The following is a 230,686-nucleotide window of genomic DNA, read 5'->3' on the forward strand; positions in this document are numbered from 1 at the left end:
GTCCGCCAAAATGGTTTCCGCTGGAGAGCTTCGGCTGTTGGCGAAAAATGGTCTGGAACCCTTGCAGATGTTTGAGATCGTCGCTCAGTCGTCCGTAACCAACCGCTGTCCCGGCGTTACCTTCACTGTCAGCTTCAGCAAAGCTAAGCCACACCCGGCGGGATTGTTTAAAATCCGGAGCTAATGCCACATCAAGCAATCCCCCCTGACCATTCGCCCAGACTTTGGGTACGCCGGTCAGCGGGTCGGAAAGCCCCTTCCCTGACTGCCAAAGTCGAAGCTGGCCGCCTTTGAGCGTAATGAGCATGCCGCGATTGTCGGGTAAAAACGCCAGCGACCACGGATGATCGAGTTTCGTTTGCAGCACTTCCACCTCTACCGCGGCGGCATAAGAGGAAAATAGCGCGAGTGGGACAGCACAGAGAAAGAGTCGACGCATAACACCTCCTTAATGGCTCTGCATAAAGCGTAGCCAGCAAGGGGAATTATCCCGCCACATTTACATAATCTTAACGAAAAGGGGGAGCGCCCTCCCCCTGATTCAGACGTGTTCCAGCGTTGAATAAGATTCCAAACACTGGATACTTAGCGTCAGCGTTGTCAGGCAGTTTTCCAGTTTCTCTGCGTTAACGGCGATAAAAGTTGGACAATCGTGATGTCCACTCATAAGACAAACAGCGGCGGCGGCTAACGCCCCTTCAGCACGATGAAGGGCATTCCACTCTTCCTGATCAAGATGCATACCGTGAGGCTGTGATTGCTCGTGCAATTCGCGATTCAGTGCAAAAAAATTATCACGCAGACGATCGCTCTCGCTGACTGACATGTAGCCTTTCGCTTTTCTCAACAGCAGATAAGCGGCAAGTTCGACACGGGCGTTTATCAATTTGTTGAGAAGATCGGTTCTCAGTCTGTCAACAACCATACTTTGTTCCTCCTCTTTCCAACTATGGTGCAACTTAATAGTATGGTCATTTTTTGAACAAAGTCGTGTCCAGGATCAATCCATCACCGAAAATTAACACAATTTACAAATAATCTTTAATTCCACGCCGGGCGTGGCGACTGATGGTATGAGATTGCGATACAATTTTTATTCAGAACTCTGTAGAATCCGTGCCCTGAATATTCCAATAACTGAACAATTTTTACGCTATGAGCAATGTAACCCACCAGCCGAAAATCGGCTTTGTCTCCCTCGGCTGCCCGAAAAATCAATAAATATATTGTGTTATTTTTTATGCCATCCATTTAACTTATTGATAATCAACTAACACGGATTCGCAAGTTACCTTAGTACCGTTCCATTGGTCACGGTAGATTGATGTATCGATACCCACACCAGGATGTAAGATTAGCCCCGTATCCTTTTCAAATTTTGTGTACTTAGCAGACTGTATCGAGCGGTCATAGTATGTATGGCCTGAGTACTTAAACCCCGCACTACCCTGTGGAACAATCCATACCCCATAGCTGGAATACTCCCTTGCCCTATCAATTATCTTGTACTCAAATTCACTACCCGTATAACGGCCTGTATACGCCCCTGACGTGTTTATCTTGCCGAATGGGGGATTACCATAAGCAACACGGTAGAAACGGTCTGGTGTGTATTGTAGTGCATCACCTGTGATCCATTCGGCTTGTGGTAGTACACGTTTACCAATAAGTACGTATTCAGGATTCAATTCAACACATGTGATGTGTGAAGGTTTATTACGTATGAATTGGTAGTAGCTAAGTCTACCAATACCTGCACAAAATGAATACAAGGCATCGGCGTACTTACTTACCATTTCTTCAATAGTATTAAGGGGGCTAATCATACGGCTACATTGAAAACCTACCACACCCTTTTCACCATTAGGATTAGTGGCAATCCATCTACCATTATTAACCATCTGGTGGCGTGTATGTTCATCAATTTCTTTATTACAATGAGGACACATTAACTTGGCAGTTGTTGAATCTGGAATTGCTCGACCATTTTCCATTTGTTTAAATTTAAACTTAACGTGTTCCCATTCAAATTTATATTCATGACCACAATCATGTGTAACGAACCAATAGCGTTTATCACTGAGATTAAATTCACTATTGATTAAATCGTTTTTGAATAGGGGAGTACTTGCAACTACAACTAATGAATCATCACCGAACGTAGAAGTACGGGCTTCAGCTAGTTTAATTGGGTTTCCTTCTTCACCTATTTCCACATTTGATACTTCATCAAGTAGAACTGTGCTACATGTGATCCCTCTAAGGTTTCCGGGGGTGTTGAGATTCAACCAATAGATAAAAGTACCGTTTTGTAGTTGTGTCTGTTTGGCGTTATTAGCGGCGTTCTTATCTGATTTCTCAGTGACAAGTGAAGAAAGTACAGGAGAAATTTCAACTACTGGCAAGAATTTACCAAGTCTAAACTTTTTGATTTCATCTGCTGAGCTTGAAGCAAATGCAAAGTTTGCCGGATCATTTGCCATTTTGTTCATGGCTATTGCCGTCATGACCTGTGTCTTGAGAACTTGCGAACACGCCTGAATTACAATTTTCTTGGTGCTTCTTTCCTGTGCAATATCCATTGGGAGGCACTGAAAAGGAAATGGGACAAAATCTAACCCCATATTAGGCCCATCCACCAGCTTCATCACACCACCGGATTTAATCCAATCACTTGTTTTCTGTATCTTCGGGGGTTTGATCGTCGGTAGTACTTTCTGTAGTAATGTCGTTAGTTTCTTCTTGTTCTTGTTCATCTAATATTTCTTTATCCTCGGGTAATTCGAATTCCATTTCACCCAGTTGATAAAGATGTGTGTCTATTACTTCCTTTAATCGGTCGCGTAAATCTTTCGCGTCAGTCATTGCAAATAGTTCTAGATAAATCTTATTGGGGATACTTCGAATAGTAGTTTTTATTTGATATAGATATGCGGTTAGTACTTGCTCCACGTATTCTGTATTCAAAACATGCTCTAACTTTTCCTGTAATTCCAATTCTGCTAATTGTCTTTCGGTAGTTAGCTTTTGTAATCGTTCCTGTTCAATCTGTTCTTTGATGTTAGTATTACGGAGTGGTTTTAAAATATTCTCCACAATCCACTTTCTTGTGTTATAATCCGTATCCATTGGTATTCCTTTTAATACCCAAGAACGCACAGTTGATTCATCATATCCATATTGTTTTGCTAAAGTTCTAATTGATGTTTTCATTTATAATCCTTTTATTTATTGAGAGTTAATAATGCACGACCGTAAAATGGATTTTGAGCTTGTTATTAATTTATTAAATGGTTTCCTTAAAAATAAAGACATAAGAAAAAGATTACATTACATTGTTGATAATAGAATTAATGATTGGGAAAAGTGGCTTCAAATAGAATTTGAGCAATTTATTGCAGCCAAAAGATTTCAAGTAAAGCGGGAAGTGACTGCTTATCTCGACCCATTTTTATTCCCACAGAATAGACTTTCAAAAGTAGACATTATTCTTTGTCAAAACAAATCACTTAACGATGGTTTTATATTTATTGAATTTAAATGTACTAAGAGTATCGCAGCATTGAAGAGAGGTTTAGAACACGATAAGTTAAAAATACAATCCATCATTGACTGTGAATATAAAATCCGCAATTCTTTTTTTGTTGGTTTCCATTTAAATTGTAAACCTACAGAGATTGATAAAATGGATACATATGTTACTGATATACTAAAAGGATCTTATGCTGTATTCAAGATTTGCCCCTGCCCCGCCAATCACAACTGTAATTGCACTAATAATGAAATTGGGGTAGTACTTTGTTAAGTGCGGTGCGGGCATGCATTATTTTTACATATATATGTAAATCAATGCGTGAGCGAAAACTCGCCCTTTATGGGGACCAGGGGAGCACCTTTTGATAAAATCCAATAAAACAATAATTTATTTGTTTTTGTTCTATTTATCGATATAGGTGGCGGCACGCCACTTACGTACTATTTATGCACCATATTGTATAAATGAAAGTACTATCACACTAAGGCGGTATGGTATTTTGTACCCGTTCACAGTCTGGTGGTTTAGTATTTCGCCACGTAATTCTTTTAATCTTTTATATGTTTATGTTCACTACCCTTATATGAATCAATTATATTAATTGGGTAGTTATACTTACCAATGCTATATCGTGAATAGTTTAATGTAATGTATTTATACTTGAGTGTTAGTGAATGGTTATCAATGAATAGTCCGTAACCGTCCTGTGTTATGATATGAGCGGTTATTAGATTATCTTTGCGGGATGGTTCATATCCGTAGGTATCGTTGCTTGTGGGCGTTTCTATGTCCTGTGTGTGCCATTGGGAAAGTGTAGGAAGGTGGTTAACATTGCGTGTACTCCTATGCTGTATAGGAGTATTTAGAAATAAAAAAAGCCAGCCTAACGGCTAGCTCATTCATTAATAACAATACTAAATTTTTCAGACTTATTACTATTACCATAGAGTTGATAAATTAACACAAATCGGTAATGAACAATATTGTTTCACTGCAATGTCCTTTTGCATTTTATATCGATATACATAACACCTTTTTGTCCATGTATTCATTTCCATAATAATATCCATCGCTATGTTGTTCATTTACAATTATTACTTCTCTATAGATATCATCATTTGGTGCTGTTTCATAATGATATGCCCCTCCTGGTGGTGGCATCTTATCCAAATAGCGTGTTACATACCTATCATCTGCTGTAGTTGAACCTATGTTGCTTATATCCCAACATTGAAAATCTGGTACTTTTGCTGCAAATACAGTGATTGGTAACATCAATACAAACAACATCCTTTTCATTTTTTTCTCTCTTTTCGTTGAAAGGTACTATCAAACACTTTTTAGTATGCCTGCTACCCCCCACTCACCCCAACAAACAAACCTACCCAATGTGAGGGGGGCAACAATAGTGTACCTTATAAGGGTTTTAGTGGTAAAGTATAGCAATCTCAATCTGTACGTTGGATTTACTAATGGGAAAGAAAATATCAGTAAAAATATTGAAAGAAGACATAGATTTCTTTGAATCATTCTTTGGGAAAAAGGTTGAATCATTTAAAGAAGATTCCAGAACAGATAAAATGCTACATCTCGCTTTAGAGAAAGCACACGATATACGTAAGTTCGAAATTGAATTATACTGGAAACGAGCAACATACTTTTTCGCATTTTTTACTGTCATTACCGCTGCGTTCGGTTATCTATTTACATCTAAAGAATATTTCTGTTTTTCCCCTATTGCTGCCCTAGTAGGTTCTCTAATTTCTATTTGTTTTATATTTGTTAACATTGGTAGTAAGTATTGGCTTTGTAACTGGGAATTCATTATTGATAAACTCGAAGTTTATGTTACTGGAAATCTATATAAAGTATATTTCTATGATAATAAGTATCCGCTTCGCCCTTCTGTTTCTGATATCAATAATTTAATAAGTTATATTATTTTAATAGTATGGGTTTTATGCTTCATTACTTCTACTTCCCCATTCAGTACAAGCGATCCTCAATTTTTTTGTGTTTTGTTAATTTTATATTTTCTAGTTTTAGTAATTTTTTCAATTTTGTGCTATAAATCAGTTAAGAATGTATTAGATTCGGATACAGTGCCAACAAGATTCTACAAATTTAGGAAGAATAATTATGAGAAGTGGAAGTAAAATCAAGATATTTAATACACTTTTACTTACCATTGTAGCTACGCTATTAATTGTAGCTATTTTAGTCGTCATAAAAATATTGTTTTCCGGTTCTAAGGGATTAGAATGGGTAACTTTAGTAGGAGCATGGTGTAGTGCTGCGGGTACATTAGGTACTCTATGGGTTGCTTACTTAGCATATCTAAAAGCACCTGCATGGTTATCACAAAAACATTATGATGTTGTTTATAGTGTTATTGAAAAAGCAATCTATCAAGATCTCATTAAGGTACGTTCTGCTAGCTTAATTTTAAAAAATCATTTAGTAACTTTTTCAAAGAAATACCGTAATCATTTAAAAAATGAGACAATACCACAAAACTCATTTGATGATTTTATGAAGGAAACAGATGCCCTTGTTTCTGATTTATTCATTATCTCATACTCTGTAACTAATGCTTTAAAGTCAATTAATAGAACTAATTACGTTATGAGTGATTACACCAATAACATAATCACTAACATCCAATCATATACTGAAAAATATAATGATTTGAGTATTGAATTTTTTATAGCTAGTTCTGATGTTCCTTCATTGATAGCAGCCGATGAAAGTTTTAGAAATCAAACCAGTAGCGAGCTTCTAGCTATTCAATTAAAAGCCATTTCATTTCACAGTCAACTCTCAAATTTCATTAAAGAGATATATAATAATAATTATCCAATTGATCAATTTATTACCCTAAAGGGAAATTAATTCATACCCTATTACATGATTTTATCCACCTCTGGCATTCACCTGATTATCTAATTTAAAGATGGCCTACTGTGATGTGTTGATTGTTGTGTCATATGATGCCAGTATTTCTGAGACGTACCTATTTTACCCACAAGATAATCTATAACCATTGCTTGAGCGTCCATATTTATCATCACCAAATACCGTACTAATATGTTTATAGTAACTTTATCCGTTTTTATACTCACATCATCCGTTATATTACTATATCTTTACCTTCTGGTTTCATAAATACGAACTACGAATGGTATCATAATGTAAACATTCAGATACAAACCAATTCCTGACTAGGATATCGTTGCTTTTACTATGTATCTTCATATCTAAGATAGATTTTATTTTTATTGTTTTATTGCCTTCACTATCACAGGAAAGCAATAGTGCCTCACTTCCATTTGTACTAATTATTATTTCATCTTCACCTGTATATATGTGGTTGAAAATATTTGGTGTATAATTACCTATATAGAAAGCCAAGAAGAAATAAGTTATTAAAGTCCATGCTGCCCATTTCGAAAAAAATGATTTAGATTTTTCCTGGAATATTTTTTTAAGACAACTGTTTAGTAAGAATATTGATATAAATAAAATCAGATTTATGATAAAGAATTTCCATTCTAATAATATGTCACCCAATATTAGCATAGGTGCCATCATTCCAGCACTAATTATAGTAATATTATGAAATAAAGTATTCGAACTTCTATATGCATTTCTTAACAACAAAAAAACTGCAATTATAATAATTGCATTCTGCATAAGGGTTAATACTAATGAATTTAAATCTATCCATATTAAACTTATTGGATATCCATAATAAACAGAGTTGCCGAGTTTATAAAATACATATGTCGCATATGACAGAAATGTGATCAATGTTATTATCGATATGTTACTTTCTAGTTTGTATGTGCTATTTCGCATCTAATATATCTCTATGCAATTAACTCTAGATTATTTTTTATTCCATACTAATACGCTATATTAACAACATATGATACTCAAACAATTTGTTCCCCTTAACCAACAAAGGGGAACAAATAATTTACACTTAAAATTCTTTTCTTGAATCGAATCCACTTACAATGGTATAGTCTATAAGAGAATTATTTGCCTCGTTAATTCTAATTTTAGCACCTTTATATGCGACAACTTTTGTTCCTTCAGAAAGGTCAAAAGTAAAGTCTGTTGTATATGCAGATCTCGCCATATTATTAGAGAATTCACGATATGTGAATTTTAATGTGTTCCCTGACTTTCCATTATACTCTATCGTCTTTACAAATGAATCACTAACCATACATAACCCATTTGGTACATATTGTATTGAGATTTCACTTGAATTGTATGTTGTACCATTAGGCGGTGATATTGTATTTTTCGCTTTATCATATGTTACATAGTTTACTGAGTTAACAACTACGCCATATAAGTTTTTAAGTCCAATTGAATTCTTATCAATCGGATTTGCATAAACATTGTTTCCGGTATGGCAATATGTCCCTTCTTTAATTTCTGATAGTGACCCTGACGCGTTACCAAGTTTGAGTAATTCAGTTTTATACCCAGTAGCTGACCTTATAATGTGATCACCCATGTATGCTTTGTTAGTTGTACCAACCATTGGTTCCACATATTCTTGAGTTGTGACTTTTGGAGCAACACTACCCGGAGCACAGCCAGATAATAATGTGGTACCTAAAACAATTAGAGGTATATTATTTTTCATGCGTTACTATTCCATATGTGTGTAGAACTAAAGTCAAAATCTTATCATACCAGATAAAGAATGGTAATAGTTCAATAGGTTATTGGTCTTTCCCTTCCGGTTCTCCTTTTTAGTACATATTAGAATTTCGCATGAGGTACATAAGAATCAATAGGATTACTTTAGTTTCTCCCAGTAGCGGAGGGGGGGGCGACTACAAGAAACTTCGAATAATCTATTGAGAAGTAATTCTTGTAGTTGGTACTTCCAATCAATTATTTGTTAGTACTTTTATTGTCTGAGCGAAAGCGAGTAGGAATTGGCGTTCTTTCGAGTACTCACGAGAAAAACGCAAGTTATACTCTTATTTTGTTTTTAAGGGTAATAGTGAGGAAGCAAAGCGACGAGCTATTACCCTTGAATAACATAATATGACGTATGGAATATTATGTTATTCATCTTTCCAACAAATGGATAAGATTATTATATTAAGTCGGAAAGATGCCCTTTTACACCCCTAAAACGGGAAAAAATGGCTGTTTTTGGTCATTATTTGTACTAAAAATGGCTATTTTTACTACCATCTTTCCAACAAAGAAATTCCCCCATCAAACTGTCGGAAAGATGGTTATAAGCCGTTAATGTAGCTTTTGATAGTACCTAAACTTGTTCCATCGTTTAGCATTTGACGTAATTTGACCTTTTCCCATTTGTTTAGCTGTCGTGCATCACCATCAAGAACATACTTAATCATAACACCATGATTATATGCCTCTAAAAGCTCCTGTGCGGCCTGTGTAGCAATTCTTTTATATTGGTATATCTGAGTCTTCTTTAGTGGCTGTTTCATCACATCGCCGCTCTGACGGCGTGTATTGATGTTATGCTCTACTTCCGCATAACCTAATATTGGACATTGAATAATCAGATTTAGTATTTCTTTACGACCTACTTTAGTTCTACTTGTTGAACCTTCAAATTCTTTTTGTATTGCCCCATCTATGATTGCTATTGCTTCATTGGTGAATTGGTTGATGTACTTGTAACCTTTCAAAATTGAACTTAGATCTGCGTTATCATAAAACTGTTTCTTTCCTGCCATGATAAATATCCTTATAGTATGTTGTGATATTGTAATTAACTGCCCTTAGTATTCCTGTACTAAGGGCTTTTTGTTTATAAGTAAGGTTTTAATGCTTCTACAAGGCGTTTATAAGCGTATTGATTTTTAATACTACTATATCGCTGTAAAAGCACCTGCAAACGTTCCCTACGTAGTTCTAGGTAGTATTGGTGTGCACCCGCTGCGGTATCACTAGATCCTCGCTGTACGGTCTTACCGTCGATACGCATTTGACCATAAAACTTATTATCTCTGTCATCAAAGTACACACCCTTATAGCCGTGAATAGATGAAGAACTACGGAATAGAGCATTTATTTCATGTGGAACCATCAAACATGTAGAAGATGAATAACACTTATTAGTTCCGCTTAGTATATCCTTGTCAATTTCCCATCCTTCAACATAGTTTTGTTCCATCCACTCTTTGAATGGTTCGAAAGATACCCAATCGCCAATAGTGGTATGTTTATATGCTTCATTATTTTTTACACGAGCCACTATATTGTTATAACGTTGTTTTAGTTGTTTATTGTCCATAATCAAATCCTTTTGAACATGTACTAACGATCCATGTTAGTACGGTAATAATACTTTTTACGATAGTATCAAACGTTACTTATTGTTTAGAATAATAAAACTGTTTAGTACATATTGTATTGCTTGATTCATATTCTTCACCTTACCTTTGTCTACTAACTTCTGTAGATATTCTTCCTGTAGTGGAGTAATTCGTACTCCGATAGCTCTTGTTGTTTCCTTTGCCATGTATTTCCTTTTGTGCACGATTTTTCATAAATTTAAAGTGAGAATAACCCCATGTTATTCATGGGGCTATAATATTTTAGGATGAGATATTATAATTTTCTACACTCTTTTTTATCAGAATGATTTAAAAGAGTGTTCAAATGGATGGGCTTCTTCACTTCACACTAATATTATATCACTTTTTTCTATTCCATCCCAAAAATTGGCTTGCTATTTTGTAACATGCTAATTTTCAAAGATATTTATTACTTCACAGATAAGACACATTGCGAGCCAGATCATGAAGCCAATATAAAGTGCTTCAATCAATCCAGTAATCATTACCAACCAACCAAGTAGTAGTATTAGAGTTGTTTTAATCCAGTTCATTTAGTTCTCCTTTTCATACTTTATTTATTAGAAAAGGAGAACAGTGTAATAATATTATCCTTTGTACACTCACACATACAAAAGCTCCGTAGAATCGCTCCTACGATGCCAAAATACACTTTCAAACGAGAAATCTAACTTAGTATTTTACTATTACCGATTTGGCCAGAATAGTGATCCGTTGATTTCTGGATAACCAACCTGAGATAACATAGATACTGATGAATCATATAAGTTATGATAACTTTTCCTTAAATCCACTAAGTATTGATTAGTTTTTTCTCTGATTTCATCGGTAACTACAACAGCATTACTATCCTGATCATCATTTACTAGTTCAATATCAAACTCCCAATGAGGTTTTCTGTTTACACCACCAAATACTAATACTTCATCAATGCCATAACACTTGATACGAATGGTAATACATGAATCAGTTTTATCCACTATTACATATTCAATTATTGAAGATATGATCTTTCTAATTTTATTTCTATCTTCATCTTCCAAATCGGTAAACACTGCATACTGAATTAATATTAAAAACTCGGTCATTTCTATTTCAAATGATCCCTTACTCTTTAATGATACTGATCTTTCCTTTAAGTTAACTACGTTTATTAGTAATTGTTCACGTTCTGTATTTAACACTTGAATCTTTGTTGCCAAGCTCAACAACGTTTGGTGCAACTGAAATTGCAGCAGCTAAATTTGATATTTTGGAATCCAAATCAGCGATTATTGATTGTTTTGCATTTATCTCTTCATCAATCAATGTAGTATCACTACCATTTTTCCAACTGTTGTTTAGATAACCCATCAGTAAAGCAATCATTGTGCAGTGTTCTACCAAAGAGGCAATAATCGACCAACCAGAACAACTTTTCTGTTTATGTGTACCATTCGTACATATGTAACGTGGTGTTTTTTTATTAATAAAAGAATGCATAGTACCACCACATTTACTACAACGTAGTAGTGATAACCCTGATAACAGTTTAATTTTATCTTTTGATTCTTTCTTGGATTTAAAATTATTCTGCTCTTTCTTTTCAGCCAGTACTAAATATTCCGTTTCATCTTTGCATAACAACGGATAATAGTTTTTCAATTTATAGATTTGACCACCTACTTTCATTGTACGCTCACCGATCAATGCACGGTTATTACGCATCTTTTGTAATACCTGATAATCCCATTCTTTACCCTTCAATCCATTTGGGTATTTTTCATCTAAAGCCCGTTTAACACTATAGACCCCATGACCATCTAGGAACATATCAATAGCTTCTCTAGCAATATTCCAATAGATAGGATGCTTTTTAACTGCTTCGTACTGTGAACCAGAATCATCTATCCAAAACGGATGACGACCCACGGATTTAATGTTTACTGGCAAGCCTTGATTATGTCGTTCTACTAAAGCAACAACATTTCCTATAGTTCTTTTAGATTTCGTTTCTGATTCCTCATTCCCACGGATAAACAGTAGGATTGACAACATCAAGTCTGTAGGATTTTGCCGTATCGATGCCTTGTTATAAACCTTCTTGTCCATTCCTGTGACTATTGTTAGTCCCAGCCTAATCATCTCAAGAAAAAGACTTAACGCTTCATCCACCTGATCACGAGATAGACGGTCAAGGTTTTCGCAATAAAGCCATGAGTCAGAAGGTATAGCATTACTCTTTACAGCATCTATAAAGTCTCCCAGCTTTCCCGAGCGGTTTTTCCCACGAAACGCACTTACACCTGGCTCAATGATTTCTACCATCTCCAGCCCCTTCTCTTCAGCATACGTCCTCGCTGACTGGCGGTCTTTTGTCGTTCCCTTGTCTTGTCGGTCACTTGACCAACGGATGTAGCTGTAAAGTTTAGGCATGATGTATAATCCGAGTTTTCCCGAGCAATGTATTGTACAAAATAATGTCTAAGATTGGATTTATATCATTAGGGTGCCCGAAAAACCTCGTCGATTCTGAACGCATCCTGACCGAACTTCGTACCGAAGGCTATGACGTTGTGCCAAGCTACGACGACGCGGATATGGTTATCGTTAACACCTGTGGCTTTATCGACAGCGCGGTTCAGGAGTCGCTGGAAGCAATCGGCGAAGCACTGAACGAAAACGGCAAGGTGATCGTCACCGGCTGTCTGGGCGCGAAAGTCGATCAGATCCGTGAAGTCCACCCGAAGGTGCTGGAAATCACCGGGCCGCATAGCTACGAACAGGTTCTGGAGCACGTTCACCACTATGTGCCCAAACCAAAGCACAACCCGTTCCTGAGCCTGGTTCCTGAACAGGGCGTCAAGCTCACTCCGCGTCATTATGCCTATCTGAAAATTTCTGAAGGCTGCAACCACCGCTGCACGTTCTGCATTATTCCGTCGATGCGTGGCGATCTGGTGAGCCGTCCGATTGGCGACGTCCTCAGCGAAGCCAAACGTCTGGTGGATGCGGGCGTGAAAGAGATACTGGTCATTTCTCAGGATACCTCCGCGTACGGCGTGGATGTGAAGCATCGCACCGGTTTCCATAACGGCGAGCCGGTCAAAACCAGCATGGTTGATCTGTGCGAGCAGTTATCAAAACTGGGGATCTGGACTCGTCTGCATTACGTCTACCCCTACCCGCATGTTGATGACGTGATCCCACTGATGGCGGAAGGGAAAATCCTGCCGTATCTGGACATCCCGCTGCAACATGCCAGCCCGCGTATTCTTAAGCTGATGAAACGCCCAGGCTCCGTGGACAGACAACTGGCACGCATCAAGCAGTGGCGTGAAATCTGCCCTGAACTGACGCTGCGCTCAACCTTCATTGTCGGTTTCCCGGGTGAAACGGAAGAAGACTTCCAGATGCTGCTCGACTTCCTGAAGGAAGCGCGTCTGGACCGCGTGGGCTGCTTTAAATACAGCCCGGTAGAAGGCGCTGGCGCCAATGACCTGCCGGACCAAATCCCGGAAGAGGTGAAAGAGGAACGCTGGAACCGCTTTATGCAATTGCAACAGCAAATCTCTGCTGAACGTTTGCAGGAGAAAGTGGGCCGCGAAATTCTGGTTATCGTTGATGAAGTTGACGAAGAAGGCGCGATTGGCCGCAGCATGGCTGACGCCCCGGAAATCGACGGCGCGGTATACCTGAATGGCGAAACTAAGGTGAAACCTGGCGATATCATCCGCGTGAAGGTCGAAAACGCTGATGAATACGATCTGTGGGGCACCCGCGTTTAAATAAGCGCAACCCAACTGTAGGCCGGATAAGCGTTACGTCTTATCCGGCCTGTGATTTATCCTTTAATTTTCGGGTCCAGCGCGTCGCGCAGACCATCTCCGAGTAAGTTAAACGCCAGCACCGTCAGGAATATCGCCACCGCCGGGAAAATCGCCACGTGCGGCGCGATCACCATATCAGCGCGGGCTTCATTGAGCATTGCCCCCCACTCCGGGGTCGGCGGCTGCGCACCCAATCCCAGAAATGACAGGCTCGCGGCAGAGATAATTGACGTGCCAATTCGCATGGTAAAAAAGACCACGATCGATGAAACCGTACCCGGCAAGATATGGTTGAAGATGATGGTCGCATCGCTGGCGCCGATACTGCGCGCGGATTCAATAAAGGTCTGCTGCTTTAGCACCAGCGTATTTGCGCGCACCAGCCGCGCGAAGGCCGGAATGGAGAAAATGGCCACGGCAATAATCACGTTTGCAATGCCGCTGCCCAGCACGGCGACCACGGCTATCGCCAGCAAAATACCCGGAAAGGCGAACAGCACATCGCAGATACGCATAATCAGTCGATCCCACCAGCCTTCGAAGTATCCCGCCAGCAGACCCAGCACAGTGCCAATCGCTGCGCCAATAAATACGGCAAAGACCCCCGCCGCCAGCGAGATTTGCGCCCCCACCAGCACGCGGCTAAAAATATCCCGCCCCAGCGAGTCAACGCCGAACCAGTGCAGTATCGACGGTCCGTCATTCAGACGGTCATAATCGAAGTAATTCTCGGCATCAAATGGCGTTAACCAGCGAGCAAAAATCGCCACCATTATCAGCAGCACGACAAATAACCCCGCTAACATCGCCATGCGCTGGCGACGGAAACGACGCCAGAATTCATGCCACGGCGTGCGTATCTGCTCAGGCTTAACAAGGGGCATCGCATTTAAAATCGCCTGTCGGCGCCAGTTAAAAAATCGCATCCTTACTTGTACCTGATAGCCGGATTAATGGCGGCATAGAGCACATCCACCACTAAGTTAATAAGAATAAACTCCAGAGAAAACAACAGCACCTCGGCCTGAATCACCGGGTAGTCGCGCATTTCGACTGAGTCCACCAACAGCCGCCCAAGCCCTGGCCAGTTAAACACCTTCTCAACGACAATTGAGCCGCCAAGCAAAAAGCCAAACTGTAGCCCCATCATGGTGACCACCGGGATCATCGCATTACGCAAACCATGTTTTAACACCACCCAGGTTTCACTCACCCCTTTGGCCCGCGCGGTACGCATATAGTCTTCACTGAGCACATCGACAAACGAAGCGCGGGTAAACCGGGCTAACACCGCAGCCACCGCCGCACCCAGGGTAATAGACGGGAGGATATAGTGCCGCCAGGTATCAGCGCCAACGGTGGGCAACCAGCCAAGCTCAACGGAGAATATCTGCATGAGCAGCATGCCGAGCGCAAACGGCGGGAAAGAGATCCCGGTGACGGCGAGCGTCATACTCAATCTGTCCGGCCAACGATTGCGCCATACAGCAGCAATAATCCCTGCCGTCATGCCGAATAACACCGCCCACGCCATGCTGGCAATGGTCAGCCATAGCGATGGCATAAAACGACTGGCTATCTCTTCGGAGACCGGGCGACGAGAAACCATTGAGGTTCCAAAATCGCCTTGCAACACGTTAGTAATGTAATGCCAGAACTGAATATGCAGCGGCTGGTCCAGACCCAACTGCTGACGCACCAGTTCGATAACCTCAGCGTCAGCCTCCGGTCCGGCAATCAGCCGGGCCGGATCGCCGGGTAGCAGGTGAACAAATAAAAATACCAGCACCGCTACAATCAACAGAGTTGGAATCAACCCCAGCAGGCGCTTGAAAACATAGTTAAGCATCACACTCCCTTCGCCGGCCCCTGCGTGGCGGGGCCGGATGAATAGCTTATTTTAAATCCGCATCATCAAAGCTAAATCCGGTATCCGGCATGATCCAGAACCCGGTCAATCTGGTGTTGTGCGCCGAAATCAGTTGTTCCACTACCAGTGGGATCCACGGCGACTCTTTCCAGATAATATCCTGCGCATCCTTGTACAGCTTCGCTTTCTGGGCCGGATCGTTGGTTTGCAACGCTGCTGCTAAATCACTGTCCACCTGCTTATTGCTGTAGAACGCCGTATTAAACAGCGTTGGCGGCCAGTTTTGAGATGCAAACAGCGGTGACAGCGCCCAGTCTGCTTCACCCGTAGAGGCAGACCAGCCGGTGTAGAACATGCGTACCCCGCTCTCTTTCTGCGCTTTACCTTCGACTTGCGCCGCGCGCTGACCGGCATCCATCGCCGTCACCTGAGCCTTAACGCCCACCTGCGCCAGTTGCTGCTGGGTAAATTGCAGCACTTTCTGCGCGGTACTATGGTTATGAGAAGACCATAGCGTGGTGGTAAAACCGTTCGGATAACCCGCTTCTTTCAGCAGTTCGCGCGCTTTTGCCGGGTCGTATGGCCATGGCGTATAGCTTTGCGCATAAGCGATCGACGGAGGGAGAACGCCGGTTGCTGGCGTCGCGTAACCGGCAAACGCCACTTTCACCAGCGCCTGACGGTTAATGGCATAATTCAGCGCTTCACGCACCTTCGGGTTATCGAACGGTTTTTGCGTGACATTCATGCTGATGTAACGCTGCATAATAGACGGACTGGCCACCAGTTCCAGGTTTTTATTCTTCGCCAGTAGCGCCGCCTGCTCGTAAGGGATCGGGAAGGCAAACTGCGCTTCCCCGGTCTGCAGCATTGCCGCACGCGTGTTGTTGTCGGTCACCGGACGCCAGGTAATCGTATCCAGCTTTGGCAGCCCTTGCTGCCAGTAACCCGCGAACTTCTTAACCTTTACAAAATCCGTCTGATTCCAGGTCTCAAGCTGATACGGCCCGGTCCCCACGGGATGAAAACCGATCTCCTTGCCGTATTTCTCCAGCGCGGCGGGAGAGATCATCGCCGTAGCCGGGTGCGCCAGAATATTGATAAATGCAGAGAACGGCTGCTTCAGCGTTATCTTCACCGTCGACGGATCGACGACCTCGGTTTTATCGATATTCTTATACAGGTTGTAGCGTTTCAGATGGTTTTCCGGGTTGCTGGCCCGGTCGAGGTTAGCTTTAACCGCATCGGCGTTGAAGTCGGTGCCGTCCTGAAACTTCACGCCCTGTCGCAGCTTAAGGGTATAAGTCAGGCCATCATCAGAAACCGTATAACTCTCCGCCAGCACATTTTTCAGCTTCATCTCTTTATCAAGGCCAAACAGCCCCTGGTAAAACGACTTCGCTACCGCCTGCGACAACGTGTCGTTTGCGTCGTAGGGATCGAGGGTGGTGAAATTGGATCCTACCGCCACTACTACATCTTTGGCGGCCCAGCCAGGTGTGGCGGCCAGCGCAGAGGCCACTCCCACAGCAACCAGCCATTTTCGAGCAACAATTTTTGTCATGTTATTCTCCTTAAACCCTGCCTGCCTGTTATAAACGCGAAAGCGCATTTTCTGGTTGCGGACGCGCAACATAATGCCCCGGGCCAACTTGCTGGAGTGAAACGGGGGAAATCTCTTCACCGCGTTTGCGGATATTACTGGGGATATCATCCGACAACAGCACGCGCTGGGGCCGGTGATGTGAGGGATCGGCGACCGGGACTGCCGCCATCAGTTTGCGAGTGTACGGATGCTGCGGATTTTCAAACACCGCGCGTCGGGTGCCGATCTCGACGATTTGCCCAAGGTACATCACCGCCACCCGATGACTGATCCGCTCCACCACCGCCATATCGTGGGAAATAAACAGGTACGCAATCCCCATTTCTCGTTGGAGGTCGAGCAACAGGTTGATAATTTGCCCGCGAATTGAGACATCCAGCGCCGAGACTGACTCATCGGCAATAATCACCTTGGGATTGAGCGCCAGCGCCCGGGCAATACAGATACGCTGACGCTGACCACCGGAAAACTCATGCGGATAGCGCCAGGCATGCTCAGGGAGCAATCCTACGCGTTCCAGCAGCCATGCAACCCGTTTTGCCGCCGCATCGCCTTGCAGTAGCCCATGCACCCGCAGCGGTTCTAAAATGGAATATCCCACGGTTTGACGCGGATCGAGCGAAGCATAGGGGTCCTGGAAGATAAATTGAATATCCCGACGCAGCGGCTGTAGCTTACTGGCGGCCAGGGTATCGATACGCTGTCCGTTGAAAACAATCTCCCCGCGTTGAGACTCTACCAGACGTAGCAGCGCCCGACCGGTGGTGGATTTCCCGCAGCCTGACTCCCCCACCAGCGAGAGCGTCTCTCCGGGCCACAGGTCAAAGCTAACGTTTTCCACCGCATGCACCTCGCGGGTCACCCGATTAAGAATGCCGCTGCGCAGCGGAAAACGCGTCACCAGATTACGTACCTGCAAAATAGGCTCGCCTTCAACCACGGTATCCTGTTCAGTCTGTGGTTCTACATGGCTGGGATCGTGTAACGAAATGAGTGGAAACCGGCGCGGATACGCTTGTCCGGTCATCGCCCCAAGCTGCGGCACGGCTGCCAGCAGCGCTTTGGTGTAAGGATGCTGGGGAGCGTGAAAAATCTGCTCAACGCTGCCGGTTTCTACCGCCTCGCCCTTATACATCACCAGCACGCGATCGGCAATATCCGCCACGACGCCCATATCGTGGGTAATAAAGATCACTCCCATCGACATATCCTGCTGCAGCACTTTTATCAGTTGCAGGATCTGTGCCTGAATAGTGACATCCAGCGCGGTAGTCGGCTCATCGGCAATTAAAACCGCAGGGCGACACGATAGCGCCATGGCGATCATTACCCGCTGGCGCATGCCGCCAGAAAGCTGGTGCGGATAGCGCGATAAAATAGCCTTCGCCTCAGGAATACGCACCTGGTCGAGCATCCGTTTCGCTTCCACCATCGCCTCTTCGTGGCTGGCCCCCTGATGCAAACGGATTGACTCGGCAATCTGCTCACCCACGGTAAATACCGGATTAAGCGATGTCATGGGCTCCTGGAAGATCATGGCGATATCCGCGCCACGCACGTGACGCATCCGCGACGCGCTCTGTTCACCCAGCTCAATAACCTGTCGGTTACGGCGTCGAAGGAGCATTTCATCGCAGCTCACCTCGCCGCCTGACTGTTCAATCAAACGCATCAGCGACAAGGCTGTTACCGACTTTCCTGAACCGGATTCGCCCACTATCGCCAGCGTTTCACCACGCTTCAGGCGAAATGACAGATTACGCACCGCACTGATGCGCTGTTGCTCCTGTTCAAAGGCAATGTTCAGGTTGCTGACTGCCAGCACGTCGCAGGCGTCAAGCTCATCACTGTGTGGCAACGGTATCTCCTTTTTCCCGATAAATACCGGTGGTTGGCGTATCGCCTGCATATCCCCAGGCACGGTACATGCCTTCGCTGTTAAAGGGCAGGGCGACGTTGCCCTCGTGATCGACGGCAATTAAACCGCCGCTACCGCCGAGCGCCGGTAATTTTTCCATTACTACACGTTCGCACGCTTCCGATAAACTCAGGCCGCCATAGTCCATCAACGCCGCAATGTCATAGGCCGCCAGCGCACGAATAAAGACTTCACCGGTTCCGGTGCAGGAAACGGCCACACTTGCGTTATTGGCATAACAGCCTGCGCCGACCAGCGGACTGTCACCTACCCGACCCGGTAATTTATTGGTCATTCCGCCGGTCGATGTTGCCGCCGCCAGATTGCCAAACATATCCAGCGCGACCGCACCCACGGTACCCATTTTGTTGTTTTCATCCAGCGGGGTCGCGCTATGATCCAGCACCGTTTCCCCCGCCGATTGCGCTGCCAGCAGTTGAGCGTAGCGTTCTGGCGTCGAGAAAATATCCGCCGAAACGCGCTCCATACCCTGCGCAATGGCAAAGTTTTCAGCCCCTTCACCTATCATCATGACGTGGGGGCTGTGTTCCATCACCAGGCGTGCCGCGAGAATCGGGTTGCGCAGATGGCTAACCCCGGCGACGGCTCCCGCGTTTAGCGTATTACCGTCCATCACACAGGCGTCCAGTTCATGGGTTTCATCACGGGTATACACCGCGCCAATTCCGGCATTAAACAACGGACACTCTTCCAACAAACGCACGGCTTCGGTGACCACATCCAGTGCGCTACGACCGTCTTCAAGCATCCGCTGGCCGGTTTCAACGATATCCGACAGCGCCTGTATATAACGCAATTCTTGCTCCTGGCTCAGTAGAGCGCGGGTGATAGCCCCTGCGCCGCCGTGAATTGCAATGACTGCTTTACCCATTTTATTCGTCCATTAGGTGGCGGGTACCGGGGGGTTATAAATATCAGAATTTCGGTGACTTATTGATTCGATTTTTGAATATAGAAAGATGCAGACGTCATGTAAAGGTAAAGGCCCGCACCTCACACCCCGTCTCATCAGGTCATTCAGATGTGTTTAACGGAAAGGAGATCTCACGACGTTGTTGATAAATTATTCAAGCCGATCGGTAATCTGTTTTTTTGCATAAAACACAAAGCGTTCTACAGACGGCATACACGCTGCCCAGTTATGTTTGGTTAACCCCAGATATTCCGCACGCGCCGCTTGCAGCAAATCAGCATGCTCAGCGGGTAATTGCGGCAGAAGCCAGGATGCGGCCTCATCTTTAGCGACAATATTACCCGTAACCACGCTATACCAGATACGTGCCAGAGCAAGGATGATATTACGCTCGTCCCCCTCTAAATCAGCCGGTTTCTGCCACATCTCAAGGATATGCCGAAATGTTTGCAATACATCGCTAAACGGAATGACGTTAAATAACGTCTCAGCCGGTTCACCGAACAGCGGTACGCTGGCGCGCCGGGCCTGGGTCAGCAGAATAGAAAGATCAGCATCCACCATTGCCGGTTCAAACACGCCAGCACGAATATCATCACGCAACCATTCGCCAAACTGCATTTCTCTCGCCGGTGGGAATCGCCACGGCACGATCTGCGAGTGCAGAACCACGGTCACTTCCAGCGCACGATATGGCCCGGAGGTGCCGGGAGGCGCTGAAATGGTCAGCAAATCCTGCATCAGTTTCTTTCTTTGTCGGGCATTTATTGGTTCACGCAAGGTGACCAATAAATCAATGTCGCTTTGGGGTTTTAAGCCGCCTTCAACCGCAGAGCCATACAAATGAAGGGCAATGAGATTCCCCTCGAAAATCTGGTGGATGCACGCACTGGCGGCCTCCACCTGTCGTCGAATTGCGTCTGGAATAATATTAGCCATTTAGCCCCCACGGAAAAATGAGCGGAAATATTGAGTCTATACTGCATTCTTCTTGCAGCGCTATCCCTGGCACAAAACCTTTACCAGATCTGATTCTAAGCCTGAGGTAGCATACTGCCCGCGTCCATTTTCTGACATAATGAGCAGATTCGATTTTGCCCCGCAGGAGTCTTCTCATGGAATTTACCGCCGGAATGATGCCGCTTGAAACGGCTCTCTCTCAGATGCTTTCGCGTATTACCCCGCTCACCGCCGTCGAAACGCTGCCGCTGGTTCAATGCTTTGGCCGCATTCTGGCCACCGACGTTGTCTCCCCCATTGATGTACCGGGATTCGATAACTCAGCAATGGATGGCTATGCGGTACGATTAGCCGATTTACAATCTGATCAGCCGCTTGCGGTGGCGGGTAAAGCCTTTGCCGGTCAGCCTTTCCATGGCGAGTGGCCTGCGGGAACCTGCATCCGTATTATGACCGGCGCCCCGGTGCCTGCTGGTTGTGAAGCAGTGGTGATGCAGGAGCAAACGGAACAAACTGACGACGGGGTGCGTTTTACCGCCGAAGTCCGCCGCGGGCAAAATATTCGTCTGCGCGGTGAAGATATTGCAAACGGCGCGGTGGTGTTTCCCGCCGGGACTCGCCTGACAACCGGCGAGCTTCCCGTTCTGGCTTCGCTCGGTGTTGCCGATGCTCCCGTTGTGCGCAAAGTCCGCGTGGCGCTGTTCTCCACCGGTGATGAACTGCAGTTACCAGGTCAGCCGCTGGGAGACGGGCAGATTTATGACACTAACCGTCTGACCGTTCACCTGATGCTGCAACAGTTGGGCTGCGAAGTGATCAACCTGGGGATTATTCGCGACGATCCCAACGCGCTGCGTGCCGCGTTTATCGAAGCCGACAGCCAGGCCGATGTCGTCATCAGCTCCGGCGGCGTTTCAGTAGGCGAAGCGGATTACACTAAAACTATTCTGGAAGAGCTGGGAGAAATTGCCTTCTGGAAGCTGGCCATCAAACCGGGCAAACCGTTCGCGTTTGGCAAACTGAGCAACAGCTGGTTTTGCGGTCTGCCGGGTAATCCAGTGTCTGCGGCCCTCACCTTTTATCAACTGGTACAACCGCTCCTGGCGAAACTCAGCGGCAACACCGCCTGTGGACTGCCGCCTCGCCAGCGTGTGCGCACCGCCTCACGCCTGAAGAAAACACCTGGCCGTCTGGATTTTCAGCGCGGCGTATTGCAGCGTACCGCTGAAGGCGAACTGGAAGTCACCACTACCGGGCACCAGGGCTCGCATATTTTTAGCTCTTTTAGCCAGGGTAACTGTTTTATCGTGCTGGAGCGCGATCGCGGTAACGTCGAAGCCGGCGAATGGGTTGAGGTCGAGCCGTTTAACGCACTGTTTGGAGGCCTGTAATGGCAGAACTCAGCGACCAGGAGATGATGCGCTATAACCGGCAAATCATTCTGCGCGGCTTCGATTTCGAAGGTCAGGAAGCGCTCAAGGAGGCGCGGGTACTGGTCGTTGGTGTGGGGGGACTGGGATGCGCAGCAACTCAGTACCTTGCAGGCGCTGGCGTCGGGCATTTAACCTTGCTCGACTTTGACACGGTCTCCGTGTCGAACCTCCAGCGCCAGACGCTGCACAGCGATGCGACCGTTGGACAGCCAAAAGTGCTATCCGCCCGCGACGCACTGGCGCGGATTAACCCTTATATCGCCATTACGCCGGTGAATGCCCTGCTGGACGAGAGCGAGATTCACACGCTTATTACTGAACACGATTTGGTGCTGGACTGTACGGATAATGTCAGCATCCGCAATCAGTTGAATGCCGGATGCTTCGCCGCCAGGATTCCGCTGGTTTCCGGTGCGGCAATTCGCATGGAAGGACAAATTACCGTATTTACCTACCAGGAAGGAGAGCCCTGCTACCGTTGCCTGAGCCGTCTGTTCGGTGAAAACGCCCTGACCTGCGTAGAGGCCGGAGTGATGGCCCCGCTGATCGGCGTGATCGGCTCGTTACAGGCGATGGAAGCCATTAAGCTGCTGGCTAACTACGGTAAACCGGCGTCAGGAAAAATCGTCATGTACGACGCCATGACCTGCCAGTTTCGCGAAATGAAGCTGATGCGCAATCCCACCTGTGAGGTCTGCGGGAGTTAGCAGAGAAATCGTCGGCACCACACAGCGATGCTAACGCCGCCAATCAGGCCTACAACAGCGCATTGTGTAGGCCGGATAAGGTGTCAGCCGCCATCCGGCTAAACAGACTTACAGAGAAGTGCGTCCAAATGCGCTCTGCCAGTCGTGCTCGAACTTCGCTACGGCAGCATCAACGGCCGGAGAGCTAATCATCTGCTGAGCGACATCCAGCGGCAGCGTGATGGACTCGCAACCTGCCAGCAGGCAATCCAGCGCCTGACGCGGCGTTTTAAAACTGGCGGCCAGTACTTTGGCGTGCGGGGCATGCATTTTCAGTAAGGTCTGCAGATCGGTCACCGTCTGAATGCCGTCCCCCCCCTGCGCATCCACACGGTTAACGTATGGCGCAACGTATTCGGCCCCCGCAAGCGCAGCTAATAGCCCTTGAGCAGCGCCGTATACCGCGGTACCCAACGTCGGGATCCCTTCTTCTTTCAGCAATTTAATGGCCGTCAGACCTTCTGCCGTGACCGGCACTTTGACCACGATATCCGCAATGATTGCCCGCAGCTTACGCGCATCGCTGACCATGCCTTCGGCGGTGGTCGCCATTACCTGAGCAAACAGGCGTCCTTGCCCTCCCATCGCTTCCTGCAGTTGCGGCAGTAACACGTCCAGCGTCTGCTTACCTGCCGCCACAATGCTTGGGTTAGTGGTCACCCCTGCCAGCGGAAAAACCCGCGCCAGAGCTTTTACCGCGTCAACGTCAGACGTATCTAAATAGAGTTCCATAACCTTTCCTCAAACGAATAATTAGCATGAATAAAAGGTAGCACGGCGAAACCTCACGGTTAGTTGACGTACGTCAATATAACTTTCATTCGAAAGTAATTTAATCTTTATACGAAAGACGAGAGGCCGCTTATGATTTTCAATATCCAGCGCTATTCCACACATGATGGTCCCGGTATCCGTACTGTGGTGTTCCTTAAGGGATGCTCACTGGGCTGTCGGTGGTGCCAGAATCCGGAAAGCCGCGCCCGCACGCAGGATCTGCTCTATGACGCACGTTTGTGCCTCGACGGTTGCGATCTCTGTGCTCAGGCCGCACCGAAGGTGATTGAACGCGCGCTGAGCGGATTGCTGATTCATCGCGAAAAACTGACCGATGATGCGCTCACGGCGCTGACCCACTGCTGTCCAACCCAGGCGCTGACCGTCTGCGGAGAGGAAAAAAGCGTGGACGACATCATGGCGACCGTAGTGCGTGATAAACCGTTTTACGATCGCAGCGGCGGGGGTCTCACCCTGTCTGGCGGTGAACCCTTTATGCAGCCAGAACTGGCGGCAGCGCTGCTCAAAGCCAGCCACGATGCAGGTATTCATACAGCGGTTGAAACCTGTCTGCATGTCCCGTGGAAATATATTGAACCGTCATTACCTGACGTCGACCTGTTCCTGGCCGATTTAAAACATGTCGCCGACGCGCCGTTTAAACAGTGGACCGATGGCAGCGCCTCTCGCGTACTGGAAAATCTGAAAAAACTGGCCGCCGCCGGTAAAAGAATGGTTATCCGCGTCCCCCTGATTCAGGGGTTCAACGCTGACGAAGCCGCTATTCAGGCCATTACCGATTTTGCTGCCGACGAGCTTCACGTCGATGAGATCCATTTTTTGCCCTACCACACGCTGGGCATCAACAAATACCACTTACTCAGTCAACCCTACAACGCACCGGATAAACCGCTTGATGCGCCTGCGCTGCTCGAATTTGCCCAGCAGTACGCCAGCCTTAAAGGTTTAACCGCGACCCTACGAGGATAATCGCCATGACCACTCTGAAACTGGACACACTCAGCGACCGTATCAAAGCGCATAAAACGGCCCTGATCCACATCGTGAAGCCGCCGGTTTGTACCGAGCGCGCCCAGCACTATACCGAGATGTACCAACAGCATCTGGATAAACCTATTCCGGTTCGCCGCGCGCTGGCGCTGGCCCATCATCTGGCGGAACGCACCATCTGGATCAAGCATGACGAACTGATCATTGGTAACCAGGCAAGCGAAGTGCGTGCCGCGCCAATCTTCCCGGAATACACCGTGTCGTGGATTGAAAAAGAGATCGATGACCTCGCCGACAGGCCGGGCGCGGGCTTTGCGGTAAGCGAAGAGAACAAACGCGTATTGCACGAGGTGTGTCCATGGTGGCGTGGTCAGACCGTGCAGGATCGCTGCTACGGGATGTTTACTGACGAGCAGAAAGGGCTGCTGGAAACAGGCATTATCAAAGCCGAAGGTAACATGACCTCCGGTGACGCACACCTGGCGGTAAACTTCCCGCTGCTGTTGGAAAAGGGTCTTGACGGCCTGCGCCACAAAGTTGATGAACGTCGTTCCCGCATCAATCTGACATGTCTGGAAGACCTTCATGGCGATCAGTTTCTGAAAGCGATTGATATCGTGCTGGAGGCCGTCAGTCTGCACATTGAGCGCTTTGCCGCGCTGGCACGTAAAATGGCGGCCACGGAAACTCGCGCCAGTCGTCGTGATGAACTGCTGACCATGGCGGACAACTGCGATGTGATCGCCCATGAGCCGCCAAAAACGTTCTGGCAGGCGCTGCAGTTGTGCTATTTCATCCAGTTGATCCTGCAAATTGAATCGAATGGTCACTCGGTGTCGTTTGGTCGCATGGATCAGTACCTCTATCCGTTCTACCGTCGTGACGTAGAACTGAACCAGAGCCTCGATCGTGAGCACGCCATTGAGCTGCTGCACAGCTGCTGGCTGAAACTGTTGGAAGTGAACAAAATCCGCTCCGGCTCCCATTCGAAAGCCTCGGCGGGTAGCCCGCTGTATCAGAACGTGACCATTGGTGGCCAAAACCTGGTTAACGGTCAGGCAATGGATGCCGTCAATCCGCTCTCCTACGCCATTCTGGAATCCTGCGGCCGCCTGCGTTCTACTCAGCCAAACCTGAGCGTGCGTTATCATGCAGGGATGAGTAATGATTTCCTGGATGCCTGTGTACAGGTGATCCGCTGCGGCTTCGGGATGCCTGCCTTTAATAACGACGAAATCGTCATACCTGAATTCATTAAGCTTGGCATTGAACCGCAGGACGCCTATGACTATGCGGCCATTGGTTGCATCGAAACCGCCGTTGGCGGCAAATGGGGCTACCGCTGTACCGGTATGAGCTTTATTAACTTTGCCCGCGTGATGCTGGCAGCGCTGGAAGGTGGTCGCGATGCCACCAGCGGTAAAGTATTTCTGCCACAGGAAAAAGCGCTCTCGGCTGGTAACTTCAACAATTTCGACGAAGTGATGGATGCCTGGGATGCGCAGATTCGCTACTACACGCGTAAATCTATCGAAATTGAGTATGTTGTCGACACCATGCTGGAAGAGAACGTACACGATATTCTGTGCTCTGCGCTGGTAGATGACTGTATTGAACGCGCGAAAAGCATTAAGCAAGGCGGTGCGAAATACGACTGGGTATCGGGTTTGCAGGTGGGTATTGCCAACCTCGGCAACAGCCTGGCTGCGGTGAAGAAACTGGTCTTTGAACAAGGCGCTATCGGTCAGCAACAGCTGGCCGCCGCGCTGGCCGACGATTTTGACGGTCTGACCCACGAACAATTACGCCAGCGGCTGATCAACGGCGCACCGAAATACGGCAACGATGACGATAGCGTTGATACGCTGCTGGCTCGCGCTTATCAGACCTATATCAATGAGTTGAAACAGTATCATAATCCGCGTTACGGACGTGGCCCGGTTGGCGGCAATTACTACGCGGGTACCTCATCGATCTCCGCAAACGTACCGTTTGGCGCGGCAACAATGGCCACGCCGGATGGTCGTAAGGCGCATACTCCGCTGGCAGAAGGCGCAAGCCCGGCTTCCGGAACGGACCATCTCGGCCCAACAGCGGTAATTGGCTCGGTGGGTAAACTGCCGACCGGTTCAATCCTCGGCGGCGTGTTGTTAAACCAGAAGCTGAACCCGGCCACGCTGGAGAATGAATCCGATAAGCAAAAGCTGATGATCCTGCTGCGTACCTTCTTTGAGGAGCACAAAGGCTGGCATATTCAGTACAACATTGTCTCCCGTGAAACGCTGCTGGAAGCCAAAAAGCACCCGGATCAGTATCGTGACCTGGTGGTCCGTGTAGCAGGTTATTCTGCCTTCTTCACCGCGCTGTCTCCAGATGCGCAGGACGATATCATCGCACGTACTGAACATATGCTGTAATCCCCCTTACCCGGCGGCATTTCGCTTGCCGGGTATTCTTCTTTCGAATGAAATAAATTTGTGCTTTAGCTCACATTGTTATTAAAATGTTTCTGGTCGCAGTTATGAGCCAGGAGCAAGTATGACCATCAAAGTTATCGTCACCGATATGGACGGAACTTTTCTCGACGACGCCAAAAAATACGATCATGCACGTTTTATGGCGCAGTATCAGGAACTAAAAAAACGGAATATTGAATTTGTCGTGGCCAGCGGCAATCAGTATTACCAACTGATCTCCTTTTTCCCGGAACTCAAAGATGAGATCTCTTTTGTTGCCGAGAACGGGGCGTTAGTCTTTGAACATGGCAAACAGCTGTTTCACGGTGAGCTGACCCGCCACGAATCCCGCATTGTCATTGGCGAACTGCTCAAAGATACGCATCTCAACTTTGTGGCTTGCGGCCTGCAAAGCGCCTACGTTAGCGAAAATGCCCCCGAGTCCTTTGTCGCATTGATGTCAAAACACTACCATCGCCTGAAACCCGTGAAGGATTATCAGGACATTGATGATGTGCTGTTCAAGTTCTCGCTGAATTTACCGGATCAACAAATCCCATTAGTGATCGATCACCTTCATTCTGCCCTTGACGGTATAATGAAGCCCGTCACCAGCGGCTTTGGGTTTATCGACCTGATCATTCCAGGTTTGCATAAAGCCAACGGAATCAGCCGTCTGCTAAAGCGCTGGAACCTGTCCCCGCAAAATGTGGTCGCCATTGGCGATAGCGGCAACGACGCAGAAATGCTGAAAATGGCGCGCTACTCTTTCGCCATGGCCAATGCGGCAGAGAGTATCAAATCGATTGCCCGCTATCAGACCGACGACAATAACCATCAGGGCGCGCTGAACGTGATTCAGGCGGTGCTGGATAACACTTCCCCTTTTAATTGCTAATCCTGCCCAACCGGGGTATCCCCTTGCCCCGGTTTCCACGCTTTTTCATGTTTCTCACACCATCAAATTTTAAACTTGCGTTAACTAAATTTTAACTTATATTATCACCTGTAAGTTAAATCAGTTTCGAATGAAAGTTAATGCGAGGTGGATATGGCTTTTACTTTTACCAGCGACACGTTGCCCACCGATCACAAAGCGGCAATCCGGCAGATGAAAAAGCAATTGCGTGAACAGCTTGGAGATGTTCAGTTGATTTTCAATCAGTTGAGCGAGGCCATTGCCAATCGCGTGGCGGAAATCAACGCCCTCAAAGCGCAAGGCTCTCCGGTATGGCCTGTGTTGTCCTATGCGGATATCAAGGCGGGCCGCGTGAGTACTGAGCAGCGTGAAGAAATTAAGCGTCGCGGATGCGCGGTCATTAAAGGCCATTTCTCTCGCGAACAAGCCCTCGATTGGGATAGGTCAATGCTGGACTATCTGGACCGCAACCATTTTGACGAAGTTTACAAAGGACCGGGCGATAATTTCTTTGGTACCCTGAGCGCATCGCGGCCTGAAATCTACCCCATCTACTGGTCCCAGGCGCAGATGCAGGCCCGTCAGAGTGAAGAAATGGCAAATGCGCAGTCATTTCTCAACCGTCTTTGGACATTTGCAGGCGAAGGTAAGCAATGGTTTAACCCGGATGTCAGCGTTATCTACCCCGACCGCATACGCCGTCGTCCACCGGGAACGACGTCCAAAGGGCTGGGCGCGCATACGGATTCCGGTGCGCTGGAACGCTGGCTTCTGCCGGCATATCAGCAGGTCTTTGCTAATGTTTTCAATGGCAAGCTGGAAGACTACGATCCGTGGCAGGCCGCGCATCGCACTGAAGTAGAAGAGTACACGGTGGATAACACCACCAAATGTTCAGTATTCCGTACCTTCCAGGGCTGGACTGCTCTCTCTGATATGCTGCCAGGTCAGGGGTTGTTGCACGTGGTCCCTATCCCTGAAGCGATGGCCTGGGTACTGTTACGTCCATTGCTTGACGATGTGCCGGAAGATGAACTTTGCGGCGTTGCGCCCGGCAGAGTTCTGCCGATTTCTGCGCAATGGCATCCGCTGCTGATTGAAGCGTTAACCAGCATTCCGCAACTGGACGCCGGAGACTCCGTCTGGTGGCATTGCGATGTGATCCACTCCGTCGCGCCGGTAGAAAATCAGCAGGGTTGGGGCAACGTGATGTACATCCCTGCCGCACCGATGTGCGAAAAGAATCTGGCCTACGCCCATAAAGTGAAGGCCGCGCTGGAAAAAGGCGTATCGCCAGGTGATTTCCCACGCGAGGATTATGAAACTCACTGGGAAGGACGCTTCACGCTGGATGATTTGAATATCCATGGCAAGCGTGCGCTGGGGATGGAATAATCCGTCCCCTTCCAACGCCTTTAAAACAGTCCGGTTTTCTTCACTACATGACAAAAACCGGATATTTTTTTATTCTATTGATACTGCTGCCAGTTTCCATTTATCATTTTCTTTGAGCATTGTAACGTTAATCTCGCCAGACTCTCCGTTTTTAAACTCTACGCTTCCAGACAAAGAACCAACATCATTTACTACATTGAAACTATCGAAACTGTATTCGCTAATATCATCAAAATGAACAGACTCGGTTACAAGCTTAAAATCCTCGCTGTTCATTTTTCTTTGCAGAAAAGAAGAGCTTGCCTGATAAGCCTGAACATATTGTCCATTACGGAGCAAATCTATCTCTGTTCGCGCAGCATCCTTCAAATCACCCATCGTGGAAAAAAGGAAAGTGCCAATACCAATAAAAATAATTAGTGCGGCAATCACCGCTCCCGCAATAACAAATTTCCTTTTTTTCTTGTCTGCTAACACACCACGAACCAGCCATCCAGCATCACGAACTATATCAAAAACAGGGTCGGTAATTTCCGTTGATGCAAATTTGTAGCCATCAATTTTACCAAAGCTACCATCTTCTTTTTTCCCCAAGGATCCCCCAGCAGAAAACTCAAGACGTTGCCCGATTTGGACAGATTTTCTCAATCTGAACCCACCCAAATCTGAATCCCACTCCACATCGGTAGTTTTTTCCCGATAGCTAATCTGCTTTTTACTTTCATCGAAGAACAGTCTTAACTCATATTGTTTTTGCAATCCGTATTGACTGAAGTAATCTATCCACTCAGCATCTACGATATTCCAGGATGCAACAATATCATCGCCATCTTCACGTAAAATGAAAGGATGCTCGTTGCTGTTGTTTAAACTTAGTAAGTTTAATTTAAGATTGGCTAAAGAAAGCGGTTCCATCTGACTTATTTCCTTTCCCTGTGTAGGTAGTTATGGAAAGTATCTTAGCCACAATTGTGGCTAAGATTAATAAGCAGAACTTTTTTTCAGAAAAGTGCGGGGAGAGACTTATTCAATACCTTTACTACGCAGGTAATCTTCGTAGTTACCGGTGAAGTCGATTACGCGTTCCGGCGTAATTTCAATCACGCGGGTTGCCAACGAACTGACGAACTCACGGTCGTGAGAAACGAAGATCAGCGTGCCCTGGTACATTTCCAGCGCCATGTTCAGCGATTCGATAGATTCCATATCCAGGTGGTTGGTCGGTTCATCCATTACCAGGATATTCGGTTTCTGCATCATCAGCTTACCGAACAGCATGCGTCCTTTTTCACCACCGGACAGCACTTTAGCAGGTTTCTTGATATCGTCCTGGCTGAACAGCAAGCGACCAAGGAAGCTACGTACTACCTGCTCATCATCGCCTTCCTGTTTCCACTGACTCATCCACTCGAAGACCGTCAGATCGTTTTCGAATTCGTACTCGTGATCCTGCGCGTAGTAACCAACCTGGGCGTTTTCAGACCATTTCACGGTGCCGTTATCCGGCTGTAATTCGCCGACCAGCGTCTTCAGCATGGTTGATTTACCCACGCCGTTGGCACCCAGAATGGCAATTTTCTCACCGACTTCCAGCAGCAGGTTAAAGTTCTTAAATAACGGACCTTCATCAAACCCTTTCGTCAGCGCTTCCACTTCCAGCGCGTTACGGAACAGTTTCTTATCCTGTTCGAAGCGGATGAACGGGTTCTGACGGCTGGACGCCTTCACTTCGTCAAGCTTGATCTTATCAATCTGACGCGCACGAGAAGTCGCCTGACGAGATTTAGATGCGTTGGCGCTAAAGCGGCTGACGAAGGATTGCAGATCGGCAATCTGCGCTTTCTTCTTGGCGTTATCGGCCAGCAGACGTTCACGCGCCTGGGTTGCCGCCGTCATATATTCGTCGTAGTTACCCGGATAAACACGCAGTTCGCCGTAGTCCAGATCCGCCATGTGCGTACAGACCATGTTCAGGAAGTGACGGTCATGCGAAATGATGATCATGGTGCTGTCACGCTCGTTCAGCGTCTGCTCCAGCCAGCGGATGGTGTCGATATCCAGGTTGTTCGTTGGTTCGTCGAGCAGCAGAATGTCCGGGTTAGAGAACAGCGCCTGTGCCAGAAGCACACGCAGCTTCCAGCCGGGGGCTACTTCGCTCATCGGGCCATAATGCTGTTCTACCGGAATACCTACGCCCAGCAGCAATTCACCCGCACGCGCTTCCGCAGAGTAGCCGTCCATTTCGCCATACTGAACTTCAAGGTCAGCAACTTTATAGCCGTCTTCTTCGCTCATTTCGGCCAGGGCGTAAATGCGATCGCGCTCCTGCTTTACTTCCCACAGTTCACCGTGACCCATGATCACGGTGTCAAGCACGGTGAACTCTTCAAAGGCGAACTGATCCTGACGCAGCTTACCAATACGCTCGTTCGGATCGAGGGAAACGTTGCCCAGCGTCGGTTCGAGGTCGCCGCCGAGAATTTTCATAAAAGTGGATTTACCGCTACCGTTCGCGCCAATCAGGCCGTAACGGTTGCCGCCGCCAAATTTGACGGAAATATTTTCAAACAGCGGCTTACTGCCGAACTGCATGGTGACGTTGCTGGAAACTAACACTGGCGTATCCTGAAAGAGAAAGAAATATGTGACGAACCGCTTATTATGCCATAAGTCTGCAATAAGATCGCGCCTTGATGCTGAAGGGATAAAGTGAAAGCAAAAGGAAAAAAATGTGATTTAGTACACATCCGAATTCCTTGTTGCTCAGATTGCACATATAATGCGTGCCCAACACTACATAAATCTCAACCCACTAGCCTGCCTGGCACTGAATCTCGCATACATGAACATGAATATGAAATTAACAACGCTTTTCGCGGCGGCACTCGCAATAGTTGGTTTTTGTAACACCGCTTCTGCCGTCACGTACCCGCTGCCTACCGATGGCAGCCGTTTGATCGGCCAAAACCAGGTCATCACTATTCCTGAAGGCAACACCCAACCGCTGGAGTATTTTGCGGCGGAGTATCAGATGGGTCTGTCTAATATGCTGGAAGCCAACCCGGGCGTGGATACCTTCCTGCCGAAGGGCGGCACCGTCCTGAACATACCTCAGCAATTGATCCTGCCGGATACCGTGCATGAAGGTATTGTTATTAACAGCGCTGAAATGCGTCTGTACTACTACCCGAAAGGCACCAACACCGTTATTGTTCTGCCGATCGGTATTGGTCAGTTGGGCAAAGACACGCCAATCAACTGGACCACCAAAGTAGAACGTAAAAAAGCGGGCCCAACCTGGACGCCAACGGCAAAAATGCATGCGGAATACCGCGCTGCGGGCGAACCGCTGCCAGCTGTTGTTCCGGCAGGTCCGGATAACCCGATGGGCCTGTACGCGCTGTATATCGGTCGCCTGTACGCCATCCACGGCACCAATGCTAACTTCGGCGTCGGCTTACGCGTCAGCCACGGTTGCGTGCGTCTGCGTAACGACGACATCAAATTCCTGTTTGAAAATGTGCCGGTCGGCACCCGCGTACAGTTTATCGATGAGCCGGTAAAAGCCACGACTGAACCAGACGGCAGCCGTTACATCGAGGTACACAACCCACTGTCCACCACTGAAGCACAGTTCGAAGGCGGGGAAATCGTACCGATTACGCTGAACAAGAGCATTACCAGCATCACCGGTCAGTCTGACGTCGATCAGGCCGTCGTTGAGCAGGCGGTACAGAACCGTTCAGGTATGCCGGTTCGTCTGAACTAAGCATCAAAACTGCCCTTTCGCCTTATCGGGCCTACTTAACCTGTAGGCCCGATAAGCGCCAGCCCCATCGGGCACAATCCTCACATCACCTGCAATAAACCATACCCTACCAGCGCCGCCCATATCAGCATCGGCACCGAATACCAATGAAAACGCCACCAGATCCGTCGATCGTTTGCCATCCGTAAAGCAATAAGATTCGCCAGCGATCCCGGCAACAACCCAAAACCGCCCACATTGACCGCCCAGGCCAGCAGCAGCGTTGGCGGGACGTAGTTCAGCAGCAAAATCGTGCTGGGAACATTACTGATAAACTGCGACAGGCCAATGGCCGTCAACCAAAGCCCCGGTGCTGACAGCGTGCCAATCTGGTGGGTAATCTCCTGCAAGGCCGGGAGTTGCGTCAGCAAGTGCACATCAATGAACATCGCCATAAACACCAACAGCAGCGTCCAATCCACGCTGAGGATCACGCGGCGAGCCAGCACCATGAATCCTGCCGCGACGATCGCCAGGCCCCACAGCTCTTGTTTTAGCTCCAGTGCCGCCAGGAAAATGATATACAGCCCCAGACAGCTCCACACCAGGCGCGGTTGCCAGTCAGGTGCGCGCGTACCGGTATGATAATGCAATGCTTTATGCGGGAAACTGAACCAGCACAGCACCACCAGCGTCAGCATCATGGTCCCCGCAAGCGGCGCCATCTGCCAGGTAAACGCGGTAAACGATAAGCCGGAGCGTCCCCACATCAGAATGTTTTGCGGATTACCTATTGGCGTGAGCAACGATCCGGCGTTTACCGCCAGCGCCTCAAAGATAATCAGGCGATTTACAGGAATGGCACACAATTTTTTCAGGGTGATCGTCAGCGGAACAACAATAAACAGCGCAACATCGTTGGTCAGAAACGTCGACAGCAGCGCTGCCGCCAGCACCATAAATATCGCCAATTGACGTTCGGTGTTAAAGCGCCGGGTCATCTTGCGCCCTAACACATCGAAGTAACCGCTTAGCTCCACGCCTTTGGTCAGTAACATCAGGCCGCTAAGCGTAATAATCGTGTGCCAGTCTATCGCCCCCGGCCACGACCGTGGCGTAAATGGCACGAACAGGCTCAGTACAACCCCGACGATGATTAACAGCTGAAAAAAGCGATCGCGCTGTAAGGCGCGTAGTAAAGGAAAACTCATTCAGAGCCTGTGCCTTGCTGTTGCGTAAACCGGCTAAAAGCCTCCAGCGTTTCCTTACTGACGTGATGCTCCATTCCCTCCGCGTCGCGACGGGCAATTTCCGGGCTGATACCTAACATCAGCAGGAAATTCTCCACAATCTGGTGACGCTCCCGACTCTCCTGAGCCAGTCGTTCACCTTCTGCGGTTAAAAACACGCCCCGCCAGGGGATCATTTCAATCAACCCAACTGAAGCAAGACGCTTAAGCATTTTAGCAACCGTCGGCTGGGAAACTCCAAGCCGTGCGGCCATATCGACCTGGCGCGCTTCACCCACCTCAATAATGAGATCGGAAATCAGCTCTACGTAGTCATCAATCAGCTCACGGCGATGTGCCTCCCGGACCTGACGAAATCCTTCAACGTGTTCTTCGACATTCACCAATTGCGTCACTTTTTTTGTTGTTGGCATACCTGCGCGACGACTCATTCTGCTTCCTCGTTACTGTGACGCGTTAACGGCATCTGATTAGAGAACGCTCATTGTAAACCAGAGTTGCGTGGGCACAAAAAATTAACGTTTTAGCAATAGCTATATAATATAGCCTGTGCTATATCTGTATATAATAAAGACATCCCTCAAGGACTGATGGGATCGTGAAGTCAGGAGGTTTATATGAATGAATTTAAGAGGTGTATGCGCGTGTTTAGCCACTCTCCCTTTAAAGTACGGTTAATGCTGATCTCTATGCTGTGCGACATGATTAACAGCAAACCAGAGCAGGATAAACCTGCAGATAAATAATGCGGCGTCGCGGTACGCCGCTTCATTTTCCTGCCGTAACTCGGATACGGTGATCGTTTTCGTGCCAATAACCCTTCTTTTTGTCAGTTTTGCCACGCCCCTCGCAAAACAATTTCTTAGTAGTAGTTGACCTTCTCTTGCACACACTCTATCTTTTCGCAGCCCTGCATATATTGCGGCTCGCGGATGCGGACCCTATCCCTCTTCTCGCTCTCTCAGGCAGGCAATGACCCTTAGCGCCAGGGTAAGCACATGGCGTTTTTGTAACAGTGGCATATGAATTTAACCCTCAAAGATTCAATCATTGCTCGTAGCCGGGCGATTAGTCCGTGGACTGGCCTCTATTTCTTACAGTCTCTGCTGATCAACCTTGCGCTGGGCTATCCGCTTAGCCTGCTCTATAGCGTTGCTTTCACCTGTATATTGATGCTGCTGTGGCGCAGCGCGCCGCGTGCGCAGAAAGTGCTGATTGGCATTTGCTCGCTGATAGCGGCAATGTACTTCCCGTTTGGCCAGGCTTACGGTTCGCCGAACTTCAATACCTTGCTGGCGCTGCACTCAACCAATATGGAAGAGTCTACTGAAATTCTGACCATCTTCCCCTGGTACAGTTATCTGGTTGGGGTGTTTATTTTCGCCCTCGGTGTTATCGCCGTACGCCGTAAAAAAGAGGTGCAGCAGCGTAGCTGGAATAAGTTCGACAGCATTTGTTTGCTGTTCAGCGTTGTCGCGTTCTTTGTGACCCCGGTGCAAAACCTGGCCTGGGGCGGCGTGTTCAAGCTGAAAGACACCGGCTATCCGGTTTTCCGCTTTGCCAAGGACGTTATCGTTAATAACAACGAAGTGCTCGACGAACAAGAGCGTATGGCGAAGCTGGCGAGCGTGAAAGACAGCTGGACGGTAACCGCCGTGAAGCCGAAGTATCATACCTACGTGGTGGTCATCGGCGAAAGCGCCCGCCGCGATGCGTTAGGCGCTTTTGGCGGCCACTGGGATAACACCCCGTTTGCTAGTTCCGTTAACGGCTACATCTTCGCGGATTACATCGCGGCAAGCGGTTCGACACAAAAATCACTCGGCCTGACGCTGAATCGGGTGGTGGACAATAAACCCCAGTTCCAGGATAACTTTGTCACTCTGGCCAACCGCGCGGGATTCCAGACGTGGTGGTTCTCCAATCAGGGACAGATTGGTGAATACGATACGGCCATCGCCAGCATTGCGAAGCGAGCTGATGAAGTTCAGTTCCTCAAAAGCGGTGATTTCGAAGCGGATAAAAATACCCGTGATGAAGCGCTGTTGAAGATGACCGCCCAGGTGCTGGCAACCGAGCGCACTCAGCCACAGCTTATCGTGCTGCATTTAATGGGCTCGCATCCGCAGGCCTGCGACCGTACGCAGGGTAAATACGAGACTTTCGTCCAGTCAAAAGAGACATCTTGCTATCTGTACACCATGACGCAGACGGATGACCTGCTGCGCCAGCTTTACGATCAGTTACGTAACAGCGGTAACAGCTTCTCGATGGTCTATTTCTCCGATCATGGCCTCGCGTTTAAAGAGCGGGGGAAAGAGGTGCAGTACCTGGCGCATGACGATCAGTTCCAGCAGAATTTCCAGGTACCATTTATGGTGCTGTCGAGCGATGATAAAGCGCACCGGGTGATTAAAGCCCGTCGCTCCGCCAATGATTTCCTCAGCTTTTTCTCGCAGTGGACGGGGATAAGCGCGAAGGAAATCACCAACAGCTATCGCTTTATTTCAGAGAAAAAGGCTGGCCCGGTGTACATCACCAACTTCAAATTGCAGAAGGTGGACTACAACCATCTGGGTACCGACATCTTTGAGACCAAATCTCGTTAATCTCTGAATTGCGCACAAAAAAAATCCGCCCCGAGAGGCGGATTTTTTGTATCACCGAAGTGATTAGAAGCGGTAACCCACGCCAGCGATCCAGGTGCCAACGTCAACGCTACGAATACGGCTCTGCTCGTAGGAGAAGTCCAGAGCAACGTTTTCGATCGGGTTGAACTGCAGACCAGCACCGTAAGAGAAACCGTAGTCACTGGTGGTGTGGTTATCAGCCGGGGATGCAGCGTTCTGGAATTTACCGTAGCCAACACCCACTACACCGTAGATGCTTGCCCAGTCGTTCAGACGGTAAGCCGGGCCAGCAGTGATGCCGTAGTACTGGGTTTTGTTGTAGTCGCCAGACGCATCGGTACGATCTTTTTCAGTGTAAGTGAAGGAACCGATAACACCCAGCGGGTTGCTGTCCTGCTCGTAGCGATACTTCAGGTTAAAACCGTTCATTTTGTTCGCTGCGCCCTGAGCATCGCTCTGAGCGTAACCACCGGTAACGGTAGAAGTCGCAGCTACAGCAGTACCTGCGGAGAAAGCCAGAACAGCGGCCAGTGCTGAAAGACATGCAATTTTTTTCATAACCACCTCAAATGTGCTTCAAGTAAATCCTAAGTTTTAAATATACCAAAAATTGATGGGAAACTCTTTGCGATTCGCGATGTCTAACGGGGTCTTTCATGTAACAGAACGTTTCAGAAACCCGCTATCTCTTTCAATTAACATCACTTTTCTAACCTAAAATGCCATTATTGCGCGCACAATATGGCACATTCATCCAGAATATTCCTAATCACACAGATTATTAATCCATCACTTTCATGCCATTGTACGGAACTGAGCAATTTTTTTTTCAACGAATACTCAACCAGCGGTGCGTATTTCCATTACACTCGCTGTTTTACTTTTCTATACATCACGTCATCCGTGTCGTAGCAAATTTGCAACGTCACGCAGATGAAGGCGTGTAATTATCATTTGACAGGAGAAAGGATGCCGGGGTCGTCACGTAAAGCGCCAGTCTGGTTGCCTATTTTGGTTTTGCTTATTGCTATGTCCTCCATTCAAAGCGGAGCATCTCTGGCAAAATCGCTATTCCCACTCGTCGGTGCGCCGGGCGTTACCGCATTGCGCCTTGCGCTGGGCACCCTCATCCTTATTGCCTTCTTTAAACCCTGGCGTTTGCGATTCGCCAAAGAACAACGCCTGCCGCTGCTGTTTTATGGTCTGTCTCTGGGCGGGATGAACTATCTCTTCTATCTGTCAATCCAGACCGTCCCACTGGGAATTGCCGTAGCGCTGGAGTTCACCGGCCCGCTCGCGGTAGCGCTGTTTTCATCCCGACGTCCGGTGGATTTCATTTGGGTTGCACTGGCTGTACTCGGGCTTTGGTTCCTGCTGCCGTTAGGTCAGGACGTTTCTCACGTGGATTTAACCGGTGCTGCGCTGGCGCTGGGCGCTGGCGCCTGCTGGGCAATCTATATTCTTACCGGGCAGCGTGCCGGCGCGGAACATGGTCCGGCGACCGTTGCGGTAGGGTCATTAATTGCGGCGCTGATTTTTGTACCCATCGGTGCGCTCCAGGCTGGGGATGCCTTGTGGCACTGGTCCATTCTGCCGTTAGGCCTGGCCATTGCGGTCCTCTCCACTGCGCTTCCCTACTCGCTGGAGATGATTGCGTTGACGCGGCTGCCAACACGCACTTTTGGTACTCTGATGAGTATGGAACCCGCACTGGCTGCGGTTTCAGGAATGATCTTCCTCGGTGAAACGCTGACGCTTATCCAGACGCTGGCTCTGGGCGCCATTATTGTCGCATCAATGGGCTCGACGCTCACTATTCGCAAAGAACCACAAATTAAGCAAGTTGACGTGAATTAACCACTTAATATTCTGCATGGTTTGCATAATCATGCAGAATATTCAATTGTAAATCTGCGTGATAATTATTCTAATAAATATAATTTTCTCATCTGCATATTTCTTGAAATTTTTACATTAACATAAAAATAACACACCCCCATCAATAACCATCATATCTATATGATTTTATTAGTTATTTCATATCCCCCCTCTCTTCGCTATTAAAGTGATAGGTAACACCAGAAAAATAAATCCAAAATTCACGCTATACTTATTCCCGTTGAAGAGCTGGGACATAATTATCAAGAGGATATGAAAATATGAGTACCGCAAAACTGGTAAAAACAAAAGCATCTGCCCTCCTTTATACCCGCAACGATGTAACAGATAGCGAAAAGAAAGCGACCGTAGAGCTGCTGAATCAGCAAGTGATCCAGTTCATCGACCTGTCTTTGATCACCAAACAGGCTCACTGGAACATGCGCGGCGCGAACTTCATTGCTGTGCATGAAATGCTCGATGGCTTCCGTACTGCCCTGACCGACCACCTCGATACCATGGCTGAGCGCGCCGTACAGTTAGGCGGTGTGGCATTGGGTACCACCCAGGTTATTAACAGCAAAACGCCTCTGAAAAGCTATCCGCTGGATATCCATAGCGTTCAGGACCACTTAAAAGAGCTGGCCGATCGTTATGCCGTCGTCGCTAACAGCGTCCGTAAAGCCATTAGCGAAGCAAAAGACGAAGATACAGCAGATATCTTCACCGCCGCTTCACGCGACCTCGACAAATTCCTGTGGTTTATCGAAGCCAACATTGAATAACAGCAGACATAAGAATTACCTATATAACCCTCGCCCTGGCGGGGGTTTTGCACATCTATGGTGCATTACATTGATCGTTCGCCACTCCAAAGTAAATTATTTGTAATAATCACTTCACACAATCGTTAACGAAAGATTGTTTTATCAACAATTTTTACGCTAAATAGTCATACCGTTTGCACTGTGTCAGGTACGCACCAAATGAGTGCCCCAAAACAGTGCAGATTACCCACTTTGCCCTACTTATTGTGCAGAGAAACGAGACACCCTCTTGTTAAAACAATGAGTTGCAAAACTGGCACGATTTTTTCATTAAGCCATATGTTCTCGCAGGGGATCGCCCCGTGGATAAAAAAGGAAATCCTATGAAGTCTGTATTAAAAGTCTCACTGGCTGCACTTACCCTGGCTTTTGCGGTGTCCTCCCATGCCGCAGATAAGAAACTGGTTGTCGCAACCGACACCGCATTTGTACCGTTCGAATTCAAACAGGGTGACAAATACGTTGGTTTTGATGTGGATCTGTGGGCTGCCGTGGCCAAAGAACTGAAGCTGGATTATGAACTGAAACCAATGGATTTCAGCGGCATCATCCCGGCTCTGCAAACCAAGAATATCGACCTGGCGCTGGCGGGTATCACCATCACTGATGAGCGTAAAAAAGCGATCGACTTCTCTGACGGCTACTACAAAAGCGGTCTGTTAGTGATGGTCAAAGCGAATAATAACGACGTGAAAAGCGTGAAAGATCTGGATGGTAAAGTCGTCGCTGTGAAGAGCGGCACGGGTTCCGTTGATTACGCGAAAGCTAACATCAAAACCAAAGATCTGCGTCAGTTCCCGAATATCGATAACGCATATATGGAACTGGGCACCAACCGCGCAGACGCCGTACTGCACGACACGCCAAACATTCTTTACTTCATCAAAACCGCTGGCAACGGTCAGTTCAAAGCTGTAGGCGAATCCCTGGAAGCCCAGCAGTACGGTATCGCCTTCCCGAAAGGCAGCGATGAACTGCGTGAGAAAGTGAACGGCGCGCTGAAAACGCTGAAAGAGAACGGCACATACAACGAAATCTACAAAAAATGGTTCGGTACCGAACCTAAATAACAAGAACGTTCTGTAACGCCCGGTAGCGCCAGCGCCGCCGGGCCTGCAATTTTGAGTCATCGCGTTATGGCTTATTACTTTTCTCACCACGGTAACAGGAACGAAATATGCAGTTTGACTGGAGTGCCATCTGGCCCGCCATCCCGCTTTTGATTGAAGGCGCCAAAATGACCCTGTGGATCTCGGTCCTCGGTCTGGCAGGCGGTCTGATAATCGGGCTTGCAGCAGGGTTTGCGCGTACTTTCGGCGGTTGGATAGCCAACCACGTAGCGCTGGTGTTTATCGAAGTCATTCGCGGTACGCCAATCGTTGTGCAGGTGATGTTTATTTACTTTGCCCTGCCAATGGCATTTAACGATTTACGCATTGATCCCTTTAGCGCCGCCGTTGTCACCATCATGATCAACTCCGGCGCCTATATTGCGGAAATCACCCGCGGCGCGGTGCTCTCAATCCATAAAGGATTCAGCGAAGCCGGACTGGCGCTTGGGCTTTCACGTACAGAGACTATCCGCCACGTTATTTTACCTCTCGCGCTGCGTCGTATGCTGCCACCGCTGGGCAACCAGTGGATCATCAGCATTAAAGATACCTCGCTGTTTATTGTCATTGGCGTCGCTGAACTGACCCGTCAGGGCCAGGAAATCATTGCCGGTAACTTCCGCGCACTGGAAATCTGGAGCGCCGTTGCGGTGTTCTATCTGATCATTACGCTGGTGCTGAGCTTCATTCTGCGTCGTCTGGAAAGAAGGATGAAAATCCTGTGATTGAATTTAAAAACGTTTCTAAGCACTTTGGCCCAACCCAGGTGCTGCACAATATTGACCTGAACATTCAGCAGGGCGAAGTGGTGGTAATTATCGGGCCATCCGGGTCCGGCAAATCAACCCTGCTGCGCTGCATTAACAAACTGGAAGAGATAACCTCTGGCGATCTGATCGTCGACGGTCTGAAGGTAAACGATCCAAAGGTAGACGAGCGGTTAATCCGCCAGGAAGCCGGGATGGTGTTTCAGCAGTTCTACCTGTTCCCGCATCTGACGGCGCTGGAAAACGTCATGTTCGGACCGCAGCGCGTACGCGGGGCGGATAAAGAACAGGCCGAGAAACTGGCTAAAGAGCTGCTGGCGAAAGTAGGTCTGGCCGAGCGTGCGCATCACTACCCTTCTGAGCTGTCTGGCGGTCAACAGCAGCGTGTGGCGATCGCCCGTGCGCTGGCGGTGAAGCCGAAAATGATGCTGTTTGATGAGCCAACCTCAGCGCTGGACCCTGAACTGCGCCACGAAGTTCTGAAAGTTATGCAGGATCTGGCGGAGGAAGGGATGACCATGGTGATTGTGACCCACGAAATCGGCTTTGCCGAAAAAGTAGCTTCACGCCTGATTTTCATCGATAAGGGACGTATTGCCGAAGACGGTAATCCGCAGGCCCTGATTGAAAATCCGCCCAGCCAACGTTTACAGGAATTCTTGCAGCACGTTTCCTGATAGCTCTCCCTCCCTTCGCCTGAAGGGAGGTTTTTCACCAGAATCCTCTCATTTCATTTCTCCCCCGCCCTGACATCTATACTTATCCTTTTGAATTTATTTTCTCATGGGAGGAGTCATGCGCTGGATCCTGTTCATCTTTGTTTGTCTGGTGAGTCTCCCGACTCAGGCGGTGACGATACCTGGCGTCACTACGACAACGTCAACCAACGCGCAAACCGCGCCGGCGAAAGAGCCGGATGTTGAACAGAAGAAAGCGGCCTACGGCGCACTGGCTGATGTGCTGGAAAATGATGCCTCGCGCCAGGAACTGATCGGTCAGTTACGCAAAGTGGCGACAGCGCCCCCTGCCGAACCGGTGCCAACCATTGTTCCGCCCACGTTAACGGAAGAAAAAACGGTGCTGGAAAACGTCACGGATGTCACCCGCCACTACGGTGAGGCGCTCTCCAGCCGCTTTGCTCAGCTTTACCGCAATATTACCGATGCACCACACAAGACCTTCAACCCGCAAACGTTCACCAATGCCCTGACCCATTTTTTAATGCTGGCGGCGTCAGTGTTCGGTTTTTTCTGGCTGCTTCGCCTGTGCGCGCTGCCGCTGTATCGCAAAATGGGGCAATGGGCACGACGGAAAAACCGCGAACGCAGCAACTGGCTCCAGCTTCCGGCGATGATCATCGGCGCATTCATTATCGATTTGCTTCTGCTGGCGCTGACTTTGTTTGTCGGGCAGATACTGAGCGACAGAATGAACGCCGGTAGCCGCACTATCGCCTTTCAGCAAAGTCTGTTTCTCAATGCCTTTGCGCTGATTGAGTTCTTCAAAGCCATTCTGCGCCTGATATTTTGCCCAACGGTGGCCGAACTGCGCCCGTTTAACATTCAGGATGCCGGTGCGCGCTACTGGAATCGCCGTTTAAGTTCATTGAGCAGCCTGATTGGATACGGACTTATCGTTGCCGTGCCCATTATCTCGAATCAGGTCAACGTGCAGGTCGGTGCGATGGCAAACGTCATCATCATGCTGTGTATCACGCTATGGGCGCTGTACCTGATTTTCAGAAACAAGAAAGAGATAACGCAGCATTTGCTGAATCTGGCGGAAAGATCGTTAGCGTTTTTCAGCCTGTTTATCCGCGCCTTTGCACTGGTATGGCATTGGCTGGCCAGCGCCTACTTCATTGTGCTGTTTTTCTTCTCGCTGTTTGATCCTGGCAACAGCCTGAAATTCATGATGGGCGCTACGCTGCGCAGCCTGGTGATCATTGGGATCGCCGCTTTTGTTTCCGGTATGTTTTCCCGCTGGATAGCCAAAACTATTACCCTTTCGCCACACACCCAGCGCAGCTATCCGGAATTACAAAAACGGTTGAATGGCTGGCTGTCGACGGCGTTAAGCGTGGCCAGGATCCTGACGGTGTGCGTCGCGGTAATGCTGCTACTGAATGCCTGGGGATTGTTCGACTTCTGGAACTGGCTGCATTACGGCGCAGGAGAAAAAACGGTGGATATCCTGATCCGTATCGCGCTGATTTTATTCTTCTCCGCCATCGGCTGGACGATCCTTGCCAGCCTGATTGAAAATCGTCTGGCTTCCGATATTCACGGCCGCCCGCTCCCCAGCGCCCGTACCCGCACCCTGCTGACGCTGTTTCGCAACGCGCTGGCGGTGATCATCAGCACGATCACCATCATGATTGTGCTATCCGAAATTGGCGTCAATATCGCGCCCTTACTGGCCGGGGCCGGGGCGCTGGGGCTGGCTATCTCTTTCGGCTCGCAAACACTGGTAAAAGATATTATTACCGGGATCTTTATTCAGTTCGAAAATGGCATGAACACAGGTGACCTGGTGACCATCGGTCCACTCACCGGTACGGTTGAACGGATGTCCATCCGCTCTGTGGGCGTCCGTCAGGACACCGGGGCGTACCATATCATTCCCTGGTCATCGATAACGACCTTCGCCAACTTTGTGCGCGGGATTGGATCTGTCGTCGCCAATTACGACGTAGACCGCCATGAGGATGCAGATAAAGCGAATCAGGCGTTGAAAGACGCTGTGGCTGCAGTGATGGAACAGGACGATATTCGCGGGCTGATTATTGGCGAGCCGTCGTTTGCCGGGATTGTGGGGTTAACCAATACGGCCTTCACGCTACGGGTCTCATTTACCACATTACCGCTGAAACAGTGGACGGTACGTTTCGCGCTCGACAGCCAGGTGAAGAAATACTTCGATCTGGCCAACGTACGCGCGCCGGTACAGACCTATCAGGTTTTGCCTGCACCGGTGAATGGCCCTGCGTCGGCAGCAAGCGAACCGCTGCCGCCAACCGAGCCAACGCTTTAGCGTTTACGCGCCATAAAACGGCGACGCTGATCGTTATCCATAAAGGTCCAGGCAATAAAGCGACTCTGCTTTTGCCCCTGGGCCATCTCTTTCTTAACCACTTTCACCGCGCCCGCATCCGTTAACGCATGGTACAGCGGAGGCAAATTCTCACCGCGCGAAACCAGCGTGGTGAACCACATCACCTGACGGCCAAAGGCCTGGCTTTCGGCGATCATTTTTTTGATGAACGCCACTTCACCGCCTTCACACCACAGCTCCTGCTGCTGCCCGCCAAAGTTCAGCGCATCATCTTTATCCTGCCCCAGATTACGACGTTTGCGCTCGCTTCCGGCGCGGGCTGAAGCCGCAGAATCATGGAATGGCGGGTTACACAATGTGGCTTCATATTGCTCATTCTTGTGAATGATACCGTTGAAGATTGCCGTAGCATCTTTCTGGCGACGCAGACGAATAGCACGGGTTAACCCCGGATTGGCGTTTACGATCGCCTGAGCGCTGTTAAACGCTTCGCTACTGGTCTCACTACCGGTGAATCGCCAGCCATATTCATGCACGCCGATCAACGGATAAATACAGTTTGCCCCAACTCCCACGTCCAGCACGCTCGCATTTGCCGGAATGGTTCCGCTGGTTTCACCTAACAGGTCGGCCAGATGGTGAATGTAGTCAGCGCGACCAGGAACCGGCGGGCACAGAAAACCGTCTGGAATATCCCAGTTTTTCACCGCATAAAAATGCGCCAGCAGTGCTTTATTGAGCGCCTTCACTGCCTGCGGATTCGCGAAATCAACACTCTGCTCGCCGCCTGGCGTGAGGGTGAGAAATTGCGTCAACTCGGGTGTAACCTGGCATAAAGTCGCAAGATCATAACGGCCATTGTGGCGGTTGCGTGGGTGTAATCCCGGTTTCTGGGGGGGCATAGCATTCTCCTTTTAACAGCGGCGTAAGATACCCGCATAACGCCACGCGGTAAACACACAGCAAGGAAATTTGCTTTTTTTATACCTATTTGATGGCTTGCGGATTGTTCAAAAAACAGACAGCTCATCACCAGTTTTTTGCGGTAAATGTCATCCGCTGACGGCCTAAACTTATCAGGCACGACCTGTTGTTTCTCAGAGGATATCACCATGAAGAAATGCCTCACATTCCTTGCCGCTACCGTACTGACCGGCATGACATTTGCGTCCTTTGCTGCACAGCCCTACACCAGCCCTCAAACCGGCCAGCTACAAGCTTCCGGCACTGTTTTCGCTACCGGAGCTTCTAACCTGAGCGATCTCGAAGACAAGCTGGCAGAGAAAGCGAAAGAGCAAGGCGCAAAAGGCTTTGTCGTCAATTCTGCGGGCGGTAAAAACCAGATGTACGGCAGCGCAACTATCTATAAGTAGTCCCTCACCTTAGCCCAACTGCATTCACCCCGAATGCAGTTTGCTACCTGCTGTTCACGTCGTTCACCGCTCAAATTGTAATCATCATGTAGCAATTTTGAATCCAATGTAAATAAATGTATTTATTTTTGAATTAATGAATGCTAAAACGTCGCACTGATTAGTAATGCTTATCAAAATCATTATCAATTACACATTCACTCCCGCGAGGCCTGCAGGGTATAACATCCACAGAGATGTCCCTTCGCGCGAGTGAAACCGTCTACTCAAAAAATAATAAGTCACTCACTAACATGGATAAAAATCGCAATTTGCCTGCCAGTAGTTTTCATTCACTGACTTTTTTTGCCGGTCTGTGTATTGGCCTGTCTCCGGTAGCTCAGGCTGTCGCCGCGGGCGATCAAGATAAAAAACAAGAAGATACGTTGGTTGTTGAAGCGGCCAAACCTTCGTTATACGCCCCAACGCAGTCTGCCGACCCTAAGTTCTCCCGCCCGCTAGCGGATACAACCCGCACCATGACAGTGATTTCTGAGCAGGTGATTAAGGATCAAGGCGCAACCAATCTGACCGATGCGCTGAAAAACGTACCGGGCGTTGGCGCGTTTTTCGCCGGTGAGAACGGCAACTCCACTACCGGTGACGCGGTATACATGCGTGGTGCGGATACCTCGAACAGTATTTATATCGACGGTATCCGTGATATTGGCAGCGTTACGCGCGACACTTTCAATACCGAACAGGTTGAAGTGATCAAAGGCCCCTCCGGCACCGACTATGGCCGTAGCGCGCCAACGGGCTCCATCAATATGATCAGCAAACAGCCGCGCACCGACTCAGGGATCGATGCCTCGGCCAGCGTCGGTAGCGCCTGGTTCCGCCGTGGTACGCTGGACATTAACCAGGTCATCGGCGAGACCACCGCTGCACGGTTAAACCTGATGGGTGAAAAAACGCATGATGCCGGTCGCGATAACGTTAAGAATGAACGTTATGGTGTGGCCCCCTCGCTCGCCTTTGGCTTAGGCACTGAGAACCGACTGTATCTGAACTATCTGCATGTCACCCAGCACAACACCCCGGATGGCGGTGTCCCCACCATCGGTCTGCCGGGATATTCCGCGCCTTCCGCGGGGACAGCAGCACTGAATCAGTCAGGAAAAGTGGATACGCATAACTTCTACGGTACCAACTCGGATTACGACGATTCAACGACCGATACCGCAACGATGCGTTTTGAACATGACCTGAGCGACAGCACCACTATTCGCAACACCACCCGCTGGTCACGCATTAAGCAGGATTATCTGATGACGGCGGTGATGGGCGGCGCGACTAACATCACTCAACCCACCAGCAGCGTCGACACCTGGACCTGGTCACGCCTGGCAAATACCAAAGATGTCAGCAATAAGATCCTGACCAACCAAACCAACCTGACCTCAAAATTTTACACCGGATCCATCGGTCACGACATCAGCACCGGCGTGGAGCTAACGCGTGAAACGCAAACCAACTATGGTGTAAACCCGATCACCCCGCCGCCGGTAAATATCTATCATCCCGACAGCAATGTGAATATCGGCGGATTGTCTCGTAACGGCGCTAATGCTAACGGGCAAACCGATACCTTCGGTGTATACGCCTTTGATACGCTACAGATTACCCGTGAGTTTGAACTAAACGGTGGTATTCGCCTCGACAATTACCGCACGGAATATGACAGCGCCACTGCTTGCGGCGCTTCTGGTCGCGGCGCGGTCGCGTGTCCGACAGGCGTGGCGAAAGGTTCTCCGGTCACCACCGTGGATACTGCCAAATCAGGCAATCTGGTGAACTGGAAAGCGGGCGCGCTGTATCACCTGACCGATAACGGTAACGTTTACATTAACTACGCCGTTTCTCAGCAACCGCCGGGCGGCAGCAACTTTGCCCTCGCTCAGGGCGGAAGCGGTAACAGTGCGAACCGTACCGATTTCAAACCACAGAAAGCAAAAACCAGCGAGATCGGCACCAAATGGGAGGTGCTGGATAAGCGCCTGCTGTTAACTGCCGCGATTTTCCGTACGGATATTGAGAACGAAGTTGAGCAGAACGACGACGGCACATATTCCCAGTACGGGGAGAAGCGCGTTGAAGGTTACGAACTCTCGGTAGCAGGGAACATCACTCCCGCATGGCAGGTTATTGGGGGTTACACCCAGCAGCGCGCGACGATCCACAGCGGCAAAAACGTTGCTCAGGATGGTTCTTCATCTCTGCCGTATACGCCAGAACATGCGTTCACGCTGTGGAACCAGTACCAGGCTACCGATAATATTTCCGTTGGCGCGGGCGCTCGCTACGTGGGCAGTATGCATCGCGGTTCCGACGGGGCCGTGGGTACGCCATCCTACACCGAAGGTTACTGGGTCGCCGACGCGAAACTGGGTTATCGCGTGAATCGCAATCTCGATTTCCAGTTGAACGTCTATAACCTGTTCGACACCGATTATGTATCCTCCATTAACAAGAGCGGATACCGTTACCATCCGGGTGAGCCAAGAACCTTCCTGCTCACGGCAAATATGCATTTCTGATCTTTTACGTGGGGCGTAAGCCCCACTTTCAGGAGAAACACTGATGATGTATCACATTCCCGGCATTCTGTCGGCGCAGGATGTCGCCTGGTTTCGCGAACAACTGGACGCTGCCGACTGGGTTGATGGCCGCGCAACCACCGGCGCTCAGGGCGCGCAGGTTAAAAACAACCAGCAGGTGAATACGCAAAGTGAACGTTACGGCGTTTTACAACAGGCGGTACAAAACGCGGTGAACAACAGCGCGTTATTCTTCGCCGCTGCATTACCGAAAACGCTTTCCACACCGCTGTTCAATCGCTACCAGCACAACGAGACCTACGGTTTTCACGTTGACGGCGCGGTGCGTAGTCATCCGGAAAACGGCTGGATGCGCACAGATCTTTCCGCCACCTTATTCCTGAGTAATCCCGACGATTATGAGGGAGGAGAGCTGCTGGTCAATGACACCTACGGCCAGCATGCGGTAAAACTTCCGGCAGGCGATCTGGTACTTTACCCTTCCAGCAGCCTGCACTGCGTTACGCCGGTGACCCGTGGGGTTCGGGTGGCATCCTTTATGTGGATCCAGTCGATGATCCGGGACGACAAAAATCGCGCCATGCTTTTTGAACTGGATAAAAACATCCAGTCCCTGAAGACACGTCATGGGGAGAGTAGCGAGATCCTGTCGCTTCTCAATCTCTACCATAACCTGCTGCGCGAATGGTCTGAAATCTGATACCGCTGACACGTGGTCGTTTTTCAGCCATCACATTCGCTATACTTATTCTGTAGACATCAGCAGGAGGTAGGTATGGCATCCGGATGGGCAAATGACGACGCTGTTAACGAACAGATCAACAATACTATTGAAGATGCTGTTGCCCGCGCCCGCGGTGAGTTACCGACGGGGGAAAGTCTGTATGAATGCGAAGAATGTGGTAATCCAATCCCTCAGGCCAGACGGGAGGCCGTGCCCGGCGTACGCTTGTGCATCACATGCCAGCAGGATAAAGATTCACATAGCGCTGCATTTTCAGGATATAATCGCAGAGGTTCGAAAGACAGCCAGCTACGTTGACTTATCTTTACCGAAAGTTTCAGCGCATACGATTTCCTTTACGAGCACGCTTTTTTGCACTCTGTGTAGCAAAATGTGCCGTTGTCGGTTTCTCTGTAAAGCGCAATGACAAGAACTGTAAATCCCTCTTTCGAATTTATTAATATTCAATAAGTTATTTGTCATTCAATTTTTTTGATTGATGTAGTCAATTCTATTCGATTTTATCTCGCATAAAAAAACGTGATACTTCTCACATCGACGAAACAACGTCTTCTTAAAGAACACTGACTAACAGAACAAACCTGCGAGAAATTAATCATGAAAAATATCAAATTTGCTGTTGCCGCCATCGCTCTGTCTACCCTGTCATTTGGCGTTTTCGCTGCCGAGCCAGTTTCCTCTACTCAGGCGCAAAACATGAACAAAATTGGTGTGGTATCTGCTGACGGCGCCACCACGCTGGACGGCCTGGAAGCAAAACTGGCTGAAAAAGCGACTGCAGCTGGTGCAACGGGTTACAGCATCACTTCCGCTATCGGCAAAGACAAAATGAGCGGCACCGCGGTTATCTATAAATAACCGAAAGATTACCTGTACGACCCAATGCTCCAACCCTCATTGACCCTGTTTGTTACCCTTTGTTTGCCCGTCCGCCACTGGACGGGCTTTTTTTTGCTTAGTGTTCCAGTCGTTGACGGAATTCCTGCAACACGGCGTCTGGCATCCCTATTTGCAACGCCGCCTCGCAAATCGCCTGCCAGCTTCCGGCATCCAGCGGAATACCTTGCTCCAGCCGTTCTTCACGAGTATTCACCTCCCACTCCCCTGGCAACAGGATCGGGGCATCTTCAGCATGGGGGGACGCTTTCACCCACTTAGCAAATGCCGCGACCTGGTTGTCGCAGTCCGGCGCGCCAAACAGTTCCGGATTCATAATGATGGTCGTCATACAGTTAATGATGGCGTCCGCGCTGGTCTGCAGGCTCTCTTCATGTGTGGTTTTACCACCAGAAAGCGCTCCCCCCATAATTTCGCACATTGCCGCCAGCGCATAACCTTTGTGTTGGGCGAAGGTCAGCAACGACCCCAGCGGAGAGACCTGCATTACGGCGGGATCGGTTGTGGGTACCCCATTAGCATCAATCAGGCATCCCGGAGCCACCGGCTCACCCTTGTGCCATGCCACACGGGTTTTGCCAAACGCGATGGCGCTGGTTGCATAGTCCAGCAACAACGGGAACGTATTTTTACGTGGGAACACCACACAGAAGGGGTTGGTGCCAAATCGACTATCGCGGCCATGAAACGGTGCGACCATCGGGATCCCTACCACATTCACAAAGTGCACCGAAACAAAACCCGCCGCCGCACATTGCTCCGCCCAGTAGCCAATACGTCCAATATGGTGCGAATTATGTAATGCCACGGCAGCGATACCGTACTGGCGCGCTTTTTCGATCCCAAGCGTAATTGCCTCGTGGGCCGCCACCTGACCAAATGCGCAGTCGCCGTCAAGCGTAATCACCGCTCCCGCATCGTTGACCACTTTGGCATGGCGGTTGATCTGCAGGTGTCCCTGCGAAAATGAGCGAATATAACTTGGGATCATGCCGATACCGTGGGAGTCGTGGCCGGCGAGGTTAGAGGCTATCAGATGATCGGCCACCAGCCGCGCCTCCAGCTCATTGCTTCCCATCTGGTGAAAAACGGCCTGGATAAAGGCGTGCAGTGTTGGCGCATGGAAGCGATGTCCACTGTTCATTGTTATCTCCTGTTGTGTCGCGTGTTGATTGTGGTTCTTATTTTTCAACAAACTATGCTGCGCCACAGCGCTCAGGAGATCAATAAACGTGCAGAAATTTCACGTTGCCGGAAAGCGTGAACCGACGGGACTGGCAAATGACCCGTCGGGAGAAAGAAAAATCAGAAGCTTTGCTCGACGCGGTCAAGTCCTTCAGCCAGCGTCGCGGATTCACCGGTTGCTACCAGGCAGCAGGCCATCTGGATTTTCAGCGATGCCGGAACCGGCTCACTGCCCGCCAGACAACGCTCAATCCAGCGCGCGGTAGTTTCCGGGTCTTTAGCCACCGGCAGTGGGACCGGCTCATCGGGCATCTCGCTCTGCCGGTCCTGTAGCACTCGCACGCCGGACGAATCTATCAGGCTTATCTGCGGGCAGCGCTGCGGGTTGGCGTACACTTCACCCTCGGTACCGTGCATCAACAGGGCACGCCCACCGATATCGCCGAAAAATTTCGCCACGCGCGATACGTATTCCGGGTGGGAAACGCTGGAAAGACGCAGCGCGGCATCTTCGGCAAACGGCGTGGCTAATTTAGCCAGCGTATGCGCACTGTTACGCACGCCCATTCGCCAGCGCATCGCCAGCTGTTGTTCCAGCGGAGGACACAGCGCACTCACCGGGATAAATACCGGCTCATGGCCATCCAGCTTTGCCTGCGCCTGCCCGGCATGCAGCGTCGGCGCAATCCCCATCAGTTCGAAAATGGTTTCAGTCAGCACGCGGGTTGGATCCTCGCTGACACCGTGCACCACCACCGGGAAGCCCAGTTTATGCAGTAAAATCGCCAGCAGCGGAGTCAAATTTGCCTGCTTGCGCGCGCCATTGTAGCTGGGAATGACAATCGGCATGGGTTTGGCCACTGGCGGAGTCAGGCGAATGGTGTGGTTCTGCATCGCTTCGTAAAAGCCCAGCATCTCCGCTTCGCCTTCGCCTTTAATACGCAGCGCAATCAGTACACCGCCCATCTCAAGATCGGGCACCTCGCCGTTCATAATATGGGTATACAGTCCGCGAGCAGTATCCTTATCCAGGTCACGCGCGTGATTTTTTCCTCGCCCAATCTCTTTGATGATTTTGCGGTAATCCATCGATAACTCCTTGCCTGTTGCTCGCATCGTTAACGCCGACGGCGACGCGTGGGTTTCGCTTTTTCTTTTGGTTTTACTATAACGTCTGGCACAGCAGGTTGCTCTATCGGAAATATGGGTAATGCGTTCAGTAAACGCTTGCCATAGCTTTTGGTCAATAAACGCTTGTCATAAATAACCACTTCTCCCCAGCAGCCGTGGCTACGAATGAGTCGCCCAACCTGCTGGATCAAATTGAATGACGCCGCGGGCAAGCTCTGCACCTCAAAGGGGTAGCGGTTCAGGCTTTTCAGCCACTCGCCCTCGGTGATCACCACCGGGCTGTCGATAGGCGGAAAAGCAATTTTGTGAATATGCACCTGGGTCAGCAAGTCGCCTTTCAAATCCAGACCTTCGGCAAAAGATTGCAGCCCAATCAGTACGCTACGCTCGCCGTTGGTCACCCGCTTGCGGTGCAGCTCCACCAGTCGATAGCGCGGCTGGTCGCCCTGTACCAGCAACAGCAGGCGCAGATCGGTAACGTGCTCAAGAAAACGCTGCATTGCCCGACCGCTGGCAAAGAGTACCAGCATGCCCTGATGCTTTTTACTTTCCAGCTGTTCGCGGAAATAGGCGGCCATTTCCGCGATATGCTGCTCTTCGTTATCAATTGACGGTTCGTAGCGCATCTGCGGAATGACGATTTTGCCTTGCTCAACGTGATTAAACGGTGAATCCAGCGCGATAAACCGGTCCCCTGCTTTTTCTTTCAGCCCGCTCATCTCCTGCAAACGCGAGAAGCTGTTGAGCGAACGCAGCGTGGCGGAGGTCACGATAATATGCGGTACGCTGCGCCACAGCAGTCGTTCAAGCTGATCGCTCACGCGGATCCCCACACAGTGGAACCAGACGTGGATCTGCCCGTCACGCACTTCGCGCGTCGCCCATTTACTCACCGGCGCGCCTGACGACTGCGCGAGCGAAGCCAGCCGCCACAGTTTGCTTTGCGCCTCAAACATGCCCAAAGCCCGATTCATCTGCAAAATAACCCTATGCAGACGCACAATATCGTGGGTGCCGGTTTTTTCGCTGAGATCGTTGAGGAACAGTTCCGCCAGACCGCGCAGCATTTCTGTTAGCTTCGCCAGACGCTGACAAATCTCCATCACTTCCGCAGGCAGTTCGCCCATCGCGAAGCGGTGTTCCGCCTCCTGGGTCGCAGGCATGTACAGATTAAGAATGTTATTGAGCGATGAAATCAGCTCATACAGTTCCTCACAGTGACCGCTCAGACGCTCGGCATTCGCCAGCGGCGGCGTGGTTTTTGGACGAAACTGTTCCAGGCAGGTGGCTACTAATTTGCAAAACAGATCCAACTGCAGCCGATACCAGGGGGCGCTGATTTCTGCGCTCATCTCCAGCGCATCGCGCGCGACGTCCGGCAAATGGTGACCTTCATCAAGGACCAGCAGCAGGTTCTTCGGCTCCGGCAAAACAGCTTCGCTTTCCATGGCCGCCATCACCAGCGCGTGGTTAGCCACCACCACTTCGGCTTCCTGAATCTCACGGCGGGCGACAAAAAAGGGGCATTCACGATAGTAGTGACAGTTACGATTCAAACAGCTGGCTTTATCAGTGCTCAGACGCTGCCAGAGTCCGTCGTCGATAGCGATATCCGTGTGATCGCGCAGCCCGTCCCACTTGTAGCTGTCGAGATCGCCTTTTAGCCTGGCGCAGCGCTTTTGTTCTTCCTTGTTGTTGGGCGTCAGGTCATCGTCGAGAAAGGCCAACAGATCCTGCTGATTGGGTTCGCTACTGGCCAGCGCCGCTAAATTACGCGGGCAGACATAACGCCCGCGACCAAACGCGGCGGTAAAACGCAGATCGGGGATAATTTTGCGCAGCAGCGGTAAATCTTTGCTGTAGATCTGATCCTGTAAAGCAACGTTGGCGGTACTGACCACCAGCGTTTTTTGTTCTTCACGCGCTATGGCAATACCGGGAATCAGGTACGACAGCGTTTTCCCCACCCCGGTCGGCGCTTCAATTGCCAGATGCCGCCCTTCTTCCCCGGTAAGCGTTTTCGCGACGTCAGCAATCATCTGCCGCTGCGGCGCACGGGGAATAAAGTCGGGGATCTGTTCCTGAAGCGCCTTATACCAGGCGGCAATTTGCGCTTTTAGCGCAGCCGTTAGTGCCATGAGAAAACCTGAAATACTGTATAAACAGCCACTATTGTGGCACTTTCTGATACGTGTCGCAAAAAGAAAAGCCCGACCTTTCGGCCGGGCTCGCAATTACTGCGCTGTAGACGGTTTGCGCGGACGGCGCGGTGGACGAGGCTTATCGCCCGCCGGTTTGCCTTCGCCGCTACGCGGTTTCGCTTTTGGCGCACCGCCATCCTGACGACGCGGCTGCTGACCACGCCCTGCTCCACCCTGACCGCGACCACCGCCGCCACGCTGCTGGCGACCATTCTGGATCGGCTCGGCTTTGATGGACGGGTCTGGCTCGTAGCCTGGCATCGCAATTCGCGGGATCTCTTTTTTCAGCAGCTTCTCGATGTCACGCAGCAACTTGTGTTCATCGACGCACACCAGAGACAACGCTTCGCCGGTAGCGGCCGCACGACCGGTACGACCAATACGGTGCACGTAATCTTCCGGGACGTTTGGCAGCTCGTAGTTCACCACGTGCGGCAGCTCTTCAATATCCAGACCACGTGCGGCAATATCGGTCGCCACCAGCACACGAATATCACCGGATTTAAAATCAGCCAGCGCACGCGTACGCGCCCCCTGAGATTTATTACCGTGGATCGCCGCGCTGCGAATGCCGTCTTTATTCAGCTGTTCCGCCAGATGGTTCGCACCATGTTTGGTACGGGTAAACACCAGCACCTGCTGCCAGTTGCCCTGACCAATCATCTGCGACAACAGTTCACGTTTACGCTTTTTATCAACAAAATGAACGTGCTGAGTCACCTGCTCTGACGCGGTATTACGGCGCGCCACTTCGATTTCCAGCGGATTGTGCAGCAGCTTTTCGGCCAGCGACTTAATATCATCAGAGAATGTTGCTGAGAACAGCAGGTTCTGGCGTTTTGCCGGCAGTTTCGCCAGAACGCGACGGATATCATGAATAAAGCCCATATCCAGCATGCGGTCAGCTTCATCCAGTACCAGAATCTCAACCTGATCCAGTTTCACCGCATTCTGGTGTTCCAGATCGAGCAAACGACCAGGCGTGGCGATCAGCACATCCACACCGCCGCGCAGCTTCATCATCTGCGGGTTAATGCTCACGCCGCCGAAGACCACCAGCGAGCGAATATTCAGATACTTACTGTAATCACGTACGTTTTCGCCAATCTGGGCCGCCAGTTCGCGAGTTGGCGTGAGGATCAGCGCACGCACCGGACGACGGCTTTTGCCATGCGGCTGATGGGTGATCAGGTGCTGCAACAGCGGCAGGGTAAAACCTGCCGTTTTCCCCGTACCGGTCTGGGCGCTAGCCATCAGATCGCGGCCTTCCAGCACGGCAGGGATCGCCTGCTGCTGAATAGGGGTAGGTTCACGGTAACCCTGCTCGGCAACGGCACGTAAAATATCAGGGTTTAAACCAAGGGAATCAAAAGACATAACAACTCCGAACCACCCTGACCGTTACCGGTGTCGTTTTCAGGGAGATACATATAATAAAGATGACAAAAACCACAATGTCATGAAGGGGCGGAGTGTAGCAGTTTTTGTGATGTGCCGCATAAATTATCCCTGCGCTGAAAAATAACGGTCCGGACTGGACAAGGTTACACATCAGTCATAATCTTAATCAATCGATTGATTAAGATCTGAGTCGTGCTATGAATACACCCACCATGACAACCAAAGGTGAACAGGCGAAAAATCAGCTCATTGCCGCCGCGCTGGCGCAGTTTGGCGAGTATGGTCTGCACGCCACTACTCGCGATATCGCCGCGCAGGCCGGGCAAAATATTGCTGCCATCACCTACTATTTTGGCTCAAAAGAGGATTTATATCTCGCCTGCGCCCAGTGGATTGCGGATTTTATCGGCTCACAGTTTCGCCCGCATGCTGAAGAAGCCGAGCGTCTGTTTGCTCAGCCGGAACCGGATCGTGGCGCGATGCGCGAACTGATCCTCCGCGCCTGCAAAAATATGATCATGCTGTTAACCCAGGACGATACCGTTAACCTGAGCAAATTTATTTCGCGCGAACAGCTTTCCCCCACCGCGGCTTATCAACTGGTGCACGACCAGGTTATCAATCCGCTACATACTCACCTGACGCGCCTGATTGCTGCCTATACCGGCGGCGATGCCAACGATACCCAAATGATCCTGCACACCCACGCCCTACTCGGCGAGGTACTGGCCTTTCGTCTGGGGAAAGAAACCATTCTGTTGCGTACGGGCTGGTCACAATTTGATGAGGATAAAACCGCGCTGATTGACCAAACGATCACCTGTCACATCGATCTTATTCTGCAAGGTTTAACGCAAAGGAGTCTGGAGTCATGAAAAAACCTGTCGTTCTCGGGCTGGTCATCGCGGCCCTCGTTGCCGTGATTGCCGGTGGAACGTGGTGGTATCAAAGTCGGCAAGATAACGGTCTGACGCTGTACGGCAATGTCGATATCCGTAGCGTCAACCTGAGTTTTCGCGTCGGCGGCAGGCTGGCCTCGCTGGCGGTTGACGAAGGCGATGCCATTACCGCCGGTCAGGTGCTGGGCGAACTGGACCGTGCACCGTACGAAAACGCATTAATGCAGGCAAAAGCGAATGTTGCCGCCGCGCAGGCGCAATACGATCTGATGCTGGCAGGGTATCGTGAAGAGGAGATCGCGCAAACCGCAGCGGCAGTCAAACAGGCGCAGGCAGCCTATGATTACGCGCAAAACTTTTACAATCGGCAGGTGGGATTGTGGAAAAGCCGCACTATCTCCGCCAACGATCTGGAAAACGCCCGTTCATCACGCGATCAGGCTCTGGCCTCTCTGAAATCCGCACAGGATAAACTCAGCCAATACCGCAGCGGTAATCGTGTGCAGGACATCGAGCAGGCGAAAGCCACGCTCGAACAAGCTCAGGCCGAGCTGGCCCAGGCAGAGCTTAATTTGCATGACACCACGCTGACCTCGCCGTCTGACGGCACGTTACTCACCCGTGCGGTCGAACCCGGCAGCATGTTGAACGAAGGGGGCACGGTACTGACGCTGTCACTCACGCGTCCGGTATGGGTTCGTGCCTACGTTGACGAACGAAATCTGAGCCAGGCGCAGCCAGGACGCGAAATCCTGCTTTACACCGATGGCCGTCCGGACAAACCGTATCACGGTAAAATCGGCTTCGTGTCGCCCACCGCCGAGTTTACCCCAAAAACAGTCGAGACCCCTGACCTGCGCACCGACCTGGTTTATCGCCTGCGTATTGTGGTGACCGACGCGGACGATGCGCTGCGCCAGGGAATGCCGGTAACGATAAAGTTCAGCGATGAGGCACGGCATGAATGACGCCGTCATTACGCTGAATGGACTGACGAAAAACTTTGCCGGAATGGATAAACCGGCCGTCGCCCCGCTCGACTGTACCGTTCATGCGGGCTACGTGACCGGGCTGGTCGGGCCGGATGGCGCTGGCAAAACCACGCTGATGCGAATGCTGGCAGGGCTGTTGAAACCCGACGCCGGTAGCGCAACGGTAATTGGTTTTGATCCCATCAAAGACGACAGCGCGCTGCATGCGGTACTGGGTTACATGCCGCAGAAATTTGGTCTGTATGAAGATTTGACCGTCATGGAGAACCTCAATCTCTATGCAGATTTACGTAGCGTTACCGGTGAAGCGCGAGAAAAAACCTTTGCCCGGTTACTGGAATTTACCTCGCTGGGGCCGTTTACCGGACGCCTGGCCGGCAAGCTTTCCGGCGGCATGAAACAGAAGCTCGGACTTGCCTGTACGCTGGTCGGTGAACCCAGCGTGTTACTGCTGGATGAGCCTAGCGTAGGCGTCGACCCTATTTCCCGTCGCGAACTGTGGCAAATGGTTCATGAACTGGCCGGGGACGGCATGCTGATCCTCTGGAGCACTTCGTATCTGGATGAAGCTGAACAATGCCGTGATGTGCTGCTGATGAACGAAGGTGAATTGCTGTATCAGGGCGATCCCACTCAGCTTACGCAAACCATGTCGGGTCGCAGCTTCCTGATGAGCAGTTCGCAGGAAAATAACCGCCGACTGCTGCAACGCACGTTAAAACTGCCGCAGGTTAGCGACGGGATGATTCAGGGGAAATCCGTCCGCTTAATCCTGAAAAAAGAAGCGACGGCCCAGCAGATTCAAAACGCTGACGGCATGCCGGAGATAACCATCAACGAAACCGCCCCCCGCTTCGAGGATGCCTTTATCGATTTACTTGGCGGGGCCGGAACATCGGAGTCCCCGCTGGGTGCTATCCTGCATACCGTGGAAGGCACGCCAGGTGAAACGGTGATCGAAGCCAAAGCGCTGACCAAAAAATTTGGCGATTTTGCCGCTACCGACCACGTAGACTTTGCCGTGCAGCGCGGCGAGATTTTTGGTTTGTTAGGGCCCAACGGCGCGGGCAAATCCACCACCTTTAAAATGATGTGCGGCCTGCTGGTCCCCACCTCGGGTAAAGCGCTGGTGCTGGACATGGACCTGAAGGTCAGCTCCGGTAAAGCGCGTCAGCATCTGGGTTATATGGCGCAGAAATTCTCCCTGTATGGCAACCTGACGGTTGAACAGAATCTGCGCTTTTTCTCCGGCGTCTACGGCCTGCGCGGTCGGGCGCAGAAGGAGAAAATCGAGCGGATGAGCGAGGCATTCGGGCTGAAGAGTATCGCCTCCCACGCCACCGACGAACTGCCGCTGGGCTTTAAACAGCGTCTGGCGCTGGCCTGTTCGCTGATGCATGAACCCGACATTCTGTTCCTCGATGAACCCACTTCCGGGGTCGATCCCCTCACCCGTCGGGAGTTCTGGTTACATATCAACAGCATGGTGGAAAAAGGCGTCACGGTGATGGTGACCACCCACTTTATGGATGAGGCAGAATACTGCGATCGCATCGGGCTGGTGTATCGCGGAAAACTGATTGCCAGCGGTACGCCGGACGACCTGAAAGCTCAGGCAGCTGACAGTGAGACGCCAGACCCGACCATGGAACAGGCCTTTATCACGCTAATCAATGACTGGGATAAGGAGCATACGCATGAGTAACTCCGTTCTCTCCTGGCGTCGCGTACGCGCGCTGTGTGTGAAAGAGACGCGCCAGATCGTCCGCGATCCCAGCAGTTGGCTGATTGCGGTGGTGATCCCGCTGCTGCTGCTGTTTATCTTCGGCTACGGGATCAACCTCGACTCCAGCAAGCTGCGGGTAGGGATTTTGCTCGAACAGCAAAGCGAAGAAGCGTTGGATTTTACCCATACCATGACCGGTTCACCGTATATTGAAGCCACCATCAGCGATAACCGTCAGGAATTGATTGAGAAAATGCAGGCCGGGCGCATTCGCGGGCTGGTGGTGATCCCGGTGGATTTCGCCCAGCAGATGGCGCGACCCAACGACGTGGCGCCGATCCAGGTGATCACCGACGGCAGTGAACCGAATACCGCTAACTTTGTACAGGGTTATGTCGAAGGCATCTGGCAGATTTGGCAACAACAGCGGGCGGAAGATCGCGGAGAATCATTTGAACCTTTGATCGACGTGCAGACCCGCTACTGGTTTAACCCGGCGGCCATCAGCCAACATTTTATTATTCCCGGGGCGGTAACCATCATCATGACGGTTATTGGCGCTATCCTCACCTCATTAGTGGTGGCACGCGAATGGGAGCGCGGAACCATGGAAGCGCTGTTGTCTACCGAAGTCACCCGCGTCGAACTGCTGCTGTGCAAACTGATCCCCTATTACTTTCTGGGCATGCTGGCGATGCTGCTGTGTATGCTGGTGTCGGTGTTTATTCTCGGCGTGCCCTATCGCGGTTCGTTGCTGATCCTGTTTTTCATTACCAGTCTGTTTCTGCTCAGCACGCTCGGCATGGGGTTGCTTATCTCCACCATCACCCGCAATCAGTTTAACGCCGCGCAGGTCGCGCTAAACGCCGCCTTCCTGCCCTCGATTATGCTGTCGGGTTTTATCTTCCAGATAGACAGCATGCCGGCGATTATCCGGGCAGTAACCTATATTATTCCGGCTCGTTATTTCGTCAGCACCCTACAAAGCCTGTTTCTGGCGGGAAATATTCCGGTGGTGCTGATTATCAACGTGCTGTTTTTAATCGCTTCGGCGGTGATGTTTATTGGCCTGACGTGGCTTAAAACCAAACGTCGGCTGGATTAAGGGGACGGGCATGTTTCATCGCTTATGGACATTAATTCGTAAAGAGCTGCAATCGCTGTTACGTGAACCGCAGACGCGAGCCATTCTGATTTTACCGGTGCTGATTCAGGTTATTCTGTTCCCGTTCGCGGCCACGCTGGAAGTCACCAACGCCACTATCGCTATCTATAACGAAGACAACGGTAAACATTCGGTGGAACTAACCCAGCGCTTCGCTCGCGCCAGCGCCTTTACGCACGTTCTGCTGCTGAAAAGCCCGCAGGAGATCCAGCCCACCATCGACACGCAAAAAGCCCTATTGCTGGTGCGTTTCCCGGCCAACTTTTCGCGTAATCTGGATACCTTCCAGCAGGCTCCCATGCAGATTATTCTCGACGGGCGTAACTCTAACAGTGCGCAAATTGCCGCGAATTATCTGCAGCAGATCGTTAAGGAGTATCAGCAGGAGCTGATGGACGGCAAGCCGAAACCGAACAACAGCGAGCTGGTGGTGCGTAACTGGTATAACCCGAATCTGGATTACAAATGGTTTGTGGTTCCGTCGCTGATCGCCATGATCACCACCATCGGCGTCATGATCGTCACTTCGCTCTCGGTTGCCCGCGAGCGCGAGCAAGGCACGCTGGATCAGCTGCTGGTCTCCCCGCTTACCACCTGGCAGATATTCATCGGTAAAGCGGTGCCCGCGTTAATTGTGGCAACGTTTCAGGCCACCATTGTGCTGGCGATCGGCATCTGGGCTTATCACATCCCCTTTGCCGGTTCATTGGCGCTGTTCTATTTCACGATGGTGATTTACGGGCTGTCGCTGGTCGGCTTTGGTCTGCTGATTTCATCACTGTGTGCCACCCAGCAGCAGGCATTTATCGGCGTGTTTGTGTTTATGATGCCGGCGATTTTACTTTCAGGCTACGTCTCGCCGGTCGAAAATATGCCGGTCTGGCTACAGAATCTGACGTGGATAAACCCAATCCGCCATTTTACGGACATCACGAAACAGATTTACCTGAAGGATGCGAGTCTGCAGATTGTGTGGGGAAGTTTGTGGCCGCTGTTGGTGATAGCGGCCACGACCGGCTCAGCGGCGTATGCGATGTTTAGACGCAAGGTGATGTAGCTTTTTGTCTTTCGCCAACAGCGAGACCACGGCGGGTCCGGCAAGGATCACCAGCCCCGCCAGGGCCAGCAAGACGTTGTTTTGCAGCACGCGCGACAGCAACCACAGTACGATCATCGCGGCACCGAAATACCACGTGGTAGTCAGTTCTTCCAGCACATCAGCTACGTCGCGCCACCGCTGTTCATGGTGACGTTGCAAGGCCAGCATTAATAAAACCGTTACGCCGTAAACGACGCATAATCCCAGGCCGACGCGCACCAGCGTACCGCTCATCCAGCCCATTACCAGCAACGCCACTACCAGTAAATGCAACACAATCTGCCAGCAACTTAGACCCGTTGCGACACGAACACGTTGTTGCCACCTCATGGCTTTTCTCCTGAAGGATTTTCAACTAATTATTCAGAGTACCGGACTTTACGGAAAATTCCGCAACACCGCATCTTTTTGTGACGACGACTACACTATTTTATTTAGGAAGTGACGCCAACGGGAGGCTCATGAGCGGATCGGGAGTTCAATTTTCATTCAATGTGCTCACCATTAATACTCACAAAGGGTTCACCGCCTTCAACCGGCGTTTTATTTTGCCTGAGCTACGGGAGGCTGTCAGAACGGTCGGTGCAGACATTGTGTGCCTACAGGAAGTTATGGGCGCGCACGATGCTCACTCGCTGCAGATTGAGAACTGGCCGGATACCACCCACTACGAATTTCTGGCGGACACCATGTGGAGCGACTTCGCCTACGGGCGTAACGCCGTGTACCCGCAAGGGCATCACGGTAACGCGGTGCTGTCGCGTTATCCCATTGAACATTATGAAAATCGCGATGTGTCCGTCGGCGCGAGTGAAAAGCGCGGGGTCCTCTACTGCCGCATCGTGCCGCCAATGCTCTCGCACCCAATTCATGTCATGTGCGTGCATCTCGGTTTGCGTGAAGCACACCGTCAGGCCCAGCTCGCTATGCTGGCTGACTGGGTCAATGCCCTGCCCGACGCGGAGCCCGTGGTGATCGCCGGAGATTTTAACGACTGGCGGCAAACGGCCAATCACCCGTTGAAAGCCAGAGCCGGCCTTGACGAGATTTTTACCCGCGCCCACGGTCGCCCGGCGCGGACGTTTCCGGTGCAGTTTCCCCTGCTGCGTCTGGACAGGATCTATGTGAAAAACGCGAATGCCAGTACCCCAACGACGCTGGCGCTGCGTCACTGGCGACATTTGTCCGATCATGCCCCCCTGAGTGCGGAGATTCATTTATGAAAAATGGCTGGCGTGAAGGCAATCAAATTCAACTGCTGGAAAATGGCGATCAATACTATCCCGCCGTCTTTGACGCCATTGAACAGGCACAGCAAAAAATTATCCTTGAGACCTTTATCTGGTTTGAAGATGCGGTCGGAAAACAGCTGCATGCCGCCTTGCTCGGAGCCGCCCAGCGCGGAATCAAAGCAGAGGTGCTGCTGGACGGTTACGGCTCGCCGGATCTTAGCGACAGTTTTGTCGAAGAGTTGACCGTAGCTGGCGTTGTTTTCCGCTACTACGATCCGCGCCCGCGTCTGTTCGGTATGCGTACCAATCTCTTTCGCCGTATGCATCGCAAAATTGTGGTCATTGATGACCGTGTTGCCTTTGTCGGCGGCATCAATTATTCCGCTGAACACATGTCTGATTACGGTCCCGAGGCCAAGCAGGATTACGCCGTTCGCGTGGAAGGTCCTGTCGTGGCCGACATCCTGAAATTCGTGCTGGAGAACTTACCGGGACAGAGCGCCGTACGACGCTGGTGGCGACGTCATCACCGGGCAATTGAGAATCATCGGCCTGGCGAAGCGCAGGCGCTGTTTGTCTGGCGCGATAACGAAGAGCATCGCGATGATATTGAACGCCACTATTTGAAAATGCTGACCCAGGCCCGGCGGGAAGTGATCATTGCCAATGCCTATTTCTTTCCGGGTTATCGCCTGCTGCATGCCCTACGAAAAGCTGCGCGACGCGGTGTTCGGGTAAAACTCATCGTCCAGGGTGAACCGGATATGCCGATTGTGAAAGTGGGTGCCCGCCTGCTGTATAACTATCTGGTTAAAGGCGGCGTCCATGTCTATGAATACCGGCGTAAGCCCCTGCATGGTAAAGTCGCGCTGATGGACGATCATTGGGCGACGGTAGGTTCCAGCAATCTCGACCCGCTCAGTCTGTCGCTCAATCTGGAGGCAAATCTTATTATTCATGACCGCACGTTTAACCAGACCCTGCGTGACAACCTGAACCCCATTATTGCGCAGGACTGCAAGCGAGTTGATGAATCAATGCTGCCAAAACGCACCTGGTGGAACCTGACCAAAAGCGTGTTGGCCTTCCACTTTTTACGCCACTTCCCAGCGCTGGTCGGCTGGCTACCGGCGCATACCCCGCATCTGGCCGAGGTAGAACCACCCGCACAGCCAACTCTGGAAACCCAGGATCGTATTCCAACTGAGGATGCAGGAGGGGAAACCTGATGCCAAAAAACCACCGACGCTGGCGCTTAGCGAAAAAGATCCTCACATGGCTATTTTTTATTGCAGTCATCGTATTGCTGGTCGTTTATGCCAGTAAGGTCAACTGGCAGGAAGTATGGACGGTAATTCGCGATTACAATCGGAGCGCCCTGCTCAGCGCCGTAGGGCTGGTGATCGTCAGTTATTTACTTTACGGCTGCTATGACTTGCTCGGGCGCTACTACTGCGGGCACAAGCTGGCAAAACGCCAGGTCATGCTGGTGTCGTTTATCTGTTACGCCTTCAACCTGACGTTAAGCACATGGGTGGGCGGTATTGGGATGCGTTATCGTCTCTACTCGCGTCTCGGATTACCGGGGAGCACAATTACGCGAATTTTTTCACTGAGCATTACCACCAACTGGCTGGGCTATATTCTGCTGGGCGGTTTTATTTTCACCTTCGGCGTCGTTGAACTGCCCGCGCACTGGTATATCGATGAAGGTACGCTACGCCTCTTAGGCATTGCGCTGCTGCTGATGATTGTTGTTTATCTGTGGTTTTGCGCTTTCGCGAAACATCGCCATATCACCATCAAGGGCCAAAAACTGGTGCTGCCCTCCTGGAAATTTGCCCTCGCGCAAATGGCGATATCCGGTACTAACTGGATGGTAATGGGGGCGATTATCTGGCTGTTGCTGGGTCAGAATATCAACTATTTCTTCGTGCTGGGCGTGCTGCTGGTGAGCAGTATCGCCGGTGTTATCGTGCATATTCCGGCGGGGATTGGTGTGCTGGAGGCAGTCTTTATGGCGCTGCTGGCAGGAGAGAATACCTCTCAGGGGACAATCATTGCCGCCCTGCTCGCGTATCGCGTGCTGTACTATTTTATTCCGCTGCTGCTGGCGCTGATGTGCTATTTGCTGCTGGAGAGTCGGGCGAAAAAGTTGCGGGTAAAAAACGAGAAGGCGATGGCGAAATGATTCACCGGATGGCGGCTTACGCCATCCGGCAACAGAGAATTAACGACGATTGCCGAAGATACGCAGCAGCATCAGGAACAGGTTGATGAAGTCCAGATACAGCGTTAAGGCCCCAAGAATTGCGTATTTACGCAGATTTGAGCTGTCACGCAGGTCGATCTGCTCACCGATATTTTTCAGCTTCTGCGTGTCATAAGCGGTCAGGCCGACAAACACAATCACCCCAATATAGGTCACCGCCCACATCAGCGCTTCGCTCTTCAGCCAGAAGTTAACCAGCGAGGCCAGCACAATACCGATCAGCGCCATAAACAGCATATTGCCGAAGCCGCTCAGATCGCGTTTGGTAGTGTAGCCGTACAAACTCATGATCCCGAACATCCCGCCGGTGACCACAAAGGTGCTGGCGATAGACGAGTAGGTATAGACGATAAAAATGCTTGATAGCGTCAGCCCGGTTAATGCCGAATAGAGCATAAACAGCGTGGTCGCCATTCCCGCGCTAAGCCTTTGCACCATGCCGGACAGGACGAACACCAGCGCTAGCTGGGCGATGATCAGTCCAAAGAAGGTGATTTTGCTGGAGAAGACAAACATCATCACCGCGGGCGTATTTGCCGCATACCAGGCGATAAACGCCGTCAGCAACAATCCGCAGGTCATCCAGCCGTACACCTGCGCCATATACGTTTGTAGGCCGGAACGGGCCTGTACAATAGAATCGGATCGTGGGAATCGGTCCATGACAATCTCCTGAATCAGTATGAGCCTACACCAATTGTACTCTACCAGCGTTTTGCTGCTAGCTTATCGCTGTCGCGGGCATCAACCCAGCGCTCACCTTCTGGCGTGGCCTCGCGCTTCCAGAACGGTGCGCGGGTTTTCAGATAATCCATAATGAACTGCCCGGCATCAAACGCGCTGCTGCGATGCGCACTGGTCACGCCAACAAAAACGATTTCGTCACCCGGCCACAGTTCGCCAATGCGATGAATGACCGTTACTCGTCCCAGCGGCCAGAGCGCACGCGCTTCGTCGACAATCTCCGCCAGCGCTTTTTCGGTCATTCCCGGATAGTGTTCCAGCGTTAACGCCTGCACGCTATCGCCGAGATTGTGATTGCGGACTTTACCGGTGAAAGTGACCACCGCGCCATCTTCATCGCGTTCGGCCAGCCAGGGATACTCATCCCCGACGCTGAACGGCGCATGACCAACAACAATTCGCGTTTCAGCCATCTTAGCCTCCGGTTACCGGTGGGAAGAAAGCCACTTCGTCACCCGCATTAAGGGGATGGTCAAAACTGACCAGCGTCTGATTTACCGCGGCCAGCAGCTTGCCGTCTTCCAGCGCCAACGCCCAGCGATCGCTTTTTGCCGCAAGACTCCGGCGCAGCGCTTCTACCGTTGCAAACTCAGCGGCGACTTCTATCGCATCCGTGTTCACCAATTCCCGTACCTGAGCAAAGAAAAGAACCTTAATCATGCGCATCCACCTTAAAATCTCCCGATTTGCCGCCGCTTTTAGCCAGCAAACGCACCGGACCAATCACCATATCCTTTTGCACCGCTTTGCACATATCGTAGATGGTCAACGCCGCCACGGAGGCCGCCGTTAACGCTTCCATTTCGACGCCGGTTTTCCCGGTCAGGCGACACAGCGTTTCAATGCGTACGCGGTTGTGTTCCGGCTCGGCGTGCAGATTAACTTCAACCTTGCTCAACATCAGCGGATGGCACAGCGGGATAAGATCCCAGGTCCGTTTGGCGGCCTGAATACCGGCAATACGCGCCGTGGCGAAAACGTCGCCCTTATGGTGGCTGCCGTCGATAATCATCGACAGCGTTTCGCTACGCATGGTCACGAATGCTTCTGCACGCGCCTCGCGTACGGTTTCCGCTTTGGCGGAGACATCCACCATATGCGCTTCGCCAGCGGCGTTAATATGAGTCAGTTGCGACATACTTATTTCTTCAAATGTGGGTGGAAATTACACGGACGCGTACGGGCATCGAGCTGCGGCGCAATGATATTTTCCCATGCGGTACGACACGCCTTAGTCGACCCAGGCATGGCGAAAATCAGCGTTTTGTTGGCCACTCCGGCAATCGCCCGGGATTGCAGCGTCGCGGTGCCAATCTCTTCAAACGACAGCATACGGAATACTTCACCAAACCCTTCGACTTCTCTGTCGAACAGCGGTTGCAGCGCTTCTGGCGCCTGGTCCCCTTCGGTTAAGCCCGTGCCGCCTGTAATGAGCACAACCTGCACATCCTCACTGGCAATCCATGCAGAAACCTGGGCGCGAATGGCGTAGCGGTTCTCTTTGACAATCGCCTTGTCGACAATCTGATGACCCGCCTCTTGCGCCGAGTCACGCAGATAATGGCCGGAGGTGTCATCTTCTTCGCCGCGACGGTTGGAAACAGTAAGAATAGCAATGCGTGTCGGGATAAATTCAGCGCTTACCTGACTCATGAAAAACTCCTTTTAGCGATCAGCCGCCAATGTAAGATAAGTTTTGCGTAATACCGGTATTGTTCTGATGCAGGAAATGAGTCTGCTTTTTCTCCAGCAGCGCGGCTGAAATGCGTTCTTCCAGCGCCGACTGCTGAGCGTCATCTTCCAGCAAATCACGCAGGCTTACGCCGCCTTCACCAAATAAACACAGATGCAGCTTGCCGACAGAGGAAACGCGCAGACGGTTGCAGGTGGCGCAGAAGTCTTTCTCATAAGGCATGATCAGACCAATTTCACCAGCATAGTCAGGATGACAGAAAACCTGAGCCGGGCCGTCGCTGCGCTGTCGGATCTGGTGGATCCAGCCGCGACGCAGCAGCTCATCGCGCAGGACCTGGCCTGAGATATGGTGTTTACGGAAGAGAGAGCTGCCCTCACCCGTTTCCATCAGTTCAATAAAGCGTAGTTGGATAGGACGGGGCTGAACCCACGCCAGGAAGGTGTCCAGTTGATGATGGTTTACATCGCGCATCAGCACGGTATTGACTTTCACTTTTTCAAAACCCGCATCAAAAGCGGCGTCAATGCCTGCCATCACCTGCTGAAATTTGTCCTGCCCGGTAATGGCGTGAAACTGACGGGCATCGAGGCTGTCGACGCTGACGTTAAGTGCGGTCAGTCCGGCATCGCGCCAGGCAGCAGCATCACGCGCCAGACGATAACCATTAGTGGTCACCGCAATCTGACGGATGGCGTGGTTTTCGCGCACGGCGGCGATAATGTCGGTAAAGTCGCGACGCAATGAAGGTTCGCCCCCTGTCAGACGCACTTTTTCCGTTCCCAGACTGGCGAACGCGCGCGTAACGCGGCGAATTTCATCAACGGTCAAAAAGCCGTTATTGGTGACACCGCCGGGCTTATAGCCATCCGGCAGGCAGTAGGTGCAACGAAAGTTACACACATCGGTAATCGACAAACGTAAGTAGTAAAACTTACGTGCGAAAGCATCGGTAAGTTGAGAGCCCATGTACACCTTTCCAAATACGGGAGACGTAGTCATTTCTTCCTACGCCCTGGTGACAAACTTATTCAAGTATTGTCACGGCCAAAGCACCGTATCATTTGACCCAGGTGCAGAGGCTAGAGTGTTTATTCTCGTCATACTTCAAATTGCAGAAGCGTGGGCTTTATTCGTTCACCCCAGTCACGTACTTATGTCCGCTTACGGAGGATTTTCTCCCTCACTGCCATCCTGCAACTCAAATTATTCAGAGTACATTGTGGTTATGCCGATACTAGCGTGTAAATGACGCTTTTGCCATGTACACTTTCGCTGTATAAACACATATATAGCGACATGATCGTGCAATTTCGCTACAGAATAAGCAAAAACCACAGTTTTGCATTGATATACATCATCTTGCCGGCAGGTGCATCTCGTCAGAAAGGAGTAGATCGCAGAAAAAAATTACGCCAGATTCCGCCTGGATAATTGCTGAAAACACACTATTTACGTTACTGTAGCGCCGATCAATTGATATCAGGAAAATATATGCGCACTCGCACGCTGGCAGATCTGGACCGCGTTGTCGCTCTCGGCGGAGGGCATGGACTGGGACGCGTTCTCTCCTCTCTTTCCCCTTTAGGCTCACGCCTGACGGGGATCGTCACCACGACCGATAACGGCGGGTCGACAGGTCGTATTCGTCGCTCTGAAGGAGGAATTGCCTGGGGAGACATGCGTAACTGTCTGAACCAGTTAATTACTCAACCCAGCGTTGCATCCGCCATGTTTGAGTATCGTTTTGGCGGTAATGGTGAGCTTTCCGGGCATAACCTCGGAAATCTGATGTTAAAGGCGCTCGATCACCTCAGTGTGCGGCCTCTGGAAGCCATCAATTTAATTCGTAATCTGCTGAAAGTTGACGCGCATTTAATTCCGATGTCGGAGCTGCCGGTGGATCTGATGGCTATCGACGATCAGGGACATGAAGTCTATGGCGAAGTGAATATCGATCAGCTCACCATCCCGCCTCAGGAACTGATGCTGTCGCCAAAAGTCCCCACCACGCGGGAGGCAGTTGAAGCTATCGCCGAAGCGGATTTGATTTTGATCGGACCCGGCAGTTTTTACACCAGCCTGATGCCGCTCCTGCTACTCGACGAATTGGCGCAGGCATTACGTCGCACACCTGCCCCGATGGTCTACATCGGCAATCTGGGTCGTGAATTAAGCCTGCCAGCAGCCAGCCTGACGCTTAACGATAAGCTGGCAATCATTGAACAGTACGTTGGCAGGAAAGTGATTGATGCGGTGGTTGTAGGCCCGAAAGTGGATGTATCCACCGTTACCGACCGCGTTGTTATTCAGGAAGTGCTGGAAGCCAGCGACATTCCCTACCGCCATGACCGCCAGCTATTGCATTACGCGCTGGAGAAAGCGGTACAGGCGCTGGGGTAATCCCAAGTGCGTGATTAGCATACAATCCTCATCGTAATGAGGATTGTACTTGTAGCTTACTGCATTAACCTCTCAGCACAGGTACCTGCTCGGCGGATATTGGCTCTTCGTATCTTGTGCCAAAATTAGACCACCGGGCAAGAATGGCAAAGAATACGGCCATAACCAGGCAACTTAAATTGAACAAAACCCAGGGTGCATAATCCAGCGTCGCTACCCCCAGCGTCTTCGCCATGAACATACCAGATATTGTCCAAGGGAAAAGTCCTTCAAGTAGCGTGGCTCCAGACTCCATTGATCGGGACATATTAACCATATGCAATTTTTTGTTTTTAAAACAAGGATCATAAATATTCTTCACCAGAAAGAAACTGATGACTGCATTGCCAGTGCAGGCAACTAATAAAGAACTTGTGAACATTGTCGCCAACAGAGTACTGGTCACCGTTTTTAATTTCTGAACCAGTCGCCCAAGCAGTACATTAAGGCCACCAGAAACATCAAGTGCCGAAGCGAACATAAATGCACAAAGCATAACCACAATTGGGCTAACCATTGAATACATACCGCCACGATTAAGCAATATATTAATATTTTTAGTCGTAGATTCATTCATCGCGACATCTGAAAAATTGCTGATCATATTGGTATTAAAGCCATTAATCGATGTTTGAACGAGGTCCATCATGGTAAACGGCTGAAAAATTGCGCATATTGCCAGAGCAAAAAAAGAAGAGGCGATCAAAACAATAATGGTATCCCATTTTTTTATCGCACCAATAAAGACCAGCAATGTCGGTAATATTAATAAAGGGTTAAGCCAGAATAATGAGTTTAGCGTTTTTTTCATGACCGGGATAGTATCTAGTTGGATTGAATTTACCAAATTTAAATCTAACCCCGCGATATAAAACCCCAGGCAGGCAAACAAAAAAGCAGGAACCGATGTATACAACATATTTCTAATGCTTTGATAAAGCTCAGCCCCCGCAGCTAACGCGGCCATGTTTGTGGTATCTGATAAAGGAGATAATTTATCACCAAAATAAGCACCGGAGATAACGGCTCCAGCAGTAATCGGCAATGACACATTCATCGCCGCAGCAACGGCAACCAACGCCACACCAATTGTTCCTGCGGAACCCCATGAAGTGCCTGTAAATGTCGAGATGCAAACCGTCACTAAAAAAGCTGTAAGATATAAATAAGCTGGGTTGATAATTTCCAGGCCATAATAGACCATTAACGGAATGGTACCACTAACCATCCAGCATCCAATCAACATACCGATCGACAGTAGAATTAACATTGCAGGGACGGCATCTTTTATTTTTTCTATAAAAGTCTGGAGAATTTCCTTCCAGCCCGCGCCATAGTATCTGGCAAAAAAACCTGTAATAATCGTAATAACAATTAAGATAAATTCAACTGGGTAATTTAAAATCCCAATACCTATAAAGAAAACCAGGAAAATAGCCACTAATAACATCAATGCTGCATAAAAGCTCGGTTGCTTATTTGTGCTTACCATGTTATTTTCCCGCTATTAATATGTTTTTATAGAATCAAATGCATTCTCTAAGTCCGCGATTAACATCTCTGGAGATTCTTGTCCAATTGAAATCCTAATTAAACCAGGCGCCATCCCATCTTTGCATATTACATCCTGGTTATAACCGCGATTTGGAGAAATAATCAGGCTTTCATATCCCCCCCAACTGCACCCCGGTTTGAAAATTCTACAACTATCAATGATGGCTTTAACTTTTTCAAAACTGCCATCTTTAAGTTCAAAACTAATAAGACCAGAAGTACCAAACATTTGTTGTGAAACAATTTCACGTTGTTTTGCATCTGCCATAAGGGGGTGACAGATATTCTCAACCTCTGCTCTGCTATTGAGAAAAGTAAGAATTGCATAGGTATTATTCTGATGTTGTCTCATGCGCAGCGGCAACGTTCGTAAACCGCGAATCACTAGCCATGCACTATCCGGGGCCAGCACTGCGCCAAGAAGCTGATGTGAAAAATCACGAATAATATCAAGATAGTCTTTTGCGCCTACCACAGCACCCGCCGTTAAATCACTGTGACCGCCGATATATTTAGTACAAGAGTGGAGCACTAAATCGAAACCAAGAGTCAATGGCTTTTGGAAGAGTGGCGTAGCCCATGTATTATCAATGGCAGTAATAATATTATTCTCTTTCGCCAACCCTGCTATCATCTGCAGATCTACAACTCGCATGGTCATCGTTCCTGGGGATTCCGTGTATATCATGCGAGTATTCGGCTTTATTTTCTGCCGAATATCCTCGACATCGCCACTGAGAACAATGTCATAGTCAATACCAAAGCGTTGTTGCATTTGCTTCACCAGCACAACTGTTGGACCATAAACATTATTCACCAGAATAATATGGTCGCCACTTTTCAGCAGGCCAAACAATGTTGCACTTATCGCGCCCATGCCCGATCCAAAAACTTTGCAGGCCGCGCCACGCTCCAACGCTGCCAGTTTATGTTCTAACAGTTCCGTTGTTGGGTTAAGCCCCCGGGAATAGATGTAACGTTCAGCTTCGTGTTGCATATCATCACAGTATTGCTGATAGCTCTGCTGCACAAACAGACTGGTTTTTACTAGCGGAGGGCTGACTGCACCAAAATTTTTCTGGTGTTGTTCACCAACTCCAGAACATATCATGGCGTCCTGAACGGCATAATCATTCTCAGCGTAATTGCATATTATCTCTTTCATAATTTTCCTTTATATTTTCGTCAGGGAAATTTCTATAACAGGACAATTATAAAAAAAGGAACAATGACAGCCTTTTGCTTGCTGCCAAAATGCTGAAAGAATCGTCAGAAATGTAAAGAATAAAACGATGAGGTTCACAAAGCTGAAAAACAAAAATCAATTCAGCAAAGAATCAATTAGAGTGAGTGCATTAATTTTAAGAATAATAAATGGCAATAGAAAAACGAATAATATAATTATAAGTGATAATACATTCTCTATTTTTCCAATCGCCATGGCATTTACGCGATGGCGAATTGGAAAGTGGAAAGTGGAAAGTGGAAAGTGGAAAGTGGAAACAATCTTACGATGCCGCGATAAACAACTCGCGCAGCTGATGCAACTGGTCGCGGATCGTTGCAGCCTCTTCAAATTCAAGATTCTGCGCATGCTGCATCATCTGCCCTTCCAGCTCATGAATCTTCTGCTGCAGCGCTTTTGGCGTCATATCCAGTTCGACAATTTCAGACTTCGCGCCTGCGCGTGACTTCCCTTTGCCTTTCGCCTTAGTCTTCGCAATATTCTGACCCAGCGCCAGAATATCGACCACTTTCTTGTTCAGCCCCTGCGGCGTAATACCGTGTTCTTCGTTGTAGAGCTGCTGTTTCTCACGACGGCGTTCAGTTTCACCTATCGCCTTAGCCATTGAGGCGGTAATTTTGTCGCCGTAGAGAATAGCCTTCCCGTTGATATTACGCGCCGCACGACCGATGGTCTGAATAAGCGAACGTTCAGAACGCAGGAACCCTTCTTTGTCTGCGTCCAGAATCGCCACCAGTGAGACCTCAGGCATGTCCAGACCCTCACGTAACAGGTTGATACCCACCAGCACGTCAAACTCACCCAGACGCAGGTCACGAATGATTTCCATACGTTCCACGGTATCGATGTCTGAGTGCAGGTAGCGCACCCGCTCACCGTGCTCTTCGAGGTATTCGGTGAGATCCTCTGCCATCCGTTTCGTGAGCGTAGTGACCAGCACACGTTCGTTAATCGCCGCACGGATGCGGATCTCAGACAGCAGATCATCAACCTGCGTCGCCACCGGGCGTACCTCAATGATAGGATCCAGCAAACCGGTCGGTCGTACTACCTGATCGACGACGTCATCACCGGATTTCTCCAGCTCATAGTTACCCGGCGTCGCTGAGACGTAGATGGTCTGCGGGGCCAGCGCTTCAAACTCTTCAAATTTAAGCGGACGGTTATCCAGAGCCGACGGCAGACGGAATCCGTATTCGACCAGAGTCTCTTTACGCGCCCGGTCACCACGATACATACCGCCAATTTGCGGGATAGTGACGTGGGATTCATCCACCACCAGCAGGCCGTCGGCAGGCAGGTAATCAAACAGCGTCGGCGGCGGCTCGCCGGGGCCACGCCCGGACAGATAGCGGGAGTAGTTTTCAATCCCCGAGCAATAACCCAGCTCATTCATCATTTCCAGATCGAACTGCGTACGCTGACTTAGCCGCTGTTCTTCCAGCAGTTTGTTATTTGCCAGCAGGACCTTGCGCCGTTCTGCCAGCTCAACTTTGATTTCTTCCATCGCCTGCACGATACGTTCGCGCGGCGTCACGTAGTGCGTTTTAGGATAGATGGTGTAGCGCGAAATCGTGGATTCAACCTGCCCGGTAAGCGGGTCAAACAGCGATAAACGTTCGACCTCTTCATCAAACAGTTCCACGCGCAGCGCAATGTCGTCGGATTCAGCCGGGAAAATGTCGATCACTTCACCACGCACGCGGAAGGTTCCGCGCTGAAATGCCTGATCGTTGCGGGTATATTGCAGTTCCGCCAGGCGGCGCAGGATCGCACGCTGGTCGATAATCATCCCCACCGTCAGGTGCAGCATCATTTTCAGATACAGATCCGGATCGCCCAAACCATAGATAGCGGAAACTGACGCGACGACAACGACATCCCGACGTTCCAGCAGCGCTTTGGTCGCCGACAGACGCATTTGCTCAATATGTTCGTTAACCGAGGCATCCTTCTCGATGAAGGTGTCAGAACTTGGTACGTAGGCTTCCGGTTGATAATAGTCGTAGTAGGAGACGAAATACTCCACCGCGTTATCCGGGAAGAACTCTTTCATCTCACCGTACAACTGCGCGGCCAGCGTCTTATTGGGAGCCAGCACCATGGTAGGCCGCTGCAAGTCCGCAATTACGTTAGCGATGGTGAATGTCTTCCCCGAGCCCGTCACCCCCAGCAGCGTCTGATGCGCCAGACCATCCTCCAGCCCTTCTTCCAGACGGCGAATAGCCTCAGGCTGATCGCCAGAGGGTTTAAAAGCGGAATTTAGTTTGAACGGTTTACTCATGAGCAGCTACCTGAAGCAATGGGCGGGCAGGTGTGTAATTTTACTCGCAGTCGTATATTTTGCCAGTAAAATATACTGGATGAAAAAACAGTAACGCACCAGAATATTTCTGATACGCCATCAGAATGACCGTGACTGCAGGCTAAAATTTGGCCTCAGACAAGATAAAACACCAGCAAAAACGTGTTATCCCCAAAGCAATGACTTTTTTAACATTTGTCAAGCTGCCCGATGAAAGTTTTGTGGCAACGCATGACACTTCTGCGACAGCCATTGATTTTATCTAAGATTCTGTAATTTAATGACTATTATCCCGAGCCGTCTTTCGCATCAATTTAGTCGCAGGCCGCGTCTTCTCTCGCTTACATTGTGTTTTCTAACTCTAATACACAAGGTTATCCACAGGAATAGTGGATAACTGCCTCCAGCCCGTATGGACTGTAGCCTGGCAAAAACGCCCTCACTCCCTTTTCCGGAGGGATAAAAAAAATTTATCGCTATTTTTTGATATTTATCAGCTAACGAAGCGGCCTGGAATGGCCGGGATCTTGCTCGCATTTTCATCATTTTCTTGCCTGCACCATTACGACACCGCCAGGCACTGGCAATGTGCACAAAACAACGCCAGCCCTCCGGCCAGCCAGACGTTACCGCCTGCGCGGCACACTCTCCTGCTGTTTTTTGACCCCAATCCCTCTTCTGGCAAGAGAATTGCAATTTTCTTCCGACGACCTGTACGTGGGGCGGATAGCATCATGCTGGAGGAATCTATGTTGAGTCTTCGCGCAGTGAATCATTATTACGGTAATCAACACTCCCTATGGGATGTGGATCTCGACCTGCTGCCCGGTAAATGTACCGGTGTGCTGGGGCTTCCAGGGATGGGAAAGACTACGCTGACCAATTGCATTATCGGCAATTTACCGATCGAAAGCGGCACCATGTTCTGGCATCAGGCTGGCGCGCCGCCGCGCGACCTGAGCCCCATTCCGGCGGCAAATCGCATCGCGCTGGGCATTAACTACGTTTCACAAGAGAGACGGATTTTTTCGCAATTGACGGTAGAGGAAAATCTGCATATTGCGCGCCAGGCGGTTGAGGAAAGCGAAACGATGAACAGCAGTGATATTTACCGCCTGTTTCCACAGTTGTTCGTACTGCGTCAGGCCAAAGGGGCGGCATTATCGGAAGATGATCAGCACCAGCTTGCGCTCGCCAGCGCGCTGGTCACACGCCCGCGCCTGCTGATCCTCGATGAGCCCACGCGGGGAAGTGGCCAGGAATATATCCACAAGCTGGGGAACCTGGTTGTAAGGTTAAGCCAGGAGCTCGGCATTGCCATAATGCTCGCGGAGCAGAGTCTGCCGTTTATTCGTCGGGTCGCTGACTGCTACTGCCTGTTACACCGTGGGCGCAACGTGGCTCAGGGGCAAATCACACAGCTCAGCAACCCGCTAATCACCGATTGGGTGACGCCACAGACAAAACGCTAAGATCGATATAACGTCCTGTCGATGCCCGCACCGGCTCTTCTGCCAGCCAGGGAATTTCCCCCAGCAGCGGAGCCGCAAGCACACGCCTGAGCGTTGCCATATATTCAGCATGACGCTTGCCAGGTGGCGTCACATCATTGGCGACCCATCCGGCAAGCGTCAGTCCGGCCTGCTGCACCGCCTGGGCGGTCAGCACAGCGTGGTTGATGCACCCGAGCTTAACGCCAACCACCAGAATAACCGGCAGCTGCTCTGTTTTCACCCAGTCAGCAAAACTCAGCGTTGGCGAAAGCGGCGTAAACCATCCTCCGGCACCTTCCACCAGCACCCAGTCAGCCTGTTGTTCCAGCGCGCGTAAACCCGCAGACATTACAGAGGCCTGAATAGGGCGACCTTCGTCCGCGCTGATGATATGCGGTGAGGTAGGTTCCGCGAAGGTATAGGGGTTGATAGCCGCATAGTCCACCGTCACAACGCTGTTGCGCTGTAATGCCAGGGCATCGCTATTGCGCAGACCTTCAACCGTCATTTCACTGCCCGACGCCACTGGCTTATAGCCGACGGTTCGCAATCCCCTCTGCCCCGCCGCCTGTAGCAACGCGCAGCTGGCGATAGTTTTCCCCACTTCGGTATCCGTCCCGGTGACAAAAAAAGTGTTAGTCACGTTGAATCACTCCCAAAAATAGATGATAGGTCAGCGGATATTTCCCCTGCTGGCAGGGCCAGGCTAGCTGTAGCTGGCGCAGCTGCGAGCGGGTGAGAACGCGCGGCTCGCGGCCATCATGCAAATGCGTCGCGCCAATGCCCTTCAGCGAGCGCATGGCGCTCAGCGCATCGTCAAACCACAGCGTGACAGCATGAGACTGGTATTCAACGTCCCACCCATGCAGGGCGTTTTCCAGTTGCTCCACGGGCAAAAAACGATTGGCGTGCTCTCGCTCATCAACCGCTCGCCACGCCTGACGAAGTTCCGGCATTGACCCCTGCGCCAGGGTACTAAACGCCACCGTCCCGCCAGGACGCACCACCCGGTAAAGCTCACGTAACGCGCCGCGCAGGTCACTGCACCACTGTACGGCCAGATTGCTCCAGGCCAGGTCGAAAGTAGCAGCAGCCTGCGGAATGGCTTCAATATCCGCCAACAGATAGCGGTGGGCGACATCGTGACGCTGCGCTTCAGTCAGCATTTGCGCCGACAGATCCAGCGCGCAGACCTCGCTCCCCTGCTCCCGCCAGTAACGGCTCATACGCCCAGGCCCGCAGCCCGCATCTAAAACCTGAGAGAATGCCCGACCATCGAGTCGCGCCAGTAACGCATCGGCGCTCTGACGCTGGAGTTCCGCGTGTTGCTCATAGTGAGTAGCCGCGCGGCCAAACGCGGCAGCAATCGCCTGCTTATTGACCTGCGCCATGCAGCACCTCCAGTAAGCGATCGATATCCTGGACTTCATGCGCCTGGGTCAGCGTAAGCCGCAGCCTGGCCGTACCAACCGGCACCGTCGGTGGGCGAATAGCCGTCACCCAGCATCCCTGTTGACGTAATGCCGCCGCCAGCTGCAAGGCTTTATGATTGTCGCCCACGATCAGTGGCTGAATGGCGCTGTCTGACTGCGCCAGCGTTAAGTCCGGCGTATTCACCCCAGCGCGAAAACGCTGGATCAGCATCGCCAATTTTTCTCTGCGCTCATCGCCTTCGCGGCTGCGGATCACCTCCAGCGCGGCGCGCAAGGCCTGGGCCTGCGCCGGAGGCATACTGGTGCTGTAGATCAGATGACGGGCAAACTGCAGCAGATAATCGGCCACGCTGTCTGAGCACAAGATTGCCGCGCCGCTGACACCAAACCCTTTGCCAAACGTCACCACTAACAGCTCGGGTTTCACCTGCTGTCGGGAGCACGAACCGCGCCCTTCCTCACCGCTGACGCCAATCCCGTGCGCATCATCCACCAGCAACCACGCGCCCTGCCGCTCTGCTACCGCGTGAATTTCCGCCAGCGGTGCGCTATCGCCATCCATGCTGAACACACCTTCAGTGACCACGAGTTGTTGCCCCGGACAGGGGGTGGTCAGCAGACGTTCCAGATGTTGGGGATCGTTATGGGTAAAGCGACGTAGCACGGCAGGGCTAAGGCTGGCAGCTTCCAGCAGTGAGGCATGGCTGAGCCGGTCAGCAACAATCCGGTCCTCTTTGCCCATCAGCGCGGCAATGACCGCCTGATTAGCGGCAAAACCGGAGATAAACAGCAGCGCCCGTGAATAGCCGAGCCATTGCGCCAGCTCATCTTCCAGCGCCTGATGAGCAACGGAATAACCGCTGACATGACCCGAGCCGCCGCTGCCGACGCCAAAACGCTCAGCGCCTTGCTGCCACGCGCAGATAATATGCGGATGGTGGCTTAAGCCAAGGTAGTCGTTGCTGGAAAAGTTCAGGTACTGGCGACCGTCGGCCTGCAGCCAGCGACCGGCGCCCTGCGTCACCGCATAGCGCCGACGCAACGCATCAGCACGACGACGCGCCGTTAACGCATCGTCTATTTTTTGCTGCCAGGTCATACGGTTGCCGCGTTGTAGTATTCGTCGGTATCCGGGGTACGCAGCGCCTGCTCCAGGCGTTGCTGCTGTTCGTTATCACCGGCCAGCACCGCCGTTTGCTGCGGATTGAGACCCAGCTTGCGAAACAGCAGCAAATCCTTATCTTCGTTCGGATTCGGCGTGGTCAGCAGTTTGCAGCCGTAGAAAATCGAGTTAGCTCCGGCCATAAAGCACATCGCCTGGGTTTGTTCGTTCATCTGCTCGCGTCCGGCTGAAAGACGGACATATGAAGTCGGCATCATGATCCGCGCCACGGCGATAGTACGAATAAAATCAAAGGCATCCACATCGTCGTTATCGGCAAGCGGCGTGCCTTTCACTTTCACCAGCATGTTGATCGGCACGCTTTCTGGCGGCGTTGGCAGATTCGCTAATTGCAGCAACAGACCCGCGCGGTCAGTCACCGTTTCCCCCAGTCCCACAATCCCGCCGGAGCAAACTTTAATGCCCGCCTCACGCACTTTATCCAGCGTATCCAGGCGCTCCTGGTACGACCGGGTTGTGATGATATTGCCGTAGAATTCCGGCGAGGTGTCGAGGTTATGGTTGTAGTAGTCCAGACCCGCATTGGCCAGCCGCTGGGCCTGATTTTCGTTCAGCGTACCCAGCGTCATACACGCTTCCAGCCCCAGTTCTTTTACGCCCTGAACCATCTGTTCCAGGTAAGGCATGTCGCGTTCGTGTGGATTCTTCCACGCCGCGCCCATGCAAAACCGCGTTGAACCGGCCTGTTTCGCTTTACGCGCTGAGTCCAGTACCTGTTCAACCTCCATCAAACGTTCCGTTTCCAGACCGGTTTTATAGCGGGAGCTTTGCGGGCAGTATTTGCAGTCTTCCGGGCAGGCACCGGTCTTAATCGACAGCAGCGTACTGACCTGAACCTGCCGCGGATCAAAGTGCTGACGGTGAATCTGCTGCGCTTCAAACAGCAGATCCAACAGCGGTTTATCAAATAATTCGGTGACTTGCGACATTGTCCAGCGAGAAGAATGAGCCATATTGGTATACGTTTCGTTATGAGTTTGGTGTAGACTCGTAAACCTAAATCTTTTTAATTTGGTTTACAAGTCGATTATGACAACGGACGATCTTGCGTTTGACCAACGCCATATCTGGCACCCTTACACCTCCATGACCTCCCCGTTACCGGTTTATCCGGTGGCGCGTGCCGAAGGTTGCGAACTGATTTTAGCCAGCGGTGAGAGGCTGATAGACGGCATGTCGTCCTGGTGGGCGGCGATCCACGGTTACAATCACCCACAGCTGAACGCCGCGATGAAAACGCAGATTGATGCCATGTCACATGTGATGTTTGGCGGCATTACCCATGCCCCGGCCATTGCGTTGTGCCGCCAGTTGGTGGCGATGACGCCAGAGGCGCTGGAGTGCGTTTTTCTCGCGGATTCAGGTTCTGTCGCCGTAGAAGTAGCAATGAAAATGGCGCTGCAATACTGGCAGGCCAAAGGCGAATCCCGTCAGCGTTTCCTGACATTTCGAAACGGTTATCACGGCGATACCTTCGGCGCGATGTCGGTCTGCGATCCCGACAACTCGATGCACAGTCTGTGGAAGGGTTATCTGCCGGAGAACCTGTTTGCGCCCGCCCCGCAAAGCCGCATGGACGGCGAGTGGGACGAACTGGATATGGTGCCTTTTGCCCGCCTGATGGCCGCTCATCGCCACGAGATTGCGGCGGTGATCCTTGAGCCGATTGTGCAGGGCGCTGGCGGCATGCGCATGTATCATCCCGAATGGTTAAAACGCATCCGTAAGATGTGCGACCGTGAAGGGATCCTGCTGATTGCCGATGAAATCGCCACCGGATTTGGTCGTACAGGCAAGCTTTTTGCCTGTGAACACGCCAACATAACCCCGGACATTTTGTGCCTCGGCAAAGCGTTAACCGGCGGAACCATGACCCTTTCCGCCACCCTGACCACGCGTCAGGTCGCGGAAACCATCAGCAACGGTGAAGCCGGATGCTTCATGCACGGTCCAACCTTTATGGGTAATCCGCTGGCCTGCGCCGTCGCCTCCGCCAGCCTGTCGTTACTCGAAACCGGTGAGTGGCGCTCACAGGTAGCGGCCATTGAAGCGCAACTGCGGACAGAACTCGCCCCGGCGGCAGACTCCAGTTGGGTAGCCGACGTGCGCGTACTCGGCGCCATCGGTGTGATCGAAACCACGCATCCGGTGAATATGGCGGCGTTACAGAAGTTCTTTGTTGAACAGGGTGTGTGGGTACGACCGTTTGGCAAACTGATCTATCTGATGCCGCCGTACATTATTCAGCCCGATCAGTTGCGTCGTCTGACCCAGGCCGTAAACGAGGCTGTGCGCAGTGCAACATTTTTTAGCGATTAATCAGCGCCCGGTCCGGACGTGGAAAAGTGGAACAGCCCGGATTATTCGATGACTGATTAAGTAACAATATTTAGACATGAAGGCCGGATTATTCCGGCCTTTTTTTATTTGCATCAAAGAAATTGCAAATCGTTTTATATCAATGCTGAGCAAAAATTGACGGTTGATTTAGTAAGCGATAGCGTGAATTTTTCACGTAAGTGATTAAAGTGAAAGGATTTTATGAGATTTTCCTTAAATGGAGTTTTAAGAAAATGGCTATTCCAGCTTATTTATGGCTCAAAGATGACGGCGGCGCTGATATCAAAGGTTCCGTCGATGTTCATGGACGTGAGGGCAGTATCGAGATTTTAGGTCTGAATCATGGTGTATCGCTGCCAACAGACCCCGCCACAGGCAAAGCGACAGCAACACGTCAACATGCCCCATTCACATTTGACAAGGAAACTGATGCTTCAACGCCTTATCTGTATAAGGCTGTAACCACAGGGCAAAAGCTCAAATTGGCAGAAGTGAAATTTTATCGCATCAATGATGCGGGTCAGGAAGTTGAATACTTCAGCATGATGATGGAAAACGTAACTGTAATCAGCATAGGCCCGGTTATGTATGACGTTAAATCGCAGTACGGTGAAAAGCGTAATCATCTGGACGTCGTGGAATTGATGTACGAGAAAATAACCTGGCGTTACGCGGACGGTAACATCATTCACTCGGACAGTTGGAAGGAACGCGTAACCGCGTAAGGAGACAGTCATGGCATGGAAATATGAGCAGAGCACTGGCAAATTATACAGCGGTTCTGAACTGGTGGAGACCGGCTACTCTGGCAATCTGACGAATAAGAACAACCCGGACCGGCAGCATGTCCGGAGTATGGGGCCGATCCCGCGTGGAACATATAGTATTAACGGACATTCATCCTCTAAAGGCCCTTATACTATCATTCTTGTGCAGACCTCTGGTGAATCTTTTGGTCGTACTGATTTCCGCATTCACGGAGAACGCGTGGGTATGCCAGCAGGATTCGCCTCAGCGGGCTGTATTATTATGTCCCTCTCAACGCGCCGCCGGATTTTACGTGAAGGCGGCCCGCTTGAGGTTGTACGATGAAACGGCTCGCATTATTGCTACTACTTCCGTTTATTGTGGCCACTTCAGCAGCTGGCGAAGTGAACTGGCCCGATGCGCTGAAAGGCGTGGCTGCGGGCGATCAAGCGTGGCTGAATAAAACGCCAGAACTCGCGGCTGCGGCAGATGTTAAGCAGGCCATTAAACTGGAAGATGCTTTATCTGCTGCCCTAACAGCAAATACAACCGGCGCTCTTGATGCGCTCAGCGTCATTGACGCGGGAAAATGGCCGCACATGATCGGGACTGATATTGTCTGCGGAGTGCCTGTTGAAGCTCCAGCAACCGTTGAGGATTTTTATCAGCGGACACGTCCTGCGTTGTTAAGCACTGATAAGGGCGCTCGCTGCTTGTGGTTCCTCGAAGCAACATATGAGGAATGGAAAGCAGACAAAGCCCGTCAGGTTAAGTAAGATAATTAACCCGGTCAATATGGCCGGGTCCTTTCCTCCGCTTCCCTTTGATTTTTCGTGCCGCAGCCGCTCCCTGAATACTCAACACCACACAATAACCACTCATGAAGTGGGTTTAACCGACAGCACCGGCACGCCGCACACGTTCCGGCACCCAGTAAGGATTATTTAATGACATTTCCCGTCCCAACCGTTGCGGAAAGTACCGACCGCCAGTTACGCGATATTCAGCACGCGCTACCCGATGAGAACGTCGACACCAGCAGCGACAGCGACTACGCCGTCCGGGCTAATGCTGTATCAGGCGTGGCGGACGGTCTCTACGCCTATCAGGGCTGGATTATTCGCCAGATTTTCCCTGACACCGCCGAGAAGGAGTATCTGGAGTTTACTCGATGCCGAACTGGCTGGACTGGTCACCAGTGCGAATAAAGTACCCTACTTCCCGGAGAGGATAAGGCAGCGCTGGCTGATTTAACTTCTGTTGGTCGTGACATTATCAGCAAGAACGCTATTGCCGACATTCTCACATACCTTGGTTTGCACGAGACCGGATTTGCCACCCTTGATTGAACGCAAAACAGTCCAGAATATTTCGCCACGCTACATACGGTTCCTGGCTACACTTTTTGGCTAACGAGAGGAGTCAGCATGAAACTAATCAGTAACGATCTGCGCGATGGCGAAAAGCTTGCGCATCGCCACGTCTTTAACGGCATGGGATATGACGGGGATAATATTTCCCCGCATCTGGCGTGGGATGACGTGCCAGCAGGGACCAAAAGCTTTGTCGTGACCTGCTACGATCCTGATGCACCAACCGGCTCCGGCTGGTGGCACTGGGTGGTGGTAAATCTGCCAGCAGATACCCGCGTACTCACGCAAGGCTTCGGCTCCGGGCTGGTTGCGCTGCCGGATGGGGTGATTCAGACCCGTACGGATTTTGGTAAAGCAGGTTATGGCGGTGCTGCGCCGCCGAAGGGGGAAACCCATCGCTATATCTTTACGGTTCACGCGTTGGATGTGGAGCGTATTGATGTCGATGAGGACGCCAGCGGCGCGATGGTTGGCTTTAACGTTCACTTCCACTCGCTCGCCAGCGCCTCGATTACGGCGCTGTTCAGTTAAGCTGTGTTGTGCCGGATGTCGGCTTCGCCGCATCCGGCCTACTAAACAAGGCTTCTCTACAGAAATTCAGGCAACAATTTCAACAACGCCCCCTGGGCTAACAGTTCGGTTGCGCACTCAATATCCGGAGCAAAAAAGCGATCCTGCGTATAGTGGGCAACCTGCTCGCGCAGAGCCTGGCGCGCCTGCTCCAGCAGCGGGCTTGAGGTTAACCCTTCACGCAGGTCAATCCCCTGACACGCCGCCAGCCACTCCACGGCAATCACGCCGCGCGTATTCGCCGCCATCTCCCACAACCTGCGGCCCGCTGCCGGCGCCATAGACACATGATCTTCCTGGTTGGCGGAGGTCGGCAAGCTGTCCACGCTGTGCGGATGCGCCAGCGCTTTGTTCTCGCTAGCCAGCGCGGCCGCGGTTACCTGAGCAATCATAAAGCCGGAGTTCACCCCGCCGTTTTTCACCAGGAACGGCGGCAACTGCGACATATGTTTGTCCATCATCAGCGCAATCCGTCGCTCTGATAACGCCCCGATTTCCGCAATCGCCAGCGCCAGATTATCTGCCGCCATCGCCACCGGTTCAGCATGGAAGTTGCCGCCGGAAATGACATCGCCCTCTTCGGCAAACACCAGCGGGTTGTCGGAAACCGCGTTGGCTTCTACCAGTAAGACCTCCATTACCTGACGCATTTGCGTCAGGCACGCCCCCATCACCTGCGGCTGACAGCGCAAAGAATACGGATCCTGCACTTTTTCACAGTTATGATGCGACTGGGAAAGCGCGCTGGTGTCGGTCAACACGTGGCGGTACAGCGTTGCGGCATCAATCTGCCCACGCTGTCCTCGTGCGGCATGAATACGGGCATCAAACGGACGACGAGAGCCCAATACGGCTTCGGTGGTCAGCGCCCCACACACCGTCGCAGACGCGAACAGCTCCTGGGCTTCAATTAACCCGCGCAGCGCAAAGGCTGTGGAAGCCTGGGTACCGTTGAGCAGCGCCAGCCCTTCTTTCGCCTCCAGCGTAATCGGCTCCAGCCCGGCCTTTTTCAGCGCTTCGGTCGCCGGAAGCCATTCCCCCTGCCAGCGCGCTTTACCTTCGCCCAGCAGCGTCAGAGACATATGCGCCAGCGGTGCCAGGTCGCCCGATGCGCCCACTGACCCTTTCGCCGGGATCAGCGGATACACCTCGGCATTCACCAGCGCAATCAGCGCTTCAATCACGCTGAGACGAATACCCGAAAAACCCCGCGCCAGGCTGTTGATTTTCAGCACCATAATCAGGCGAACCATCGCGTCATCGAGCGCCTCACCAACGCCTGCCGCATGGGAAAGCACCAGCGAACGCTGTAAATTCTGCAAATCTTCCGTGGCGATACGGGTCTGAGCCAGCAGGCCAAAGCCGGTATTAATGCCATACGCCGTACGGCCTTCAGCGACAATAGTATTGACGCAGGCGACGCTTGCGTTGATAGCATCAATCGCCCCGGCATCCAGGCTCAGTTTGACCGGCTGCTGCCAGATGTCGCGTAGTTGCGCAAAGCTCAGATGACCCGGCGTTAATGTCATGGTGTTCATATCAACGTTTCTCCTGCGTCGCCGCGACCATCGGCAAATTCAGCCCTTCTTCGACGGCGCATTCCACCGCAATGTCATACCCGGCGTCGGCGTGGCGCATCACCCCGGTAGCCGGATCGTTATGTAATACCCGGGCGATACGCGCCGCGGCTTCATCAGTGCCATCGCAAACAATCACCATCCCGGCATGCTGGGAGAAGCCCATTCCTACCCCGCCACCGTGATGCAGTGACACCCAGGTTGCACCGCTGGCGGTGTTAAGCAGCGCGTTCAGCAGCGGCCAGTCGGATACTGCATCAGAACCGTCGCGCATGGCTTCGGTTTCGCGGTTCGGGCTGGCGACGGAGCCGGAATCCAGATGATCACGGCCAATAACAATCGGCGCAGACACTTCGCCGCTGCGCACCATTTCATTAAACGCCAGCCCCAGTTTTTGACGCCATTCCAGACCGACCCAGCAGATACGCGCCGGTAATCCCTGGAAGTTAATCCGCTCACGCGCCATATCCAGCCAGTGGTGTAGATGTTTATCGTCAGCCACGATCTCTTTCACTTTGGCATCCGTTTTATAAATATCCTGCGGATCGCCGGAAAGCGCCACCCAACGGAACGGGCCAATGCCGCGGCAGAACAGAGGGCGAATATAAGCAGGGACGAAACCGGGGAAATCAAAGGCGTTTTCCACGCCCATCTCTTTGGCCATCTGGCGAATGTTGTTGCCGTAATCAAACGTCGGCACGCCCATTTTGCTGAACGCCAGCATTGCCTCGACGTGCGTTGCCATTGAGCGTTTCGCCGCCTGTACCGTGCCCTGCGGATCGGACACCGCTTTCTCCTGATACGCTTCCCAGCTCCAGCCGGACGGCAGATAACCATGCAGCGGATCGTGGGCGCTGGTCTGGTCAGTGACCATATCCGGGCGCACACCGCGCTTCACCAGTTCCGGCACAACGTCGGCGGCGTTAGCGCATAGCGCAATGGAGACCGCTTTACCCTCGCGGGTGTACTTTTCGATACGTGCCAGCGCGTCGTCAAGCGATGTCGCCTGCTCGTCCACGTAGCGGGTACGCAGACGGAAATCGATCCGGCTTTGCTGGCACTCAATATTCAGCGAGCAAGCACCTGCCAGCGTTGCGGCTAACGGTTGCGCCCCCCCCATGCCGCCCAGCCCGGCGGTCAGCACCCAGCGTCCGCTCAGGTTACCCTGATAATGCTGACGCCCGGCCTCAACGAAGGTTTCATAAGTCCCCTGCACGATGCCCTGGCTGCCGATGTAGATCCAGCTCCCGGCGGTCATCTGGCCATACATCGCCAGCCCTTTGGCGTCCAGCTCGTTGAAGTGTTCCCATGTAGCCCAATGTGGCACCAGGTTGGAGTTGGCAATCAGCACGCGCGGCGCATTGTCATGGGTTTTGAAAACGCCAACCGGTTTACCGGACTGGACCAGCAGGGTCTCATCGGTCTCCAGTTTGGTCAGCGCGTTGACGATGGCGTCATAACATTCCCAGTCCCGCGCGGCGCGACCAATCCCGCCGTATACCACTAGCTCATGCGGATTTTCCGCCACATCGGGATCCAGGTTGTTCATTAACATGCGCAGCGGCGCTTCGGTCAGCCAGCTTTTGGCCGTTAAGGTGGTGCCGCGTGGGGCACGAATATCCTGCTGACGGTACTTGCTATGAGACATGGTAGAGCACTCCTCGCGAACGATCGGACAGATAAGTAACATATACTTGTCTATACAAGTTGTCGCAAGCGTGCTTTTAACAAAAAAGATACAATTTTATTATACTGCGGCAGCAATCACGCTTTTCAGGACATAAACCGCCCTTGCAGGCGATAGCGGGACCCCGGGAAGAGCAAACGGGCATGAGAGACAATGGATGACGCAGACCAGGTTTTACGGCGGATCAGCAGACAGGGATCGTGTTCTTTGATATTCAGCAGCGCGCACTCTTCGGCACTGGCGCGTACCGCTTCAACAATATGCTCGCCTTCCGTTAAAGGGGCTATCAGCGACAGATACGCGTGCGGCGTAGTCTGGCTGTAATCCTGCGCCAGATACGCCGGCACAATTTCGGCATTCACGCAGCGATCTTCAATCTGCACCGGCAGTTCGTTCTCGTAGTGCACCATGACAGAGTGAAAAATGGAGGTGCCTTCTTTGACGTTTAACACCAAAGCCTGCTGCGCGCTTGCCTGGGTTCGTTCCAGCGTGATCACCTCGCAGCGGTGGTGATGCTGACGGGCGTTGATTTCATCCGCGATGCTGCGAATTTCAAACAGCGCAGACTGGCCCTTCGGCTCGGCGACAAACGTCCCTACGCCCTGCAAGCGAACCAGTAACCCTTCATCCGTTAACTCCCGCAGCGCCCGGTTGATGGTCATGCGGCTGAAACCATACTGCGCCACCAGCTCCGCCTCAGAGGGAATGCGATCGTGAGGTTGCCAGATACCGCTGGCAATCTTTTCGCTGATCTCCTGTTTGACCTTTTCGTAAAAAGGTGCCGGAGCAGAACGGGATGGGAGCATGCGTAAGCCTTCCTTAAGCTGAGAATGTGAGTGGGTACAGTTTACAGGCATTACCCGAACCTGATAAGCGCAACGCCATCAGGTATATCAGTGCCACCAGTGCGCGATTTGCCAACCTAATCGCGCCGCAACGCGCGCCGCTCTGCCATCATCGTCAAAGCGTGGATTAAATTCAACCATATCCACCGCCTGCAGTTTACTGCTACGACACAGGGGTTCAATCAGACTCAGCAGCGTCGCCAACGGTACGCCCAGCGCAGCGGGCGCCGACACGCCGGGCATTTCCCACACCGGCAGCACGTCGAGATCGATAGTCAGATAGATAACATCCAGGTTGGCGACAAACTGCGCTAACTGCGCCTGCGCCGTTGCACAGTACAGATCCTCCACCACGGTCACACCAAGCCGCTGCGCCTCATCCCATAACGCCTGGGTGTTTGCCGCCCGACTGACACCGATACAGGCATAGTGAAATTCCCGCTGCTGTTCATCGCAAAGCTGCGCCAGTTGGCGAAACGGTGTGCCGGAAGTAGCCTGATCGGCATGGCGCAAATCGAGGTGGGCATCGAAGTTGACGATCCCCACTTTCGCCTGCGGGAACGCATCCAGCACGCCTGCGCCGTGCGCAAATGCGGTTTCGTGTCCTCCTCCCAGAACAAAGGTACGTATATTCTCCTGCTGACAGCGCTGCACCGCATTGCGTAGCGCCTGCTGCGCGCCCTCAAGGTCGGGGGCCTGGGCCACAATATTTCCCAGATCTACCAGCCGATGATGCCCATCGTGGCTGGCTAAATTCGCCAACGCCTTGCGCAGCACATCAGGCGCTCCGGCGGCTCCCGTCCGGCCCTGATTACGTTTCACGCCTTCGTCGCAGGCAAACCCAAGCAGCGCTATCTTCTCGCGATACATTTCTGGGCTAAATGTCGGGCTCAGCGTGATAGTCTGAAACAGGCGCAGCGCATTCGGCGATTCGGCGCGGTCATCACGTCCCTGCCACAGCGCAGGTGAAACAGGTTGCCAGTGAGTCATACTATTTGTCCTTTGAATACGCGTTGGTAGATCGGGTTACGCCCCGGTTCATATAGGATCTCGACCGGGAGAGTGGCATCCCACACCACAAAATCGGCCACAAACCCGGCCTTCAATTGACCATGAGTGGCATGACGTCCCAGCGCCCGGGCCGCATGACGGGTGACGCCCGCCCATGCTTCTTCCGGCGTTAAGCCAAACTGAACGCAGGCCATATTCATCGCCCAGTGCAGGCTGATAAACGGGCTGGTTCCCGGGTTAAAATCTGTCGCCACCGCCATCGGTACCTGATACTGACGCAGCAACGCCACCGGCGGACGCTGTTGCTCTTTAAGGAAATAGAATGCGCCGGGCAGCAGCACGCCGACCGTACCGCTTTGGCTCATCGCCGCCACGCCCGCTTCATCGAGATATTCAATATGATCGGCGGATAACCCGTGGTAGCGGCTTACCAGCTGTGCGCCACCCAGCAATGACAGCTGTTCAACATGGCCTTTAATCGGGATGCCCAACGCCTGCGCGGCCTGAAACACTCGCTCGCTCTGTGCCAACGAAAAACCCACGCTTTCACAAAACAGATCGACGGTCTCGAACAGCCCTTGTTCCCACAGCTGCGGCAAAATGGTCTCGCACACCAGCGTAATATAGCCGTCAGGATCATCCCGGTATTCTGCGGGAGTCGCATGGGCAGCCAACAGCGTGGGGCTTATTTCAATAATATTCTCCGCCGCCAGCGCCGCTGCCACGCGCAATATTTTCTCTTCTGTCTGCAAATCCAGGCCGTAACCGGATTTTATTTCCAGCAACGTAACACCTTCTTTGATCAGCTGTTCCATACGCTGATGCGCTAGATGTAAGAGTTGCTCATCACTGGCGCTGCGGGTTGCTGATACGGTGGCATTGATACCCCCGCCCTGGGCACTTATCTGCTGGTAGGAGACACCGTTTAGCCGCTGCTCCCATTCACCTGCGCGGTTTCCACCAAAGACCAGATGCGTATGACAGTCAATCAGGCCAGGTGTAATTAGCCTGCCCTGCATATCAAAGGTATTGTCATGTGTGAGATAGAGCGATGACTCCGGGACGATATCGCGAATCTTCCCCTGGCGGACGATCAGCGCATGACCCTCCACCAGCCCATACGGGGTGTTACGTTCGGGATCCATGGTCGCCAGACGAACATTGCGCCAGATAACATCATCAGGGAAGAATTGCTGCATTCGACTCACCACTTGTCATAGGTTGTATAGACATTTATTTTTGATTATACGGATGTTGTCAACCTGAAGGACCGTAATTGTTATGTATTTGTGATATAAGGACTCTCCGCGCCGGGCATTACGGCGATAAAAACAACTTTTTACCTTTTAACCTTCCCGTTTCGCTCAACTTAGTATAAAAAAGCAGGCTTCAATGGATAACTTTCAAAGCCCGGAGCAACCTGTGAACATATCATCAGTTTCCCGTCTGGCGCTGGCAATGGCTTTTGGCGTGACGCTGACCGCCTGTAGCTCTACGCCGCCCGATCAAATTCCTTCCGATCAGACCGCGCCAGGTACTTCTTCGCGCCCGATCTTGTCGGCCAATGAAGCGAAAAACTTCGTTGCTGCGCACTATTTTTCCGCGCTGACGCCAAACACCGCGCCGTGGAGCCCTTCTGCTATTTCTCTGCCTGCACAGCCTGACTTCGTGGTTGGCCCGGCTGGGACTCAGGGCGTCACCCATACCAGCATTCAGGCTGCGGTTGATGCGGCAATCATCAAGCGTACTAACAAACGTCAGTACATCGCGATTATGCCGGGCGAGTATCAGGGCACGGTATATATCCCGGCAGCAACGGGAAGTCTGACGCTGTACGGCATGGGCGAAAAACCGCTGGATGTAAAAATTGGCCAGGCTATTGATGGTGACATGAGCACCGCAGACTGGCGTCGTACGGTGAACCCGGGCGGTAAATATATGCCGGGTAAACCGGCGTGGTATATGTTTGATAATTGCCAGAACAAGCGCGGCACAAATATTGGCGTGATGTGTTCTGCCGTCGTCTGGTCGCAAAATAATGGTCTGCAATTGCAGAACCTGACCATCGAAAACAATCTGGGTGACAGCGTTGATGCGGGTAATCACCCGGCCGTTGCGCTACGTACCGATGGCGATAAAGTTCAGATCAATAAGGTCAACATCCTCGGTCGCCAGAATACGTTTTTCGTGACTAACAGCGGCGTACAAAACCGTCTGGAAAACGATCGTCAACCGCGTACTTTGGTAACCAACAGCTACATTGAAGGCGATGTGGATATTGTTTCCGGTCGCGGCGCCGTGGTGTTCGATAACACCGATTTCCGCGTTGTGAACTCCCGTACGCAGCAGGAAGCCTATGTGTTTGCACCAGCGACGCTGTCAAACATCTACTACGGCTTCCTCGCCACAAATAGCCGCTTCACGGCGAGTGGTGATGGCGTGGCACAGTTGGGCCGCTCGCTGGATGTCGATTCAAACACTAACGGTCAGGTCGTTATCCGCGACAGCGTGATCAACGAAGGCTTTAACATGGCAAAACCATGGGCTGACAGCGTTATCTCGAAGCGTCCTTTTGCCGGTAATACCGGTGCACAAGATGACAAAGGTGAAATCCAGCGCAACCTGAACGACACCAACTTCAACCGCATGTGGGAATACAACAACCGCGGTATCGGTAGCAAAGTGGTTGCCGAACCGAAGCAGTAATCACAGCCATCAAACCGCTGGCGGGAACACTCCCGCCAGCCCCCTTCACCGCTTTCAACGTCTTTTCTTCACACAGGTCATATTTTCACCAACGCAGGTTTGAAATCGATCGCGTGAATCAATCTATTTATAGCCAAAATAATTCGAGTTGTATGAAGGCAAGCCCAGGCGCATACATAAGTAAGTTACAGAAACGATTAACTTGATAAATATCATTCTGCCGCTAAACTCAATTTTTAACCCAAAATAGATAAAAGCCAATCCATATTAATTTTAATATATTAACCCCATCAATATATATCACTCTCCGGAAAAGGAAAATTACCGTAACGTAATCTAAAAATAAATCAAAAAAAACCTTATGATATTTGTTATATATAAAATACATAAATGGGAAAATGATTCAAAAAACAACTCATCTGACCAGTCACCTTTTTTCCTAATTATCCCGTCACAACCTTTAGCTTCTGGTGCTTTACGAAAAATGCCGCATATAATATTTTGGCACAATGTGTGCAGGGTTAATTTTTTAATTTTTCAGTAACCAGTAATATCTAAGGATTGATAGACATGAAAAGCATGATTCATTCATGGAAAAAAAAGGCGGCTCAGTATCGTGAGCTGAAAAAGCAGAAAGGCGTAACGCTGCTTGAAATTATCATTGTACTGGGCATTATCGGTATTATTGCCGCAGGCGTGGTTGTTCTGGCACAGCGTGCGTTTACATCTCAGGATATTTCAGACCTAACCGATAATACGAACTCTGTCCGTGTTGCGATGACAGAGGCGTATAAAGACTCCGCTGAATATCCGGCTCGCGCTGATTCAAATTCAGAAACAAAAGCTGGGATCGAGACATCATCTGGAACATCCGCAATCGTTGGTCTGGTCAAGATGGGTAAAATCGGTCCTAGCGAAGCGTTCAATGGATTCTCTAACGATGCTTTTGAAATTGGACCTGCAAAACTTTCCGCTACTGCCGCGAAGAATAAAGCTTTCTTTATGGTAATCAACGGACTGGAGATGGAAGATTGCCGTAACATTGTGTCACAGATTGGTTCTCAATGGGATTATGTGGCGACCACTACAGCGGCTGCAGGTGCAATGTCTGGTAATGCTGCAGCAATTGATATCAGTGTTGAAGCGAACCCTGCTACTGGTATTTTGAAAACAACGACTGATGATAAGTTAACGCCTGCCAATATCGTCGCAACTGGTGTCTGTGACACTGATCCAACTGGTCCAACTAACGCTATCGTTTTAGGTAGCCGTTAATAAATACTGGCAATATTTTTTTAATTTGTTGTACTTATTCTGCCCTCTTTATTAGAGGGCAGTCCTTCTAAATGGACTTTATAAATGATAAGTAAGCACAGCACGAATGCTCACGGCCGTCAGGCAGGCGTCACCCTTCTTGAAATGATTGTTGTGCTTGCCATTATCGGCATGTGCCTGATGACATATGCCAATTATAAACGCAAAGAAGCCCAGCAAAGTCACCAGCTTATTGTCGCTGATATGATCGTCCGTGATATTTCTGGCGTGATGCGCTTTGTGGCACAGAACAAGCTGGCTGTGGTTTCTGGCACACCAGAAGCCAACCCACTATTCGGGACGAAAAATACTAACGTCACCGTCGCGAATTATGATAATCGCGTATCTAATAAAACCTTACAGGATCAACCTTATCCTAATACGGATACAGACAAATTTTATTCCGGCTGGTCTGTTGGTGTGTCAACGCAAACCCAGGTATCGCCCACCCGGGGTTCTCGCTATCTGTTTCTGGGCAGTGAATGTAAAAATGGCAATAACTCGAAAGGGAAACTGCCCTTCGAACTTGCGGAGTCCATGCTGCCGTGTGAACTGCGCCCTGGAGCAGAATCGCTGGAGCTAGTGCTGGAACGCGTGGATTTCGTCAACAACATTCGGCAAGCCGGCACCAGCGGGCCAGGTATTGAACGTGTCGACTTCTACATCACCTACCAGACAGATGCCGAGAACGAAGGCCTCCATTTTGCCGGATTTATTAAGCCGCTGGAAAAAGCGCTGAAAGGCGTCGATCTCAGCTATCTGCAGGCGGTGGTGTTTGAAATCGAGGGTAACGGTAATTTTAAACTGGTAACCTCGGCCTCAGGCCAGCCGCTGCAGATGGGGGACGTTCCCAATCATATGGACAGGCTCAATGCGAATAAACGTTACGGCATTCGCTTAAGCTTAGACAAAAGCAGTGAAGATATTGCAGCCGATGGTTCCGTTCCAACGGCCAAACTATGCTGGAACGATGCCAAAGACGAAGCCGGACCGTGTATTACGGCGATTGATGAAGACCGCCTGCTGATTACCAGCAGCGATGCAACGGGCAAAGATAAAAACGAACCGGCGATGTGCTGGAGCAGAGAGCAAAACAAGAGCACGCTGTGCCTGGCGGCAATGAATAGCAACGGAGTCAATCCTGGCACGGATAACCCGGACGATCGCATTCTGCATCTGCGTACCAGCGCGGATAAAACAGACGGTAGCGAGGCGGAAGCTGCTTCGCCGAGTTCACTCAAAGGCACCACCGGCACGCTGTACGCCAATATCGTGATGGAAAATACCTCGCGCAAGCATCCGGAAAAATGGCATGTGGCTTACGATCAAGTAGAGGCAAACGCGCTTAAGGATGGTCAGCAGAATAATGATGATACCACACGTGTATTTTCTGATGCCTTCAGTGGTCAGTATGAGCTGGTGACGCCCACCACCACTTTTTATCAGTCATTTAAAAACGATTATCCGCAGGGTAAAGGTCCGACAGGGGCTGATGATATTTATAAAGAGGCAAATAAGAGTACAAATTACGATGGTCTCTTAAGTGAGCCGGGCGTGATTCGTTTACCGTTGCAAACGTGTCCTAAAGTAACCGGTATCGATAAAGACGGTAACACCACGCTGCGAAGCCTCTATCCCCGCCTGTCGGTCGCCATATCATCGGTCGCGGCAGATGAGAATGCTGAAACAGACACTGGTTATACTGACTACACCCAGCAGGGGGCAACGCGTTTGAATACCGTTAAAACCCGCAACAAAGTGGGGGCGGTAGCGGGTGTTGCGATCCAGGCCAATATAGTGGTTAACAAAGATACAGCAGCCCCTGCCAACGATCCGGTGAAAAGGGACAAAAACGGAACCTTTGAGGACTGGATCGCGGAAGACTGGTTCAAAGGTGCAGGTACCAAGGACGACCCCGCCCCCTTCTGGTTAATCAGCGCCACCTCGGCAATGATTAATCCCGATGGTGATGGTATCAATAAAATGAATCCGCAGTCTCTTTCAGTGGTGATTAACCAGTGGTGCAGCACGATCCCGCAAGGGGGAATGATTTCATCCGAAGGTTACGCCTGGAAGACGGCGATGCCGAATAAGTATGTGCTCCATTCTCTTGTTGCGGAAGATAACGATCTTAAGTTTTATAAAGAAGACGGTAATAAACTTGATATTCCGGACCATGAAAGAATCACCTATTAATCATTGGAAGAGTAAGATGAAAAAAACATGGATAATTGGGGCTGCCGTGTCCGCATTATTAGGCAGCCAGGGAAGTTTTGCCGCCAGCGCACCAGCCGGGCAAAAAATTGACGCAGGGATGTTAACCACCACGCCAGTGAAAGAAAGTACAACCACGCCGCGAAATCCCTTTTCCGGGGATGATACGGTGAAAAGCGTCGCACCTGTCAGTGCGCCAGTAATGGAAATAAAAATTGATTTACTGGAGGAGGAGTTATTAAGCCAGCAGCTTTCAAAATGGGCGCAGCAAAATGGCTATAAGCTGCTCTGGAACAGCTCAACTGATTTTGTTATTTACAAGGCAATTCATTTGCAGGGTAAATCAATACAGGATGTGCTGGTTAAGCTTGGACAAGTATTTACGTCAGAAAACTACGGGCTGGTGATAAAAGACTACCAGGCGAATAACGTACTGATCATTGATGAGCAGTAATTAAGCAAGGGAATAATGCTATGAAAATTAAAGTTTCGCTTCTGGCGTTGACGCTGGCTCTTCAGGGTTGTACGTCTATTGATACCAAGTACGATAAAAGTATTGTCCCGCAGGAAACCGGCAACCCGACCACTCCGGATGAGATGAAAACGACCGGTTATATGAAATATAACGAGCCTTATCTGGGCAAAAAGGTTGAATATAACTCCCGTAAACAGGCGCTGCTGCGTAAGCAGGTGAGTATTCAGTCCTACGAGCCTACCGATCTGGCGACAATTCTTGAGGCGGTGACCGCGCAAACCGGTATTAGCTACCGTATTAATACTTCCATTCCCGGTGGAAAATCGGATGCGGGGGAACCGGAGTTCCGTAGCGTTAAGTTCAACGGAACGTTTGAGGAATTTACCCGCTATATTTCCGCACTATATGACGTGAACCCAGTGCTGGATAACAACGGCGTGCTGGTCGTCTCTTATTTCCAGAACTATGTGCTGAAGCTGGATTTTTACGGCGAAGACAACAAGTTTGAGACCAGTCTCGACCTGTCCGGTAATGAAGCCACTACCGGTGGCGGTCTGAAAGGCAAAGCCGAAACCAAATTTGAATCCAGCTTCTGGGACGACGTTGAGGATATGGCGGAAAAATTCGTCTCCAGCGGCGTTTACAGTATTTTTAAAGACGCCTCGATTCTGACGATCACCGCGCGTCCTTCGGAGTATCACGCGCTGAATGAGTCGCTGAAGAAATTCCAGGCGGATAATACCCGTCAGTTTGTCGTGACTTACAAAATATTTACCCTTGATAAGCGCAAAACGAAAGAGCTGGGCGGCGGGGTCAATATGACCTTCAATGACGGGACCTCCTCTTTTGGTATCGACAGCTCAGAAATGCTGATGAAGCTCTCCGGCGGCTTAACCGCAGGCTGGACCAATCAGCATATGAATATCAGCTCTCAACTGGATGCCCTGTACGAACTCACCGGCAGTAAGGTGATCCAGAGCGGTTCGTTTATTACCCGTAATAACATCCCTATTCCACTCAACATGACCACGTCGCAATATTATGTCTCCAGTCGCACCAGGGAAGAAGACTCCAATTCAGGAGACGTCAGTACGGAGGTGGAAACCACGGAACTGGTCACCGGCACCAGCTTTATTCTTACCCCGCGTATCTTAACCGACGGGCGAATTGAAGTGGCCAGCGGCTTTACCAAGCGCTACCTCAACTCAATCGATACCTTTGATGAAGTTCAGTTGCCGTCGGTAAGCACGACGGAAATGTTTAACATTTCCACAATTACGCCGGGTAGCCTGCTGCTGGTCAGCAAATACGAAGCGAAAGAGGATGCTGACGGTCAGGGATGGTCGGTGCTGGCAGGCTCGGTTACCAACAGCGATCATGTCGAAACCGTGGTTATGGTAGTCGGTATTGATAATTACCGTGCCCCAACGCAGACCCGATGAGGGCATCATGCTTAAGCACTTATCAGAAAATCGGGTATTAATTGATCTGGTCTGGAGCTACGAGCCCGCCTCTCACGAACCTTATTATCTTGACTGGCTGGCACATATACGGCGAACCCATCGCCAGTTAACGATCTTGTCGGATGAAGGGGAAATGGTTACGGGTTTCTGTACTAAACACTCCACCTTATATGAGCCTTTCGCCCTGTGGATGAAAGCCCTGTACGGTGACGGTATTTATTACTATGAGCAGGCGGAAAGCTACTATTTCCTGATTATCTCGCGCGGTGCTCCCGTTTCGGGCAGCGATCGTCTGGTCTCCAGACGCTTCTGGATGAAGCTGAAAGAGCAGCTGAAAGAATCGCCACAGTATGCGGAGCTACCGTTAATTCAGTTAACGGAACAGCACATTGAGGCGGTGATTGAAGGCTGTACTGAACATCAGCGGCGGCAGAAAAAACGGCGACAGATGATGATCGGCGCTCTGTTAGCAGGCGGCATCGTATTTTTACTGGTGTTTATGACACTGCTGAAATTATTTATAAAAGGATGAGAACGTGGCGGTCTCTGAAAATATCTATTTCTGGAAACGTCGTAATATTATAGGGGGCGGTTCTACCGGGCGAGGAGGTAATATTATCGTCTGGGTCGTTACGCTACTTATTTTATTAGCTGGCGGCGGCGGGTCGGGCTATTACTATTTTATCTGGAAACCGGAGCAGGAACGTTTGGCTAAAATTAAAGCTGAACAGGCTGCCCGCCAGCAAAAAATCAAAGCTATCGAAGATTTTTATCGCAAGTCACTCACGGGTGGCAGCATTTCTGATGCCAGCCTGCTGCTGGAGCAGCTCTTGCTGGCGAATAAAAAACTGTCGCAGGTGGGCTTTGCACCAAAAAGTATTGAATGTACCAGTACGGGCTGCTCACTCAGCTATGCGCTGAATCCAGGGCGAATATTTAGCGTGGCCGATATTAATCTCTGGGGCAAAACCTGGTCGCCCAGTTTTTCAAAAAACACGCTGGACTATACGGGCGTTGAGTCCGGGATGAATAAACATCCGTGGTTCAGCGCCTGGCAGAGCAAAAATACGGTCAATCTGCCGGTCTGTACCGATGTATTAAGTTATATCAGCACCTGGAACTCATTAGGCGGACGAAATACTGAACTGGTATTAACGGGGATGCCCTCCTCTGCCGTCGAGAAAAATGAAAGCGAGCTGAAAAGTGCGGTAACGTCATTCGGCATGCTGTTCGTCGGTTGGACGATCACCTCACCGACCAAAATGGATTTCTCAGGCGTGTCGTTGGTGTTGAATAAGCAACCCTTTGCCGACGCGTTTATTATCAAATCAATCGTATTCACTGAAAACTCAACGCTCGTTACCGGAGGACTGGCATGCAAAAAGGGAAATTAATTATTGCGGGAATAGTGTTGACGCTTTCACCTGCTCTTTACGCCGCAGATACGGCAGAAATCATCCCCGCGCAGGAGGTTGTGCAAGCGGAAGGCACGCCGCCGTTAAGCGACGTATCGCCGATGCAGGATCACGTTGTTGAGATGATAGAAAAAGATTTCAACTTCGAGAGCCAGTACCGCGAGCTGGCGAATCAGCTTGCGCTGGAAAAAGTCCGCAGCGAGCTGCGTAAGCTTCGCGGTGAGAAAAAGACGGATAGCGCAGCGATTATGCCGGTGAGCACCGCCAGCACAATGGATTATATTAGCGCTTCCCCAGGAGCAACCTCAGAATCTGCGCCTGGGCTGCGGCCGCTGCTGATTTCCGAAATCGCGGGTCAAAAACGCGTGGCGATTGCCGGCGCCGACGGCGGCGTGAAGATGGTGCCGCTGAATCAGCGTTTTAGTTACGGCGGTTATGACTATATTGCGCGTCATAACAAGGCAAATGACGTGACGGTCGAGGTTGTGGGTAAGTGATCGATTATATCCAGTTTAACGAGGAGAATATTCATTCTCAGGAGTGGCAATTCCAGGAGTATGACGGCGATATTCTGGTTGCTGAGCATGCGGATGAAGCCTGGTTACTGGTATCCACGCCTTTGATTGATAATCTGGCACCAATGCAGGCGGTGTGCCACCGCCTGCAGGTTTCCCATAATATTCAGGTTAAGGGAATAGCGCAGGTTACTGAGAAAAATTATTACCTGATCGTTGAACAACTGCTGTCGGCGGGAAGTAAGCTGCTTGAACAGGAAAGCAGTAACACACAGCTTGCGCTGGAAGAGATGCTGAAAAAGGCCGTGGCGTTGAAGGCCAGCGACTTGCACATCACCCGTAATGATATGGTGGCGAATATTGAGCTGCGCATTAACGGCGTGCTTTGTCCGTTTATACAGATGAAGGCGTCACGCTGCGATGAGCTGGTGTTCGTGCTCTACAACGTTGAGGCAAGCACCCGCGACACCACCTGGAACCGCAATATTGCGCAAAACGCCAATATCCTCTATTCGCTGGCGGGGAAAAGCTACCGCTTCCGCTATGCGCACTATCCGATATTTGGCGAGACCAGCGATTGCTATCACGCGGTATTGCGTATTATTCCATCGGGTCTGGACAGAGCCAGCGTCGCGAGCCTGGATAAGCTTGGCGTTTCCGATGAGGAAATTAGCGACCTCAAAAGGATCCTGAGTAACCCCTACGGGGCTTATATTATTGCCGGAACAACCGGTTCGGGAAAATCCACCACCCTGAAAAATTTGATGGAGTGGATGCAGATCAACCGCTACGACAATCGCGGCTGTTTTCTGACCGTAGAAGATCCGGTCGAATATCAGATCTATGGCGCGACGCAAAGTTCGGTATTAAGCGGCGAATCCGGAGGATTCCATTCGGCGATCAAATCCTCGCTGCGTCGCGACCCGGACGTGCTGATGGTGGGGGAAATTCGCGACAATATATCTTCTAACGCGCTGGCCGGGGCGGTGGAAAGTGGTCACTACTGCTTTACCACCGTGCACGCAGGCAACATCGTTTCGTTATTGCAACGCTTATCCGCGCTCGGTATTACCAGCGATAAACTTTCAACGCCGGGCTTTATTGCGGGCTTACAGTGCCAGAAGCTAATACCGGTACTGTGCCCGCAGTGTAAAACGTCGTTACGGACCGCCGCCATTAAGGGACGCGAGTTCCAGCTTTATGAAAAAAACGCTGAAGGCTGTCCGGCCTGCAAACACACCGGTATTGGCGGACGCCAGTTGGTGATGGAGTATTTGCTGCCGGTGTATGACGAGCTGGAGGCCATTGCTGAACAGAAGTGGCTTAAAGTTTATACCGTCTGGCGCGCGAAGCGATTAAAACAGACCGGCCTGAGTGAAGGATTCGAAATTAAAGAAAAAACGATGGCGGCGGTACTTCAGGGACGCGTGTGCGCGACCTGGTTTCAAATGGAGTTTGGGCAAGTCGTTCAGGAAGAGCTGGAGGTAATAGTTGAAAAAATTCGGTAAGAAACAGCGTATTTATCTTTATCAGTTTTGCGCGGACATGATTAACGCTGAACTTCCGTTGTATGACGCGTTGCAAAAATTACGCGCGGAAGGGGAAAAACTGCTCGGCAAAGGATTTGCTAAACGTCTGGAAGATCTGACAAGCAAAATGGCGAAAACCACCTCCATTGCGATGGTTTTCGAGGGGCTGGTCCCTGAATCTGAACTGAGCGTGATTAACGCGGCGGAGCGCAGCGGCAGCCTGGCCGACGGTTTTATCACCCTGGTAAACGTGATTAATTATAACGACGAGTTGCGCAAGAAAATCGTCGGCGCCATCACCTTCCCGCTCATTATGCTGGTCCTGTCGCTGGTGGTGATTGCGGGTTATGCCTATAAGGTGTTCCCGGCTTTTGAAAGCGTTGTACCCGTTGAGAAATGGCCTGGCGTCACCCGCGCGCTCTATATTTTTGGGATGGCGCTGTGTAAAGGGCTGTGGATATATATCCTCGTTGGTTTTATTGTGCTGGTTACCGTGATCAAAATAGCAATGGGCAAAATGACCGGGAATATTCGTAATCAGTTTCTTGACCGGATTATGCCGTTCTCAACGTATAAGCAGTTGACTGCCTCTATTTTTCTCAACAACCTGGCGCTGATGTTAAAAAACGGCATTCCGCTCAACGATGCGCTCAGCATTATTAGCCTGAACTCCAGCCGCTGGCTGCGCTGGCACCTGGCCGGGATGCAGAAGAAAATGGCGGCGGGCGTCAGCTATGGAGAAGCGCTCAACTCGGGTTTACTGAACACGGAAACGCTGCTCAATATCAGCCTTTACGCCGCGCTACCTTCGTTTAATGAGGTGCTGCTGGCGGTATCGAATAAATCACGGGAACACATTCGGGAATATATCACTAAACTTTCCGGGTTATTAAGAGCGCTCTCCACGCTGATATTAGGTGGTTGCGTTATTTGGGTTTTTGCCGCGTTGTTTGCGCTCAGCGACAAGCTGGCGGCGATGGGCGCCAGCGGTTCTTTTTAGGAAAATTAAATCATGGAACTGTTAATGCCATGGATGGTGGCTATTTTTATCCCACTTGGATTGCTGTTTGGCAGCTTAGCCAACGTGATTATTTATCGTCTGCCGCTGATGCTTGGCGTAATAGATGAGGATGATTCAGAAGGGGCGGCTGTTAATTTGTGGTGGCCGCCGTCGCACTGCCCTGCCTGTAAATCGGATATTAAGCCCTGGGATAATATTCCGGTTCTCAGTTGGCTGTTACTGAAGGGCAAATGCCGCCAGTGCGGCATTGCGATCCCGATTATTTATCCGGTTTCTGAACTGGCGATGGGGCTGGTATGGGGGGCGCTGGCCTGGTTTTACCTGCCGCAATGGTCTCCTCAGCTCGCGCTGGCATATGCGCTGTTGTTTATGGTGCTCTACAGCGCGGCGGTTATCGATTTTAAACATCTGATTCTGCCGGACGCGCTGGTCTTCACCGTGCTCTGGGGCGGGCTACTGCTTGCCGCATCGGGCTACTCCATGGTGCGGGTGAAGGACGCGGTTTATGGCGTCGCCGCCGCCTGGCTTCTGTTGTGGAGCGTGATGAAGCTGTGGGAGACATTATGCAAACGTGACGGTCTGGGCTACGGCGACGTCAAGCTCTACGCCGCCTGCGGGGCATGGCTTGGCTGGCAGCGCCTGCCGGAATTACTTTGCTTTTCGGCGCTGGCCGGGCTGCTGTTTTACGTCGGCGTGCGGTTTTTTTATACGCAAGAGGATGACAAACATCGCTTTTATATTCCGTTCGGTCCGGCTATCGCGCTGGTCGCGTTTTTACTGCTGCTCTGACGGAGGTCGATCGTGTCGTGTCTGATATGGAGCATATGGCTGACAATGTCGCCGCTGGCGACGACCAGCTGCGAGCAGGCCTGGCAGCAGGCTTTCGTTCCGTCATTACAGGCGGCGCAAGTGTGGTCAGAAGAGAACCTGCAGATATCGTCCAGCGCTGCGGAGGTGATTGATAATAACGCGCCGGTACGCTTTATCTGGCCCGTGGCGAAGCGCCAGATCAGCTCAGGATTTGGACAACGCCTGCACCCTGTGCTGGGGCGCATGATGCAGCATAAAGGCATGGATATTCCTGTGCCATTCGGCAGCAGCGTGCATGCAATTGCCGACGGCGAAGTGGTGGAGAGCGGCTACGGTCGCGGCACCGGGTACTTTATCACTCTCCGTCATGCGGACGGCTGGCAGAGCCGCTATTTTCATCTCGCCTCTACACGGGTGCGAAAAGGCGAAAAGCTGACGGCGGGCGAAGAGATCGCCGCATCCGGCAGCAGCGGTTTTAGCACCGGTCCGCATCTGCATCTGGAAATTGCCTGGCGGGGCGTGGCGCTCGACCCACAGCCCTTGCTGAACAACACCCCGATGCTGGCGCGCGCCGGACGGGCGTCTGCGGAAGAAAAATCCGACGCTCAGCCTCGGGTGGTGCTGGTTTCTCAGGGACCGGGCGGAACCCGGATTACCGTCCGGTTTAACAACAAAACGCGCACCGTGGCACCAGGCAGTATGGTGTTTGACGACTATCAGGTCGTGCTGTTGCGCAGTGGTAAATATCAGATTATTTCCGTCGCATAAAGAGGGAGTGACAAATGAAAAGGACTGTTTTATCGGCAGGGCTGATCTCGGCAATGCTGCTTTTTAGCACAAGTGCAATATCTTCGAATAATGCTCCCAATTCAGGAAAAGACGTCAGCGCAAATTTTGGTTTTCTGACACGCACGCCGGCCTCGCTGGGGCCGCATTATTTTACCGTTCGGGTAACGGCAGATAGGTTTAGTTCGCAATTTAGTACTGATGCTATACAATCGTTTGGCGTGAACGTGTACTGGAAAACGAAAGGGTACGATCAGGATAAAGGTCGTAATAATCTTAATGTTACTGCACCAAATTTACCGCGTTGTCCATTTAAAGAGGAAAGGCAATGTGATAACAGTAGAGACAAACTTAGAGGTAATTCGGAGGCTTCGTCAGAACACCTTGAAGGTTTGCTTTATAGTTATCTCGAGATTGACAATGGTATTTATATTCAGGGCAAGGTCCCCGATAAACTTCAAAGAGCGACACGGTTCTTTAGACATCGCTATGGCGGTTACGAGTATCCACCGGCGAATAAGCAGGATGAGGTGGACGATCCTAATGTCCGGCTCTCAGCGATCTTTTTTTCCCAAAGCGAAGCCCCCTGTGAGAAAGCAGGCAGTCGATTCTGCGGTGGCCAGGATGGACATCAAGTCCCTAAAGACATACTTATATCAAGTAACGATCTGGAATATCTCGTCATTGAAGTCATTGGTTTCCAGCATACAAATAAGACAATGTTTAAAAAGGACGCCTTTTATACCTTCCCTATTGCGGCTGTAAAATATGTCCCCACAGGGCAGGGCAAGAAAATGAAGATATTAAGATCGGATAGGCATGCCAAGCCAGGAATGGGGATGGAAATGTTTGCGGCTACTTTCCCTTCGACACCCCCCAATAACGAGACGGATGGATATTGGGATGTCGGTAATACGTCTATTCATGGTAATGCAGATGAAATCGATTTCACGAACATTGATGTTCTCAAGGTGGGGCTTTCCTATAATTCTCAATACCCAGACTGGGATTTTCCTGAAACTACAGGGATTTATTTTGAATTAGAAAAGACGGATTTAATATGTTTCCCCTGGGCCGATGCTAAGTGTGTTTATCCGTTGAAATAACTTATTTTCCCCGCGAGGTTCACACGGATGTAAACCTCGCTTTTTATCTTTGAACAGGCTTTTCCTGCTCTAACTGATGGCGTTAGTAGGCGTTCACCACGACCCACATCGGTCCCTGCCCCACTGCATAACGCCCCTTCTCTGCCAGCAGCCCCTGCTCGCCAGCAATCTCATACACCGCGATATGGTGCGATTTCTGTCCGGCGGCAATCAGGTATTTACCGCTGTGATCGATATTAAAACCGCGCGGCTGAGTTTCAGTTGGCTGGAAACCCTCTTTGGTCAGCACGCTGCCATCTTCAGACACGCTAAAGATCGTAATCAGGCTGCCGGTGCGGTCACAGGCGTACAGATGACGACCATCCGGTGTAATGTGAATATCCGCTGCCCAACGGGTATCAGTGAAATCAGCCGGCATCATATCCAGCGTCTGCACACACTCAATCTTGCCGTACGGATCTTTCAGCGCCCAGACGTCAACGGAGCTGTTCAGCTCATTCACACAGTAGGCAAATTGCTTATTCGGATGGAACGTCATATGACGCGGGCCCGCGCCTTCAACGGTGGTCACTTCAGCCGGTTCCTGCGCCACCAGATGTCCATCATCGCTTACCTCAAACAGACAGATACGATCCTGTTTCAACGCCGGAACCCACAGGATACGGTTATCCGGTGAGATGTTGGCCGAGTGGCAGCCGTCCAGACCGTCAACCACGTCAACCTGTTCCACCGGCAGGCCATCTTCCAGACGCGTGACGCTCACGCTCCCGGCGTTATAAGAGCCGACAAACACGAAACGTCCCTGATGATCGGTAGAAATATGCGTCGGGCTACCCGGCAGCGCAGACTCCGCCGCGAAGGTCAGCGCACCGTCATCAGGCGCAATGCGGTAAGCCAACACGCGAAACTCCGGGCGCACGCCAACATAGAGGTAGCGCTTATCCGGGCTGACGACCATCGGCTGTACCTGACCCGGCACATCAACCACCTGCGTCAGCGTCAAAGAACCATCATGATTCAGGCTCCAGACGTGGATTTGCTGACTTTCAGGGCTGGCGGTATAAACGGTTTGCTTCATGAATACTCCTTTGCTTTTTGGCAGGTGGCTGCAATTGCCTGACACACGCCTAAGGTAGACGCATTTAACGGTGAATGCTTAATTAAGGCGCAGAATTTTGTCCGGCTCCCGTCTCGGTGTACCATTCCAGCAGACAAAATTCTCAACCTTAATCTGGAAATAACTATGACCGCACGCGTGATTGCCCTGGATTTAGACGGTACCCTGTTGACTCCGAAAAAAACCTTACTGCCATCCTCTGTTGAAGCGCTCGCGCGCGCCAGAGAAGCAGGATACCAACTTATCATTGTCACAGGTCGCCATCACGTTGCTATTCATCCTTTTTATCAGGCACTGGCGCTGGATACACCTGCAATTTGCTGCAACGGCACCTACTTGTATGATTATCAGGCAAAAACAGTACTGGAATCCGATCCCCTTCCGGTAAACCAGGCATTACAGCTGATCGAAATGCTGGATGAACATCAGATCCACGGGCTGATGTATGTGGATGAGGCCATGCTGTATGAGCGCCCAACCGGGCATGTGGTGCGTACCGCTAACTGGGCACAAACCCTGCCGCCGGAACAGCGCCCGACTTTCACCCAGGTGCCTTCGCTGGCGCAGGCTGCACATGACGTTAACGCCGTCTGGAAATTTGCCCTCACCGACGAAGATATTCCGAAACTGCAGCAGTTTGGTAAGCATGTTGAACAGCAGTTGGGGCTGGAGTGTGAATGGTCCTGGCACGATCAGGTCGACATTGCCCGTAAAGGCAACAGCAAAGGGCGACGCCTTACCCAGTGGATTGAAGCACAGGGCGGGTCAATGGAAAACGTCATTGCCTTTGGTGACAACTTTAACGATATCAGCATGCTGGAAGCTGCAGGTACCGGCGTGGCGATGGGTAATGCGGACGACGCGGTCAAAGCCCGCGCCAACATCGTAATTGGTGACAACACCACCGACAGCATCGCGAAATTTATTTACTCCCACCTGCTGTAATCACGCGGTTATCGATACGCTCTTAATTTGCGCGTACAGCCACAGGCCAGGTTTGATACCCAGTTCATCCCTGGCCCACGGGCTGATCCTCGCCCACAGCGTTTTACCGCCCACTTCAAGCTGAACCTCCACCTGACCATTCTCGTCATAGCACTGCGCGACTTTCGCCCGCAGCACGTTACGAATACTGGTCTGCTGCGGCGGTTGAAGCACCAGCGAAACATCAGATGCCTGAATACGAATACGCAGCGCAGTTTGCAGCGGTTGATCCAGCTTATTGACCCATAGATGCTGATCGCCAAGCGCCAGTGCAGTCATTGCGTAATGTGGATGATGTTCCAGCACGCTGACTTTCAGAATGCTGCTTTGCTGTTCCTTTGGTAGCCACGGGTGCATCACGCTGCTGCCCCAGACATCTTCCAGCGATCCGAACGCTTTGACCTGCCCGTTTTCCAGCACCATCACTTTGTCTGCCAGGTGCAAGATTTCATCGAGCGAGTGGCTGACGTACAGCATCGGAATATTAATTTCACGCGCCAGGCGTTGCAGGTAAGGCAACAGTTCGCGCTTACGCGGGATATCCAGCGAGGCTAACGGCTCATCAAGCAACAACAGTTCCGGCGCGGTAAGCAGCGCCCGACCGATGGCTACGCGCTGTTTTTCACCGCCAGAAAGACCACCGGGCAGACGGTCAAGCAGCGATTCAATGCCCAACAGGGCCACCAGCTTATCAAACTGTCCGGCCATACTTTTCGCCATACCGTAACGCAGGTTGCCGCGCACTTTATAATGCGGAAACAGGCGCGCATCCTGGAAAACATAGCCCACCCGGCGTTTTTCGGGCGTTAAACAGATACCGTTCTCGACGTCGTTCAAAACCCGTCCGTTAAGCACGATGCGCCCGGACTGCGGCTGCGTCAGACCGCTGATGGCGTTAATCAGCGAGGTTTTACCCGCGCCGGAAACGCCAAAAATAGCGGTGATCCCACTGGCTGGCAGCGTTTCGTTGAGCGTCAGGCAATGCGTCCCCAGCGTTTGGGAGAAATTAAGTTCCAGCATGATTACCGCCCCGTCCGTTCACGGCTAATACGCGCCAGCCATTCAGAAATCAGCAGTGAAATCAGCGCTAACACAATAGAAATGATACATAACCTTGCCGCCGCGCTTTCGCCGCCGGGGGTCTGGATCAGGGTATACATCGCCGACGGGATAGTGCGGGTTTCGCCAGGAATATTGGAGACAAAGGTAATCGTTGCGCCAAATTCCCCGAGGGAACGCGCGAACGCCAGCACCGTACCGACAATAATGCCAGGTAGCATCAGCGGTAAAGTAATCGTGACAAATACGCGCCAGCGTCCAGCGCCCAGCGTGCGGGCCGCCTGCTCCAGCTTGACATCGACACCTTCCAGCGCCAGACGAATAGCCCGTACCATAAGCGGGAAAGACATCACCGCCGCAGCCAGTACCGCACCGCGCCAGCTAAAGGCAAAGGTAATGCCAAACCAGTCGTACAGCCATTCGCCAATGAATCCGCGGCGTCCCATGGCGACCAACAGCAGATAGCCCACCACGACCGGCGGCAGTACCAGCGGCAAATGCAGAACGCTGTCGAGCAGCGCTTTGCCCGGGAACTTGCATCGCACAAGCAGCCAGGCAAAGAAGATCCCAAACGGCAGACTAAACAACACAGCCAGGGAAGAAACTTTCAGGCTCAGTATGACGGCCTGCCATTCAGGATCGGTCAGTATCATTACTTGGTCGTAAATCCATAACGTTTAAAGATTTCAGCAGCCTGCGGTCCTTTCAGGTAATCATAGAACGCGCTGACCGTTGCGTTTTTGTGCCCATCAACAATTGCGATAGGGTATTCCACTTTTTTGTGTGAATCTTCCGGGAAAGTCGCAACAACTTTTACGCCCTTACTGGCGACAGCATCGGAACCATAGACGATCCCCAGCGGCGCTTCGTTACGCTCTACCAGCGCCAGCGCACCGCGCACATCTTCGGCAGGTGCCAGTTTCGGGGCCAGGGTATCCCATGCCCCCAGTTTTTGCAGCGCTTCTTTAGCATAAATGCCCGCCGGAACATGTTCCGGATCGCCAACGGCCAGACGCCCACCATTTAACAAACGGGTCCAGTTGGTTTTGCTGTCGATGGTGAAGTCTTTCTGCGCACTGTCTTTCGGTGCGACAACCACCAGGCTGTTACCCAACAGCGTTTCACGCGTGGCGGTATCAATCGACTTTTTGTCTACTGCGTAATCCATCCATTTCTGATCGGCAGAGATAAACAGATCGGCCGGAGCGCCTGCTTCAATCTGGCGCGCCAGCGTGGAAGAAGACGCAAAAGAAGAGACAACGTCAACGTTCTTCTCTTTTTTGTATTGCGTCGCAATATCCTGCATCGCGTTAGTCAGTGAAGCCGCTGCGAAAACAGTAATCTTTCCTTCATCCGCCAGCGCATGCCCGGCAACAGTAAGAGAAAGTGTTGCCCCGGCAAACAAGCGTAACCATGTACGTGCCATCTGTAACTCCTTTGCGTTTCGTTATGTAGTCGCAAATATAACGAGTAAACCAGGATTTTCCCAGTGGTTATTGATACCAATTTGAGGTTACACGAAGAAAATATCGGCAGGGAAAGCAGGATCTTGAGAAACGGTAGACTAAGAAAACGGGTTGGAAGGCGTAAAAAATATAAACGCCCGACTGAGCGGGCGTTTGGGGAATCAATGATTCTGTCTGGACTGGTCTTTTTGACCGATACCGGAGAAAATGTTGAACACTTCACCCAGTCCGTAAATCAGACCCAGAATGATGGCCATTACCACAGGTACCATGATTACGGCGAATACCAGACTTTTCAATAACTCTAACATGGTCAACTCCAGATGTAGTCCTTAGCTGTATTCTAACCACATAACGCAGAAAAGCACTCCCCTTTTGTGCGGTCGGCTTTGCTCAGGCACGGTTTTCCGTCACAATACCCTCTTTTGCCAGGAGCTTGTGATGCAGGCCGAAATCCTTCTTACGCTGAAACTTCAGCAAAAACTGTTTGCCGATCCCCGTCGCATTTCTCTGCTTAAGCATATTGCGCTTTCCGGCTCCATCAGTCAGGGCGCGAAGGATGCAGGTATTAGCTACAAAAGCGCCTGGGATGCGATTAACGAAATGAACCAACTCAGCGAGCAAACGCTGGTTGAGCGCGCCACAGGCGGCAAAGGCGGCGGCGGCGCGGTATTAACGCGCTACGGCCAACGCTTAATTCAGTTGTATGATTTGCTGGCGCAGATCCAACAAAAAGCCTTTGATGTTTTGAGCGATGACGATGCGCTACCGCTCAATAGCTTGCTGGCGGCTATCTCTCGATTTTCACTGCAAACCAGCGCCCGTAACCAATGGTTTGGCACAATCACCGCCCGCGACCACGATCAGGTCCAGCAGCATGTCGACGTCCTGCTGGCCGATGGCGAAACGCGCCTGAAAGTGGCGATCACTGCGCAAAGCGGCGAGCGTCTGGGTCTTGAGGAAGGCAAAGAAGTACTGATTCTGCTGAAAGCGCCGTGGGTAGGAATCACTCAGGACGACGCCATCGCTCAGGCCGCCGATAACCAGTTGCAGGGCACGATTAGCCATATTGAACGCGGTGCGGAACAGTGTGAAGTGCTGATGACGTTACCAGACGGCCAGACGCTGTGCGCCACCGTTCCGGCCCAAGACGCCGCAACGCTGCAAGAAGGCGCTAACGTCACCGCCTGGTTTAATGCAGACAGAGTGATTATCGCCACGCTGTGCTGAGTAGATTGACATCAGCCTGAAGAACACGTATCCCTGTTATTAATCGCTGCAAATAATGGGATACAAAATGTCATCGTTGCAAATTTCGCAAGGCACGTTTCGTCTTAGCGACACAAAAACGCTCCAGTTAGATGCGTTGACGTTAAACGCGGGTGATAGCTGGGCGTTTGTTGGCGCTAACGGGAGCGGGAAATCCGCGCTGGCCCGCGCACTGGCGGGAGAGCTGCAGCTTCTGAAAGGCGAGCGCCACTGTCAGTTCACGCGTATTACCCGACTCTCCTTTGAGCAGCTACAAAAGCTAGTCAGCGACGAGTGGCAGCGAAACAACACCGATCTTCTTAGTCCCGGTGAAGACGACACCGGGCGCACCACCGCCGAAATCATCCAGGATGAGGTCAACGATCCCGCCCGCTGCGCTGCGTTGGCGCAGCAGTTTGGCATTTCTTCCCTGCTGAACAGGCGTTTCAAATACCTTTCCACCGGTGAAACACGCAAAACCCTGCTCTGTCAGGCGTTAATGTCCGCGCCGGATTTACTGATCCTTGATGAGCCTTTTGACGGGCTGGATGTGGCGTCACGCCGTCAGTTAGCAGAACTGCTCGCGGAGTTGCATCAGGCCGGCTTTACACTGGTGCTGGTACTTAACCGCTTTGATGAAATTCCCGAATTCGTGCAGTTTGCTGGCGTACTTGCCGATTGCACACTGACAGAAACCGGCGCAAAAACCGACCTTCTGCAACAGGCATTAATCGCTCAGCTTGCCCATAGCGAGCGGCTGGAAGGAATTCAGTTACCTGAACCGGATGAGCCTTCGGTGCGCCGTACGTTGTCAGATAACGAGCCGCGAATTGTGCTTAACGATGGCACGGTCTCGTATAACGATCGCCCTATCCTTCACCATTTGAGCTGGCAGGTAAATCCGGGGGAACACTGGCAAATCGTCGGCCCCAACGGAGCGGGAAAATCAACTCTGCTCAGTTTAATCACCGGCGATCACCCCCAGGGTTACAGCAACGACCTAACCCTGTTTGGCCGTCGCCGTGGCAGCGGTGAAACTATCTGGGATATCAAAAAACACATCGGCTACGTCAGCAGCAGTCTGCATCTGGATTACCGGGTGAGTACCACAGTTCGCAACGTTATTCTCTCTGGTTATTTTGATTCAATCGGCATCTATCAGGCCGTTTCCGACAGGCAGCACAAGCTGGTGCAACAGTGGCTGGATATCCTTGGCTTCGATAAACGTACCGCGGATGCGCCATTTCATAGTCTTTCCTGGGGACAGCAGCGGCTGGCACTGATTGTTCGCGCGCTGGTTAAACACCCGACGTTGTTGATCCTTGACGAGCCTTTGCAAGGGTTAGATCCGCTCAATCGCCAACTGATTCGCCGTTTTGTGGATGTGCTAATCGGTGAAGGTGAAACTCAACTGCTGTTCGTCTCTCACCACGCCGAAGATGCCCCAGCCTGCATTACCCATCGACTGGAGTTTGTGCCCGAGAACGACATCTACGCCTATCGACTAACGTCTCTGCGTTAGTTTTCATTGCAGGGCGTTTATCACGCCCTTTTTTTCTGCTTTTTTTCAGACAAACGCTGAAATAACAACCTAACATAATGATTTAAAATAAAATAACCATTAAAAATGCGTGAAACTTATGGAGTGTAAACGATTCCACTAATTTATTCCATGTCACACTTTTCGTATCTTTGTTATGCTATGGTTATTGCATACCATAGGCTTAACGGAGCGAATTATGAGAGTATTGGTTACAGGTGGTAGCGGTTACATTGGAAGCCACACTTGCGTGCAGTTGTTGAAAAACGGTCACGAGGTGGTGATCCTGGACAATCTCTGCAACAGCAAACGCAGCGTTTTGCCCGTCATTGAGCGTTTAGGTGGCAAGCAGCCGACCTTCGTGAAAGGGGATATCCGTAACGAAGCGCTGATAACCGAAATTCTGCACGATCATGCCATTGACACGGTCATCCATTTTGCGGGTTTAAAAGCCGTTGGAGAATCGGTTGCCAAGCCGTTGGAGTACTATGACAACAACGTCAATGGCACCCTGCGTCTGGTGAATGCAATGCGCGCCGCCAACGTGAAAAACTTCATTTTCAGCTCCTCCGCGACCGTCTATGGCGATCAGCCGCAAATTCCTTACGTTGAAAGCTTCCCTACCGGCACGCCGCAAAGTCCGTACGGCAAAAGCAAGCTGATGGTAGAACAAATCCTGACCGACCTGCAAAAAGCACACCCCGACTGGAGTATCGCCTTACTGCGCTACTTTAACCCGGTTGGTGCTCATCCGTCGGGCGATATGGGGGAAGATCCGCAAGGTATTCCCAACAATCTGATGCCTTACATCGCACAAGTTGCCGTGGGCCGCCGCGAGTCCCTTGCCATATTTGGCAACGACTACCCAACTGAAGATGGCACCGGCGTTCGCGACTACATCCACGTGATGGATCTCGCCGACGGCCACGTCGTCGCGATGGAAAAACTGGCGGGCAAACAGGGTGTGCATATTTACAACCTCGGAGCAGGCATCGGCAGCAGCGTACTGGACGTGGTCAACGCCTTCAGCAAAGCCTGCGGTAAACCCATTAATTACCATTTCGCCCCGCGCCGTGATGGCGATCTTCCGGCTTACTGGGCAGATGCCAGCAAAGCCGATCGCGAGCTTAACTGGCGCGTGACCCGCACACTGGATGAAATGGCACAAGACACCTGGCACTGGCAGTCACGCCACCCGCAAGGATACTCGGATTAAGGACCAATCATGACGCAATTCAATCCTGTCGATCATCCACATCGCCGTTTTAACCCGCTCACCGGGCAGTGGATCCTCGTATCACCGCATCGCGCCAAACGCCCGTGGCAAGGAGCGCAGGAAACCCCGTCTAAGCAGGTACTGCCTGCACATGACCCGGACTGTTTCCTGTGTGCTGGCAATACGCGCGTTACCGGTGATGTAAATCCGGATTACACCGGAACCTATGTTTTTACCAATGATTTTGCGGCGCTGATGTCCGATACCCCGGACGCGCCGGACAGTCACGATCCGTTGATGCGTTGCCAGAGCGCGCGCGGTACCAGCCGCGTAATTTGCTTCTCGCCCGATCACAGCAAAACGCTGCCAGAACTCAGCGTCCCTGCGCTGACAGAAATCGTAAAAACGTGGCAGGAGCAGACCAAAGACTTAGGGAAAACCTATCCCTGGGTGCAGGTATTTGAGAATAAAGGCGCGGCGATGGGGTGCTCGAACCCGCACCCGCACGGTCAAATTTGGGCCAACAGCTTTTTGCCCAACGAAGCTGAACGTGAAAATCGCCTACAGAAAGCATACTTCGCCGAACAGGGCGCGCCGATGCTCGTTGATTACGTCCAGCGTGAACTGGCAGACGGCAGCCGTACGGTCGTTGAAACTGAGCACTGGCTGGCGGTTGTCCCTTACTGGGCCGCGTGGCCGTTCGAAACGCTGCTGCTGCCGAAAGCGCATGTGCTGCGTATTACCGATTTGACCAACGAGCAGCGTGCTGACCTGGCGCTGGCGTTGAAAAAACTGACCAGTCGTTACGACAACCTGTTCCAGTGCTCATTCCCCTACTCCATGGGCTGGCACGGCGCGCCGTTTAACGGTGAAGAAAACGAACACTGGCAGTTGCACGCGCACTTTTACCCGCCGCTGCTGCGTTCCGCGACCGTGCGTAAATTTATGGTCGGTTATGAAATGCTGGCAGAAACCCAGCGAGATCTGACCGCAGAACAAGCGGCTGAGCGACTGCGTGCGGTCAGCGACATCCATTTTCGCGAATCCGGAGTGTAAATAATGAGTCTGAAAGAAAAAACACAATCTCTGTTTACAGAAACGTTTGGCTACCCTGCCACCCATACTATTCAGGCACCGGGTCGTGTAAACCTGATCGGCGAACATACCGATTATAACGACGGCTTCGTTTTGCCCTGCGCCATCGACTATCAAACCGTCATCAGTTGCGCGGCGCGCGACGATCGAAAAGTACGCGTCATCGCCGCTGATTACGACAATCAGGTTGATGAGTTCTCTCTCGATGCGCCGATTATCGCCCACGATAGCCAGCAGTGGTCAAACTACGTGCGTGGCGTGGTAAAACATCTGCAAAAGCGCAATAACGCCTTTGGCGGCGCGGATCTGGTGATCAGCGGTAACGTCCCGCAGGGTGCAGGCTTAAGCTCTTCTGCCTCACTGGAAGTCGCTGTTGGTACGGTATTCCAGCAGCTCTATCATCTGCCGCTCGACGGCGCGCAGATTGCCCTGAATGGACAGGAAGCTGAAAACCAGTTTGTCGGTTGTAACTGCGGCATCATGGATCAGCTGATCTCCGCACTTGGCAAGAAAGATCATGCACTGCTGATCGACTGCCGTACGCTGGGCACCAAAGCCGTTTCTATGCCTGAGGGTGTAGCGGTGGTGATCATCAACAGCAACTTTAAACGCACGCTGGTCGGTAGCGAATACAACACCCGTCGAGAACAGTGTGAAACCGGCGCGCGTTTCTTCCAGCAGCCAGCGCTGCGTGATGTCAGCCTCGAAGCGTTTAACGCTGTCGCCCACGAGCTGGATCCGATTGTTGCCAAACGCGTGCGCCACGTCATCACGGAAAATGCGCGTACCGTTGAAGCCGCACAGGCACTGGAAAAAGGCGACCTGCTGCGCATGGGCCAGCTGATGGCGGAATCTCACGCCTCAATGCGCGATGACTTTGAAATCACGGTGCCGCAAATTGATACGCTGGTAGAGATTGTCAAAGCGACCATCGGTGATAAAGGCGGTGTGCGGATGACCGGCGGCGGCTTCGGCGGCTGCATCGTGGCGCTGATCCCACAAGATTTGGTTCCTGCCGTACAGCAGGCTGTCGCCGCACAGTACGAGGCAAAAACCGGTATTAAAGAAACATTCTACGTCTGCAAACCTTCACAAGGAGCCGGACAATGTTAAACGAAATCCCCGTGCAGGCTCCGGACGGTCAACCGTTTCGCCTGCTCACCCTGCGCAATGACGCAGGGATGGTAGTCACGCTCATGGACTGGGGCGCGACCCTGCTCTCTGCGCGTATTCCGCTTAGCGATGGTAGCGTGCGCGAAGCATTACTCGGCTGCGCCAGTCCGGAACAATACCCGGAACAGGCTGCATTTCTGGGGGCTTCGATTGGCCGCTACGCGAACCGTATCGCCAACAGCCGCTATACCTTTGCTGGCGAAACCGTTGAATTACTGCCAAGTCAGGGCAATAACCAACTGCACGGCGGACCGGACGGTTTCGACAAACGTCGCTGGCAGATAGTCAATCAGAATGACCGTCAGGTGCTGTTCGCCTTAACGTCTGACGATGGCGATCAGGGCTTCCCAGGCCATCTTTGCGCCACCGCGCAGTATCGCCTGACTGATGATAATCGTATTTCGATAACTTATCGTGCCACGGTCGATAAACCCTGCCCGGTGAATCTGACAAATCACGTCTATTTTAACCTCGACGGCGATAAAACGGATGTGCGCCAGCATAAGCTGCAAATTCTGGCGGACGAGTACTTACCGGTTGACGAAATGGGTATCCCGCATGATGGACTGAAATCCGTTGCCGGTAGCACGTTCGATTTCCGCACCCCTAAAATCATCAGTAGTGAATTTCTGGCCGATGACGATCAGCGCAAGGTGAAAGGTTACGATCACGCCTTCCTGCTTCAGGCACAGGGCAACGCGCGTACGCCGGTCGCTCAGTTGTGGTCACAGGATGAAAAACTGCAGATGGTGGTCTACACCTCGGCCCCGGCATTGCAGTTTTACTCCGGTAATTTCCTCGGTGGTACGCCTTCCCGCGGGCCAGAGGCCTACGAAGACTGGCAAGGCCTGGCGCTGGAAAGTGAATTTCTGCCGGACAGCCCGAACCACCCCGAGTGGCCACAGGCGGATTGCTTCCTGCGTCCGGGTGAAGAGTATGCCAGCGTGACGGAATATCAGTTTATTCCAGCTTGATCGTTTCCCCTCCCAGGCCTGATGACGTATCTTTTCGGGCCTGGTGCTTGTTAATCACAGTAGAACCGCTCAAATCCCCACCACTCAAAGACAAAATCGCAACCTTGAGTTCACAAGAACCTTACACTGTAGCGCTATTTTCGCTATGGTTATGCGTAAGCATTGCCGCTTACACATTACGGCAATATAATGAGAATTATTATCATTCGATATGATTTATAGGAGTGAATGTATGGCTGTAACTAAGCTGGTTCTGGTACGTCACGGTGAAAGTCAGTGGAACAACGAAAACCGTTTTACCGGTTGGTATGATGTTGATCTGTCCGAGAAAGGCGTGGGCGAAGCAAAAGCGGCAGGAAAACTGCTGAAAGAGGAAGGCTACAGCTTTGATTTTGCTTATACCTCCGTGCTGAAACGTGCCATCCACACCCTGTGGAACGTACTGGACGAACTGGATCAGGCCTGGCTGCCGGTTGAGAAATCCTGGAAACTGAACGAACGCCATTACGGTGCGCTGCAGGGTTTGAACAAAGCAGAAACCGCGGAAAAATACGGTGATGAGCAGGTTAAGCAGTGGCGTCGCGGCTTTGCGGTTACCCCGCCGGAACTGACCAAAGACGACGAGCGTTACCCGGGTCACGATCCGCGTTATGCGAAGCTGACCGACAAAGAGTTACCGGTTACCGAAAGCCTGGCGCTGACCATCGATCGCGTTATCCCTTACTGGAATGAAACCATTCTGCCGCGCATGAAAAGCGGTGAGCGCGTAATTATCGCCGCTCACGGTAACTCTCTGCGTGCGCTGGTTAAATACCTGGATAACATGGGCGAAGATGAGATCCTTGAACTGAACATCCCGACCGGCGTACCGCTGGTGTATGAGTTCGACGAAAACTTCAAGCCGATCAAACACTACTATCTGGGTAACGCTGACGAGATCGCAGCAAAAGCGGCGGCCGTTGCGAACCAGGGTAAAGCGAAGTAATTTTCGCGGTAAGTTAAAGAAAAAGCGTGGATTTCTCCACGCTTTTTTATTTCGGCCCTACAAGAAAATGTAGGCCGGATAAGGCATCGCCGCCATCCGGCAGTCTGCACCGGAATGCCTGATGGCGCTACGCTTCTCAGGCCTATGGAACTTGGTTAACCGCGACGCGCTTTTACCGCATCCGCCAGTTGACGCAACACCGCATCGGTATCTTCCCAACCAATGCAGGCGTCGGTGATGCTCTTACCGTAGGTCAGCGGCTCACCGCTATCCGGATTCTGATTACCTTCCACCAAATGGCTTTCGATCATCACGCCAATAATTGCTTTTTCGCCACCGGCGACTTGTCCGCAAACATCCTTAGCAACATCCATCTGCTTTTTGAACTGCTTGCTGGAGTTGGCATGGCTGAAGTCGATCATCACTTGCGCAGAGAGTCCTGCTTTGACCAAGCCTTCTTTCACGTCCGCAACGTGCTGAGCGCTGTAGTTCGGCTCTTTGCCACCGCGCAGAATGATATGGCAATCGCCATTACCACTGGTATTCACGATCGCTGAATGCCCCCATTTGGTGACAGACAGGAAGCAGTGCGGTGCCCCTGCAGCGTTGATTGCATCAATCGCCACTTTGATGGTGCCATCGGTACCGTTTTTAAAACCAACCGGGCAGGACAGACCCGATGCCAGCTCGCGGTGCACCTGAGATTCTGTTGTACGTGCCCCAATCGCGCCCCAGCTCATCAGATCGGCGAGATATTGTGGGGTAATCATATCGAGGAATTCACCCGCAGTCGGCAATCCGCTGTCGTTGATATCCAGCAGCAGTTTACGCGCAATGCGCAGCCCATCATTGATCTGGAAGCTGTTGTCCATGTGCGGGTCGTTGATAAGCCCTTTCCAGCCAACGGTGGTACGCGGTTTTTCAAAATAGACGCGCATGACGATTTCAAGCTCACCTTTTAACGCTTCGCGCAGCGCCAGCAGACGAGTGGCATACTCTTTGGCAGCTGCCGGATCATGAATAGAGCACGGCCCAATCACCACCAGAAGGCGATCGTCGCTCCCTTTCAGAATTTTATGAATCGCCTTACGGGCATGAGCCACCGTATTGGCGGCATTTTCAGTAGCGGGGAATTTTTCCAGCAGTGCGACTGGTGGTAATAACTCGTTGATCTCTTTAATGCGTAAATCGTCGTTCTGATAATTCATGATTATTCCAGCGTTGCCATACTTATATAAATGAATGCAATCCCTCCAATCTATATCTTCAGTCATAAAGTGTAAACGGGGTTTTACACTTTGGACGGATTAATCCTGGAATTGGCCAAAAAAACGCAATAAAGTAGCGAAAAACGAGATCCAAACTACAATTTCTAACTGTAACAGCTTTAATTTTCATAGATTTCAAGATTCTATGCTGGTTTTAATTTCCATAGCAAAACGATTAACCACATATTAATGATGTAACTGGCACATGCACTGTTGGAAGACGTTATCCGACATATCGACCTTAACAGGAGCATAATATGCATATGACAAAGCTGGCTTCACTCTTCCTTACCGCTACACTCAGCCTCGCCAGCGGCGCGGCACTGGCTGCTGAAAGCAACGCGCAGTCCAATAACGGTCAGGCAAATTCCTCGGCTGATGCAGGACAAGTCGCCCCAGACGCCCGCGAAAACGTGGCGCCAAATAATGTCGACAACAGTAACGTGAATTCAGGTGGCACAATGCTGCACCCGGACGGTTCAACAATGAACCATGAAGGGATGACCAAAGATGAGATGCACAAAAACACTATGTGTAAGGACGGTCGCTGCCCTGATGTGAATAAGAAGGTTGAGACCGGAAACGGCATCAACAATGATGTTGACACAAAAACTGATGGCACCACGCAGTAACGCTGAAATTAAAGCTAATAACGGGAGAGCAATAGCTCTCCTTTTTAATTTTATCATCCCAAAAACGGTATGATGGCATACAGTAAAGATGAGAATAACAAAGGGATGGCATAATGGCGCACGCACATACTCATACTTCCTCTGAGCAACCCAAGGACAATAATGCCCGCCGACTGATGTTCGCATTCTGCATTACAGCCGGATTTATGTTGGTTGAAGTGGTGGGTGGAATACTTTCTGGTTCACTGGCCTTGCTGGCCGACGCCGGGCATATGCTCACGGATGCTGCGGCGCTGCTTTTCGCGCTGCTGGCCGTCCGGTTTTCCCGTCGCCCGCCCACAATACGACACACCTTCGGCTGGCTGAGGCTCACGACGCTGGCCGCATTTGTTAATGCCATCGCATTGGTCGTTATCACCATTTTAATCGTCTGGGAGGCGATTGAGCGCTTCCAGACACCTCGCCCCGTGGCTGGCGGCATGATGATGGTTATTGCTGTCGCGGGTCTACTGGCCAACGTGCTCGCTTTTTGGGTTTTACATCGCGGCAGTGAAGAGAAAAATCTGAACGTCCGCGCCGCGGCGCTGCATGTGATGGGCGATTTACTTGGCTCGGTCGGGGCAATCATCGCTGCGCTGATTATTATCTGGACGGGCTGGACGCCCGCGGACCCAATTCTCTCGATTCTGGTTTCCGTGCTGGTGCTGCGTAGCGCCTGGCGATTGCTAAAAGATAGCGTTAATGAATTACTGGAAGGTGCCCCGCTGACGCTGGATATCGCCGCACTGCAGCGCCATCTCAGCCGGGATATTCCTGAAGTCCGCAACGTTCACCATGTCCATGTCTGGATGGTGGGCGAAAAACCGGTAATGACGCTGCATGTTCAGGTGATCCCGCCACACGATCACGATGCGTTGCTGGAGCGTATTCAGCATTTCCTTATCCATCACTACCAGATTGAACACGCCACAATCCAAATGGAGTATCAGCCGTGCAATGGGCCGGACTGTCACCTGTATCAGGGCGTGTCCGGCCATTCACATCATCACCATTAATGAGAAAGCGCGTGGGAACCCCGCTCACGCGCACTGTTAATCCACATCCTGCTACCGTTCAGGGCGATAACCGTCAGGATCATATATTCCAGCGACATGGCATATACGCCTTGCAGGGCAAAGATCACCACGCTAATGACGTTAATGATCACCCACAGCAGCCAGTTTTCAACGTATTTGCGCGTCATCAGGATCATCGCCGCAATCGACAGCACCATCATGCAGGAGTCCCAGAACGGGAATGCATCGGGTTGTAGTTCAGGCACAACAACCTGTAATCCCAATGCCTGCATAATATTCACTGCAATGCCTGTCAGGAACGCAAAGACCGGATCGATATAGATCGACATCAGGCCGATCGCCACCACGCAAGCCGCCAGCCAGCCGATCGCTTTTGGAAGCGGTAGCCAGCGAATTTTCAGTTCCGCTTCATGCTGGTTGGTTTGCCGGGACCAGGCATACCAGCCGTAGATATTTGCGGCAAAGAAGAAAACTTGCAGCAACAAGCTGGCATAGAGCTGGATCTGAAAGAAGATAATTGCAAACAGCGTGACGTTTATCAGACCGAAGAAGTAATTGCTGATTTTCTCAAGGCTCGCCAGGCCAATACACAGCAACCCGGCGATCGTTCCCACGGCTTCGATCCACGACAAATCGTAACCACCCGCGCCAATCGGAATATGTACCAGAATGTTCTGCGTGCTAAAAAAGTCCATCTTTTCCCCCAGAGCAAAAATAAATAATTACGCTCGAAGTGTAGCCGCAAATTCCAACATACGGTTTAACGGCAACAGCGCCCCTTCTCTCAGCGAGTCCTCAACATGTATCTCATGAGCCGCGCCGCCATGTTCCAGGCCCTCAGCAATCGCTTTCAGGCCATTCATCGCCATCCACGGACAATGCGCACAGCTGCGACAGGTTGCCCCCTCGCCAGCCGTCGGAGCTTCAAGCAGCTCTTTATCCGGAACGGCCTGCTGCATTTTGTAAAAAATGCCCCGGTCAGTCGCCACAATCAACTGCTTATGCGGTAACGATTTAGCCGCGTTGATGAGCTGGCTGGTTGAGCCAACCGCATCTGCCATATCAACGATAGACTGAGGGGACTCCGGGTGCACCAGCACCGCGGCATCAGGGTAAAGCCCTTTCATGCGTGTTAAAGCCTGGGTTTTAAACTCGTCGTGGACGATACAGGCCCCCTGCCAACAGAGCACGTCTGCGCCGGTCTGTTTTTGCACGTAGTTGCCCAGATGTCTGTCCGGAGCCCAGATGATTTTTTCACCCAAACTATCAAGATGCTCAATAAGTTCAACCGCGATACTGGAAGTCACGACCCAGTCCGCACGTGCTTTAACGGCTGCAGAGGTATTGGCGTAAACCACCACGGTACGATCCGGATGCGCGTCGCAAAATGCGCTGAACGCGTCAATCGGACAGCCCAGATCTAATGAACATTCCGCCTGTAAGGTCGGCATCAGGATGGTCTTTTCCGGGCTGAGAATTTTGGCAGTTTCTCCCATAAACCTCACGCCCGCAACCAGCAGCGTAGAGGCAGTATGCTTTGCACCGAACCGCGCCATCTCCAGAGAATCAGAAATACAGCCCCCGGTTTCTTCCGCTAACTGCTGAATTTCAGGATCGGTGTAATAATGCGCGACCATAACGGCATCACGCTCTTTCAGCAGGAGCTTAATTTTTTCACGATAAAATTGCTTTTCATCCACACTTAGCGGTACTGGCTTCGGCGGAAACGGATAAATTGCTGCTTCTGGATCAAACATCACGCTCATCTTGCTTTCTCGTTTCACTGGCTTAACGAAATAACCGATTAAAAGCGTGACACACGCCATATTCGGTTTGATTTGTTTTGTATGCTAAACAAGATAGCGGATTGGTGCAGAAAAGTCACAATAATTGCGTGTGATGAATGCCGGATGGCGTCTGACGTCTTATCCGGCCTACACGAGTAGTGTCGTCTGTAGGCTGATAAGCAAAGGACATCAGGCAATCTTATAAATCGCAGATAGCAAAAAGGCGCCTTTAGGGCGCCTTTTTACACTGGTGGGGCGTGCAGGATTCGAACCTGCGACCAATTGATTAAAAGTCAACTGCTCTACCAACTGAGCTAACGCCCCCGTATGGGGTTTACTGCTTCAATTATTCAGGATGGTGGGTCGTGCAGGATTCGAACCTGCGACCAATTGATTAAAAGTCAACTGCTCTACCAACTGAGCTAACGACCCGCTCGGATGTCACCTGAAAAATTCTTTACTCGACACCAATATAAGAATTGGTGGGGCGTGCAGGATGACTCGACTTCGTCTCGCCCTAACGGGCCGTTGCTAAAGCAACGTTATCCTTCACGTTTAACACCTAAGTACAATGTTAAAGTTGGTGGGGCGTGCAGGATTCGAACCTGCGACCAATTGATTAAAAGTCAACTGCTCTACCAACTGAGCTAACGCCCCGAGTGGTGGGTGATGACGGGATCGAACCGCCGACCCCCTCCTTGTAAGGGAGGTGCTCTCCCAGCTGAGCTAATCACCCGATACTACGCTGGATACTGCATTAAGTGGTGGGGCGTGCAGGATTCGAACCTGCGACCAATTGATTAAAAGTCAACTGCTCTACCAACTGAGCTAACGCCCCACTTTTTTCGCCGCTTTCGGGCTGTTTGATATCCCTTGGCAACGGCGGCATATATTACTGATTTCAGATTTTAGCGCAACAAAAATTTCGATGTAAATAACTCAACTGCTTAGGAATCACACGACACGACCAGAAATAACACGATTTCTGGTCGCATGGTGGTCATTACATCGCGCCAAGGCGTTTTTGCGCTTGTTTCGCGCCATCAGTGCCAGGATATTTAGTGATAACCTGCTGATAAACCGCTTTAGCTTTTGCTGTGTCACCTTTGTCCTGCATGATGACGCCGACTTTATACATCGCGTCTGCAGCCTTAGGTGATTTTGGGAAGTTTTTAACTACCGAAGCAAAATAGAACGCAGCATCATCTTTTTTACCCTTGTTGTAATTCAACTGACCCAGCCAGTAATTCGCATTGGGCAGGTAAGTAGAGTCCGGGTACTTTTTGATGAAGTTCTGGAATGCTTCAATTGCATCATCCTGGCGGGATTTATCCTGCACTAGAGCAATCGCTGCATTGTAATCGGTATTCGCATCGCCAGTTTGCACGGGAGCCCCTGACGTTGCTGCAGCTCCCGTATCAGGTGCAGGGGTTGCCACCCCACTCTGATCGCCCCCTGTAGACTGTGCCGCAGGCGCACTACCGCTGCCAAGATTATTCATCTGCAGCAATATCTGCTTCTGTCGCTCAACAACCTGATTCAGTTGATATTGATTTTCCTGAATTTGACCACGCAGGGAATCGATATCGGACTGATTATCGGAGAGTTGTTGCTGGAGTTGGGTTAAAAGCTGACTGTGAGCGTTAGAAATACGCTCGAGTTGAGTGACACGGTCTTCGACCGAGCCTGAGCCGACACTACTGATTGGCGCCTGTGCAAAAGCGGCCCAGGGGGCCGCTATGCCAACCAGTAACGACAGACTCAACAGGTGATGTCTGAAGTTACTGCTCATGCAATTCTCTTAGTAAACCAGTACGGCGCGACGGTTTTTGGCGTAAGCCGCTTCGTCATGACCCAGTACTGCAGGTTTTTCTTTACCGTAAGAAACGATGGAGATCTGGTCAGCAGAAACGCCTTTACCCTGCAGGTACATCTTAACGGCGTTCGCACGACGCTCACCCAGGGAGATGTTGTACTCAGGAGTACCACGTTCGTCCGCATGACCTTCTACGGTGACTTTGTAAGACGGGTTGCTACGCAGGAAGTTAGCGTGAGCATCCAGCATTGCAGCGAAGTCAGAACGGATATCGTACTTGTCCAGATCGAAGTAAACGATGTTGTTCTGCTGCAGCTGTTGCATCTGAAGACGCGCTTGCTCTTCAGAAGACATGTTGCCGCTGCCGTTTGCATCCATACCAGTGCCGGCACCCAGCATGCCTTCGCTGCCGTCATTGCTGGCGTTCTTGTTAGAAGAACACGCTGCAATAGCCATAACAGGCAGAGCAATCATCAGCCCTTTCAGCACTTTGTTCAGTTGCATTTCAATGATTCCTTTATTAATCAATTATTTATTATCACAGATACGGCGACCAGGCAGGGAATTTAACCTGACCATCAGTTGCCGGAAGACGCGCTTTGAAACGCCCATCTGTAGAAACCAAATTCAGCACGGATCCCATCCCCTGAGAAGAGCTGTAGATTACCATAGTGCCGTTAGGTGCCAGACTTGGCGTTTCATCCAGGAACGTTGACGACAGGACTTGTACGCCACCCGCTACCAGATCTTGTTTGGCAATGTGCTGCTGACCATTGGCTGAGCTTACCATTACCATAAACTTACCGTCGCTGCTCACATCCGCATCCTGGTTTTGCGAACCTTCCCAGGTAATACGCTGCGGAGCACCGCCGTTGACGTTAACTTTATATACCTGCGGACGACCGGCCTGGTCAGAGGTAAAGGCCAGGTTTTGGCTGTCCGGGAACCAGGTAGGTTCCGTGTTGTTGCTGCGACCATCCGTCACCTGACGGATCTGACCGGAACCAATGTCCATGACATACAGGTTCAGGCTACCGGTTTTAGACAGGGCAAACGCCAGTTTGCTGCCATCCGGAGAAAACGCAGGTGCACCGTTGTGACGTGGGAACGACGCTACCTGACGAACCGCGCCATTAGACAACGTCTGAATAACCAGCGCAGAACGACCGCTTTCGAAAGTGACATATGCCAGCTTTGAACCGTCCGGAGACCATGCCGGAGACATCAGCGGCTGCGGAGAACGGTGTACCACGAACTGGTTGTAGCCATCGTAGTCGGATACACGTAATTCGTATGGGAACTGGCCGCCGTTCGTCTGAACAACATAAGCGATACGGGTACGGAATGCACCTTTAATACCGGTCAGTTTTTCAAACACTTCGTCACTTGCAGTATGGCCCGCGTAACGCAACCACTGCTTGTTCACTTTATAGGTGTTCTGTGCCAGTACGGTACCCGGTGCGCCACCGGTATCTACCAGTTGATATGCAACGCTGTAGGAACCATCCGGATTAGGCGTAACCTGACCTACTACCACGGCATCAATACCCAGCGCAGACCATGCGGCAGGTTGAACTTCCTGTGCGGTACCCGGCTGCTGCGGCAGGCGAGAACGGTCTAACGGATTAAATTTACCGCTGTTACGCAGGTCAGCGCCTACGATACCACCGATATCTTCAGGTGCAGCACCCGGCCCTGCCCACTGGAAGGGGACAACACCAATCGGGCGTGCCGAGTCCACCCCCTGGGTGATCTCGATACGTACTTCTGCGTGCAGCACCGCTGCCCACAGCATCAGAAAACCAAATGCTACTCGTAATGCCTGCTTCATCATATCTCCCTTATCTGGACGGAAAGCCCACGATAATTTAGCAGAATGTTAACAAACTCAAATACACAAAACTACCAGAACGCTGTCTCAACCTTAGACCGTTTCCCCTGAATTCTCAGGGACGTTATTACAGTTTAAAATCCAGCTTGGCATCTTTTACTTTTTCATAAACAGCCTGGCTAGGCGGTTTAGGAATTCTGGCTGTTTTCGCAGCCGTCAGCGCAGCCTGACACAATGCCGGATCTCCGCCCTCTTCGGTCACATCCAGTAACAGACCATCGGGTGCTAACTTGATATGTAATACGCAAGATTTACCCGCATACAAATCGGCACCATACAGACGGCTCTGGATCGCATTACGAATTTGAGATGCGTAAGCACTGATATCAGCGCCAGATGCACCGCCATTTGCACCACTTGTACCACTATCTTTCGCCGGTTGACCGTTTCCTTTCGCTCCACCACCCGATTTCGGTGCATTCTTACCGGAGCTTAAGTCACCCAACAAGTCGTCAACGCCAGAGGCTGCAGCTGCTTTTTCGGCCGCAGCCTTTTTCGCAGCCGCCGCTTTATCTGCCGCAGCTTTCTTATCGGCAGCGGCTTTCTCGGCTGCAGCTTTTTTATCTGCTGCTGCTTTTTCCGCTGCGGCTTTCTTATCAGCCGCAGCCTTTTCGGCAGCGGCAGCTTTCGCGGCAGCGGCTTTTTCTGCTTTCTCCGCAGCAGCTTTCTCGGCTGCTGCTTGCTTAGCGGCTTCAGCCTGAGCTTTCTTCGCAGCGTCTGCGGCAGCCTTAGCAGCTTGTGCTTCGGCAATTTTCTTCGCATCAGCGGCGGCTTTAGCGGCCTCAGCCTCTGCTTTTTTCTGTGCGTCCGCAGCGGCTTTCTTCGCGGCATCTGCCGCTTGTTTCGCCTGAGCATCAGCTTTGGCCTTCGCGTCTGCAGCAGCCTTCGCCGCAGCTTCTTCAGCCTGTTTCTGTTGCTCTTGCGCTTTCGCGGCGGCGGCTTCGGCCTGTTTCTGCTGTTCCGCCTGTTCGCGCACTTTTTCCTGCGCGGCTAAACGTTCTTTTTCAAGTTGCTTCAGTCGCTCTTGCTCGGCCGCCTGCTTCTCGCGAAGCTCCTCAGCTTGCTGCTGCGCCTGTTTTTCACGCTGCTCTTCTGCACGTTTAGCACTTGCCTGCTGTTGCTGCTGCCTGTCGTACTGTTGCACAACGGCGCCAGGATCAACCATAACGGCGTCGATGGACGAACCGCCACCGCCGCCGGCTGAAGCATCAATGTGCTCATCGAACGAACTCCAGATCAGCGCTGCAAATAAAATGACATGCAGCACCGCTGAAATAATTATCGCCCTTTTGAGCTTGTCGTTTTGTTCGGTTGCCTTTGACACTCTCGGTTCCCAAAAAACTGTTCGCCTGTTACGCGCTATCTTTCAAGCCAGCAAAACGCAGTCATCAGATTGGCTGCGTCATCAAGCCAACCGATTTTACGCCTGCACTGTGTAACAAGTTCAGCGCTTTAATTATTTCATCATAAGGCACGTCTTTCGCACCACCGATTAAAAAGACCGTTTTCGGATTGGTCTGCAGGCGACTTTTCGCTTCCGCGATAACCTGCTCCGGCGGCAGTTGATCCATACGATCTTTCTCAACGACCACGCTGTATTGCCCTATCCCGGAAACTTCAATAATGACCGGCGGTTCGTCGTTACTGCTGACAGCTTGCGATTCGGTCGCATCCGGCAGGTCGACTTCCACACTCTGCGTAATAATCGGCGCGGTTGCCATAAAGATCAGCAACAGCACCAGTAGTACGTCGAGCAGCGGTACAATATTGATTTCGGACTTGAGTTCGCGACGACCTCGTCCACGCGTTCTGGCCATGGCTTACCCCTTGTTGCTCTCGCTAACGGTAAACGCCTGGCGGTGCAGAATCGCGGTGAACTCTTCCATAAAGTTGTCGTAATTCAGTTCCAGCTTGTTTACGCGCTGATTCAGTCGGTTGTAAGCCATAACCGCCGGGATTGCCGCAAACAGACCGATAGCCGTTGCAATCAACGCTTCCGCGATACCCGGTGCGACCATTTGCAGCGTTGCCTGTTTTACCGCGCCTAACGCGATAAATGCGTGCATGATCCCCCAAACGGTACCGAACAGACCGATATACGGGCTGATGGAGCCGACGGTGCCGAGGAATGGAATATGCGTTTCCAGCGTTTCCAGTTCACGGTTCATCGAGATACGCATCGCACGGGATGCCCCCTCAACGACCGCTTCCGGCGCATGACTATTCGCTCGATGCAGACGCGCAAACTCTTTGAATCCGCTGTAGAAAATTTGTTCCGAGCCCACCAGGTTATCACGACGCCCCTGGCTTTCCTGATACAGGCGCGACAATTCAATGCCGGACCAGAACTTGTCTTCAAATGCTTCGGCTTCACGTGAAGCCGCATTAAGAATACGGGTCCGCTGGATAATAATGGCCCAGGATGCGATTGAGAAACCAATCAAAATCAACATGATAAGTTTAACCAGAAGGCTTGCCTTCAGGAACAAATCAAGGATATTCATGTCAGTCACTGCTTAAACTCCGCGACAATAGACTTGGGAAGCGCACGAGGCTTCATTTTGAGTGGATCAACGCAAACAATCAGAACTTCGGCTTCATTCAGCACGGTGTTCTCTGCGTTGACAATGCGTTGCGTGAAAACCAATGAGGTGCCACGCATTGACGTAATTTCGGTTTGGACTTCGAGCATATCGTCGAGTCGGGCAGGCGCAAAATACTCCAGCGTCATCTTGCGCACCACAAAGGCTACACGTTCGGCCAACAGGACCTGCTGACTGAAGTGATGATGACGCAGCATTTCTGTGCGTGCTCTTTCGTAAAAAGCGACGTAGCTGGCGTGGTAAACCACTCCACCGGCATCGGTGTCTTCATAGTAGACACGAACCGGCCATCGAAACATATACTTGTTCATTCTTACTGCCTCTTTGTTGGCTTCGCCCACTCACACCGGTCGCTTAACTTTGTAAGCGCCTGGTGACTCGCGTTCTTGCCGCCGCGATGCTTCAAGAATGTCGTTGTATATCGCGCTGTATTCACTTTACATCCCGGTAATGCAATTAAGTTGCGTCCTGATGGTCCAGTGTCGCCACCGCACACAACTCCAGGGCACAACCTTAGGTTAATGCTTTCAAACTTCGCTACTATACGCGCGGGAATGGTGGTTTGGAATGGGGGAAAGTAAACGGAGAGTAAAAATTTATGGGCTTATGCAAGCCCATAAATATTTAAGGATGTTTCTTATTCAAAAGAAGAAGAAAATCAGACCAACAACCAGGACGATATCTGCGATTAGCGGGCAGAAAATGCCCTGCCAGTGTACGGCGCGAGGACGAAAACCAACGCCGTGAATGATGCCTGCGCAGACCGCCCACATCAGCAGGAGACCATGCCAGATTTCCAGCTCACTGGTTTTGGCCGCGAAACGTGACGGATCCCAGAATATGCAACCAGCCAACACGATTGCCAGCACAAAGGAAAGCGCCCGCAAGGGGCGCTTATCCATCGCGTTATACTGCATCGCGATAATGTTGGTCATCAGCTATCTTCTTGTCCGGCTTTGCCTGATTCAACGTGCTCAAGCGCCAGCGCTGTGATTATCCCAAATGCACAGGCAAGAAGCGTTCCCAAAATCCATGCGAAATACCACATTTTAAGCTCCTTACTTAGTACAGAGAGTGGGTGTTGCTTTCAATATCTTCTTTGGTGATGCGACCGAACATCTTCCAGTAACACCAGCCGGTGTACAGCAGAATGATCGGAACGAACACACAAGCTACATACGTCATCAGATTCAGCGTCAGCTGGCTGGACGTTGCATCCCACATGGTCAGACTTGCGTTCATCATGGTGCTGGATGGCATCACAAACGGGAACATTGCGATACCAGCCGTCAGGATGATGCAGGCTAACGTCAGTGAAGAGAAGACGAACGCCCATGCCCCTTTCTCCATACGAGAAGTCAGGATGGTCAACAGCGGCAGAACCACGCCCAGTGCAGGAACCAGCCACAGGATAGGTGCATTGTTAAAGTTCACCATCCATGCGCCAGCCACGCGAGCCACTTCTTTGGTCAGCGGGTTAGAGGCGGCATGATGATCCAGTGCTGAGGTCACAACATAACCGTCAATACCGTAAATCACCCACACACCAGCCAGCGCGAAGCAGACCATAGTGACCAGTGCGGCAACCTGCGACGTTGCACGCGCACGCAGATGCAGTTCACCTACCGTACGCATCTGCAGATAGGTCGCGCCCTGGGTGATGATCATCCCAACACTCACGACACCCGCCAGCAGACCAAACGGATTCAGCAACTGGAAGAAGTTACCGGTGTAGTACAAACGCATGTAGTCGTCTACGTGGAACGGAACCCCTTGAAGCAGGTTGCCGAACGCCACGCCAATAACCAGCGGTGGAACGAAGCTACCAATGAAGATGCCCCAGTCCCACATGTTGCGCCAGCGCATGTCTTCAATCTTCGAGCGGTAATCAAAACCGACAGGACGGAAGAACAAAGACGCCAGTACCAGGATCATCGCCACATAGAAACCGGAGAACGCAGCGGCATACACCATCGGCCAGGCAGCGAACAGTGCGCCACCCGCGGTGATGAGCCAAACCTGGTTACCGTCCCAGTGCGGGGCGATGGAGTTAATCATAATTCGACGCTCGGTATCATTACGACCGAGGAAACGGGTGAGCATGCCCACCCCCATGTCGAAGCCATCAGTGACCGCGAAACCAATCAGCAGAATGCCAACCAGCAGCCACCAGATAAAACGCAATACTTCATAATCGATCATTTGACGACTCCTGTCTTAGCGTGCCGGCTGAGAAGTCACAGTGGACTGCTCGTAGTGATAACGACCGGTTTTCAGGCTACTCGGCCCAAGGCGTGCGAACTTGAACATCAGATACAGTTCAGCCACCAGGAACAGGGTATACAGGCCGCAAATCAACAGCATCGAGAAGATGAGGTCGCCAGCGGTCAGCGAAGAGTTCGCTACGGCTGTTGGTAACACTTCACCAATCGCCCACGGTTGGCGGCCGTACTCTGCAACAAACCAACCGGATTCAATGGCAATCCACGGCAGAGGAATCGCATACAGCGCGGTGCGCAGCAGCCATTTTTTCTCACCGATACGGTTACGAATCACGGTCCAGAAGGACACTGCGATGATTGCCAGCATCAGAATGCCGCACGCCACCATAATACGGAAAGCGAAGTACAGCGGCGCAACGCGAGGAATAGAATCTTTCGTTGCCTGCTGAATTTGCGCTTCGGTCGCGTCGGTGACGTTATCCGTATAGCGTTTCAGCAGCAGACCATAACCCAGGTCTTTCTTCATGCTGTTGAACTGGTCGCGAACGGCCTGATCGGTAGTTCCTGCACGCAGTTCTTCCAGCAGTTGATACGCTTTCATCCCGTTACGGATGCGCTCTTCGTGCTGCACCATCAGGTCTTTCAGACCAATGACCGGTGTATCAACAGAGCGGGTGGCAATGATGCCCAGCGCATAAGGAATTTGAATCGCAAAATGGTTTTCCTGCGCATCCTGGTCCGGAATACCGAACAGGGTAAAGGAAGCCGGTGCAGGCTGCGTTTCCCATTCTGCTTCAATAGCAGCGAGTTTGGTTTTCTGCACGTCGCCCATTTCGTAACCGGATTCATCACCCAGAACGATAACAGACAGAATAGCAGCCATACCAAAGCTGGCGGCGATTGCAAAAGAACGTTTAGCAAACGCGAAGTCACGACCGCGCAGCATATAGTAGGAGCTGATCCCCAGAACGAACATCGCGCCACAAACATAACCAGATGCCACAGTGTGAACAAATTTCACCTGTGCTACCGGGTTGAGCACCAGTTCAGAGAAGCTCAGCATCTCCATGCGCATGGTTTCAAAGTTGAAATCCGCGGCGATTGGGTTTTGCATCCAGCCGTTCGCAACCAGAATCCACAGTGCGGACAGGTTAGAACCCAGGGCCACCAGCCAGGTGACGCACATATGCTGGACTTTACCCAAACGGTCCCAGCCGAAGAAGAACAGACCTACAAAGGTGGATTCGAGGAAGAAGGCCATCAAACCTTCGATCGCCAGCGGCGCACCGAAAATATCCCCTACATAGTGGGAGTAGTAAGACCAGTTAGTCCCGAACTGGAACTCCATGGTCAGACCGGTTGCCACACCCAGAGCGAAGTTGATACCAAACAACTTGCCCCAGAACTTGGTCATATCTTTATAAATCTGTTTGCCGGAAAGGACGTAGACCGTTTCCATGATGGCCAGCAAGAACGCCATACCTAGCGTCAGTGGCACAAACAGGAAGTGGTACATCGCGGTCAAGGCAAACTGTAAGCGCGACAGTTCGACTATATCTAACATCATGACTCCTTGCTCATCGCATGAAGACTCCGAGAGTGAACCCCGTTAGAAAGGGTCACACGCATGCCCCAATACAAATTTATCTGCTTCCCTCCGCCGCTGCTCTTTCTTCTCAATTGAAGAAAGGACAATGATGAAAGGTTACAAACATGTTAATAAAACACTCAAATTGATCCCGCAATTATATTACGCCGTAAAATCCTTACAATAAACAGGTTTTTATCGAGGTAAATTTGCATTTTTCGATAGTGATCAATTTATAGCTAATTTATCACTTTCAGACCAATTTGATCTGCAGCAATTTAACCTCTTTTGAGGCTGTTTACCAAGTTTTAAACATTGATTTAAATCAATTTTCAAATTTAATGTTAATAGTGTTTAACAGTCAGGCGACTAGTGAACGCCATGTTAACGGTATGTTTTTCAATGAGTAATTGCCGTTACTACAAATGATAGGATATTTATTTAAATCTACACGATCTTTTAACCCGCCCGACTGACAAAATTGCCAGCAGATAAAGAGTCACTATTGCTGGGTAGCTCACAGTTTTTTGTTTAGCAAGTCATGGAATTGTTATTTCATACAAATTATTCATTTAAATTTTACTTATAATTAACACCAAGATGTAACTATCTCAAATGGAAGCGAAAGCGTCCCTCATTGACAGACGCATTGGGTTTGACGTCCTCAGCACAGCGCAGGCGTTTCGCTTAAAGCATCACTGAAAGTTATCACTCACTTCTCTTTTTCTCTTATGTGGCAACGTTTAAATATGCCACAAACAATTCATTATCATTTTTATCTTAAATTTAACAAAATATAATTGTGTCATATAAGATTAAAAAATAAAAAACCGTTATCCCGTTCACAAGTTATTTAGTAAAGATAATTTTTTAAATTATAAAAAATGACACATGAATGAGACGCACAACAAAATAAGATTTCGATCACAAACATGGCAAGTCATTTATTCGTCATTTTCCTGGTAAATTAAAAAAAACCGCAAAAACAACACTCAACCATCTGATAAACAATGATTTTTATAAATAAAAAAATATAACAATCATTTTGCGCAGGATATTTTGAAAATAGATCAATTGCTTCCTTTTCCGCTTACACAGAAACTCCGACCCTATTAAGAGGTTGTCACAAACCATGTTCTAAATATTAGAAAATAATTTTCACTTATTGACCATCAGCCCTACAGAGGATTACCCATGAAGAAATCTACACTTGTTATTGGCGTCATCGGTGCTGACTGCCATGCAGTAGGTAATAAAGTTCTGGATCGCGTTTTTACTGCTCATGATTTTCACGTAATCAACCTCGGGGTGATGGTGAGCCAGGATGAATATATTGATGCCGCGATTGAAACAGGCGCCGATGCCATCGTGGTGTCCTCTATCTACGGTCATGGCGACATTGACTGCCTCGGGTTACGTGAGCGCTGCATCGAACGCGGCCTCGGCGACATTCTGCTGTACGTCGGTGGCAACCTGGTAGTTGGTAAACATGACTTCGGCGATGTGGAAGTGAAGTTTAAGGAGATGGGTTTTAACCGCGTCTTCGCACCGAGCCACGACCTGGAAGATGTCTGCGCGCTTATCACCAATGATATTCGCCAACACAATGGCCTCGAGCAGCGTTGCCTGGAAGAGGCTATCTGATGCAAACAGTTTCTGTCGATATCGGCTCGACATGGACCAAGGCTGCCCTCTTCGCCCATGAAGGCGAGGAATTAACCCTGGTAAACCATGTCCTGACCCCAACCACCACACATCATCTGGCAGACGGTTTTTTTGCCAGCCTGAATCAGGTGCTGAACGTTGCCGATGCTCGCCCGTTACTGAAAAGTGGTGAAGTGCAGTTGAAATACTCCTCCTCGGCCAAGGGTGGACTCGCCGTTGCAGCAATGGGGCTGGTGCCTTCCATTACGCTGGAATCAGCAAAAGTTACCGCCCATTCGGCAGGAGCGAAAATCGCGCAATATTATTCGTACAAACTGAACCGGCATGACATCCAGGAGCTGGAATCATCACCGCCAGACATTCTGTTGTTTACCGGCGGTACAGACGGTGGCGAAGAAAGCTACGGCCTGGCGAATGCGCACGCGCTGGCAGGCTCAACGCTTGATTGCGCCATTATCTACGCCGGAAATCGGGACATTCAGGACGAAATACAAACGATTCTGGGACATAAAGATCTGACCACGGTAGACAACATTCTGCCTGACCTCGATCACCCGAATCCGTTTGCCGCGCGCCAGGCGATTTGCGATGTGTTCTTGTCACGCATTGTCAAAGGTAAAGGTCTGGACGTCATCGTCGGCGAAACCGGCGAAGAGCCAATGCCGACGCCATGGACGGTATATGAGTTAGTCAAAGCCATTAGCGATTACGACAGCGCATGGAAGGAATTCATGCTGATTGATATGGGCGGAGCCACCACGGATGTCTATTCGGCCAGCGCGAATACCCTCTCCCCCGATACCGTCCTGCATGGTGTTCCTGAACCGTTCGTCAAACGTACCGTTGAAGGCGACCTGGGAATGCGCGTTTCCGCCGTCGTGGTGGGAGAAAGTACGCAGGATATGGTGAAAGTCATCTTCGCCCAACAACCGCAGCGCGAGGAAGCGTTTTACCGCTACCTGCGTCATCTGGTTGGGCAACCGGATTACCTGCCGCTCAGCGAGGAGGAGAAGTATTTCGACACCCTGCTGGCAGGTTTGTGCGTGGGCTATGCCGCTGAGCGCCACGCGGGCACTAAGAAGCAGGTTTGCACCTGCGTGGGTAACGTGGATTTACAGATGGGTCGCGATCTCACCACCGTACGCAAAGTCGTCGGTTCAGGGGGATGGCTCTCTCGCGCCAGCCAGTTCGATATCCATAACTGGCTCAAATACCGGGAGCTGGACGACCAGGGTAAAAGAATTTTGTTACCGAATCAGTTTGAGTATTACCGCGATTCAAATGGCCTGCTCCCGCTACTGGCAAACGTCGCCAGGCTGTACCCGCAAGCCGCTGCTCGCACCAGCATTCAGTGTTTAACCCTATAAAACTTAAGGCAGCTACGAATGGAACTTCGAAATAAAAAATTGACCCATGACGAATTCATGACCGAAAGGCATCAGGTATTACAAACCTGGGAAACCGGCAAAGACGTTGAGAACTTCGAAGATGGCGTGAAGTACCAGCAATCAATTCCGGATAAAAAGCGCTTCTCCCTTGCTCTGCTGAAGGCCGATCAGGAAGGGAAAACCCTGAGCCAGCCGCGCGCAGGCGTAGCATTAATGGATGAGCATATTGCGCTGCTCAAAACATTGCAGGAAGAGTGCGACCTCCTGCCGAGTACTATCGATGCCTATACCCGTCTGAACCGCTATGAAGAAGCCGCTGTCGGGATCCAGAAATCTATCGAAGCAGGTACTTCCAAGCTGAATGGTTTACCGGTCGTCAATCACGGGGTTGCTGCCTGCCGTCGTATGACTGAAGCACTGGAAAAACCGATCCAGGTTCGTCACGGCACGCCTGATGCGCGCCTGCTGGCAGAAATCGCCATGGCCAGTGGCTTTACCAGCTACGAAGGCGGCGGCATCTCCTACAACATTCCTTACGCTAAACGTGTCACTCTGGAAAAATCCATCCGCGACTGGCAGTACTGCGACCGCCTGATGGGCCTGTACGAAGAGAACGGTATTCGTATCAACCGTGAACCGTTTGGCCCACTGACCGGCACCCTGATCCCGCCGTTTATGTCCCACTCGGTGGCGATTATCGAAGGTCTGTTGGCTCTGGAACAAGGCGTCAAGTCAATTACCGTTGGCTACGGCCAGGTCGGTAGCCTAACGCAGGATATTGCAGCGATTCAGGCGCTGCGCGAACTTTCCCACGAATATTTCCATAACCACGGCTTTGACGATTACGAACTGAGTACCGTTTTCCACCAGTGGATGGGCGGATTCCCGGAAGATGAAGCAAAAGCCTTCTCCGTTATCGCCTGGGGCGCAGCGGTTGCCGGTATGTCAGGTGCCACCAAAGTGATCACCAAAAGCCCGCACGAAGCGTTCGGTATCCCAACGGCGGCAGCGAACGCCCAGGGTCTGAAAGCTTCGCGCCAGATGCTCAACATGGTCAGCGACCAGAAATTCCCGCAGTGCGCTGCCGTGGAGCAGGAAGTTGATCTGATTAAGAGCGAAGTCCGCGCGGTGCTGAAGAAAGTCTTCGAACTGGGCAATGGCGACATTGCGCGCGGTACAGTGCTGGCCTTTGAAGCAGGCGTACTGGATGTACCTTTCGCGCCTGCCGCCTGTAACGCCGGTAAGATCCTGCCTGTTCGCGATAACACAGGCGCCATCCGTATTCTCGAAGCCGGTGCCGTTCCGCTGCCGAAAGACATTCTCGCCCTGCACCACGACTACGTCGCAGAGCGCGCGCATTTCGAAGGCCGCAAGCCTTCTTTCCAGATGGTCATTGATGACATCAACGCCGTATCCCACAGTAAATTAATAGGAAGACCATAATGAAAATTAAACAGGCCCTTTTCACAGCTGGCTACTCCTCATTTTATTTTGACGATCAGCAGGCCATCAAAAACGGCGCCGGTCATGACGGGTTTATCTATACCGGCGCTCCGGTAACGCCTGGATTTACATCTGTTCGTCAGGCGGGTGAATGCGTATCCGTACAGCTGATTCTGGAAAACGGCGCGGTAGCGGTGGGCGATTGTGCAGCGGTGCAATATTCAGGTGCAGGTGGACGCGATCCGCTGTTCCTGGCTGAAAACTTCATTCCGTTCCTTAACGATCACATCAAACCGCTGCTGGAAGGCCGTGACGTTGATTCGTTCCTGACCAACGCCCGTTTCTTTGACGAACTGCGTATTGACGGCCATCTGCTGCATACCGCCGTACGTTATGGTCTGTCTCAGGCGCTGCTCGACGCGGCGGCACTGGCTACCGGTCGTCTGAAAGCAGAAGTGGTTTGTGATGAATGGCAACTGCCGTGCGTCCCGGAAGCCATTCCATTATTTGGCCAGAGCGGCGACGACCGTTATATCGCCGTCGACAAGATGATCCTCAAAGGTGTGGACGTCCTGCCGCATGCGCTGATCAATAACGTAGAAGAGAAGCTGGGCTTCAAAGGCGAAAAACTGCGTGAGTACGTCCGCTGGTTGTCTAACCGCATCCTGAGCCTGCGCACCAACGAAACCTATCACCCGACGCTGCATATTGATGTCTACGGCACCATCGGTCTGATCTTCGATATGGATCCGGTGCGTTGCGCCGAATACATCGCCAGCCTGGAAGCCGAAGCTCAAGGCCTGCCGCTGTACATTGAAGGCCCGGTAGATGCCGGTAACAAGCCGGATCAGATCCGCATGCTCACCGAGATCACTCAGGAGCTTACCCGTCTGGGTTCCGGCGTGAAAATTGTTGCGGATGAATGGTGTAACACCTATCAGGATATCGTGGACTTCACCGACGCGGGCAGTTGCCACATGGTGCAGATCAAGACCCCGGATCTGGGCGGTATTCACAACATCGTTGATGCGGTGCTGTATTGCAACAAACACGGAATGGAAGCCTATCAGGGCGGTACCTGTAACGAAACGGAAATCAGTGCGCGTACCTGCGTACACGTCGCGCTGGCTGCGCGTCCAATGCGCATGCTGATCAAGCCGGGTATGGGTTTCGATGAAGGTCTCAACATCGTGTTTAACGAAATGAACCGCACCATCGCGCTGTTGCAAACTAAGGATTAAGAGATGGCACGCACATTTAAGATCTTATCGCCTACGGCTATCCTGGGTTATGGCTTCCCGGAAGAAAGTTTTCGTAAAGCCATGGAAGAGTCACCGGATCTTATTGCTGTTGACGCAGGTTCCTCCGATCCAGGCCCCCACTATCTGGGGGCGGGTAAACCCTTTACCGACCGGGCCGGTGTGAAACGCGATCTGCGCTATATGATCGTGGCAGGCGTGAAGAATAACATCCCGGTAGTGATCGGCACGGCCGGTGGTTCTGGCGCAGCTCCGCATCTGGAGTGGTGTCGCCAGATAATCCATGAGATCGCACAGGAAGAAAAACTGTCCTTCTCAATGGCGTTAATCCCGTCTGATGTCGACAAAGAAATCGTTCATCAGGCGCTGGATAACGGCAAAATCACCGCGCTCGATTTTGTGCCTGAACTGACTCACGATGCAATTGAAGAGAGCACCTACATTGTCGCGCAGATGGGCGTCGAGCCTTTTCAGCGTGCGCTCGAAGCTGGCGCGCAGGTGGTTCTGGGCGGACGTGCCTACGATCCGGCCTGCTTCGCCGCGCTGCCAATAATGCAGGGCTTTGATGAAGGTCTGGCACTTCATTGCGGGAAGATCCTTGAGTGTGCTGCCATTGCTGCCACCCCTGGCTCCGGCTCAGATTGTGCGATGGGGATCATTGATGACAACGGCTTTACGCTGAAGGCGTTCAATCCCAAGCGTAAGTTCACTGAAACTTCCGCTGCGGCGCACACCCTGTATGAGAAGTCCGATCCGTACTTCCTGCCAGGACCAGGCGGCGTGCTGAACCTGAAAGCGTGCACCTTTACCCAGGTTAACGAAGGCGAAGTGTATGTCAGTGGTTCACGTCATGAAGAAACACCGTATGCGTTGAAACTGGAAGGCGCGCGTCAGGTTGGCTTCCGTTGCCTGACCATCGCCGGAACGCGCGACCCAATTATGATTGCCGGGATTGACACCATTCTCGAAGAGGTACAGGCAAGCGTGGCGCGTAACCTCTCACTGAATGACGACAGTATCCGCATGACGTTCCACCTGTATGGTAAGAACGGTGTGATGGGCAACCATGAACCGATGAAAACCGCCGGTCATGAGCTGGGGATTTTACTGGATGTCGTTGCGCCGACGCAGGATATCGCCAACAGCGTTTGCTCGCTGGTACGCTCTACCCTGCTGCACTACGGCTATGAAAATCGCATTGCGACTGCGGGCAACCTCGCCTTCCCGTTCTCGCCATCTGATATTCAAAGTGGACCGGTGTATGAGTTCTCGATCTATCACCTGATTGAAGCGAGCGATGCGCTGCGATTTGATTTCCACATTGAACAGGTGACGCCAGAAGGAGTTCAGGCATGAAACACTCAATTTGTTCACTGGCGCAGGTTATTCGCTCCAAAAACGCCGGACCGTACGAACTGGTTTTAGATATTTTATTTAAAACCAGGGAAGACTATCAGCGGGTAAAAGCCTGCGAGCAATTAACACCGCAGCTCATTGCCAGTTTATATAATGTTGAACCTGACTTCATTCACAATATCGTGTGGTTCGATCCGGCGAATGCCGTAAAAATCGTCATGCCGCGCGATATTATTTCCGGCAACGTCGGTGATAATGATGTTTATGGTGCTCAGCAACACGCTCCATTATTAAGTATTGAGTTCGACTTGTAACAAAAAACACAATAACAACCATTGGAGCACAGAATTCAGCGGTATCACAGTGCTTCGAATTATTCATGCGGTTGGTCACAACAGGCGTGCGTCTGAGCTGCTGTCCAGGCTCAGGCGCACGCCACCCTACACAATTCCAATTACCAGCCTTTATCCGATGGAGTACACATGAAGAAAATAAGTTTAACGAAGATGATCATATTAGGCCTGATACTCGGCATGATTGCCGGGGTGGCCATAAATAATATGGCCGCGGCTGAAACCGCAAAATCCTATGCAGCAGATATTTCTATTTTTACCACTATATTCTTACGCATGGTAAAAATGATTATCGCGCCATTGGTTATTTCAACTCTGGTTGTTGGTATTGCCAAAATGGGCGATGCCAAAACGCTGGGACGTATATTTTCGAAAACCTTCTTCCTGTTTATTTGCGCCTCTCTGGTGTCAATTGCACTGGGTCTGGTTATCGTTAACATCTTCCAGCCAGGCGCGGGGATCAACTTCGTGCCACATGACGTCGGGGCTGTTGCCGCCGTTAAGTCAGAGCCATTCACGCTGAAAGTGTTTATCTCGCACGCGGTACCGACCAGTATTGTCGATGCGATGGCGCGTAACGAAATTCTGCAGATCGTGGTGTTCTCAATTTTCCTCGGTTGCAGCCTGGCCGCGATTGGTGAAAAAGCCGAGCCTATCGTGAAGGTTCTGGATTCACTGGTACACGTGATGCTGAAGCTGACGGGCTACGTCATGCTGTTTGCACCATTGACCGTTTTTGCCGCTATTTCTGGTCTGATTGCCGAACGTGGTCTGGGGGTGATGGTCAGCGCCGGGATCTTCATGGGTGAATTCTATCTGACCCTGGGTATGCTGTGGGCAATCCTGATTGGCCTGTCAACCATGATAGTCGGGCCTTGCATCGCGCGTTTGACCAAATCAATCCTCGAGCCTGCACTGCTGGCCTTTACTACCTCCAGCTCAGAAGCCGCCTTCCCGGGCACCCTGGACAAGCTGGAAAAATTCGGCGTTTCTTCAAAAATCGCCAGCTTCGTTCTGCCTATCGGTTACTCCTTTAACCTGGTCGGCTCCATGGCGTACTGCTCATTTGCCACCGTCTTTATTGCTCAGGCGTGCAACATTGAGCTGAGCATGGGCGAGCAAATTACCATGCTGTTAATCCTGATGCTGACCTCTAAAGGGATGGCGGGCGTACCGCGTGCATCAATGGTGGTTATCGCCGCAACCCTGAACCAGTTCAACATTCCTGAAGCTGGTCTGATCCTGTTGATGGGCGTCGATCCGTTCCTCGATATGGGTCGTTCTGCTACCAACGTCATGAGTAACGCAATGGGTGCTGCCATTGTAGGTCGCTGGGAAGGTGAACACTTCGGCCAGGGTTGTCGTGGCACTGCACCAGTGAAGACCCCGGAACAAGAACGTCCGGTTACCGAAACAGAAGTCGCGTTGTCCTGATACGACGTTATTGCCGGATGACGCTTGCGCTTATCCGGCCTACATAACGTTTAACTATCCGTTGGCCGGATAAGGCGGTAAGCCGCCATCCGGCACCATGATGAGCACACCAACAGGATTGCACCATGACTAAAACTCTTCTCGGCGTGAGTATTTTTTCCTTCAGCGTTTTGTTCAGCGCAACGATTCTCGCGCAAACCACGCCGGATTACGCAAAGCTTATCGACCAGGCACATCAAAAATATAAAAGTAACCATGATGGAAAAGTCGCCGACTACATCCCTGCCCTGGCGACCTACAGCCCGAATAACTTTGCCATCACCATTGCCACGGTGGACGGCAAGATCTACCAGGTTGGCGATGTTAACAAACCCTTCCCCATGGAATCCCTGAGCAAAGTCTTCACCATGGCGCTCGCCATGGAACAGCACGGCCCTCAGGTGGTGCTGGATAAACTCGGGGCCAATGCCACCGGCATGCCCTTCAACTCCGGTTTAGCGGTTGAGCTGACCAAAGGCGCACCTGAGAACCCGCTGGTAAACGCCGGGGCGATGAGCACCGTTAGCCTGATTGAAGCCAAAGACAAAACCGATCGCTGGAACAAAATCCTCGACAACCTGAACGTCTGGGCCGACGCCACGCTTACGGTTAATGAGCCGGTCTTTAAATCCGAGATGGAAACCAACCAGCACAATCAGGCGCTGGCGAAGCTGATGGAATCCTATAACAGCTTCTATGGCAATACCGACGAAGCTGTCGAAATTTATACCCGTCAGTGCTCGGTGGATATCACCGTTGAGCAACTGGCCAAAATGGGGGCGGTACTGGCGAACAAAGGCAAATCTCCATTCAACGGCAAGCAGTTGCTGAATGAAAAATATGTTCCGCAGGTGCTGGCAGAAATGGCGATTGCCGGACTATACGACGGCAGCGGTAAATGGCTCTACACCGTGGGCATCCCGGCAAAAAGCGGCGTCGGCGGCGGCATGGTCGCCGTTGTCCCGGGCGAATATGCGATTGCCGTCTATTCTCCGCCGCTGGATGAAGCCGGTAACAGCGTTCGCGCCCAGAAAACGATCGAATATGTCGCCGAAGCGACAAAAGCCAATGTCTTTTTAGCGCATTAAGCAATTACGGATGGCGTGAGCGCCATCCGACATATTAACTAAAAGGTGAGATGTAAACATGTCTAAACCATTTGTCTGGCAGGAACTCTTTGTTCAGAGTAAAGATAATACCGAATATGAATTACTGAGTAACCAGCACGTTGCGGTAACGGAGTTAGACGGAGAGGAAGTGATTAAGGTTGCGCCAGAAGCGCTAACCTTATTAGCCCAGCAGGCATTTTATGAGGCTTCATTTTTCCTGCGCGCCGGACATTTAAAACAGATAGCCAGCATTCTGCACGATCCGCAGGCCAGCAGTAACGATAAGTACGTCGCATTGCAACTGCTACGCAATGCTGAGGTTTCGGCCAAAGGCGTCCTGCCCAACTGCCAGGATACCGGGACGGCAACCATTGTGGCCTGCAAAGGACAGCATGTCTGGACCGGCGGCGATGACGCAGAAGCATTAAGCAAAGGCGTGTACACCACCTTCACCGAAAACAACCTGCGTTACTCGCAAAATGCCCCGCTGGACATGTATACCGAGGTCAATACCCAGACTAACCTGCCGGCGCAAATCGACATCAGCGCCACGCCGGGTAACGAATACCGTTTCCTGTTCGTCAACAAAGGCGGCGGCTCTGCTAACAAAGCGGCGCTGTTCCAGGAAACCAAATCTATTCTGCAGCCGGAAAAGCTCACCGCGTTTCTGATCGAAAAAATGAAATCACTGGGTACAGCCGCCTGCCCGCCGTATCACATCGCTTTCGTCGTTGGAGGCTTGTCCGCCGACCAGACGCTGAAAGTTGCTAAACTGGCTTCAACTAAATATTACGATAACCTGCCCACCAGCGGGAACGAATTGGGTCAGGCATTCCGCGATACGGCGCTGGAAGCCGAGCTGCTCAACGCCAGTCGCGAGTTTGGCATCGGCGCGCAGTTTGGCGGCAAATACTTTGCCCACGATATCCGGGTGATCCGCCTGCCACGCCACGGCGGCTCCTGCCCTATCGCCATGGCTCTCTCCTGCTCAGCCGACCGCAACATCAAGGCCAAAATCAACAAACACGGAATCTGGCTGGAAAAACTCGAGCATAATCCGGGCAAATTTATTCCCGATTCACAGCGGGTAGAAAATGGCGCCCAGACCGTACAACTGGATCTGAATCGTCCGTTGCGCGAGATCCTGCAGGATCTCACCACTCTGCCAATTGGGACGCGTTTATCGTTAAACGGCCCGATTGTTGTGGCTCGCGATATCGCGCATGCCAAAATCAAAGAGCGCCTGGATAACGGCGAACCGATGCCAGATTACATGAAAAACCATATCGTCTATTACGCGGGCCCGGCTAAAACCCCCAGTAATCTGGCCTGCGGTTCGCTCGGTCCCACAACCGGCGGGCGCATGGACGGTTACGTCGATGCTTTCCAGGCCGCGGGCGGCAGTCTGATCATGTTGTCGAAAGGCAACCGCAGCGCGCAAGTCACGGATGCGTGTCGCAAACATGGTGGTTTTAACCTTGGCAGCATTGGCGGCGCCGCAGCCTTGTTGGCGCAGCAGTACGTGAAGAGCCTGCACTGCCTTGAATATCCCGAGTTGGGAATGGAAGCGGTGTGGATGATGGAAGTTAAAAATATGCCGGCCTTCGTATTAGTGGATGACAAAGGCAATAACTTCTTTAGCCAGTTTGAGCAGCAGCACCGCTGCGCAACCTGTCCGGCAGGACATTAAGGAGTCACCATGGAAGCGCGAGCCAATAATGACAGACACCGCCAGCGTCAGCAGAAACTGAAAGAACAGGTTGATACCCGCGTGGCGGCAGCAACGGAGAAGAAAGGGATCCTGATTGTCTTCACCGGCAACGGTAAAGGAAAATCCACCGCAGCCTTTGGTACGGCAACGCGCGCGGTTGGTCACGGAAAAACCGTTGGCATCGCGCAGTTTATTAAAGGCCAGTGGGATAATGGCGAGTACAACACGCTGCAACCGCTCGGTGTCGAATTTCATATTATGGGCACCGGATTTACCTGGGAAACCCAAAATCGGCAAGCGGATATCGAGGCGGCAACGGTAGTCTGGCAGGAAAGTAAGCGCATGCTGGCTGATCCGCAGTACGATCTGGTGGTGTTGGATGAGCTTACCTACATGCTGGCTTACCACTATCTGGACACCCAGGAGGTTATCAGCGCCATCGAAAATCGCCCTGCGGAGCAAAGCGTCATCGTGACCGGGCGCGGATGCCATGCGCTGTTACTGGAACTGGCCGATACGGTCAGTGAAATTCGCCCGGTCAAGCACGCGTTTGACCGCGGGATTCAGGCACAGATTGGAATCGACTGGTAGCAGTTCTATTGCCGGATAACGATGCTAACGCGTCTTATCCGGCCTACCAATCGTTGTAGGCCTGATAAAGCGCAAACCACCATCAGGTAGCCGACACCACGGACTTACTGAGCAACCAGTTACGAAATGTCTGTAAATGCGCAGACTCCGATTTCTCTTCACGCCACGTCATAATGAAACGGTTCCCGGTGCGCATCGGAACATCGCAAGGAATGACCATATCTCCATTGTCCAGATCGTGCTGAATGGCAAAACGAGGAAGCAGCGCAACCCCCAGATTAGAACGGACCGCCGCAATCAACATCGACAACAGATCAAATCTCGGGCCTTTATTTACCAGCGGGCTGCTGACGTTGGACAGCGCAAACCATTCCTGCCAGCCTTTGATTCGCGTACTCTGGTGCAACAGCGGGTATTCGTTCAGCAGTTCGTGGACTGACAGTTTCCGTTCCGGTTCAGCCAGCAGACAGCGGCTGCATACTGGCAGAATTTCCTCTTCAAACAGGTACTCAACCTCTGACCACGGTGAGTAGAAATCTTCGCGCATAATTGCCGCATCATACTCACGATTAAGAAAATCACCGATATTCGCCAGCGAATGGATGTTCACGATAATATCAGGATTGAGTTTGTTAAACTCGCGCAGGTTGGGGATCAACCAATGCGTACTGAACGTCGGATTTACCGCCAGCTCAATAACCTGTACGGTCGGTTGCCAGGTCATTATTGTGGTCGTATCGCGCTCGAGTTTATTTAACGTTTCTTTAACGATACTTAAATAGTGTTTGCCGGCCGCATTTAAAAAAATACGTTTTTTGGCATGATTAAATAGCGCGGTATTAAGAAAATCCTCCAGTGCATTCACCTGGCGGAAAACAGCACTTTGTGTTAACGCCAACTCTTCAGCTGCCCGGGTATAACTTTCGTGACGCGCAACCACTTCAAAAGTTACCAGCAACTCCGTCTTGGGTATTTTTCCTCTCATAACCTCTTCCATATGCAGCGTACAAAAATAGTTTAATTTATAAAAAATAATTCAAGGCACCCAGATAAGCACCGAGAGTTATATTTTATTTTCTCCATTGATGTCATTGATCCAATCCATGATTTGCTCACACTGATGGCGGATAAATATCAACCAATAATACTCAAGCACAACAATAAACACAATTTAAATAAGGTTAAACCTAAGTAAATAGTGCCAATAAGTTCTTAATAATTTTTCAAGTCTTCTTGTTTATTGCAGAAAAAACTTTGCGAGATTAATCAATATTATCCACGCGCTAATCCTGGATAATTTCACGTTATAACTTACGGGCAAACGACTGCTTTTAATCATTTATTGATGTCGTTTGTGCCATTTTTTGACAGACGTGATAAAGGACACATTGTGAAAACTTTCGGAAAGGTCTGGCTCGTTGGAGCAGGTCCTGGTGATATTTCATTACTGACCCTCAAAGCAATGATGTGCATTAAACAGGCCGACGTCATTATTTACGATCGGCTGGTCAATCCTAAAATTTTGGAATGGGCATTACCTGACTGCCTGCTTATCAATGTCGGCAAAAATCCAGGCTTCCATTGCGTTCCCCAGGATGAAATCAACGCACTGCTGGTCCAGTATGCCCAAACACACCACAACATTGTGCGCCTCAAAGGTGGCGATCCGTATGTCTTTGGCCGTGGGGCTGAAGAAGTGGAGGATCTGGTTGAAATGGGCATCCCTTTTGAAGTTGTACCGGGTATTAGTTCTACGATTGGCGGCCTGACCTATGCCGGTATCCCGGTGACGCATCGCGATTTTGCCTCCGGTTTTCACGTGGTGACAGGCCACACGCGGGAAGGCAATCAGCAGCAGGACTGGCGTCAACTGGCGAAACTTAACGGCACGTTGGTCATCGTCATGGGTATCGCCAATCTGGCGTTTATCTGTGAAGAGCTGTTGATGGGCGGAAAATCAGCAGACACGCCCGCCGCGCTAATTATGTCTGCGACCCGGGAAAATCAACGCCGCCTGACCTGCACGCTCGGTTCATTATTGAGCAAGGCGCAGGAAGCTAATATTGTTCCACCGGCGCTGATTGTAATCGGAGATGTGGTGACCCTGAGCGATCGGCTCTCTTTTATACCTGAAGCCATCACGCTGCCAGACAATCTTTACTGCGAAAGTCTGGCGTGACGAAAAGACTGGGGCGACGTTTGATGCGCCGCCCGGAAAACGCGGCAAAAGTAACTGGTTTGCGCGTATTGCAGTTTCCTGGCAATACTGTCTATGGAATGAAGCGGATCGTGTAATAACTCCCCTGCTTTTTGCATTTTTTTCTGACTCACCCAGGTTTTAAAATTAACACCCTGGCGTTTCTTGAAAAACCGGCTGAAATAGTTCGCGCTTAAGCACACATGAGCCGCGACAGATTCCAGAGACAATTCACCATACAAATTCTCGTCAATATAACGCAGCGCCGCCATAAGTTTTTTCTCGTGACGTGAAGGCTCAGTGAAATAATGATGAGCGTATCGGGTTGCCGGAACCTCAATCTTCTCAGAGATCAATTGTTCTTTCTCAAAATTATCAACAATAAAACTTAACAAATTTGCCGACGCCACCAGCACATTATTATCCACCACCACAGACTGGCCCCACTCAGCTTTAATTTCGGGGTTATTAATCCATGAGTTTTTGTTATCAATAGCGATAGTTTTATATTCCTGATATTTTACCCGCACCTGCCCGCAGATAATAAAACCGTAAAGGTGTCCCTCATGGATTAATGGCATCGAGAACAGGCTTAGCCCTGCATGACAGGTGAGTATTCTGGGTTTAAGCTGTTTTAATGCCTCAAAAGCACAGTACTTGTCGCACTTTTGGCAACCTGCTCGATAGCGCTCATCCGCACGCATTGATGTGCAAAACGAATTAAAATTATGACATTCAGACAACGCTATACCGTTAATATCAACGACGACTGTGGCTAACCCAGTGGCTCGGGAGAAGAGTTCTGCGATAGAGAAAAAACGGTGTAAATAGTCATCCTGGATTTTCAGCGGCACGTTATCCTCCGGCATTAATAATATTAAGGCCGCTAATATGCAAAAATTAGCCTCAGGAAAGAATGATGCTCACCGCAAAAAATAATCTCATTTGTGCAGATGATTATGATCAATTGGCAAGAAAATTATAGCAACCACGATAATACTCTGCAGCACACCGCGACTTCGCTTTCTCAAAGATTAACGAATCTTCACACTCTCTTGTGAGACTCTTTTCGCAACACCCAACACCTAACTTCATTATTTTCAATAAATTACCCGTTTTTAATCTGAATCGATGATGTGCTTATTTGTGATAATCATCATGTGAATGTGAAAGACCCTCCTGAATAATATGTTCAATTAGCAAACAATCTGAACGGAGTTGATCCATGGCCGTCACCACAGGCGTTATCGCCGACGATTTTACCGGCGCAACGGACATTGCAAGCTTTATGGCGCAGCAGGGGTGGCGCGTCGCGCTTCTGCCCGGTATGCCCGATACCGCGCAATGCTGGAATGAAGAGGTTGACGCTATCGTCATCTCGCTGAAAAGCCGCTCATTACCCGCAGAACAGGCCGTCGCCCAATCCCTGTCCTGTGCCCGCTGGCTGAAACAAAATGCAGGTGTCCGCCAGATTTATTTTAAATATTGTTCGACGTTTGACTCCACGCCAACAGGCAATATTGGCCCGGTCAGCGATGCATTGATGAACGACCTGCAGGTTCCGCTGATCGTCCACTGCCCCGCTCTGCCGCAAAACGGACGCACGGTGGTGCATGGTCATCTTTTTGTACACGGTGTACTGCTTAACGAATCCGGGATGGAAAAGCATCCGCTCAATCCAATGAACGATGCCAGCCTGCCGCGCCAGCTGAGCGCGCAAACGCCAGGCGCGGTTGGTTGCATCAACCTCACGACCCTGCGTCAAGGTGTGGAAGCGGTCACTTACGCCCTGGCCCAACTTCAGGCTGAAGGTACGCGTCACGTTATCGTCGATACGCTGGATGAAGCAGATCTCAACACGCTGGCGCAAGCTCTCCATGCCAGCCCTCTGTTAGCCGGGGGCTCCGGACTCGGCGGCGCGCTGGCCGCCTGCAGCGGAGGCCAGCAATTCATGCCGCCGGACTCTTTTCCACTGCCAGCCAAAACGGTGGTGTTCTCCGGTAGCTGTTCGGCAATGAGCAATCGTCAGGTTAATCGCTATAAGGCCGCGGCAGCGTCTCGTTTGCTTGATGTGTCCCGCTGCCTGTCTGATGCCGAACGCTACACCGATGAACTGAGCGCCTGGGCGATGACGCATATCAGCGACTCATTAGCGCCACTGATATACGCCACCCAGCCGCCAGACGTACTCAAACGTATTCAACAGGAGCACGGCGAACAGGCCGCCAGCCAGGCAATCGAACACGCTTTTGCCCGGCTGAGTTCAAAGCTACGGACTGCGGGTGTAAACACCTTTATCGTCGCGGGCGGAGAAACCTCCGGCACCGTTGTGGAAGCCTTGCAGGTGAAGCGTCTGTCCGTCGGCAAAGCCATTGCGCCAGGCGTGCCGTGGGTATTTTCCTCCGGTCTGGCGCTGGCGCTGAAGTCAGGCAACTTTGGTGACGACGATTTCTTTTTTACTGCCCAGGAGTACGCATTATGAATTCGGTGAGTGAACACCAACTGCGCGAACTACTCGTCCACTATGGCCGTTCCCTGTTTATGCGCGGTTACAGCAGCGGCGGTTCCGGCAATCTTAGCGTCAAAATGCCGGATGGCGGCTATCTGGTGACCCCGACCAACTCTTGTCTGGGCGAGCTTGATCCTGCCACGCTAAGTCGGCTGGATGCCAACGGCGTTCATCTTAGCGGCGACAAACCCTCAAAAGAGGTGCCCATGCATCTGGCGTGGTATCGACATCGGCCATCCTGCGGCGCGGTCGTGCACCTGCATTCTCCATGGCTGACCGCGCTCTCCTGCCTGCCGTGCACCACGCCGAAAAACTGCCTGCCGCCGTTAACGCCGTACTATGTGATGCGCGTCGGGCAGTTACCGCTGCTGCCCTATTTCAAGCCTGGCCATGAAGGCATTGCCAGCGCACTGAGTGAAATCGCGGCAGACCATACGGCCGCGCTGCTGGCCAATCACGGGCCGGTAGTAAGCGGTCGCTCGCTGCGTGAGGCGGTGTTTAACGCCGAAGAACTGGAAGACAGCGCCCGCATCTGGCTGACGTTAAAACCGCTTGGCTATGTTCCGCTCTCAGAAGAAGCGGTGGCCGAACTTGAACATTCCCGGCAAGCGTGAGGTGACATAATGATCCCCGAGCAACGACGTGATTTTATCTACCGCTACGTGCACGAAAAAAATGCCGCCTCATTTAATGAACTGGCAGATTTGATGAGCGTGTCGCATATGACCGTGCGTCGCGACATCCAGTTGCTGGAAGAAGAAGGCAAAGTTATCGCCATTAACGGCGGAGTGAAGCTCAATAACCTGCTGAAATCCGAGCTACCATGGCGGGAAAAAGCCGAGTTGAATCATGACGTGAAACGTAAAATGGGCCAGCTCGCCGCCATGCTCATTGAGCCCGGACAAACGCTGTATCTGGATGCCGGTACGTCGTTGTTTGAAGTGGCGAAAGCGGTCGCCGCCAGCCACTGTTTCAATCTGACGGTAGTAACCAACGATTTTTCCATCAGCCACTATCTGATGGATATGCCGCACATCACGCTCTATCACACCGGTGGTCTGGTGGATCAGCGTAACCGCTCATGCCTTGGAAAAAGCGCCGCCAGTTTTCTGCGCACCATTAATATTGACGTGGCGTTTCTGAGCTCCTCATCGTGGGATACCGAACGCGGCATGTCGACGCCGAGCGAAGGGAAAGCCTCGGTTAAAGAAGCGGTACTCACCGTTTCCCGGCGTCGGGTGCTGGTCTGCGACAGCAGTAAGTTTGGCAAATACGGCATGTTCCATATCTGTGGGCTGGAACAGTTAACCGACATTATTTCTGATAACCGGTTACCGGAAAACGCCCAGCAAACTATTGCCAGCCAGGGCGTTAAGCTGCATCTGGTTGATAACCGGGAGGGTGCGCGCCATGCTGAAGTTAGCGGCTAACCTCGACTGGTTGTTTACAGATTTACCGATAGCGGCGCGATTTGCGGCGGCGCAGGCGGCTGGTTTTCGCGGCGTTGAAGGGCTATTTCTCTGGCAGCACCCGCTGGCGCATTTGCACGCTGCACAGCGGGAAACATCCCTGCCGGTGGTGCTGATGAACGCACCGGCGGGTAACTGGGCACAAGGTGAGCGGGGACTGGCCGCGCAGCCCGGTCGAGACCAGGAATTTCACCATAGCCTCAACGTGGCGCGTGATTACGCCACGGCGCTGGGCTGTCGTCGGGTTCACGTTATGGCCGGTTCGCGTTGCGGCGATCTGACGCTTCACGCTCAGCGCACTCTCCTGACCAACCGGCTGCGTATCGCCTGCGATATGATGGCTGAAGCGGAAATCGATGTGCTGATTGAACCGTTAAATTCGCAGGATATGCCCGGTTATTTTATTGACAGCTTTCCGTTGGCCGAATCTATTATTCAAGAGGTTGGCAAGAAAAATATCGGTTTACAGTTTGATATTTACCACTGTCAGAAAATTCATGGCAATGTGGCAAAAAATATTGAACGCTACTTCACCTTAATTAAACATTTTCAAATTGCTTCTGTCCCCTATCGCCATGAACCGGGAACAGGTGAATTAAATGAAACATGGCTATTCGATTTTATTAGAAAAATGAATTACCAGGGCTGGATTGGCTGTGAATATCAACCATCAACATCAGGGCCCGACTCATTAAACTGGATAAAGCCTTACCTATAATTTAAATATCTCTGTACCGGAGGAAAATATGTCGGATACTGTTATTATTTCGCTGGCACCCGTTGCCGCGGATTGCCCCAGAGTGATACCCGCAGAACTGGCGCAGGAAATACTCGCCAGCGTAGAGCATGGCGCGTCCATCGTGCATTTACACGTTCGCGATAAACAGGGTCGCCTGACGCCGGATACCACCGATTTTCAGGCGACCATTGATAGCGTCATGCGCCATTCAGACCTGATTATTCAGGCATCTACCGGCGGCGTCTCTTCAATGTCCATCGCCGAACGCTGCGCGCCACTTTCCTGTCCCGGCGTAGAGATGGCTTCGCTGAACGTCGGTTCCGTCAACCTTGGAGATGCGGTGTACTTTAATCCCGGTCCGGACGTGGAATATTGCTCCCGGCAAATTGTCGAGCGCAATATTATTCCCGAGTTTGAAGTTTTTGAAATTGGCATGATTAATAACATCCTGAACCTTGAAGATAAAATAAAATTCCAAAAACCCATGCTCTTTAATATCGTCCTCGGCCATCGCGGCAGTACGCCAGCAACCATTGACGCTTTAATTGCTCTGCGTAGCATGATCCCGCGCGATGCCTTATGGGGTATTACTCATTTTGGCAGAAAGAATTTCGATATTATTGCCGCCGCCGTCGGCATGGGGGCCAGTGAAGTACGAATCGGCTTTGAGGATAGCTATTATTTAAGCGCTGAAGAAAAAGCACAGCATAATTACCAGCAGGTTGCCAAACTCGCCACGCTCATTCGCAGCATGGATAAAAAAGTCGCCACGCCAGAAATTGCGCGGCACATGTTATCTATTCCATCCCGGCAGCAATAACAACAGCAAGGACATTTCAACATGACTATGACCACTGTTATTCACAAAACCGGACTCGGCGTCAGCGTTGCGGGCGCGGCGCTAGCGATTATCGGTGCGCTAATCCAGTCCGCGGCGCTCTGGCAGCCCGGGCTGGTGATGTTCACCGCCGGATTCGCCGCCGGTGCAGGCTACTGGCCGGGTCTACGCAGCTATCAGTTTACGCTATGGATCATCGCCGGGTTTGTCGCCGCCATGACCTGGTCTACGGATCTGATCGTCTGGGGCGGTTTCAATATCACCCATAAATGGATCGTGTTCCTCGTCATTCAGGCCACCATGTTTAGCATGGGCACTAAGCTAACGATCCAGGATTTTATTGACGTCGCCAAAATGCCGTGGGCAGTGTTTATTGGCACCTTCTGCCACTTCGTTATCATGCCTCTGCTCGGCCTGAGCATTACGCTTATCTTTAACTTTCCGCCTGAGGTGGCGGTCGGGATTCTGCTGATTGGCGCCTGCCCAAGCGGACTCTCCTCTACCGTCATGGTCTATATCGCGAACGCCAATCTGGCGCTGGCGGTCTCGATCGCCGCAGTCTCAACGCTGGCGGCAACGGTGATGACGCCACTGTGGGTTAATCTGCTGGCGGGGTCGATGATCGATATCCAGCTCACCGCGATGGTAATGGATGTGGTGAAAATCGTATTGATCCCCATCGGCGCGGCAATTCTGCATGACTATCTGAAAACCTATGCGGGCGTGCGCGGACGCCGTGTCGTCCAGATGCTGGCCGGGATCGGCGCTCTTTGGCTGCTGTATATGATTGCTGGCGGCTGGGACGCGCTGTTTGGTCACGCCAGCGCCGACGCGCAAATGTACGCGGTGGTGCTTAACTTCGTGGCAGGCGGTCTCGTCTGGGCATTGTTCTACAACTGGCTGTATGGCCGCGTGGCGGGCGTGAAGAAAATCATGCCGACCATCTCAATGATGGGGATCATTTTCTTTACGACCACCGCAGCCGCAGCCGGGCGCGAGAACCTGGTGCAGGTCGGCTTCCTGCTCTGCTTCGCCATGTTGATGCATAACCTCGGCGGCTTCCTGATTGGCTATCTGATGAGCCGCTGGATCTTCCGCATGGACGTACAGTCTGCCCGCACCGTAGCCTTTGAAGTCGGCCTGCAAAACGGCGGCATGGCGTCCGGGCTTGCCGCAGCGATGGGCAAACTGGCAACGGTTGGCCTGGCCTCGGCGGTGATGACTCCGCTTGGCAACGTCAGCGGCTCGCTGCTCGCGAACTACTGGCGCAAGAAAGACGCCAGACAGGCGCAGGCCGCCGCAGCCAAAGATCCCGTTCAACCCGCTTGCGAAAATCTGTCAAAAGGATAATCACGATGACAACTCTCACTCTGGGGCATGCCCTGCGCGCCGTGGCCTCTGCGCTCGACCTTGCCGAAACATGTTACGCAAAACGCCCGTTAAGCGTGGCCGTATGCGATGCCAATGGCGAACTACTCAGCTTTGCGCGGATGGATAACGCCAAACTGTTAACCATCGAGTTAACCCAGCGCAAAGCACGCACCAGTAGCCGCCTGGGCTGTACCACGCAGGCATTTTTACAGCGACTGCAGAAAGAGCAACTGGATATTGGTTATTTTGCCGACCCGCTGTTTACGGCGCTGCCGGGCGGGATCCCGATTCTGCACCAAGGAAAATGCCTTGGTGCCGTCGCGGTAGGCGGTTTATCCGCGCAGGAAGATCATGATGCGGCGCTGGCCGTCGCGGAAACGTTACTTAAGGAGATTGCCCAATGAAAAAGGTCGCCATGCTGCATACCAGTGCCGCCACGCTTACGATGATGCAACAGCTGATTGCCGACATCATGCCGGATGTGGAAGTCATGCACCTGGTGGAAGAATCCATGATCAAGCAGGTAATGAAGGCCCAGGGCGTGACGCCCAATATTGCCGCTCGCATCGCCGACTATGTGCATATTGCCGAAAAGGCGGACTGCGATATCTTTATTACCGCCTGTTCCTCAATTGGTACTGCGGTGGAGCAATGCCAGTTTATGACCCCACTTCAGCTCGCACGCATTGATTGCGCAATGGTGGAAGAGGCGATTGAAAAAGGTGAGCGGATCGCCGTACTGGCGACCGTGGCAACCACGCTGAAGCCAACGCTGGATTACGTACAGCGCAAAGTGCAGCAGAGCGGTAAATCGCGAACCATCACGCCTATATTAATGGAGGAGGCATTCCACGCGCTGCTGGCGGGAGACATGGATACTCATGACCGTATCGTCAGTGAAGGGTTACAGAGCGCCTTTACCCAGGCGGATGTTGTGATGCTGGCGCAAGCCTCGATGGCGCGCGTTTTACAGCAGCTCCCTTCCCCGCCGGTGCCGGTAATGACCTCGCCGGAAAGCGGAATTCGCTGGTTGAAAACACTGGCTGAAAGCTGAATTACAGGCCAAAAAAAAGGCCATCATCAGATGGCCAACCATGTCGAAACGGGACCAGCCCTTGACTATGCAGAGAGTCAGGGCTGTTTTTTTTCTTACTTAATCACTGTTTTCAGCGCTTCGCCGATATCGGCCAGGCTACGAACGGTTTTCACGCCAGCGGCTTCCAGCGCAGCGAATTTCTCATCCGCCGTACCTTTACCACCTGCGATGATCGCACCAGCATGACCCATACGTTTACCTTTCGGCGCCGTCACACCCGCGATGTAACCCACAACCGGCTTGGTCACATGATCTTTAATGTACGCCGCCGCTTCTTCTTCCGCGCTACCGCCGATCTCACCGATCATGACGATCGCTTCGGTCTGCGGATCTTCCTGGAACAGCTTCAGGATATCGATGAAGTTAGAGCCTGGGATCGGGTCGCCGCCGATACCCACACAGGTAGACTGACCAAAACCATAGTCGGTGGTCTGCTTAACCGCTTCATAGGTCAGCGTACCGGAACGAGAAACGATACCGACTTTACCAGGCTTGTGAATATGGCCCGGCATGATGCCGATTTTACATTCGCCAGGGGTGATAACACCTGGGCAGTTCGGGCCGATCATGCGTACGCCCGCTTCATCCAGCTTCACTTTCACGGTCAGCATATCCAGCGTTGGGATACCTTCAGTGATGGTGATGATAAGCTTGATACCTGCATCGATAGCTTCCAGGATGGAGTCTTTGCAGAACGGAGCCGGAACGTAGATAACGGTGGCGGTTGCGCCGGTCGCTTCTACTGCTTCACGTACGGTGTTGAACACCGGCAGACCCAGATGCGTGGTGCCGCCTTTGCCCGGCGTAACACCGCCGACCATTTGCGTACCGTAAGCAATCGCTTGTTCAGAGTGGAATGTCCCCTGGCTACCGGTGAAGCCCTGGCAGATAACCTTGGTATCTTTATTAATTAAAACTGACATTATTTCCCCTCCACTGCGGCAACAACCTGCTGAGCTGCATCCGTCAGACTTTTCGCTGCAATAATATTCAGGCCGCTATCAGCCAATTTTTTCGCGCCGAGTTCAGCGTTGTTACCTTCAAGACGTACCACGACCGGAACGTTAACGCCCACTTCTGCTACCGCGCCGATGATACCGTCCGCGATCAGGTCGCAGCGTACGATACCGCCGAAGATGTTAACCAGTACGGCTTTAACATTGTCGTCAGAGAGGATAATTTTGAACGCTTCGGTTACACGCTCTTTGGTCGCACCGCCGCCAACGTCGAGGAAGTTAGCCGGTTCGCCGCCGTGCAGTTTAACGATGTCCATGGTGCCCATTGCCAGGCCCGCGCCGTTAACCATACAACCGATGTTGCCGTCCAGAGCGACGTAGTTCAGTTCCCACTGTGCGGCCTGTGCTTCACGCGGATCTTCCTGAGACTGATCGCGCATTTCACGCAGGTCAGCCTGGCGGAACAGCGCGTTGCCGTCAGCGCCCAGTTTGCCGTCGAGGCAGATCAGATCACCCTGCTTGGTCACCACCAGCGGGTTGATTTCGATCAGCGCCAGATCGCGCTCAAGGAAGATAGTCGCCAGACCCATGAAGATCTTGGTGAACTGCTGAACCTGTTTACCTTCCAGACCCAGTTTGAACGCCAGTTCACGCCCCTGATAAGGCATCGGACCGGCCAGCGGATCGAGCGCTACTTTGTGGATCAGGTGCGGCGTTTCTTCCGCCACTTTTTCAATTTCCACGCCGCCTTCGGTAGAGGCCATGAAGACCACGCGACGGGAACTACGGTCAACAACTGCGCCGAGGTAAAGTTCTTTACCAATGTCGGTCGCTGCTTCAACCAGAATCTGATTTACCGGTTGACCATGGGCGTCTGTCTGGTAAGTGACCAGACGTTTACCCAGCCAGTGTTCAGCAAAAGCGCGAATGTCTTCTTTGCTGTTCACAACCTTCACACCGCCCGCTTTACCACGGCCACCAGCGTGAACCTGACATTTCACTACCCACGGGCCTGCGCCGATTTTAGATGCAGCTTCTTCAGCTTCACGCGGAGTAGTACAGGCATAACCCACCGGTGCCGGTAAGCCATAGCGGGCAAAAAGTTGTTTTGCCTGATATTCATGTAAGTTCATGTGTTCTGTCCATCCTTCAGGTAATCGTTATCTTTTACCCGTAGGCCTGATAAGCCTCCAGACCTACGGGGCAGGTGATACTCTTATTTACTACACGTCCAGCAGCAGACGCGTCGGATCTTCCAGCAACTCTTTAATGGTTACCAGGAAGCCTACTGACTCACGACCATCGATCAAACGGTGGTCATAAGACAGCGCCAGATACATCATCGGCAGGATTTCAACCTTGCCGTCTACTGCCATCGGACGATCTTTGATGGCATGCATACCCAGGATGGCGCTCTGCGGTGGGTTGATGATCGGGGTAGACATCAGGGAACCGAACACGCCACCGTTAGTGATGGTGAAGTTACCGCCCGTCAGATCGTCGACCGTCAGCTTGCCGTCGCGACCTTTAACTGCCAGCTCTTTAATATTTTTCTCGATGTCAGCCATACCCAGCAGATCCACATCACGCAGGACCGGCGTGACCAGGCCACGCGGCGTGGAGACCGCCATGCTGACATCAAAGTAGTTGTGGTACACCACGTCATCGCCGTCGATGGACGCGTTCACTTCCGGATAGCGTTTCAGCGCTTCAACAACCGCTTTCACGTAGAAAGACATAAAGCCCAGACGGATACCGTGACGTTTCTCGAACGCGTCACCGTACTGCTTACGCAGATCCATGATTGGCTTCATGTTGACTTCGTTGAACGTGGTCAGCATGGCGGTGGAGTTTTTCGCTTCCAGCAGACGCTCAGCTACGCGTTTGCGTAGACGGGTCATCGGAACACGTTTTTCGCCACGAGCGCCCAGTTGAACCTGTGGTGCAGGCGCGGCGGCCGGCGCTTTGGCTTCTGCTTTCGCAGCCGGTGCTTTGGCCAGATGCTTTTCAACATCTTCACGCGTGATACGACCACCGACGCCGGTGCCATTGATGGCGCTGGCTTCGAGGTTATGCTCACCCAGCAGGCGACGGATCGCCGGGCTCAGGGCATCGTTGTTCTGTTCAGCAAGAGACGCCTGCTGGCGTTGTGCCGGAGTAGAATCTTTCTCTTCAGACTTGGCGCTGGTCTCTTTGCCAGAGCTGTTGCCTTCACGCAGGCGACCGAGGATCTGGCGAGAAGTGACGGTTGTCCCTTCATCTTCCAGAACCGCATCCAGAATACCGTCCGCTGATGCCGGTACTTCCAGTACCACTTTGTCAGTTTCGATTTCTACCAGTACTTCATCACGACGTACTGCATCGCCCGGTTTTTTGTGCCAGGTTGCAACCGTTGCATCCGCTACGGATTCAGGCAGGTCGGGAACAAGAATATCTACGCTACTCATTATTTATCCTTTATTTAATCGACGTTCAGCGCGTCATTAACCAGATCTTGTTGCTGCTTCTGGTGAACGGACATATATCCTACTGCCGGAGAGGCAGAGGCCGGGCGACCTGCATAACGCAGAGCTGACCCAAATGGAATTACTTCACGGAAATGATGCTGGCTGCAGTACCATGCGCCCTGGTTGAGCGGCTCTTCCTGGCACCAGACAAAATCATGTACATGAGCAAACGGTTTCAGCGCTTCCTGCACCGCTTTATGCGGGAACGGATAGAGCTGTTCGATACGCACAATGGCGACATCTTTTTGGTCGTTCTTGCGGCGTTGCTCCAGCAGGTCGTAATAAACCTTACCAGAACACATCACGACACGCTTCACGCCTTTAGGATCAAGTTCATCTACTTCGCCAATGGCTGGCAGGAAAGTGCCATTTGCCAGTTCGTCCAGCGTGGACACCGCCAGCGGATGACGCAGCAGCGACTTCGGTGACATCACTACCAGCGGACGACGCATTCCGCGCAGCGCCTGACGACGCAGCATGTGGTAAACCTGTGCCGGGGTAGACGGGACGCAAACCTGCATGTTTTGCTCAGCGCAAAGTTGCAGATAACGTTCCAGACGCGCGGAGGAGTGCTCCGGACCCTGACCTTCATAGCCGTGTGGCAGCAGCATAACCAGACCGCACATACGGCCCCATTTCTGCTCGCCGGAAGAGATGAACTGGTCGATAACCACCTGCGCACCGTTGGCGAAGTCACCGAACTGCGCTTCCCAGATAGTCAGGGTGCGCGGTTCTGCCGTGGCATAACCGTACTCGAATGCCAGCACCGCTTCTTCAGACAGCACGGAGTCCCATACGCGGAACGTGCCCTGCCCGTTATGCACATGCTGCAGCGGAGTGTACGTTGAACCATTCGCCTGGTTATGAATCACCGCATGGCGGTGGAAGAAGGTTCCGCGGCCAGAGTCTTCACCCGACAGACGTACCGGAATGCCTTCATCAACCAGCGTGGCGTAAGCCAGATTCTCTGCGCCACCCCAGTCGAACAGCTTCTCGCCTGCGGCCATGGCCTGACGGTCGCCGTAAATTTTGGCAACACGCGACTGCATTTCCACCGCTTCAGGCACGGTGCTGATGCGTTTTGCCAGCTCCTGCAGACGCTTCATCTCAACTTTGTTCGGGTAGTTTTCATCCCATTCGTGGTTGAGGTACGGCGACCAGGTGAAGGAGTGCATATTCATTGGACGCCACTCTTTCACCACGCATTCGCCTGCGTCCAGCGCGTCACGATACAGATTGACCATTTCGGTCGCATCTTCCAGCGTAGCGACGTTGTCCGCTTCCAGCTTGTCAGCGTAGATTTTGCGCGGGGTCGGATGCTTTTTGATTTTCTGATACATCAGCGGCTGGGTTGCGCTTGGCTCGTCGGCTTCGTTGTGGCCGTGACGGCGGTAGCACACCAGATCGATAAAGACATCGCGTTTAAAGGTATTACGGAAATCCAGTGCCAGACGCGTTACGAAAGCGACCGCTTCCGGGTCATCCGCGTTCACGTGGAAAATCGGCGCCTGAACCATCTTACCGATGTCGGTGCAGTACGGTGTAGAACGTGCATCTAGCGGGTTAGAGGTGGTGAAGCCCACCTGGTTGTTGATAACGATGCGAACGGTACCGCCCACTTCGTAACCACGCGCTTTCGACATATTCAGGGTTTCCTGAACCACGCCTTGCCCGGTTACTGCCGCATCACCATGAATAGTGATTGGCAGCACTTTATTGCTGCTCGGCTCGTCCAGACGATCCAAGCGTGCACGTACGGAACCGATAACCACCGGGCTAACGATTTCCAGGTGCGACGGGTTAAACGCCAGCGCCAGATGCACCAGACCGCCTTCGGTTTCGATATCCGATGAGAAGCCCATGTGGTACTTCACGTCACCGGTGCCGAGGTGTTCTTTATGTTTGCCCGCAAATTCGTCGAATAGATCCTGCGGCTTTTTACCCAGCACGTTAACCAGGACGTTCAGACGACCACGGTGCGCCATACCCAGTACCACTTCACGGGTACCGCTGTTACCGGCGTGGCGGATCATCTCTTTGAGCATTGGGATTAACGCATCACCGCCTTCCAGTGAGAAGCGTTTCGCGCCCGGGAACTTCGCGCCCAGGTAGCGTTCCAGACCTTCCGCTGCGGTCAGTTCGCTGAGGAAGCGTTTCTTCTCTTCACTACTGAACGCAGTACGACCAGACTCGATACGCTGCTGAAGCCAGCGTTTTTCTTCGGTGCTGGTGATGTGCATATACTCGGCGCCAATCGGGCCGCAGTAGGTTTGTTTCAGCGCGACAACCAGGTCGCTCAGCTTCATCGTGTCTTTGCCACCGGCAAAAGAACCCACGTTAAAGCTTTCCTGGAAATCCGCATCGGTCAGATCGTGGAAGGAGGGATCCAGATCGGCCACATTTTCTTGCTGCCACAGTCCCAGCGGATCGAGATTCGCATGCTGATGACCGCGGAAACGATAGGCGTTAATGAGCTGCAGGACTTTAACCTGCTTCACATTGGCATCAGGGTCGGAAATAGAAGAAGAGTAACGTGGGGTAATCAACGCCTGTCGACGGAAATAATCACGTGTTTTTGAGTGGAGTTGATCCGGTTTGACTCCGGTACCAGGTAACTGCTGGAACGTCGAACGCCAGTTAGCATCTACCGAGTCAGGGTCGGTTAAGAAGTCTTCATAGAGCTGTTCTATCCAGCTCTGGTTAGAACCAGAGAGGTAAGAAGAGTCCAACCAGGCTTTCAAAGCGCTGTTCTGCATCGTGATCCCTTAAGCATTTGTATGCTTATTTCGCCGTGGATACTACCACGCACACCGATGTGCGTGCCGGGGTTCACTTGTTGCGGACTGTCGTGTCATCTGCGTCCGCTAAGGAACCTTTAAAAACTGTCTAATAATCGTCGTCGTTCAGGCTGCGATTATTGCTATCAATGTGGCAGTTTTTAGAGGTTTCCCTGCACGGCCGGGGAATCTCTTCCCCGGCAACTACTAACTACTTATGCACTACGTTTGAGCAGCATCGACTTAATATGACCGATGGCGCGCGTCGGGTTCAGCCCTTTAGGACATACGCTGACGCAGTTCATGATGCTATGACAGCGGAATACGCTGAAAGCGTCACTTAAACCTTCCAGACGGCTGTCGGTCTCGGTATCGCGGCTATCAATTAAGAAGCGATACGCGGCTAACAGGCCTGCCGGGCCAATAAACTTGTCCGGGTTCCACCAGAATGATGGGCAGGACGTTGAGCAGCATGCACACAAAATACATTCATACAGCCCATCGAGCTTCTCACGCTGCTCTGGCATTTGTAAATGCTCACGAGCCGGAGGATTTTTCCCATTATTCAACAAGTAAGGCTTAATCTTCTCATACTGTGCGTAGAATTGTCCCATGTCTACCACCAAATCGCGCACAACCGGTAAACCTGGCAGCGGGCGAATGACAATTTTCTTGCCCGGCTGATTCAGCGCAGAAATAGGTGTGATACAGGCCAGTCCATTTTTGCCGTTCATGTTCAGACCGTCGGAGCCGCAGACCCCTTCACGGCATGAGCGACGAAACGACAGCGACGGATCTTTTTCTTTCAGCTGCATCAACGCATCCAGCAGCATCATGTCGCGCCCTTCTTCCGCCTCCAGGGTGTAATCCTGCATGCGCGGAGCGTCGTCAACATCCGGGTTATAGCGATAAACTGAAAACTCGAGTTTCATTGTCCTGTCTCCGCATTAATAAGTACGAATCTTCGGCGGGAATGCCGGGCGCAGCTTCGGTTCCATATTGACTTGACGTCGCGTCATGGATTCCGACTCTGGCAGGTACAGGGAATGACACAGCCAGTTTTCGTCATCACGTTCCGGGAAGTCGAAGCGGCTATGCGCGCCACGGCTTTCGGTACGGAAGTTTGCAGATACTGCAGTGGCGTACGCGGTCTCCATCAGGTTATCCAGCTCCAGACACTCAACGCGCTGGGTGTTGAACTCGCTGGAGGTATCGTCCAGACGAGCATTTTTCAGGCGTTCGCGAATCGCTTTCAGTTCTTCCAGACCCTTCGCCATCGCATCGCCTTCGCGGAATACCGAGAAGTTATGCTGCATACATTCCTGCAGCGCTTTACGAATTGCCACCGGGTCTTCACCGTTACGGTTACCGTTCCAGCGATTCAGACGCGCCAGAGAAGCGTCGATTTCATCTTCGGTTGCATCCAGCAGGTCACCCTGCTCTGCGATAGATTCCTGCAGATGCAGGCCCACGGCACGACCAAATACCACCAGGTCAAGCAGTGAGTTGCCACCCAAACGGTTAGCACCGTGAACCGATACGCAGGCGATTTCACCGACGGCAAACAGCCCTGGGATCACCACATCTTCGCCCTGCTCATTCACGGTCAGCGCCTGGCCGGTGACTTTGGTCGGAATACCGCCCATCATATAGTGGCAGGTTGGAATAACCGGGATCGGCTCTTTCACCGGGTCAACGTGAGCAAAGGTACGGGACAGTTCGAGAATACCCGGCAGACGGGACTCCAGCACTTCTTTACCCAGGTGGTCGAGTTTCAGTTTGGCGTGCGGCCCCCACGGACCGTCGCAGCCGCGACCTTCGCGGATTTCGATCATGATGGAACGCGCCACCACGTCACGACCCGCCAGGTCTTTCGCATTCGGGGCATAACGCTCCATGAAGCGCTCACCGTGTTTGTTCAGCAGGTAGCCACCTTCACCACGACAGCCTTCTGTTACCAGAACACCCGCACCAGCGATACCGGTTGGGTGGAACTGCCACATCTCCATATCCTGCACCGGCACGCCAGCGCGGATAGCCATACCGACGCCGTCACCGGTGTTGATATGGGCGTTGGTGGTGGACTGATAAATACGGCCAGCACCGCCGGTCGCCAGCACGGTTGCGCGAGCTTTGAAGTAAACTACTTCACCGGTTTCGATACACAGCGCGGTACAACCAACAATCGCGCCATCGGCATTTTTGACCAGATCCAGCGCGTACCACTCGGAGAAGATAGTGGTATGGTTTTTCAGGTTCTGCTGATACAGCGTGTGCAACAGCGCATGGCCGGTACGGTCTGCCGCTGCCGCTGTACGTGCCGCCTGCTCGCCGCCGAAATTCTTCGACTGGCCGCCAAACGGACGTTGATAAATTGTGCCATTATCGAGGCGAGAGAACGGCAGCCCCATGTGGTCCAGCTCCAGAATCGCTTCCGGACCGGTTTTACACATATATTCAATAGCGTCCTGGTCACCAATGTAGTCCGACCCTTTGACGGTGTCGTACATGTGCCATTCCCAGTTATCTTCATGGGTATTACCGAGCGCAACGGTGATGCCACCTTGCGCAGATACGGTATGGGAACGGGTTGGGAACACTTTGGAGAGCAGCGCACAGGTCTGACCGCTCTGGGAAATTTGCAGCGCCGCGCGCATACCTGCGCCGCCGGCACCAATCACAACAGCATCAAATTCTCTGACTGGCAGTTTCATTACACACCCCACACCACAACAAATCCATAAATGACGTAAACCACCAGCGCAACGACGATAGCCAGTTGCAGAATCAGGCGCACGGCCAGCGGTTTAACGTAGTCGGTCAACACCTGCCACATGCCGATCCAGGCATGAATCAAGATGGAGAAAAGAGCCAGCAGGGTGAAGACTTTGGTGAATGCCGATGAGAAGAAACCGGTCCAGACTTCAAACGTCAGTTCGCCGCTGGTGGCGAAGAAGCCGACCATATAGATGATGTATAACGTCAGAACGATAGCGGTAGCACGGACCAGAATGAAGTCATGTACGCCGTTGCGTCCTAATGCGGAGGCGTTGCTTACCATACGAGGACTCCTGCGAGAAGTGAAAGCACGACAATGATAACGAAACAAATTTTGGCGGAACGTGTCCCTGCTTCGAGGGTTTCTTCGATATAGCCAAAATCCATCAACAGATGGCGAATGCCCATTACGGCGTGATATGCCAGCGCAATCAGGATCCCCCACAGAATTAACTCCACAAAGAAGTTATTCATAATGGATGACGCCGCGAGGAAACCTTCAGGGGAGGAAAGGCTGGTACCCAATAACCACAACAGAATCCCGACCGCCACGAAGGTGATCACTCCGGATACGCGATGGAGAATGGACGCTATCGCCGTGATTGGGAACCGGATCGTTTGTAGATCCAGATTGACAGGTCTTTGTTTTTTCACATTTCTTATCATGAATAACGCCCACATGCTGTTCTTATTATTCCCTTTGGACTTCGGGTACAGAAGATGAAGACACCTGTAGCCTGAAAGACGACGGGATTTCCTTCCTCCGGTCTGCGTGCGGGTCAGACAGCGTCCTTACTATAACTACGCGTCATATAAAACACTGCTTCCAGATGCTAAAACGACACGTTACAACGCTGGTTGGCTCGGGATTGCAGGGTATTCCGGAGACCTGGCGGCAGTATAGGACGTTCACAAAATCATTACAATTAACCTACATATAGTTTGTCGGGTTTTATCCCGAACAGTGACATAGGTCACGATAACAACATTATTTTAATTTTTAACCATCTAATTTGACAATCATTAAACAAAGTTGTTACAAACGACACCAGAAAAAGCATATAATGCGTAAAAGTTATGGGGTCACTCTTTCACCGGACATTTAGTTATGTAACAGTGTGGAAGTATTGACCAATACAGTCAGGACAGTTATTAGTGATAGACAGGTTTAATAATTCGGATTGCTAAGTTCTTGATTTGCAGTTTATTCGCCATGAAAAGACCGTTTTACCTGCAAGCGCCCATAGCTCTGTACCCAGGTTATCCCCTCTTTCGCAGAGCGGCGAGCCAAATAACAAACTGGTAACGGTTCATTGATGTACGAAGGCAAATGTGAGTTCCAGCAGTCTTAAGCAATAAGGCGCTAAGGAGACCGTAAATGGCTGATACTAAAGCAAAAATCACTCTAAATGGTGACTCTGCTATTGAACTGGATGTGCTGAAAGGTACGCTCGGTCAAGATGTTATTGATATTCGTAGTCTTGGCTCAAAAGGGATGTTTACTTTTGACCCAGGTTTCACCTCTACCGCATCCTGCGAATCCAAAATTACTTTCATCGACGGTGACGAAGGTATTTTGCTGCATCGCGGCTTCCCGATTGATCAGTTGGCGACCGAGTCGAACTATCTGGAAGTGTGTTATATCCTGCTGTACGGCGAAAAACCGACGCAGGAGGAGTACGACGAGTTCAAAACCACAGTCACTCGCCATACCATGATCCACGAACAGATCACCCGCCTGTTCCACGGTTTCCGCCGCGACTCTCACCCGATGGCCGTTATGTGTGGTGTTACCGGGGCGCTGGCTGCTTTCTACCACGACTCGCTGGATGTGAATAATCCGCGTCACCGTGAAATCGCCGCCTTCCGTCTGCTGTCCAAGATGCCGACCATGGCAGCGATGTGCTACAAATATTCCATCGGACAGCCGTTCGTGTACCCGCGTAATGACCTCTCCTACGCCGGTAACTTCCTGAACATGATGTTCTCCACGCCGTGCGAAAAATACGAAGTGAATCCGATTCTGGAACGCGCAATGGACCGTATCTTGATCCTGCACGCTGACCACGAACAGAACGCCTCAACCTCTACCGTTCGTACCGCCGGTTCTTCTGGCGCTAACCCGTTTGCCTGCATCGCGGCCGGTATTGCTTCCCTGTGGGGACCGGCACACGGCGGCGCAAACGAAGCTGCGCTGAAAATGCTGGAAGAAATCAGCTCTGTTAAACACATTCCGGAATTTGTTCGCCGCGCGAAAGACAAGAATGATTCCTTCCGCCTGATGGGCTTTGGTCACCGTGTTTATAAAAACTATGACCCGCGCGCCACCGTCATGCGTGAAACCTGCCATGAAGTACTGAAAGAACTGGGCACCAAAGATGATCTGCTGGAAGTGGCGATGGAACTTGAACACATTGCGCTCAACGACCCGTACTTCATCGAGAAGAAACTCTACCCGAACGTAGATTTCTACTCCGGCATCATCCTGAAGGCGATGGGTATTCCGTCCTCCATGTTCACCGTTATCTTCGCCATGGCGCGTACCGTGGGCTGGATTGCACACTGGAACGAAATGCACACCGACGGCATGAAAATCGCTCGTCCGCGTCAGCTGTACACCGGCTACGATAAGCGCGATTTTAAGTCTGATATTAAGCGTTAATTGTCTGCCGGATGGCGCCAGCGCCTGTCCGGCTTACAGCCATTAATTCTCCCGGGTCGGACAAGGCATTGAAGCCAGAATCCGACCTGTTTTTTTGATGCATATTATTTTATTCTCATCATGCTTTCTCTATGATTTACTGAGATTTCCGTCATTTCACTCAGGAGCATGGGATGCCTGTTTTGCAGTGGAGCCTGTTGTTTCTGCTATCGCTCCTTCTTTCCCTGTTCTTTTTGTTTATACACCTTCCAGGACCGCTGCTACTCGGTTCGATGATCGTCGGCATCATATTCAGTATGCGCGGCATCTCACTGCACCCTCCCCGCTGCACATTTCTTGGCGCGCAGGCGATTCTCGGCTGCATGATTGCCCAAAACCTGACGGGCTCAATCTTAACGACCCTTACGGCCCACTGGCCGATGGTGATTATCATCCTGCTGGCGACCCTTATCAGCAGCGCGGTAATCGGCTGGCTGCTGGTTCGCTACAGTAACCTACCGGGAAACACCGGTGCATGGGGCTCGTCACCTGGCGGTGCGGCGGCAATGGTGGCGATGGCGCAGGAATATGGTGCCGACATCCGGCTGGTGGCGTTTATGCAGTATCTGCGCGTACTGTTGGTGGTTGGCGCGGCAGCACTGGTCACCCGAGTGATGATGGGCGACCAGGCCCAAACGGTCAGTGAGCAAATTCTCTGGTTTCCGCCGCTGAGCAGCAATCTGTTCAGTACCCTGGCGCTGGCCGCCGTTGCCGGTACGGCCGGGCGTGTATTGCGTATCCCCTCTGGCGTCATGTTGCTACCGATGCTGGCAGGCGCATTGCTGAATGCTGGTGGCGTGATGGTGATCGAACTGCCGGAATGGTTGCTGGCGATTGCCTATATGGCCATCGGCTGGCAAATCGGCCTGGGCTTTGACAAGCAGATCTTTTTAATGGCGTTGCGCCCCTTACCGCAAATCCTCTTGTCCATTTTTTCCCTGATGGCGATCTGCGCCGCTATGGCCTGGGGACTGGCGCATTACATGCAGATAGATTTTCTTACCGCCTATCTGGCGACCAGTCCAGGCGGCGTGGATTCTGTTGCGGTGATTGCCGCGGGGAGTCACGCCGATATGGCGCTGATCATGGCGATGCAAACCCTGCGGCTATTCAGTATTTTATTGACTGGCCCGGCGGTGGCGCGGTTTATTTCAGTACACGCGCCAAAGCATCCCGCTTAGTGCTGACATCCTGGACACCAGTAAAAGGGTCGTGAAGAGAGTGTCGTTTTTTCGATGATTCCGCCACAGCGCTCACAGGCTTCACCATCCCGGTGAAAGACCTTAAAGCGAAACAGCGCGCCGTGATGTTTATTCTCATCCACCAGCCCGCGGGTGTTATAGGACAAACGAGGAATATCAAGCAGCGCATGCGCCAGCGCATCCAACTGCTCATCTCCGAGCATCGACGCTTTATGCTGCCCGGTCAGCCCTACCTGCCAGAGAATCTCTACCCGCAGGTAGTTACCTAATCCCGCCAGAAACGCCTGGTCCAACAGCAGGCCAGAAAACTGGCGATTGCGAAAACGCGGGGATAACAGACGCGCTTTCACGTCATCGGGCGTTAAACGTAAATCCAGGACGTCCGGCCCAACCCGTTGCAGGAACGGGTGGGTAGCGAGCTGTTCCGGCGTCAGCATGTCGATATCAGAGGCGCTATAGAGCAGAATAGTTTTGTCGTGTGTTTGCAACCTGACACGCAGTACCCGCGAAGTCTGCGGTATTTTTCCGGTATCCACCACTCGCCACACGCCATAGAGCTGATTGTGGCTGTACAGCGTCAATCCATTAGAAAAATGGGTCAGCAATGCTTTACCCCGCGTTTCAAGCTGGGTAACACTCTGCCCAATCAGTTGAGATTGATACGGTTTTAGCTGCTCAAAGGCAAACCAGACATCGGTCAGGGGTTTGCCTTTAACTGCCGCCTCCAGGTTATCCGCCGCGCGGCGGATCTCCGGGCCTTCAGGCATAATACTGTCCTTTCTTAATGTGTTGCACCGCCCGTCACTGCGATATCACTCTCCACCTGCAACGCGGTGGCAATCGCAACTTCCAGCGCCCGGCGCACCGTGTCCGCTGCCATACTTGGCGCCCCGGGGTGCTGTGCAGCCTGTTGCGGCAAATAAGGGATATGAATAAATCCTCCCTTCACCGCCGGAACGTCACGTAGTTTATGCAGTAGGCCATACATCACGTGGTTACAAACGAAAGTGCCCGCAGTTTGGGAAACCGAAGCCGGAATTCCCGCGTTGCGCATGGCAACAACCATCGCTTTGATCGGCAACGAACTAAACCACGCCGCCGGACCATCGGCCACAATCGGCACATCTACCGGCTGTTGACCCTGATTATCCGCAATACGCGCATCGTCAACGTTGATCGCCACGCGCTCCACGGTGATATCCGTGCGCCCACCCGCCTGCCCCACCGCCAGCACCAGTGATGGCGACAGCGCGTCAATCGCACCATTGAGTACGGCAAGAGACTCGCCAAAGACGCACGGCAGTTGGCGGGCAACGACGCGGCATCCGCCGATGATAGCATTGTCGAGGCCCGAGACCACTTCCCAGGAAGGGTTAACTGACTCGCCGCCAAAGGGTTCAAATCCCGTGATGAGTACTGTTTTCATCCTGTCACCTTACAAGAACATCAGGAAATACATCAGGAACACGTTGACCAGCAACAGCAGTATGCCGGTTGGCACCTGCGCTTTAATCACCGCGTTTTTATCCGGCAGCTCCAGCAGCGCTGCAGGAACAATGTTAAAGTTTGCCGCCATCGGCGTCATTAACGTCCCGCAATAGCCAGAGAACATACCAATTGCCGCCATTACTGCCGGATTGCCGCCGTGCTGCAGCACGAGGATCGGAATACCAATTCCAGCGGTCACGATCGGGAAAGCGGCAAACGCATTGCCCATGACCATCGTCAGCAATGCCATGCCGAGGGTGTACACCGCCACTGCGATAAAGCGGCTATCCACCGCCAGGTATTCTTGCGTTAGCCAGGAAATACCGCTGCCTACGCCCGCTGCCGTAAACAACAGCCCGAGCGTGGCCAAAATCTGCGGCAGGATAAACGCCCAGCCGATGGAGTCCAGCAGACGGCGCGCCTCCTGAATCGGTTGATGAACCCGCTCATGGGTCATTTTTATCGCCATCGCCAGACCAATCAACGAGCCTGCGGTCATGGAAAAGAGCGTCACCAGCGTGGCGTGATTACCCGGCCCAAACAGCGCATCCTGTAAGCCCGGAATATGGTTGAACATCAGCACGCCAATAACCGTTACCACCGGAATTGCCAGCGCCGGGAAAAACAGGCGATTACCCAGACGACTGGCGCTTTCTTCGCGCTGTTGCTGCGTTCGTTGATGGTAGCTTCCCAGCTTCACGCCGCCAAAACCGGCGATCAGGGCCAGCACGACCACCGCAACGCCAACGGCAATATGCACCGTGCGTTTGTCGCCAAACAGCGAGTATGTCCAGTCGCCAAGCAGAAACAGTACGCCGTATATGCCCCAAAACAGGCCGGTGGTAAAGCGACGCGGGTTCGCTTTGTCCTGCCAGGACATCAGCGCCACAATCAGTAATACCGCTCCCGCCAGCCAGTAGAGATAGCTTTGTTGAAAATTCATTTCGCTTCCCCTTTCGCTGCGGCATTCGCTTTCGCCACCTCACGTTGCAAATAGCTATCCAGACGCCACAGACGCGTACCGTGGATCAGGAATGCACAAATTGCCGTTGGGATCCCCCACAAGGCAATATGCAGCGGTTCGGTCTGGATCCCACCAGACTCCAGCATAAAGTTGTGCATAAAAATGATGGCGCCGAAGGCAACAAAGATATCTTCACCGAAGAACAGTCCGACGTTATCGGTCGCAGCTGACATGGCGCGCAGACGATAGCGTACCGCCCCAGGTATCTCGCCGTGATTTTTCTCTGCGGCCCCTTCCGCCATCGGCGCCAGCAGCGGGCGCACCATCTGCGGATGTCCCCCCAGACTGGTCAACCCTAACGCAGCGGTCGCTTCGCGAATGAACAGATAGACAATAAGCAGACGGCCACTGGTGGCGCTGCGGATTTTTGCAATCCACGCCTGAGCACGCTCTTTGAGTCCGTGGCGTTCCAGCAGGCCAATCACCGCCAGCGGGATCAGCAGGATAAATGGCAGGTTGCGGGTGTTAAGAAAACCTTCACCCAGCTTCTCAAGGATAGTGGCGATCGGCATATGCGCCGCCAGCCCCGTGACGATCCCGGCAATAATGACCACCAAGACCGGGTTAAAACGTAAAAGAAATCCGACCACGATGACGGCGATCCCCGTCAATGGCCAGAGAGAAATTACCTCTCCCATAATTCAGTCCTGTATATGTTGTTGTGTAATATATTATTGTTTTATATGAATAAATTTATGCGCTAATTTGAATATTGCATGCTTTGAATGCGGCTCGCAAGCGACGGGCAAAAGCGAGTGCGTGCTCACCATCCCCGTGAATGCATACCGTCTGGGCTGTCACGCTCGCCCACGTTCCACTCTGGCTTTTTACTCTCCCGGATTGCACCATTTCTAGCGTTTGCGCCAGCGCCTGCTCTTCATCCTCAATCAATGCGCCCGGCTGGCTGCGCGGCACCAGACTGCCATCCGCCTGATAACCCCGATCGGCAAAAACCTCCTGACGTGTTACCAGACCATAGCGTTCTCCGGCACGAATCAGTTCGCTTCCCGCCAGCCCTACCAGAACCAGCGACGAATCGCAGGCATACACCGCTTTAGCAATAGCATCCGCCAACTGAGGATCTTTCGCCGCCTGGTTATAAAGCATACCGTGCGGTTTAACATGACGCATTACGCCGCCCTGCGCACGCGTGATGGCAGCCAGCGCACCAATTTGATACAGCGTCTGCGCATACACCGTTTCCACAGGCAGGGTCATGGCGCTACGGCCAAAATTTTCCCGATCCGGAAAACTCGGATGCGCGCCTATCGCTACGCCATTTTTTAGCGCTTCGCGCACGCTTAAAAGCATCGTCTGCGCATCACCGGCGTGAAACCCACAGGCGATGTTGGCTGATGACACCAGTTGCAGCAGCGCTGCATCGTTAGGGCATCCCTCACCGAGGTCTGCGTTGAGATCAATTTTCATTGTTAAGTCGCCATGTTAACTGTTCCAGATAACGCTGCCGATCGTGGCGCGCCTTAAGCGCTTCCTCCAGCGAACACTGCACAAAATGGATCGGCTGGCCGAGCGGGATCTGCGCCAGATGATACATATCTGCTTCGATGATACAGGCGATACGCGGATAGCCGCCCGTCGTCTGAGCATCGTTCATCAGCACGATGGGCTGACCATTATGCGGAACCTGCACTACGCCAGGGAGCAAACCATGCGACAATAACTCGCGATCGGTCGTGCGCGTCAGCGACTGCCCCTGCAAGCGATACCCCATACGGTTGCTTTGCGGACTCAGTTGCCACGGGGAGCGCCAGAAAGAAGCCTGCGATACTTCGTCAAACTCCTGGTATTCAGGCCCGGGGAGCGCACGAATGTGGTTGCCCCACATCAGCTGTTTTACGCCCTGCGGCCCGCTGAATTGCCGGGTCGATGCGCCAATTGCCAGCCGATCGCCATCACGCAGCAGACGCCCTTCCAGCCCGCCAATTCCGACTTTGAGATCGGTACTGCGCGAGCCCATTACTTCGGGTACATCAAAACCGCCCGCTACCGCCAGATAGCTGCGCATGCCGTGATGTGGACGTTTTAGCGTCAGACGTTGCCCGGCTTTCACCGGTAGCCGCCATCCGCTCCATACGGGAGTACGATCCAGGTGCGCTTCACATCCCGCACCGGTCAGGGCAAACCAGCCATCGGTTTCAAATTCCACCACCAGTTGCCCCAGTGTGATTTCCAGCGCAGCGGCATTCGCATCATTACCTACCAGCAGGTTAGCAACGTTCAGCGCCGGTTTATCCAGCGCGCCACAGTGACTGATTCCGGATTGACGAAAACTATGGCGTCCCCCGTCCTGTACTGAGGTGTACATGCCAGCGCGAATGATGTTTAACATATCCCCTCCTTCTGCGGGACAAAACGCACGGTATCGCCAGCCCTTAACAGAATCGGCTCCTGCCGTTTTGGATCAAATAACGCAACGGAGGTACGGCCAATCAATTGCCATCCGCCTGGCGTGGAAAGCGGATAGACCCCCGTTTGGGATCCGCCAATACCCACAGAACCTGCCGGAACAAGCAGACGCGGTTCCGCACGCCTCGGAGTATGGAGCGGTTCAGGTAAGCTCCCGAGATAGGGAAATCCCGGCTGAAAACCGATAAACCACACCACATAATCAACCGACGCATGAAGTTCGACGACCTGCTTGTCACTTAATCCACTGTGCCGGGCGACCTCTGCCAGATCGGGGCCGAACTCACCGCCATAGGTCACGGGAATTTCAATAAAGCGCGAGTCCGGCTCCAGCGCCTCACTCTCTTCCCACCAGCGCTGCAGGCGTTCAATCGCATCCAGCGCCAGCGTTTTCGGGTCGCGCAGGGTAACCGTGATATTGTTCATTCCCGGAATAGCTTCCAGCACATTCGGGGCATCAACCAGACGCTGGGCCAGACGCCAGATGCGTTTCTGAGTCGCCAGCGTAATGGGAGGTTCCAGCTCAAGAACCACCGCACTTTCACCTAACAGATAACAACGCGCTCGCTGCACTTTCGTCCCTCTTTATTACGCTGGATTAGGAATATCGATAAAGGTTACGTCCAGATCGGTATTTTCATTCAGCCATTCGCTCAATGCGCGAATGCCGCCGCGTTCGGTCGCATGGTGACCAGCAGCATAAAAATGCAACCCCTGCTCGCGGGCTGAGTGAATGGTTTGCTCTGAGACTTCACCGGTGATAAAGGCATCGACACCAAACCGGGCTGCGCTATCAATGAAACTCTGACCGCCCCCTGTACACCAGGCGACGCGCTGAACTTTTTCCGGCCCGGTATCACCGCACCATAACGGTTTACGGCCTAAACGCGCTTCAATCCACGATGCCAGCTCCAGCCCCGGAACCGGCATGGAGAGTTCTCCCCATGGCACCAGCGGCTCGATTTCACCCATGACGGTGATCCCCAACAGCGCTGCCAGCTGCGCGTTATTACCCAGTTCCGGGTGAGCATCCAGCGGCAGGTGCCAGCCATACAGGTTGATATCATTTTCCAACAGCGTCTTCAGACGATGGCGCTTCATACCGCGTATAACCGGAGATTCGCCTTTCCAGAAATAACCGTGATGAACGATGACCGCATCCGCCTGCAGACGTACCGCCTCATCCAGCAACGCCTGACTTGCGGTCACGCCGGTCACGATTTTATGCACCGTCTCTTTGCCCTCAACCTGCAAACCATTCGGCGCATAGTCGCTAATGGCGGCGCTGTTCAGTTTGTCGTTGATCAGTTGTTCCAGTTCGGTGTTTTTCATCATCGTCCTCGTAGTCATAAATTCTGCCTGCCCAATCAGCAACACAGCTTAGGTTAAAATAGCGTTCCCGCTTGCGTTCGTCGATAGACATTTCACTGACACATCAAGAAACAATCACACCCGATTTGAACGCAATTTGCTTACCCCCACGCGATCTAATTCATGTATATTTATGCAATCAGACAGCATATTGCAAAAATAATCAGATCTGTATCAAAGTTAAAACTTTAAGGAAACACACTCGCGCAGCACGTTCAGCCTGTCGCGAGGCATTTACTTCGAGAAAAGAATGAATAAACAAGCATCTCAACCACGGGCGATTTATTACGTCGTTGCGCTACAAATTTGGGAATACTTCAGTTTTTACGGCATGCGTGCATTGCTGATCCTGTATCTCACTAACCAGCTTAAGTACGACGATAATCACGCATATGAACTGTTCAGCGCCTACTGCTCGCTGGTCTACGTCACGCCCATTCTTGGGGGATACCTGGCCGATAAAGTGCTCGGCAATCGAATGGCGGTGATGATCGGCGCATTTTTAATGGCAGTGGGGCATCTGGTATTGGGCGCCAGCGAAATGGCCCCGGCGTTCCTTTATTTGTCGCTGGCGATTATTGTCTGTGGCTACGGTCTGTTTAAATCCAACATCAGTTGCCTGTTAGGCGAGTTGTATCAGCCTGAAGACCCTCGCCGTGACGGTGGATTCTCTCTGCTCTACGCTGCCGGTAATATTGGTTCAATCATCGCGCCTATTGCCTGCGGCTACGTGCAGGAAGAGTACAGCTGGGCAATGGGCTTTGCGCTGGCGGCGATTGGCATGCTGGCGGGGCTGGTGATTTTCGTATGCGGTAATCGCCATTTCGCCCATACCACCGGCGTCAACAAGGCCGTTCTGTGTGCGAAAAAATATATGCTGCCAAACTGGGCCTGGTTGTTAGTTCTGCTGGTTGCAGCACCGCTGCTGATTACCGTTCTGTTCTGGAAAGAGTGGTCCGTTTACGCACTGATCGTTGCTACTGTTATTGGTCTGGCGGTTCTGGCGAAGATTTACCGCCAGGCGCAGACCCAGAAACAGCGTAAAGAACTGGGGCTTATCGTTACGCTGACCTTCTTCAGTCTGTTGTTCTGGGCCTTTGCTCAACAGGGCGGCAGTTCGATTAGCCTGTATATCGACCGCTTCGTTAACCGCGATATTCTGGGATATTCCGTCCCTACTGCGATGTTCCAGTCGGTTAACGCCTTTGCCGTTATGCTGTGCGGTATCGTGCTGGCCTGGGTGGTCAAAGAAAGCGTTAGCGGTAATCGTACCGTCCGTATCTGGGGTAAATTTGCCCTTGGCCTCGGTTTAATGAGCGCCGGATTCTGTATTCTGACCTTGAGCGCCCGCTGGTCCGCGACTTACGGTCACTCTTCCATGCCGCTGATGGTATTGGGGCTGGCGGTCATGGGCTTTGCCGAGCTGTTTATCGATCCGGTGGCTATGTCTCAGATTACACGTATCGAGATCCCAGGAGTGACCGGCGTGTTAACGGGTATTTACATGCTGCTTTCCGGAGCCATCGCCAACTACCTGGCCGGCGTTATCGCCGATCAGACCTCACAAGGTTCGTTTGACTCAGCGGGCGCTATCAATTATTCCATCAATGCATATATTGATGTCTTTAGCGAAATAACCTGGGGCGCGCTGGCCTGTGTGGTGCTGGTACTGCTGATTTGGCTGTACCAGTCGCTGAAGTTCAGAAATCGTCCGCTGGCGGTAGAGTCCTGAGTTTACAGGCCCGATGATGGGATAAGATTCGGGCCTGTTTTTCTGGAGATTATGCATGGTTTACAGCCAAATCCGCTTCTGAAACACCGGTCACCAGTTTTACCATTTCGCGTTCTATTCCCTGTTCCAACATGGTTTGCGCTATACGTAATGCCGCTTCTTGTTTTCCTTGTTGTAGTCCTTGTTGTAGTCCTTGTTGTAGTCCTTGTTGTAGTCCTTCCTGTAATCCATCTAACCGTAACCGCTCTGCAATAGTCATCAGCCTCTCCTTGTGTTGGGGGATCCGTTGTGTCATCTCTTGCATAAACTCATTAAAGCGAGATTCATCGCCAGATTGTAGAATGTAATTAAACATCGCTTGTAATTGCGTGTCATTAGCGCATCCAGTAAGTAGCAGCGTGGTCAGTTGCTCTACCAGCCCCATCAAATCCCGCCGACGGATATGTTTTTGCATTAATTCCAGCAGCGCCATTCGCCTGTGAGCCATGATCTCATCATCGGGTACCACCGTTATGTCCACCAACGGAAATGCGCTGGAATAAAGTTGTCTTGCCACCACGGAGTCGGCAAAGGCATCCAGCCAGCACAACGAGTACGGATAAGGGCTTCGGCAGCCATGATAAAACAGCATCGGTATCACCAGCGGCAGTTCCTTATGCCCTGCGTCCAGATGGCGCTGCATCGCCGCCATCGCATAACGCAACAGACGAAAAGCCATATGCGGCTCGGCTGAACTTTGATGCTCTAAAACCACATAGACATAACCGTCGCCGTCGCGAGTGTGCAAAGACCAGAGCACGTCGGAGTAGCGCGAACGTAAATCCGCTTCAATAAAGCTTTCTGACTCCAGCTTCAGCGAATTCAAATCGCAAAGTGTCCGCAGTTCAGCTGGCAGGTGAATGTCGAGAAAATCCCGCGCAGTTTCGGGATGATGTAAAAACGTTTTAAACACCGCATCGTGCGGTGTGGATGTCGTTGGCGTTGTCATTAATTTCCGTCATCTGAATGAAGATGACGGAAATTTACTGCTGAGGGAAAACTTATACAGCAGGGTATTCACGGTACTGAGAGCACGTTTCAGCGCTAATAGCTCCCGACTGCAACATGTTCATTCTGCTGGAAGGCATTACGCAGAAATCCGTCACATACTTATCCCTTGCGCGCCGCCTCATAGGCCGCCAGCGTCGCCAGTCTTGCCTGTTTATGATCGACAATCGGACGAGGATAGTTAAGCGTAACCTGCGCTTTTTCAGCCCACGTCCACGGATCATGAATGGCTTTACCCGGCACATCGCGCAGTTCCGGCAGCCACTGGCGGATAAACTCGCCGTCGCGATCAAATTTTTCGCCCTGAGTCGTGGGGTTAAAGATACGGAAATACGGTGCAGCGTCGGTCCCGGTTGAGGCCGCCCACTGCCAGCCGCCGTTATTGGCCGCCAGATCGCCATCGATCAGTTGCGACATAAAATATTGCTCGCCTTTACGCCAGTCGATCAGCAGATCTTTCACTAAAAAACTGGCCGTAATCATGCGTAATCGATTATGCATCCAGCCAGTGGCGTTGAGCTGACGCATCGCCGCATCCACAATCGGGTATCCCGTGTTCCCTGTTTGCCAGGCTTGCAAATGTGCCGGATTATTCTGCCATTGCACGCGATCGGTCCAACGGATAAACGGTTGATGCCGACACAGCGCCGGATGGTAAGTCATCAGATGACGATAAAATTCACGCCAGATAAGTTCGTTCAGCCAGACGCTGCCTTCCCCTCCTTCAAGCGCCAGCGGCTGCTCCGCGAGCAGTCGATTCAGGCACTGGCGCGGCGACAATCCCCCTGTCGCCAGGCTCGCGGATAATCGACTGGTACCGTCAACCGCGGGGAAATCACGCTGTTGCTCATATTCTCTCGCGGCCTGCTGGCAAAACTGGCGTAATTGCGCGATAGCCAGTTTTTCTTCTGCCACAAACCGCTGCGCATCAAAATCTTGCTGCGGATAGCTCAGCGTTATTGATGTTAACGGAGCGTCAAGAGCGCCGCTTTCTCTCACCTTCGGCGCGCTAACGCATTCTGGAATACCCTCTTTAATCCGCTTCAGCCAGGCATTTTTAAACGGTGTAAAGACTTTATACATTTCGTGATTGCCGGTCATGACCGCCCCCGGAGGCAAGATCACGCTGTCGTCAAACCCTTCACACACCACATGGGGTAGTACCTTCTCAACGGCGACATCACGCTGACGTTCGTTTATTTCGTATTGATAGTTATAAAACAATCGGCTGACGCTATGCTGTGCGCAGACGTTTTTGACGGTTTCCACGCTGGTCGCAAAATCTGCAACTTCATCAAACAGAAGCGGGATGCCTTTTTCCGCCAGCGCCGTCTGCAACGCATTCAACTGCGCACTCACAAATGCCGCCTGACGTGGGGCCATTTCATGCGCCTTCCACTGCTCAGGAGTAGAGATATATAGCGCGATGACCTGCGCAGTACGATCCCGACAAGCCGCCGCCAGCGCGAGGTTGTCATGCAGACGTAAATCACGTCGAAACCAGACCAGATGGGTGGTCATAATACTCCCGGATATAAATTAATCATTGCCACTCGTTATCTATTACACCGACAAGTGTAGACGTCGGCGCATAAAAAAAACCGCCACATTACTGTGAGCGGTTTTCTTGAGCAAGAACGATAACTTAGTAGAAATCGCAGGTGGCTTTTTCAGCCTGCTCCATCCACACCGGTTTATCACTGGTTTTAGACCAGACGCGGTGCAGGTAGCTGTAAAAACGAGCGCGGTCTTTCCAGAACAGCATGACCGGTAGCGCCAGCACGCCCGCCACTACGGCAAAGGTACGGCGCAAGAAAACAATGTGTGCTGGATATTCTTTATAAAAGTCCATAATCCTCTCCCATATATCAGTTCGGTGAATAGCACCGGAAAAATAAACTTGGTTAACTGATGAAAATAATACCGCCTTGTGTGTAATTTTGCTACTCATCCGACCACTTATTTTTATCTATTGATGCTCCGTTTAGCTTAAAACCGTAATTAAGTTACATAAAAGTTAAATTAATACTAACCATTAGTTAAATAATGGTTTTTGCCATTTTTATACTTTTTTTACACCCCACCCGCTGATTTTTGCGAAATCTTTGCAAGCAAAAACCTACGCTCTGGTTATCACATTTATGCCACTGGAGGTGCACTGTGAGTGCAGGCGTGATAACCGGCATTGTGCTGGTCTTTTTATTATTAGGTTACCTGGTCTATGCCCTGATCAATGCGGAGGCGTTCTGATGGCAGCCCAAGGATTTTTACTCATTGCCAGTTTCTTGCTGGTGCTATTTGTCATCGCCAGACCGTTGGGATTTGGGCTGGCTCGACTGATCAACAATACGCCCCTGCCGGGCCTGGTTGGCGCGGAGCATTTACTCTGGCGCGGTCTGGGCATCTCGCAGCAAGAGATGAACTGGCGGCAGTATCTGCTGGCTATCCTCGCTCTCAATGCGCTGGGCCTGCTGGTCCTGTTTTCGATGCTAATGGCGCAAAACCTGCTGCCGCTAAATCCCCAGCAACTGCCAGGGCTTTCGTGGGATCTGGCGCTCAACACGGCGGTGAGTTTTGTCACTAATACCAACTGGCAATCCTATGCTGGCGAAACCACCTTAAGCTATTTCAGCCAGATGGCCGGGTTGACCGTGCAGAATTTCCTGTCTGCGGCGACCGGAATTGCGGTGATTTTTGCCCTGACCCGCGCTTTCACACGCCAGAGTATGAACACGCTGGGCAACGCCTGGGTCGATCTGGTTCGCATTACGCTGTGGATCCTCGTCCCTATTGCGTTGCTCATTGCCCTGTTCTTCATTCAGCAAGGTACGTTGCAAAACATATTGCCTTATCAGCCCATCACCACCCTTGAAGGGGTGAAACAGCTGCTGCCAATGGGGCCAGTCGCCTCACAGGAAGCGATTAAGATGCTCGGCACTAACGGAGGGGGATTCTTTAACGCTAACTCATCGCATCCGTTTGAAAACCCAACCGCACTGACCAATCTGGTACAGATGCTGGCTATTTTCTTAATTCCCACCGCGCTGTGTTTTGCCTTTGGTGATGTAGTGGGCGATCGTCGTCAGGGGCGGACCTTACTGTGGGCCATGTCACTGATTTTTGCGGTCTGCGTTGCCGTCGTGATGTGGGCCGAAGTTCAGGGCAACCCGCACCTGATGGCATTCGGTGCCGACAGCAATATCAACATGGAGGGCAAGGAGAGCCGCTTTGGTGTGCTGGCCACGAGTCTCTTTTCCGTCGTCACCACAGCAGCATCCTGCGGGGCTGTCGATGCGATGCATGACTCCTTTACCGCACTGGGCGGCATGGTACCTATGTGGCTGATGCAGATTGGTGAAGTGGTCTTCGGCGGTGTGGGTTCAGGTCTGTACGGCATGCTGCTGTTCGTGCTGCTGGCGGTATTTATCGCCGGGTTAATGATTGGCCGTACGCCGGAGTATCTGGGTAAGAAAATCGACGTGCGCGAAATGAAAATGACCGCGCTGGCGATTCTGGTCACCCCTACGCTGGTCCTGCTCGGTACAGCGATCGCCATGATGAGCGATGCCGGGCGCAGCGCCATGCTTAATCCAGGTCCTCACGGCTTTAGTGAAGTCCTGTATGCCGTATCGTCTGCCTCGAACAACAACGGTAGCGCCTTTGCCGGATTAAGCGCCAATAGCCCGTTCTGGAACTGCCTGTTGGCCCTGTGCATGTTCTTCGGTCGCTTCGGCGTGATCATCCCCGTGATGGCTATTGCCGGGTCGCTGGTCAGTAAAAAGATCCAGCCAGCAAGCCCAGGCACGCTACCTACCCACGGCGCACTGTTTGTCGGGTTGTTAATCGGTACGGTGTTACTGGTTGGCGCTCTCACCTTTGTTCCTGCCCTGGCGCTTGGCCCGGTCGCAGAATACCTGTCATTACACTGAGTGATGCGGAGCACATTACTATGAGTCGCAAGCAACTGGCGCTGTTCGAACCCTCTCTGGTCGCACAGGCGCTGATGGACGCCGTGAAAAAATTAAGCCCACATACCCAGTGGCGTAACCCGGTGATGTTTATCGTCTGGCTGGGCAGTTTGTTAACAACCCTGTTAACGGTGGCGATGGCAACAGGTCATATGCAGGGCAGCCCGTGGTTTACCGGCGCGATAAGTCTGTGGCTGTGGATTACCGTTCTGTTCGCCAACTTCGCTGAGGCGCTGGCAGAAGGTCGCAGCAAAGCTCAGGCTAATAGCCTAAAGGGAGTCAAAAAAACCGCCTTCGCCCGCAAACTTCGCGAACCCAAATACGGCGCGGCAATGGATCACGTTCCTGCCGATGATTTACGGAAAGGGGATATCGTGCTGGTGGAAGCTGGCGATATTATCCCGTGTGACGGCGAGGTCATTGAAGGTGGCGCATCAGTAGATGAAAGTGCCATTACCGGTGAATCCGCGCCTGTGATTCGTGAATCCGGTGGCGATTTCGCCTCCGTCACCGGCGGGACCCGCATCCTCTCCGACTGGCTGGTTATCGAATGCAGCGTAAACCCCGGTGAAACGTTCCTCGACCGGATGATCGCCATGGTTGAAGGCGCGCAGCGGCGTAAAACGCCCAATGAAATCGCCCTGACGATCCTGCTGATTGCCTTGACCATTATCTTTTTGCTGGCGACCGCCACGCTATGGCCGTTTTCCGCCTGGGGTGGTAGTGCGGTCAGCATCACGGTGCTGGTTGCCTTGCTTGTGTGCTTGATCCCTACAACGATAGGCGGACTGCTCTCAGCGATTGGCGTCGCCGGGATGAGCCGCATGCTGGGCGCGAATGTCATCGCTACCAGCGGACGTGCAGTAGAGGCGGCAGGTGACGTAGACGTACTGCTGCTGGATAAAACCGGCACCATTACGCTGGGTAACCGTCAGGCTTCGGATTTTTTGCCCGCCCACGGCGTGGACGAAAAAACGCTGGCCGACGCCGCACAGCTTTCATCGCTGGCCGATGAAACGCCGGAAGGCCGCAGCATCGTGATCCTGGCAAAACAGCGCTTTAATCTGCGTATTCGCGACGTGCAATCTCTGCACGCTACCTTTGTGCCGTTTACCGCCCAAAGCCGGATGAGCGGCATCAACATCGACAACCGAATGATCCGCAAAGGGTCGGTCGATGCCATTCGTCGGCACGTTGAAGCCAACGGCGGCCACTTTCCCGCCGATGTGGAGCAGAAGGTCGAAAGCGTCGCTCGCCTTGGCGCAACGCCGCTGGTGGTTGCCGAAGGCTCCCACGTACTGGGCGTGATTGCGCTGAAAGATATTGTGAAAGGCGGGATCAAAGAACGTTTTGCTCAACTGCGCAAAATGGGGATTAAAACGGTGATGATCACCGGCGATAACCGCCTGACCGCCGCCGCGATCGCCGCTGAGGCCGGAGTGGATGACTTCTTAGCTGAAGCCACGCCGGAAGCCAAGCTGGCGCTGATTCGTCAGTATCAAGCGGAAGGTCGTCTGGTGGCAATGACCGGCGACGGAACCAATGACGCACCTGCCCTGGCGCAGGCCGACGTTGCGGTCGCCATGAACTCTGGAACCCAGGCAGCGAAAGAAGCAGGTAACATGGTGGATCTCGACTCCAACCCCACCAAACTGATTGAAGTAGTGCACATTGGTAAACAAATGCTGATGACGCGCGGTTCGCTGACCACTTTCAGTATTGCCAACGACGTCGCGAAGTATTTCGCTATTATCCCGGCCGCCTTCGCCGCCACGTATCCACAGCTCAATGCGCTGAACGTGATGGGACTGCATTCGCCAGACTCGGCGATCCTCAGCGCGGTTATCTTTAACGCGCTGGTTATCGTCTTTCTGATCCCGCTGGCGCTAAAAGGCGTGAGCTACAAACCTTTGTCCGCATCCGCGATGTTGCGCCGCAATTTGTGGATCTATGGTCTGGGCGGTTTGGTTGTGCCGTTTATCGGTATCAAAGCGATTGATTTACTGCTGACCCTGCTGGGTCTGGTGTGAGGTTTCAGATGAGTGGATTACGTCCTGCATTATCAACATTGATTTTCCTGATGCTTATCACCGGCGGGGCTTACCCGTTGCTGACGACCGCGCTGGGGCAGTGGTGGTTTCCCCACCAGGCTAACGGTTCGCTTCTTAGCGAAGGTCAGGTTGTTCGCGGCTCTGAGCTCATCGGGCAACATTTTACCGCTGCCGGTTATTTTCAGGGGCGTCCGTCTGCCACAGCTGAAATGCCCTATAATCCAATGGCTTCAGGCGGCAGTAATCTGGCAGCCAGCAACCCGGAACTGGATAAACAGTTGCAAAGCCGGATTGCCGCGCTGCGTGCCGCCAACCCGCAGGCAAGTCCTGCCGTCCCGGTAGAGCTGGTAACGGCTTCTTCCAGCGGGCTGGATAACAACCTGACGCCAGCCGCGGTGGCCTGGCAAATTCCCCGCGTGGCGCAGGCTCGCAACCTCAGCGTTGAAGAGGTTACGCGGTTGGTTGCACAATATACGCACAAGCCGTTGGTCAGTTTTATTGGTCAGCCGGTGGTGAACCTGGTGGAACTTAATTTAGCGCTGGATAAGCACTGAGAAAAAGGACATGCATAACGAACCCTTACGCCCCGACCCCGATCGCCTGCTGGAGCAGACCACGGCCCCGCACCGGGGAAAACTGAAAATTTTCTTCGGTGCCTGTGCTGGCGTCGGCAAAACCTGGGCCATGCTGGCAGAGGCCCAGCGACTGCGGGCGCAAGGGTTAGATGTGCTGATTGGCGTGGTGGAAACCCATGGACGCAAAGAGACCGCCGCGCTGTTGGACGGCCTCAGCATCCTGCCGCTAAAGCGACAGGCGCGTCACGGCCGCCATATCAATGAGTTCGATCTCGACGCGGCGCTGGCCCGCCGTCCGGCGCTCATTTTGATGGATGAACTGGCGCACAGTAATGCGCCAGGCTCACGGCATCCTAAGCGCTGGCAGGACATTGAAGAGCTGCTGGAAGCCGGGATTGATGTTTTTACTACCGTTAACGTGCAGCATCTGGAAAGTCTCAATGACGTGGTCAGCGGCGTTACCGGCATTCAGGTTCGTGAAACCGTACCCGACCCTTTTTTCGATGCCGCCGACGATGTGGTGCTGGTCGATCTCCCCCCCGACGATTTGCGCCAGCGCCTGAACGAAGGCAAGGTCTATATCGCCGGTCAGGCAGAAAGAGCAATCGAGCATTTCTTTCGCAAAGGTAATCTGATCGCGCTACGTGAACTGGCCCTGCGCCGCACGGCTGATCGGGTAGACGATCAGATGCGCGCCTGGCGAGGACGTCCGGGAGAGGAGAAAGTCTGGCATACCCGCGACGCTATTTTACTGTGCATTGGGCACAATACCGGCAGCGAAAAACTGGTACGCGCCGCCGCACGTCTGGCGGCGCGTCTCGGCAGCGTCTGGCATGCGGTGTATGTCGAAACGCCAGCGCTGCACCGACTGCCCGAAAAACAACGCCGCGCAATTTTAAGCGCTCTGCGGCTGGCTCAGGAGTTAGGCGCAGAAACAGCCACCCTTTCCGACCCCGCCGAAGACAAAGCGGTCATCCACTATGCCCGTGAGCATAATCTGGGAAAAATTGTGCTCGGGCGTCCGACTACGCGTCGCTGGTGGCGTAGCGATTCCTTTGCCGACAAACTCGCTCATCGCGCACCGGATCTCGACCTGATGATTGTTGCGCTCGATGAGCCCCCTTCACGCCCTGTGCTGCAAACGGCTGATAGTCGCACCTTTAAGGATAAATGGCGGGTACAAATTCAGGGTTGTGTGGTTGCCGTTGCGCTGTGCGCCATTATTACGCTAATCGCCATGCAGTGGCTAATGGCCTTTGACGCCGCCAACCTGGTGATGATCTATTTATTGGGTGTGGTGGTTATCGCACTCTTTTACGGACGCTGGCCATCAGTGCTGGCAACCTTTATTAACGTCGCCAGCTTCGATCTCTTCTTTATTGCCCCACGCGGGACGCTGGCCGTTTCAGACGTTCAGTACCTGCTCACCTTTGCCGTAATGCTAACGGTAGGGCTGGTTATTGGTAATCTGACCGCCGGGGTGCGTTATCAGGCGCGGGTAGCGCGTTATCGTGAACAGCGTACGCGTCATTTGTATGAGATGTCGAAAGCGCTGGCCGTCGGTCGGAGTCAGACGGATATCGCCGCCACCAGTGAACAGTTTATCGCTTCAACGTTTCAGGCCCGCAGCCAGGTTTTACTGCCCGGTGAGAACGGCAAGCTGGCCCCGCTCACCCATCAACAGGGCATGACGCCGTGGGATGACGCTATTGCCCAATGGAGCTTTGACAAAGGGCAACCGGCCGGTGCAGGCACCGACACGTTACCAGGCGTACCGTATCAGATTTTACCGTTAAAAAGCGCCGATAAAACGCATGGGCTGCTGGTAGTCGAACCGGGAAATTTACGCCAGCTTATGATCCCCGAACAGCAACGCCTGCTGGAAACCTTCACTCTACTGGTAGCCAGTGCGCTGGAGCGCCTGACGCTGACCGCCAGCGAAGAGCAGGCGCGGTTTGCCAGCGAGCGCGAAAGCATTCGCAACGCCCTGCTCGCTGCTCTGTCCCACGATTTGCGCACGCCGTTGACGGTGTTGTTCGGTCAGGCGGAAATCTTAACACTGGATCTGGCCAGCGAGGGATCGCCGCACGCGCGCCAGGCCAGTGAGATTCGCCAGCACGTTCTGAATACTACCCGACTGGTTAATAACCTGCTGGATATGGCGCGAATTCAGTCTGGCGGCTTTAATCTTAAGAAGGAGTGGTTAACGCTGGAAGAGGTGGTCGGCAGCGCCCTGCAGATGCTGGAGCCCGGTCTCTCTGCCCCGATAAATCTGTCGTTACCTGAACCGTTAACACTGATTCACGTCGATGGTCCGCTCTTTGAACGGGTGCTGATTAATCTGCTGGAAAACGCCGTCAAATACGCGGGGCCACAGGCGCAAATCGGTATTGATGCCAGCGTCGATGGCGCACATCTGCAACTGGACGTCTGGGATAATGGGCCGGGTATTCCGTCGGGTATGGAACAGCGCGTTTTTGACAAATTTTCCCGGGGAAATAAAGAGTCATCGGTGCCCGGCGTTGGGCTGGGGCTGGCAATTTGTCAGGCTATTGTGGACGTGCACGGCGGTACTATTTCGGTCCACAATCGCGCGCAAGGAGGAGCCTGTTTTCGTGTTACACTGCCCCAGGAAATCCCCCCTGAACTTGAAGATTTTCATGAGGATATGTGACGAACGTACTGATTGTTGAAGATGAACATGCCATTCGCCGCTTTCTGCGCACTGCGCTGGAAGCCGATGGCCTGCGTGTATATGAAGCGGAAACGCTGCAACGTGGTCTGTTGGAAGCCGCCACGCGAAAACCCGATCTCATCATTCTCGATCTCGGCCTGCCGGACGGCGACGGCATTGATTTTATTCGCGACCTGCGACAATGGAGCGCGATTCCGGTGATTGTGCTTTCAGCCCGCAGTGAGGAAAGCGATAAAATTGCTGCGCTGGATGCCGGTGCCGATGACTATCTCAGTAAACCCTTTGGTATTGGCGAGCTACAGGCGAGATTGCGCGTGGCATTGCGTCGCCACGCCAGCGGTGCGTCTCCCGAACCGGTGGTACATTTTTCCAACGTCAAAGTGGATATTGCCGCGCGCCTCGTTCACCGTGGTGACGAGGAAATTCATTTGACGCCGATTGAGTTTCGTCTGTTAGCGGTTCTGCTAAATAATGCCGGGAAGGTACTGACGCAACGCCAGTTGTTAAATCAGGTTTGGGGACCAAACGCCGTCGAACACAGTCATTATCTACGTATTTATATGGGACACCTGCGCCAGAAGCTGGAACTGGACCCGGCCCGTCCGCGTCATTTTCTGACCGAAACCGGAATTGGCTATCGGTTTATGCCGTGAATTCTTATTCATTTTTTCTGATTAATTAATAAATATATTTTTCATTACTCATTCCACTGCATAATACTTATTATGCAGCCAGTAGAATATTGTAAAAAAATAATAAAATACAAATAAATAACATATAAACAACAAAACAGCATCTTGTCCCGCACTATGCATAAATGGCGACTAAATATTTTATAAACGATCGTTTTTTATTGATCTTCTTCACAGTTCATAGCCATTTCCTGGATAAAATACCCGCACCTTCCACTTATCCAGTAAAGGTAACTAAAATGGAAAATAATAGCCGTACAATGCCACATATAAGGCGAACAACGCATATTATGATGTTTGCCCACCGCAACAGTTTCGACTTTCATTTCTTTAATGCCCGTTAGTCTTCCGACTAAGGGCACTCAAGTATACAGGTCTTCCTGACTCTCTGTATCGCAGGCTAACGCCTGTATCCGCAGTGCTCTCCCTGCATAACCCTGTATTACCTGTGACCGGACCGGTTAGGGTTTATTGCATCTTCAAAAAAGCAATTTACTGATTTATTTATCAGCGGTATGACTTTGCTTTTTTTCCGGAGTTATCAATTTCTCATTTGAGAAATTGAGGACCTGCTATTACCTAAAAATAAAGAGATGAAAATGTCAGAATTAAAAATTGCCGTAAGCCGTTCCTGTCCTGATTGTTTTTCTACGCAGCGTTCTTGTGTAAATATCGATGAAAGTAATTTTATTGATGTTGCTGCTATCGTGTTATCCATCAATGATATTGAACGTGGAAAACTCGATGAAATTGACGCCACCGGCTATGGGATTCCTGTTTTTATCGCCACCGAAAATGAAGAACGTGTTCCATCTGAACATCTGCCGCGGATCTCAGGTGTATTCGAATGTAATGAAGCCCGTACCGCCTTTTATGGCCGGCAGTTAGAAACCGCCGCCAGCCATTATGAAACGCAGTTACGTCCGCCGTTCTTCCGTGCGCTTGTCGACTATGTCAATCAGGGTAACAGCGCCTTTGATTGTCCTGGTCATCAGGGGGGCGAGTTTTTCCGTCGCCATCCTGCGGGTAATCAGTTTGTCGAATATTTCGGCGAAACACTTTTCCGCTCCGATTTGTGTAATGCCGATGTCGCAATGGGTGATCTGCTGATTCACGAAGGCGCTCCCTGCATCGCACAACAGCACGCAGCTAAAGTTTTCAACGCGGATAAGACCTACTTTGTACTGAACGGGACCTCCTCATCGAACAAAGTGGTGCTTAACGCATTGCTCACCCCAGGCGATCTGGTGTTATTCGACCGCAACAACCACAAGTCAAACCACCACGGCGCGTTATTGCAGGCCGGGGCAACGCCGGTATATCTGGAAACCGCGCGTAACCCGTACGGCTTTATCGGCGGGATCGACGCGCACTGCTTTGAAGAAGGCTATCTACGTGAACAGGTGAGTGAAGTTGCGCCACAACGTTCGAAAGATGAGCGTCCGTTCCGTCTGGCCGTGATTCAGTTAGGTACCTACGACGGCACAATCTATAACGCCCGTCAGGTGGTGGATAAGATCGGTCATCTGTGCGACTACATCCTGTTTGACTCCGCGTGGGTTGGCTATGAGCAGTTTATTCCGATGATGGCCGATTGCTCTCCGCTGTTGCTGGATCTTAACGAAAATGACCCCGGCATTCTGGTCACCCAGTCAGTGCACAAACAACAGGCAGGCTTCTCCCAGACTTCGCAGATCCACAAAAAAGACAGCCATATTAAAGGCCAGTCTCGCTACGTGCCTCATAAACGAATGAATAACGCGTTCATGATGCACGCCTCCACCAGCCCGTTCTATCCGCTCTTTGCCGCACTGGACATCAACGCCAAAATGCATGAAGGCGTCAGCGGGCGCAACATGTGGATGGACTGCGTCGTCAACGGAATTGATACTCGTAAGTTGATCCTGGAAAACTGCCACCATATCCGCCCGTTCGTGCCGGAGATAGTAGAAGGTAAACCGTGGCAGGCTTATCCCACCGCTGAAATCGCCAGCGACCTACGTTTCTTCCATTTTGTCCCAAGTGAACACTGGCATGCTTTTGAAGGGTATGCCGAACACCAGTACTTTGTGGATCCATGCAAATTGCTGCTCACCACTCCGGGTATTAATGCACGTAACGGCGAATACGATACCTTCGGTGTTCCAGCTACCATTCTGGCTAACTTCCTGCGCGAAAATGGTGTGGTGCCCGAAAAATGCGACCTCAACTCCATCCTGTTCCTGCTGACTCCCGCAGAAGATATGGCGAAGTTGCAGCAGCTTGTCGCCCTGCTGGTGCGTTTCGAAAAACTGCTGGAAGCCGATGCCCCGCTAGCCGAGGTTCTGCCCTCGATCTACAAGCAGCACGAAGCCCGTTACGCCGGTTACACCCTGCGCCAACTGTGCCAGGAGATGCACGATTTGTATGCGCGTCACAACGTGAAGCAGCTACAGAAAGAGATGTTCCGTAAGGCACATTTCCCGCGCGTCAGCATGAATCCCCAGGATGCCAACTATGCATATCTGCGTGGTGAAGTTGAACTGGTGCGTCTGCCGGACGCTGAAGGTCGCATCGCGGCAGAAGGCGCGCTGCCTTATCCTCCGGGCGTACTGTGTGTGGTTCCGGGTGAAATCTGGGGCGGTTCAGTATTACGTTACTTCAGCGCACTGGAAGAAGGAATCAATTTACTACCGGGCTTTGCGCCTGAACTCCAGGGTGTCTACATCGAAGAACACGACGGTCGTAAACAGGTGTGGTGCTACGTGATTAAGCAACAAAGCGCGCAACCCGCTCTGTTGAAAGGGGAAATGTTATGAGCAAAGCCAAATCCAACAAAATGGGCGTCGTCCAGCTCACCATCCTGACCATGGTTAATATGATGGGATCCGGAATCATCATGTTGCCCACCAAGCTTGCGGAAGTCGGTACTATCTCGATCATCTCGTGGCTGGTGACTGCTGTCGGTTCAATGGCGCTGGCCTGGGCCTTCGCAAAATGCGGTATGTTCAGCCGTAAATCCGGTGGTATGGGGGGTTACGCTGAATACGCCTTTGGCAAATCCGGTAACTTTATGGCGAACTACACTTATGGCGTTTCGCTGTTAATCGCCAACGTGGCTATCGCCATCTCCGCCGTTGGCTACGGTACCGAGCTGTTTGGCGCCACACTGACACCGGTGCAGATTGGCCTGGCAACCATTGGTGTACTGTGGATCTGTACCGTGGCTAACTTTGGCGGGGCGCGCATTACCGGGCAGATCAGCAGCATCACCGTTTGGGGCGTCATTATTCCGGTTGTCGGTCTGTGTATCATCGGCTGGTTCTGGTTCAGTCCGACGCTGTACGCTAACTCCTGGAATCCACACCACGTCCCGTTCTTCACGGCTGTCGGCTCTTCCATTGCGATGACCTTGTGGGCTTTTCTGGGTCTGGAATCGGCCTGCGCCAACGCTGAAGTGGTAGACAATCCGGAACGCAACGTGCCCATCGCCGTATTGGGCGGTACGCTGGGCGCGGCGGTGATTTACATCATCTCCACCAACGTGATAGCCGGGATTGTGCCGAATATGGATCTGGCTAACTCTACAGCACCGTTCGGTTTAGCCTTCGCACAAATGTTCACCCCGGAAGTCGGTAAAGTGATCATGGCGCTGATGGTGATGTCCTGCTGCGGTTCACTGCTGGGCTGGCAGTTCACTATCGCTCAGGTATTCAAATCGTCGGCTGATGGGGGTTACTTCCCTAAAATCTTCTCTCGCGTGACCAAAGTAGACGCGCCGGTACAGGGGATGCTGGCTATCGTGATCATCCAGAGTGGTTTATCGCTGATGACTATCAGCCCGTCACTGAACAGTCAGTTCAACGTGCTGGTCAACCTGGCGGTGGTAACGAACATCATTCCGTATATTCTGTCGATGGCCGCGCTGGTAATTATTCAAAAAATGGCGAATGTTCCGTCGTCGAAAGCGAAACCGGCAAACTTCGTGGCGTTTGTTGGCGCATTGTACAGCTTCTATGCGCTCTACTCCTCTGGCGAAGAAGCAATGCTTTATGGTTCTATCGTGACCTTCCTCGGCTGGACGCTGTATGGCCTGGTATCACCGCGTTTTGAACTGAAAAATAAGCATAGTTAAATCCTGGCATAAAAAAGCCCGGTAGCGCTAACGCTTACCGGGCCTACAAAACGCGTCAGTACAAACAAGACTTACGCGTTTTTCAGCACTTCGCTGACAATCTCAACGGCTTCTTTTTCGATCTGCTTGCGATGTTCTTCACCAAGGAAGCTCTCGCAGTAGATTTTATAGGCGTCTTCAGTACCTGACGGACGCGCAGCAAACCAGCCGTTGTCAGTCATCACCTTCAGACCACCGATAGAAGCACCGTTACCCGGTGCCGCCGTCAGACGTGCCGTGATCGGGTCGCCCGCCAGCGTGCTGGCACTCACCATTTCCGGAGACAGCTTAGACAGCGCCGCTTTCTGCGCGGAGGTCGCGCTTGCCTGCAGGCGGTTGTAGCTTGGCGCGCCGAAGCGGGCTGCCAGTTCGTTGTAGTGCTCTTGCGGATTCTTACCGGTCACTGCGGTAATTTCTGCCGCCAGCAGGCACATGATGATGCCGTCTTTGTCGGTTGACCACGGTGTACCGTCAAAGCGCAGGAAAGAAGCGCCCGCGCTCTCTTCACCACCAAAGCCAAAGCTGCCGTCAAACAGACCGTCAACGAACCATTTAAAGCCAACCGGAACTTCGACCAGTTTACGCCCTAAATCATTCACTACGCGGTCAATCATCGCCGAAGAGACCAGCGTCTTACCAACGGCAACGTCTTTGCCCCACTGCGGACGATGCTGGAACAGGTAGTTGATCGCCACCGCCAGGTAGTGGTTCGGATTCATCAGACCCGCCGGGGTGACGATACCGTGACGGTCATAGTCCGGATCGTTGGCAAAGGCCAGATCGAACTTGTCACGCAGCGCCAACAGTCCCGCCATCGCGCACTCGGAGGAGCAGTCCATACGGATTGCGCCATCTTTGTCGAGATGCATAAAGCGGAAAGTCTGATCAACGTGATCGTTAACGATAGTCAGGTTCAGGTTGTAGTGCTTGGCAATACGCTTCCAGTATTCGATACCGGAACCGCCAAGCGGATCGACGCCCAGCGTCAGGCCCGCTTTCTGGATCGCCGCCATGTCGACGATGTCGGCCAGTCCTTCAACAAACGGCTGAACCAGGTCCTGCTCTTTTACATGACCAGATGCCAGCGCAGCGTCCAGCGACATACGCTTCACGCCTTGCAGACCGTCAGCCAGCAGAGCGTTAGCCCTGTCTTCCACCACTTTGGTGACGTTAGTATCTGCCGGACCACCGTTTGGCGGGTTGTATTTAATACCACCATCTTCCGGCGGGTTGTGGGATGGCGTGATCACAATGCCGTCAGCCAGCGGGCCGCCTTTTTTGTTGTGGACCAGGATAGCATTCGACACGGCAGGGGTTGGCGTAAAGCCGTTATTTTCCTGCACGATGACGTCCACGCCGTTCGCTGCCAGCACTTCCAGTACAGAGATAAAAGCCGGTTCAGACAGCGCGTGGGTATCCTTGCCCACGTAGCACGGGCCATTGATCCCGTTTTTCGCACGTTCTTCAGCAATCGCCTGAGCGATAGCCAGAATATGCGGCTCGTTAAAACTATGACGACCTGCACTGCCGCGATGTCCGGACGTACCGAACTTGACGGCGTGCTCAGCGTTCCCTGCCGTTGGTTTCAGTACATAGTACTGTGCCGTCAGTTGGGCGACGTTAATCAAATCACTCTGTTGCGCAGGTTGACCTGCACGGTTGTGGATTGCCATTGCCTGGTCCTTCTAATGCAAGGATTAAATTGTTCCGCAAACCTTTTCAATCAATTCCGCAGGGAATTGCATTGACTGCATGATGTGCTCAACCATGCTGCATTTACGGCCGGTATTGGTATTGGTGATCACCCAGTACGGCGTGCCTGGCACGTGTTTCGGTTTGGTTTGATTACCATTTTTCAGCAGCGTCTGTTCATCTGCTGCAAAATAAACGCGCGTACGACCATGCAACGATTCCGTTGCTTCGGCGAACGCGTTTTGATCCAGTGAATAGAGTGTAGACAGCACCAGCATAAAGCGATTTACTGCTTTCTTCTGCTCCGCATATTCGTCGGACAGCAGCAGTTCACGCATCGCGCGCACTTTATCTTTTACGGGGTTAACCGGCTTCGCTTCCACGACAGCTTGCACAGCGCGGACTTCTTTTACTACCGGAGTGACAGGCTGTGATGCGGCGGAAAACTTCAACATACGCCGTAAAATGTCGGATGCGCTCTCGCCGATATGCTTGGTGTGGCTGGCAATATAGCTATAGAGTTCATCATCAACTTCAATCGTTTTCATCTTAATCCAGTGCAGTGTTTAGCTGAATACAAGTTGTTGGGGTCAACACGCGTAGTGTAAAGGCAAATCCCAACAGCGGATAGCGTCAAGCCTGGTGGCTGGCAAAACTCAGAGTAACCGTAGTTGTTGCAGCCATGTGGCAGAATGGTCAACATGATACCCTAACCCGTGAGTGTGAAAAAAAGAACTTTGCCATGAAATTGAATATCCGAGCGCAATCTGCGCAAAACCTGCACAATAATTCTCCCATCGTCCTGGTGCACGGCCTGTTTGGCAGTCTGGATAACCTGGGGATCCTGGCGCGCGATCTGGTGGCCGATCACGATATCATCCAGGTTGATATGCGAAATCATGGCCTCTCCCCGCGTTCACCTGTGATGAATTATCCGGCCATGGCGCAAGATCTGCTGGATACGCTGGACGATCAACAAATCGAAAAAGCGATCTTTATTGGTCACTCGATGGGCGGCAAAGCCGTCATGGCGTTAACCGCGTTGGCCCCGGAACGTGTCGAACGGTTGGTAGCCATCGACATTGCCCCCGTTGACTATCATGTTCGCCGTCACGATGAGATTTTTGCTGCCATTAACGCAGTAACTGACGCGCAGTCCTCTTCGCGTCAGCAGGCGGCGAGCGTCATGCGCCAGCATCTACAAGAGGAAGGCGTGATCCAGTTTCTGCTCAAATCCTTCGTGGACGGCGAATGGCGCTTTAATGTTCCCGTGCTGTGGGAGCAATATCCTCATATTGTCGGCTGGGAGACCATCCCGGCGTGGGAACACCCGGCGCTGTTTATCCCCGGTGGCAACTCACCTTATGTTACCGAAGCGTATCGCGAACAACTGCTGGCGCAATTCCCGCAGGCTCGGGCGCTCGTTATTGCAGGCGCGGGCCATTGGGTGCATGCGGAAAAACCGGAGGCGGTACTGCGCGCCATCCGTCGTTATCTGAGCGAGCAGGCTAACTGATTAAAAACTCAGCGTCTGCGCGTGATTACGCGCGTGGGCGTTGGCGTGTCTCCCCTGCTGATGTATTATGGCGGGCTATCCATCCGGGCAGACGCCTGGCTGATTGTTTCCCCGAAGTCACCAAGATCATGGCCAAAGAACAAACGGACCGTACGACATTAGATCTGTTCGCGCAGGAGCGTCGCCCGGGACGACCCAAAACTAATCCGCTCTCGCGTGATGAACAGTTACGTATTAACAAACGTAATCAGCTTAAACGCGATAAAGTTCGCGGGCTTAAGCGTGTCGAACTGAAACTGAACGCTGATGCTGTTGACGCTCTGAACGAGCTGGCCGAGGCGCGCAACATGAGTCGCAGTGAACTCATCGAAGAGATGCTGATGAACCAACTCAGCGCATTGCGCGGTCAGGCTTAGTCTGAATTTCTGCTCTAAATCATAAATCGTGTAGCACAGAGTGCAGTCCTGCGTGTTTGCTGTTTCCGCATGCCTGACTGTTCTGCTATGATTGCCCTTATCCGTGGGCAATGCGCCACCACCATTTCAATAAGTTTCAAGAGGTTATTTTACTCATGGCAATCACTGGCATCTTTTTCGGCAGCGACACCGGTAACACCGAAAACATCGCAAAAATGATTCAAAAACAGCTTGGTAAAGACATTGCCGATGTACATGACATTGCAAAAAGCAGCAAAGAAGACCTCGAAGGGTATGACATTTTGCTGCTCGGCATTCCAACCTGGTACTACGGTGAAGCGCAGTGTGACTGGGACGATTTCTTCCCTACCCTCGAAGACATTGATTTTAACGGCAAACTGGTTGCATTGTTCGGCTGCGGCGACCAGGAAGATTACGCAGAATATTTCTGCGATGCGTTGGGTACAATTCGCGACATCATCGAACCACGCGGCGCAACCATCGTTGGTCACTGGCCAACGGCGGGTTATCACTTTGAAGCGTCCAAAGGCCTGGCGGACGACGACCACTTTGTGGGTCTGGCCATTGATGAAGATCGCCAGCCTGAATTGACCGCCGAACGCGTAGAAAAATGGGTTAAGCAGATCTCTGAGGAGCTGCACCTCGACGAAATCATCAATGCCTGATTTTGTGTGGCGCAGATTTCCATCTGCGCCACATCAATAGATAAAACCAATCAAAATAATTGCTACAAATTTGTAACTTTTTCGTCTGACCCTGTACAATGGCCGGATGCCAATCGGGTATTGCACAGTGTGTTTGTCGGCGATACCACGTTTTGATTAACAATATATGCCAGAGACTTGCAGTTTTCATTTAGCCATGGCAGTTCTATAATGAATCGCATTATCTCAAGTGCAATTTCTGTCACTTCTGTTAATGAAGTGAATCGTTTAGCTACAGGACAGATTCCGCATGACTGACAACAATACCGCATTAAAGAAGGCTGGCCTGAAAGTAACGCTTCCTCGTTTAAAAATTCTGGAAGTTCTTCAGGAACCGGATAACCATCACGTCAGTGCGGAAGACTTATACAAACGTCTGATCGATATGGGTGAAGAAATTGGTCTGGCGACCGTGTATCGCGTGCTGAACCAGTTTGATGATGCCGGTATCGTGACCCGCCATAATTTTGAAGGTGGTAAATCCGTCTTCGAACTGACTCAACAGCATCATCACGATCACCTCATCTGCCTCGACTGCGGCAAAGTGGTCGAGTTCAGCGATGATTCCATCGAGGCGCGCCAGCGTGAGATTGCGGCTAAACATGGTATTCGTTTAACCAACCATAGCCTCTATCTTTACGGTCACTGCGCCGAAGGCGATTGCCGCGAAGATGAGCATGCTCACGACGGTAAATAATGTAATGCTTTCTGAAAAGCCAACCATTTGGTTGGCTTTTTTTATGGGCGCTATCCCCTCTTTTCCCCTTCCCTCCACTCCTGTGTTGCTTTAATGTAAAAATCAATTATCCCTTCCCGGAGAGTCGAAATGGAACTTCGCCAGCTACGCTATTTTGTTCGCATTGTAGAAACCGGCAGCATGGGTAGCGCGGCGCTCGATCTCAATATTGGGGTTTCGGCACTCAGCCAGCAAATGTCCCGCCTGGAAAACGAACTCGCTATTCGCCTGCTGCAGCGCACCTCGCGTGGCGTGACGCCCACCAGCGCCGGACTGGCTTTTTACTCCCAGGCGCAGCTGGCGCTCCGCCACGCAGACGATGCAATCCTCGCCGCGCGAGAGTCCCGGCTTTCCGGGCACGTCAGCGTCGGTATGGCCCCCAGTACCGCTTCCGTTCTCGGCATGCCTTTTATTAACGCCATGCGGGAAAGCTATAGTGATGTCCGCCTGCATGTGGTGGAAAGCCTCTCTGGCAACCTGGAACGGATGATTAATACCCGCCAGATTGATCTGGCCGTGGTATTTCAAAAAGAAAAGATCCTGCGCTGGAGCGCCAGACCGATTCTCGAAGAGCGCCTGTTTTTGATTGGGACTCATGCCTTACTGGCCGATATTGCCGATGACAATATTGCGCCAGCCCAGCTGGCAAGTATCCCATTGATAATGCCCAGCCCAGGCCACGGTCTGCGCGGCAGGCTGGAAGCAATTTGTCAGGAACACGCGCTGCGCATTGAGATCGCCACAGAAATTGATGGTCTGGCGCTGCTAATGCGCGCCGTTCGCAGTGGAATCGGCGCTACTCTCCAGCCCGGCGCGGCGATTTCCCATCTCGATAAAGAGACGCTAAGAGTGATCGGCGTCCATAATCCAATACTGAGTCGCCCCAACTTTCTGGTCAGCCTCTCGGACGATGAGCTCACCCCCGCGGGCCTCGCCGCCCGCGTGGTGCTAACGAAAGTGATGCATCAACTGGTGGAAGCAGGAAGCTGGCCAGGCGCCATTCTTTACAATAACTAAAGCCCTCTTTAGCACTTCGTCATAGCGCCCGCACAAGCTGTGCGTATACATTTCAATTACAAATTTAACAATTAGTTAAATGGTAATGGAGTATACGATGGTTGATGTTCTGGTGATTGGCGGTGGCAATGCCGCGTTATGTGCTGCCCTAACAGCCCGGGAGCAAGGAGCTTCGGTACTCCTGCTCGAAGCGGCTCCACGGGAATGGCGCGGGGGAAATTCTCAACACACGCGTAATCTGCGCTGTATGCATGACGCGCCGCAGGATGTGCTGGTGGAAAGCTATCCTGAAGAGGAGTTCTGGCAGGATCTGCGACGCGTCACCGAGGGAAATACTAACGAAGCCCTGGCGCGTCTGGTGATCCGCACCTCTTCACAATGCCGCGACTGGATGCGCCAACACGGCGTTAATTTTCAACCTCCTCTCTCCGGTGCTTTACACGTAGCGCGAACCAACGCCTTTTTTATGGGGGGCGGGAAAGCCCTCGTGAATGCCTATTATCGCAGCGCAGAAAAGTTAGGCGTGCAAATCCGCTATAACACACCAGTGCAGGCGCTTGAACTGCATAACGGTGAGTTTGTGGCAGCGCTGGCAGGCGAAGAGCGCATAACCGCTAAGTCCTGCGTGCTTGCCGCTGGCGGATTTGAGTCAAACCGCGAATGGCTGCGCGAAGCCTGGGGAGAGAACGCCCGCGGCGAGTGGCCTGCGGATAACTTCCTGATTCGCGGCACGCGCTTTAATCAGGGCGTACTGCTTAAATTTATGATGGATGCCGGGGCGGACATCATCGGCGACCCCTCCCAGTCACACTGCGTCGCCATTGATGCCAGAGCGCCATTATATGACGGCGGGATTTGCACCCGCGTGGACTGCGTTTCACTCGGCATAGTAGTCAACCGTGACGCAGAACGTTTTTATGATGAAGGCGAAGATTTCTGGCCCAAACGCTACGCCATTTGGGGACGCCTGGTCGCCCAACAGCCAGGACAGATTGGCTATTCCATTATCGACAGTAAAGCCATCGGCCACTTTATGCCACCGGTATTCCCCGGCGCACAGGCGAATACGCTGGCGGAGTTGGCGCATCAGTTGGGGCTGGATACCGAACGCTTTACCCACACCGTGACGGCGTACAACAACGCCTGCCAGCCAGGTCAGTTCGACCATACCGTCCTGGACAACTGCGCGACGAAGAAGTTAACTCCCGCGAAAACACACTGGGCACGACCGCTGGACCAGCCACCTTACTACGGCTATGCCCTGCGGCCAGGGATCACCTTCACCTATCTTGGGTTAAAAGTGAACGAACGCGCTGCCGTACACTTTGCCGGGCAGCCAAGCCGCAACCTGTTCGTCGCCGGAGAGATGATGGCGGGCAACGTGTTGGGCAAGGGTTACACCGCTGGCGTGGGCATGTCGATCGGGACAACCTTTGGCCGCATTGCCGGAAAAGAAGCCGCGCTGGCAGCACGAAAGGAGGCACGTCATGAAGCAGCTTGAGAAACTGATCATCGAAGCACAAATTATCACCGAGCCGGAAGCAGAAGTTGAACGTGTGATGCAGGTCTGTAACGCCTGCCGCTATTGTGAAGGTTTTTGCGCCGTGTTCCCGGCAATGACTCAGCGCCTGGAATTCGGTAAAGCGGATATCAATTATCTGGCTAACTTGTGCCATAACTGCGGCGCCTGCCTGCACGCGTGTCAGTATGCCCCACCCCATGAATTTGCCATCAACGTACCGAAGGCGATGGCGGAAGTGCGGCTCGAAACCTATCAGCACTACGCGCAACCCGCCACCTTTGGCGCGCTTTATCGTCGCGCAGGCATCACCGTGACGCTGGCGCTGGTTTTCGGTCTGATCCTGTTTTTACTCCTCGCCATGAGTTTAAAGGGCTCGTTATTCCATCCTCCGCTGGCCGGGGATTTTTATCAGATTTTCCCGCATAACCTGCTCGCATGGATGTTTGGTTCGGTATTTATTCTGGCGATAGGTCTGCTGATGGCGGGTGTTCTGCGCTTCTGGCGCGAAATCTCTCCGGGTGTACCGCGTTCCGCTGAAATTGCTGAAGCCTCGCACAATGCGCTGACGCTGAAGTATCTCGATGGTGGGCATGGCAAAGGTTGTAACGAAGCAGATGATGCCTTCACCCTGATGCGCCGCCGTTTCCATCACTTCACCTTCTACGGTTTTATGCTCTGCTTTGCCGCCACCGTGGTGGCAACGGGCTATCACTACTTTGCAGGTATAGAAGCGCCCTATCCGTTCTTCAGCGTTCCGGTAATGTTGGGCACGTTGGGCGGCATTGGCCTGACTGTCGGCCCGGCTGGCTTGCTATGGCTCAATTTTAAGCGCTCACCGCTGCATGGCGACGCACGGCAAAAACCGATGGATCGCGGTTTTATTTTGCTGCTGCTCCTGACCAGTCTGACCGGTTTAGCGCTGCTGGCGGGAAGAGACACCTCCTGGATGGCTATTTTGCTCGCCATTCACCTCGGCGTGGTCATGGCGCTCTTTCTGACCATTCCTTATGGAAAATTTGCCCACGGATTTTACCGCTGCGCAGCCTTACTCAAGTGGGCGATTGAGAAACGGCGCGGCAAACAGGCGGGGGTCGCAGGCGACTAACCCGCAAACTCTTACCTCTATAAATATTATGATAAGACAGTGGAGCAAACCCAATGACACAACAACCATCGCGCGCCGGAACTTTCGGCGCAATACTGCGGGTAACCAGCGGTAATTTCCTCGAACAGTTTGACTTTTTTCTGTTCGGTTTTTACGCCACCTATATCGCAAAGACCTTCTTTCCTGCAGAGAGTGAATTTGCCGGGCTAATGTTAACTTTCGCCGTGTTTGGTTCAGGTTTCTTAATGCGGCCTGTTGGCGCAATTGTGCTGGGTGCTTACATCGACAGAATTGGTCGCCGTAAAGGACTGATGGTGACGCTGGCGATTATGGGCTGCGGTACCCTGCTGATTGCCCTGGTACCTGGTTATCACAGTATTGGTCTGCTGGCCCCTGTCCTGGTATTACTCGGCCGATTATTACAGGGCTTTTCTGCAGGGGTGGAACTGGGCGGCGTCTCGGTTTATCTTTCTGAAATCGCCACCCCTGGCAATAAAGGCTTCTACACCAGCTGGCAGTCCGCCAGTCAACAGGTCGCCATTGTGGTGGCAGCTCTGATTGGTTACGGCCTGAACGCCACCCTGGGACACGATGAGATTTCTGAATGGGGCTGGCGTATTCCATTCTTTATTGGTTGCATGATTATTCCTTTGATCTTCGTGCTCCGCCGCTCGCTTCAGGAAACAGACGCCTTTTTACAACGCACACACCGTCCCGACACCAGGGAAATTTTTACTACTATCCTCAAAAACTGGCGTCTTATCGCTGCGGGTACGCTGCTGGTGGCGATGACCACAACGACGTTCTACTTTATTACCGTTTACACACCGACCTATGGTAGAGCTGTACTTCACCTGAGCGCTCGCGACAGCCTGATCGTCACCATGCTGGTCGGTATTTCTAATTTTATCTGGCTGCCGATTGGCGGGGCGATTTCTGACCGAATTGGTCGTCGTCCGGTGTTGATGGGGATTACCATCCTTGCACTGATCACCACCTGGCCGGTTATGCACTGGCTCACCGCCGCGCCAGATTTCACGCGCATGACGCTGGTTCTGCTTTGGTTCTCGTTCTTTTTTGGTATGTACAACGGGGCAATGGTCGCCGCACTCACCGAGGTGATGCCTGTCTATGTGCGTACGGTGGGTTTTTCACTGGCATTCAGTCTTGCCACGGCGATTTTTGGCGGCCTTACGCCAGTCATCTCCACAGCGCTGGTCCAGCTAACCGGGGATAAAAGCTCACCGGGGTGGTGGCTGATGTGTGCGGCACTTTGCGGGCTCGCCGCCACGGCAATGCTGTTTGTCCGGCTGAGTCGTAATTATCAACCGGTGGAATATAAACCCTGAAATGCAAACGGGCGGAAAACTCTCCGCCCGTTGTCTGTTTCATTTTTCGATTTACTGCGCAGTATTCTTGCTACGAATTTCCTGCCAGACCTTGTCGCAATCAGCATTAACGGACTGACCATTACCCGTGCGCGTAGCCTCGATGCATTGCTGATAATCCAGTACGCGTACGCTTTCTTCATTGGCAAACTGCTGATGCTGCTTTTCTTTCTTTAGCACATTCAACACGCTTTGGCAGGCTTCGATTTTCTCCGGCGATCCTTGCGCGGTAGTAATGCACGCGCTGTAGGCTTCTTTCAGACGGCTGTCTTCTTTTGGTGCCAGGGATTGCGCGCAAGCCACCAGCCCGGTTGCCATAACAGCGATGAGTATCAGTTTTTTCATAGCACTTTCCTCAACGATGCGGCAGGCGCCCGGCCTGCCGCTGTTGGCATTAGAAGATGGTGAACGGAGCAATAACGATGAATTTCACGTCGCGCTCATCCTGGAAGATGTTGCCGTAACCACCGCCCCAGCTCGGAATGTCTGAATGGTTGTCGTACTGGGTGAAGTGCAGTTTAAACATGGTGCCCTTCGCACGCCCCTCTTGCAGGGTATAGACCGCATCCAGACTGTAAGAAGATTCTTCGATAGTCCGGTTTTTGTCGTAGTACGCATCCGGATTGATCTGCCAGGTTGATGGCTTGGCATCCCATGCGTAAACGTAGGACGCGCCCACTGCCCAGCCCGGCAAATTCCAGTTCTTCAGGTCATACATTGCGCCGAAGAAGACAGCCTTTTCGCCGTTGGCGTTGAAGTCGGAACGGTTATCCCACCAGATATCCAGGCGACCGTTTGATGAGGCGTAGGTCGGGGTCATACGCTGCAGGAAGTACCCCTGCTGCCCGTCCGCTTTAACCCAGGTCCCTTCCAGACGCAGGTCAACCACTTCCGCCACTTTGTAGCCAAAGGTCAGCGCCTGCAGCCAGGCCGTACCGTCATAAATATCGTTCACGGTGCGATCATCAACTTTGTCGCGCGCGCCGTAGAACTGGTAGCTGGTGGTAAACGGGTTACCGCCTAAATCGAATTTATAGCTGGCTTTTGCGAAGTACTGATCGACGTAACCTTCAGACTGACCAAATGCGGCTTCCAGCAACAGGTTATTTTTGAAGTCATATTTCGCGCCGATTGAGTGCAGATAATCTACGCTGGTCTTTTTATCAGCCTGATAGAATTTATCGACTTCAGTGTGCCATGGTGCTTTATATTCGTTGGCCCACATATAGGAGAAGCTCAGTGCACCAGCATCACCATAGTCGAAGTTGGCTCCGGCTTCAGCACCCTGATAGGTACCTGGCATAAAGCTCCAGTGCGGAGCCAACAGAGTCTGTCCGGTTGGTTGAATGTAACCAGCGCGCGCCCAGGTTGGGCCGAATTTAAATTTGGCTGCTGCTTTATAAAGGCTAATTCCGCTCTTATCGCCGGAGTAATCTTCATCATAGCCTTTATTTTTTGACGAGAATGCAATTTCGTTTGGATGGCCGCTTTCGCTACTTTCGTTCATTTCAATAGCGGTAAATGCTGCGATATCAATACCAAACATATCAGCCGCATAACCGGACTGGAAGTCGAGGTTAGCGTTCCAGGTGGAGTGAGAAAGGTTGGTTTTGTATTTGTCGTGATCGGTCACATCTTTACGGTCACGCTCACGCTGCCAGTAATAGATGCCGCCGGTTAAGGTTGAGTCATCAATAAATCCTTCGGCGTGTACCTGGGGAGCGACAACGAAACCCGACATTGCTGTGATACCGGCGATAGCCAGCGCCAGCGTACTACGTTTGCCACTAAACGTACGCATATGTTAATCCTCTTTGACGTATAACCCTTCGTTTTTCAAGCTGCATCGGTGTTGGCTTTACTCGGCCTTTGGCCTCGCCCCTTCGGGGACAGCGCACGCGCTGCGTCTCCGCCTTGATGCAACTCGAAATCCATTGGGTATAAAATGCTGCCGACAAAAGCGGACAGCGAAAAAACAAAAATTAAAAAAGTAGCGCTGAGAAAACCTCAGTGACTACAATGAATAGACTATTTTTCGCGACGCGAATTATCAATCTCTTTCTGTAACGAGTATGTAATAGTATGAGCAACCGCACATATTTTCTTGTTTTCTGTTACATTTTGCTTTGGGAGTAAAAAAAGTCACAAAAACAAGAAAAAACACTTTATATACATATAGATATCTTCAATTTTATTATTATATATATAATTCCCCCCCTAATAATTATCTTTGCATTCGCAAAACAAATTAATTCTCGAACGTCATTAATTCGCTCTGCAAACAGAACGTTCGAGCTCCTGAATTCACTCTCCGTCGTTGATGTGACCGTCCTCGGATTTTCCACACAAATACACTCACTTTATAAGGTTTTTATTGACAGCTACCGGGTGTCCCATTATTCAAAGATGCAGGTTATACGTATAAGTTGATAAATAAATGACAAAACGCATCACGCAGAAAGACGTTGCGGCCCTGGCTGGCGTTTCACAGGCGGTGGTATCCGTGGTACTCACCAAAGGAAATCACACCTATCCACAGGAGACAGTGAGCCGGGTTGAGCAAGCGGCTAATCAGCTGGGATATATACCGAACCGTTTTGCACAAGCGCTGAAAACCAATAAAACCATGTCGATCGCCTGCATCGTGCCGGATATCGCCAACCCTTTTTATGCCTCGCTCGTCCGTGGTGTTCAATCGGTGACGGATAGGTATCACTACGATGCGATCGTGGCCAGCACCGATGGATTACGGGAAAGAGAGCTGCATTTTTTGCGCTGGTCAGCGCAGGGGCGGGTCGACGCCGTGGTGGGGACATTTTTTAACGTCGGGATGAAAGATTTTGCCCCGTATCTTCAGGCAGGGATCCCGATTGCACGTATTGAAGCCAGGATGAAAAAAAGCGGCCCGCTGCCGCTGCATAATGTTTATATCGACAACGCCGCTGCCGCGCGCAGCGCCGTCGAATATCTGCTGGCACAGGGGCACCAAAATATCACGATGATCGCCAGCGCTGGCGGTCCTGAGCCTGCCAGAGTGGAAGGATATCGCCAGGCGATGACCCAGGCCGGCCGCCTTCCGCGCATCAAAATTCTGCCAGGTTTTAACGAACAGAGCGGCTATCAGATCGCGATGCAGCTGATTAATGACGGCTCGCTCCCGGATGCGATTTTCGCCGCCAACGATTTAATGGCTATCGGCGTGATGCGTGCCGCAAGGGAGAAAGGCATCACTATCCCGGAGCAGCTTGCGGTGATGGGTTTCGATGATATTCCCGCCGCCGGGCTGGTGACCCCTTCCCTGACCACTATCGCCCAGTACCCGGAGCAGCTTGGGCAAAAAGCGGCCGCCCTCCTCCTGGCACAAACCGATATCACCGCGCCGCTCCAGGGCAGCACCACAGAAATGCCCTGGGGCCTGGTAAAAAGAGAATCCGCCTGAACGGCTGATAAAAAACCACACAAGGATCAAACAGATGGAATTGCCTTCAGATTATGAGTCGCGCGTTTATGCAGGGGTGTTAGGGAAATTAATCGGCGTCTACCTTGGCCGCCCTTTCGAAGGGTGGACCTACGAAAAAATTATGCAGGAGCTGGGGCCGATCCAGTATTACGTCCACGAAAAATTTAACCGTCCGCTGGTTGTCACCGACGATGATGTCGCCGGAACCTTTACCTTTATCCGCGCACTGGAAGATTATGCCCTGCCGCCGGATCTGAGCGCGGAACAGATGGGGCACTGCTGGCTTAATTACATCATTGATAAGCGCACCATTCTCTGGTGGGGCGGCAACGGTAATTCGACGGAACACACCGCCTGGCTGAATCTCAAAAAAGGCATTCCGGCTCCGCTAAGCGGAGCCATTGCGACCAACGGGAAAACGATTGCCGAACAGATTGGCGCACAAATCTTTATTGATAGCTGGGCGCTTGTCGCACCGGGACAACCCCGTCTGGCGGCAGAACTTGCCAAAAATGCCGCCAGCGTGAGCCATGACGGTGAAGCGGTGTATGCCGCTATGCTCTGGGCGGCGATGGAATCACAGGCCTTTATCTGCCAGGAGATCGAACAGCTTATTGACGTCGGACTATCCGTGATCCCGGCAGAGTCGCAAATAGCCCAGTTGGTTGGCGATATCCGTCGCTGGCGACGGGAAGATAACGACTGGCAGACGACCCGCCAGCGAATCGACGACAACTATGGCTATCACAAATATCCCAGCAATTGTCACATCATCCCTAATCATGCGCTGATGATTATGGCGATCCTTTACGCGCCGGACGACTTCCAGCAGGCCCAGTGCATTGTCAATACGTCAGGATGGGACACTGACTGCAATGCGGGGAATGTCGGCTGTCTGTCCGGCATTATGCTGGGAGTCCAGGGTATTGACGCAGGCCCGGACTGGCGCGGGCCGCTGGCGGACAGAATGCTGATCTCCTCAGCCGACGGGGGGTTCTCCATAAACAACGCCGTGCGGATCACCGATTACCTGGTCGGGCTGGGACACCAGATTGCCGGTCTGCCGCGCCCTGAAGCCAAAAAATCCGGCGCGCAGTACCATTTCTCACTACCGGGCAGCGTGCAGGGTTTCCGCTGGCTTAATGAAGAAAATGCGGCCGCGGTTGAGGTTAAGAATGAGGCGCACCTGGGGCGGCAGATGTTGAGTCTGCACTATCGCCATCTTGCGCCCGGACTTCACGCCAGCGTGACCACGCAAACCTTTACCCCGCCTGAAATCGTGGAAATGCGCAGCTACGATTTAATGGCTACCCCACTTATCTACCCAGGTCAGCGTCTTCAGGCAACCCTGATTGCGCCACCGGATAACACATCCGCGTTAAACGTGCGGCTCTGCTACCGGGTTTATGATGACAACAATCAGCTGACGCCTCAGTACGGCGACGCGCAGATCATAGCCCCGGGTGAATCGCTAACGCTGGCGTTGGATCTCCCGGACTGCCAGGGCCAACCGATCGGCGAGATTGGCGTAACAATCAGCACAGATGCCCGCGTTGCCCGCGGTCGCCTGCTCATCGACAGTATGCGCTGGGACGGCGCACCTGAGCTGACCCTGCGTAAACCCACAGGGGAAACTAATTTTTGGTGGCGAGCCTGGGTAAACGGCGTGGATCTCTTTTCACGCCACTATCCCACCAGCTTTCGCATCTCCAAAGAGTACGACGAGGGATTGATTATTCACGGAACGCGGCAGTGGGATAACTACCGCGTTCAGAGTGACATTACGCTGCATTCAGGGGAGTACGGCGGTCTGGCTTTTCGGGTGCAGGGGATGAGGCGCTATTACGCCGCGCGCATCCTGCGCGACGGGAAATTACAGATCGTCCGCGTGCGCGACACCAGTACCAAAGTCCTGGCAGAAGCGGCGTTGTCCGACGTGTACGAGCGCCCTGTGTCGTTCGATATCAGCGTCAACGGGCAGATTATCTCCGTGACCGTTGACGGTAAAACGCTGCGCGTGGAGGACGCTGAACACGAAGCCTTGATGGATGGCGGGATCGGTTTACTGATTTGTGCGGGTGCGCTGTCGACGGACGCTATCCATATCAGCGCCAGTTGTTAATTAACGGAAATGGACGACAACAAGGGATTAAAAATGAACATACCAAAAACAATGCTGGCGCTGGTAACCGCCGTTTTGCTTTCAGGCTGTGAGGATAAACCGCAGCAGGTGACCATCGAATTTATGCACTCCGCCGTTGAGCAGGAGCGCCAGACCGTCATTGCCGGGATCATCAACCGCTTTCAGCAAGAGAATCCGGATATTATTGTGAAGCAAGTTCCCGTCGAAGAGGATGCCTATAATACCAAAATCATTACCCTTGCCCGCTCAGGATCACTGCCGGAGGTCGTCGAGGTCAGCCATGACTATGCCAAAGTCATGGATAAAGAGCAGCTTATCGACCACAAAGCGGTGAAAACGCTGATCGACAGGCAAGGTGAAAGCGCCTTCTACGACGGCGTGCTGCGCATTGTTCGTACCGAAGACGGAACGGCCTATACCGGCGTGCCGATCAGCGCCTGGCTACAGGGAGTCTGGTATCGGAAATCGGTACTGGCTAAAGCAGGAATCGACGAACCCAAAAACTGGACGCAGCTGCTGGAAGCGGCACGCAGGCTGACCGACAGCACCAGTAAAAAATATGGCATCGCGCTGCCGACGGCTGAAAGCGTCATGAGCGAACAAACCTTCTCCCAGTTCGCACTTTCAAACGGTGCCAATGTGTTCAACGCAAACGGCGACATCACGGTTAACTCAGCGGAAATGCAGGCCTCGCTGAACTATTATCGCGAACTGGCCCGCTATACCATGCCCGGCTCGAACAACGTAACAGAGATCAAAGACGCCTTTATGAACGGCACCGCGCCGATGGCGGTCTATTCGACCTACATCCTGCCAGCGATTTATCAGGATGGTTCACTGGCGGATTTAGGCTTTGTCGTGCCGAGCGAAAAATCACCTGCCGTATTTGGCGTTATCACATCATTAACGCTCACAGCCGGTCAGACTGAGGCAGAAACGAAAGCCGCCGAAAAATTTGTCAGCTTTATGGGACAGGCGCAGAACGCGGCTGACTGGGTATTGATGTCGCCGGGGGCGATGCTGCCGGTGACGAAGGCCGCCGCGCAAAACGTCAGTTGGAAGGACAACCCTGCCGTCAAAGTCTTTGGTAGCCTCCCTGAACAGCTGATTGCCCAGTACCCGAATATGCAGGTCTTTGGATCGGTCGGCGAGAAGAACTTTACGCGGATGGGGGATATTACCGGCTCCATGATCCTCAGTGAAATGGTCAATCAGGCGACGGTGGGTAAGCAGGAGACATCGGTGGTGCTGGAACGCAGCCAGCAGCGGGTTCAGGCGTTAATGCAGCATAAGTAAAACAGAAAAATCCGCCTCAAACGTCGCGTTGGCGGCGTTTGAGGCAGTGTGACAGCAATTACTCGCCGACTTTAGCCCACGTATCGCGCAGACCTACAGTGCGGTTAAATACCAGCTTGTCAGCGGTTGCATAGCGGCTGTCCAGGCAGAAGTAGCCTTCACGCTCAAACTGGAACGCTTTACCTGCAATCGCAGCCTGCAGTGACGGCTCACCGTAGCCCTGCTTAATGACCAGCGATTCCGGGTTGATAACGGACAGGAAGTCTTCCGCCGCACCTGGGTTTGGCACGCTAAACAGACGATCGTACAAACGGATTTCAATCGGCAGCGCATGGGACGCGCTCACCCAGTGAATAACACCTTTTACTTTACGACCATCAGCCGGATCTTTGCTCAGGGTGTCGGCATCGTAGGTGCAGAAAATGGTGGTGATATTCCCTTCTGCATCTTTCTCCACACGTTCAGCCTTGATCACGTAAGCATTGCGCAGACGTACTTCTTTGCCCATCACCAGACGCTTGTACTGCTTGTTCGCTTCTTCGCGGAAGTCTGCGCGATCGATCCAAATTTCACCGCTAAACGGCACTTCACGGCTGCCCATTTCCGGTTTGTTCGGATGGTTAGGCATGGTAACCAGCTCGCTTTCGCCCTGCGGGTAGTTTTCGATAACCAGTTTCACCGGATCGATAACTGCCATCGCGCGCGGGGCGTTTTCGTTCAGATCTTCGCGAATGCAGGACTCCAGAGAAGCGATCTCAATGGTGTTATCCTGCTTGGTCACGCCAATGCGTTTGCAGAACTCACGAATAGCGGCAGCAGTATAACCACGACGACGCAGGCCAGAAATCGTCGGCATACGCGGATCGTCCCAGCCTTCAACGTGCTTGTCGGTCACCAGCAGGTTCAGCTTGCGTTTGGACATCACGGTGTATTCCAGATTCAGGCGCGAGAATTCGTACTGGCGCGGGTGAACCGGAATGGTGATGTTGTCCAGCACCCAGTCGTACAAACGACGGTTATCCTGGAACTCCAGCGTACACAGTGAATGCGTAATGCCTTCCAGCGCATCGCTGATGCAGTGGGTAAAATCGTACATCGGGTAGATGCACCACTTGTTGCCGGTCTGGTGGTGTTCGGCGAACTTAATACGGTACAGCACCGGATCGCGCATCACGATAAACGGCGAAGCCATATCGATTTTCGCGCGCAGGCAGGCTTTACCTTCTTCAAAACCACCGGTACGCATTTTTTCGAACAGCGCCAGGTTCTCTTCGACGCTACGATCGCGGAACGGGCTGTTTTTACCCGGCTGCGTCAGAGTGCCGCGGTATTCGCGGATCTCCTCCGCTGACAGTTCATCAACGTACGCCAGGCCTTTATTAATAAGCTCTACCGCATAGGCGTGAAGCTGATCGAAGTAATCCGAAGAGTAGCGAATATCGCCAGTCCAGTGGAAACCTAACCATTCAACGTCGTTTTTAATCGACTCAACGTACTCGATATCTTCTTTAACCGGGTTCGTATCATCAAAACGCAGGTTGCACTGGCCCTGGTAATCTTGCGCAATGCCAAAGTTCAGACAAATGGATTTCGCGTGGCCAATGTGCAGATAGCCATTTGGCTCCGGCGGAAAACGTGTATGGATAGTGGTGTGCTTACCACTGGCCAGATCTTCATCGATGATCTGACGAATAAAGTTACTCGGGCGGGCTTCAGCCTCACTCATCGTGGATTCCTCAAAGCGTAAACAACGTATAACGGAACATGATCTTATAAGCGACGTCAGGAGACAACTATTTGTTGCACAAAAAAGGTGTTTCAACAGGATATATGTGGATATTTGCTGCAAAAAAAAGCGGCGGAGGAATATCCCCCGCCGCTTAAGGCACTTAACTCACTTTACTCAGGAGCAGTTATTTACCTTTAATCTCATACAGTGGTGTTTGACCAGCAACCACATGACCTTCGGCTTTAATGACCAGAGCACCGAAATCATCGCTGTTGCTGCACACAACCGGGCTAATCATGGAACGTGCGTTGGCGTTCAGGAACTCCAGATCCATTTCCAGAATCGGTTGACCTGCAGTCACTTCCGCACCTTCTTCAACCAGACGCTTAAAGCCTTTCCCTTCCAGCGCTACTGTATCGATACCCATGTGAACCACGATTTCCGCGCCTTTAACGGTTTCCAGACAGAACGCATGGTTAGTGTTGAAGATTTTCACGATGGTGCCGGCAGCCGGAGCAACCACGATTTTATCCGTTGGCTTCACCGCCACGCCGTCGCCTACAGCTTTGCTGGCGAAGGCTTCATCAGGCACCTGCTCCAGCGCAACCACGTCACCGGTAATCGGAGAAACTAAAGTTTCAACGGTTACTGCGTTCGCTACAGCTTGCGGTTTAGCAACCGGAGCCGCTGCTGCTGGCGCACTTTCACCAGACGCTGCAGCCACCGGGCCACGCGCGACAACTTTCTTCATTTCGTCGCCGATAGATTCGGCCTTCGCACCCACGATGACCTGGATAGTTTGCTTGTTCAGCTTAACCACTCCAGATGCGCCTAAACGTTTACACATCGCATCATTTACGCGACCGGAGTCGGCAACGGTCAGACGCAGACGAGTGATACAGGCATCAATCGCTTTCAGGTTATCGGTACCGCCAACTGCTGCAATGTAGTTGGTTGCCAGTTGAGCCAGACCTTCTTCAGTATTGCTGTTCGCTTCTTCAGTAACGATATCGTCTTCTTTATCTTCACGGCCCGGCGTTTTCAGGTTAAACATACGAATAACCGCGCTGAACAACACAAAGTAAATGACGAAGAACACCAGGCCCATCACGACCAGCATCCAGACGTTCTGACTTGCCGCCGGCAGGTTGTACATCAACACGTAGTCGATAGCCCCTGCGGAGAAGGAGAAGCCCGCGTGGATCCCCAGCAGTGTTGCAACGAACAGGCTGATACCCGTTAACAGTGCGTGCAGGAGGTACAGCAATGGCGCCAGGAACATGAACAGGAATTCCAGCGGCTCGGTAACACCGGTCAGGAACGCGGTGATCGCAACGGACAGCAGCATACCGCCAACCATCGGACGACGTGCTTTCGGAGCAGCGAAGTACATTGCCAGAGCCGCACCCGGCAGACCAAACATCATGATCGGGAAGAAGCCAGACATGAACATACCCGCAGTGCCGTCACCCGCGTAGAAGCGGTTGATGTCACCGTGGAATACGGTACCTGCAGCGTTAGTGAATTCACCAATCTGGAACCAGGCGATGGTGTTCAGCACCTGATGCAGACCGGTTGGGATCAGCAGACGGTTGATGAAACCAAAGATACCGGAACCCAGCGCGCCAGCACCTACGATCCACTCACCTCCCGCATGGATGGCGTTCTGCACCGGCGGCCACACGTAACCGAAGATAGCAGCCAGCACCAGACAGAAGAAACCAGTGGCGATCGGCACGAAGCGTTTGCCGCCAAAGAAGCTCAGGAAGTCAGGTAGTTTGATACCAGACCAACGGTTATATACCGCACCGCCGACCAGACCAGTGATGATACCTGCCAGCACGCCCATGTTGATGGCCGGGTTAATGGTAACCATTGCTTTGGTCAATATGAAATAACCGACCGCACCCGCCAGCGCTGCAGCACCCGCGCTGTCTTTTGACCAGCTGGAAGCCACACCGATAGCGAAAATTAACGCCAGGTTATCAAAGATGGCCCCACCCGCTTGCGCGATGAAGGGTACGTTAAGTAAATCTGGTTGGCCGAATCGCAGCAGCAGTGCCGCGACTGGCAGCACAGCGATGGGGAGCTGTAACGCCCTACCCAGCCGCTGGAAAAAACCTAAAATATTCATTTTATTCCCCCTACGAGACCCCGATTAGGCTTCTTTGAAGCCATATTTTTATTGTGCGACCATTCCTGACAGCAAGATTCTGGAACAACAATATTAACCATTCATCTACATTCAGAGTGTGTGAAAATTTAATTCGTATCGCAAATTAAATGCGTGTTTTTTGTGATTCCAGTCACCAAATATCGTTATTAACCCTCCCTTCTACTGGCTAACTACGAAAACTTATTTTATCATTCAAAAAATCGAAACGGATTGATCCTTACCGATGCAAAACCAGGTTACGCTTAATACTGCACAGAGACTCGATCCGCCAATTGCTTACATTTACTTTTGAGGTGAAGAATGAGACTGATCCCCCTGAATACCGCTGAACAAGTCGGCAAATGGGCTGCTCGCCATATCGTTAACCGTATTAACGCGTTCAAACCAACGGCTGATCGTCCGTTCGTTTTGGGCCTGCCGACTGGCGGTACTCCGCTGACAGCCTACAAAGCATTGGTTGAAATGCACAAAGCGGGCCAGGTAAGCTTCAAGCATGTTGTGACGTTCAATATGGACGAATATGTTGGCCTGCCGAAAGAGCATCCGGAAAGCTACCATAGCTTCATGCATCGCAACTTCTTTGATCACGTTGATATTCCAGCAGAAAACATCAACCTCCTCAATGGTAACGCACCGGATATTGATGCAGAATGCCGTCAGTATGAAGAAAAAATCCGTTCTTACGGTAAAATCCACCTGTTTATGGGCGGCGTAGGCAACGATGGTCACATCGCGTTCAACGAACCAGCCTCTTCTTTGGCTTCCCGTACCCGCATCAAAACGCTGACTCACGACACGCGTGTTGCGAACTCACGCTTCTTTGACGGCGACGTCAGCCAGGTGCCTAAATATGCGCTGACCGTTGGCGTGGGCACCCTGCTGGATGCCGAAGAAGTGATGATCCTGGTACTGGGCCACCAGAAAGCGCAGGCGCTGCAAGCCGCCGTTGAAGGCAACGTTAACCATATGTGGACCATCAGCTGTCTGCAGCTGCATCCGAAAGCCGTTGTGGTCTGCGATGAGCCTTCCACCATGGAACTGAAAGTGAAGACGCTGAAATACTTTAACGAGTTAGAAGCGGAAAATATTAAAGGTCTGTAATTGATGTCTCCGCCCTGTCGATAAGTTGCAGGGCGGCATTTTTTGAAATCGGGGGTCGGAATGTATGCTTTAACCCAGGGCCGGATTTTTACCGGTCACGAAATTCTTGATGACCATGCGATTGTTGTCGCCAATGGCCTGATTGACAGCGTTTGCCCACTGGCTGAGTTACCGTCAGGAATTGAACAGCGCTCACTGAATGGGGCCATTGTTTCCCCCGGTTTTATCGATGTACAGCTAAACGGCTGCGGCGGCGTACAATTTAACGATACGGCAGAAGCCGTGACCGTTGAAACGCTGGAAATCATGCAGAAAGCCAATGAAAAATCTGGCTGCACCAGCTACCTGCCAACGCTTATCACCACCAGCGATGACCTGATGAAACAAGGCGTTCGCGTCATGCGTGAATACCTGGCGAAACACCCGAATCAGGCACTAGGGCTTCATCTGGAAGGTCCGTGGCTGAATCTGGTGAAAAAAGGCACCCATAATCCGGGATTTGTCCGTCAACCGGACGCTGCGCTGGTTGATTTCCTGTGCAATAATGCCAATGTGATCACCAAAGTAACGCTGGCACCAGAAATGGTCCCGGTAGAGGTCATTACCAAACTGGTGAATGCGGGTATTGTGGTTTCTGCGGGTCACTCAAATGCAACGGTAAAAGAAGCAAAAATCGGGTTCCGCGCAGGCATCACCTTTGCGACGCATCTGTTCAACGCGATGCCGTACATTACCGGCCGCGAACCTGGTCTGGCGGGCGCTATTCTTGATGAAGCCGATATCTACTGCGGTATCATCGCCGATGGCCTCCACGTTGATTACGTTAACATTCGTAATGCCAAACGCCTGAAAGGCGACAAGCTGTGCCTGGTCACCGACGCAACCGCACCAGCAGGTGCAAACATTGAACAGTTCATTTTCGCTGGTAAAACAATATACTACCGTAATGGATTGTGCGTTGATGAGAACGGTACACTGAGCGGCTCATCATTAACCATGATTGAAGGCGTACGCAATCTGGTCGAACATGCGAATATCGCTCTCGACGAAGTCTTACGTATGGCAACGCTCTACCCTGCTCGCGCCATTGGCGTCGACAAACAACTCGGCAGCATCGCGCCAGGCAAAGTAGCCAACCTGACTGCGTTCACGCACGACTTTAAAATTATCAAGACCATCGTTAATGGCAACGAGGTCGTTACTGAGTAAGAGAAAGAATGACACCAGGCGGACAAGCTCAAATAGGTAATGTTGATCTCGTAAAACAGCTTAACAGCGCGGCGGTTTATCGCCTGATTGACCAGCATGGGCCAATCTCGCGAATTCAAATTGCCGAGCAAAGCCAGCTTGCCCCCGCCAGCGTAACGAAAATTACGCGTCAATTGATTGAACGCGGGCTAATCAAAGAAGTCGATCAGCAGGCCTCCACCGGGGGCCGCCGCGCTATCTCTATCGTCACCGAAACCCGCAATTTCCACGCGATTGGCGTACGCCTGGGCCGCCACGATACTACGCTCACGCTCTATGATATGAGCAGTAAAGTGGTCGCTGAAGAGCATTATCCCCTCCCGGAGCGCACCCAGGAAACGCTGGAGTATGCGCTGCTCAACACCATTGCCACCTTTATTGAGAACTGCCAGCGGAAAATCCGCGAGCTGGTTGCGATTTCCGTCATTCTGCCAGGACTTGTTGATCCTGAAAGCGGCGTCATCCGTTATATGCCGCACATTCAGGTCGAAAACTGGGGGCTGGTCGAAGCGCTCGAAAAACGCTTTAAGGTCACCTGCTTTGTCGGTCACGATATTCGCAGTCTGGCGCTGGCCGAGCACTATTTCGGGGCAAGCCAGGATTGCGAAGACTCCATTTTGGTGCGTGTTCACCGCGGAACCGGGGCGGGAATCATCTCCAATGGCCGAATTTTTATTGGTCGCAATGGCAACGTGGGTGAGATTGGCCATATTCAGGTAGAGCCGCTGGGTGAGCGCTGTCACTGCGGTAATTTCGGCTGTCTGGAAACAATTGCCGCCAATGCCTCTATTGAACACCGCGTGCAGAACTTATTGAAACAGGGTTATCCAAGCCGACTCACGCTGGATGATTGCGGCATTAAAGCCATTTGTAAGGCGGCTAATAAAGGCGATAACCTGGCATCAGAAGTCATTGAGCACGTTGGTCGTCACCTGGGTAAAACCATCGCCATCGCCATCAACCTGTTTAACCCACAAAAAATCGTCATTGCGGGCGAAATTACCGAGGCTGATAAAGTGCTGCTGCCTGCTATAGAAAGCTGTATCAACACGCAGGCGTTGAAAGCGTTTCGCCACAATTTACCGGTGGTTCGTTCCACGCTGGATCACCGTTCAGCCATTGGCGCCTTTGCGCTGGTGAAGCGTGCGATGCTCAACGGTACATTGCTGCAACGTTTGCTGGAAAGCTAATATCAAGCAGCCTCTGCGTTATCTGCATCTGCTCACCCCAGTCACTTACTTCAGTAAGCTCCCGGGGTTCTCAGACTTGTGCCGCCTTGATGCAACTCGAATGATTTAGTGTATTTTGTGTATAGTAATGCCTTCTTTTTTTGATGTCGGATTGTCCATGGCCATTAAGAATGTAATTTGTGATATCGACGGCGTGCTGATGCACGACAATGTTGCCGTACCGGGTGCGGCAGAATTTCTGACTGGGATCCTGGAAAAAGGCCTGCCGTTAGTTTTGCTGACTAACTATCCTTCACAGACCGGGCAGGATTTGGCAAACCGCTTCGCCACCGCGGGTGTGAATGTCCCTGATAGCGTCTTTTATACTTCCGCCATGGCTACCGCTGATTTTCTTCGCCGCCAGGAAGGGAAAAAGGCCTACGTGGTAGGTGAAGGTGCGTTAATTCACGAGCTGTATAAAGCCGGGTTTACTATAACTGACGTGAACCCCGATTTTGTGATTGTTGGCGAGACGCGATCCTATAACTGGGACATGATGCATAAAGCGGCATATTTTGTGGCCAACGGTGCGCGTTTCATCGCCACAAACCCGGATACTCACGGACGCGGCTTTTATCCCGCCTGCGGTGCGCTGTGCGCCGGTATCGAAAAAATCTCTGGCCGCAAGCCGTTTTATGTGGGCAAACCCAGCCCGTGGATTATTCGCGCGGCGCTCAACAAAATGCAGGCGCATTCGGAAGAGACCGTTATTGTGGGCGACAACCTGCGTACCGATATTCTGGCGGGCTTCCAGGCGGGTCTCGAAACCATCCTGGTATTGTCTGGCGTTTCGACGCTCGACGACATTGACAGCATGCCGTTCAGACCAAGCTGGATTTACCCGTCCGTTGCGGAAATTGATGTGATTTGATGCGTAAGCCGGATAAGACGCCCCCGCGTCATATCCGGCCAGAAGAAATCCTTCCATTTAATAAAACCGCCATAAAATTATCGATTCATTAATAAACCCGTCTATTCTGTAATCTTTTTTCACCAATCCACAATGACCATTGCGTTTTTTATTTTCTGACCCGTAATTCACTTGCGCCCTCTCCAGCTTTGCGGCATTTTCTTTATCAAGCAAACATAAAAAGCATCACGCAACAGGTTAACGGAGAAGGTTATGTGTTCTATTTTTGGCGTATTCGATATTAAAACTGACGCAGTTGAACTGCGTAAAAAAGCCCTGGAATTGTCTCGTCTGATGCGCCATCGCGGCCCGGACTGGTCAGGTATTTACGCCAGTGATAACGCCATTCTGGCGCACGAACGTCTGTCCATCGTCGACGTCAACGCCGGTGCTCAGCCACTGTACAACGTGAAGAAAACGCATATCCTGGCGGTTAACGGTGAAATTTATAACCATCAGGCGCTGCGCGCTGAATATGGCGATCGCTATCAGTTCCAGACCGGTTCCGACTGCGAAGTTATCCTTGCGCTGTATAAGGAAAAAGGCCCAGAGTTTCTGGATGACCTGCAAGGCATGTTTGCTTTTGCTTTGTACGACAGCGAGCTGGACGCTTACCTGATCGGTCGCGATCATATCGGGATCATCCCGCTGTATATGGGTTACGACGAGCACGGTAACTTCTACGTTGCGTCTGAAATGAAAGCCCTGGTTCCCGTGTGTCGCACGATCAAAGAATTCCCGGCCGGGAGCTATTTATGGAGTAAAGACGGCGAAATTCGTCAGTACTACCAGCGCGACTGGTTTGAATACGATGCGGTAAAAGACAACGTTACCGATAAAAACGAGTTGCGTCAGGCACTGGAAGATGCAGTGAAAAGCCACCTGATGTCAGATGTTCCTTATGGTGTATTGCTGTCCGGCGGTCTGGATTCATCCGTCATTTCCGCAATCACCAAAAAATACGCCGCGCGTCGTGTTGAAGATCAGGAGCGTAGCGAAGCCTGGTGGCCGCAGTTGCACTCCTTCGCCGTAGGCCTGGAAGGCGCTCCAGACCTGAAAGCCGCACAAGAGGTGGCGAACCATCTGGGTACTGTACACCATGAGATCCACTTCACCGTGCAGGAAGGTTTGGATGCTATCCGCGACGTGATTTATCACATCGAAACTTACGATGTTACGACGATTCGCGCCTCGACCCCGATGTACTTAATGTCGCGTAAAATTAAAGCGATGGGCATTAAAATGGTGCTGTCGGGCGAAGGTTCTGACGAAGTATTTGGCGGCTATCTCTATTTCCACAAAGCACCAGATGCAAAAGAGCTGCACGAAGAGACCGTGCGTAAGCTGCAGGCGCTGCATATGTTCGACTGTGCCCGTGCCAACAAAGCTATGTCGGCCTGGGGAGTGGAAGCTCGCGTGCCCTTCCTGGATAAGAAATTCCTTGATGTGGCGATGCGCATCAACCCGCAGGACAAAATGTGCGGCAACGGCAAAATGGAAAAACATGTTCTGCGTGAATGTTTTGAATCCTACCTGCCAGCAAGCGTTGCATGGCGCCAGAAAGAGCAGTTCTCCGATGGTGTCGGTTACAGCTGGATTGATACCCTGAAAGAGGTGGCCGCTGAGCAAGTTTCTGACCAACAACTGGAAACCGCCAGCTTCCGTTTCCCTTACAATACGCCATCTTCTAAAGAAGCGTATTTGTACCGTGAGATTTTCGAAGAGCTGTTCCCGGTTGCGAGCGCTGCGGAATGTGTGCCTGGCGGGCCGTCTGTTGCCTGTTCTTCTGCCAAAGCAATCGAATGGGATGAGGCGTTTAAAACCATGAACGATCCTTCTGGTCGTGCGGTTGGCGTACATCAGTCCGCTTATAAATAAGTTAATCCTTAGAAAAGGGCCCTGCGGGGCTCTTTTTTATGTCTGTTTTCTGTGCAAAAAAACAATTAATAACTAATAATTGCCGAATATTGCGTCATGCTGTTCGCAACCTAACCAAACAGTCACATTCCAGCTATTTTCAATGAAAAAGGGGTTGACGCTTCAAGGCTCAATACGCATAATGCGCCCCGCAACGCCGATAAGGTTACGCGAAAAAAAGATGGCTACGTAGCTCAGCTGGTTAGAGCACATCACTCATAATGATGGGGTCACAGGTTCGAATCCCGTCGTAGCCACCATCTTTTTTGCGGGAGTGGCGAAATTGGTAGACGCACCAGATTTAGGTTCTGGCGCCGCAAGGTGTGCGAGTTCAAGTCTCGCCTCCCGCACCATTCACCCGTAAGCGTTGCACGGATGGGGTATCGCCAAGCGGTAAGGCACCGGTTTTTGATACCGGCATTCCCTGGTTCGAATCCAGGTACCCCAGCCATTTTTTCTTCGATGTAGCGGTTCACCGCAACGGTCATTGGGGTATCGCCAAGCGGTAAGGCACCGGTTTTTGATACCGGCATTCCCTGGTTCGAATCCAGGTACCCCAGCCATCGAAGAATATGATAATATCTGGCTACGTAGCTCAGCTGGTTAGAGCACATCACTCATAATGATGGGGTCACAGGTTCGAATCCCGTCGTAGCCACCATATTAAGGACGTATCGACTCGTTCGGTAAATCCAAAAAATTGTTGGGGTATCGCCAAGCGGTAAGGCTCTGGTTTCTGATACCAGCATTCCGAGGTTCGAATCCTCGTACCCCAGCCAATTTCAAAAAGCCGTCCATTCTGTGGATGCACCCGTTGGGGTATCGCCAAGCGGTAAGGCTCTGGTTTCTGATACCAGCATTCCGAGGTTCGAATCCTCGTACCCCAGCCATATTAAAAAAGCTCGCTTCGGCGAGCTTTTTGCTTTTCTGCATTTATTACCTGATGACGCTATGCTTACCAGGCCTACAACGTTCTCTGTAGGCCTGTCTGAATTACAATCCTAACGCGTACTTGAGTGCCTGGCGTTTCAGCACGCCGGCGCGCTCTGCGGCCATTAGCCCAAGATTACGCATGATACGCAGCGGCTGCAGGTTGTTGCTAAATCCTGCGTAGAACAGATCCATGCCGCTTTGCATGATGAAATTGTCAGTCATGCGACGGTTCTGATAGCGCTTCAGCACCGGCTGGCTTGCCCAGGACTCACCGTAGCTGCGCGCATTCACCAGCACGTCAATCAGCGCATCCACATCACGGAACCCCAAATTAACGCCCTGCCCCGCCAGCGGATGAATGGTATGCGCGGCGTCCCCCACCAGCGCCAGTCCTGGCTGCACATATTGCAGCGCGTGACGGCGCGTTAGCGGGAATGCCCCCGCTGCGACAGGCGTAACGTTACCGAGTCGCGATGGGAAATGTTTGGCGATCTCCGCCTGCAGTTGCGACATATTCAAACCTTGCAACTGGCGGATACGCGCCGGTGAGTCGTACCACACCAGCGAGGCCCAGTTATCAAACAGCGGTAAAAATGCGCGCGGACCGTCAGGGGTGAATTGCTGCCAGGTGCTGTCTCCCGGCGAATTCTCGCACTGCACGGTTATCAACATACAGGACTGCGCATACTGCCAGGCATGGATACCAATCCCAGCCATTTTCCGCACCTGAGAATTTGCGCCATCGGCGCCGATGACCAGCTTCGCGCTGATTTTTTCGCCACCAGCCAGCTCAAGCTCATGCCGATCGTTATGTTGATGCAGAGAGATCAGCGACGCAGGCACGCGCAGCGTGACTTTGGGGTGAACGTCCAGAGCCTGCCAGAGCGCCTGTTGCAGGACCGTGTTTTCCACCATATAGCCCAGCAAGGGCAGCTTAAGCTCGGCGGCATCAAACATCACATGGGCATTTTCCCATTCCCACGTTTCCAGACGACGGTAAGGATGGCTGCGCATCCCCTGAACCGTATCCCAGATGCCCAGCCCTTTTAGCAACGACACGGAGGCGGAGCTGATGGCCGAAATTCTGACATCAGGCTGTCCGTCAGCCACAAACGGCGCGGGAACGGCATGTTCAATGACCGTTACCGTAAATCCATGCTGCGCCAGTCCTAGCGCCAGCGCGCCGCCGACCATCCCCCCGCCGACAATGGCAATTTCCGTTGGTTGATTTGTCATGGTCAATTATCCTGTTACATGTATTGTGTAAGTTTACAGGATTTTTTACCCCTTGAGGCTGACATCCGTCATACTGGTCACAACCGCGCCAAAGCAGTACACTATGCGCCCTGCATTTCAGCCACAATTTCGCAAGAGCAAGTCGATGACCAAAAAACTCCATATTAAAACCTGGGGCTGTCAGATGAACGAATACGATTCATCGAAGATGGCCGATCTGCTGGATGCCACCCATGGGTATCAACTGACCGACGTGGCCGAAGAAGCGGATGTGCTGCTGCTGAATACCTGCTCTATCCGTGAGAAGGCTCAGGAAAAAGTCTTCCATCAGTTGGGCCGCTGGAAGCTGTTAAAAGAGAAAAACCCCAAGCTGATCATCGGTGTCGGTGGCTGTGTTGCGTCTCAGGAAGGCGACCATATTCGCCAACGCGCGCACTATGTCGATATTATTTTTGGGCCGCAAACCCTGCATCGTCTGCCGGAAATGATCAACAAAGTGCGTGGAAGCACCACCCGTAGCCCGGTGGTTGATATCAGTTTCCCAGAGATCGAAAAATTCGACCGCCTACCGGAACCGCGTGCTGAAGGTCCAAGCGCTTTCGTGTCAATCATGGAAGGTTGTAATAAATATTGTACTTACTGCGTGGTGCCATACACCCGCGGTGAGGAAGTAAGCCGTCCGGCGGACGATATCCTGTTTGAAATCGCCCAGCTTGCGGCGCAAGGCGTGCGTGAAGTGAACCTGCTGGGACAAAACGTGAACGCCTGGCGCGGTGAGAACTACGACGGCACGATCGGATCTTTTGCCGATCTGCTGCGTCTGGTCGCGGCGATCGATGGCATTGACCGTATCCGCTTCACCACCAGCCATCCGATCGAATTCACCGATGATATCATTGAAGTGTATCGTGACACGCCAGAACTGGTGAGCTTCCTGCACCTGCCGGTACAGAGCGGTTCAGATCGCGTACTGAACCTGATGGGACGCACCCATACCGCGCTGGAATATAAAGCGATCATCCGCAAACTGCGCGCAGCGCGTCCGGATATCCAGATTAGCTCCGACTTCATCGTTGGCTTCCCAGGCGAAACCACGCAGGATTTCGAGCAGACCATGAAGTTGATTGCAGACGTCAATTTTGACATGAGCTACAGCTTTATCTTCTCTGCGCGTCCAGGCACCCCTGCCGCCGATATGGTTGACGACGTGCCGGAAGAAGAGAAAAAACAGCGCCTGTATATTCTGCAAGAGCGTATTAACCAGCAAGCTATGGCCTGGAGCCGTCGCATGGTCGGCACGATCCAGCGCATTCTGGTTGAAGGCACATCGCGTAAAAGCATCATGGAACTGTCTGGCCGTACCGAAAATAACCGAGTGGTGAACTTTGAAGGCAACCCGGAGATGGTCGGTAAGTTCGTGGATGTAGAAATTACCGATGTCTGGACGAACTCCCTGCGCGGTAAAGTGGTGCGCACCGAAGACGAAATGGGCCTGCGCATCGCTGAATCCCCTGAGTCGGTTATTGCGCGTACCCGCAAAGAAAACGATCTGGGCGTCGGTATTTATCAGCCTTAATCTTCAATGCCCGATGGCGCTACGCTTATCGGGCTTACTCTTCTGGGCTCGCTGCCCCGGCGGGCCTTGTAATCTACCTCATCATCCCCATATTTATCGCAATGCTTGCGCCTTTCCCCCATGGCGTGAATAATTTCCTTAGATGCCGGTAAATGTTCAGCGTCCGGCAAGACATGCAAAAGAGGAACAGTTTGAACATAGACACTCGTGAAATCACCCTTGAACCCGCAGACAATGCCCGCCTGTTGAGCCTTTGCGGCCCATTTGATGACAACATCAAGCAGCTGGAACGTCGCCTCGGCATCGAAATTAACCGCCGTGATAACCACTTTAAGCTGACCGGTCGCCCAATTTGCGTCACCGCGGCGGCAGATATTTTACGTAGCCTGTACGTCGATACTGCCCCAATGCGTGGTCAGACGCAGGACATTGAGCCTGAACAAATTCATCTGGCAATTAAAGAAGCGCGAGTGCTTGAGCAAAGCGCAGACAGCGTGCCGGAATTTGGCAAAGCGGTGAACATCAAAACCAAGCGCGGGGTAATTAAGCCGCGTACGCCGAACCAGGCACAATACATTGCGAATATCCTCGACCACGACATCACCTTTGGCGTTGGCCCTGCGGGTACGGGTAAAACGTATCTTGCGGTTGCCGCTGCGGTTGATGCGCTTGAGCGTCAGGAGATCCGTCGAATTCTGCTGACCCGTCCGGCAGTGGAAGCGGGCGAAAAACTCGGCTTCCTGCCGGGTGACCTCAGCCAGAAAGTCGATCCCTACTTACGACCGCTGTATGACGCACTGTTCGAAATGCTCGGGTTTGAGAAGGTCGAAAAGCTGATTGAGCGTAACGTCATTGAAGTTGCGCCGCTGGCCTACATGCGCGGTCGTACATTAAACGATGCGTTCATCATTCTTGATGAGAGCCAGAACACCACCATCGAACAGATGAAAATGTTCCTGACCCGTATCGGCTTTAACTCCAAAGCGGTTATCACCGGCGATATCACCCAGATTGACCTGCCGCGAAGCACCAAATCCGGTCTGCGTCATGCCATTGAAGTGCTGGCTGAAGTCGACGAAATTAGTTTTAATTTCTTCCATAGCGAAGACGTGGTTCGCCACCCGGTGGTCGCCCGTATCGTCACGGCGTATGAAGCCTGGGAAGAAGCAGAACAGAAACGCAAAGCCGAGCTGGCTGCAGAACGCAAGCGCGAAGCTCAGGAGCAGGAACAAAAATGAGTCAGGTTATTCTCGATTTACAGCTGGCATGTGAAGACGAATCCGGTTTACCAACAGAAAGTCAGTTTCAGGGTTGGCTGGATGCGGTGATCCCACAGTTTCAGGAAGAGTCTGAAGTTACCATTCGTCTGGTCGATGACGCGGAAAGTCACGAGCTGAACCTGACCTATCGCGGGAAAGATAAATCAACCAACGTACTCTCTTTCCCGTTTGAAGCCCCGCCGGGCATTGAAATGCCGCTGCTGGGCGATTTGATCATCTGCCGTCAGGTAGTCGAGAAAGAAGCGCAGGAACAAGGCAAACCGCTTGAGGCCCACTGGGCGCATATGGTGGTGCACGGTAGCCTGCATTTACTCGGTTATGACCATATCGAAGACGATGAAGCGGAAGAGATGGAATCCCTCGAAACAGAGATTATGCTTGCTCTGGGCTATGAGGATCCGTACATTGCCGAGAAAGAATAAGCATTTCGAAATCTTGTAAGCCTGATAAGGCGCAGCCGCCATCAGGTATTGCGCCTTATCCGGCTTACCTGGTTTGAAGTACGATGAAGAGACATGCCGTCAACAGCTGAATATACGCATGACGAGCTTTGTATTAACTAACATGAGAACCCATACGACGCCATGAGCGACGACAATTCACACAGTAGTGACACCTTAAACAGCAAAAAGGGATTTTTCTCCCTGTTACTGAGCCAACTTTTCCACGGTGAACCAAAAAACCGCGACGAACTGTTGGAGCTGATCCGTGATTCCGGGCAAAACGACCTTATCGATGAAGATACGCGCGATATGCTCGAAGGGGTGATGGATATTGCGGACCAACGCGTGCGCGACATCATGATCCCTCGCTCTCAGATGATTACCCTGAAACGCAACCAGACCCTGGACGAATGTCTCGATGTCATTATCGAGTCTGCCCACTCGCGTTTCCCGGTGATCAGCGAAGACAAAGATCACATTGAAGGGATTCTGATGGCCAAAGATCTGCTGCCGTTTATGCGCAGCGATGCCGAAGCCTTCAGCATGGAGAAAGTGTTACGCCAGGCGGTTGTCGTACCTGAAAGCAAGCGAGTTGACCGCATGCTGAAAGAGTTCCGCTCCCAGCGTTATCATATGGCTATCGTCATCGACGAATTCGGCGGTGTATCAGGTCTGGTGACCATTGAGGACATCCTTGAACTGATCGTGGGTGAAATTGAAGATGAGTACGACGAAGAAGACGATATCGATTTCCGTCAGCTCAGTCGCCACACCTGGACCATTCGCGCTCTGGCGCCGATCGAAGACTTCAACGACGCTTTCGGTACCCATTTTAGCGACGAAGAAGTAGATACCATCGGCGGGCTGGTCATGCAGGCCTTTGGTCATCTGCCCGCGCGCGGGGAGACTATCGACATTGATGGTTACCAGTTCAAAGTGGCAATGGCCGACAGCCGTCGTATTATTCAGGTTCATGTCAGAATTCCGGACGACTCACCCCAGCCCAAACTGGACGAATAAACCCGAAACTGGATCTAAGACTACATGGCATTTGCCCCATTAATTGAACGCCAGCGCATTCGCCTGCTGCTGGCGTTATTATTCGGTGCCTGCGGGACGCTGGCTTTCTCTCCGTATGACATCTGGCCCGCTGCGATCGTTTCGCTGATAGGCCTGCAGGCTCTTACCTTCAATCGCCGTCCGCTCCAGTCTGCCGCAATCGGCTACTTTTGGGGATTGGGGCTGTTTGGCTCCGGCATCAACTGGGTTTACGTCAGCATCGCGCAATTTGGCGGTATGCCGGGCCCCATTAATGTGTTCCTCGTGGTTCTACTTGCCGCATACCTTTCCCTCTACACCGGCCTGTTTGCCGGCGTGTTGGCGCGTCTGTGGCCGAAAACCACCTGGATACGCGTGGCGATTGCCGCGCCGGTCGTCTGGCAAATAACCGAATTCCTGCGCGGCTGGGTACTGACCGGCTTCCCGTGGCTACAGTTCGGCTACAGTCAAATCGACGGTCCGTTAAAAGGGCTGGCTCCGGTGATGGGCGTTGAGGCGATTAACTTCCTGCTGATGGTGGTTAGCGGCCTGCTGGCGCTGGCGCTGGTGACGCGTAACTGGAAGCCGCTGATTGCCGCGCTAGTGCTCTTTGCTCTGCCCTTTCCGCTGCGCTATATCCAGTGGTACACGCTTGAGCCGGAAAAAACCACTCAGGTCTCGATGGTGCAAGGTGACATTCCGCAGTCGCTCAAATGGGATGAAGGTCAGTTACTCAACACCCTGAAGATTTATCTCGACGCCACCCAGCCTGAGATGGGCAAATCACAGCTGATCATCTGGCCAGAATCCGCTATTCCGGACCTGGAAATTAATCAGCAGCGTTTTCTGGGCATGATGGATGACCTGCTGAGATCGAAAAACAGCACGCTGATTACCGGTATCGTTGACGCACGTCTGAACAAGCAGAATCGTTACGACACCTACAACACCATCATCACGCTGGGTAAAGACAGCCCGTACAGTTACGATTCCAGCAACCGCTATAACAAAAACCATCTGGTACCGTTTGGCGAGTTCGTCCCGTTGGAATCGATCCTACGCCCGTTAGCGCCGTTCTTTGACTTGCCAATGTCGTCTTTCAGCCGTGGGCCTTATGTGCAGCCACAGCTGCATGCGCACGGCTTTAAGCTGACGGCTGCCATCTGCTATGAAATCATTCTTGGCGAACAGGTACGGGATAATTTCCGCCCGGATACGGACTACCTGCTGACGATTTCCAACGATGCATGGTTTGGTAAATCCATCGGCCCGTGGCAGCACTTCCAGATGGCGCGTATGCGTTCCCTCGAGCTGGCGCGCCCTCTGCTGCGTAGCACCAACAACGGTATTACGGCGGTGATTGGTCCACAGGGTGAGATTCAGGCGATGATCCCGCAGTTTACCCGCCAGGTCCTGACCACCAGCGTGACGCCAACAACGGGCTTAACCCCTTATGCCCGTACCGGTAACTGGCCGCTCTGGCTGCTGACCGCGCTGTTTGGCTTTGGTGCGGTGGTAATGAGCCTGCGCCAGCGTCGTAAGTAACCTTCCTTCCCCGGCCGGATAACGTTTCGCTTATCCGGCCCACAAAACATTTCCCGCTCCCCATTCTGGCACGTCTATTGCTTTGTTCTACAAGACAAATGCAGTTTTGGCTGAATGTGCAACCTGGTCGCACCAACGTTGAGCGCCGGTAGCACCTGAAAAGTGCAACAAGATATTTTTGCCCCCAAATGGTGCGGCGCACCTCGCAAAAATAAACAATAAAACAGCAAATTCTTTACATTCATCCAAACTAAATGTTAACAAACATATACAAGACTGCACGTTTTAGTAGCAAACAATAACAACATCACAATGGGTATCAATGCGTCCCTGGCGCAGACGATAAAGGAGTTGGATATGCAATTACGTAAGCTCGCCACTGCCATGCTGGTCATGGGAATGTCCGCCGGTCTGGCGCACGCAGAAGACGCAGCACCAGCGGCAGGCAGCACGCTGGACAAGATCGCCAAAAACGGCGTGATTGTGGTCGGCCACCGTGAATCATCGGTACCGTTTTCTTACTACGATAATCAACAAAAAGTGGTCGGTTATTCACAGGATTACTCCAACGCGATCGTTGAAGCCGTGAAGAAAAAACTGAACAAGCCTGACCTTCAGGTGAAACTGATCCCGATTACTTCACAAAACCGTATCCCGCTGCTGCAAAACGGCACCTTCGACTTTGAATGTGGCTCCACCACCAACAACGTCGAGCGCCAAAAACAAGCGGCTTTCTCTGACACCATTTTCGTTGTTGGTACTCGTCTGCTGGCGAAAAAAGGCGGCGACGTCAAAGATTTCGCCGATCTGAAAGGTAAAGCCGTAGTCGTGACTTCGGGTACCACCTCAGAGGTGCTGCTGCACAAGCTGAATGAAGAACAAAAAATGGATATGCGCATCATCAGCGCGAAAGACCACGGTGACTCTTTCCGTACTCTGGAAAGCGGCCGCGCCGTTGCCTTTATGATGGATGACGCCCTGCTGGCTGGCGAGCGCGCGAAGGCGAAGAAACCAGACAACTGGGAGATCGTCGGCAAGCCGCAGTCTCAGGAAGCTTACGGCTGCATGCTGCGTAAAGATGACCCTCAGTTCAAAAAGCTGATGGATGACACTATCGCCAAGGCGCAGACCTCAGGCGAAGCTGAGAAATGGTTTGATAAGTGGTTTAAAAATCCAATTCCACCGAAGAACCTGAACATGAATTTCGAACTGTCAGACGAGATGAAAGCCCTGTTCAAAGAACCGAATGATAAAGCGCTTAACTAATTAATTAGAAGAGTACACAAAACCTTTCAAGTTATATCGAGGCGGCAACTGAGCGAATTCCCGGGCGCTTACATGAGTAAGTAACCGGGATGAATAAAGGCAGCCAACAACGAGATATCTTGAAGGATGAAGTGTAATCAGGGAGGCTTCCCCTCCCTCTCGATTGCTACTCAGCACGGACAGACTATAAGCCTGATGGTCGTTCCCCATCAGGCCTGAAAACCGCAAAACGCTGAATAACAATCTTCGGGGGTAGCGCTGCTACCCTTTTTTTTTCTGGAGTAGATTTATGTCTATAGACTGGAACTGGGGTATTTTTTTACAACAAGCCCCGTTCGGCAACACTACCTATCTCGGCTGGCTCTGGAGTGGTTTCCAGGTCACTGTCGCGTTATCTATCACCGCCTGGGTTATCGCTTTCCTCATCGGCTCTTTATTCGGCATCTTACGTACCGTACCAAATCGTTTCCTTTCCGGGATCGGCACGCTGTACGTCGAGCTGTTTCGTAACGTTCCGCTCATCGTCCAGTTTTTTACCTGGTATCTGGTCATTCCTGAACTGCTGCCGGAAAACATCGGGATGTGGTTTAAGTCAGAACTGGATCCCAACATTCAGTTCTTCCTCTCATCCATGCTTTGTCTGGGGCTGTTTACCGCTGCGCGCGTCTGCGAACAGGTTCGTGCCGCTATTCAGTCTCTGCCTCGCGGGCAGAAAAATGCCGCGCTGGCGATGGGGCTGACGTTGCCGCAGGCCTACCGCTATGTTCTGCTGCCAAACGCTTACCGCGTGATTGTTCCGCCAATGACCTCAGAGATGATGAACCTGGTAAAGAACTCCGCGATCGCCTCCACTATCGGCCTGGTCGATATGGCTGCGCAAGCGGGAAAACTACTGGATTACTCCGCCCACGCATGGGAATCGTTTACGGCCATCACTCTGGCCTACGTACTGATTAACGCCGTCATCATGCTGGTGATGAATCTCGTCGAACGCAAAATCCGCCTGCCTGGCAATTTGGGAGGCAAATAATGTACGAATTTGACTGGAGTTCTATCGTCCCTTCCCTGCCGTATCTGTTGGATGGGCTGATCATCACGCTGAAAATCACCGTCACGGCAGTCGTCATTGGTATCGTATGGGGGACCATCCTTGCGGTAATGCGTCTGTCCAGCTTCGCGCCAATTGCCTGGTTTGCGAAGGGCTACGTCAACGTATTCCGCTCCATTCCGCTGGTGATGGTGCTGCTGTGGTTCTACCTGATTGTGCCCGGCTTCCTGCAAAACGTGCTGGGTCTGTCGCCAAAAACCGATATTCGCCTGATCTCAGCGATGGTCGCATTTTCGATGTTTGAAGCCGCGTACTATTCCGAGATTATCCGCGCCGGTATCCAGAGTATTTCTCGCGGGCAGTCCAGTGCCGCGCTGGCGCTGGGGATGACCCATTGGCAGTCGATGAAGCTCATCATTCTGCCGCAGGCATTTCGCGCGATGGTGCCGCTGCTGCTTACCCAAGGCATCGTACTCTTCCAGGATACCTCGCTGGTCTATGTATTGAGTCTGGCAGACTTCTTCCGTACCGCCTCCACCATTGGCGAGCGTGACGGCACGCAGGTTGAAATGATCCTGTTCGCTGGCGCCGTTTATTTTGTATTCAGTCTGAGCGCATCGTTGTTGGTCAGCTATTTGAAGAAAAGGACAGTTTAATGATTACCCTGAAAAATGTTTCTAAATGGTATGGTCACTTTCAGGTGCTGACCGACTGCTCCACGGAAGTGAAAAAAGGTGAAGTGGTGGTGGTCTGCGGCCCGTCAGGTTCAGGTAAATCAACGCTTATCAAAACGGTGAACGGGCTGGAGCCGGTACAACAGGGCGTCATCACCGTTGATGGTACCGTGGTGAATGATAAAAAGACCGATTTGGCCAAACTGCGCTCCCGCGTTGGCATGGTGTTCCAGCACTTTGAACTGTTCCCGCATCTGTCGATTATTGAGAACCTGACTCTGGCGCAGGTAAAAGTGCTTAAACGCGATAAAAAGCCGGCCCGCGACAAAGCGCAAAAGTTACTGGAACGCGTTGG

213 protein-coding genes, 12 tRNA genes, 2 pseudogenes and 1 riboswitch (2 of these 228 running past the window's edge) are annotated in these 230,686 nt (G+C 51.9%); of the genes and pseudogenes, 129 read left to right on the forward strand and 98 right to left on the reverse strand.

The window, feature by feature from the left end; translation table 11 throughout:
• From HV311_RS16465 to HV311_RS16485, 4 genes are all read right to left on the reverse strand, one after another.
• Positions 1-439, reverse strand: the beginning of a protein-coding gene (locus HV311_RS16465) for a PQQ-dependent sugar dehydrogenase (protein ID WP_103283664.1). Its footprint begins 659 nt before the window's first position; 439 of the gene's 1,098 nt are visible here — the first part of the coding sequence; it begins with the start codon at positions 437-439; its stop codon lies off the left edge, out of view.
• Positions 440-541: 102 nt separating this feature from the next.
• A complete protein-coding gene (bssR, locus tag HV311_RS16470; RefSeq protein WP_191220186.1) occupies positions 542-925 on the reverse strand; it encodes a biofilm formation regulator BssR in 384 nt (127 codons plus the stop codon).
• A gap of 331 nt (positions 926-1,256) precedes the next feature.
• Positions 1,257-2,756, reverse strand: coding sequence for a phage terminase large subunit family protein (locus HV311_RS16480; RefSeq protein WP_223952660.1), 1,500 nt, complete (start codon positions 2,754-2,756; stop codon positions 1,257-1,259).
• Positions 2,671-3,213, reverse strand: a complete 543-nt coding sequence (locus tag HV311_RS16485) for a hypothetical protein (RefSeq protein WP_191220187.1) — start codon at positions 3,211-3,213, stop codon at positions 2,671-2,673. Before HV311_RS16485 ends, HV311_RS16480 begins: the two co-directional genes overlap by 86 nt.
• Before the next feature lie 31 nt (positions 3,214-3,244).
• Here HV311_RS16485 and HV311_RS16490 point away from each other — a divergent pair, with 31 nt between their 5' ends.
• The gene (locus HV311_RS16490; protein WP_191220188.1) at positions 3,245-3,805 is read left to right on the forward strand and encodes a hypothetical protein; all 561 of its coding nucleotides are present in this window, start codon (positions 3,245-3,247) and stop codon (positions 3,803-3,805) included.
• A gap of 741 nt (positions 3,806-4,546) precedes the next feature.
• Here HV311_RS16490 and HV311_RS16495 read toward each other — a convergent pair.
• Positions 4,547-4,834 (reverse strand): hypothetical protein, encoded by a 288-nt coding sequence (locus HV311_RS16495; RefSeq protein WP_191220189.1) that lies wholly within the window; start codon positions 4,832-4,834, stop codon positions 4,547-4,549.
• 173 nt (positions 4,835-5,007) lie between these two features.
• Between HV311_RS16495 and HV311_RS16500 the strand changes: the two genes are divergently transcribed.
• The gene (locus tag HV311_RS16500; protein ID WP_191220190.1) at positions 5,008-5,691 is read left to right on the forward strand and encodes a RipA family octameric membrane protein; all 684 of its coding nucleotides are present in this window, start codon (positions 5,008-5,010) and stop codon (positions 5,689-5,691) included.
• Positions 5,675-6,427, forward strand: a complete 753-nt coding sequence (locus tag HV311_RS16505; RefSeq protein WP_191220191.1) for a hypothetical protein — start codon at positions 5,675-5,677, stop codon at positions 6,425-6,427. Before HV311_RS16500 ends, HV311_RS16505 begins: the two co-directional genes overlap by 17 nt.
• Before the next feature lie 1,093 nt (positions 6,428-7,520).
• Here the strand turns inward: HV311_RS16505 and HV311_RS16510 are convergent.
• The 5 genes from HV311_RS16510 to HV311_RS16525 all read right to left on the reverse strand — a co-directional run bounded on the left by HV311_RS16510 (position 7,521) and on the right by HV311_RS16525 (position 12,318).
• Positions 7,521-8,198 (reverse strand): hypothetical protein, encoded by a 678-nt coding sequence (locus HV311_RS16510; RefSeq protein ID WP_191220192.1) that lies wholly within the window; start codon positions 8,196-8,198, stop codon positions 7,521-7,523.
• A 607-nt stretch (positions 8,199-8,805) separates the two neighbouring features.
• Entirely contained in the window at positions 8,806-9,279 is a 474-nt protein-coding gene (locus HV311_RS16515) for a hypothetical protein (RefSeq protein ID WP_191220193.1), read from the reverse strand.
• Positions 9,280-9,353: 74 nt separating this feature from the next.
• On the reverse strand, positions 9,354-9,839 hold the full coding sequence (locus tag HV311_RS16520; protein ID WP_191220194.1) for a hypothetical protein: 486 nt from the start codon (positions 9,837-9,839) through the stop codon (positions 9,354-9,356).
• A 750-nt stretch (positions 9,840-10,589) separates the two neighbouring features.
• On the reverse strand, positions 10,590-11,087 hold the full coding sequence (locus HV311_RS28050) for a hypothetical protein (RefSeq protein WP_223952656.1): 498 nt from the start codon (positions 11,085-11,087) through the stop codon (positions 10,590-10,592).
• Positions 11,068-12,318, reverse strand: a complete 1,251-nt coding sequence (locus tag HV311_RS16525) for a recombinase family protein (RefSeq protein ID WP_326928869.1) — start codon at positions 12,316-12,318, stop codon at positions 11,068-11,070. The genes HV311_RS28050 and HV311_RS16525 overlap by 20 nt, the downstream gene beginning before the upstream one ends.
• A 44-nt stretch (positions 12,319-12,362) precedes the next feature.
• Between HV311_RS16525 and rimO the strand changes: the two genes are divergently transcribed.
• Positions 12,363-13,670, forward strand: a complete 1,308-nt coding sequence (gene rimO / locus HV311_RS16530) for a 30S ribosomal protein S12 methylthiotransferase RimO (RefSeq protein WP_047359420.1) — start codon at positions 12,363-12,365, stop codon at positions 13,668-13,670.
• A 56-nt stretch (positions 13,671-13,726) separates the two neighbouring features.
• Here rimO and gsiD read toward each other — a convergent pair whose 3' ends face one another.
• From gsiD to HV311_RS16560, 6 genes are all read right to left on the reverse strand, one after another.
• Positions 13,727-14,638 carry a glutathione ABC transporter permease GsiD gene (gsiD, locus tag HV311_RS16535; RefSeq protein ID WP_191220195.1) on the reverse strand — a complete coding sequence of 304 codons (912 nt, stop codon included), beginning with the start codon at positions 14,636-14,638 and terminating at the stop codon, positions 13,727-13,729.
• Positions 14,639-14,640: 2 nt separating this feature from the next.
• Positions 14,641-15,561: a glutathione ABC transporter permease GsiC gene (gene gsiC, locus HV311_RS16540; RefSeq protein ID WP_191220196.1), complete on the reverse strand. Its 921-nt coding sequence runs from the start codon at positions 15,559-15,561 to the stop codon at positions 14,641-14,643.
• Between the two features lie 46 nt (positions 15,562-15,607).
• Positions 15,608-17,146 (reverse strand): glutathione ABC transporter substrate-binding protein GsiB, encoded by a 1,539-nt coding sequence (gsiB, locus tag HV311_RS16545; RefSeq protein ID WP_046274653.1) that lies wholly within the window; start codon positions 17,144-17,146, stop codon positions 15,608-15,610.
• A gap of 28 nt (positions 17,147-17,174) precedes the next feature.
• Positions 17,175-19,046 carry a glutathione ABC transporter ATP-binding protein GsiA gene (gsiA, locus tag HV311_RS16550; RefSeq protein ID WP_191220197.1) on the reverse strand — a complete coding sequence of 624 codons (1,872 nt, stop codon included), beginning with the start codon at positions 19,044-19,046 and terminating at the stop codon, positions 17,175-17,177.
• Complete coding sequence (gene iaaA, locus HV311_RS16555) at positions 19,033-19,998, reverse strand: beta-aspartyl-peptidase (protein WP_016156081.1); 966 nt, start codon at positions 19,996-19,998, stop codon at positions 19,033-19,035. The genes gsiA and iaaA overlap by 14 nt, the downstream gene beginning before the upstream one ends.
• A 192-nt stretch (positions 19,999-20,190) precedes the next feature.
• Entirely contained in the window at positions 20,191-20,979 is a 789-nt protein-coding gene (locus tag HV311_RS16560; protein ID WP_191220198.1) for an aminoglycoside adenylyltransferase family protein, read from the reverse strand.
• 176 nt (positions 20,980-21,155) lie between these two features.
• Between HV311_RS16560 and moeA the strand changes: the two genes are divergently transcribed.
• Together moeA and moeB are read left to right on the forward strand one after the other, a co-directional pair.
• Complete coding sequence (gene moeA / locus HV311_RS16565; protein ID WP_191220199.1) at positions 21,156-22,391, forward strand: molybdopterin molybdotransferase MoeA; 1,236 nt, start codon at positions 21,156-21,158, stop codon at positions 22,389-22,391.
• Complete coding sequence (gene moeB, locus HV311_RS16570; RefSeq protein ID WP_016152385.1) at positions 22,391-23,140, forward strand: molybdopterin-synthase adenylyltransferase MoeB; 750 nt, start codon at positions 22,391-22,393, stop codon at positions 23,138-23,140. Before moeA ends, moeB begins: the two co-directional genes overlap by 1 nt.
• Before the next feature lie 108 nt (positions 23,141-23,248).
• Here moeB and fsa read toward each other — a convergent pair whose 3' ends face one another.
• Positions 23,249-23,911, reverse strand: a complete 663-nt coding sequence (fsa, locus tag HV311_RS16575) for a fructose-6-phosphate aldolase (RefSeq protein WP_019076360.1) — start codon at positions 23,909-23,911, stop codon at positions 23,249-23,251.
• Positions 23,912-24,043: 132 nt separating this feature from the next.
• Here fsa and HV311_RS16580 point away from each other — a divergent pair, with 132 nt between their 5' ends.
• The 4 genes from HV311_RS16580 (at position 24,044) to HV311_RS16595 (ending at position 29,734) form a co-directional block, all read left to right on the forward strand.
• Positions 24,044-24,943 carry a glycyl-radical enzyme activating protein gene (locus tag HV311_RS16580; RefSeq protein ID WP_131348157.1) on the forward strand — a complete coding sequence of 300 codons (900 nt, stop codon included), beginning with the start codon at positions 24,044-24,046 and terminating at the stop codon, positions 24,941-24,943.
• 5 nt (positions 24,944-24,948) lie between these two features.
• Positions 24,949-27,381: a glycyl radical protein gene (locus tag HV311_RS16585; RefSeq protein WP_049040697.1), complete on the forward strand. Its 2,433-nt coding sequence runs from the start codon at positions 24,949-24,951 to the stop codon at positions 27,379-27,381.
• A gap of 121 nt (positions 27,382-27,502) precedes the next feature.
• Entirely contained in the window at positions 27,503-28,318 is an 816-nt protein-coding gene (locus tag HV311_RS16590; protein WP_075846990.1) for a Cof-type HAD-IIB family hydrolase, read from the forward strand.
• A gap of 153 nt (positions 28,319-28,471) precedes the next feature.
• Positions 28,472-29,734, forward strand: a complete 1,263-nt coding sequence (locus tag HV311_RS16595; RefSeq protein ID WP_191220200.1) for a DUF1479 domain-containing protein — start codon at positions 28,472-28,474, stop codon at positions 29,732-29,734.
• A gap of 69 nt (positions 29,735-29,803) precedes the next feature.
• On the opposite strand, the gene HV311_RS16600 is transcribed toward HV311_RS16595, so the two are convergent.
• A complete protein-coding gene (locus HV311_RS16600; RefSeq protein ID WP_191220201.1) occupies positions 29,804-30,649 on the reverse strand; it encodes a hypothetical protein in 846 nt (281 codons plus the stop codon).
• Positions 30,650-30,757: 108 nt separating this feature from the next.
• Positions 30,758-32,350, reverse strand: coding sequence for an ABC-F family ATPase (locus HV311_RS16605; protein WP_049043037.1), 1,593 nt, complete (start codon positions 32,348-32,350; stop codon positions 30,758-30,760).
• A 232-nt stretch (positions 32,351-32,582) separates the two neighbouring features.
• Between HV311_RS16605 and ldtB the strand changes: the two genes are divergently transcribed.
• Positions 32,583-33,503: a L,D-transpeptidase gene (ldtB, locus tag HV311_RS16610; RefSeq protein WP_003035268.1), complete on the forward strand. Its 921-nt coding sequence runs from the start codon at positions 32,583-32,585 to the stop codon at positions 33,501-33,503.
• Positions 33,504-33,583: 80 nt separating this feature from the next.
• Here ldtB and HV311_RS16615 read toward each other — a convergent pair whose 3' ends face one another.
• Together HV311_RS16615 and mntR are read right to left on the reverse strand one after the other, a co-directional pair.
• Positions 33,584-34,693, reverse strand: coding sequence for an anion transporter (locus HV311_RS16615; RefSeq protein WP_016152375.1), 1,110 nt, complete (start codon positions 34,691-34,693; stop codon positions 33,584-33,586).
• Positions 34,690-35,163, reverse strand: coding sequence for a manganese-binding transcriptional regulator MntR (gene mntR / locus HV311_RS16620; protein WP_003831586.1), 474 nt, complete (start codon positions 35,161-35,163; stop codon positions 34,690-34,692). Before mntR ends, HV311_RS16615 begins: the two co-directional genes overlap by 4 nt.
• Before the next feature lie 186 nt (positions 35,164-35,349).
• Between mntR and mntS the strand changes: the two genes are divergently transcribed.
• Both mntS and HV311_RS16630 read left to right on the forward strand, forming a co-directional pair.
• Positions 35,350-35,478, forward strand: a complete 129-nt coding sequence (mntS, locus tag HV311_RS16625; protein WP_046274644.1) for a manganase accumulation protein MntS — start codon at positions 35,350-35,352, stop codon at positions 35,476-35,478.
• A gap of 276 nt (positions 35,479-35,754) precedes the next feature.
• Complete coding sequence (locus tag HV311_RS16630) at positions 35,755-37,341, forward strand: phosphoethanolamine transferase (RefSeq protein ID WP_047359432.1); 1,587 nt, start codon at positions 35,755-35,757, stop codon at positions 37,339-37,341.
• Positions 37,342-37,404: 63 nt separating this feature from the next.
• Here the strand turns inward: HV311_RS16630 and ompX are convergent, their stop codons facing one another.
• The gene (gene ompX / locus HV311_RS16635) at positions 37,405-37,920 is read right to left on the reverse strand and encodes an outer membrane protein OmpX (RefSeq protein ID WP_016152372.1); all 516 of its coding nucleotides are present in this window, start codon (positions 37,918-37,920) and stop codon (positions 37,405-37,407) included.
• A gap of 411 nt (positions 37,921-38,331) precedes the next feature.
• On the opposite strand from ompX, the gene rhtA reads away from it, so the two are divergent.
• The 6 genes from rhtA to ybiO all read left to right on the forward strand — a co-directional run bounded on the left by rhtA (position 38,332) and on the right by ybiO (position 44,979).
• Complete coding sequence (gene rhtA, locus HV311_RS16640) at positions 38,332-39,219, forward strand: threonine/homoserine exporter RhtA (protein WP_191220202.1); 888 nt, start codon at positions 38,332-38,334, stop codon at positions 39,217-39,219.
• Positions 39,220-39,521: 302 nt separating this feature from the next.
• On the forward strand, positions 39,522-40,025 hold the full coding sequence (gene dps, locus HV311_RS16645; RefSeq protein WP_006685362.1) for a DNA starvation/stationary phase protection protein Dps: 504 nt from the start codon (positions 39,522-39,524) through the stop codon (positions 40,023-40,025).
• A 365-nt stretch (positions 40,026-40,390) separates the two neighbouring features.
• Entirely contained in the window at positions 40,391-41,137 is a 747-nt protein-coding gene (gene glnH, locus HV311_RS16650; protein WP_016152370.1) for a glutamine ABC transporter substrate-binding protein GlnH, read from the forward strand.
• A 107-nt stretch (positions 41,138-41,244) separates the two neighbouring features.
• Positions 41,245-41,904: a glutamine ABC transporter permease GlnP gene (gene glnP / locus HV311_RS16655; RefSeq protein ID WP_003035248.1), complete on the forward strand. Its 660-nt coding sequence runs from the start codon at positions 41,245-41,247 to the stop codon at positions 41,902-41,904.
• A complete protein-coding gene (gene glnQ, locus HV311_RS16660; protein ID WP_191220203.1) occupies positions 41,901-42,623 on the forward strand; it encodes a glutamine ABC transporter ATP-binding protein GlnQ in 723 nt (240 codons plus the stop codon). The genes glnP and glnQ overlap by 4 nt, the downstream gene beginning before the upstream one ends.
• 118 nt (positions 42,624-42,741) lie before the next feature.
• Entirely contained in the window at positions 42,742-44,979 is a 2,238-nt protein-coding gene (ybiO, locus tag HV311_RS16665; RefSeq protein WP_191220204.1) for a mechanosensitive channel protein, read from the forward strand.
• Here ybiO and rlmF read toward each other — a convergent pair.
• A complete protein-coding gene (gene rlmF / locus HV311_RS16670) occupies positions 44,976-45,902 on the reverse strand; it encodes a 23S rRNA (adenine(1618)-N(6))-methyltransferase RlmF (RefSeq protein WP_047359435.1) in 927 nt (308 codons plus the stop codon). The genes ybiO and rlmF overlap by 4 nt on opposite strands.
• A 210-nt stretch (positions 45,903-46,112) precedes the next feature.
• On the opposite strand from rlmF, the gene mcbA reads away from it, so the two are divergent.
• The 5 genes from mcbA (at position 46,113) to ybiJ (ending at position 50,576) form a co-directional block, all read left to right on the forward strand.
• Positions 46,113-46,373, forward strand: a complete 261-nt coding sequence (gene mcbA, locus HV311_RS16675) for a DUF1471 family periplasmic protein McbA (protein WP_016152367.1) — start codon at positions 46,113-46,115, stop codon at positions 46,371-46,373.
• A gap of 293 nt (positions 46,374-46,666) precedes the next feature.
• On the forward strand, positions 46,667-48,952 hold the full coding sequence (locus HV311_RS16680) for a catecholate siderophore receptor Fiu (RefSeq protein ID WP_191220205.1): 2,286 nt from the start codon (positions 46,667-46,669) through the stop codon (positions 48,950-48,952).
• A gap of 43 nt (positions 48,953-48,995) precedes the next feature.
• Positions 48,996-49,673, forward strand: a complete 678-nt coding sequence (gene ybiX / locus HV311_RS16685) for a PKHD-type hydroxylase YbiX (protein ID WP_047501257.1) — start codon at positions 48,996-48,998, stop codon at positions 49,671-49,673.
• Positions 49,674-49,748: 75 nt separating this feature from the next.
• Positions 49,749-50,015 carry a DksA/TraR family C4-type zinc finger protein gene (locus tag HV311_RS16690; RefSeq protein WP_003035233.1) on the forward strand — a complete coding sequence of 89 codons (267 nt, stop codon included), beginning with the start codon at positions 49,749-49,751 and terminating at the stop codon, positions 50,013-50,015.
• A 300-nt stretch (positions 50,016-50,315) separates the two neighbouring features.
• A complete protein-coding gene (ybiJ, locus tag HV311_RS16695; protein ID WP_016152363.1) occupies positions 50,316-50,576 on the forward strand; it encodes a DUF1471 family protein YbiJ in 261 nt (86 codons plus the stop codon).
• 97 nt (positions 50,577-50,673) lie between these two features.
• Here ybiJ and HV311_RS16700 read toward each other — a convergent pair whose 3' ends face one another.
• The 4 genes from HV311_RS16700 to rhlE form a co-directional block, all read right to left on the reverse strand.
• Positions 50,674-51,759, reverse strand: coding sequence for a malate/lactate/ureidoglycolate dehydrogenase (locus HV311_RS16700; RefSeq protein ID WP_016156064.1), 1,086 nt, complete (start codon positions 51,757-51,759; stop codon positions 50,674-50,676).
• 161 nt (positions 51,760-51,920) lie between these two features.
• On the reverse strand, positions 51,921-52,889 hold the full coding sequence (gene ybiB, locus HV311_RS16705; protein WP_103929052.1) for a DNA-binding protein YbiB: 969 nt from the start codon (positions 52,887-52,889) through the stop codon (positions 51,921-51,923).
• A 29-nt stretch (positions 52,890-52,918) separates the two neighbouring features.
• Positions 52,919-55,069 carry an ATP-dependent DNA helicase DinG gene (gene dinG, locus HV311_RS16710; RefSeq protein WP_191220206.1) on the reverse strand — a complete coding sequence of 717 codons (2,151 nt, stop codon included), beginning with the start codon at positions 55,067-55,069 and terminating at the stop codon, positions 52,919-52,921.
• Between the two features lie 96 nt (positions 55,070-55,165).
• The gene (gene rhlE / locus HV311_RS16715) at positions 55,166-56,509 is read right to left on the reverse strand and encodes an ATP-dependent RNA helicase RhlE (protein ID WP_047415258.1); all 1,344 of its coding nucleotides are present in this window, start codon (positions 56,507-56,509) and stop codon (positions 55,166-55,168) included.
• A 221-nt stretch (positions 56,510-56,730) separates the two neighbouring features.
• Between rhlE and cecR the strand changes: the two genes are divergently transcribed.
• From cecR to HV311_RS16740, 5 genes are read left to right on the forward strand one after another with little or no spacing between them, the layout of a single operon-like run.
• Entirely contained in the window at positions 56,731-57,408 is a 678-nt protein-coding gene (gene cecR, locus HV311_RS16720; RefSeq protein ID WP_016152358.1) for a transcriptional regulator CecR, read from the forward strand.
• A complete protein-coding gene (hlyD, locus tag HV311_RS16725; RefSeq protein ID WP_016156061.1) occupies positions 57,405-58,400 on the forward strand; it encodes a secretion protein HlyD in 996 nt (331 codons plus the stop codon). The genes cecR and hlyD overlap by 4 nt, the downstream gene beginning before the upstream one ends.
• Positions 58,393-60,129, forward strand: coding sequence for an ATP-binding cassette domain-containing protein (locus tag HV311_RS16730; RefSeq protein WP_191220207.1), 1,737 nt, complete (start codon positions 58,393-58,395; stop codon positions 60,127-60,129). The genes hlyD and HV311_RS16730 overlap by 8 nt, the downstream gene beginning before the upstream one ends.
• Complete coding sequence (locus HV311_RS16735) at positions 60,122-61,255, forward strand: ABC transporter permease (protein WP_191220208.1); 1,134 nt, start codon at positions 60,122-60,124, stop codon at positions 61,253-61,255. The genes HV311_RS16730 and HV311_RS16735 overlap by 8 nt, the downstream gene beginning before the upstream one ends.
• 10 nt (positions 61,256-61,265) lie before the next feature.
• Positions 61,266-62,372: an ABC transporter permease gene (locus HV311_RS16740; RefSeq protein ID WP_016152354.1), complete on the forward strand. Its 1,107-nt coding sequence runs from the start codon at positions 61,266-61,268 to the stop codon at positions 62,370-62,372.
• Here the strand turns inward: HV311_RS16740 and HV311_RS16745 are convergent.
• A complete protein-coding gene (locus tag HV311_RS16745; protein WP_016152353.1) occupies positions 62,334-62,744 on the reverse strand; it encodes a YbhQ family protein in 411 nt (136 codons plus the stop codon). The genes HV311_RS16740 and HV311_RS16745 overlap by 39 nt on opposite strands.
• Positions 62,745-62,875: 131 nt before the next feature.
• On the opposite strand from HV311_RS16745, the gene HV311_RS16750 reads away from it, so the two are divergent.
• Genes HV311_RS16750 through HV311_RS16760 form a run of 3 tightly spaced genes read left to right on the forward strand, consistent with a single transcriptional unit; the run spans position 62,876 to position 65,837 of the window.
• Positions 62,876-63,637, forward strand: a complete 762-nt coding sequence (locus HV311_RS16750; RefSeq protein ID WP_016156057.1) for an endonuclease/exonuclease/phosphatase family protein — start codon at positions 62,876-62,878, stop codon at positions 63,635-63,637.
• Entirely contained in the window at positions 63,634-64,875 is a 1,242-nt protein-coding gene (gene clsB / locus HV311_RS16755) for a cardiolipin synthase ClsB (RefSeq protein WP_080859036.1), read from the forward strand. Before HV311_RS16750 ends, clsB begins: the two co-directional genes overlap by 4 nt.
• Positions 64,875-65,837, forward strand: a complete 963-nt coding sequence (locus tag HV311_RS16760; RefSeq protein WP_181635793.1) for a lysylphosphatidylglycerol synthase domain-containing protein — start codon at positions 64,875-64,877, stop codon at positions 65,835-65,837. The genes clsB and HV311_RS16760 overlap by 1 nt, the downstream gene beginning before the upstream one ends.
• Before the next feature lie 39 nt (positions 65,838-65,876).
• On the opposite strand, the gene HV311_RS16765 is transcribed toward HV311_RS16760, so the two are convergent.
• The 6 genes from HV311_RS16765 to moaA form a co-directional block, all read right to left on the reverse strand.
• Entirely contained in the window at positions 65,877-66,581 is a 705-nt protein-coding gene (locus HV311_RS16765; RefSeq protein WP_003831536.1) for a Bax inhibitor-1/YccA family protein, read from the reverse strand.
• A gap of 41 nt (positions 66,582-66,622) precedes the next feature.
• Positions 66,623-67,075 carry a molybdopterin synthase catalytic subunit MoaE gene (moaE, locus tag HV311_RS16770; protein WP_191220209.1) on the reverse strand — a complete coding sequence of 151 codons (453 nt, stop codon included), beginning with the start codon at positions 67,073-67,075 and terminating at the stop codon, positions 66,623-66,625.
• Position 67,076: 1 nt separating this feature from the next.
• The gene (gene moaD, locus HV311_RS16775) at positions 67,077-67,322 is read right to left on the reverse strand and encodes a molybdopterin synthase sulfur carrier subunit (RefSeq protein WP_016152348.1); all 246 of its coding nucleotides are present in this window, start codon (positions 67,320-67,322) and stop codon (positions 67,077-67,079) included.
• Positions 67,315-67,800 (reverse strand): cyclic pyranopterin monophosphate synthase MoaC, encoded by a 486-nt coding sequence (gene moaC, locus HV311_RS16780; protein WP_065554856.1) that lies wholly within the window; start codon positions 67,798-67,800, stop codon positions 67,315-67,317. Before moaC ends, moaD begins: the two co-directional genes overlap by 8 nt.
• 2 nt (positions 67,801-67,802) lie before the next feature.
• Positions 67,803-68,315 carry a molybdenum cofactor biosynthesis protein B gene (moaB, locus tag HV311_RS16785; protein WP_016152347.1) on the reverse strand — a complete coding sequence of 171 codons (513 nt, stop codon included), beginning with the start codon at positions 68,313-68,315 and terminating at the stop codon, positions 67,803-67,805.
• Positions 68,316-68,334: 19 nt separating this feature from the next.
• The gene (gene moaA / locus HV311_RS16790; protein ID WP_016152346.1) at positions 68,335-69,324 is read right to left on the reverse strand and encodes a GTP 3',8-cyclase MoaA; all 990 of its coding nucleotides are present in this window, start codon (positions 69,322-69,324) and stop codon (positions 68,335-68,337) included.
• Positions 69,312-69,457, reverse strand: a riboswitch (molybdenum cofactor riboswitch). (Overlaps the previous gene by 13 nt.)
• Before the next feature lie 392 nt (positions 69,458-69,849).
• Between moaA and yvcK the strand changes: the two genes are divergently transcribed.
• Positions 69,850-70,758: a uridine diphosphate-N-acetylglucosamine-binding protein YvcK gene (yvcK, locus tag HV311_RS16795; protein ID WP_016156054.1), complete on the forward strand. Its 909-nt coding sequence runs from the start codon at positions 69,850-69,852 to the stop codon at positions 70,756-70,758.
• Positions 70,759-70,822: 64 nt separating this feature from the next.
• Here yvcK and nhaC read toward each other — a convergent pair whose 3' ends face one another.
• The 3 genes from nhaC to uvrB form a co-directional block, all read right to left on the reverse strand.
• A complete protein-coding gene (gene nhaC / locus HV311_RS16800; protein ID WP_191220210.1) occupies positions 70,823-72,289 on the reverse strand; it encodes a Na+/H+ antiporter NhaC in 1,467 nt (488 codons plus the stop codon).
• A 15-nt stretch (positions 72,290-72,304) separates the two neighbouring features.
• The gene (locus tag HV311_RS16805) at positions 72,305-73,516 is read right to left on the reverse strand and encodes a trans-sulfuration enzyme family protein (protein ID WP_191220211.1); all 1,212 of its coding nucleotides are present in this window, start codon (positions 73,514-73,516) and stop codon (positions 72,305-72,307) included.
• A gap of 343 nt (positions 73,517-73,859) precedes the next feature.
• Positions 73,860-75,881 (reverse strand): excinuclease ABC subunit UvrB, encoded by a 2,022-nt coding sequence (gene uvrB, locus HV311_RS16810; protein ID WP_016152344.1) that lies wholly within the window; start codon positions 75,879-75,881, stop codon positions 73,860-73,862.
• Positions 75,882-76,651: 770 nt separating this feature from the next.
• Here uvrB and HV311_RS16815 point away from each other — a divergent pair.
• A complete protein-coding gene (locus HV311_RS16815; protein ID WP_191220212.1) occupies positions 76,652-77,374 on the forward strand; it encodes an ATP-binding cassette domain-containing protein in 723 nt (240 codons plus the stop codon).
• Here HV311_RS16815 and bioD read toward each other — a convergent pair.
• Genes bioD through bioB form a run of 4 tightly spaced genes read right to left on the reverse strand, consistent with a single transcriptional unit; the run spans position 77,340 to position 80,964 of the window.
• Positions 77,340-78,038 carry a dethiobiotin synthase gene (bioD, locus tag HV311_RS16820; RefSeq protein ID WP_191220213.1) on the reverse strand — a complete coding sequence of 233 codons (699 nt, stop codon included), beginning with the start codon at positions 78,036-78,038 and terminating at the stop codon, positions 77,340-77,342. The two genes, HV311_RS16815 and bioD, sit on opposite strands and share 35 nt — an antisense overlap.
• Entirely contained in the window at positions 78,031-78,786 is a 756-nt protein-coding gene (bioC, locus tag HV311_RS16825; RefSeq protein WP_016156049.1) for a malonyl-ACP O-methyltransferase BioC, read from the reverse strand. Before bioC ends, bioD begins: the two co-directional genes overlap by 8 nt.
• Positions 78,770-79,927 carry an 8-amino-7-oxononanoate synthase gene (gene bioF, locus HV311_RS16830; protein WP_191220214.1) on the reverse strand — a complete coding sequence of 386 codons (1,158 nt, stop codon included), beginning with the start codon at positions 79,925-79,927 and terminating at the stop codon, positions 78,770-78,772. Before bioF ends, bioC begins: the two co-directional genes overlap by 17 nt.
• Complete coding sequence (bioB, locus tag HV311_RS16835; protein ID WP_181598433.1) at positions 79,924-80,964, reverse strand: biotin synthase BioB; 1,041 nt, start codon at positions 80,962-80,964, stop codon at positions 79,924-79,926. Before bioB ends, bioF begins: the two co-directional genes overlap by 4 nt.
• Positions 80,965-81,040: 76 nt before the next feature.
• Here bioB and bioA point away from each other — a divergent pair, with 76 nt between their 5' ends.
• The 7 genes and pseudogenes from bioA to HV311_RS16865 all read left to right on the forward strand — a co-directional run bounded on the left by bioA (position 81,041) and on the right by HV311_RS16865 (position 85,002).
• Positions 81,041-82,330 carry an adenosylmethionine--8-amino-7-oxononanoate transaminase gene (gene bioA / locus HV311_RS16840; protein ID WP_046274629.1) on the forward strand — a complete coding sequence of 430 codons (1,290 nt, stop codon included), beginning with the start codon at positions 81,041-81,043 and terminating at the stop codon, positions 82,328-82,330.
• A gap of 254 nt (positions 82,331-82,584) precedes the next feature.
• Positions 82,585-83,076 carry an Hcp family type VI secretion system effector gene (locus HV311_RS16845; RefSeq protein WP_047415235.1) on the forward strand — a complete coding sequence of 164 codons (492 nt, stop codon included), beginning with the start codon at positions 82,585-82,587 and terminating at the stop codon, positions 83,074-83,076.
• Positions 83,077-83,086: 10 nt separating this feature from the next.
• Positions 83,087-83,443, forward strand: coding sequence for a tlde1 domain-containing protein (locus HV311_RS16850; RefSeq protein ID WP_047415233.1), 357 nt, complete (start codon positions 83,087-83,089; stop codon positions 83,441-83,443).
• Positions 83,440-83,874: a hypothetical protein gene (locus tag HV311_RS16855; RefSeq protein WP_047501295.1), complete on the forward strand. Its 435-nt coding sequence runs from the start codon at positions 83,440-83,442 to the stop codon at positions 83,872-83,874. Before HV311_RS16850 ends, HV311_RS16855 begins: the two co-directional genes overlap by 4 nt.
• 171 nt (positions 83,875-84,045) lie before the next feature.
• Positions 84,046-84,306: a hypothetical protein gene (locus HV311_RS16860; protein ID WP_049269854.1), complete on the forward strand. Its 261-nt coding sequence runs from the start codon at positions 84,046-84,048 to the stop codon at positions 84,304-84,306.
• A pseudogene (locus HV311_RS28055) lies at positions 84,278-84,426 on the forward strand (gp53-like domain-containing protein); the annotation flags it as partial. The gene HV311_RS16860 and the pseudogene HV311_RS28055, both read left to right, overlap by 29 nt.
• A gap of 99 nt (positions 84,427-84,525) precedes the next feature.
• On the forward strand, positions 84,526-85,002 hold the full coding sequence (locus HV311_RS16865; RefSeq protein WP_046274628.1) for a kinase inhibitor: 477 nt from the start codon (positions 84,526-84,528) through the stop codon (positions 85,000-85,002).
• A gap of 56 nt (positions 85,003-85,058) precedes the next feature.
• On the opposite strand, the gene hutH is transcribed toward HV311_RS16865, so the two are convergent.
• The 5 genes from hutH to hutI form a co-directional block, all read right to left on the reverse strand.
• The gene (gene hutH / locus HV311_RS16870) at positions 85,059-86,579 is read right to left on the reverse strand and encodes a histidine ammonia-lyase (RefSeq protein WP_191220215.1); all 1,521 of its coding nucleotides are present in this window, start codon (positions 86,577-86,579) and stop codon (positions 85,059-85,061) included.
• Between the two features lies 1 nt (position 86,580).
• Entirely contained in the window at positions 86,581-88,266 is a 1,686-nt protein-coding gene (hutU, locus tag HV311_RS16875) for a urocanate hydratase (RefSeq protein ID WP_191220216.1), read from the reverse strand.
• A 125-nt stretch (positions 88,267-88,391) separates the two neighbouring features.
• A complete protein-coding gene (locus tag HV311_RS16880) occupies positions 88,392-89,111 on the reverse strand; it encodes a histidine utilization repressor (RefSeq protein ID WP_047415225.1) in 720 nt (239 codons plus the stop codon).
• 87 nt (positions 89,112-89,198) lie between these two features.
• On the reverse strand, positions 89,199-90,140 hold the full coding sequence (gene hutG / locus HV311_RS16885; protein WP_191220217.1) for a formimidoylglutamase: 942 nt from the start codon (positions 90,138-90,140) through the stop codon (positions 89,199-89,201).
• Entirely contained in the window at positions 90,137-91,360 is a 1,224-nt protein-coding gene (hutI, locus tag HV311_RS16890; protein ID WP_141894994.1) for an imidazolonepropionase, read from the reverse strand. Before hutI ends, hutG begins: the two co-directional genes overlap by 4 nt.
• A gap of 223 nt (positions 91,361-91,583) precedes the next feature.
• On the opposite strand from hutI, the gene HV311_RS16895 reads away from it, so the two are divergent.
• The 13 genes from HV311_RS16895 to HV311_RS16955 all read left to right on the forward strand — a co-directional run bounded on the left by HV311_RS16895 (position 91,584) and on the right by HV311_RS16955 (position 105,515).
• A complete protein-coding gene (locus HV311_RS16895; protein WP_029139460.1) occupies positions 91,584-92,867 on the forward strand; it encodes a putative acyl-CoA thioester hydrolase in 1,284 nt (427 codons plus the stop codon).
• 570 nt (positions 92,868-93,437) lie between these two features.
• A complete protein-coding gene (locus tag HV311_RS16900; protein ID WP_191220218.1) occupies positions 93,438-94,142 on the forward strand; it encodes a type IV pilus major pilin in 705 nt (234 codons plus the stop codon).
• Between the two features lie 84 nt (positions 94,143-94,226).
• Positions 94,227-96,377 (forward strand): pilus assembly FimT family protein, encoded by a 2,151-nt coding sequence (locus HV311_RS16905; RefSeq protein ID WP_191220219.1) that lies wholly within the window; start codon positions 94,227-94,229, stop codon positions 96,375-96,377.
• Positions 96,378-96,393: 16 nt separating this feature from the next.
• Positions 96,394-96,849: a TcpQ domain-containing protein gene (locus tag HV311_RS16910; RefSeq protein WP_181632749.1), complete on the forward strand. Its 456-nt coding sequence runs from the start codon at positions 96,394-96,396 to the stop codon at positions 96,847-96,849.
• Between the two features lie 20 nt (positions 96,850-96,869).
• Complete coding sequence (locus HV311_RS16915; protein ID WP_049040755.1) at positions 96,870-98,312, forward strand: type II and III secretion system protein; 1,443 nt, start codon at positions 96,870-96,872, stop codon at positions 98,310-98,312.
• A 7-nt stretch (positions 98,313-98,319) separates the two neighbouring features.
• Positions 98,320-98,865 (forward strand): hypothetical protein, encoded by a 546-nt coding sequence (locus HV311_RS16920; RefSeq protein WP_191220220.1) that lies wholly within the window; start codon positions 98,320-98,322, stop codon positions 98,863-98,865.
• A 4-nt stretch (positions 98,866-98,869) separates the two neighbouring features.
• Positions 98,870-99,727: a hypothetical protein gene (locus HV311_RS16925; RefSeq protein WP_191220221.1), complete on the forward strand. Its 858-nt coding sequence runs from the start codon at positions 98,870-98,872 to the stop codon at positions 99,725-99,727.
• The gene (locus HV311_RS16930) at positions 99,709-100,245 is read left to right on the forward strand and encodes a hypothetical protein (RefSeq protein ID WP_181632751.1); all 537 of its coding nucleotides are present in this window, start codon (positions 99,709-99,711) and stop codon (positions 100,243-100,245) included. Before HV311_RS16925 ends, HV311_RS16930 begins: the two co-directional genes overlap by 19 nt.
• Positions 100,242-101,771 carry an ATPase, T2SS/T4P/T4SS family gene (locus HV311_RS16935; RefSeq protein WP_049040750.1) on the forward strand — a complete coding sequence of 510 codons (1,530 nt, stop codon included), beginning with the start codon at positions 100,242-100,244 and terminating at the stop codon, positions 101,769-101,771. Before HV311_RS16930 ends, HV311_RS16935 begins: the two co-directional genes overlap by 4 nt.
• Positions 101,755-102,792, forward strand: coding sequence for a type II secretion system F family protein (locus HV311_RS16940; protein ID WP_191220222.1), 1,038 nt, complete (start codon positions 101,755-101,757; stop codon positions 102,790-102,792). The genes HV311_RS16935 and HV311_RS16940 overlap by 17 nt, the downstream gene beginning before the upstream one ends.
• A gap of 12 nt (positions 102,793-102,804) precedes the next feature.
• Positions 102,805-103,602, forward strand: coding sequence for a prepilin peptidase (locus HV311_RS16945; RefSeq protein WP_191220223.1), 798 nt, complete (start codon positions 102,805-102,807; stop codon positions 103,600-103,602).
• Positions 103,603-103,614: 12 nt separating this feature from the next.
• Entirely contained in the window at positions 103,615-104,391 is a 777-nt protein-coding gene (locus HV311_RS16950) for a M23 family metallopeptidase (protein WP_223952649.1), read from the forward strand.
• 14 nt (positions 104,392-104,405) lie between these two features.
• Positions 104,406-105,515 carry a hypothetical protein gene (locus HV311_RS16955; RefSeq protein WP_191220224.1) on the forward strand — a complete coding sequence of 370 codons (1,110 nt, stop codon included), beginning with the start codon at positions 104,406-104,408 and terminating at the stop codon, positions 105,513-105,515.
• Between the two features lie 82 nt (positions 105,516-105,597).
• Here the strand turns inward: HV311_RS16955 and pgl are convergent, their stop codons facing one another.
• The gene (pgl, locus tag HV311_RS16960; RefSeq protein WP_191220225.1) at positions 105,598-106,593 is read right to left on the reverse strand and encodes a 6-phosphogluconolactonase; all 996 of its coding nucleotides are present in this window, start codon (positions 106,591-106,593) and stop codon (positions 105,598-105,600) included.
• Between the two features lie 165 nt (positions 106,594-106,758).
• Between pgl and HV311_RS16965 the strand changes: the two genes are divergently transcribed.
• Positions 106,759-107,577, forward strand: a complete 819-nt coding sequence (locus HV311_RS16965) for a pyridoxal phosphatase (protein WP_019076314.1) — start codon at positions 106,759-106,761, stop codon at positions 107,575-107,577.
• On the opposite strand, the gene modC is transcribed toward HV311_RS16965, so the two are convergent.
• From modC to HV311_RS16985, 4 genes are all read right to left on the reverse strand, one after another.
• Positions 107,578-108,636 (reverse strand): molybdenum ABC transporter ATP-binding protein ModC, encoded by a 1,059-nt coding sequence (gene modC, locus HV311_RS16970; RefSeq protein ID WP_191220226.1) that lies wholly within the window; start codon positions 108,634-108,636, stop codon positions 107,578-107,580.
• A gap of 2 nt (positions 108,637-108,638) precedes the next feature.
• Entirely contained in the window at positions 108,639-109,328 is a 690-nt protein-coding gene (modB, locus tag HV311_RS16975) for a molybdate ABC transporter permease subunit (RefSeq protein WP_016152327.1), read from the reverse strand.
• On the reverse strand, positions 109,328-110,101 hold the full coding sequence (gene modA, locus HV311_RS16980) for a molybdate ABC transporter substrate-binding protein (RefSeq protein ID WP_016152326.1): 774 nt from the start codon (positions 110,099-110,101) through the stop codon (positions 109,328-109,330). The genes modB and modA overlap by 1 nt, the downstream gene beginning before the upstream one ends.
• Positions 110,102-110,302: 201 nt before the next feature.
• On the reverse strand, positions 110,303-110,452 hold the full coding sequence (locus HV311_RS16985) for an AcrZ family multidrug efflux pump-associated protein (RefSeq protein WP_003023026.1): 150 nt from the start codon (positions 110,450-110,452) through the stop codon (positions 110,303-110,305).
• 130 nt (positions 110,453-110,582) lie between these two features.
• Here HV311_RS16985 and modE point away from each other — a divergent pair, with 130 nt between their 5' ends.
• The 7 genes from modE (at position 110,583) to gpmA (ending at position 118,372) form a co-directional block, all read left to right on the forward strand.
• Positions 110,583-111,371, forward strand: a complete 789-nt coding sequence (gene modE, locus HV311_RS16990) for a molybdenum-dependent transcriptional regulator (RefSeq protein ID WP_016152325.1) — start codon at positions 110,583-110,585, stop codon at positions 111,369-111,371.
• A gap of 67 nt (positions 111,372-111,438) precedes the next feature.
• On the forward strand, positions 111,439-112,911 hold the full coding sequence (gene modF / locus HV311_RS16995) for a molybdate ABC transporter ATP-binding protein ModF (protein ID WP_049282664.1): 1,473 nt from the start codon (positions 111,439-111,441) through the stop codon (positions 112,909-112,911).
• Between the two features lie 217 nt (positions 112,912-113,128).
• Positions 113,129-114,145: a UDP-glucose 4-epimerase GalE gene (galE, locus tag HV311_RS17000; RefSeq protein WP_191220227.1), complete on the forward strand. Its 1,017-nt coding sequence runs from the start codon at positions 113,129-113,131 to the stop codon at positions 114,143-114,145.
• A gap of 9 nt (positions 114,146-114,154) precedes the next feature.
• The gene (galT, locus tag HV311_RS17005; RefSeq protein WP_191220228.1) at positions 114,155-115,201 is read left to right on the forward strand and encodes a galactose-1-phosphate uridylyltransferase; all 1,047 of its coding nucleotides are present in this window, start codon (positions 114,155-114,157) and stop codon (positions 115,199-115,201) included.
• A 3-nt stretch (positions 115,202-115,204) separates the two neighbouring features.
• The gene (galK, locus tag HV311_RS17010; protein WP_047359465.1) at positions 115,205-116,353 is read left to right on the forward strand and encodes a galactokinase; all 1,149 of its coding nucleotides are present in this window, start codon (positions 115,205-115,207) and stop codon (positions 116,351-116,353) included.
• Positions 116,347-117,387, forward strand: a complete 1,041-nt coding sequence (galM, locus tag HV311_RS17015; RefSeq protein WP_019076309.1) for a galactose-1-epimerase — start codon at positions 116,347-116,349, stop codon at positions 117,385-117,387. Before galK ends, galM begins: the two co-directional genes overlap by 7 nt.
• 232 nt (positions 117,388-117,619) lie before the next feature.
• The gene (gpmA, locus tag HV311_RS17020) at positions 117,620-118,372 is read left to right on the forward strand and encodes a 2,3-diphosphoglycerate-dependent phosphoglycerate mutase (RefSeq protein ID WP_003022999.1); all 753 of its coding nucleotides are present in this window, start codon (positions 117,620-117,622) and stop codon (positions 118,370-118,372) included.
• A 155-nt stretch (positions 118,373-118,527) separates the two neighbouring features.
• On the opposite strand, the gene aroG is transcribed toward gpmA, so the two are convergent.
• Positions 118,528-119,580 carry a 3-deoxy-7-phosphoheptulonate synthase AroG gene (gene aroG, locus HV311_RS17025; protein WP_016152319.1) on the reverse strand — a complete coding sequence of 351 codons (1,053 nt, stop codon included), beginning with the start codon at positions 119,578-119,580 and terminating at the stop codon, positions 118,528-118,530.
• Between the two features lie 317 nt (positions 119,581-119,897).
• On the opposite strand from aroG, the gene HV311_RS17030 reads away from it, so the two are divergent.
• Positions 119,898-120,272, forward strand: a complete 375-nt coding sequence (locus HV311_RS17030) for a YbgS-like family protein (protein WP_065554838.1) — start codon at positions 119,898-119,900, stop codon at positions 120,270-120,272.
• A 113-nt stretch (positions 120,273-120,385) separates the two neighbouring features.
• Positions 120,386-121,327: a CDF family zinc transporter ZitB gene (gene zitB / locus HV311_RS17035; protein WP_019076308.1), complete on the forward strand. Its 942-nt coding sequence runs from the start codon at positions 120,386-120,388 to the stop codon at positions 121,325-121,327.
• Here the strand turns inward: zitB and pnuC are convergent.
• From pnuC to cydA, 18 genes are all read right to left on the reverse strand, one after another.
• Positions 121,324-122,043, reverse strand: coding sequence for a nicotinamide riboside transporter PnuC (gene pnuC / locus HV311_RS17040; protein ID WP_016152316.1), 720 nt, complete (start codon positions 122,041-122,043; stop codon positions 121,324-121,326). The two genes, zitB and pnuC, sit on opposite strands and share 4 nt — an antisense overlap.
• Before the next feature lie 27 nt (positions 122,044-122,070).
• Positions 122,071-123,114 carry a quinolinate synthase NadA gene (gene nadA, locus HV311_RS17045; RefSeq protein WP_191220229.1) on the reverse strand — a complete coding sequence of 348 codons (1,044 nt, stop codon included), beginning with the start codon at positions 123,112-123,114 and terminating at the stop codon, positions 122,071-122,073.
• Positions 123,115-123,383: 269 nt separating this feature from the next.
• Positions 123,384-123,459: transfer RNA gene (locus tag HV311_RS17050), tRNA-Lys, on the reverse strand.
• 32 nt (positions 123,460-123,491) lie between these two features.
• A tRNA-Lys gene (locus tag HV311_RS17055) sits at positions 123,492-123,567 on the reverse strand.
• Positions 123,568-123,716: 149 nt separating this feature from the next.
• Positions 123,717-123,792 (reverse strand) — tRNA-Lys (locus HV311_RS17060).
• 3 nt (positions 123,793-123,795) lie between these two features.
• Positions 123,796-123,871: transfer RNA gene (locus tag HV311_RS17065), tRNA-Val, on the reverse strand.
• 26 nt (positions 123,872-123,897) lie between these two features.
• A tRNA-Lys gene (locus tag HV311_RS17070) sits at positions 123,898-123,973 on the reverse strand.
• A gap of 165 nt (positions 123,974-124,138) precedes the next feature.
• Entirely contained in the window at positions 124,139-124,927 is a 789-nt protein-coding gene (cpoB, locus tag HV311_RS17075) for a cell division protein CpoB (protein WP_191220230.1), read from the reverse strand.
• 9 nt (positions 124,928-124,936) lie between these two features.
• Positions 124,937-125,455, reverse strand: a complete 519-nt coding sequence (gene pal, locus HV311_RS17080; protein WP_003022983.1) for a peptidoglycan-associated lipoprotein Pal — start codon at positions 125,453-125,455, stop codon at positions 124,937-124,939.
• 34 nt (positions 125,456-125,489) lie between these two features.
• Positions 125,490-126,782: a Tol-Pal system beta propeller repeat protein TolB gene (tolB, locus tag HV311_RS17085; protein WP_003022981.1), complete on the reverse strand. Its 1,293-nt coding sequence runs from the start codon at positions 126,780-126,782 to the stop codon at positions 125,490-125,492.
• Positions 126,783-126,909: 127 nt separating this feature from the next.
• Positions 126,910-128,166, reverse strand: a complete 1,257-nt coding sequence (gene tolA, locus HV311_RS17090) for a cell envelope integrity protein TolA (protein WP_016152313.1) — start codon at positions 128,164-128,166, stop codon at positions 126,910-126,912.
• A gap of 64 nt (positions 128,167-128,230) precedes the next feature.
• Entirely contained in the window at positions 128,231-128,659 is a 429-nt protein-coding gene (gene tolR / locus HV311_RS17095) for a colicin uptake protein TolR (protein WP_003022978.1), read from the reverse strand.
• A gap of 3 nt (positions 128,660-128,662) precedes the next feature.
• The gene (gene tolQ / locus HV311_RS17100; protein WP_016152312.1) at positions 128,663-129,355 is read right to left on the reverse strand and encodes a Tol-Pal system protein TolQ; all 693 of its coding nucleotides are present in this window, start codon (positions 129,353-129,355) and stop codon (positions 128,663-128,665) included.
• The gene (gene ybgC, locus HV311_RS17105; protein ID WP_003831439.1) at positions 129,352-129,756 is read right to left on the reverse strand and encodes a tol-pal system-associated acyl-CoA thioesterase; all 405 of its coding nucleotides are present in this window, start codon (positions 129,754-129,756) and stop codon (positions 129,352-129,354) included. Before ybgC ends, tolQ begins: the two co-directional genes overlap by 4 nt.
• A gap of 330 nt (positions 129,757-130,086) precedes the next feature.
• Positions 130,087-130,380: a cyd operon protein YbgE gene (gene ybgE, locus HV311_RS17110; RefSeq protein ID WP_016152311.1), complete on the reverse strand. Its 294-nt coding sequence runs from the start codon at positions 130,378-130,380 to the stop codon at positions 130,087-130,089.
• Positions 130,380-130,493, reverse strand: coding sequence for a cytochrome bd-I oxidase subunit CydX (cydX, locus tag HV311_RS17115; RefSeq protein WP_003022970.1), 114 nt, complete (start codon positions 130,491-130,493; stop codon positions 130,380-130,382). The genes ybgE and cydX overlap by 1 nt, the downstream gene beginning before the upstream one ends.
• Positions 130,494-130,507: 14 nt before the next feature.
• Positions 130,508-131,647: a cytochrome d ubiquinol oxidase subunit II gene (cydB, locus tag HV311_RS17120; RefSeq protein WP_016152310.1), complete on the reverse strand. Its 1,140-nt coding sequence runs from the start codon at positions 131,645-131,647 to the stop codon at positions 130,508-130,510.
• A gap of 15 nt (positions 131,648-131,662) precedes the next feature.
• On the reverse strand, positions 131,663-133,231 hold the full coding sequence (gene cydA / locus HV311_RS17125) for a cytochrome ubiquinol oxidase subunit I (RefSeq protein WP_016152309.1): 1,569 nt from the start codon (positions 133,229-133,231) through the stop codon (positions 131,663-131,665).
• Between the two features lie 1,218 nt (positions 133,232-134,449).
• On the opposite strand from cydA, the gene glmS reads away from it, so the two are divergent.
• From glmS to cobO, 10 genes and pseudogenes are all read left to right on the forward strand, one after another.
• Positions 134,450-134,899, forward strand: coding sequence for a methylaspartate mutase subunit S (glmS, locus tag HV311_RS17130; RefSeq protein WP_016152308.1), 450 nt, complete (start codon positions 134,450-134,452; stop codon positions 134,897-134,899).
• Positions 134,899-136,287 (forward strand): methylaspartate mutase accessory protein GlmL, encoded by a 1,389-nt coding sequence (glmL, locus tag HV311_RS17135; protein ID WP_016156015.1) that lies wholly within the window; start codon positions 134,899-134,901, stop codon positions 136,285-136,287. Before glmS ends, glmL begins: the two co-directional genes overlap by 1 nt.
• A gap of 18 nt (positions 136,288-136,305) precedes the next feature.
• On the forward strand, positions 136,306-137,751 hold the full coding sequence (locus HV311_RS17140) for a methylaspartate mutase subunit E (protein WP_016156014.1): 1,446 nt from the start codon (positions 136,306-136,308) through the stop codon (positions 137,749-137,751).
• The gene (locus HV311_RS17145) at positions 137,751-138,992 is read left to right on the forward strand and encodes a methylaspartate ammonia-lyase (protein WP_016152305.1); all 1,242 of its coding nucleotides are present in this window, start codon (positions 137,751-137,753) and stop codon (positions 138,990-138,992) included. Before HV311_RS17140 ends, HV311_RS17145 begins: the two co-directional genes overlap by 1 nt.
• Before the next feature lie 3 nt (positions 138,993-138,995).
• Positions 138,996-140,366 (forward strand): acyclic terpene utilization AtuA family protein, encoded by a 1,371-nt coding sequence (locus HV311_RS17150; RefSeq protein WP_016156013.1) that lies wholly within the window; start codon positions 138,996-138,998, stop codon positions 140,364-140,366.
• Positions 140,363-140,680, forward strand: a complete 318-nt coding sequence (locus HV311_RS17155; RefSeq protein WP_016152303.1) for a DUF4387 domain-containing protein — start codon at positions 140,363-140,365, stop codon at positions 140,678-140,680. Before HV311_RS17150 ends, HV311_RS17155 begins: the two co-directional genes overlap by 4 nt.
• 168 nt (positions 140,681-140,848) lie before the next feature.
• Positions 140,849-142,130 (forward strand): annotated as a pseudogene (locus HV311_RS17160) (dicarboxylate/amino acid:cation symporter); the annotation flags it as partial.
• A 148-nt stretch (positions 142,131-142,278) separates the two neighbouring features.
• Positions 142,279-143,280, forward strand: a complete 1,002-nt coding sequence (glsA, locus tag HV311_RS17165; RefSeq protein ID WP_047415198.1) for a glutaminase A — start codon at positions 142,279-142,281, stop codon at positions 143,278-143,280.
• 58 nt (positions 143,281-143,338) lie between these two features.
• Positions 143,339-144,991 carry a class I fumarate hydratase gene (locus HV311_RS17170; protein WP_016152300.1) on the forward strand — a complete coding sequence of 551 codons (1,653 nt, stop codon included), beginning with the start codon at positions 143,339-143,341 and terminating at the stop codon, positions 144,989-144,991.
• 9 nt (positions 144,992-145,000) lie between these two features.
• Entirely contained in the window at positions 145,001-145,603 is a 603-nt protein-coding gene (gene cobO / locus HV311_RS17175; protein ID WP_016156012.1) for a cob(I)yrinic acid a,c-diamide adenosyltransferase, read from the forward strand.
• 82 nt (positions 145,604-145,685) lie between these two features.
• Here cobO and HV311_RS17180 read toward each other — a convergent pair whose 3' ends face one another.
• The gene (locus tag HV311_RS17180) at positions 145,686-146,588 is read right to left on the reverse strand and encodes a LysR substrate-binding domain-containing protein (RefSeq protein ID WP_016152298.1); all 903 of its coding nucleotides are present in this window, start codon (positions 146,586-146,588) and stop codon (positions 145,686-145,688) included.
• A gap of 405 nt (positions 146,589-146,993) precedes the next feature.
• Here HV311_RS17180 and cobA point away from each other — a divergent pair, with 405 nt between their 5' ends.
• Positions 146,994-147,782 (forward strand): uroporphyrinogen-III C-methyltransferase, encoded by a 789-nt coding sequence (cobA, locus tag HV311_RS17185; RefSeq protein ID WP_019076302.1) that lies wholly within the window; start codon positions 146,994-146,996, stop codon positions 147,780-147,782.
• Here the strand turns inward: cobA and HV311_RS17190 are convergent.
• Complete coding sequence (locus HV311_RS17190; RefSeq protein ID WP_191220231.1) at positions 147,761-148,654, reverse strand: PocR ligand-binding domain-containing protein; 894 nt, start codon at positions 148,652-148,654, stop codon at positions 147,761-147,763. The genes cobA and HV311_RS17190 overlap by 22 nt on opposite strands.
• A gap of 371 nt (positions 148,655-149,025) precedes the next feature.
• Here HV311_RS17190 and otnK point away from each other — a divergent pair, with 371 nt between their 5' ends.
• The 8 genes from otnK to HV311_RS17230 are packed head-to-tail and all read left to right on the forward strand — an operon-like array spanning position 149,026 to position 155,780.
• Positions 149,026-150,282: a 3-oxo-tetronate kinase gene (otnK, locus tag HV311_RS17195; protein WP_191220232.1), complete on the forward strand. Its 1,257-nt coding sequence runs from the start codon at positions 149,026-149,028 to the stop codon at positions 150,280-150,282.
• Entirely contained in the window at positions 150,279-150,923 is a 645-nt protein-coding gene (gene otnC / locus HV311_RS17200) for a 3-oxo-tetronate 4-phosphate decarboxylase (RefSeq protein WP_016152294.1), read from the forward strand. The genes otnK and otnC overlap by 4 nt, the downstream gene beginning before the upstream one ends.
• 9 nt (positions 150,924-150,932) lie before the next feature.
• Positions 150,933-151,739 carry a DeoR/GlpR family DNA-binding transcription regulator gene (locus HV311_RS17205; protein ID WP_016156008.1) on the forward strand — a complete coding sequence of 269 codons (807 nt, stop codon included), beginning with the start codon at positions 150,933-150,935 and terminating at the stop codon, positions 151,737-151,739.
• Complete coding sequence (locus HV311_RS17210; RefSeq protein WP_191220233.1) at positions 151,720-152,496, forward strand: hydroxypyruvate isomerase family protein; 777 nt, start codon at positions 151,720-151,722, stop codon at positions 152,494-152,496. Before HV311_RS17205 ends, HV311_RS17210 begins: the two co-directional genes overlap by 20 nt.
• Positions 152,497-152,524: 28 nt before the next feature.
• The gene (locus HV311_RS17215) at positions 152,525-153,337 is read left to right on the forward strand and encodes a 3-keto-5-aminohexanoate cleavage protein (RefSeq protein ID WP_049269273.1); all 813 of its coding nucleotides are present in this window, start codon (positions 152,525-152,527) and stop codon (positions 153,335-153,337) included.
• Between the two features lie 21 nt (positions 153,338-153,358).
• Positions 153,359-154,705 (forward strand): bile acid:sodium symporter family protein, encoded by a 1,347-nt coding sequence (locus HV311_RS17220; protein ID WP_016156006.1) that lies wholly within the window; start codon positions 153,359-153,361, stop codon positions 154,703-154,705.
• A gap of 5 nt (positions 154,706-154,710) precedes the next feature.
• Positions 154,711-155,130, forward strand: coding sequence for a GlcG/HbpS family heme-binding protein (locus tag HV311_RS17225; RefSeq protein WP_016152289.1), 420 nt, complete (start codon positions 154,711-154,713; stop codon positions 155,128-155,130).
• Positions 155,127-155,780 (forward strand): aspartate/glutamate racemase family protein, encoded by a 654-nt coding sequence (locus tag HV311_RS17230; protein ID WP_046274716.1) that lies wholly within the window; start codon positions 155,127-155,129, stop codon positions 155,778-155,780. The genes HV311_RS17225 and HV311_RS17230 overlap by 4 nt, the downstream gene beginning before the upstream one ends.
• A 95-nt stretch (positions 155,781-155,875) precedes the next feature.
• On the opposite strand, the gene sucD is transcribed toward HV311_RS17230, so the two are convergent.
• The 8 genes from sucD to sdhC all read right to left on the reverse strand — a co-directional run bounded on the left by sucD (position 155,876) and on the right by sdhC (position 165,521).
• A complete protein-coding gene (sucD, locus tag HV311_RS17235) occupies positions 155,876-156,745 on the reverse strand; it encodes a succinate--CoA ligase subunit alpha (RefSeq protein WP_003022929.1) in 870 nt (289 codons plus the stop codon).
• A complete protein-coding gene (gene sucC / locus HV311_RS17240) occupies positions 156,745-157,911 on the reverse strand; it encodes an ADP-forming succinate--CoA ligase subunit beta (RefSeq protein ID WP_003022927.1) in 1,167 nt (388 codons plus the stop codon). The genes sucD and sucC overlap by 1 nt, the downstream gene beginning before the upstream one ends.
• A 90-nt stretch (positions 157,912-158,001) precedes the next feature.
• Positions 158,002-159,225, reverse strand: coding sequence for a 2-oxoglutarate dehydrogenase complex dihydrolipoyllysine-residue succinyltransferase (gene odhB / locus HV311_RS17245; RefSeq protein WP_191220234.1), 1,224 nt, complete (start codon positions 159,223-159,225; stop codon positions 158,002-158,004).
• Between the two features lie 14 nt (positions 159,226-159,239).
• Positions 159,240-162,041: a 2-oxoglutarate dehydrogenase E1 component gene (sucA, locus tag HV311_RS17250; RefSeq protein ID WP_016152283.1), complete on the reverse strand. Its 2,802-nt coding sequence runs from the start codon at positions 162,039-162,041 to the stop codon at positions 159,240-159,242.
• Between the two features lie 236 nt (positions 162,042-162,277).
• Positions 162,278-162,994, reverse strand: a complete 717-nt coding sequence (gene sdhB / locus HV311_RS17255; RefSeq protein ID WP_003022921.1) for a succinate dehydrogenase iron-sulfur subunit SdhB — start codon at positions 162,992-162,994, stop codon at positions 162,278-162,280.
• A 15-nt stretch (positions 162,995-163,009) separates the two neighbouring features.
• Positions 163,010-164,776, reverse strand: coding sequence for a succinate dehydrogenase flavoprotein subunit (sdhA, locus tag HV311_RS17260; protein ID WP_003022919.1), 1,767 nt, complete (start codon positions 164,774-164,776; stop codon positions 163,010-163,012).
• Positions 164,776-165,123, reverse strand: a complete 348-nt coding sequence (sdhD, locus tag HV311_RS17265) for a succinate dehydrogenase membrane anchor subunit (RefSeq protein WP_005122550.1) — start codon at positions 165,121-165,123, stop codon at positions 164,776-164,778. The genes sdhA and sdhD overlap by 1 nt, the downstream gene beginning before the upstream one ends.
• Positions 165,117-165,521: a succinate dehydrogenase cytochrome b556 subunit gene (gene sdhC, locus HV311_RS17270; RefSeq protein WP_016152282.1), complete on the reverse strand. Its 405-nt coding sequence runs from the start codon at positions 165,519-165,521 to the stop codon at positions 165,117-165,119. Before sdhC ends, sdhD begins: the two co-directional genes overlap by 7 nt.
• A 437-nt stretch (positions 165,522-165,958) precedes the next feature.
• Here sdhC and HV311_RS28290 point away from each other — a divergent pair, with 437 nt between their 5' ends.
• The 3 genes from HV311_RS28290 (at position 165,959) to HV311_RS17280 (ending at position 168,722) form a co-directional block, all read left to right on the forward strand.
• The gene (locus HV311_RS28290; protein WP_418135082.1) at positions 165,959-166,012 is read left to right on the forward strand and encodes a hypothetical protein; all 54 of its coding nucleotides are present in this window, start codon (positions 165,959-165,961) and stop codon (positions 166,010-166,012) included.
• 206 nt (positions 166,013-166,218) lie between these two features.
• Entirely contained in the window at positions 166,219-167,502 is a 1,284-nt protein-coding gene (locus HV311_RS17275; RefSeq protein WP_016152281.1) for a citrate synthase, read from the forward strand.
• A 173-nt stretch (positions 167,503-167,675) separates the two neighbouring features.
• Positions 167,676-168,722 carry an AbrB family transcriptional regulator gene (locus HV311_RS17280; RefSeq protein ID WP_191220235.1) on the forward strand — a complete coding sequence of 349 codons (1,047 nt, stop codon included), beginning with the start codon at positions 167,676-167,678 and terminating at the stop codon, positions 168,720-168,722.
• Here the strand turns inward: HV311_RS17280 and nei are convergent.
• From nei to ybgI, 8 genes are read right to left on the reverse strand one after another with little or no spacing between them, the layout of a single operon-like run.
• A complete protein-coding gene (nei, locus tag HV311_RS17285) occupies positions 168,719-169,510 on the reverse strand; it encodes an endonuclease VIII (RefSeq protein ID WP_047497737.1) in 792 nt (263 codons plus the stop codon). The two genes, HV311_RS17280 and nei, sit on opposite strands and share 4 nt — an antisense overlap.
• A 14-nt stretch (positions 169,511-169,524) precedes the next feature.
• Positions 169,525-170,169, reverse strand: coding sequence for a pyroglutamyl-peptidase I (pcp, locus tag HV311_RS17290; RefSeq protein WP_046274712.1), 645 nt, complete (start codon positions 170,167-170,169; stop codon positions 169,525-169,527).
• A gap of 9 nt (positions 170,170-170,178) precedes the next feature.
• Complete coding sequence (locus tag HV311_RS17295) at positions 170,179-171,174, reverse strand: DUF979 domain-containing protein (protein WP_016152277.1); 996 nt, start codon at positions 171,172-171,174, stop codon at positions 170,179-170,181.
• On the reverse strand, positions 171,171-171,893 hold the full coding sequence (locus tag HV311_RS17300; protein ID WP_003831395.1) for a DUF969 domain-containing protein: 723 nt from the start codon (positions 171,891-171,893) through the stop codon (positions 171,171-171,173). Before HV311_RS17300 ends, HV311_RS17295 begins: the two co-directional genes overlap by 4 nt.
• A gap of 55 nt (positions 171,894-171,948) precedes the next feature.
• Positions 171,949-172,683, reverse strand: coding sequence for a 5-oxoprolinase subunit PxpA (pxpA, locus tag HV311_RS17305; RefSeq protein WP_191220236.1), 735 nt, complete (start codon positions 172,681-172,683; stop codon positions 171,949-171,951).
• A complete protein-coding gene (gene pxpC / locus HV311_RS17310; RefSeq protein WP_047359481.1) occupies positions 172,673-173,605 on the reverse strand; it encodes a 5-oxoprolinase subunit PxpC in 933 nt (310 codons plus the stop codon). Before pxpC ends, pxpA begins: the two co-directional genes overlap by 11 nt.
• Positions 173,599-174,255 (reverse strand): 5-oxoprolinase subunit PxpB, encoded by a 657-nt coding sequence (gene pxpB, locus HV311_RS17315; RefSeq protein ID WP_046274709.1) that lies wholly within the window; start codon positions 174,253-174,255, stop codon positions 173,599-173,601. Before pxpB ends, pxpC begins: the two co-directional genes overlap by 7 nt.
• A 15-nt stretch (positions 174,256-174,270) precedes the next feature.
• Entirely contained in the window at positions 174,271-175,014 is a 744-nt protein-coding gene (ybgI, locus tag HV311_RS17320) for a radiation resistance protein YbgI (RefSeq protein ID WP_016152273.1), read from the reverse strand.
• A gap of 289 nt (positions 175,015-175,303) precedes the next feature.
• On the opposite strand from ybgI, the gene dtpD reads away from it, so the two are divergent.
• Entirely contained in the window at positions 175,304-176,785 is a 1,482-nt protein-coding gene (gene dtpD / locus HV311_RS17325; RefSeq protein ID WP_047497726.1) for a dipeptide permease DtpD, read from the forward strand.
• A gap of 49 nt (positions 176,786-176,834) precedes the next feature.
• Here the strand turns inward: dtpD and HV311_RS17330 are convergent, their stop codons facing one another.
• From HV311_RS17330 to HV311_RS17340, 3 genes are all read right to left on the reverse strand, one after another.
• Complete coding sequence (locus HV311_RS17330; protein WP_115190820.1) at positions 176,835-177,773, reverse strand: Rpn family recombination-promoting nuclease/putative transposase; 939 nt, start codon at positions 177,771-177,773, stop codon at positions 176,835-176,837.
• A 161-nt stretch (positions 177,774-177,934) separates the two neighbouring features.
• Entirely contained in the window at positions 177,935-179,353 is a 1,419-nt protein-coding gene (gene phrB, locus HV311_RS17335; protein WP_191220237.1) for a deoxyribodipyrimidine photo-lyase, read from the reverse strand.
• 124 nt (positions 179,354-179,477) lie between these two features.
• Positions 179,478-179,684, reverse strand: coding sequence for a YbfA family protein (locus HV311_RS17340; protein ID WP_003022870.1), 207 nt, complete (start codon positions 179,682-179,684; stop codon positions 179,478-179,480).
• 308 nt (positions 179,685-179,992) lie between these two features.
• Here HV311_RS17340 and kdpF point away from each other — a divergent pair, with 308 nt between their 5' ends.
• The 9 genes from kdpF to potE all read left to right on the forward strand — a co-directional run bounded on the left by kdpF (position 179,993) and on the right by potE (position 191,927).
• Positions 179,993-180,082, forward strand: coding sequence for a K(+)-transporting ATPase subunit F (kdpF, locus tag HV311_RS17345; RefSeq protein ID WP_001670793.1), 90 nt, complete (start codon positions 179,993-179,995; stop codon positions 180,080-180,082).
• The gene (gene kdpA / locus HV311_RS17350; protein WP_046274707.1) at positions 180,082-181,761 is read left to right on the forward strand and encodes a potassium-transporting ATPase subunit KdpA; all 1,680 of its coding nucleotides are present in this window, start codon (positions 180,082-180,084) and stop codon (positions 181,759-181,761) included. The genes kdpF and kdpA overlap by 1 nt, the downstream gene beginning before the upstream one ends.
• 20 nt (positions 181,762-181,781) lie before the next feature.
• A complete protein-coding gene (gene kdpB, locus HV311_RS17355; RefSeq protein ID WP_016152268.1) occupies positions 181,782-183,830 on the forward strand; it encodes a potassium-transporting ATPase subunit KdpB in 2,049 nt (682 codons plus the stop codon).
• 8 nt (positions 183,831-183,838) lie between these two features.
• Positions 183,839-184,405 (forward strand): potassium-transporting ATPase subunit KdpC, encoded by a 567-nt coding sequence (gene kdpC / locus HV311_RS17360; protein ID WP_016152267.1) that lies wholly within the window; start codon positions 183,839-183,841, stop codon positions 184,403-184,405.
• Between the two features lie 10 nt (positions 184,406-184,415).
• Positions 184,416-187,100: a two-component system sensor histidine kinase KdpD gene (kdpD, locus tag HV311_RS17365; RefSeq protein ID WP_047359485.1), complete on the forward strand. Its 2,685-nt coding sequence runs from the start codon at positions 184,416-184,418 to the stop codon at positions 187,098-187,100.
• Positions 187,097-187,774 (forward strand): two-component system response regulator KdpE, encoded by a 678-nt coding sequence (gene kdpE / locus HV311_RS17370; protein ID WP_016152265.1) that lies wholly within the window; start codon positions 187,097-187,099, stop codon positions 187,772-187,774. The genes kdpD and kdpE overlap by 4 nt, the downstream gene beginning before the upstream one ends.
• A gap of 278 nt (positions 187,775-188,052) precedes the next feature.
• Positions 188,053-188,157, forward strand: a complete 105-nt coding sequence (speFL, locus tag HV311_RS17375; RefSeq protein WP_114149115.1) for a leader peptide SpeFL — start codon at positions 188,053-188,055, stop codon at positions 188,155-188,157.
• Positions 188,158-188,412: 255 nt separating this feature from the next.
• Positions 188,413-190,611, forward strand: coding sequence for an ornithine decarboxylase SpeF (gene speF, locus HV311_RS17380; protein WP_191220238.1), 2,199 nt, complete (start codon positions 188,413-188,415; stop codon positions 190,609-190,611).
• Positions 190,608-191,927, forward strand: coding sequence for a putrescine-ornithine antiporter (potE, locus tag HV311_RS17385; RefSeq protein ID WP_016155987.1), 1,320 nt, complete (start codon positions 190,608-190,610; stop codon positions 191,925-191,927). The genes speF and potE overlap by 4 nt, the downstream gene beginning before the upstream one ends.
• Positions 191,928-191,998: 71 nt before the next feature.
• Here potE and pgm read toward each other — a convergent pair whose 3' ends face one another.
• On the reverse strand, positions 191,999-193,639 hold the full coding sequence (gene pgm, locus HV311_RS17390) for a phosphoglucomutase (alpha-D-glucose-1,6-bisphosphate-dependent) (RefSeq protein ID WP_181634906.1): 1,641 nt from the start codon (positions 193,637-193,639) through the stop codon (positions 191,999-192,001).
• Between the two features lie 24 nt (positions 193,640-193,663).
• Complete coding sequence (seqA, locus tag HV311_RS17395) at positions 193,664-194,206, reverse strand: replication initiation negative regulator SeqA (protein ID WP_016152261.1); 543 nt, start codon at positions 194,204-194,206, stop codon at positions 193,664-193,666.
• A gap of 194 nt (positions 194,207-194,400) precedes the next feature.
• Between seqA and ybfF the strand changes: the two genes are divergently transcribed.
• From ybfF to HV311_RS17440, 9 genes are all read left to right on the forward strand, one after another.
• Positions 194,401-195,174: an esterase gene (gene ybfF, locus HV311_RS17400; protein WP_191220239.1), complete on the forward strand. Its 774-nt coding sequence runs from the start codon at positions 194,401-194,403 to the stop codon at positions 195,172-195,174.
• A 128-nt stretch (positions 195,175-195,302) separates the two neighbouring features.
• Positions 195,303-195,590: a LexA regulated protein gene (ybfE, locus tag HV311_RS17405; RefSeq protein ID WP_003022842.1), complete on the forward strand. Its 288-nt coding sequence runs from the start codon at positions 195,303-195,305 to the stop codon at positions 195,588-195,590.
• 155 nt (positions 195,591-195,745) lie between these two features.
• The gene (fldA, locus tag HV311_RS17410; RefSeq protein WP_045441069.1) at positions 195,746-196,276 is read left to right on the forward strand and encodes a flavodoxin FldA; all 531 of its coding nucleotides are present in this window, start codon (positions 195,746-195,748) and stop codon (positions 196,274-196,276) included.
• Positions 196,277-196,486: 210 nt separating this feature from the next.
• The gene (locus HV311_RS17415; protein ID WP_049259739.1) at positions 196,487-196,573 is read left to right on the forward strand and encodes a ryhB-regulated fur leader peptide; all 87 of its coding nucleotides are present in this window, start codon (positions 196,487-196,489) and stop codon (positions 196,571-196,573) included.
• A complete protein-coding gene (gene fur / locus HV311_RS17420; protein WP_003022836.1) occupies positions 196,566-197,012 on the forward strand; it encodes a ferric iron uptake transcriptional regulator in 447 nt (148 codons plus the stop codon). Before HV311_RS17415 ends, fur begins: the two co-directional genes overlap by 8 nt.
• A 129-nt stretch (positions 197,013-197,141) precedes the next feature.
• Positions 197,142-198,068, forward strand: a complete 927-nt coding sequence (gene tcuR, locus HV311_RS17425; RefSeq protein ID WP_019076276.1) for a tricarballylate utilization LysR family transcriptional regulator TcuR — start codon at positions 197,142-197,144, stop codon at positions 198,066-198,068.
• 97 nt (positions 198,069-198,165) lie between these two features.
• Positions 198,166-199,569 (forward strand): FAD-dependent tricarballylate dehydrogenase TcuA, encoded by a 1,404-nt coding sequence (tcuA, locus tag HV311_RS17430; protein ID WP_019076275.1) that lies wholly within the window; start codon positions 198,166-198,168, stop codon positions 199,567-199,569.
• Entirely contained in the window at positions 199,556-200,695 is a 1,140-nt protein-coding gene (tcuB, locus tag HV311_RS17435; protein ID WP_137352675.1) for a tricarballylate utilization 4Fe-4S protein TcuB, read from the forward strand. Before tcuA ends, tcuB begins: the two co-directional genes overlap by 14 nt.
• Positions 200,696-200,748: 53 nt before the next feature.
• Positions 200,749-202,044: an MFS transporter gene (locus tag HV311_RS17440; protein WP_191220240.1), complete on the forward strand. Its 1,296-nt coding sequence runs from the start codon at positions 200,749-200,751 to the stop codon at positions 202,042-202,044.
• Between the two features lie 51 nt (positions 202,045-202,095).
• Here the strand turns inward: HV311_RS17440 and chiQ are convergent, their stop codons facing one another.
• Positions 202,096-202,428, reverse strand: coding sequence for a ChiQ/YbfN family lipoprotein (gene chiQ / locus HV311_RS17445; protein ID WP_191220241.1), 333 nt, complete (start codon positions 202,426-202,428; stop codon positions 202,096-202,098).
• Positions 202,429-202,477: 49 nt separating this feature from the next.
• Positions 202,478-203,884: a chitoporin ChiP gene (gene chiP / locus HV311_RS17450; RefSeq protein ID WP_016152254.1), complete on the reverse strand. Its 1,407-nt coding sequence runs from the start codon at positions 203,882-203,884 to the stop codon at positions 202,478-202,480.
• A gap of 636 nt (positions 203,885-204,520) precedes the next feature.
• Between chiP and HV311_RS17455 the strand changes: the two genes are divergently transcribed.
• From HV311_RS17455 to HV311_RS17465, 3 genes are read left to right on the forward strand one after another with little or no spacing between them, the layout of a single operon-like run.
• Complete coding sequence (locus tag HV311_RS17455) at positions 204,521-205,522, forward strand: LacI family DNA-binding transcriptional regulator (RefSeq protein WP_181634910.1); 1,002 nt, start codon at positions 204,521-204,523, stop codon at positions 205,520-205,522.
• Between the two features lie 34 nt (positions 205,523-205,556).
• Positions 205,557-207,665, forward strand: a complete 2,109-nt coding sequence (locus tag HV311_RS17460; protein WP_191220242.1) for an ADP-ribosylglycohydrolase family protein — start codon at positions 205,557-205,559, stop codon at positions 207,663-207,665.
• 33 nt (positions 207,666-207,698) lie between these two features.
• The gene (locus tag HV311_RS17465) at positions 207,699-208,982 is read left to right on the forward strand and encodes an ABC transporter substrate-binding protein (protein ID WP_181634912.1); all 1,284 of its coding nucleotides are present in this window, start codon (positions 207,699-207,701) and stop codon (positions 208,980-208,982) included.
• A gap of 58 nt (positions 208,983-209,040) precedes the next feature.
• On the opposite strand, the gene glnS is transcribed toward HV311_RS17465, so the two are convergent.
• Positions 209,041-210,708 carry a glutamine--tRNA ligase gene (glnS, locus tag HV311_RS17470; RefSeq protein WP_016152250.1) on the reverse strand — a complete coding sequence of 556 codons (1,668 nt, stop codon included), beginning with the start codon at positions 210,706-210,708 and terminating at the stop codon, positions 209,041-209,043.
• A gap of 187 nt (positions 210,709-210,895) precedes the next feature.
• Positions 210,896-212,845 (reverse strand): PTS N-acetyl glucosamine transporter subunit IIABC, encoded by a 1,950-nt coding sequence (gene nagE / locus HV311_RS17475; protein ID WP_016152249.1) that lies wholly within the window; start codon positions 212,843-212,845, stop codon positions 210,896-210,898.
• 342 nt (positions 212,846-213,187) lie between these two features.
• Here nagE and nagB point away from each other — a divergent pair, with 342 nt between their 5' ends.
• From nagB to HV311_RS17535, 12 genes are all read left to right on the forward strand, one after another.
• On the forward strand, positions 213,188-213,988 hold the full coding sequence (nagB, locus tag HV311_RS17480; RefSeq protein WP_003022803.1) for a glucosamine-6-phosphate deaminase: 801 nt from the start codon (positions 213,188-213,190) through the stop codon (positions 213,986-213,988).
• 60 nt (positions 213,989-214,048) lie between these two features.
• Positions 214,049-215,197, forward strand: coding sequence for an N-acetylglucosamine-6-phosphate deacetylase (nagA, locus tag HV311_RS17485; protein ID WP_191220243.1), 1,149 nt, complete (start codon positions 214,049-214,051; stop codon positions 215,195-215,197).
• A gap of 8 nt (positions 215,198-215,205) precedes the next feature.
• Complete coding sequence (gene nagC / locus HV311_RS17490) at positions 215,206-216,426, forward strand: DNA-binding transcriptional regulator NagC (RefSeq protein WP_016152247.1); 1,221 nt, start codon at positions 215,206-215,208, stop codon at positions 216,424-216,426.
• A gap of 157 nt (positions 216,427-216,583) precedes the next feature.
• Positions 216,584-217,336: a ribonucleotide monophosphatase NagD gene (gene nagD, locus HV311_RS17495; protein WP_005121413.1), complete on the forward strand. Its 753-nt coding sequence runs from the start codon at positions 216,584-216,586 to the stop codon at positions 217,334-217,336.
• Positions 217,337-217,588: 252 nt separating this feature from the next.
• Complete coding sequence (gene asnB, locus HV311_RS17500; RefSeq protein WP_191220244.1) at positions 217,589-219,253, forward strand: asparagine synthase B; 1,665 nt, start codon at positions 217,589-217,591, stop codon at positions 219,251-219,253.
• 222 nt (positions 219,254-219,475) lie between these two features.
• Positions 219,476-219,552 (forward strand) — tRNA-Met (locus tag HV311_RS17505).
• A gap of 8 nt (positions 219,553-219,560) precedes the next feature.
• Positions 219,561-219,645, forward strand: a tRNA-Leu gene (locus HV311_RS17510).
• Positions 219,646-219,668: 23 nt separating this feature from the next.
• A tRNA-Gln gene (locus tag HV311_RS17515) sits at positions 219,669-219,743 on the forward strand.
• Positions 219,744-219,780: 37 nt separating this feature from the next.
• A tRNA-Gln gene (locus tag HV311_RS17520) sits at positions 219,781-219,855 on the forward strand.
• Between the two features lie 21 nt (positions 219,856-219,876).
• Positions 219,877-219,953 (forward strand) — tRNA-Met (locus HV311_RS17525).
• 43 nt (positions 219,954-219,996) lie between these two features.
• Positions 219,997-220,071 (forward strand) — tRNA-Gln (locus HV311_RS17530).
• Between the two features lie 36 nt (positions 220,072-220,107).
• Positions 220,108-220,182: transfer RNA gene (locus tag HV311_RS17535), tRNA-Gln, on the forward strand.
• 103 nt (positions 220,183-220,285) lie between these two features.
• Here HV311_RS17535 and ubiF read toward each other — a convergent pair.
• Positions 220,286-221,461, reverse strand: coding sequence for a 3-demethoxyubiquinol 3-hydroxylase (gene ubiF, locus HV311_RS17540; protein ID WP_047501736.1), 1,176 nt, complete (start codon positions 221,459-221,461; stop codon positions 220,286-220,288).
• Between the two features lie 145 nt (positions 221,462-221,606).
• Between ubiF and miaB the strand changes: the two genes are divergently transcribed.
• From miaB to gltL, 9 genes are all read left to right on the forward strand, one after another.
• Entirely contained in the window at positions 221,607-223,037 is a 1,431-nt protein-coding gene (gene miaB / locus HV311_RS17545; protein ID WP_185654274.1) for a tRNA (N6-isopentenyl adenosine(37)-C2)-methylthiotransferase MiaB, read from the forward strand.
• 191 nt (positions 223,038-223,228) lie between these two features.
• Complete coding sequence (locus HV311_RS17550; protein ID WP_019076268.1) at positions 223,229-224,275, forward strand: PhoH family protein; 1,047 nt, start codon at positions 223,229-223,231, stop codon at positions 224,273-224,275.
• Positions 224,272-224,739 (forward strand): rRNA maturation RNase YbeY, encoded by a 468-nt coding sequence (gene ybeY / locus HV311_RS17555; RefSeq protein WP_003835559.1) that lies wholly within the window; start codon positions 224,272-224,274, stop codon positions 224,737-224,739. The genes HV311_RS17550 and ybeY overlap by 4 nt, the downstream gene beginning before the upstream one ends.
• A 162-nt stretch (positions 224,740-224,901) precedes the next feature.
• Entirely contained in the window at positions 224,902-225,780 is an 879-nt protein-coding gene (corC, locus tag HV311_RS17560) for a CNNM family magnesium/cobalt transport protein CorC (protein ID WP_005121418.1), read from the forward strand.
• Between the two features lie 24 nt (positions 225,781-225,804).
• Complete coding sequence (gene lnt / locus HV311_RS17565) at positions 225,805-227,343, forward strand: apolipoprotein N-acyltransferase (RefSeq protein ID WP_191220245.1); 1,539 nt, start codon at positions 225,805-225,807, stop codon at positions 227,341-227,343.
• A 357-nt stretch (positions 227,344-227,700) separates the two neighbouring features.
• Positions 227,701-228,609 carry a glutamate/aspartate ABC transporter substrate-binding protein GltI gene (gene gltI, locus HV311_RS17570; RefSeq protein ID WP_016152242.1) on the forward strand — a complete coding sequence of 303 codons (909 nt, stop codon included), beginning with the start codon at positions 227,701-227,703 and terminating at the stop codon, positions 228,607-228,609.
• A 289-nt stretch (positions 228,610-228,898) separates the two neighbouring features.
• Complete coding sequence (gltJ, locus tag HV311_RS17575; protein WP_016152241.1) at positions 228,899-229,639, forward strand: glutamate/aspartate ABC transporter permease GltJ; 741 nt, start codon at positions 228,899-228,901, stop codon at positions 229,637-229,639.
• Positions 229,639-230,313 carry a glutamate/aspartate ABC transporter permease GltK gene (gltK, locus tag HV311_RS17580; RefSeq protein WP_003022757.1) on the forward strand — a complete coding sequence of 225 codons (675 nt, stop codon included), beginning with the start codon at positions 229,639-229,641 and terminating at the stop codon, positions 230,311-230,313. Before gltJ ends, gltK begins: the two co-directional genes overlap by 1 nt.
• Positions 230,313-230,686, forward strand: the 5' portion of a protein-coding gene (gene gltL / locus HV311_RS17585) for a glutamate/aspartate ABC transporter ATP-binding protein GltL (RefSeq protein ID WP_003022754.1). Its footprint extends 352 nt past the window's final position; only the first 374 of its 726 coding nucleotides appear in the window; the start codon lies at positions 230,313-230,315; its stop codon lies off the right edge, out of view. Before gltK ends, gltL begins: the two co-directional genes overlap by 1 nt.

Origin of the sequence: Citrobacter sp. RHBSTW-00881 (genome assembly GCF_013728515.1) — a bacterium.
GTDB lineage: Bacteria > Pseudomonadota > Gammaproteobacteria > Enterobacterales > Enterobacteriaceae > Citrobacter > Citrobacter braakii.

Coding starts and splice junctions, on each gene's coding strand:
- HV311_RS16595 (WP_191220200.1), top strand. CDS start 28,472: ATGGCTTTTACTTTTACCAGCGACACGTTGCCCACCGATCACAAAGCG.
- otnK (WP_191220232.1), top strand. CDS start 149,026: ATGGCCGTCACCACAGGCGTTATCGCCGACGATTTTACCGGCGCAACG.
- cydA (WP_016152309.1), bottom strand. CDS start 133,231: ATGTTAGATATAGTCGAACTGTCGCGCTTACAGTTTGCCTTGACCGCG.
- HV311_RS16845 (WP_047415235.1), top strand. CDS start 82,585: ATGGCTATTCCAGCTTATTTATGGCTCAAAGATGACGGCGGCGCTGAT.
- bioA (WP_046274629.1), top strand. CDS start 81,041: ATGACAACGGACGATCTTGCGTTTGACCAACGCCATATCTGGCACCCT.
- cydX (WP_003022970.1), bottom strand. CDS start 130,493: ATGTGGTATTTCGCATGGATTTTGGGAACGCTTCTTGCCTGTGCATTT.
- HV311_RS16865 (WP_046274628.1), top strand. CDS start 84,526: ATGAAACTAATCAGTAACGATCTGCGCGATGGCGAAAAGCTTGCGCAT.
- cobO (WP_016156012.1), top strand. CDS start 145,001: ATGGAAGCGCGAGCCAATAATGACAGACACCGCCAGCGTCAGCAGAAA.
- nagB (WP_003022803.1), top strand. CDS start 213,188: ATGAGACTGATCCCCCTGAATACCGCTGAACAAGTCGGCAAATGGGCT.
- HV311_RS16850 (WP_047415233.1), top strand. CDS start 83,087: ATGGCATGGAAATATGAGCAGAGCACTGGCAAATTATACAGCGGTTCT.
- kdpB (WP_016152268.1), top strand. CDS start 181,782: ATGAGTCGCAAGCAACTGGCGCTGTTCGAACCCTCTCTGGTCGCACAG.
- potE (WP_016155987.1), top strand. CDS start 190,608: ATGAGCAAAGCCAAATCCAACAAAATGGGCGTCGTCCAGCTCACCATC.
- gsiB (WP_046274653.1), bottom strand. CDS start 17,146: ATGACAAAAATTGTTGCTCGAAAATGGCTGGTTGCTGTGGGAGTGGCC.
- nagE (WP_016152249.1), bottom strand. CDS start 212,845: ATGAATATTTTAGGTTTTTTCCAGCGGCTGGGTAGGGCGTTACAGCTC.
- glsA (WP_047415198.1), top strand. CDS start 142,279: ATGACTAAAACTCTTCTCGGCGTGAGTATTTTTTCCTTCAGCGTTTTG.
- chiP (WP_016152254.1), bottom strand. CDS start 203,884: ATGCGTACGTTTAGTGGCAAACGTAGTACGCTGGCGCTGGCTATCGCC.
- HV311_RS17280 (WP_191220235.1), top strand. CDS start 167,676: ATGCCTGTTTTGCAGTGGAGCCTGTTGTTTCTGCTATCGCTCCTTCTT.
- HV311_RS16765 (WP_003831536.1), bottom strand. CDS start 66,581: ATGGACCGATTCCCACGATCCGATTCTATTGTACAGGCCCGTTCCGGC.
- uvrB (WP_016152344.1), bottom strand. CDS start 75,881: ATGAGTAAACCGTTCAAACTAAATTCCGCTTTTAAACCCTCTGGCGAT.
- HV311_RS17275 (WP_016152281.1), top strand. CDS start 166,219: ATGGCTGATACTAAAGCAAAAATCACTCTAAATGGTGACTCTGCTATT.
- miaB (WP_185654274.1), top strand. CDS start 221,607: ATGACCAAAAAACTCCATATTAAAACCTGGGGCTGTCAGATGAACGAA.
- HV311_RS16590 (WP_075846990.1), top strand. CDS start 27,503: ATGACCATCAAAGTTATCGTCACCGATATGGACGGAACTTTTCTCGAC.
- hutU (WP_191220216.1), bottom strand. CDS start 88,266: ATGTCTCATAGCAAGTACCGTCAGCAGGATATTCGTGCCCCACGCGGC.
- HV311_RS16560 (WP_191220198.1), bottom strand. CDS start 20,979: ATGGCTAATATTATTCCAGACGCAATTCGACGACAGGTGGAGGCCGCC.
- corC (WP_005121418.1), top strand. CDS start 224,902: ATGAGCGACGACAATTCACACAGTAGTGACACCTTAAACAGCAAAAAG.
- sdhC (WP_016152282.1), bottom strand. CDS start 165,521: ATGTGGGCGTTATTCATGATAAGAAATGTGAAAAAACAAAGACCTGTC.
- HV311_RS17465 (WP_181634912.1), top strand. CDS start 207,699: ATGAACATACCAAAAACAATGCTGGCGCTGGTAACCGCCGTTTTGCTT.
- nagC (WP_016152247.1), top strand. CDS start 215,206: ATGACACCAGGCGGACAAGCTCAAATAGGTAATGTTGATCTCGTAAAA.
- moaE (WP_191220209.1), bottom strand. CDS start 67,075: ATGGCTGAAACGCGAATTGTTGTTGGTCATGCGCCGTTCAGCGTCGGG.
- HV311_RS17210 (WP_191220233.1), top strand. CDS start 151,720: ATGCTGAAGTTAGCGGCTAACCTCGACTGGTTGTTTACAGATTTACCG.
- bssR (WP_191220186.1), bottom strand. CDS start 925: ATGGTTGTTGACAGACTGAGAACCGATCTTCTCAACAAATTGATAAAC.
- modB (WP_016152327.1), bottom strand. CDS start 109,328: ATGATACTGACCGATCCTGAATGGCAGGCCGTCATACTGAGCCTGAAA.
- ybgE (WP_016152311.1), bottom strand. CDS start 130,380: ATGACCAACATTATCGCGATGCAGTATAACGCGATGGATAAGCGCCCC.
- sdhD (WP_005122550.1), bottom strand. CDS start 165,123: ATGGTAAGCAACGCCTCCGCATTAGGACGCAACGGCGTACATGACTTC.
- HV311_RS17340 (WP_003022870.1), bottom strand. CDS start 179,684: ATGGACTTTTATAAAGAATATCCAGCACACATTGTTTTCTTGCGCCGT.
- hlyD (WP_016156061.1), top strand. CDS start 57,405: ATGAAAAAACCTGTCGTTCTCGGGCTGGTCATCGCGGCCCTCGTTGCC.
- nei (WP_047497737.1), bottom strand. CDS start 169,510: ATGCCTGAAGGCCCGGAGATCCGCCGCGCGGCGGATAACCTGGAGGCG.
- gpmA (WP_003022999.1), top strand. CDS start 117,620: ATGGCTGTAACTAAGCTGGTTCTGGTACGTCACGGTGAAAGTCAGTGG.
- ybgI (WP_016152273.1), bottom strand. CDS start 175,014: ATGAAAAACACCGAACTGGAACAACTGATCAACGACAAACTGAACAGC.
- aroG (WP_016152319.1), bottom strand. CDS start 119,580: ATGAATTATCAGAACGACGATTTACGCATTAAAGAGATCAACGAGTTA.
- gsiC (WP_191220196.1), bottom strand. CDS start 15,561: ATGCTTAACTATGTTTTCAAGCGCCTGCTGGGGTTGATTCCAACTCTG.
- modE (WP_016152325.1), top strand. CDS start 110,583: ATGCAGGCCGAAATCCTTCTTACGCTGAAACTTCAGCAAAAACTGTTT.
- cecR (WP_016152358.1), top strand. CDS start 56,731: ATGAATACACCCACCATGACAACCAAAGGTGAACAGGCGAAAAATCAG.
- ybeY (WP_003835559.1), top strand. CDS start 224,272: ATGAGTCAGGTTATTCTCGATTTACAGCTGGCATGTGAAGACGAATCC.
- HV311_RS17220 (WP_016156006.1), top strand. CDS start 153,359: ATGACTATGACCACTGTTATTCACAAAACCGGACTCGGCGTCAGCGTT.
- HV311_RS17030 (WP_065554838.1), top strand. CDS start 119,898: ATGCATATGACAAAGCTGGCTTCACTCTTCCTTACCGCTACACTCAGC.
- HV311_RS16690 (WP_003035233.1), top strand. CDS start 49,749: ATGGCATCCGGATGGGCAAATGACGACGCTGTTAACGAACAGATCAAC.
- HV311_RS17215 (WP_049269273.1), top strand. CDS start 152,525: ATGTCGGATACTGTTATTATTTCGCTGGCACCCGTTGCCGCGGATTGC.
- dps (WP_006685362.1), top strand. CDS start 39,522: ATGAGTACCGCAAAACTGGTAAAAACAAAAGCATCTGCCCTCCTTTAT.
- HV311_RS17300 (WP_003831395.1), bottom strand. CDS start 171,893: ATGGGAGAGGTAATTTCTCTCTGGCCATTGACGGGGATCGCCGTCATC.
- moaA (WP_016152346.1), bottom strand. CDS start 69,324: ATGGGCTCTCAACTTACCGATGCTTTCGCACGTAAGTTTTACTACTTA.
- HV311_RS16700 (WP_016156064.1), bottom strand. CDS start 51,759: ATGAACAGTGGACATCGCTTCCATGCGCCAACACTGCACGCCTTTATC.
- bioB (WP_181598433.1), bottom strand. CDS start 80,964: ATGGCTCATTCTTCTCGCTGGACAATGTCGCAAGTCACCGAATTATTT.
- chiQ (WP_191220241.1), bottom strand. CDS start 202,428: ATGAAAAAACTGATACTCATCGCTGTTATGGCAACCGGGCTGGTGGCT.
- rimO (WP_047359420.1), top strand. CDS start 12,363: ATGTCTAAGATTGGATTTATATCATTAGGGTGCCCGAAAAACCTCGTC.
- iaaA (WP_016156081.1), bottom strand. CDS start 19,998: ATGGGTAAAGCAGTCATTGCAATTCACGGCGGCGCAGGGGCTATCACC.
- pal (WP_003022983.1), bottom strand. CDS start 125,455: ATGCAACTGAACAAAGTGCTGAAAGGGCTGATGATTGCTCTGCCTGTT.
- HV311_RS17455 (WP_181634910.1), top strand. CDS start 204,521: ATGACAAAACGCATCACGCAGAAAGACGTTGCGGCCCTGGCTGGCGTT.
- ybgC (WP_003831439.1), bottom strand. CDS start 129,756: ATGAACAAGTATATGTTTCGATGGCCGGTTCGTGTCTACTATGAAGAC.
- HV311_RS16965 (WP_019076314.1), top strand. CDS start 106,759: ATGACCGCACGCGTGATTGCCCTGGATTTAGACGGTACCCTGTTGACT.
- HV311_RS17180 (WP_016152298.1), bottom strand. CDS start 146,588: ATGAGAGGAAAAATACCCAAGACGGAGTTGCTGGTAACTTTTGAAGTG.
- HV311_RS16945 (WP_191220223.1), top strand. CDS start 102,805: ATGGAACTGTTAATGCCATGGATGGTGGCTATTTTTATCCCACTTGGA.
- HV311_RS16735 (WP_191220208.1), top strand. CDS start 60,122: ATGAGTAACTCCGTTCTCTCCTGGCGTCGCGTACGCGCGCTGTGTGTG.
- kdpD (WP_047359485.1), top strand. CDS start 184,416: ATGCATAACGAACCCTTACGCCCCGACCCCGATCGCCTGCTGGAGCAG.
- HV311_RS16985 (WP_003023026.1), bottom strand. CDS start 110,452: ATGTTAGAGTTATTGAAAAGTCTGGTATTCGCCGTAATCATGGTACCT.
- ubiF (WP_047501736.1), bottom strand. CDS start 221,461: ATGACAAATCAACCAACGGAAATTGCCATTGTCGGCGGGGGGATGGTC.
- HV311_RS16630 (WP_047359432.1), top strand. CDS start 35,755: ATGAATTTAACCCTCAAAGATTCAATCATTGCTCGTAGCCGGGCGATT.
- HV311_RS16855 (WP_047501295.1), top strand. CDS start 83,440: ATGAAACGGCTCGCATTATTGCTACTACTTCCGTTTATTGTGGCCACT.
- HV311_RS17225 (WP_016152289.1), top strand. CDS start 154,711: ATGACAACTCTCACTCTGGGGCATGCCCTGCGCGCCGTGGCCTCTGCG.
- HV311_RS16525 (WP_326928869.1), bottom strand. CDS start 12,318: ATGCCTAAACTTTACAGCTACATCCGTTGGTCAAGTGACCGACAAGAC.
- seqA (WP_016152261.1), bottom strand. CDS start 194,206: ATGAAAACGATTGAAGTTGATGATGAACTCTATAGCTATATTGCCAGC.
- HV311_RS17440 (WP_191220240.1), top strand. CDS start 200,749: ATGACACAACAACCATCGCGCGCCGGAACTTTCGGCGCAATACTGCGG.
- HV311_RS16805 (WP_191220211.1), bottom strand. CDS start 73,516: ATGAAAGAGATAATATGCAATTACGCTGAGAATGATTATGCCGTTCAG.
- modC (WP_191220226.1), bottom strand. CDS start 108,636: ATGCTGGAACTTAATTTCTCCCAAACGCTGGGGACGCATTGCCTGACG.
- modA (WP_016152326.1), bottom strand. CDS start 110,101: ATGGCACGTACATGGTTACGCTTGTTTGCCGGGGCAACACTTTCTCTT.
- HV311_RS16600 (WP_191220201.1), bottom strand. CDS start 30,649: ATGGAACCGCTTTCTTTAGCCAATCTTAAATTAAACTTACTAAGTTTA.
- glmL (WP_016156015.1), top strand. CDS start 134,899: ATGCAAACAGTTTCTGTCGATATCGGCTCGACATGGACCAAGGCTGCC.
- HV311_RS17205 (WP_016156008.1), top strand. CDS start 150,933: ATGATCCCCGAGCAACGACGTGATTTTATCTACCGCTACGTGCACGAA.
- nadA (WP_191220229.1), bottom strand. CDS start 123,114: ATGAGCGTGATGTTTGATCCAGAAGCAGCAATTTATCCGTTTCCGCCG.
- moeB (WP_016152385.1), top strand. CDS start 22,391: ATGGCAGAACTCAGCGACCAGGAGATGATGCGCTATAACCGGCAAATC.
- kdpA (WP_046274707.1), top strand. CDS start 180,082: ATGGCAGCCCAAGGATTTTTACTCATTGCCAGTTTCTTGCTGGTGCTA.
- gltK (WP_003022757.1), top strand. CDS start 229,639: ATGTACGAATTTGACTGGAGTTCTATCGTCCCTTCCCTGCCGTATCTG.
- HV311_RS16910 (WP_181632749.1), top strand. CDS start 96,394: ATGAAAAAAACATGGATAATTGGGGCTGCCGTGTCCGCATTATTAGGC.
- HV311_RS16900 (WP_191220218.1), top strand. CDS start 93,438: ATGAAAAGCATGATTCATTCATGGAAAAAAAAGGCGGCTCAGTATCGT.
- yvcK (WP_016156054.1), top strand. CDS start 69,850: ATGCGCACTCGCACGCTGGCAGATCTGGACCGCGTTGTCGCTCTCGGC.
- fldA (WP_045441069.1), top strand. CDS start 195,746: ATGGCAATCACTGGCATCTTTTTCGGCAGCGACACCGGTAACACCGAA.
- ybiJ (WP_016152363.1), top strand. CDS start 50,316: ATGAAAAATATCAAATTTGCTGTTGCCGCCATCGCTCTGTCTACCCTG.
- glnH (WP_016152370.1), top strand. CDS start 40,391: ATGAAGTCTGTATTAAAAGTCTCACTGGCTGCACTTACCCTGGCTTTT.
- ybiB (WP_103929052.1), bottom strand. CDS start 52,889: ATGGATTACCGCAAAATCATCAAAGAGATTGGGCGAGGAAAAAATCAC.
- glnP (WP_003035248.1), top strand. CDS start 41,245: ATGCAGTTTGACTGGAGTGCCATCTGGCCCGCCATCCCGCTTTTGATT.
- HV311_RS17295 (WP_016152277.1), bottom strand. CDS start 171,174: ATGAATTTTCAACAAAGCTATCTCTACTGGCTGGCGGGAGCGGTATTA.
- HV311_RS16485 (WP_191220187.1), bottom strand. CDS start 3,213: ATGAAAACATCAATTAGAACTTTAGCAAAACAATATGGATATGATGAA.
- pnuC (WP_016152316.1), bottom strand. CDS start 122,043: ATGGACTTTTTTAGCACGCAGAACATTCTGGTACATATTCCGATTGGC.
- HV311_RS16505 (WP_191220191.1), top strand. CDS start 5,675: ATGAGAAGTGGAAGTAAAATCAAGATATTTAATACACTTTTACTTACC.
- galK (WP_047359465.1), top strand. CDS start 115,205: ATGAGTCTGAAAGAAAAAACACAATCTCTGTTTACAGAAACGTTTGGC.
- HV311_RS17230 (WP_046274716.1), top strand. CDS start 155,127: ATGAAAAAGGTCGCCATGCTGCATACCAGTGCCGCCACGCTTACGATG.
- HV311_RS16905 (WP_191220219.1), top strand. CDS start 94,227: ATGATAAGTAAGCACAGCACGAATGCTCACGGCCGTCAGGCAGGCGTC.
- HV311_RS16740 (WP_016152354.1), top strand. CDS start 61,266: ATGTTTCATCGCTTATGGACATTAATTCGTAAAGAGCTGCAATCGCTG.
- lnt (WP_191220245.1), top strand. CDS start 225,805: ATGGCATTTGCCCCATTAATTGAACGCCAGCGCATTCGCCTGCTGCTG.
- galT (WP_191220228.1), top strand. CDS start 114,155: ATGACGCAATTCAATCCTGTCGATCATCCACATCGCCGTTTTAACCCG.
- HV311_RS16860 (WP_049269854.1), top strand. CDS start 84,046: ATGACATTTCCCGTCCCAACCGTTGCGGAAAGTACCGACCGCCAGTTA.
- HV311_RS16500 (WP_191220190.1), top strand. CDS start 5,008: ATGGGAAAGAAAATATCAGTAAAAATATTGAAAGAAGACATAGATTTC.
- HV311_RS16615 (WP_016152375.1), bottom strand. CDS start 34,693: ATGAGTTTTCCTTTACTACGCGCCTTACAGCGCGATCGCTTTTTTCAG.
- HV311_RS16955 (WP_191220224.1), top strand. CDS start 104,406: ATGAAAAGGACTGTTTTATCGGCAGGGCTGATCTCGGCAATGCTGCTT.
- HV311_RS17150 (WP_016156013.1), top strand. CDS start 138,996: ATGGCACGCACATTTAAGATCTTATCGCCTACGGCTATCCTGGGTTAT.
- speF (WP_191220238.1), top strand. CDS start 188,413: ATGTCAGAATTAAAAATTGCCGTAAGCCGTTCCTGTCCTGATTGTTTT.
- HV311_RS16745 (WP_016152353.1), bottom strand. CDS start 62,744: ATGAGGTGGCAACAACGTGTTCGTGTCGCAACGGGTCTAAGTTGCTGG.
- hutH (WP_191220215.1), bottom strand. CDS start 86,579: ATGAACACCATGACATTAACGCCGGGTCATCTGAGCTTTGCGCAACTA.
- asnB (WP_191220244.1), top strand. CDS start 217,589: ATGTGTTCTATTTTTGGCGTATTCGATATTAAAACTGACGCAGTTGAA.
- fsa (WP_019076360.1), bottom strand. CDS start 23,911: ATGGAACTCTATTTAGATACGTCTGACGTTGACGCGGTAAAAGCTCTG.
- galM (WP_019076309.1), top strand. CDS start 116,347: ATGTTAAACGAAATCCCCGTGCAGGCTCCGGACGGTCAACCGTTTCGC.
- ybiX (WP_047501257.1), top strand. CDS start 48,996: ATGATGTATCACATTCCCGGCATTCTGTCGGCGCAGGATGTCGCCTGG.
- clsB (WP_080859036.1), top strand. CDS start 63,634: ATGAAAAATGGCTGGCGTGAAGGCAATCAAATTCAACTGCTGGAAAAT.
- sdhB (WP_003022921.1), bottom strand. CDS start 162,994: ATGAAACTCGAGTTTTCAGTTTATCGCTATAACCCGGATGTTGACGAC.
- sucC (WP_003022927.1), bottom strand. CDS start 157,911: ATGAACTTACATGAATATCAGGCAAAACAACTTTTTGCCCGCTATGGC.
- HV311_RS16515 (WP_191220193.1), bottom strand. CDS start 9,279: ATGGCAGGAAAGAAACAGTTTTATGATAACGCAGATCTAAGTTCAATT.
- glnS (WP_016152250.1), bottom strand. CDS start 210,708: ATGAGTGAGGCTGAAGCCCGCCCGAGTAACTTTATTCGTCAGATCATC.
- fur (WP_003022836.1), top strand. CDS start 196,566: ATGACTGACAACAATACCGCATTAAAGAAGGCTGGCCTGAAAGTAACG.
- tcuA (WP_019076275.1), top strand. CDS start 198,166: ATGGTTGATGTTCTGGTGATTGGCGGTGGCAATGCCGCGTTATGTGCT.
- HV311_RS17415 (WP_049259739.1), top strand. CDS start 196,487: ATGAATCGCATTATCTCAAGTGCAATTTCTGTCACTTCTGTTAATGAA.
- HV311_RS16880 (WP_047415225.1), bottom strand. CDS start 89,111: ATGCTCCCATCCCGTTCTGCTCCGGCACCTTTTTACGAAAAGGTCAAA.
- ybfE (WP_003022842.1), top strand. CDS start 195,303: ATGGCCAAAGAACAAACGGACCGTACGACATTAGATCTGTTCGCGCAG.
- HV311_RS16815 (WP_191220212.1), top strand. CDS start 76,652: ATGTTGAGTCTTCGCGCAGTGAATCATTATTACGGTAATCAACACTCC.
- tolR (WP_003022978.1), bottom strand. CDS start 128,659: ATGGCCAGAACGCGTGGACGAGGTCGTCGCGAACTCAAGTCCGAAATC.
- HV311_RS16930 (WP_181632751.1), top strand. CDS start 99,709: ATGCAAAAAGGGAAATTAATTATTGCGGGAATAGTGTTGACGCTTTCA.
- tcuR (WP_019076276.1), top strand. CDS start 197,142: ATGGAACTTCGCCAGCTACGCTATTTTGTTCGCATTGTAGAAACCGGC.
- mcbA (WP_016152367.1), top strand. CDS start 46,113: ATGAAGAAATGCCTCACATTCCTTGCCGCTACCGTACTGACCGGCATG.
- sucD (WP_003022929.1), bottom strand. CDS start 156,745: ATGTCAGTTTTAATTAATAAAGATACCAAGGTTATCTGCCAGGGCTTC.
- HV311_RS16730 (WP_191220207.1), top strand. CDS start 58,393: ATGAATGACGCCGTCATTACGCTGAATGGACTGACGAAAAACTTTGCC.
- moaB (WP_016152347.1), bottom strand. CDS start 68,315: ATGAGTCAGGTAAGCGCTGAATTTATCCCGACACGCATTGCTATTCTT.
- phrB (WP_191220237.1), bottom strand. CDS start 179,353: ATGACCACCCATCTGGTCTGGTTTCGACGTGATTTACGTCTGCATGAC.
- glmS (WP_016152308.1), top strand. CDS start 134,450: ATGAAGAAATCTACACTTGTTATTGGCGTCATCGGTGCTGACTGCCAT.
- ompX (WP_016152372.1), bottom strand. CDS start 37,920: ATGAAAAAAATTGCATGTCTTTCAGCACTGGCCGCTGTTCTGGCTTTC.
- moeA (WP_191220199.1), top strand. CDS start 21,156: ATGGAATTTACCGCCGGAATGATGCCGCTTGAAACGGCTCTCTCTCAG.
- HV311_RS16920 (WP_191220220.1), top strand. CDS start 98,320: ATGCTTAAGCACTTATCAGAAAATCGGGTATTAATTGATCTGGTCTGG.
- HV311_RS16520 (WP_191220194.1), bottom strand. CDS start 9,839: ATGGACAATAAACAACTAAAACAACGTTATAACAATATAGTGGCTCGT.
- HV311_RS17170 (WP_016152300.1), top strand. CDS start 143,339: ATGTCTAAACCATTTGTCTGGCAGGAACTCTTTGTTCAGAGTAAAGAT.
- odhB (WP_191220234.1), bottom strand. CDS start 159,225: ATGAGTAGCGTAGATATTCTTGTTCCCGACCTGCCTGAATCCGTAGCG.
- speFL (WP_114149115.1), top strand. CDS start 188,053: ATGGAAAATAATAGCCGTACAATGCCACATATAAGGCGAACAACGCAT.
- ybfF (WP_191220239.1), top strand. CDS start 194,401: ATGAAATTGAATATCCGAGCGCAATCTGCGCAAAACCTGCACAATAAT.
- pgl (WP_191220225.1), bottom strand. CDS start 106,593: ATGAAGCAAACCGTTTATACCGCCAGCCCTGAAAGTCAGCAAATCCAC.
- tcuB (WP_137352675.1), top strand. CDS start 199,556: ATGAAGCAGCTTGAGAAACTGATCATCGAAGCACAAATTATCACCGAG.
- pxpC (WP_047359481.1), bottom strand. CDS start 173,605: ATGTTAAACATCATTCGCGCTGGCATGTACACCTCAGTACAGGACGGG.
- galE (WP_191220227.1), top strand. CDS start 113,129: ATGAGAGTATTGGTTACAGGTGGTAGCGGTTACATTGGAAGCCACACT.
- rhlE (WP_047415258.1), bottom strand. CDS start 56,509: ATGTCTTTTGATTCCCTTGGTTTAAACCCTGATATTTTACGTGCCGTT.
- hutG (WP_191220217.1), bottom strand. CDS start 90,140: ATGACTCACTGGCAACCTGTTTCACCTGCGCTGTGGCAGGGACGTGAT.
- HV311_RS16750 (WP_016156057.1), top strand. CDS start 62,876: ATGAGCGGATCGGGAGTTCAATTTTCATTCAATGTGCTCACCATTAAT.
- gltI (WP_016152242.1), top strand. CDS start 227,701: ATGCAATTACGTAAGCTCGCCACTGCCATGCTGGTCATGGGAATGTCC.
- HV311_RS16760 (WP_181635793.1), top strand. CDS start 64,875: ATGCCAAAAAACCACCGACGCTGGCGCTTAGCGAAAAAGATCCTCACA.
- HV311_RS16490 (WP_191220188.1), top strand. CDS start 3,245: ATGCACGACCGTAAAATGGATTTTGAGCTTGTTATTAATTTATTAAAT.
- tolB (WP_003022981.1), bottom strand. CDS start 126,782: ATGAAGCAGGCATTACGAGTAGCATTTGGTTTTCTGATGCTGTGGGCA.
- sucA (WP_016152283.1), bottom strand. CDS start 162,041: ATGCAGAACAGCGCTTTGAAAGCCTGGTTGGACTCTTCTTACCTCTCT.
- cpoB (WP_191220230.1), bottom strand. CDS start 124,927: ATGAGCAGTAACTTCAGACATCACCTGTTGAGTCTGTCGTTACTGGTT.
- bioF (WP_191220214.1), bottom strand. CDS start 79,927: ATGACCTGGCAGCAAAAAATAGACGATGCGTTAACGGCGCGTCGTCGT.
- HV311_RS17140 (WP_016156014.1), top strand. CDS start 136,306: ATGGAACTTCGAAATAAAAAATTGACCCATGACGAATTCATGACCGAA.
- HV311_RS17330 (WP_115190820.1), bottom strand. CDS start 177,773: ATGACAACGCCAACGACATCCACACCGCACGATGCGGTGTTTAAAACG.
- mntR (WP_003831586.1), bottom strand. CDS start 35,163: ATGAGTCGTCGCGCAGGTATGCCAACAACAAAAAAAGTGACGCAATTG.
- nagA (WP_191220243.1), top strand. CDS start 214,049: ATGTATGCTTTAACCCAGGGCCGGATTTTTACCGGTCACGAAATTCTT.
- HV311_RS16915 (WP_049040755.1), top strand. CDS start 96,870: ATGAAAATTAAAGTTTCGCTTCTGGCGTTGACGCTGGCTCTTCAGGGT.
- rlmF (WP_047359435.1), bottom strand. CDS start 45,902: ATGCCCCCCCAGAAACCGGGATTACACCCACGCAACCGCCACAATGGC.
- nhaC (WP_191220210.1), bottom strand. CDS start 72,289: ATGGTAAGCACAAATAAGCAACCGAGCTTTTATGCAGCATTGATGTTA.
- HV311_RS16580 (WP_131348157.1), top strand. CDS start 24,044: ATGATTTTCAATATCCAGCGCTATTCCACACATGATGGTCCCGGTATC.
- mntS (WP_046274644.1), top strand. CDS start 35,350: ATGAATGAATTTAAGAGGTGTATGCGCGTGTTTAGCCACTCTCCCTTT.
- otnC (WP_016152294.1), top strand. CDS start 150,279: ATGAATTCGGTGAGTGAACACCAACTGCGCGAACTACTCGTCCACTAT.
- sdhA (WP_003022919.1), bottom strand. CDS start 164,776: ATGAAACTGCCAGTCAGAGAATTTGATGCTGTTGTGATTGGTGCCGGC.
- HV311_RS16585 (WP_049040697.1), top strand. CDS start 24,949: ATGACCACTCTGAAACTGGACACACTCAGCGACCGTATCAAAGCGCAT.
- pxpA (WP_191220236.1), bottom strand. CDS start 172,683: ATGAAAATTGATCTCAACGCAGACCTCGGTGAGGGATGCCCTAACGAT.
- rhtA (WP_191220202.1), top strand. CDS start 38,332: ATGCCGGGGTCGTCACGTAAAGCGCCAGTCTGGTTGCCTATTTTGGTT.
- HV311_RS17155 (WP_016152303.1), top strand. CDS start 140,363: ATGAAACACTCAATTTGTTCACTGGCGCAGGTTATTCGCTCCAAAAAC.
- HV311_RS16480 (WP_223952660.1), bottom strand. CDS start 2,756: ATGAACAAGAACAAGAAGAAACTAACGACATTACTACAGAAAGTACTA.
- HV311_RS16495 (WP_191220189.1), bottom strand. CDS start 4,834: ATGAAAAGGATGTTGTTTGTATTGATGTTACCAATCACTGTATTTGCA.
- hutI (WP_141894994.1), bottom strand. CDS start 91,360: ATGCAGCAATTCTTCCCTGATGATGTTATCTGGCGCAATGTTCGTCTG.
- dtpD (WP_047497726.1), top strand. CDS start 175,304: ATGAATAAACAAGCATCTCAACCACGGGCGATTTATTACGTCGTTGCG.
- pgm (WP_181634906.1), bottom strand. CDS start 193,639: ATGGCAATCCACAACCGTGCAGGTCAACCTGCGCAACAGAGTGATTTG.
- HV311_RS17460 (WP_191220242.1), top strand. CDS start 205,557: ATGGAATTGCCTTCAGATTATGAGTCGCGCGTTTATGCAGGGGTGTTA.
- zitB (WP_019076308.1), top strand. CDS start 120,386: ATGGCGCACGCACATACTCATACTTCCTCTGAGCAACCCAAGGACAAT.
- gltJ (WP_016152241.1), top strand. CDS start 228,899: ATGTCTATAGACTGGAACTGGGGTATTTTTTTACAACAAGCCCCGTTC.
- bioC (WP_016156049.1), bottom strand. CDS start 78,786: ATGGCGCAGGTCAATAAGCAGGCGATTGCTGCCGCGTTTGGCCGCGCG.
- dinG (WP_191220206.1), bottom strand. CDS start 55,069: ATGGCACTAACGGCTGCGCTAAAAGCGCAAATTGCCGCCTGGTATAAG.
- kdpC (WP_016152267.1), top strand. CDS start 183,839: ATGAGTGGATTACGTCCTGCATTATCAACATTGATTTTCCTGATGCTT.
- moaD (WP_016152348.1), bottom strand. CDS start 67,322: ATGATTAAGGTTCTTTTCTTTGCTCAGGTACGGGAATTGGTGAACACG.
- ldtB (WP_003035268.1), top strand. CDS start 32,583: ATGAATATGAAATTAACAACGCTTTTCGCGGCGGCACTCGCAATAGTT.
- gsiD (WP_191220195.1), bottom strand. CDS start 14,638: ATGCGATTTTTTAACTGGCGCCGACAGGCGATTTTAAATGCGATGCCC.
- HV311_RS17145 (WP_016152305.1), top strand. CDS start 137,751: ATGAAAATTAAACAGGCCCTTTTCACAGCTGGCTACTCCTCATTTTAT.
- nagD (WP_005121413.1), top strand. CDS start 216,584: ATGGCCATTAAGAATGTAATTTGTGATATCGACGGCGTGCTGATGCAC.
- HV311_RS16680 (WP_191220205.1), top strand. CDS start 46,667: ATGGATAAAAATCGCAATTTGCCTGCCAGTAGTTTTCATTCACTGACT.
- pcp (WP_046274712.1), bottom strand. CDS start 170,169: ATGAAAACAGTACTCATCACGGGATTTGAACCCTTTGGCGGCGAGTCA.
- cydB (WP_016152310.1), bottom strand. CDS start 131,647: ATGATCGATTATGAAGTATTGCGTTTTATCTGGTGGCTGCTGGTTGGC.
- moaC (WP_065554856.1), bottom strand. CDS start 67,800: ATGTCGCAACTGACTCATATTAACGCCGCTGGCGAAGCGCATATGGTG.
- modF (WP_049282664.1), top strand. CDS start 111,439: ATGTCATCGTTGCAAATTTCGCAAGGCACGTTTCGTCTTAGCGACACA.
- HV311_RS16510 (WP_191220192.1), bottom strand. CDS start 8,198: ATGAAAAATAATATACCTCTAATTGTTTTAGGTACCACATTATTATCT.
- ybiO (WP_191220204.1), top strand. CDS start 42,742: ATGCGCTGGATCCTGTTCATCTTTGTTTGTCTGGTGAGTCTCCCGACT.